Below are 230,686 nucleotides of genomic sequence, written 5' to 3' on the forward strand. Positions count from 1 at the left end.
ACGTATCTGGTTGAGCTGGATGGCATAACCTTCACCAGTGACGCGCGCGACGAAAACATGTTTTTCGATGCGCATCAGCAGGAAGTCTATATGCGAAGCGGCCTAGATGGTCGCGCGCGTGCGTCGGAACTTGCGCTCATACTCCATCAATTGCTTGCTATTCCTACTCTCCAACCAGCAATGCTGCGCGAAATTTTGCTTGACCCATCGCGTGCTGAGCAGGAAATGGACTATAACCAGATCCATCAGTTGCCACAGCACGTTGAAGTGGAACTCATCTCTGATGATCTCGAACAGTTTTGGACCATCGGTGCGCAAGCAGAAGAGGAGAGTTTCGCAGAACAAGCGGAGGAGGTTTCGACAGCGCCTGAGGATTCAGATCTGTTCCCAGAGCCAGTCGCTGCCCAGCACTCCTCGCAGGATAGTTTCAGCACACAAAACACCCAGAAAGCGTCCTCTACGCACCGACCACCAGGGCAAGCCGATGTCGAGCCACTATCCAGTAAGCATCCAATTGCAAAACCACCAGATCCAATAACAAATGGTCAGAATGGACACAAACTAGCTACCAAGCCGCAAGCAGCAACCAATGGTCAGAATGGCCACAAGCCAGCCTCTAAACCGCAAGCAGCACAGCCAGCGGATGGGAAAGTAGCTGAGAAGCCCGTTCCGCAGCATCCCTCAGTCGCGACAGGACCTCGTCCTGCCTTTGAGGGACGGACTGAGATGAATAGCCCTACAATCTCGACCGATGTAGATGGCTTGCTCGACCGTGCCCAGCGTTGGCAAGAAGAGCATCCCCAGCCGCCGATAACGCCCCAAAAGCCTGAGGCTACACATCAACATCGCCGTATAGGTATCAATCCGGCAGAACCACGAGAACAGACAATTGCCCGTTTCATCCTCACATTTCCTGAAGCAACACAAGGCTTCCTGCGCCTAAACGCTCGCGCACAGCAACTCTTTCCTGGTCAGCCGGAGCGGGTCTACTGTCGTACAAGCGAAGGAGAAAACTTTACGCTCTGGATTGATTGGAAGCGCCGACAACCGATTGCGTATGCTAAAGAGATGAAGGCCTATTTTGCCAGTCAGGAGATTCCCGGCGGCGGCATTGTCTATATCGAACAACTGCACCGTGACGAGTATCGACTGTTCTATAACCACCAGCCGCATGAGGTGCGAGAGGTACGCATCGCATTAAATGAACACGGTCAACTGATATACGAACATATCGAGTCTGTGAAGGTCAACTGTGAAACGGTGGATACGATCTACCGCGCAGAGAAACGCCATGAAGATCAGATCGCGCTGTATATGGAAGCGGCAGGAAAGAAATCTATCCTGGAAACGCTCTGTGATCTGTTTATGGCGGATCAGCGAACATGGATACATCATGATGATCTAAAGGCCATGGTTATGGCCGAACGAATGGTCGCTGATAGTTCAGTTCAGCAGATGCTTCAAGGCAAAGAGTGCTTTGTTACGGACGGCCAGGGATCCTGGCGCTTTGTACCGGACAAATTGGCTGTTTCACTCCAGCAAGACCCATTCATTACGTGGCAAAAGGCTACACAGCGACTGATGAAGACGGACGTTGTAACGGCGCGACACTTCAATCGCGAGGTAACGGCGCTGATCGGCGACCTCTCAGCGTGGTTGCATACAATTGCGACTGCACAAGCTAGTCAGGGGATCGTAGGTATCGAGGATCTAGTGCGACGCATTGTTGATACCCCCCAGGATGATCGACCGACTTCCGAATTGCGTCAGCTCGTCGTCGAGCAGCTTTCCTTTGAAGAGAGTCTCAATGACGATGGATGGCTACGCACGGTACTTGAAGCAGTGTCTACCGCTGGCATAGCCCATGTCCTGCGTCCAGCATTACGCGAAGCTCTGGATTACTTGCGTCGAACGGGTCGGATGGGTGATATACCAAATCTGATGACGCTGTGGAATGGGTACGACTCTGGTCATGGGTACGATTTGGGCATGATTCTGGCAGAGGTTGAGACATGGCGGACACTCAATCGAGCCGATGTGACCCTGGCTGAGCTGATAACAACCATGCGTCAGCATCCAGAACTAACTGGCGTCCAATCGCGGCTAAAAACGGCTGTTTTTCGCGATCTCCAACGACTCGATCCAAAGGTATGGCTCATGCACGGCGGCGGAATAGCTGCGGTAGACGCTGGTATAACTGCATACACACCCCTCCTCGATGCACGACGTTATCTTAATCAAGGAGATCAACGCGAGTTCGACCGAACAGTGCGCGACTGTTGTCTGCACATCTGGGACGATCTGGACGATGAGGGTCGTGTGGCGCTTGTGCTGAGTATCTGGAATAACGTACCACAGGCTGAGATAAAGGAAAATCAGATAGCATTCCTACAACGGGAAGCGGAACGTCGGCGTGATCGCGAGCCGGTGATTGCGTTGCTTCTAGGGATAGTTGCCTGGGAAGCGCTCTCACCAAATGATCGGCTACAGCGTCCCTCTATTGCCACGCATCTGGCAGCCTGTCATCGTCGCCTAGAGATCTGGGAGCTAGCACACGGGCAGGAATGGTTCAAAGAACTCAACCGGCGTGAGGCTGATGATCTTTCGGGTACAGCGACACTCCTTGCAGATACGCATACCAGGCGTATGGTCGCCTTTTGTGAGTTGATCGAACAGAGTAAGGCGCATCCGCTGGTCAAATATCTCCAAGCGGAGTTAGACCATCAAAGAAAAATGGCCGAATAGTATCAGTGTTCGCGATAGAAATGATAGTAAAGGCTCTCTGCCAATCCCTATTCCAACAACCGTAAAATAGCTCAAAGTGTAGCTTCGGAGCATATTGACAGATACCATATCATCCGACCAGAAATCGGTTAAACAATTCTCCAGGCAATAATTCATGCCAGCTAATATCATTCCTATTACGTGGTGCGATCCTCGTCCTAATCGTGAGGCTGAACGATCTGTCTTTGAAGCATTAGCCGATCAGCTTGACCAAGGCTATACGATCTTCCACGATCGTGCTTGGGTCGGCGACCGGCCTTCGCAGCGTGCGCGTCTTATCCAGTGCGATTTCATCATTTGCCACGAAGATCTAGGCGTCATTGTGCTGGAGGTTAAGGGAGGGAGACGCATACGTTGCCAGAACGGACGCTGGTCTTGCCAACGCCATGACGGAGCTTCGTTTTGGTATGATGTGCCACCGCATCAGCAAGCACTTGAAGCTGTGTTTTCGCTTCGAAACCTGATGAAGGATGCGACGACTGGTCAATTCCCGAACTATGTCATCGCTCATGCCGTCTGTTTTCCTCAAGCGGATGTTGAGCAGGGAGATCTGGACAAAACGCTTGATCGTGCCATCGTTATTGATCGTCGTGATATGGCCAATCTGGAAGCGGCTCTGCTGCGTGCACGTGATTACTGGCGAAAAGAGCACATGCTACGCCGTGCGACGAAGACCGCCTGGCTACCTGCATCAGCGATCACGGAGATCCAGCATCAAATCGCACGAGATATCGACATCAGGGCATTACTTGGTACGAGTATTACTATCGAGCAGCAGGATAGTATCCGCCTATCCGAGGAGCAGGCCAATATTCTCTACACGACGACGCGCGCTCGCCGTCTAGCGGTCGCGGGCTGTGCCGGGTCAGGAAAGACGCTGCTGGCTTTATTGATTGCACGCAGACTTGCAGGCGATGGAAAGCGCGTGCTACTGTGTTGCTTCAACCGACCGTTACGTGACCATTTGCGAGGAATCCTCGATTGCACACCAGCTGGTCAATCTGTACGAACGGCCACTCTGCACGAGCTATGCTTTGAGCTGGCAACGCAACTCCACACCTCCTTTGATGCAGCAGATGTGAATAGTGGGCTTCAGGCGATCCGGGATGAAATTGCCAAGCGGATACGTGCCACCTGGTCACGCTATGATGCTGTTGTGATTGATGAAGGGCAGGACTTCGATGCCAATTGGTGGCCCGTGATTGAGGCTCTTCTGGTGGCTCCGGATAAAGCCTGCTTGTTCGTGTTCTATGATGATAATCAGCGCGTGTATCAGCGCAACCCTGGTATTCCAACGGGAATTCAGACATTACCTTTGACGGTCAACTTTCGCACAACACGGGCTATTCATCGCGAGATTATTGGCTTTTATCGAGGAGATATTACACCTCGGCCAACGGCATCTCAAGGCGAAAATCCTCAATTTCGTGTGTACACGGAGGCCGATCCTGAGAGCCTACGCCTTCAGCTTCAACATCTCCTTGCACAACTTCAGCAAAGTCGTGTGCCTCCAGAGTGGATTGTTATTCTCACCCCACGAGCGGAAAGCGATACCTCGTTGCCAGCATGGAAGACCACTTTAGGACTCACGCACACACCTCAGTCAGGCATGGTTCTCTGGGATACTGTCTACCGATTCAAGGGCCTTGAACGATCAGTGGTTATCCTGGTGGAAGTTGATCATAATGCTATTGCTCGTAGTGTCATTGATCAACTCTTGTATGTGGCCTACTCGCGCGCCTCAAACCGGCTCTTTGTCTTGCATAGCAATGAGGTCAGCCAGGAGACGATCCGACGGATTGAAGGCATGCCACGACCAGTCGCAGCGAGCGTTATCGACGCACTTGACGATTATCAGCTCAAGGCTGTCAAATCAGGTCTGGGGCATGCACTTGTCTGGGCCGGAGCAGGTTCAGGCAAGACTCGCGTACTCACTCGTAGAGTGGCTTACCTGCTGTCACACTTCGCAATTGAACCAGAGCAGATCCTTGCCGTCACATTCACGAACAAAGCGGCGAACGAGATGAAGGAGCGGCTACGCGCTATGCTCGGTGACGAGCAGGTTGCAGCGCTAACTGTCGGCACGTTTCACGCGACCTGTGCACAGATCCTACGTGAGGAGATTCGCCGCCTTCCTGGACAACAATTCTATGGCCGCCGTATTGGGTTTCGTGTGCTAGATAGCGATGAAGCTGAGGAATATCTCGAAAAGGCAATTGGAAAGCTCCAGCTCAAACCTGAACAACTCAAAGTCTATATCAACGAGCAGAAGAACAGTGGTGTGCTCCCTCACGAGTGTATTGTGGAGACTGAACTCGAACGACGTAAGGTGGACGCTTACGAGTCTTACGAGCAACTCCTGCGGAAGGACAACCGGGTTGATTTCAACGATATGCTGCTCTTGACCGTGCGCCTACTTGAGCAGCACGAAGATGTGCGGAGCCGCCTGCACCGTCGTTACCGGCATATCCTGGTTGATGAGTATCAAGATACAAACATCATTCAAGCCCGCATTATCGAGCTCCTCGCTACGAGTGACGATCCCGAAACGGCTGATGATGCACCGCATTCTTTAATGGTCGTTGGTGATGCGCAGCAATCGATCTATCTGTGGCGGCAAGCGAAATACACACTGTTTACTAACTTTGCCAAGTATTATCCTGATGTTGATGTTCACCCGCTCAAGATCAACTACCGTAGCACCCGCCGCATTATCGAGGTTGCGCTGACCATTGCTGATCCACAGTTTACAGGCGTGGATCGACTCGACATGATTCCTCATCGTCGTGATGCAGCACTGGAGATTGAAGCTCTCGAATTAGAAGATGTCGCAGCGGAGGCACGCGAAATTGCGCGGCGTATTCGCGAAGTGTTGGATTCTGGCAAGTACACGCCACGCCAAATTGTGGTACTACTCCGCAGTCTGAAGGGCGACAACTCAATAAATGCTACGATCCGGCAGCTTGAGATTGCTTTCCACGAACAACGTATTCCATCAGTTACTCAAGGCGTCCAATCCTTCTACCGAAACACCATCATTCGCACGCTCGTCAGATTGCTTCGTGCTGTATGCGCCCCTGATGATGACATTGTGATGGAAGAATTTCTCGGCACAAAGCTGGTGCCTGATATCGGTCAGAAAAGTATTGAGAGCTTACACGCTATTCGCAAAAACCAGCGCAAACAGACACTCTGGGAATTACTTACGGCAAAGACGGCTGATATGTTGGGCCATGAATCGTGGCTGCTTGAAACACTACCAAGTGCAAATCTTGGTCACTCTCGCCTCATAAGGCTGAGAGAGGCAACTGCGACCATTCTTGATTTACGAATGCGATTGCCCCGGCGGCCATCTTTCAAGGATTTTCTCTTTTATCTCCGTACCCGTACACGATTCGATGAAGTGTTTCGTACCGATTCGAATGATGAAGAATTTGGCTCGCTTATGGAGGTCTTTCAGCAGGTGCTTGATAGTGAGGTGTCGGAAGCGCAGGATTTACCGAGTATGCTCGACGTGTTTGCCATTTATGACACAGCTCATGATGATGCGACCGGGCAGGGACAGGTGCGAATCATGTCCATTCACCGATCAAAAGGGCTTGAGTTTCCGATGGTCTTCGTGCCTGCCCTAGAGGAAGGCACGCTTCCTGACCACCGCAGCTTCGATGACAAAGAAAAGCTCTTGGAAGAAGGCCGTGTCTGCTATGTTGCGCTTACCCGAGCGATGGACGAGCTCATCCTCTCCTGCGTTCAGTATCGCAGTGTCGGCCCGCGCAAGTCATCTGAATCTCCGCTCCAGCCTTCCAGATATTTCCGCGCCATACTTCAGCAGGTTGTAGAGGCGCGGCGGGCTTTGCAGGATTGGGATAATCAGGAATCTACCCAGCCGCCTGACTATGACCGTCATATCGATGCGCAGGCTTATCAAACCTCTCCAGCAACCATCATTATCGACGCTACGACGGCCATGATGGACGATACGAAGTGGGTGCAATTGAACCAGGCGATGAGTTCGATCCCTGGTGCCCATCCTGCACAGTTGCTGATCTGTGATGATGATGGCCACGTTGTGACTCAAGATATAGATGGGGGTATCTGCGGTCACGAGAACACATTACGCTGGCTCCGACGGATGAGTGGGTTGCCCATCTTTCGACGGGAAATGACTCGCCTGAGTTCACAGGAAGAGTAGTAGTGGCGCACCCATCGATTTCCTCGTTATTCTATTCCCTTTTGAATGGGTAGGTTCCAAACGCATCAAATGAAGACATAATTCTTCTTGTGACGAGAGCAGCATCGTATGAAGCTCTATTTTGATACGAATATCTATGAATTCATGTCAAAGAAAGCCGAGGAAGTTGCGGTTCGCAGTATCATCGATGAGTTTGGACATGACGTTGAAGTTTCCGGTGAGAATATCACTGAGACGCTCGCCACTCCCGATGAACGGCAACGTATCTTCCAGATAGCGGCCATCGTAACAACAGCAAAGGAGCTGGAACCCCATCCGCAATCTTGGACGCAAGCTGAGGAAGTCCGGTCGGAAATACTGCGATGCCGCCCAGGGTGGTTACGACATGCGCCCTCAAGAAAATTAGTGCGAAAAGCCACATCAATGCTGGAGGGAAATAAACAGCGTTGGCTCGACATGAAAGCTATGGAGCTTCCGTCGCCCGGCGTGTTCGCCGTCTATTATCGAGATTTCCGAGAAGGGGTTGCCAAGTATGCCGATACGCAAAGAGCGCTGAGAGATAGCATTCGTAACCCTGAGAGCAATTTTTCAATAATGCGAGAGACATCGGGAAATCAAAGGACGGTCGAAAGTAGCATGCAATTCACTGCATACAATTACTGGCGATATGAGTGTCTATCAGCCTGGTTTCAAGCAATCGTCCGGCGAATACCTGAGAGTCGTGATTATGCAGACTGGCTTTGCCCTTACCTCAAGGAGAAAGCCTTTCAGGATTTGAGCTATAGCAAATTCTGGCTTGAGGAAGTTGATCCAACATATATGCCAAAGAATCACATATCTGGTCTCGCTAATTATTACCAACTGCATCTAAAGCTATCGCCTGGCAATGCGAGCGATCAAATACATGCCTGTAAGTTGCTCGATGTGGATTTGTTCATTACAGCAGACCAGCGTTTCCATCGCATACTTGAAATAATTGTCCAGCAGCATTACCCCCATATACGAAAACCTGTCCTTATTGATCGTTCAGCAGACAGTATTGCGGGCGAGCTTCGAAGGGTTCTTCTCACCATATAGAGAAGGCTTTCAAAATAACATAGCGCAGTCTATCCAAATCGTTCCTTGATCCACTGCTCCAGTCCTGATCTGTCCAATTGGAGCGTTTCCTGAGCATTCTGCACATGCGATTTAACTGTGCTCGGAGTGACTTTCAGATAAGTCGCTATCTCCGCCTGCCTCAGGCCGCGAGACAGCAGCCACAAAACCTCCTTCTCGCGCTCGCGTAGCCCTGTTCCCGCAAAGCGCTCCAGCATATCTGGAGGCACAATCTCCCGCGTCAGCGCTACCGTCTCTGGGAGGCTGACAAACGGGTCAACGGGCTGGTCATCCATAAGAGCTCGCACAACACCACGCAGGCGTCGCTGAATCTGCGCGTCCGAGCCCAGTAGCACCGCAGCTATGCCTACAGAGCGCAGCATCTTTGCCTGCTCGATTGTATCCGCCACTATTACCAGCGGCAGCTTATAGCGCTGTGCTGTATCACGCACAGCCTCATAGTCCGCTCCAGCGGCTACCAGCACGCTCACGCCTGGCCCTGCCAGCGCGCCACGTAGCGATATGCGGTCGCCTGCCTCGCTGACACGTACCTGTGGTGAGAGGATGGTGACCAGACCTGTACGCACAACAGTGTCGCTGGCATACACAACAGCCTGCTGGCGATCGAGCGCCGCCGCCGCCTTGCGTAGTGCCTCGACGCTCTCCTGAACAACCCAGGCAGCCAGTGGGCTCATCGTCAGACTATCTGTAGGGAGATCGAGCGCGCTGGCGAGTGTGGCCTGGAGCTGCTCCGGCCTGGCAGGCTTGGTCAGGGCAGGGAGACAGGCAAACCGCTCAATGGTTGCTACAGCATCGAGATTTGCCGTGAAGGGCAGAATACGGACATCTCTGCTCTCCTCACGGATACGCGCGCAGACCCAGTGCCCATCGGTATCAGGCAGCATGATATCCAGTACGATCAGGTCAGGCCGGGGCCATAGCTGGAGAAAAGCGGCCACGCCCGAAAGGCCATCGGCTGCCTCGATCCACTCCCAGCCCGGCGGCGCCATCTCGCGCACGTAGGCACGGCTGCTTGCGTCATCATCGACGATCAAGACACGCGTCATTCGTCATCCTTCCATAGCTCATCAGTCATCGCAGCAGGGAGGTGTACCCGGAAGCTGGTACCCTCGCCTACCACGCTGCGAATTTCGCACGACCCTCCCGACTCACGAATCAGATCACTAACAATAGCCAACCCGAGGCCCAGCCCCGGGCCGTCATGGAAGCGCACGCCTGGCTTGAAGACGACGGTCTGCTCGTCGACTGTTAGCCCAGGCCCAGTATCGTGCACACCTAGCACAAGCATGTTGTCGTGCGCATCGTCCTTAACAATCTCAACCAGGATACGTCCACCCGGCTGGAGCACCGCCAGCGCGTTGGAAAGCAGGTTGTCAATGATACGGCGCAGCGCCGTGGGGTCACCGATAACCAGGGTGGAGGGAGCAGCAAACGAGGTTGTTATCTCGACCCGCTGCCAGCGTTTGCGCCAGTCAACGGCCTCAAGCGCATCGTCAATGATCAGGCGCAGATCAATCTCCCCAAGGCGCAGGGGCAGGGTGCGCCCATGGAGTTGGGCCTGCATCTGCTTGACCAGGTTCTCAGCGGGTCGTAGATGACCATCCAGCCTATCACTAATAAAGTACACACGCGCATCTTCCAGCAGCCGCTGGACATGCAGTAGGCCCTGCATGGGTGACGCCAGATCATGTGCTAGTCGGGCTAGCTTATCGATCTGCGACCGGAGCGCCAGTGTTTCCTCTTTCGGGTCTGTCTCCGTTTCTGCGCTATCCGCGACTATACGCCAAAGGGTCCACGTGCGGCGATCCAGAATGTTCTCTCGCCAGAGGAATGCGCTACCCAGCACTAGGAGCAGCAGGGGTGGGAGGGGCGTAACGACACCGACAATGAAAACCAGCGCAATGCTGTAGCGCGCGACGGAGGCCGGATAGGCCAAGACATTAAATGGCTCCAGGCTCATCTGTATCTTGAAGAGGGGCTGCCGTAGGCCAAACATTCCACCCCAGCATGCAATTTCCAGCAGTGCTAGCACTGTCACTATTGCTGCCTCTGGGAGGCCAAAAACCCGCTCAATCCCTTGCGTAGCCAGGCGAAGTGGTGCGCTGAGAAGAAACAGGAAAAAGGGCGATGCGCCATACAGGCGTAGCGTTACCGTATTGATACATACGGCGGACAGAAGGCCGACCTCTAGTATTGTCTGAATGGCCAGCAGCGGAGCGTGGGCCATGTCCGAGCCGAAGAGCAGATGAAAGATGCTCACCAGCGCTGCGCCAATGATCAGGCCATCCAGGAAAATCAGCGGTGTATCTTTGCGCCAGGTCTGGTTGGTCGAGCCAAGCAGCGCAGCCGCAGCCAGAAGCAGCGCAGCGGTGACGATATCCAGCATGATGCCGGTGCCAGACGGCGCTGCGGGGAACCAGCGCTCACAGGCAATCGCCACGCTACGAGCCAGCAGTGCCAACACGAGCGCTCTCCAGCCGTGGCGCAGCACACCCTCCGGCTGCTGCTCAATACGCCAGAGTGCCCGTGGGAGCATCACCAGCAGCGCCAGCATATGCAGCAGACCTGAGGTAGTCTGCGGCCCATGCAGGATTGCTGTCGCGACCAGAAGGGCAGCAAGCACCCAGGCCAGCCGAGCGAGTGCGCCTTGCCAGGGTGAGAGCTGGCGATATTGATGTGCAATAGCTGTCATAAATACCCTAATGACACAAAAAGACGCTGGCCCACCTCGGAGATGAGGTGAGCCAGGAGACAGCGATAGGACGCCGAGATTGGCGCCAGAACAAGGTGAATAGAGCGTAGCGGAGCGTGCGTCATCGCAGTTGATTTGTGAGTTGCCTTCCTATTTGGAAGGTTGCTTCTATACCATACCAGAACTTGCGTTCTTTTTATGTTTACCTGAGTACAGTCACGAGTACGAGCTGATCCAGTTTAGCACAAAAGTAGAACGTTTGGTTAGGGTTGCTCCTCATTCCTCCTCAATTCCCCCTCCTTCACCCGTGCCCGAACAGGTATAACACAGCTACCGGCCGTGCGAACGACCGGCGGGTGAGAAAGCCTCACCTCCTGTACTCGCTGCCGGCCGCTCCATGCGGCCCCTATGCCCGGCGCGTACGCTGCGCCGGGCCTTACCTTGAGCAACGCCAGATGCCAGCAGCCACCGACAACTGTATACACCAGCACCTGGGCTCCCTGAGAGCAGGGCTACTCATGCTCCTTGCCGCCGTACTGGGAGGCTGCGCCGCACCACACACTTACGCTGAGGTGCAGGCCACCGCGCAGGCGGCGGGCTGCTGGCCAGACCCCTATCCCACGCCACGTCTGGTTACGGTTACGCCAGCCGGAACAGCGCTGACATCAACTGGCACTGTCTTGCCTGGCACACCCACAGCCACAGCCCTGCCGACCACGACACCCTATCCACGCTGCCCAGCCGCGCCCGGCGCGACGCTTATTCCCTGGCCCACGCCCGTGCCCAACCCACCGCCCTACCCCACCATAGAGCCGCGCCGCTGGGTCAGTGGCAGTGACCGCCTGATGACCATGCACCTGCCCGGCTCGGTCTACGCCCTGGATCTGGCGGTACATCCCACCGAGGGCTGGCCGGTCGTGGGCGTCACGCAGCGAAGCTGGGGCATGCCGATCCAGGCGTTTGTGCGCATCTACGACCCGCGTACCCAGGACTGGGGCGTCGCCCGCCAGGTCGATATGGGCGTGTCCAGCAATGGCACAGACCGCTTCGGCTCGATCGCCGTGGCTGTGAGCGGCGATAGGACGGTCTACGCCGCCTGGGGCGCAAGCGACCGCGCGCAGGATAGCGCTGGAGATACAACAGCAACACCAGACATCTGGGTGAGCAGCAGCCGGGATAACGGCACCACCTGGTCGCCGCCGCGCTCCCTTGCTCAGGGCTGCTGGACGGTGCAGGACATGGCTGCTGATACAGACGGCAACCTGGTCGTACTTGCCAGCTGCTACGCAGGCGATAGCTCGCGTGCAACCCTGGCTGTAAAGCCTGCAGGCGACGACTGGCAGCCAGCCGAGCGGCTTCCTGTGACTGGCAGCTCAGGCAGCGCCGTCATCGCTGGCGAGGGCAGCGACGCGCGTATCATCGCGCTGACGACTGGCTTCAAGGAGTCTGAGCGCGGACGCCTCAATCTGCTCTCCCGGCCTGTTGCAGGCGGCATCTGGCAGATCCGCAGCCTGGCCTTTGATCTATCACCAGACAGCGCGCTAGACGATCCCAACAGCGGCGCGGCCTGGCACATCCGCAGTCTGGTGTTTCCCTCTACCAATCCCGCTGGTGCGCTCTCAGCTGGCATCGCCTTCACCTGGGCAACATCAGATCGAAGCATGCTCTTCGCGCTGCTTTCGCTGGATGGCGGGCAGAGCTGGAACCCGATCGAGCCAATCCTGGTCAGGCGCGGCAGCCCGGATCGGGTTGGGCACCTCGACTTCGTTGCACCTGCCTACGACCCGGTTGCCGGGCGGCTGGTTACATTCTGGACATGCTGCGGCGCGGCCCAGTGGAGGCCGGAGGCGAGCAGTCACTACGCAAGCTGGAGTCAGCCTGGTAGCGCTGTATGGCAGGCATGGCCCAATGTGCTCGCGCTTGGCGCGATTCAGGCGCATGACACCGCCACTGCGCAGGCAACCGGCAGCCGCATGGTCTGGCTGGGCTGGATCGAGGCCAGCCAGCAGGTCACCGTCCGCTCGGTCGACCTGAACGCGATTATCCCGGCTGAAGACTACCCGACCACCACACCGCAGCCATCAGCCACTGCGGCAGGAGGCGCCTGATGGAGCGACGCACGCACTTGCTGCTGATCATCGCGCTCCCGGCACTCGTGCTGCCGCTGCTAGCCTGCGGCACGGGCGGGCTGGCAACGCAGCGCACGGCGCGCTGGGCATGTCCTAGTCCTACGCCGCTACCCTATGGCGAGAGTGGCCCAGTCAAGCGCGAGTGGCAGGAGTGCACGACCGACCCGCTGACCGGCGAGCATCACTGCCAGACCCGCCGTGAGTATTACACCGAGTGGGAGCAGGAGTACGGCGCAGCGTTTTCTGGCCCACCCTTCCCGTCACCTACCCCCTATGCCATCAAGGGAACGACCTTTCTGCTGGGACAGCGCGTCGAGGTGGGCCAGTTTCATGTGACGGTGAGCGCGTCTGCTGGCGCGGTGGTCGAGCGGCCTGGTGTCCCGGCAGGCACGCAGCAGCTCTTCTTCGTCAACATCACCTGGCTGAGCCATGCCGATGCGCCTGTGCCGATCAGCTACGCCGAGCGGGTTAAGTTGCGCTCGGTGCGCGAGCCGAATGGCGGTGTCATCACCGGCAGTAGCTGGGGCGTAACGGCCGATTCGCTCCAGCTTGCCGAGCTCGACCGCCTGCCAGATCGCATCCCAACCGGCGAGAGCAGCGTGCGCGTGCCCATCATCGGGCCGGTGGGCGAGCCGGTTACCGTTGAGATCATCTTTGACGGCGGCGCGCCGCCTCCAGCCGATGGCACACCGACAGCGACCCCGCCTCCTAATGACGACTTGCGCCGCCAGGAGCCGGGCACACTCACGGTGCAGTGGACCGAGGGCTCGCTGCGCGACATCGGCCCCTCCTGCGACGACCAGGGCGTGATCACGCCCTGGGGCGATGGTCGCTATATCTCCTGGGGCCGCGATGTGGCGATTGGCATGCCCGCGCCGCCGGGAGCCGACCGGCTGATCCAGGTGGTGCTCAACCAGGTGGGCAAGCCGTATGTCTGGGGCGCCAAAGGCCCTGAGACCTTCGACTGCTCAGGCCTAGCAAGCTGGAGCTACGGGCAGATCGGTATCCGCATCCCGCAGGGCACCGCCGGACAGTGGCCCCAGATGCGCACGGTCGACGCACGGGATCTCCAGCCGGGCGACCTGGTCTTCTTCGATATGGAGGGCCTGGGCCAGATCGACCACGTGGGCATCCTGCTGGGCGACCTGGATGGCGACGGGCGCTGGGACATGGAGCACGCCGCTAATCCCAATCTGGGGGTACGCATCGACTACGACATCTTTGAGTCCGCCTACTACGCGCCACGCATCCGTGGCTTCAGGACAGCACGATGAGCAAGCTTCTTCAACATATCGCCGCACTCGCGCTGCTGAGCTCTCTGCTGGTGCCGCTCGCTGCGCATGCGCAGGAGCTACCGCCCGATCTGATCGTCACGCTGCGCGACAGCGCTGATACCGGTATATCGAATATCAGCGTGATTGTCCGCGATGCGAGCGGCCATGAGCTGGTACGCGCCAGCACAGACGCTTCAGGTAGGGCAACCTTTGAGCGGCTGCCAGTCAGTGAGGTGCGCGTCGCCGTGCAGGGTAGCCTGCCCAATGGCAGGCCGCTCTCCCTGCCAGGCCAGGACGCACCCGGTATTCGCCTGCTGCTGGATAGCCCGCCTGTGCAGCTTGACCTGCGCGCCGAGGCAGATGGCCTGGTGCGACCTGATCCTGCCTCCATGATCGCCCCGGAGGTCGGCGTGCCAATCGAGAGTCAGCCCCAGAGGACTACCACACGATCGCCAGGGCTCTCAGCCTCGTCAATGCCAACACCTGCACTGCTGCGACCTGAAGCTCGTATCGAATCGACCTCGGGGGATAGCTTTTCCTGGCCTGGCCTCTTCCTGCTGATCTTCCTGGCAGGCGCTGCCACGCTGGTCATCCTGCTGGCGCGACGCGGGAGGGCTGTATGAAGCACCACGGCTCCACTGTGCTCACCTTTGCCACCGTTGCCGGGCTGCTTGCGCTTCAGCCTCGACCAGCCGTGGCTGCCTGCGGCGTCACCGACCCGGGTGGCTGTGTAGACGGCGCGCTCTACAGCTTCTGGTACGGGCTAGCGGGCATGGGCTGGTCACTTGACCGCACCTTGCTGCTGCTGGCCTACCAGCTCGACGCCTTCCGCTGGTGGCTGGTCGAGGTGGCCTTTACCAGCGCGTACCAGGTACTGGTGCAGATCATTAGTCCGCTGATTCTGCCAGTCGCCACCATTGCGGTCATCCTGGGCTGCCTGGCCACCCTGCTGCTGCCGCTGTTCGGCAAGCCTGGCCTGGTGAATGTACGTCATGCGCTGGTCTGGACGACGCTTGCGCCGCTGCTGCTGACGCTGAGCGGCCCGCTGATCGTGCAGCTTGAGCAGCTCCGCAGCGAGGTTGGCTCAGCGCTCTTTACGGGCGTGAGCCAGATCGCCCCTGGCGCGATCTTCGGCGCATCCGCCAGCGACATGGGAATGCCCAAGGCGCTCTATCCATCCAACCCGTGTGGTGGCGGCACGCTGGAGCGCCGCTCCGGCAACGGTCTGCGCCTGGATGACCTGGCCGCCGCGCTGCTCTGGGCCGACGCAGAGGATATTCACTGCCCTGACAAGGGCGGGCCGAGCCCTGACATCCCCGACGGCTTTTACGAGGCCGCGCCGAATGGCCCGCAGTACGCAGTCGACCAGGACGTAAGCCTGATGGACGCCGGGAACAATCGCACCCAGGCGGTGACGAATATGCAGCGCGGCGCGATCCGCACCTTCCTGGGCCTGCTGCCCTCCTCGCTGGCGGTGCTCGATGCGCTGGTACAGCTCGTCTTCGCGCTGTGTCTGATCGCGCTCTGGGTTGGCCTGCCCATCGGCCTGGTCTTCGTCTTCTTCAGCCAGACCGCAGGCGGCGTGACCGGCCTGTTCCGGCGCATGCTGGGCGTGCTGCAGGTGAGCTGGTCGAGCAGCGTGCTGCTGGGCATCGTTGCGGCATGTCTACTGGCGGCAGCCCAGCTACGCAACGCGGCAGCCTACACCGGCTTCTCGATTGGCGGGATCGTCCTGACGGCCTACATGCTCTTTGTGGCAGTCGACACCCTCAAGGACAGCGTGCGCACGCTCAACGACACGGTCGCAGGTGTGACCGGCCTGTCGATCACGCGGCCTTTTGAGCTAGCGAGCCAGGCAGCAGGGGCAGCAATCGGGGTGGGCGCGGCAGTCGCAACTGGCGGCGCAGCGACCGCGCTGACCGCCGCAGCTGCACTCCAGCAGACCGGCAGCGGGCGCTACGCCGCATCGGCAGCGCTGGGGCGCATCCGGCCAGTCGCGCAGCTTGGCGAGGTGGCCGCCGCCATGGGCTGGGTCGAGGACGAGGAGATTGTTCGAGGGCTGCACACCGGAGAGCGCAGCACAAAGGGCGACTGGTACGCCACACGCCAGCGCATGCTGACAGACGCAAAATCGACAGATGAGCAGGGCCGCAGCTTGCGTGAGCGTGCTGGAGAGCGAGCCATCAGCCGCGAGCTTGTGCGCGCGCAGCGACCCACGGTTGTACAGGAGGTCAGTAGCTTCGCGGCTGGCGTCAGGCACGTGCATGACTACCTGGGTAGTGAGCAGATGGGCAATGACCTGTCACATGCCGCGAGCTGGCTGCCGGAGCGCACCCGATCGGGCTGGGAGCGGGTGCGCCAGGGCTGGCAGGACTTCGGCGCGGACGTGAGCGAGGCCAGCGGCGAGACGCCAAACCTTGTCAGGCATGGCGCGGCAGTCGTGCAGGTGCTGGATGACCGGCTGCGACCAGGCCAGCGCGGCGCCGTGATGACGCTGGACGAGCGGCGCCGCATTCACTACACCGACCCGCCCCAAGACCTGCCTGCGGATGCCATCAGCGTGCAGCGGGGCGAGGCGCGCATTCCACGCCTGCTCATGCTTGGCTATGCCGTACAGGAGCGCAAGGACGGTACGGTCGCCCTCTGGCAGACCGACAAGGCCGCCGCTGCAACATCTGGCAAGCGCACATCAGCAGCAGACGACGAGCGCCAGCGCCTGGTCAAGGCGGGCGCCCTGATCGCCAGCGCAGCTGAGACCAGCGCGCGATCGGCCCAGGCGCGGGTTGAGCCAACGCAGTCTACAAATGACCAGGCAGCTTCAAGCACGGCAAGTGCTGCGACTTCCAATGGGCAGCCAGCTACAGCGCAGAGCACGAGCGAGACGACGCCTGCCACCGAGCCGAGCGAGTCACAGCGCCCTGAGCGAGAGACGGAGGAAGCCAATGTCTAGCAAACGCCTGCTGACCATCGTCATAGCGCTGATTGTGCTGCTTTCATCGGTGTCAGCCAGCCTGCCGATGCAGACCACTGCACAGACCATGGCGACAGTGCAGCCTGCCTCACAGCCGGATAGCTGCGAGCCAAACGACCGACCTGGGCAAGCCTGTGTGCTGCCGCTTGATGCCATCAGCGGGGCGTTCAGCTTTCTGCCGGAGGGCGATGGGGACTACTACAGCATCGACCTCGGTGCTGAGCCAACTGGCCTGGCGCTGAGCATCACCATCCGAGCGACATCCGGCCTGGATCTGCGCACCACGATTACCCGGCCTGGCGAGACGACAGCGCTGGCGGTTCTAAGCAGCCCGGCACTGACGACCACGCTGCCCGCCGATCTGACTGGCTGGCTCCTTCTGCGCGTTGAGAACCGCTCACCCATGCCGAGCGAGGGCGAGCAGTACAACCTGGAGCTTCGCAGAGTATTACCGCCGCCTACGCCGATACCTGACGCGCTGGCTAGTCAGCAGCAGGCCGAGCCAGATCGGCTGGAGAACAACTGGAGCCCTGAGACGGCGGCGCCGATCGGCGTGGGCTCGGTCTACGACCTGAACTTTGTCTGCCCGGTTGCCTGGGGCTGCACGGGCGGCGACCATGACTACCTCTCGGTGCCGGTCAAGGCAGGCGTGGAGTACCTGGTCGCCACCTTTGACCTTGGCCCTGGCGTGGACACCGTGATCGACCTGTTCTGGGGCGATCAGCAGATACCTGTCGCGACCAACGACGACGCCAGGCCAGGCAGCAGCTTCCTGAGCGTGCTGCGCTGGCGAGCGCCTGGCGACGGCACGGCCATTATCCGGGTTGGGCCGCGCACGGGCGGCGCCGGGCAGGTGGTCTTCGACAAGGACGCGGGCGGCTACCGCTTTGCCATTGCGCTGGCAGGCAGCGACCTGGCTCGCCAGCTTGAGGCTCGCATCGCCGAGCAGACCAATGCGCCGACCGCAACCCCGCAGGCATCCAGCAGGAGTAGCAGCGGCTCGCCACCACAGACAGGAACTGGGCCAAAAGGCGAGGCCATTGTCACGGCGTCCGCAACCGTGCTGCGCATCGCGCCAGATGCCAAAGCAGAGGCCATTCAGACCCTGGAGGCTGGCACGCATGTCACGCTGCTGGGTCAGGTGAGCGGCCCATGGGCGCGCGTGCAGCCGCTCGAAGGCGTGGTCTTTGGCTGGGTTTATGGCCCAGATCTGCGACGTGTAGATGAGGATGCTACGGCGCAGGTAACGCCTGGACTGGCAATCACAGCAGCCGCACCCTCGCCGACGCTACTGGCAGCTGCCGAAGCTACCTCTTCAGCGACAGCCACACCTGCTGCGCTGCCGCGCATTACAGCGCTTGACCCGGCGCCGCTGCCGCCACCAGCTCGCCTGCCTGCTCGCCAGCAGCTTACGCTTGCTATCAGCGCCTTTGTGCAGCGCGGCGCTACGGTACCGACGCCACCGCTTGGTCGACCCACGCCGACACCACTGCCAGGCTCGCAGCGACCGCTCGCTGGTCTGCGTGTCCAGCTTGTCAACGTCTTCGGCGACCTGCTGGCTGAGGCTATCACCAACACTGATGGTCGAGTACAGCTTACCCGTGATATGTCGCCGCTGGTCGCCGCGCACCTGCGCATCCCGGCGTTGGGTATCGACCTCCCCGTCGATCCTGCCCAGCCCACGCTGCTGCTGATCATCCCGGAAGGAGCTAGGCCATGACCACCTCGACGATTGCACGCGCCGACGCGCTTTTCCGGGAGCAGATCCATGCCCAGTGGCGCGACTGGCGCAGCTATCTCAAGGCCAGCCTCCTCCTGCTGGAGGCCCAGGCCGCAGCCAGCCAGCCGGTCTTCGAGCGCGCCGATTCGCGCGAGGAGCAGGCAAAGCAGGCCGCGCGCGAGCTTGTCGCCCTCCCGCAGGCCCAGCGTAGCCTCTTCGACCGCGTGCGCGAGGAGCGCCGCCAGCAGCTTCAGGTTGCGGCAGAGACGACTCGTGGCACTGCGCGCCGCCAGGCGATCGACCCCGATGCTATCGACCGGCAGGCGCTGACGGCCCTGCTGGAAGAGGCTGAAGGACACGCGGAGGGCGATGAGCGCCAGACTAGCTGGGGTGATGTGCCGCTGCTGGTGGATGGCGCAGTGCAGTGGTATCGCGTACATGTGCCGACGCTGCTGGATGTACCTGGAGCAGCGGCCTATGCCGCAGGCGGCCCGGACGGGCTGGATATGCGCCGCCGCATTGTCCTGTCGATTGCGCTTGGCCTGGGTGCGCTGCTCTTCCTCCTGGTCTGGTTCCTCTGGCCGCACAGCCCGGCTCGACCGACGAGTGCGAGCGAGCCGCTGCCAGTCATCAACGGCACACGAGTCCCTGTCTGGACAGTACGCTCGCTCACCCTGGCTAGCTCGGACGGCGTGCAGCCTGCAATCGCGCTGGACAGGATCCGCTCAGCTATCCCACTGGTGATCTGTGTTCCGGCAGCCCAGCTTCAGGGTGCGACCGAGGCCAGACTGAAAGGTGCGGACGACACGCCAGAGCGTATCTACACCTTGAGCTCGGCGAGCAGCACGCTTGCAGACCTGCGCATCGAGCCATGCGAGGGTGTCTCGACTGATCATCCAGCGCTGGCAGGCATGCTCCAGCGAGTCGAACCTCTGCCGCTTGCCGAGATAGGCGTGCCAGTCACGCCGAGCGAGGACACGTCGATCACGCTGCAGGCAATCTCCATCGTCGGACCGGGTCAGGACGGGACGCTTCCACCGGATAGCGCACGCATCATTATTCGCATCGCTGCACCGGAGCTGGACTGGCCCACCTATGCGCCGACCTTGCTGCTGGCAGATGGCACCGTGGTGCAGTCGCCTGAGCAGGTTTCTATCGAGGATGGCATTGAGCTGCGCTACCTGGTGCCGCTGCCTGCTGGCGAGCTTGAGCTGGCCTGGCAGATCACGCTGCCTCAGAGCGGCGCAGTGATGCGCTGGCGCGCAACGCTCAGTCCGCCGCCAGATCGCGCTCTCGTGCTGCGCAAAGCGCTTGAGGCTCAGCATGTCGGGCTCGCCAATGCTGAAGGGAATAGTGTCGCGATTCAGCTCACGCTCAGCAATAGCGGGGATGGCCCGCTCGTGCTCAGCCGCGACGATATCGTCCTGAAGCGTGGCAGCGAGGTACTCCCACTGCCAGACCTCCCTGAGCTGCACGCACCGCTCGCGCCCGGCGAGGCGCGCACCCTGACGATTCCACTCCCTGAGATCGCTGACGGTGCACCGCTGGTGCTCTCGGTCGGCTCGTATCGCTGGCAGATTGCCCCATGAGGGCAGAGAGGAGGTGTTCCAGACCATAAAAACCAGTCGCAGCTATCGAAATTATCCAAACCTGTAAGGAGGAATCATCGCTATGGATCAGATCAGCCAGATCTTCACCCAGCTTCAGGCCAGCCTGCTGACGCTGGTTATCCCGATCGGCGTCGTCGGCTTCATCCTGTGGGGCCTGGCCACCTTGCTCACCCCGGTCATTCCCGACTGGGCACAAACGATGCGCGGCTACTTCCAGAAGGCCATGCTGACCGTTGCGTTTCTGGGCTTTGCCACCGCCTTCGTCACGGCGCTCTACAGCATGGGCGGAGGTCAATGAGAAAGGCTGAAAGCTGAGAGATGAAAGCTGAAAGCTCCGCACAGCACGCTCATCATGGTTTTCGGTTTTCATCTTTCTGTTTTCATCTTTCAGCTTTCATCTCAGCTTTTGGAGGAGCTATGAGCTACCAGCACATCGAAGAGATCCAGAGCCGCCGCAGCGAGAAGATCGCGCTCTTTCTGACGGTTGAGAATGCCAGCGGGCTGATCATCGCCGCGCTGCCAGCCTACATCATCTCGGCGGGCATGCCCTTGCTGCTGCGCATCCTGATCATCGCGTCGGCGGCGCTGCTAGGCGTGGCGATGACGCTCGACGTGGGCGGGCTGGCCTTCTATGAGCGGCTCATGTGGCGCGTGCGCGGCAGCCTGCGCAGGCGAGTTGGTGGACAGGTGCTGACGCCGGATGCGCTGGTAGGGGCCGCTACTATCCGGCACGACCGACCGCTGCGCGTAGGCGGGCCAATCCAGGTGCGGCACAAGCGGCGACCATTGCCGATACGGGTTACTCCTCAGCTACACCCGAATAAATCTGACACTGTTCCTTTGCCTGAGACCAGAGAGCGTACGTGATGCATATTCTGAAGCTAAACAGCTTTCCTATCGAGCAGGTCACCGACCTGGAGCGGCTGGAGCGTACCCTGGGCGGCTGGTTCGCCGGGCTGACCTACCCGGTGCGGCTGCTGGCACTCTCCAAGCGCTTTGATATGCGCCCACCGATCCGGGCTGTCCAGGCTGACCTGCGTGACCTGGAGTGGCTGGGACGGGAAACCATGCCGCTGCTGGCAGCCATCGACGGCATGCTGGCAGGTGAGTCGGGAGTTGACCCCGCGCGCGTCATGCAGGCGCTGCCACCTGGCGTGGCGGTACTGCTGCTCGACCTGTTCGCCGACGCCGCAGTGTTGCAGGAGACTCTGTGCGCCTCAGACACCGGCGCTGGTGAGAGCGCTCGGCTACGCTGGAGCGAGATCGGTGACGCGCTTGACACCCTGCTCTGGCGGCTGCCCTGGGCCAAGGAGATGGGCCGCTTTTACGAGGCCCTCCAGCAGCGGCATCTGCGCAGCGCCAGCTACATCCTGGTTGCCTGGCCAGCTGCCGATGTCAGCGCGCAGACACTTGCCGCAACACTGCGCCACGCGACCGGGCGCGAGATGCAGGTGCTTGACCGCTTGCCCTGCGTGCTGGATGGCCCCTATCGCGAGCAGCCCGCCTGCCTCAAGCCAGAGCAGACCGGTTTGCCCTGGCTGGCTACGCTGCTCTCCTATGATGCGCGCGGCGCCTGGGACGCAACCACCCTGCACGGCCTGATCGACGCCAATTACGATGTGGCGATCGCCATTGACGTGCATACGATGACGCGCAACCAGGCTATGCGCTCCGCCGAGATGGCCTACAACGCCGCGCGCGTGGTTGCGCGTGACGCCCAGGTGGTCGATATGCGCGCCGGTCGGGTGATCGCCGCCGCCGAGCAGGTCATGCACGAGCTTGTCCACGAGAGCCTGCATACCGTCCAGATCGGCGTGCTGGTGGGTGGAAATACCGCCGAGGAGCTAGAGACCAACGTCGCTGAGACCCGCTCGCGCCTGGGCACCCAGCTTCGGCTCATGCGCCCGGTTGGCGTGCAGGCCGAGGCGCTCAAGCTCTGGAGCCTGGCGCCCAGGAGTCGGATCGACGCGCCGCTCAAACCGCGCAGCATGCTCTCCCACGGCGTGGGCTGCTGCATGGGCCTGCTGGGCTACCACCAGGCCAGCGCCACCGAGGGCCTCTTCTGGGGCTTGGACGCGGTGCGGCGCGCGCCGCTCTTCTTCGACCTGTTTCGCAACAACCAGGCGGCGCACCTCGTGATTCTGGGCAAGACCGGCTTCGGTAAAACCTTCTTTTTGAATCTGCTGGCCTTGCGCGCCGCAGCCCTGGCTGGTCAGCGCGTGATCGGCATTGACGCCTTCCGCAACGGCGAGCGCATCGCGGCGGCTGCGCGGGCAGGTGCGCGCTGCTACGCCCTGGGGCTGGAGACGCCGATCAATATCCTGGACATCGTCTACAGCGACAGTGAGGTCGAGGGCGGCTGGATCGCCAGCCAGGTGCAGCATGTCATCGGGCAGATCGCCCTGCTGCTGGGCACGCCGGGCAGGAGTCCCGACGGCAAGGAGCAGTATGTGCCACGGTCCATGAGCATCGCCGAGCGCGGCGTGCTCGACCGCACCCTGGGCGACCTGTACGCGGCGGTTGGCCCACAGGCGGGACGTGAGCAGATGCCGCTGCTGAGCGATCTCATCGTGCTGCTTGAAGGCTTCCAGGTGCCAGAGGCGCGCGCGCTTGCGCGTGAGCTGCGCATGCTGCTCTACGGCAGCGACAATCCAGACGAGACCACGCTGACCGGGCTGGGCAGGAGCTTCAATGCGCCTACAGCAGTCGACTGGCGCTTCGGTAACGACATCGTTTACTACGACGTATCCGGCGTGCCGGAGCTGCTGCGGCCTTTCTACTACGTGCAGGCGATTGGCGCGATCCTGCGGTACATGCGCGACCCCAGCCGGGATCGGACGCGCAAGACGCTCTTACAGATCGATGAGTTTGGCTATCTCACCCAGGTCGAGGCGCTGGCGCGTCTGGCCGCCACGATCTGCAAGGTTGCGCGCAAGTACGGCATCGGGCTTGTGGCGATTGACCAGAACCCGATCACCTTCCTGGGCGGCGAGAACGGGCGCTATATCTTCGAGAACGCGGTCGCCAAGGTGCTGTTCCACCTGGATGACTTCCCGGCCCGCCAGATGGGCGAGGCCATCTCCGACCTGACCCCGGCGCACATCGACTTCCTGAGCCATGCAGGCGTGGGCGAGGCGCTCACCGTCGTTGGCAACGATGTGTATGTGATGACGGTCGAGGCTAACCCGAAGGAGCTGCGCGCGCTGCGCGGCTCATAGCTAGAGGTGAGAAGAAGGATGCAAGGACGAATCAGACATCTCTATAACACGACAGAGCAGCATACCAGGCCGCCAGCCTGGGCCATTGCGCTGGCGCTGCTGCCAATGCTTGTGAACTGGGCCGCAATGGCGATTGCGCTGGTGCTGCCAAATGGGCGGATACGCTACGGTCTGCTGTTTGCTGCCGGGCTGGCGCTGCTGGTTGGATTCGCACTAACCACATTGCTCGCACAGTGCTACCCAGACAACAGAGGTACAGGATCATGAGTGTATCAGGCTTCTGGCTCATCCGGGTTAGGCAACAGCAGCCGCAGCAAGGCACGCTGCTGTTCCAGCAATGCCTGCTGCTCCTGAAGCAGCGCTGCCTGCTGACGAACCACCTGATTGAGCGAAGCTACAAGACCGTGGTAGCGCAGCAGCATCCCTTGCTGCTCAGTCTGCTCGGTTCTACGGCGTCGATATGCCACAAGCGGACTGCGATTCAGGCGCAGGCGGCGCAGTGTGAAAGTACCAGTCTCGGTGCGGGGATACAGCGTGCCATCTGCCAGCTCAAGAAAGTGCTGATCGAACGGAGAGGTACGCGGATTCCAGAGCTGTGGAGCATCACCCGATGTTGGCCAGTAGCTCGCCTTGTACTCATTACACCGATGGCAGCAGTACACCAGGTTCGTGATGTCATCAGGGCCACCTTGACTGCGAGGATGAAAGTGATCGATCGTCAGCTCACCGCCAACATCGATCTCAGCGACTCCGCAGTATTCGCAGGCAAAGTTGGCGCGCTGCCTGATAGCAAGACGGATGTCAGCTGGCAGTGTCATGCTGCGTGGGTGGTTGGCTGGCGACGAAGGCGCTGCTGTAAATCGGCAATCTCTGCACGGAGCGTGACATTTTGGGACGACAGCTCCTGGATCTGGCGACTTGTGGCAAGAAGCTGGGCAATGGCAGTATCGATATGCACCTGCAGCTCATGTGGATCGGTAGGCCCTGATGCAACGCCTAACAATGCGCTCTCTGCATTATCCTGGGCTGTATACCACGCTTCAAGCTGGGACTGCTCTTCATCTGAGAGCGGCAATCCACGGGTGGCCCGATCGTGGAGTGCCTGCATACGAAGGTCGTGCTCCATAGATGGCTCTCCTATGCACCTATATGTGATGAGTCCATTCCTGCATTCATTATACCCCAATGCATCTGTTATGTAAGTGGGATCGGGATGGCAATGCAGACACTATGGCGTCTTGAAAACATATCAGTGCAGATGGACATTGACGCACCTCTGGTTGCAGATGTTCTACGCGTTCACCTGGCGCACGCACCGCTGACCGCTGTGCTGATGCAGATCGGTGCTGCGCAGCGGCTCTACCTGGCGCTCGATGGCTGCCCTGGCTGTGCCGATGGTCGTTGCCTGCCTGGCTGCCGGGCTGACCTGCTGCGCCGCGCGCTGCGTGCAAGTGGCGTAGGCGAGCTAGCGCTGGTGCGCGAGGGCCTGGCGGCGCGCCCCTACGCTCAGGCGGTGCTGGCATTGCCGAGCCGGGATGCCCAGCCGCTGGATGGCGCACTGCTCAGTGCCTGGTCGGACGCGCGCCTGATCCTGCACTGGCGGACTTGGACAGGTGACATGCTTGCAGCAACCGCGCTGCTCCTGACTGGCGAGGGGCCAGACCCGCTGGCGGTCGTGCGTGCCTGTCGCTGGCAGGCTTTTGCCTTGCGTGGGCCGCTGCGACGACGGGTCATGCAGCCCATCCCGGCAGCGCTACCGCTGGGGAGACGCTGGTATGGAGCGCCTTACCTGCCGCAGCCACTATCTAGCGTGGACGAGCAGCCTGTCAGCAAGCTGGAAGAGCATCCGTCAGCCGAAGTTGACGGCATGCTGGCAGCCTGGCTACGGGCAGCGATCGATCAGCCGCAGCAGGCACAGCGAGAGCTGGAAGCAGCAGGTCAGGAGCAGGTAGCAGCCATCTCTCTTGTCCAGGTAGCGAGCGACACTCGCTGGCCTGTGGGACCAGGAGGTATGCCACCGGAGGTGCTTGGTCAGCTCATTCCACAGATCCTTGCCGAGCCGACCTTCCGCTCCACGCGCAAGGGCCAGTCCGGCATCTCCAAAGGGCGACTGGCAGGCCTACGCCATCCCTATCTCGGTGAGTCGAACGCCCGCACCCTGATGGTCTGGCTGGACCGGGCTGGGCTGTTGGCTTCACCGGAAGATGGTCAGAGTGCCTGGCGCGCGCCACGCATCTTTGTGACCGATGACCTGGATATCATTGCGGCAAAGCTCAGTGCGACGCCGCTACCGACTGCTGAGGATGTCCGATTGGCCTACGGAGGCGAGAAATGACAACCAGCACGCACAAGAGCAAGACATTGCCACCAGCAGGTACGCGCCCACCGGCACCGCCCTGGGTGAAGATTGCCGCCTGGCTTCTGCTGCTCGTGTGCCTGGGGCTCGCCGCCGGGCGCGGCCCGCTCCTGCGCTGGGCAGCGACGCAGCCGGTGGTGCCCTTGATGCAGCCTGTCTCCGTGCCAAAGAAGCCCGTGAAACCTGCCAAAGCGCCGTCGAGAGCGCAGACCTTTGAGCGCTTCAAAGGCATGGCTGCGGCGCTGATACGGCTTGGCCTACTCCCACCCGGCTACGTCGCGGTGCAGGGCATCGGCGCGCTTGGTCTCAGTGTCATCGGCCTTGAGCTGGCAATCGGCGCGCTGTCGCTGGTGATCCAGACGAGCACGCAGCGTCGCCAGGCTGGCACCATGCTGCGCGTGCGTGTGCCGCTGCCGCAAGGTGCGCGAGCAACGACGGATATCGGCGCGGATCTGCTGCGTGCCCTGCACCGTCAGCTTCCCGCATCTGGCGTGACGCTGGGTCAGGCACCCTGGCTGGCCTTGGTACTCAGCGCGCGACCAGACGAGCCGGTCGAGCTCGGCATCTGGATTGCCGGTGGAACAGCGACGCAGCGCGGGAGCTGGGCTGCAGCCACTCGTAAGACGATTCAGGGGTTGGTGCCGGACGCGGTGATCGACGTGCAGCCGGATGCGCTTGCGGCTGCATGCCTGTCAGGTCACTGTGTCGCTGCACAGGAGTGGCGGCTGTCGCTCGCGCCGCACTTCCCACTACGCCTGCATGACGACCATGCCGGTCAGGCCAGCTTGCTTGGGCCGCTGCTGGGCGCGCTCCAGCCGCGTCAGGGGGTTGTCTACACCGAGATCCAGCTTGTGCTCCAGGCTCGTCCTGACGATGTGAACCTGTCCAAGGGCTGGCGTGCCAGCGCGACCCGTCGTCTGCTCAAGCTCAAGGCGCGCGGGGAGTATGCGCTTGGCGACGATGCCAAAGCGCTGGAGACCAAGCTGGTAGGGCCGGTCTATCACGCGACACTGCGCGCTGTTGCGGTTGCAGAGATTGGACAGGTAAATGCGGCACGGGCTGAGCTTGCCGAGATCGGGGCAGTGCTTGGGCAGTACGCCGCCAGGAGCAGCAGTCGGCTTCAGCGCTGGGCTGCGGGGGCATCCATGTCGCTGCATGTGCCGAGCCAGCCCAAAGCCAGGAGAATGCCGCGCCTTCAGCGGCTGCTGGCGCGGGCACCGCGCGCTGTTCCGCCACCGACGCTGCTGTGGACACCTGCCTGGCGTGGCCCGGCTATTCTTGGTCCGGATGAGCTGTGCTCGCTCTGGCATCTACCGACACCGGCGCTTGGTCGGCTGGTACGCTGGCTCCCCTGCCGCTATTTGCCGCCGCCTCCGCATGCCTTTGCACCTAATGGGGCCACTCCCCCAGCCCGCCTGATTATCGGCTATGGGCGCCACCGCGATGGCGGCGAAGCTCCAGTCGGTCTGCCGCTACGCGACGCGCGCCAGGGCATCGCCTTTACCGCGCCGCCTGGCGTGGGCAAGACCCAGCTTGCCTCCAACCTGGCTGACCAGCTGCGGCCCTGCGGCTATACCTTGATCGACGGCAAGGGCGATGACGCGGGCAACCTGGTCGAGACTATGCGCAGGCGCATTCCGCTGGAGGACGAGGAGCGCCTGGTTATCCTGGATGTGCTGGATGCCGCGTGGCCCGTCGGCCTCAACCCGCTGGCTGGCGTTGATCTCAGCACGCCTGGCGGCGCTGACCAGACCCTGGGCCAGATCGAGGCCATCTTTGCCCGGCTCGATCCCGAGACCTGGGCCAAGGCACCGCGCATGAAGAACTACCTGCGCAAGGCCACGCTGCTGGTACTGGCAGGCGAGCCGCACCCAACGATTGCGCATGTGAAGCAGGCGCTGCTGGATGAGCGCTACCGTGCCCGGCTCTTGCCACACTGTACGAATGTCGAGGTGCTGGACTTCTGGACGGTGGAGTTCCCGCAGATCGGCGAGCAGCAGAAGTCGAGCCGCGACGCGCTGGTCAGCCGCTTCGACATGCTGCTCGACTCCGAATTGACCCGCTACCTGTTCAACCAGACCACGCCCGCACTGGCGTTCCGCGACGTGATTGCCGAGCGCCTGATCGTGCTGGCGCCGCTGGCGCACCGTGCGCTGGGCGGCCTGGCAGCGCCAGTCGGTATGCTGCTCTTCCAGGCGCTGATGCGGGCAGCCTTTAGCCGTCCTGGCAGCGACCAGACCCGTGCCGAGTACGGCTTCATCGGGGACGAGTTCCAGGTGCTGGTCGAGAACTGCGATACCAAGGACGTGCGCGACGCGCTGACCCAGGTGCGCGCCTTTGGCATCGTGACGATCATCGCCAACCAGCTGCATGCCCAGCTTGGCGACCTGGCGGAGTACGCCCTGACGGCGATCTCGAACCGCATCTTGCTGCGCACCCAGGAGCCAGACGCCACGCTCTACGCCAGGCACTACGCCGAGAGCGGCATCACGGCAGCCGACATCAGCGGGCAGGAGCCGCGCGAGCACCAGTACGCCTGGATCGGCGTGGAGGGCAAGCTGACCCGGCTCTTCTCCATGCGCCCGCTGCCCTGGCAGCCGCCGCTGGAGCTTGTGCCAGCTACCTATGCTGGGCGCGACTGGCGCGAGGTATTACCACGCGAGACGCCCACGCCGCTCTTCGACGCCGAGGTGCGGCGGCTGATGCACGGCGAGATACCGGATGAGCAGGCAACTGCCGAGGCGCTGGCAGCCGCGCCCGAGGAATGGTGGGAGTGGCTGGTACAGCGCTGGGATGCCATCCGCGAGCACCAGCGGCAGCATATCCTGAAACAGCCGGGCTGCATCCCGGACACGCACGAGCGCCAGGTCTGGCTTGCACGCCTGCGCGCCGCGCGGCGACGCGTGCTGGCGATGGCGGAGTACGCCCGTATCCGGCAAACGATTGGCGCGCAGGCTCACGGGCAGAAAATCGCTGGCGCACCGCTCCGGCAGGGGAGCATGCAGATGAGTGGAACAACTATGAGTACCAGCGACGCGCCAGCCACCCAGCAGCCCTACTTTCAGGAGCTTGACCAGCGCGAGCCGGGTCGGCTGACACGGGTCGAGCCGAGCGACCTGCTCTTCGAGGAGCCTGTCACGAGGGAAGAAGCGCGATGATAGCGCCAGTGATAGCACCAGTGCTAGCGCAGGTGATAGCACCCACGACCACCGACCTTGCGCCAGCTTTGGGCCAACTTTGGGCCAGCTTTGGGGCGATTTTGCGCCGATGTTGGGCTCGCCTGCGGCGGCCTGATGCCGAAGGGGCGCAGGGGCATTTTGGGGCACGTGATCTATTGCCGGTATGCGGGAGGCCAGCGTGATGCGCTACACCGTTGATGTCCATAACCTGCTGCTCGGGCTGGCCTGGTTCGGCTCGGCCAGCACGCGTCATATCGGGCGGCTCTGGCTGCCCGAGCATCGCCGCACTGCGGTGTGGGCGCTGCTGACCGAGCTGCGCGAGGAGGGCTACATCGAGCGACGCCTGTGGGCCGACTGGGCTGAGCGACGGACGACGCCGGTACGGCGCGATGCGCTCTGGTCGCTTTCGCGCAAAGGGCTGGCACTGGTACGCGACGCCGACCAGTTCCCGCCGGAGTACAAAGGCGCTCGCCCACGCCGCATGTTCCCGCATGACAGCCAGACCAGCGAGGCGGTGGTGCGTCTGATCGAGCTGATCCGCGACGCGCAGCGGGCTGGACAGACCACCTTGAGCGGCGTCTACCTGGAGCGCGAGATCCGGCTCGACCCGACGCGGCGTCGCCCGGTCATGGACGCGCTGGTGATCCTGACCTATGGCGGTGAGCCGACGCCAGACCACCTGGTGCCCTGGTCGCGCGACCCAACGCTTCAGGGCGAGCAGCGCGTGCGCTACGCCCTGGAGAACGACCGCGCCAGTGAGCCGCTGAGCGTGATTGCAGGCAAGGCGCACGCCTACCAGCAGGCTGGAACATCCCAGTGGGTGCGGCGCTACGGCCCCTTTCCGCTGCCGCTCTGGCTGGTACCGGATGAGCGTAGGCTCCACGCCATTCTGGACACCTGGCGACGCGAGTGGCCAGTTGGCAAGTGGCTGCTGACCACAGATGACTGGCTCCAGCATGACCGCTGGATCGAGTACGACGCTGGCACAACCCGCGAGCGCGGATTGTTTGCCCTGAGAGCACACAGCAACAAGGAGGAACGGACATGACAGACCTGATCAACCGCATCAACACCGTACGGGCAGTCGGCACGCTCGACGTGCAGCGACCGCGCAGATGGGGCGAGGAGATCACCGTAGCCCCAGTCTGGAACGCCGTGCGCGGCCTGGAACGCAGCGCCGCGCTGCAGGTACGCTCGCCCTTTGGCACGCCCTTTCAGCTGCCGCTGCGCCTGGATGACCTGGTGGCGGGGCGCGAGCTCCTGGAGGGAGAGCGCGGCATGCCGCTGCATGTGGAGGGTACGCTGGAGTGGCTGCAGCGCGAAGACCCGCGCTACGCCACGGGGCCAACCGAGCGCGGGCGGCGCGTAGTCGAGGTGCAGTTTCGGCCGCAGCAGATCCGGCTGGCGACCGACGAGGACGAGCCGGGCTGCGATGTCTGGCTGGAAGGCGTGGTGCGGCGCGACGCGCGGCGCTATCTGCATCCGGATCGGCGTGTGCCGATTACGGTGGTCAGCCTGCTGGTGCAGGTCGAGCGGACGCGGCGCAATAGCCTGGCCAGGCTGATCGAGCAGATCGAGATCCAGGTGGCCATCCCGAGTGAGCACCCCGACATGCCCAGGCTGATCCGGCGTGGCAACCGGGTGGCGGTGGAGGGCATGCTGGAGCGCGTGGTCGTACCGCTGCGCAGGGACGACCCGCAGGTGGGCCGGGCCGTCGCGGCGCTGGATGAGCGCTGGACAGCGCAGCAGGGCGAAAAGCAGGCCAGCCGCGTCGACGAGCAGCGCTATGCCAGGCAGCGCCAGCGCCTGCAGCAGACCGTACTCACCCGCGTGATTGCAGGCTATGTCAGCCTGATCGAGGGTGAGCCAGCCACGCTGGAGGAGGCCCAGGCACTGCGTGAAGACAGCCAGCGGCAGCGGCGCGCCGATCAGCAGGCACGTGCAGCCCGCGAGTCACCGGCTGACGAGATGCCCGCAGGCGCGGAGGCCAGCGAGGGCGCCGCCTCCGAGGCAGGCAGGACAGGCAGGCGGGCGCGCAGCCCAGGCAGCGAGGATGGCAGCTAGGACATAGGGACGGAATGACGAATCGGAGGGGCAGGGCGGCGCAAAACCGCCCAAAAAGAAGCCTCAATATGCGAACAAATGTGTTGGCGCTTGACCTGAAATCGTGTATACTTTCAGTGCGCGCCGACCGCATCCTGATAAGGAGAAACACCTCATGCAATCTGTACAGAACGACACGCTGGAGCGACCACAGATCGAGCGCGGGCAGGTCGTACCTGAGCCGCTGCTGCTGCGGGTCGAAGAGGCGGCGCGCATGCTGAGCCTCAGCCGGACAACCGTCTATCTCCTCCTGGAGAGCGGGCAGCTTCCGTCTATCAAGTGCGGCACGGCACGGCGTATTCCACGCGCCGCGCTGGATGAGTGGATCGCACAGCAGCTTCAGGAGAGCTGACAATGCGGCTCGCTTACGCCAACTCTGGCTTTATCCGGCAGGCGCGCACACACTCCTGCTTCCATCCGCGCTGCGCAGAGATCGATCGAGGAGCTTTACTGAAACAGGAAATCCGGATTGGTATTATCACCGGCAGAAACGCAATGGGAGAGCAGATCATGAGTAAACGACGCGGAAAGGGCGAGGGCGCGATCTACCAGCGTGAGAGTGATGGCAAGTGGTGCGCCACTGTCGATCTGGGCTTTGTGAACGGCAAGCGCCGTCGCAAGGTGATCTATGGCGAGACGCGTAAGGAGGTCGCCGACAAGCTCAAGGCGCTGCATCGTGACCAGCTTGCAGGCCAAACGATCGTCACCGAGCGGCAGACCGTGGCGCAGTTTCTTGACCGCTGGCTGGAGACGGCAGTCAATCCTCAGCGACGGGCCAAGACCGCCAGCAGCTACGAGCAGATCGTACGGCTGTATCTCAAGCCGCAGATCGGAAGGCTTCAGCTTGAGAAGCTTTCCCCAGAGCATGTGCAGACCATGCTCAACGCGCTACTCAACAGCGGTGGCGAGGATAGCAAGCCCTTGAGCGCCAGGACCGTTCAGTATGTGCGCGCGGTGCTGCGCCGCGCGCTGAACCAGGCACTGAAGTGGGGCTATGTCTCGCGCAACGTCGTAACGCTTACCGATACACCCAAGGTACCGCGCCATGCAGCGATCATCCTCAGCCCGGCGCAGAGCCAGCACCTGCTCACAACGGCGGCTGGGCATCGGCTGGAGGCGCTCTTCACCGTTGCGCTGGGGCTGGGGCTACGCGAGGGCGAGGTGCTAGGGCTGCGCTGGATTGATATCGATGTTGCGCAGCACACCTTACGCATCGCGCAGACGGTGCAGCGCGTGCGTGGTCGACTGGCGATCGAGGCGCCCAAGACCGACCGCAGCGCGCGCCTGCTGCCGCTGCCAGTTTTCATGGAGCGCGCACTGGCACGCCATGCGGAGCGTCAGGCAGCCGAGCGGCGGAAAGTAGGCGACGACTGGGAAGACCATGGGCTGGTGTTTCCGTCCGAGCGCGGCACGCCGCTGGATCCACGCAATCTGCTGCGTCAGTTCAAAGATTTGCTCGTAGCGGCCGATCTACCGGACATGCGCTTCCATGACCTGCGCCACTCCTGTGCAACCACGCTGATCGCCCAGGGTGTGCATCCACGTGTCGTCCAGGAGATATTGGGGCACAGCCAGATCAGCACGACCATGAATGTCTACGGCCATGTGCTCGACGCAACCCGACGGGTGGCGGCTGACGCGATGGATGGCATCTTCCTGGTACAGGAGCCGGACGAGCTGGGGAGCACGCATGAGCCGCAGGAAGTGCAGGAGCAGGGCGAGGCGCCCGCGCAGGCGGAGCAGACTGAGCGAGATGGACCGGAACCAGACCAGGAGCGCCCAGCCGAAATTCGGGAGACAGTCAGTCCTGAAGAGGGGTACAGCTATGCAATGGCATGTTAAGCCAAGTGAATCGGTCTCACCCGATCCGAGCTACCAGCCAGTGTGGTATAACTGTCTACTGACGCATGGCGTTGCAGGCATAGTGCATGGGGATGCCAGACCTGGCGCAGACGCTTTGAGCAGGTCAGTAGCAGCGACGCACAAACCGTATGCTGCTGCGTGCGCGTATTCGCGCGTATTCGCCGCGTCTGGCTACAGCTTTGGCTACATCACTGGCTACACGGCGCAAAAAGAAGCGACCGAAGAAACTCTTCGAACGCTTCCTGATGCCTTATCTTTTGGCTCCCCGACCAGGATTCGAACCTGGAACCTACTGATTAACAGTCAGCCGCTCTACCGTTGAGCTATCGGGGATCGCCCACACACCGGGGGATTATACACAGGTTCACAATCGCTGTCAAATGCCCTAAACGGCCTACGCCCGCCCCACGCTGTGGCGGTGCCTGACGCATGCATGGCGTATAATGCACCCAACCACGATCAAAGCAACGGAGGCGCGTATGCCCGCGGCAGACCTGAACCAACGCATTGCCGAGCTGTACGAGCAGCTTCGCCTGCATAACTATCGCTACTATGTCCTCGACGACCCACTGGTCAGCGATGCCGAGTACGACACGCTGATCCGCGAGCTGCGCGCCATCGAGCACGAGCACCCCGAGCTGGTGTCGCCCGAGTCGCCCACGCAGCGCGTCGGCGCGGCGGCCTCCGAGCGCTTCGCCAAAGTGCGCCACCCCGTCCCCATGCTCTCGCTTGGCAACGCCTTCGACGAAAACGACCTGCGCGCCTGGCGCGAGCGCGTGCTAAAAGTGCTTGGCGCCGACGCCGACGTGGCCTGGGTCGTCGAGCCCAAGATCGACGGCCTCGCCATCGCGCTCACCTACGAGAATGGCGTGTTTGTGCGCGGCGCAACCCGCGGCGACGGCGAGATCGGCGAAGATGTGACCGCCAATTTGCGGACGATCTCGAGCATACCGCTGGTGCTGCAAAAACCAGGAACCGCGAACCAGGAACCCATGTCGTCCGCTGATGCTGGTATTGTTCCCGAAACCATCCCCGCTTCGGTCGAAGTGCGCGGCGAGGTGTACATGCGCATTGCCGACTTCGAGGCGCTGAACGAGCGCCTGGCCGAGGCGGGCGACCGCGTGGCCGCCAACCCGCGCAACGCCGCCGCCGGCTCGCTGCGCCAGAAAGACCCCGCCATCACCGCCAGCCGCGCGCTGCGCTTTTTCGCCTACGCGCCCGGCCCCAGCGAAGGCGTGGCGCTCAGCAGCCAGTGGCAAACGCTCGAATACTTCCGCGCGCTCGGCTTCCCCGTCAACCGCGACCGCCGCCGCTTCACCGATTTCGAGGACGTGATCGCCTATTCTCGCGAGTGGATGGCGCGCCGCGACCAGCTTGAGTATGAAGCTGACGGAATTGTCATCAAAGTTGACCGGTTTGGCCAGCAGCGCGAACTTGGTGTCGTCGGCCGCGACCCGCGCTGGGCCATTGCATTCAAATTTCCCGCGCGCGAAACGACCAGCCGCCTGCTCGATATCTCAATCACGGTTGGCCGCACGGGTGTGATTACCCCGGGCGCAGTGATCGAGCCGGTGAACCTTGGCGGCGTGATGGTGCGCAACGCCAGCCTGCACAACGCCGACTATATTGCCGAGCGCGACATCCGCATTGGCGATTATGTCACCGTCAAGCGCGCTGGCGACGTCATTCCCTACATCATCGGCCCGGTCGCCGACCGGCGCGACGGCAGCGAGCAGCCCTGGCACATGCCCGAGCGCTGCCCGGCCTGCGACACGCCGCTTGAGCGCGCCGAGGGCGAGGTTGCCTGGCGCTGCCCGAACTTCGGCATCTGCCCGGCCCAGCTTGTGCGCCGCGTCGAGCATTTTGTGTCACGCGGGGCGCTCGACATTGTGGGCATTGGCGAAAAACAGGCCCAGATGCTGGTCGAGCGCGGCATGATCAAAGATGTGGCCGACCTCTACACGCTCACCGCCGAGTCGTTTGCCGGCATGGATGGCTACGGCCCCAAGAAGATCGCCAACGTCCTCACCGGCATTGCCGACTCGCGCAGCCGCCCGCTGGCACGCCTGATCGTCGGCCTGGGCATACGCTTCGTGGGCGAAGTCGCCGCGACGGCGCTGGCCGGCGCGTTTGGCTCGCTCGACGCGCTTATGGCCGCCAGCGCCGAGCAGATCGACGATGTAGACGGCATTGGGCCGGTGATGGCGGGCAGCGTGGCGCAGTTCTTCAGCATCGAAGCCAACCGCGCGCTGGCGCACAAGCTGAAAGACCTTGGCGTGCAAACCGACCAGCCCACCGTCGCCACCCGCCACAGCGACGCCCTGGCCGGCAGCTCATTTGTCATCACCGGCACGCTGCCCAATCTCACCCGCGAGCAAGCCGAGGAGCTGATCAAGTCGCATGGCGGCAAGATCGCCGGCAGCGTTTCCAAGAAAACCAGCTACCTCGTCGCTGGCGAATCGGCGGGCAGCAAGCTCGCCAAAGCCCGCGAGCTGAACGTGACTGTGCTCGACGAAGCCGGCCTTCAGGCGCTGCTCGGCCCCGCCACAGAGCCGCCCGCCGCAGAAGCACACCCTGCCGATTCGACCGAAGCGCCGCCCGCGGACGGCCAGCTCAGCATGGATTTGTAGCGACCAGGCCACGAACGGGCGTAGAGCAATACGCCCAGGCCACGAACGGGCGTAGAGCAATACGCCCAGGCCACGAACGGGCGTATAGCAATACGCCCAGACAGAGAACCGCAGGAGGGTTTAGGGTCTGGGGTTTTGGGATTGGGCCAACAACCTGTAACTTTCTAACCTTCTAACCTGCAACGTTTTAACCTTCCAACCTGCAACCTGCAACTCGTCTCTTGCCGCCAACGCAAAAAATTTCATCGCCCTCGCCCATACGTGGTATACTGCGCGATAGTAAATGACGGAGCGTATGGATCACTCGCCCGCCACAACCATCTACCTCGCGCTTGGTGCCAACCTGGGCAGCCGGCGCGGCGCAATTGCCGAGGCCGTTGCGCGCCTTGCCCCCGCCGTGGCTGTCGAGCGCGTTTCTGCGCTCTACGAAACCGAGCCCGCCTATGTGCTCGACCAGCCGCGCTTTCTGAACGCCGTGTTGCGTGGCCGCACCGCGCTTGGGCCTGCCGAGCTCCTTGCCCTGCTGAAGCAGATCGAAGCCGATCTGGGCCGCGCCACGACGGTGCGCTACGGCCCGCGCGCGATCGACCTCGACATCCTGCTGTATGGCAGCGAGCGTATTAATACGGCGGCGCTCACAGTTCCGCACCCGCGCATGGCCGAGCGCCCGTTTGTGCTCGTGCCGCTGGCCGAGATCGCGCCGGAGCTTGTGCCGCCAGGGTGGGGTGAAACGGTAGGAACGCTCGCCGCCGCAGTGCGCGGGCATGGGGATGTGGTGCGGCGCTATGGAGAACTAAGCGATGTTGAGCGCGAAGATTGAGCGTGCGCTTGCCCTGGGCGCGCCAATTTCCCACGCAACCGTGCCGCTTCTGAATGGGCTCGCCCGCCGTCGCCTGATGCGTGGCGGTGTTGAGCAGCGCGAAGTACGCATCGGCGGCTTGCCGATCAACTACTACTACAAAGCTCCCGCGCAGCCCGCGCCCGACGCCTTTCCCATCGTCCTCGTCCACGGCATTGCCGACAACGCGCTGACCTGGTCGTTCATTCTCGGCCCGCTGGCGCGCAAATACTCGGTCTACGCCATCGATCTGCCCGGGTATGGCTTTTCGAGCCTGCCCCCGGGCCGCAGCTACATGACCCTCGACGAAATGAGCGATGTGCTGGCCGGCTTTCTGGCAACGGCAGTGGGCCGCCCGGCGATGCTGGCAGGCAACTCCATGGGCGGCTGGATCGCGGTCAAAACGGCATGGCAGGCCACGGCGCTGGTGCGCGGCATTGTGCTGCTCGACGCGGGCGGCGCGCCGCTGGCCGGGCGCGATTCGTGGGTGCCGTTCGGCGAAACCATTGGCATCCCCGACATGAAAACGGCGCGGCTGGTCTTTCGGCAGATGTTTGGCGGCATTCCCGCGCCCATGCTCTATCTGGGCCAGCACAGCCTGCAAGATCTGTTTCAGCGCCGCGTGGTGCGCGAGTTTGTGGCGAACATGATGGATGCCGACCCGGAGAAGGAACTGCTGCGCGCCGCCGACCTGCGCGATCTGCCGGTGCCGGCGGGGCTGGTGTGGGGGCTGAACGACCAGTTTCTGCCCGAGGGATCGCTCGAATTCTTTCGCGAAAATTTGCCCGGCGCTCCGGCGCTTTTGCTCAAACGCTGCGGGCACCTGCCCCAGCGCGAGCGCCCAATGGCCGTGCTGCACTTCCTGCGCATGTTTGCCGCGCGCCTGGCCGCCCGCAGCGCTCAGCGGGTTGGCGTTTCGTAGCTCTTACCCAAGCTGCATGTTCTTCTGCAACGTCTGGCCAGCCATGCTCACGCAAGCCTTGGCTTCGCGCAACGACCCTGCTTAACGCCCAAGCATCCCGCTCGCCTGGAGCCAGCCAAGAAATATGGTCACTACGGCTGGGTCCCAGTACACGCCAGCGCCGGCACGCAAGCGCTCAGCCGCCTCGGGCATGCTGAGCACGCGATTGTATGGGCGCGCCGTCGTCATTGCGTCAAATGCATCGGCCACGGCAACAATGCGCGCACCGAGCGGGATAGTTTCACGCACCAGGCCATCGGGGTAGCCGCGCCCATCCCAGCGCTCATGATGGTGCCGCACAATCGGCCCCACCGCCGCCGCCATGCGCAGCGGCTGCACAATCCGCTCGCCGATGAGCGGGTGCTGCTGCATCACCAGGTACTCGGCGCTGGTGAGCGGGCCGCCCTTGCGAATAATCAGCTCGTCAACGCCAACCTTCCCAACGTCGTGCAGCAGCGCACCGTAGCGCAGCGCAAGCAAGTCGTCGGCATTCAGGCCCAGGCGCTCGCCAATCGCAACGGCATAGGAAGCCAGGCGCTGCAAATGGCCCTCGGTGTAGGCGTCTTTCGCTTCGACGGTGCGGGCAAGCGCAAAAATCACGGCTTCGGCCTGCTCGAGCTGCTCGGTGCGGCGCTTCGAGCGCAGCAGGGCGTGGATGCGCACATCGAGCTCCTGCATGTCGACCGGCTTTTGCAGGTAGGCATCGGCGCCGGCCGCCAGCCCTTGCAGGCGCGCGTCGCGCTGGCTATCGACCGTCACCATAATAATCGGGATCTGCCAGGTTTCGGGGTTGTGCTTGAGCCGTTCGCAGATTGCGTAGCCATCCATTCCGGGCAGTTGAACGTCTAGAATAATCAAGTCGGGCTGCTGGCGATCGATCGCAGCAAAGGCGGCGCGGCCATCGGCCACATGCTCGACGGTGTGCTCGTCAAGTTCAAGCAGCGCCGCCAGCGCTGCGCCGGCCTCGTAATTATCGTCCACTACCATTATATGGCCGCGCAATTCCGGGTCGGGGAGGCGTGTGGCGCTCAGGGTCGGCGACGGTGCCGCCTCGCTACTATGCGTCGTTGGAATCCACATCGGGCAGATCCTTCCGCCTGCGCGCATAGCTGAGATGAAGGCATGATGATGCGGCGGGGCTGCTGGTTGGCAACATGGCCAGAGTATAAAGCGGCTATATGAAGAGCCGATGAATCGCTGTTCAGCGAAAATGACAGTGGCTATATACTATAGGGCTGCGCAGTTGTCAAATGGCCGTTAAAAACACCGGGCTGGCAACTGCTCCGTTGGGGCGGCATAAGGCCAAGCAGATGGTTGCAATAGGCTTGGTGCGTATTACAATAAGGCTTGAGTGCGCCAACACCATTGGAAGGGGGATGTATGAGTGGCAAACAGCCAAAAAGCAAGTATCGCCGCAAGGCGAACTATGTATGGAATGGTGAATCAATTCGGGCGCTCCGCGAACACATGAACCTCACACAACGTGAAATGGCCGAGGAGCTCGAAGTTCGCCAGCAGACGATCAGCGAATGGGAAACCAGCATGCACACGCCGCACCGCTCCACGCAAAAGACGCTCTCGATGATTGCTGAACGTGTGGATTTTAAGTATCAGAGCAATGCGGTTGGCGAGCCGCCCCAGTCTGCGGAAAACGATTGATATTTACACGATTTCGTGTTAAACTGCGTGGCAGGAAGAGTGTGGTCGCACTCTTCTTTTTTAGCCACTTTACACGAAATCAGGTAAAGCTATGCCACGCCACATATCGCTTCCTGCCCAGGAAATCTGCGCCGCCTACCTGGCAGGCAGCAGCACCGTCGCCCTGGCGCGCCGCTATGCTTGCAGCCCCACAACCATTGCCAAGTGCCTGCGCTGCAATGGCATAGCACTGCGGCGCGCGCGTTTCGCTTCCATCGCCATCGACGCTGCCGAGCTGCGGCGCGCCTACCTCGACGAACGCCTGCCCATCGCGCAGATCGCGGCGCGCTTTGGCGTTTCGTCTGGCACAGTCAGCAACAAGCGGCGCGCCTTTGGCATCCCGCTGCGGCCGCGCCGGCCCGGCGGCCGGTAGCCGCCAACAAAAAAGCGCAGGGCGAGCAAGCTTGCCCTGCGCCAGTGCCCTGCCTGCGCTATTTCAGCTCGCGCTTGAGGATCTTGCCGGTGGCGGTTTTCGGCAGCGTGTCGCGCACTTCGACCGAGCGCGGGTACTTGTAGGCCGCCAGGCGCTCCTTGCAGTAGTCGATGATCTCCTGCTCGCCGGCGCTCTGGCCCGGCTTCATCGCCACCACCGCCTTGATCTCCTCGCCCAGCGCGGTGTCGGGCACGCCAATCACTGCCGCCTCGGCCACGGCCGGGTGGGCGTACAGCACCTCTTCGATCTCGCGCGGGTAGACATTGAAGCCGCCGCGGATGATCATGTCTTTCACGCGATCCTTGATGAAGAAAAAGCCATCCTCGTCTTTATAGGCCACATCGCCGGTGAAGAACCAGCCGCCGCGGATCGACTCGGCGGTGGCGTCGGCGCGCTTGTAGTAGCCCTTCATCACATTATGCCCGCGAATCGTGATCTCGCCCAGCTCGCCATTCGGCACCTCGCGCCCCTCGCTATCGACACAGCGCATCTCAACGCCCCAGATCGGCGTGCCAATCGAGCCGGGCTTGGGCTCGTAGTCGAGCTGGTTGAACGAAGCCACCGGCGAGGTTTCCGAAAGGCCGTAGCCCTCGAGGATCGTGACGTTATGCTTCTTATTAAAGGCGTGCATCACCTCCACCGGCATGGCCGAGCCGCCCGACACGCAGCGCTTCAGCGCCGACAGGTCGTAGTCGCTCGCGCCGGGGAAGTTGAGCAGGTAGAAATACATCGTCGGCACGCCCGCAAAGTACGAAATCTTGTCGCGCGCCAGCACTTCCAGCGCCTTTTGTGGCTCGAAGCGCGGCAGCAGGGAGATCGTGCCGCCAGCATACAGCAGCGCGTTCATCACGCAGGTTTGGCCGAACGAGTGGAACAGCGGCAGCACCGCCAGGCCCACTTCTTCCGGGCCGGTGCGCAGCACTTTCTCCGCGCCAATATACGCGTTGAAAAACATGTTGAAATGGCTGAGCTCGGCGCCTTTGGGCCGGCCAGTCGTGCCGCTGGTGTACAGAATCACCGCCGTGTCGTCGGGCATGGTCTGCACGGTATCGAAGGTCGGCGGCGTATCGACCATCAGCGCGTTCAGCGGCAGCGCGCCATCGGGCAGGGCGGCGGTGCTGCCAGGGGCCTGAGCAACGATCAGATTGCGGCACGATTTCGCCTGCGCAAAACCCTCGGCCGCCTCGCCCAGAAAGCCCTCCCAGACGATCAGTGCCACCGAGTCGCTGTCGCCCAGATGGTACTCGACCTCGTGGCGCTTGAACAGCACATTCATCGGCACCACCGTCGCGCCCACCTTCAGGATCGCATAGTAGCACAGCACGAAGTGCGGCGTATTGGGCAGCATCAGTGCGACCTTATCGCCGGGCTTGACGCCCAGGTTCACCAGACCATTGGCGATCTTGTTGGCTGCGCCATTCACTTCGGCATAGCGCAGTTTCATATCGTCGAGGATCAGGGCGACTTTCCCGGGGTTGCGGCGTGCGCTGCTTTCCAAAAGCATGGCCAGATTCAGCATCGAACGGCTCCTTTCGCTGCGGTATGCACTTTCGCTGGTGTCGCGAGGGGATGCAAAAATTATAGGTGAGCGTGCAGTGGATGTCAATGCAGCAGAGCCATTAACAAACGTTTAATGATGCGCCGAGCAGAGCAGCCCCACCGCGAAGGTATGCTGCACAGCATTCGCATCACGAATTGGCACGCTGCAATCAGTGAGCCGGGTGGAAGCATGCCCCGCCAACTAACGATCTTGTCATTTGTAATTGGCACATTGGCTGGCTATACTAGCAGAAAGAAATACACGTTTCAGCCGGCAACCGTTTGTGCTGTTCCAAAACATTGGTGTTTGATCCCGCCGCAGCACGGCTGGGTCGCAGCTTCCCGGCCACCTGAGTGCAGCGCGCATTCAGGCGGGCTTTTTATTTGCCCGCAGCACGCGGCGTTTGTTCCGGCACAGGGAAATACACAGCATATCAGGACGGGCGATTGTAAAGGAGAGAAAAATGAAATTGCGCGTTGGAATAGCGCTTTTGAGTGTTTTGATTATTTTGATGGTGGGTACACTAACACCCTGGGCCAACCCGGCCACAGTTACCAACGCCGCCTCGCAGTATGGCTACTACGACGACAACCTGCCCTATTTCTACACAGGCGGCTCGGGCAGCAAATCAATCGTCCACACCCCCAGCGGCGAAAAACCGCAAAGCAAACTCTGGTTCAACGACGGCATCTGGTGGGGCAGCCTGTTTAACAGCACCGCTGGCAATTTTCACATCTACCGCCTCAACACCACCACGCAGCGCTGGGTCGATACCGGCACGGTGCTCGACACGCGCGCCCAAACCAAGGCCGACTGCCTGTGGGACGGCACGCACCTATATGTCGCGTCGGGCGGCGGCTTCGACATCAACGGCAATGGCACCAATGCCATGTTGCCCGGCTGGCTCTACCGCTACAGCTACAACGCCGCCACCAAGCAGTACAGCAAAGATTTCGGGCCGGTGGTGATTCGCAACGGTGGTGCCGAAACCCTGGTGATGGATAAAGACAGCAAGGGCATGCTGTGGATCACCTATACCCAAAACGGCAAAGTGTATGTCAACCACAGCCGCGCCGCCGACTCGGTGTGGGATCCAAACGCTGCAATGGTTGTGCCGACCCCCAACAGCAAATGGACCACTGTCTCGGGCGATGATATTTCGACGCTGGTGGCATTCGACGGCAAGATTGGTATTTTGTGGAGCAACGAGACGACCGGGCAGTTTTCGGGCTCCAGCGACACGGCGTTCTACTTTGCCTATCACATCGACGGCCAGACCGACACGACCTGGACGAGCGGGCCGATCTTCCGCCAGCCCAGTGCCGCCGACGACCATCTGAACATCAAGACGATTCAAACCGATGTGAATGGCAATGTCTACGCCATGGTGAAAACATCATTCAATAGTGTTGGCACGCCGCAACTTGTGCTGCTGAAAGCCACCAAGGGCATCAATGGCAACTACACCTGGGACGCCTACACCGAAAGCATTCGCGAAGAAGGGCAAACACGCCCGCTGCTGATGATCGACACCAGCCACCGCATGCTGTACGTGTTTACGTCAACCGAGGGCGGCGGCAGTATTTACTACAAGAGCACCAGTATGGACAATATCGAGTTCCCGCTGGGCGCAAACACCTCGCGCACATTTATCAGCAAGCCGGGCTACGCAATCAACAATGTCAGCAGCACCAAGCAAACCGTGAACACAGCCAGCGGCATTCTAGTCATCGCCACGCACGACAACGAATCCAGCATCGACAGCTCGGCCGCCGACTACTATTTCCATGGCTATATTAATTTGCTCTCGGCGGGGCCGACGGTGACACCAAACCCGCTGACGCCAAGCCCAACCAAATCGCCAACGCCATCGCCGACGGTGAAGCCAACCAACACGCCTACTACAACGCCAGCGAAGAAACAACATTACATGTACGTTCCGGTGAGCCGAAACTAGGACAAATTTTCGGAAATGGCCGTATCGCGATAGTACGAACTGCGGTAACAAACATACCTGGTCGCCGTGGCCGGGGATTTGGGACGAGTGAATAGCTATGAGGTACGAGCAATGGAACAGATCAAGGGAACGCTGAATCGGATCGAGCTGATTGGGTGGCTTGGCGCGGAGCCAGAGCAGCGCTTCACTCCGGCGGGTGTGGCGGTGTGCAACTTCCGCGTTGCGACCAAGCGCTGGATCGGTCGTGGGGAGAATGGCGAGCGGCAAGTTTCAACCGATTGGACGCCGGTGGAGGCTTGGGAACGGCTGGCCGAGCGCTGCGGTCAATCGCTGCGCAAGGGCAGCCGGGTGCGGGTGATCGGCAGCTTGCACACGCAGTCGTGGGATGATCGTGAAACCGGCCAGAAACGCTTCAAGACGGTGGTGCGCGCCGACGACATTATGTTCCTCGACACGCGTGCCCCCGAAGCCCCCAGCGCCGAGCCCGAGGAGGTGGCGGAGACGGAAGACATTCCGTTCTAACGCCCACCAGCATCTGTCACGGCAAGCGCCGCCTCAGCCCGCAAGGGTTGGGGCGGCCTTTGTTTACACCACAGCGAGCGCTGGCAACAAGGCACGCGCTTCCGCCACTGCCGCATCCAGCTGAAGCGATTGGCCGGCCGCCCAGGCTGATGCATAGGCTGCCGCCCCCAGGCGGCGGCGCAATGCAGCCACAGCGCGCTCGTATTCGGGCCAGAAGCAAGGCCAGAGCGGCGCGGCGATCTGTTCGCGCAGGGCCGCCGCTGCGCCCAGCAGGCGCGCGCATTCTGCCGCCTGTGCCGCGAGATCGAGCAAAGCCAGCCCTTCCAGCGCAGCAGCTACATTCCAGCGATCCCCACGTGCCATGCTTTGCGCCAGCGCCTCGGCAAACAGCGCCACCGCCCGTTCACGTTCGCCCTGCCCGGCGCAGGCGCGGCCCAGGTTGTTCAAAGCCCAGTGAATATCGACTTTGTAGCCGGTTTCGCGAAAGCTCTCCAGGCTCTGTTCGAACAGCGAGCGCGCCCAGACCTCATCGCCCTGGCTCAGCGCGACGTGCGCCAGCCCGCTCATGGCCCACGCGACACGCGTGCGGCTGCCAAGCGCCAGCGCAGTGGCCCAATTTTCCTCAAACAATGCAGTGGCCCGCTCGAAATCGCTGCGCGCCCAGGCCGCCCAGCCCAGCCGGTTGAGCGCCCAATCGGCCGCGCCCTGATCGCCACGCGCCTGCGCCAAGCCCCGCACCTCGCTGAAAATCGCCACAAGCTCGCTAAACTCGCCTTGAATCCACGCAATCCAGCCAATCGCGATCAGCGCCTCGGCGCGGCCACCCTGGTTATGCAGCTCGTGCCAGAGATCACGGCTTTCGCGGAACAATGCCAGCGCGGCCGGGAAGTTGCTGCGGGCGCTGGCGTTGTAGCCAAGCTGGATGAGGCCAGCGGCAATGCCCCAGCGCTCACCCACTGCGCGATACAGTTCAAGCCCTTCGGCAACATAGGTTTGTACCTCGGCGTAGTTGCCTTGCAGATTGGCGGCTTCGCCCAGGTTGTAGAGTGCAGTTGCCAGCGCAGCTGGGTCGGCACCCTGGCGCAGCTGTGCCACCGCCGATCCGAGCATTTGCCGCGCCGCCGCCCGGTCGCCTTGTGCCAGCAGATGCCCGCCCAGCGCATACACCAATGCCACACCCTGATCGTCGTTCAGCGCCTGCCAGTCGTGCAGGCTGTCCTGGAACAAGGGCAGCGCGGCGCGATCGTCGCCCTGGTCGGCGGCAAGGGCGGCGGCGGCGAGCAGAGCACGCGCGCGCGCAAGGGATGGTGGCGCGCCCGCAGCTTGTTCGAGCGCGGCGGCCAGCCAGCTGCGGCCTTCGTCGACCGTGGCAGTAAAGACCCAGTAGCGCCACAAGGCCGTGGCAAGCTGCAAACTCATTTCGGTGCGGCGCCCGGCCAGCCCCCAGGCCAGCGCGGCGCGCATGTTGTCGAGCTCGCGCTCGAGGCGCGCAAGCCACACCAGTTGGGCATGGCTGCCCAGGCCACGCGCAGCCTGCTCGGCAAGCGCGTGCATGGCACTGGCATGGCGCTCGCGCAGGGCGGGTGCTTCGGCGCTGGCTTCCAGCCGCTCCAGCGCATATTCGCGAATAGTCGCCAGCATGGTCACGCGCGGGTCGTCGGCGGGGCTGGTTTCGCGGCGCAGCAGGCTGTGATCCACAAGCTGCGCCAGCAGATCGAGCAGCGGAACATGAGCGTCGCCGCCGATCACATCTTCGGCGACTGGCAGCGTACAGCCGCCAACAAACACAGCCATGCACGCAAACACGCGCTGCTCAGCCGGCGCAAGCAGGTTGTAGCTCCAGTCGATGGTGTTGCGCAGGGTCTGCTGGCGGGCTGGCAGGTCGCGCGCGCCGCCGGTAAGGATTGCCAGGGCTGCGCCATCTGCCGCTTCGAGGCGGGCAAGCAGTGCCTGCGGTGAAAACAGTTTGATGCGCGCTGCGGCCAGCTCAATTGCCAGCGGAAGGCCATCCAGCTGGCGGCAAATTTCGGCCACCGCGACAATATTCTCGCCCGAAAGCGCAAAATCGGGCTGCACCGCCCGGGCGCGCTGCGCAAAAAGCTGCACCGCCGGGAATTCGCCCAGCGTGGCGGGCATGGCATCGCCGGCCGGCAGCGCCAGCGGCTCGACCAGCAGCTCGTGCTCGCCGCTGATGTGCAGGGGCGTGCGGCTGGTCACCAGGAATTTCAGGCCCGGCGCACCCGCCAGCAGTTCGGCTAGCTGCGGGGCGGCACCGAGCACCTGTTCGGCATTGTCGAGCACGGCCAGCGCATGTTTGCTGCGCAGCGCCAGTCGCAGCGCGGCCAGCGGCGATTGCCCGGCGGCAGGCTCGACACCAAGCGCCTGCGCAAGCGTGGGGACGACCAGCTCGGGCGCGTGGAGGGCGGCCAGCGAGACAAAGAATGCGCCGTCAGGGAAATCGGCGGCGAGCGTGTGGGCAACCTCGATTGCCAGGCGCGTTTTGCCGGTGCCGCCCGGCCCGGTGAGTGTGAGCAGGCGCACCTCGGCGCGGCGCAGGCGCTCGGTGGCAGCGGCAAGCTCGGCGGCGCGGCCAAGCAGCGGCGTGGCCGGGGTGGGAAGGGTATTCAGCAACAGGGCGGGCTCATTCAGCGCCAAGGGTGGCTCGTCGTCGTCGGGAAGGCGCGCGCCCGATGAATGCTGCAAACGCGCGTACAGCGCGGCGGTTTCGGGCTGGGGGGCCGCGCCCAGGTCGCGCTGGAGCAGGCGCGCCAGATCGTGAAACTGGCGCAGCGCCGATGAGCGGCGGCCAGCCCCGGCGTAGAGCTCCATCAAGAGGCGCTGCGCCGGCTCGTGCAGCGGGTCGAGCGCGACCCAGCGGCGCGCTGCGGCAAGAGCGGCGTCGGGCGCGCCTTGCGCCTGCTCGCAGCGCGCCAGCTGCTCGAACAGGGCGGCGGCTTCCTGGCGCAGCGTTTCGGCCTGCGCGACCTGCCACTCGTCGAACTCGGCGCTGTCGCGCACGCCGAAGCCGGCCAGCAGATCGCCGCGATAGAGGGCGGCTGCGTCTTGCAGGCGCGCACGACATTCCGTGCAGCGGTCGAACGAAGGGTGGGCATGGGCGCGGCACGCGGCCAGCAGCGCGCGGAACACGAGCGCATCGACCCAAAGGTCGGCGGCGGGCGCAAGGGCGATGGTGTCGCGGCTGGCTTCCAGCGCGTGCGGCCCGAGCGCCTGATTCAGCGCCCAGAGCGCGCGGCGCAGGTAGGCGTAGGCGTCGGGCGCGGGGTTTTCGGGCCACAGCAGGGTGGCCAGCGTTTCGCGCCGGTGCGGCTGGCCGCTGAGCGCAAGGTAGGCCAGCAGCGCAACGGCCTTCTGGCGATCGAGCCTGAGCGGCGCGCCATCGCGCTCGATGCGGGGTGCGCCCAGCAGAAATACGTGAATGCCAGCCACAACGTCGATCCTCCTCGGCGCGCAATTATAGCCGAGAAACGCAGAAACGGCCGATGGAAACGCGCTGCGAAACGTTTACGAAACGCAAGCGGGGTATAGTGCTGCCAACAAAGAAGGAAGCCAGCCCTACGCACAGCGCATAGCGGCACCGAACGGCGAACTATACGACCCCCGGACGCCGATGTTCCCCGGATGCTATGCGTGGAAAAGGTAGCAGCGCAGCGCGCGCAACACCCCCATTCCCAGCACGCCCAACGCGTGCAGATCGCACCCCAATGCTTCAACACGCAGCGCCGGCACCATCGCGCCGCGGGTCGCCCGTGATATGGCGCTGGCCTGTATGGCCGCCGCCCGAAGATTGGAGCAAGACGATGATTAACCCAACCCAGATTCAACTAATGAAAGTGCTTGAAGAAGAGCGCCTGCAGGAAGCCGCCAACCGCCGCCGCTACGGCAAGCCGGAATCGGTGGTTGCCACGCTGTTTGTGCGGCTGCGCAACGCCCTGAAGGCGAAGAAGAGCCAGCCCGCGCGTGTTGGTGTTTCGCCAGCCGCGCCGCGCAAAGCGCACTCATAAGCATCGGGCACAAGCACGCGCACACAGACGTCGATGGAAAGCCGGGGCCAGGCACCTGCCCCGGCTTTGTGTTACGCGCAATCAGGGCGCAGCCGGCATGGTAAACCAGATCAGCTGGCGATCGGCGGTGGGCGAGATGTAGTGGACGTAGAAATCGTGGCGCACAATGCGCGCCCGGCAGCTGTCGCGCAGCGCCCAGCGCTGGCAGGCGAGCGTGGGGCCGTTATGAATGACGAGCGCGCGGTAGCCGCCAAGCGGGATCTGCCAGTCGAAGGCGGGGAGCACGCCCGAGTGCGCGGCAGTGGCCACGCTTGCACTGCCCAGCAGCACAACGAGCAGCAGAAGGCTAGCAGCAAATACAAGGGAGCGCTGGCGTGAATTGTGTGGCTCGGGCATAAGTGCGGGCTCCTGCGTGGGCGTTCGGGTTGCGGCACGCGCCGGCTGAAACTTCGGGCGGGTGGCCCAGTACGTCTTTCTTTTGTACCTGTTCTGGCGCCACTATTGTATACCAGTGTTGAAAGATTTGGCGGTGTGCGGAATTGCCAGCGGTTGCACGCGCCAAGAGCTAGCACCAGCGAAACAACGTTTGCCACAAAGGCACGAAGGCACGAAGATCGTATACGATCTTCGTGCCTTCGTGGTTAATGCCGGGTTGCTGCTACGCGATCTTCTCGCGCAGGTAGCTTTGCAGCTCGCCCGAAGCGACGCGCTCCTGCTGCATTGTGTCGCGGTCGCGCACGGTCACCGAGCCGTCGTCCAGCGTCTGGAAGTCGACGGTGATGCAGAACGGCGTGCCGATCTCGTCCTGGCGGCGGTAGAGCTTGCCGATCGCCCCGGTGTCGTCGTAGACCGTGCGCATGCCGGTGCGCTGCAGCGCCTTGCGGATGTCGCGCGCGGTACCAACCAGCCCGTCGTGGTTGCGCTTGAGCGGGAACACCGCCGCCTTGACCGGCGCGACTTTGGGCTTGAGCCGCAGCACCGTGCGGTAGCTTTCGTCGAGCAGCGGCTGGGCCTGGCCGCGCAGCTTCTTGCCCAGCTCGATCTGGTCGGCCCCGGGCATCGCCAGCAGCGCGTCGACCTGGCCAAGCGCGTTGGGCAGGTCGGCGGCGATGGCCTCGCTGGACGCCACCAGCGCGTCGCGCTGCTCGGGGCGTATGGGCGAATCGCGATTCGCCCCTATGCGCCCAACCGACTTGACGAAGGCCTGGAGCGCCGCGCTCACGGCGTCGAGTTTTTCGGGCGCGGGCGCTTTCACCATTTCTTCGGCATAGGCCTCGCACAGCACTGCCAGCGTGCAGCGCCCCACGCCTGCCGACGGCTCGATCACAAAGGGCACGACGTGGCGGTTGCTGGCCTGGTCGAAGTATGTCAGGCGCGCAAGGCTGTCGCTGTTCGGGTTCACGCGCGCCGTCAGGCCGAGCTTGTCCTGGTCGCGGCTGTGCGAGCCAAGGTCGAAGTCGGTGCGGTTGGCGATTCCTTCGATCTCCTCGTACCCAAGCGTTGGGTAGTTGTACATCAGGTCGTAGGTGCGCTTGGAATAGTGCGCCAGATCGGCCTTGGGCACGTCGTAGATCTGGATCTGGCTGCGCGGCACGCCAATGCCTTCCCACCAGCTCAGGCGCGCTTCCAGCCACTTGGCGTGCCAGTCTTCGTCGGTGCCGGGCATGACGAAGAACTCGATCTCCATCTGATCGAACTCGCGCACGCGGAACAGGAAGTTGCGCGGGTTGATCTCGTTGCGGAAGGCCTTGCCGATTTGCGCGATCCCGAAGGGCAGCTTGCGGCTGGTGGTCTGCTGCACGTTCAGGTAGTTGGCGAAAATGCCCTGCGCGGTTTCCGGGCGCAGGTAGGCGAACGAGTCGGAATCAGCAACTGGCCCGACCTGAGTTTTGAACATCATATTGAACGGGCGCGGCTCGGTCAGGTCGGTGCTGCCGCAGTTCGGGCACTTGCCTTTGATATGGTCGGCGCGCCAGCGGCTCTTGCAGGTGCGGCAGTCGACCAGCGGGTCGTTGAAGGTTTCTTCGTGGCCCGAGTACTTCCACACCAGCCGGTTCATCAGGATAGCGGCGTCGAGCCCTTCCATATCGTCGCGCTCGTAGACGTTGGTGCGCCACCAGTCGTTCTGGATGTTGTTTTTCAGCTCCACGCCGAGCGGCCCGTAGTCGAACACGCCCTGGATCCCGCCGTAGATCTCGGAGCTGGGGAAGATAAAGCCGCGCCGCTTCGCAAGCGACACCACTTGTTCAAGGGCTTGTGCAGGCATAGAACCTCTCCTTTCTGCGCCAGGGGCAACAAAAAGCCCCAGGCGAACGAAATGTCGCCTGGGGACGCACGGCCGGCGTATACAATACGTCGCGACTATGCGCGGTTCCACCCCAGTTACCGGGATTTTGGATTTCAGATTTTCGATTTCCGATTGGGCCAAAGCTCAATCGTCAATCGTCAATCGTCAATCGTCAATCAGCGGTCGCTTTCAAAGAAAATGGCTCCACAGTGCCGTTCCCCTTCGCCATGCCACCGGGCTTGCACCACCCCCGGCTCGCTGCGGGCCGATGCGTCGGGTACTCCTCTGTTTCATCGCCGCCGAAAGTATAGCACAGGCGGCGGCGCATCGCAATCGGGCGCGCGGCGGAGGAGCAGGATCGTGAAAGCTCTGGAATCCATCCACAGATTCCGCAGATTACGCAGATTATAGACCTCCTATCTGTGGAATCTGTGTAATCTGTGGATAGATATCGTTCCCCATTGCAACATTGGTATGGCGCGGGGCGGAGAAGATGAAATGCTTGCCCGCCGCGCATCCACCGTGCTATACTGATTGCCCACCTCAGATTCATCACCGAAAACGAGAGGAGCGCCCTGTGAAAGCTGTGGTCATGGCCGGAGGCGAGGGTTCGCGCCTGCGACCGTTGACGATCAATCGGCCCAAGCCTATGGTGCCGATTGTCGACCGGCAGGTAATGGCGCATATCATCGAGCTGCTCAAAGCGCACGGCATCACCGAGATCGTGGTGACGGTGCAGTATCTTGCGAACGTTATTCAGGACCATTTTGGCGACGGCTCGGCGCATGGCGTGCATATCGATTATTCGCTCGAAGAACACCCGCTTGGCACAGCCGGCAGCGTGAAGAACGCCGAGCACCTGCTGAAAGAGCCTTTCCTGGTCATTTCGGGCGATGCGCTGACCGACTTCAACCTCGGCAAGATCCTCGAATTCCATAATGAGCAAAAAGCCCTCGCCACGCTCACGCTCACGCGCGTGCCCAACCCGCTCGAATATGGCGTGATTATTGTCGACGAAGAAGGGCATGTCACGCAGTTTCTCGAAAAACCGAGCTGGGGCGAAGTGTTTTCCGACACCGTCAACACCGGCATCTATGTGCTCGACCCCGAGGTGTTTCGCTACATTCCCAAGGGCAAAATCACCGACTGGTCGAAAGACGTGTTCCCGCAGATGCTGCGCAAGAACGACGCGCTGTACGGCTACATTGCCGAGGGCTACTGGACGGATGTTGGCACGATCGAAGAGTATATGCGCGCCAACCGCGACTACATGCTCGGCAAGGTCAACCTGCCCCGCGTGGGCCACACCGAGGGCAACGACCTTTGGCTGGAAGGCGACGCCGAGATCGCGCCCGACGCGCAGTTCATGGGGCCGGTGTTTCTGGGCCATGGCGTGAAGATCAAAAGCGGCGTCATCGTCCACGGCCCGACCGCCATCCGCGACTACGCCGTGATCGACTCGCGCGCGACGATTGATCGCTCGATCATCTGGCGCAACTCCTACATTGGCGAGCGGGCCGAGCTGCGCGGCGCGATTGTGATGCGCCAGTGCAACATCAAAAGCCGCGCGGTGCTGTTCGAGGGCGTGGTGGTGGGCGACCAGACGATCATCAACGCGGGCGCAGTGATCGGCGCGAATGTCAAAATCTGGCCGAGCAAGGAAGTGGACGAAGGCGCGACGATTAGCTCCAGCATCATCTGGGGGTCGCAGGGGCGGCGCGTGCTGTTTGGCCGCAATGGCATCACCGGCCTGGTGAATATCGACCTGACGCCCGAGTTCTGCGCCAAGCTCAGCGCCGCCTTTGGCGCAACCCTGCCGCGCGGCAGCCGCGTGACAATGAACCGCGACGCGCACTATACCTCGCGCATGCTCAAGCGCGCCATGATTGCCGGCCTGCCCTCGGCGGGCGTGCATGTGGACGAAATGCACAGCGTGCCCATCCCGGTGGCGCGCTACATCACCCACGCAATCGGCGCGGCCGGCGGCATCCACCTGCGCCTTTCGCCCATCGACAATCGCGTGGTCGACATCAAATTTTTCGACAAAGACGGCCTCGACATCGACACCACCACCGAGCGCAAGATCGAAGGCGTGTTCTTCCGCGAAGACTACCGGCGCGTCTATCTCGACGAGATCGGGCGCATTTCCGATGTCGAAGATATGGAAGAAACCTACACCACGGCCTTCTTCAAGGCGCTGCGCCCCGACGCACTGGCCGGCATCTCACGCGATTTCAATCTGGTGATCGACTACGCCAATGCGAATGTTTCCAGCGTGCTGCCCAACATTCTGCGCAAGCTCGAAGTCGATGTGGTGGAGCTGAACGCCAACCTCGACGATCACCGCCTGTTCCAGACGCAGCAGGAATTCGACGAAGGCATGGAGCGGCTTGCGCGCATTACGCCGGTGCTGGGCGCGCACATGGGCGTGCGGATCGACGGCGGCGGCGAGCGCCTGTTTCTGGTGGACGATGCCGGGCGACGCTTGCAGGGCACGCAGGCGCTGGCCGCGATCACCGCGCTGGCAATGGCCGTGAACAACGGCGGCACGGTGGCCGTGCCCGTCACCGCGCCACGCGCATTTGAGCAGATCGCCGAGCACTACGGCGGCAAAATCGTGCGCACGCGCGCCACCCTCGCCGCGATGATGCAGACCGCCGCCAGCAACCGCGACATGCTGCTGCTGGGTGACGGCGGTGGCAACTATATCTTCCCCAGCTTCTACCCGATTGTGGACGGCATCTTCGCAATCGTGAAGATTATGGAGTTGCTGACCCTGCGCGGCGCGAGCCTCTCGCAGGTAATTCACGAGCTGCCGCGCTACTCGATGAGCCAGACGCGCGTGCCATGCCGCTGGGAGCACAAGGGCAAGGTCATGCGCATTCTCAACCAGCAGTACCAGGAGCGCCGGCTGGAGCAGGTCGATGGCATCAAGATCGACCTGGGCAACGAGTGGGTGCTGATTCTGCCCGACCCCGACGGGCCGTTTTTCCACATCATTGCCGAGGGCAGCAGCGACGAGCAGGCGCGCGTGCTGGCCGAAAAATATGCCGGGCTGGTGACGGGCTTGCAGTAAGCGACGGGCACTTCTGGCAGGCGGGCGCAGCACGCGCCCGCTTTTTATTTGCCTGGGTAACAATTTGCATGGTTCAGGCGTTCATACTAGTGAATTCCCAATGCCCCAGCCACTCGTGAAGGAGCCCGGACATGCTGCCCACCAGGAAACCCAGGCGCGTTCGCGTTGCCGTCGCGGCGCTGCTCGCCCTTTTGCTGCTTGGCCTCGCCAGCACACTGTATCTTAGCTCGCTCGACGCCGCGTGGTGGCGCGCCACCCGCCTTGCCGCCGAAAATCAGCCCTGGCGGCGCGGCGTGCCACGCGAAGGGCAAGACAACGAGTCGGATGTGATCCAGGCGCGCGCGCAGTCGGAATTCGACCGGCTGGCCTACCCGGCGGGCAGCATCCCGGCCAGCTGGCAAAACGCCGCGCAAACGCACATCCAGCGCGCCGTTCGCGATGGCGCAGATTTCCTGCAAGGCGGCAGGGCGCAGCCCGATGCTACGCGCCCGCCCAACAGCATCAGCTGGACGTCGATGGGGCCCGCGCCGATTGACAACGACGCCGCTGCCGATGGCTATAAGTACGGGCTGGTGACCGGGCGCATCAACGCGCTGGCCGCCGACCCCAGCAACCCGCAAGTGGCCTATGCGGGCAGCACCGCCGGCGGCCTGTGGAAAACAACTACCTGCTGTTCGGCCAGCACCAGCTGGGCGCCGCTGTGGGAAGGCAAAGATTTCGTCAGCCAGGCGGTCAGCGCAATTGCGATTGACCCAGGCAACTCGCAGGTGGTGTATGCCGGCACTGGCGACGCCGACGCGGGCGACCAGTTCAGCTCGGGCATCATGAAAACAACCGACGGCGGCGCAACATGGGAGCAGCTTGGCGCGAACATCTTCACGCCCTTTGCGCCCGGCACGCCCACCGAAAGCGACCAGAGCATCAGCGCAATTGTGATCGACCCGCGCAACACCAGCACCGTCGCCGTCGGCACGCGCTATGGCTTCTACCTTTCGCGCGATGGCGGGAACAGCTGGGCGCGCTACAGCATCCACGGGCAGCCCGGCCAGTCGCAGCACGTTTCGTCGCTGCTGCTCGATTCTTCCAGCAACCCCAGCACGATCTATCTGGCGGTGGGCTTCCCCTACGCCAGCCAGCGCGAAGGCAACATTGGCGGCGGCAATGGCGTGTATAAGGCCAGCATTCCCGCCAGTGGCGCGCCCAGCTTCACGCTGCTGAACAGCGGCTGGCCGGCTGGCACGGGCAGCGGCAGCTCGAACAATGTTGGGCGCATCCGGCTGGCACGCTCGGCCCAGAACCCGCAGATCATCTATGCGCAGGTGGGCGACTACTTCAACTTCAACGGGCTTGGCACCTGGGTGACAACAAACGGCGGCGCAAGCTGGAATCAGCTCGCCGGCTCCGCCAATTTCGACTACCACGACTGCGCCGGCTTGTCCACCAATGAAGGTCAGGACTGGTACGACCTGGCGATTGGCGTCGACTCGGGCAATGACCATGTGCTGTACGTGGGCCGCACCAGCATGTACAAGCTGCAGATCAACAGCGACTACACCAGTGTCACGGCCATCACCAACCTGGCGAATGTCTACTCGCAAACCTGCGCCGGCTACGGCTCGATCCACCCCGACCAGCACGCCCTGACGATGCTTGGCAGCGGGCAGTTTCTGGTGGGGAACGACGGCGGCGTGTACGTGGGGAATGGCGCGGTTGGCGGCTTCACGCAGCTCAATCGCGGCCTGAATATTTCGCAATTCTACGCCGGACAGATCGGCGCGAATTTCGCCACCAGCAGCACACAATTCGCCTTTGGCGGCATGCAGGACAACGGCTCGGCCAGCTGGGATGCCGCCAACGGCACGGCACAGTGGCAGGCGCGCGGCAACGGCGGCGACGGCTTCTTCGCGGCCTTCGACCCGCTGAGCAGCACAAAAACACAGGGCAACTGGTACACCGAATACACCTATGGCGCGCTGTCGTGCTCGACCACCGGCGCGCAGGGGCCGTTTTTCAGCACCTGTACGGGCGGCTGGTACACCTCGTTTGGCTTCCAGATCGACCGCAGCGACTGGTCGACGCCGTTTGTGCTCGATCAGGCGCATTGCAGCAGCACGAAATGCAGCAACATCATTCTTGGCACCCACCGGCTGTGGGCCAGCGGCAGCGGCGGAACCATTCGCAGCAGCTGGGTGCCAGTGTCGCCCGACCTGACCAGGGGCAATATCTCGAATGACAACGCTTCGAATACGATCATCGACGTGCGCTTCGCGCCTTCCAGCCCCACCAGCGCCGTTGCCGGCACCGACGACGGCAATGTCCAGTGGTCGAATACCATCCTCGGCGGGCCGAACTGCACGGCGGCGGCGGCCAATACCGCCAGCTTCAGCTGCACGCCGGTTGCGGGCGCAAGCTGGGTGAACCTTGCCAAAGGCAACACTGTGCTGCCCAACCGCGCCATCCAGGGCGTCGGCTTCGACCCAAGCGACGACCGTGTGGTCTATGCGGCTGTGGGCGGTTTCAACGCCAACACGCCCAGCACGCCCGGCCACCTGTTCCAGGCCAGCTGCGCGGCGAACTGCGCCAGCGCAAGCAACTGGAGCTGGGCCGACAAAACTGCCAACCTGCCCGACGTGCCCGCCGACTCGGTGATCGCCAACCCAAACAACCGCAAGCAGGTGTTCGTTGGCACGCATTTTGGCTTCTACTACACCAACGACATCGACGCGCAGCCGGTGGTGTGGCAGCGCTACCAGAACAGCCTGCCCAACACGGTAATCAAATATCTGACGATTGATCGCGGCGCGACGACGCTGGCGGCCTTTACCTATGGCCGCTCGCTGTACACAATTAAGCTGCCGGGCACGAGCGGCTTTGGCGAACCCCTGCCCGCGCCGGCCAACCTCGCCGCGCAGGCCATCTCGTCGCAGCAGATCGACCTGCAATGGAGCGACCAGAGCAGCAGCGAAACCGGCTTTCTGATCGAGCGATGCACTGGCGCGGGCTGCAGCAACTTCGCGCAGGTTGCGAGCGCGCCCGCCGATGCCACCAGCTTCAGCGACACGGGGCTGGCGGCCGGCACAAGCTACCGCTACCGCGTGCGCGCCACCAGCGGCACCAGCCAGTCGGAATACTCAGCCATCGCCAGCGCCGCGACCCTGGCCGAGGCACCACCGCCCCTCGCGCCGGCCAACCTCGCCGCGCAAGCCATCTCGTCCCACCAGATCGACCTGCAATGGAGCGACCAGAGCAGCGACGAAACCGGCTTCCTGATCGAGCGCTGTGCCGGCGTGGATTGCAGCGACTTTGCGCAGGTCGGCGCGACGGCGGCCAACATCACCAGTTTCAGCGATGCTGATCTGGCAGCAGGAACGAGCTACAGCTATCGCGTGCGCGCTGCCAATGGAACGAGCGTTTCGGGCTACTCCGAGCCTGCAAGCGCGACAACCTCTATTTTCATTGCATACATCCCGCTCGCGACGGCGCCGTAGCTGCATATCTTTCAAAAATGCGCTGGGAACGTTTACCACCAAGACACCAAGACACGAAGGGTTTATTCTAAAATCTTGGTGTCTTGGTGTCTTGGTGGTTAAAGGCACTAACCCGCGCGATCGCTCAGCAAGAAAACCGTGCCCGGTGGCTTTGCGCCGCCGGGTGCTTTTTTACGCTTTTTAACCACACGTTACGAGCCCTGCAAGAGTGCGATACGACCAGGCTGCTATGCTAAGGCCCAAGCCGAGCGTATTCACAGAAAGGAAGCGGCCATGTCGATTGCCGACCTGAAAGCGCGCACCCAGCAGATTTTCGATATGTTCAATACCCACGATGCCGTGGCGGCAGCCGCTTACTTCGCCGAACATGCCGAGCTGCGTGACGTTGCCGTGGCCCGCCCGGTGCAGGGCCGCGCCCAGATTGCGCAGCTCTACACCCGCCACTTCGCCGCCATCCCCGACTCGCACGTGCGCGTAGATCGCATGGTTGCGGAGGGAACCACCGTGGCTGTGGAGTGGACGCTCAGCGGCACGCACCAGGGCCGCTTCATGCGCATCCCCGCCACTGGCAAAGCCATCTCGTTCACCGGCATCAGCATGATCCGCTTCCGCGACGGCGCGGCGATCAGCGACACGCGTGTGTGGGATGTTGCCGGGCTGCTGCGCCAGATCGGGCTGCTGACCAGCGTGGAATAGGCGAATCGCAAATACGATTGTGTGTCGTGCAGCATTTTGTAACGAAAAGGATCGAGGATCGTCTGTGTTGCATTCGTATACTATGAGCAGAACACGCAAACAAGCGCACGGAAGGTATACGGCTATGGCAACGCCGACAATCAAACTCACCGCCACGCTCGATCTCGACGCGACGCCCGCGCAGCTCTGGCCCTTGCTTTCCGACACCGGCCGGCTCGACCGCGCGGTTGGCATCCCGGCCTTCGAGCGCAGCGAATTGCAGAACGACCTCTCGTTCGCCGTCGACAGCCACTACATGGGCGTGCCGGTGGCATGGAACGAATACCCATATGAGTGGGTGTTCGAGCAGTGGTATCAGGTCGAGCGCAGCTTCCACGCGCCGCTGCCGGTGAAGCGGCTGGCTACGCGCACCACGCTGACGCCGCTGCCGGGCAAGCGCACGCACCTCGATGTCTTTGTGGAATTCGAGCCACGCGGGCTGGCGGGCCGCACGGTCGCGCCCGAGTTCATCCGCCGCAAACTGCTGCGCGACCTGCTGCGCGCCTACCGCAATTTTGCCACGCTGGCGCTCAGCGCCGAGCGGGCAACACCCCCGCCGCCGCGCGCGCCGATGGTCAACACGGCCCGGCTGGAGCAAACCGGCGAGCGCCTGCAGCAGTTCGGCATTGCGGCCGGGCTGGTGGCGCGGCTGGTGGCGCACCTGCGCAGCGCCGACGACCCCGACGTGATTCGCATGCGCCCGTTCGCGCTGGCCGACGCCTGGGGCGAAAACCGCCTGGCAGTGCTGCGCGCCTTTCTGTATGCCACCCGCGCCGGCATGATCGACCTGGAGTGGGATGTGCTGTGCCCGAACTGCCGCGGGCCAAGCGTGCGCACCGCCAACCTCGACGAACTCTCGAACGAGGCGCACTGCAGCTCGTGCAACGTACGCTACGACGTCAACTTCGACGAATCGGTCGAGCTGCGCTTCACGGTCAACCCCGCCATCCGCGAGGCTGCCGACCTGGCCTACTGCATTGGCGGGCCGGCCAACACGCGCCACATTCTTTCGCAGGTGTGGCTGCCGCCCGGCGGCACAAAAACGCTCGCGCTGCGCCTGCCGGCTGGCGGCTACCGCCTGCGCACACGCCAGTTTTCGGCCATGGCGCTGCTCCACGCCGCCGAAGGGCACCCCGCCAGCAGCGGCACCGTGCGCTTCACCGCCAGCGATCTCGCGCTCGATCAGCCTTACCTCGCCGCTGGCACTGCCGAGCTGGCCCTGGAAAACCTGACCGACACCAGCCTGCTGGTGATCATCGAGCAAACTGCCTGGAACGCGCAGGCCGTCAGCGCGGCGTTTGTTTCGACGCTGGCCGAATTCCGCCAGCTCTTCTCGTCGCAGGTGCTGGCCCCCGGCCTGGGCGTGGCCGTGCGCAACCTGACCTTTCTGTTCAGCGACCTGAAGGGTTCCACCGCGCTGTACGACACGATTGGCGACTCGCCGGCCTACGCCCGCGTGCGCGACCACTTCACGGTGATGATGGAAACGATTGCCGGGCGGCGCGGCGCGCTGGTGAAGACAATTGGCGACGCGGTGATGGCGGTTTTTTCTTCGGCGGAAGACGCGATCGAGGCGGCAATTGCCATTCAGCGCGAGTTTACCGAGGGCCAGACCGCGCGCGACGACCCGCCGCTGCAAGTGAAGCTCGGGCTGCATCGCGGGCCGTGCATTGCGGTAAATGCCAACAACGTGCTCGACTATTTCGGCTCGACGGTGAACATCGCCGCGCGCGTGCAGAACGAAAGCGTGGGTGGCGACATTGTGCTGACGCCCGAGGTGCTGGCCGACCCTGGCGTGCACGAGGTGCTGGCGCGCGAAGCCCCGGCAATCGAGCCGTTTCAGCGCCACCTCAAGGGCTTTGCGCAGGACTTCGCGCTTTCGCGGCTGTGGCTGCGCGTGGGGGCAGAAGCGGGTGTGGGAGTTGGCGAGTAGAGAGTAAAACCCCAGGAATGAGCCACAGAGCGCGCCGAGGCCACGGAGTGTTGTTCACGCTCGGTGATCTCAGTGGTGTCTGTGGCTCGTTCATATTCCTTACAAAGTCCGCGCCACTTCGGCGAAGGCGCGCAAGCCGTCGATGTCATCCAGATCAAGCCACTGCAATAAAATCTCGCTCACCCCCGCTGCCGCGTAGGCCGCCAGCCGCTCGCGCACCTGCTCGGGCTGCCCAATGATGAATGGCGCATTCGCGCGTGCGAAGGCCACCAATGCATCGTCGTCCATGCCCGCCAGCTCGGCGTTGCGCCCGCGCAAGCGGTTAGTCCACTTTTCAATCGCAGCTGCATCTTTCCCAAAGAACAGCGCCGTCATCAGCGTGCGGCGCACCGCCTCGGGCGCGCGCCCGGCGTCGCGCAGCATCCCATCCAGCGACTCGTTGCGGGCCTGAAATTCTTCGGGCCGCACAAACACCGCGTTCCATATATCGGCGTAGCGCGCCACCAGCGGCAGCGTGCGCTTGGGGCCATTGCCGCCAACCATGATTGGAAAAGCCGCGCCGCGCTGCGGGTGTGGCAGCAGTTCGGCCTCACGCAGCTGGAAGAACTGCCCCTCGTAGCTGGCTGGCCCATCAACGCGCAGCAGCCGCGTAATCACTTCCAGCGCTTCTTCCAGGCGCGCAAGGCGCGTGGCGGCATCGCCCAGCGGGTAGCCGAACATGGCGTGTTCGCGCTGCTGCCAGCCCGCGCCAATGCCCAGAATCATGCGCCCGCCGCTCAGGTCGTCGATGGCGGCGGCCTGGCGCGCCCACATCACCGGGTCGCGAAACGTCACCGGCGCAACGCACGGCCCAAAATGGATGCGCTGCGTACCGCTCGCCAGGTAGGCCAGCGAGACTACCATCTCCAGCGAGTCCAGGTTCGGCGGGTCGGCGTTCGTAAAATGATCCGAGCGAAACAGCCCGGCGAAGCCAAGCTGCTCGACCTCGGCGGCCAGCCGCTGCCAGCGCGGCCACGTCAGCCCATCCTGCCCCTCGACCATGATCGAAATGTTCATGCTGCGCTCCTTCTGCCCAATTGCGTCCCAGACATTATACGCCGGGCAAGCAGAAAAAAGCGTTTTGCCACGAAGGCACAAAGGCTTTCAGGAAATTGAAAACCTTCGTGCCTTCGCGAAAATCGAAAGCGCCGTACTAAAGCGAAGTACAAAAATTTTGGCCACAGAGAACACGGAGAACACCGAGTGTTTAGCTCAACACTCAGTGGCCTCTGTGCGCTCTGTGGCTCAACGTATTTGCTCTCTGCTATATGTTCGATGAAATCTCATTCCAAGCCCCATCCCCTATCTCCCATCCCCCGCTCTAATCGCCCGCGCGCGGCGCGGCAGGTGGCGGACGCCGGCGGCGCAGGCGCAGCAGCCCCAGCAGCAGCGCCACCGGCAGGCCCAGCGGCAGCACCACAATCGCAAACCAGATCAGCACCGTGCCAATCGCCTGCACAATCGTCATCAGTGTGCCGCTGGCCTGCTCGGCCGTGCGTGAAGGGTTCCACAGCGGCGCGGGCGTCAGCGTGGGCGTGGACGTAGGCGTAGGCGTGAAGGTTGGCGTGGGCGGCGGTGGCTCCTGCAACTGGACGGTGATCGTCGAGTAGGCGGCGCGCTGCGAAAGAAACTGCATGCGGCCCTTGAGCATGCCGATCTGCCCTTCGATCTCGGTAAGCTGTGCGTTCACCTGCAACGCTTCCTCGGTGTTTTTCGCCTGGTCGAGAAACTGGCGGATGCGCGCCTGGGTCGCTTCGAGGTTCGCCAGCTGGCTCTGCACATCCACAAATTCCTGTGTCGCATCCACGCCACTGGCCTGCTCGCTGATGATGCGGTTCACGCCCTCGCGCAGCCGCTGCAACGTCGCCTCGAACTGGTCGACTGGCACGGCCAGCTTCACAAAGGCCTGTTTCTGCTGCTCTTGCAGGTAGTCGGTGCGCGTTTCGAGGATGTAGCCGCCCGCCTGCGCCGCAATCGCGTTCACGCGGCTGAGCGAAAGGTCGACTTTTGGCACTTCCAGCACCAGTGTGGCATCTTTGATGATTTTGCGCGAAGGGTCGTTGGCTGGCACGCCCGGCGCGACCGGCTGGGCCGGGCTGCCGCCACCGGCTGCCGGCGCGGCGGTTGGCTCGGCGGCGGCAGGCGGCGAGGTTGGCGCAGCCGCTGGTGGCGCTTCTATTGCCACCTCGCCATCCGCGCTCATTGCTGCGGGCGCAGCCGTGGGTGCTTCCGCAGGGCTGCTGGTGCCAACGCTGCCGCCGCAGCCGGCCAGCACAAATGCCAGGAGCAGGACCAGAAGCGGCGGGCCGACCAGAGAACGTCCAGAACGCATGATCAACCTCCTGCTGGTAATGGGGGAATTTGTCGATTCCCAGCGAGGACGCTGCCCAACACCGGTTGGTTCCGTGGGGCGTATGCGGGTTTCGTAGGTTGGCAGGTTGCAGGTTGCAGGTTGCAGCCGGGGCGTATCGCATACGCCTGTTGCAGGTTGCAGCCGGGGCGTATCGCATACGCCTGTTGCAGGTTGCAGCCGAGCGTATCGCATACGCCTGTGGCAGGTTGCAGCCGGGGCGTATCGCATACGCCTGTTGCAGGTTGCAGCCGGGGCGTATCGCATACGCCTGTTGCAGGTTGCAGGTTTGCGAGTTGTAGATCAATGTCTACTGCCTACTGCCTACTGCCTACTGCCTACTGCCGGCTGCTCGGTTCTTCGGTTCTTGGTTCTTCGGTTCTTTTGTCTGGGCGTATAGCAATACGCCCATAGTGGTACAATACGCGGCGCAAGCAGCAGCGAGGCCACCAATGAAAGATCCCGAACAGCAGCGCCAGCATCGCCAGCGCGACCGCGAGGTGCGCTACTTCGCCACGCTCAAAGTCATTGCCGAAACGCTCAACAACGGCGTCAACCTGCGGCAAACGCTTGCCGGCACGCTATCGCTCGTGATCGAGCTGCTCGACCTGCACACCGGCTGGCTGTTCCTCAGCGACGATCAGGTAATCTTCTCGCTGGCCGCTTCGCACGACCTGCCGCCCGCGCTCGAATACCCCGGCCCGGCCTGGCGCGAACCCTGCGAGTGCCAGAAGCTCGCCCACAGCGGCGTGCTGCGCAGCGGCACGCAGGTGGTCGAGTGCAGCCGCCTCGGCGGCGCGGCTGGCGACCGGCAAGGGCTGGCCTACCACGCCAGCGTGCCGCTGATCAAGGGCGACCGCCTGCTCGGCATCATGAATGTGGCAACCTCGCAGTGGGATGTGTTCACCCCACAGGATATCGAGATCCTGACCGCAATCGGTCACCAGATCGCCACCACGATCGAGCGCACCGAGCTGGCCGAGCAGGCCACCCGCGTCGCCCTGGTCGAAGAGCGCAACCGCCTCGCCCGCGAAGTGCACGACACGCTGGCCCAGGCGCTCACCGGCATCTCGCTCCAGCTCGAAACCGCCGACGCCCTGCTCGACAGCGCGCCCGACCGCGCGCGCGCCCGCATTCAGCAGGCGCTCGAGTGTGTGCGCGACAGCCTGGGCGAAGCGCGCCGCTCGGTGCTCGATCTGCGCGCCGGCCCGCTTGAGCGCCAGGCGCTGCCCGAAGCGCTGCGCGAGCTGGCCCACCGCTTCACCGACGAAACCCACATCCCCATCGACGCCCGGCTGGCGCTGGCCGGCCCGCGCCTGCCCGCCCGCGCCGAAGAAGCGCTCTTCCGCATCGCCCAGGAAGCGCTGGTGAATGTGCGCCGCCACGCCCAGGCCACGCGCGTGCGGATGCGGCTGGGCCTGCGCGCCAACGTCGTGCGCCTCACCATCGCCGACGACGGGCGCGGCTTCGAGCCCACCAGCCGTCCCGGCGCGGCCAGCGGCGGCTTCGGCCTGATCGGCATGCAGGAGCGCGCCCACCTCGTCCATGGCACCATGCAGATCCGCAGCAACCCCGGCGCCGGCACGCGCGTCGAAGTCGCCATTCCGCTCGAATAAGCCAGCCAAACGTTACAATTTCGTTATTACGCGGGCATGTCGTAGCTTCGTCATATCCCCAGGCGTTTCCCTTTTACCGAGCCATAAACGGAAACAGGTGGCCGCGCCGCCACAAACACATGGCCGCCGGGCAGGCAAGCGGCTGGAACCGTTCTTGCAACGATTTATGCAGACGGTACCGAATATTTACTTTCCGTCTGACTCGCGGTAGAATCAACACTATCGCTTAGGCATAACAATACAGTGAATAGTGCTCACGAACAGCGGAACCGGGCCACGGATCGCGCGATCCTGTCCAACTACCTCCCAGGGCACGTGGTCGAGCAGCTGCTTATCGCCAACCAGCCAGCCAGCGCCGACCTCGCCCCCGTAATCGAACACCTGCAAGCACTACTACATGCCATCGTTTCTTTCGTTCCCGAATACACCGATTTCCTGCACAGCACGCCCGTCGCCGGGCAGCCCGGCCAGCTTCACAGCACCACCGGCACATTGCTCGCCGCCGACCTGAGCGGTTTTACCGCGTTCTCGGCCCAGCTTAGCACGCTGGGCAGCGAAGGTGCCGAAATCGTGGCCCACACCATCAACACGCTGTTTAGCATGCTGATCGGCACGCTTGCCGAGTGGGATGGCCGCCTGCTCAAGCTCAGCGGCGACGCCCTCACTGCCCTGTTTATTGGCAGCGGCCACGCCCACCGCGCCGCCACCACCGCGCTCGAATTGCAGCGCCGCATGGGCGAGTTTGCCGCACTCGCAACGCCGGTTGGCGTCTTCACCCTGCGCATCCGCATTGGCCTCGCCAGCGGCAGCGTCCAGCTTGCCCAGGTTGGCTCGGCGCAGCGGCTTGAATTGCTCGTGGCCGGCGAGCCAGCGCACGAAGTTGTGGATTATCAGCGCCATGCCAGCCCGGGCGCCGTCGTGCTTGGCAACGCCACCGCAGATGAATTGCGGGCGCAGATGCCCAGGTTCAGCGCATTGGGGCCGGGCTACCACTGCCTCGAAGCGCTTGCCCCGGCTGCGCCCAGCCCGCCGCCCGCGCCCTTCACATGGGCCACGCGCGCCGACGCCGCCTGGGAGCTGCACGCACTCGTCAACCATATCGAGGCGCTGCGCCCCTACCTGCTCGATCAGCACCTTGCGCGCCTTTCCGATGGCCCGCCCACGCTGGCCAGCCAGGGCGAGCTGCGCCCCGTCACCATGCTCTTCGCCAACCTGAGCGATGTCGGCCAGCTCCTCGCATCAGCCAGCGCCGATAGCGCCGAGGCCATGCCCAGCATCCAGGCGCGCATCGAGCAAATCTGGCAGATCGTCGAGCAGTATGGCGGCGCCGTCAACAAGCTCGATCTGCATTCCGACGGCCACACCCTCATTGCCTTGTTTGGCGCGCCCATCGCGCAAAGCCGCGACGCCGAGCAGGCCGTGGGCTGCGCGCTGGCGCTGATGCACACGCTTGGCGCGGGCGGCCCATTGCAGCTGCGGCGCATTGGCGTCGCCAGTGGGCGCGTCTTTGCCGGGGCGGTTGGTTCGCCGTCGCGCCGCGAGTACACTGTCATGGGCGCGGCCGTGAACCTCGCCGCCCGCCTGATGGACGCCGCCGAAAACGGCCAGATTTTGCTGGACGCAGCCACCGCGCGCGCCGCCGAGCATCGCTTCAAGCTCCAGGCGCAGCCGCCCATCCGCGCCAAAGGCTACACGCATCTTGTGCCCTGCTTCACGCCCGAGCTCGACGAAGGCCCGCGCCTGAACCTGCTGACGGGCGCGCACGGCCCGCTGGTTGGCCGTGCCGCCGACCTGGTCCGCGCGCGTTCCGCCGTCGACCAGGCGCTGGGCGGCGCGGGCGGCAGCATTGCGCTGGTGGGCGAGGCCGGCATTGGCAAATCGCGCCTGCTGGCCGAGCTGGTGCACAACGCGCTGCTCAACGCGCACAGCTCGGTTGGTCTGGTGGTTGCGCACGCGCAGCCGACCCACCTTGCCCGCCCGTATTACCTGCTGGTCGAGCTGCTCAGCCAGCTCTACGACCTGCCCGCCCAGCCCGACGCGGCTGCGCGCCTGCTGGCGCTTCACGCCCTGCGCGCCCTGCCCGATCAGCAGCGCTTCTTCCCGCTGCTGCCCACGCTCTTCGGCCTGCCCGGCACCGAAAGCCCGATCACGCAGGCGCTCACGCCCGACGAGCGGCGCGCCCGCCTGCAAACCCTGTGTGTCGGGCTCATGCAGCACCGCGCCAGCGACGGGCCAACCGCGCTGGTGGTGGAAGATCTGCACTGGGCCGACGCGGCATCGGTCGCGATCCTGAGCGCGCTGGCCAGCTCGAAAGTGCCGCTCCCGCTGGTGCTGCTGTGCACCTTCCGCCCCGAAGGCGCGCCCGCCTGGCCCGCCGCCACGCGGATCGAGCTTGCGCCGCTGCCGCCCGAGCAGGCCCAAAACCTGATCGCCGCGCGCCTGGGGCGCCGCCCGCTCACCGCCGCCTTGCGCGATGCCGTGATCGAGCGCACGCAGGGCAACCCCTTCTTTATCGAAGAAACCATTCGCGCGCTTGGCGAGCAAGCCGCCGAATCTGCCGCGCCGCCGCTGCCCAGCAGCATCCAGAACGCCCTGATCGCCCGCTTCGACCGGCTGCCCCTGGCCGAGCGCTATATGCTCCAGATGGCGGCCGTGATTGGCCCGCAGTTCGACCGGCCCGTGCTCGATGGCATTGCCGGAACGCAGGAAGCCCTGGGCGGCGCGCTTGCCCGCCTGGCCGAGCGCGGCATTGTGCGCGCCCTGGGCGATGGCCAGTATCGTTTCGCGCATAGCCTGAACCAGGAAACCATTTACGAAAGCATGCTGTTCGCCCAGCGCCGCGAGATTCACCGCCGCGTTGCCGCGTTTGTGCGCGCGCAGCAGCCCGCCCGCGCCGCCGCCGAACCGGGTCTGCTCGCCTTCCACTATCGCAACGCCGAATCGTGGCCCGAAGCACTTGAGTTCGCCTGGATCGCGGGCCAGCGCGCCCAGGAGCTGTATGCCAGCGATGTTGCGCTCACGCACTACCAGCACGCGCTCGAAGCCGCCGAGCGCAGCGACACTGCCCCCGCCCGCCGCCAGCGCGCCCTGATCCTGCGGCGCATTGGCGATCTGCACGCGCTGGCGGGCCGCCTGAACGAAGCCACGCACACCTATGCCAGCGCGCTCGCCGTCTCGGAAGAGCAGCGCGAACAGGCCGAAATTCTGATCGCGTGGACGGAGGTGTGTGAAGGGCAGGCCGCCTATGACGATGCGCTGGCGCATCTTGCCCAGGCCGAGTCGCGCCTTGGCCCGGCCGACAATGCGCTCCTGCTGCGCATTGGTGTGCGGCGCGGCTGGGTGCTGGTGCGCAGCGGCGATAATGCAGCGGCGCAAGACGCCGTTGCGCCCTGCCTCGCGCCGCTGGAGGCGCTGGGCAGCTGGGGCGACCTGCTGCTGGCCTACAAGGTCTTTTTCCATATTGGCATGAGCCAGTCGCGCTGGCGCGAGGCCCGCAGCTACCTGCGCCTGGCGATCACGAATGCCGAGCGCATCAGCGACCTGCGCGAGCTTGGGCGGCTGCGCAACAATATGGGCATTGTGCTGACGCAGGAAGGCAACCTGCGCGCAGCCGCCCGCGAGTGCGAGCGCGCCGCCGCCATTCTTCACGACATTGGCGACCAGCACACGCTCGCCAGCGTGGAAGTGAACATTGGCGCGATTCACTACAAAATTGGCAACTACCCCGAAGCACTGCACCACTATCACGCCAGCCTCAACAGCGCCAGGGCGATTGGTTCGCTGCCGCTTGAAGGCATTATTTGCAGCAACCTGGGCGAACTGTACCGCCAGCTTGGCCGTTTGCCCGAATCGCTGGCGCAGATCGAGCGCAGCATCGGGCTGTGCGACGCCATTCACGACGATCTGGGCATGAGCGAGGCGCAAAGACAGCTCGCCGAAACGTTCATCATCATGGAACGACTTGTTGAAGCTGAACAGGCGAGCATCCGCGCCCTCGATTTCGCCTTCGCCGCAAACGACGCCCAGGCCGAAGCCATCGCCTACCGCGTGCGTGGCATGCTGGCCGGCGCGCGCGGCGATTACGATCTGGCGATTGCCGAGGTGCAGCGCAGCGTGCAGATCCTGACTGAGATCGAAAGCACGCCCGAGCTTGGGCAAAGCCTGGTGGTGCAAGCCCGCCTCTGGATCGGCGCTGGCCAGCCCGAACTGGCGCGCGCAACCCTGGACGAAGCCATTGCCCTGTTTCAAAAGGCCGGCGCCAGCGCCGACCTCGACACGACGAGCAAGCTCCTCGCGCAGCTTCATGCCGAGGAATACGAGTCAAAGGTGTATTTATGAATCATCAACCTTTCCCAACCCTTGGCCGTCTCGCAACCTCGCTGGCGCTTGTGGCCGCCCTGCTGCTCGCCACCTGCCTGGGCGTTTCGCCAGCATCGGCTAGCGTGACCAGTAGTTTGGTCGAAAGCAACATCACGGCAGACACCACCTGGACGGCGGCCAACAGTCCCTACCTCGTTACCGTGCCGATCAGCATCACATCGGCCGCAACGCTCACAATCGAGGCGGGCGTGGATGTGCAATTTCTCACTGGCGCGAGCCTCCAGATCGACGGCGGGCTGCAGGCGAAAGGCACGCCCAGCCAGCCCGTGCTGCTGCGCGCTGCCAGCGACACCTGGGCTGGCCTGAAAGTCGTGCAGCCAGCCCGCGCGATTCGCCTCGAATCGGTAACGCTGAGCGACGCGACGGTCGGCCTGACGCTTGGCCCGTCGGTGAGCGCGCCCAACCAGCGCATTGATATCATCGATAGCCTGATAGAAGGCAACCGCATTGGTATGAATATTGTGGGCGGCGTGCTTGGCAGCCTGCGCCTGACGCTGCGCAACAACCTGTTCACCGCGAACAGCCTGGCCCTGCTGATTGATGGCCTGCCCACTGGCCAGCCGCGCATCAAGCTCGAACACAACAGCTTTGAAGGCAATGGCATTGCGCTCAAGGCCCTGAATTTCGGCAATCGCACGCTGAAAATCCAGCAGCAGTGGTGGGGCAGCGCCAGCGGGCCAGAGATCATATCAGTCACAAATAATCTCACATGCACCAACTCGGTGTCGCCCGCGCCCGGCACTTTCCCGCAAGAAATCATCTGCGGCCTGGGGAACATCGACGCTGTGCCATTCAGCAAGGTGCCAGCCGGCCGCCGCATTGTGAAGCCCGGCGAGGCTGCCAAGCTCGAAACCGGCATCGGCCCTTCCGCGCTGAACGACAATGCCGTGACGGCCAGCAGCCTGCTCACGGTGTCGCTGCCGCTCGGCACGTTTTCGCAGCCCGTCGATCTTATTGCCGCGCCACGCGAGCCTTCGGGCGGCCTGCCCGGCCAGCCCACGCTGCTTGAGTTCGAAATCACCGCCGTGGCAGGCGGGCAGGAGATCCATCGCTTCAACCAGGGCAAGCAAATCACGGTGGAAGTGGCCTTCGACCCGGCCGACCTCAACGGCGCCGACCCAAACAGGCTCGCGCTGTATTATTTCGACGAGCAAACCGGCCGCTGGGATTTCGCTGGCATCACGTCTTTCCCCGATCCGGCGCATAATCGCCTGGTCGCGCGCCTCGAACACCTGACGCGCATGCGAATCACGTCGGTCGACATGGGACGTGTGTACGTGCCGATGGCAGAAAAAAACTAGCTTGCTTCCCGCGCACAAAAAACGAGGCCGGCAGCATGGTGCTGCCGGCCTCGCTGCATCTCTGCCCGCGCTTACGCCCTGGAAAAGCCCAGGCCGCGCTCGCGCATGCTGACATAGCGCCCCTGCCCAATCACCAGATGATCGAGCACCTCGATATCGAGCAGTTGCCCCGCCGCCACGATTTCGCGCGTCACCAGCACATCCTCGGGGCTGGGCGTTGGGTCGCCAGAAGGGTGGTTGTGCGCCACAATCAGCGATGCGCTGTTCTGGCGCAGTGCTGCCTTGAAGACCTCGCCCACGCGCACCATCGAAGCATTCAGCGAGCCCACATAGATCGTGGTGATCGACTGCACACGATTTTTGGTATCGAGCAGCACCGTGCGCAGATGCTCCTGATCGAGGTGGCCCATTTCCAGCAGCAGCAGCTGCGCCGCATCTTGCGGGCTTTTGATCTGAAAGCGCTCGGCCTCGCCCGTCAGCAGCAAGCGCCGGCCAATTTCCAGCGCGGCCTTGAGCGTAGAAGTTTTCGCTTCGCCCAGGCCGTGCACCTTGCACATTTCGTGAAAATCAAGGCGCTGCAAGCCGGCCCACCCGCCATAATCCACCAGCAGCTTCTGGGCCAGCTCAATGACATTTATGCCTTCTACCCCAACGCGCAAGAGAATTGCCAGTAGTTCGGTATCGCTCAGCGCCGCCGCGCCACAATCGCGCAAACGCTCGCGCGGCTTTGTGTTCGGCGGCAAATCTTTGATCCGCAGATGATATTCAGCCATCACTCGTCCCCGGTAGCACATATTTTCGTCTTCATTACTACCGCGCCGCATAATGGCGTGATACGGCCTACACCTCCGCGCTCTGCACCGCCTGAATCACCTGTTCGGCCAGCGAACGGCGGCGCGCAGCCAGCTCGCGCACCAGCGCGCCGTGGCGCAGCACCATCCAGCTATACGCCAGCACTTCACGGAACTCGCGCCACAATTCGCCCCAGCGCAGCGCGGCATAGGCCAGCGCCGGCGCAAGGAGCAGCAATAGCACGCCCCACGCCCAGCCGGCCAGCAGCCCGCACAGGATCGCGGCCAGCACCCAGCCCAGCAGCACCATCACCGTGCCAATGATCAGCTTGCCAGTGCTGGTGGTTTCTTCATAGTCGCCCAGCAGCACGGGCGTGAGCGGCCGCGCCAGCCGGTAGGGGCCATAGCTCAGCGCGAAGCCCGCAACCGCCGGCAGAAACAGCAGCACGAGCGCCAGCGCAAGCCAGATCACGCGCCCGCGACGCGCCGCATGGAGCTCCAGCTCCCATGGGTTTGCAATGCCCAGCGTGCGCAGCACGCGCGCATAGCGCCGCGCCTGCTGCTCGATCGCGGCCAGGCGGGCGGGGTCGCTGGCGCGCAGCCGCTGGTAAGCCTCCAGCAGTTGCTCGGTGTAGGCGTGCTGCTCGGCCAGGGTGCGCAGTTCCTGTGGCGCCGTCCAGCTCGCCACCAGCGGCAGGCCGCGCAGCAGTTCGGCGTGCTCGGCTTGCAGCACCACCTCGTCAAGCGCCGCATCGATCCGCTCAGTCAGCGCATCCACGGCCGCATGTGGGTCGGCGGCATAGCGCCCGGCCAGATCATCGATTGCGAAGGGCTGGCCGATCACAAGCAGCGCCGCCGAGCGAAACAGCGCCTTGTCCTGATACCATAGGCCCACCGGCACCAGCTTGAGGTCGATCGCCCAATCGGTCTCGGCCTCGGCGCTGAGCGCAATCCGTGCCGCGCCCGTGCGCAACGGCAACATGGTGGTACTGGAGTGGGTGGTGCCTTCGGGAAAAAGCGCCAGCGCGTGGTTCTGCCGCAGCAGCGCCCGGCAGCGCGCAAAGGTGCCTTCGTTGCGGCTGGCGCGGTCGCCTGTGGCCCCGCCTTCCAGCCCCTCGTCGCGTTGGCGATACACTGGCAGCGCATCAAATGCGCCCATGGCAAAGCGGCCGGCCGGGTTCGCAAAAAAGGTGCTTTTCGCCAGAAACGCGATCGGGCGTCGCACGCCCGCCATCAGCACCAGCGGGTCGAGCAGGCCATTCGGGTGGTTCGCGACAAACAGCGCCGGCCCGTCGTGTGGCAGGAATTCGCGGCCGCGCACTTCGATGCGGGGGTAGAACAGCATCACAAGGTGAAGAATGATCCAGCGAACAAGCTGCGCCAGCATAGCATCCTCGCAGTGCAAGACAGCGATACCTATCTGTCAGAACGTGCCGGGCTCGGCAATTTCGCGCATGCGCTGTGGTGCCGCACAGGCTAGCCCGCAGGCTGTTCAGGCGCGGCTGCGCCGTTCAGCAGCGCACGCGCCGCCCGCACCACATTGCGGATGCGCTTGCGGCGGATGCGCCGCAGCGCCGCGCTCACCGGGAACCAGCGCACCCGAACAATATGCTCTTTCGCTTGCGGGCGCGGGCGGCCAGCCTCGGCATGGAGCAGGTAGTAGGTCACCGTCTTGCGGCGACGGCGGCCCGCCTTCTGGATGGTGTAGAACACCTGGCGCACCAGCAGGCCAACTTCGCCCGTGATGCTGGTTTCCTCGGCAACTTCACGCGCCACCGCTGTGCGTTCATCTTCCCCTGGCTTGATCCGGCCCTTCGGGAGCGTCCAGAAGCCACCCTGCTTCTTGATCAGCAGAATCTCAAGCAGGCCAGCTTCCGAATATCGGTATACAACCCCGCCCGCGCCCAGGATCAAAGGCTGCGCTTCAGGAGTATTAGGCGTTAGGTCCATATCGAACATCGTTACTTCCTCATGTTGCAACATGCGTTGTCTGGACGCTTCCCGGCACACGTTGCGGACAAGCCAGCCATCGTATTTGCCGTCACAAAGCCTTCCACGGCAAATACAGAACGTGATATAATAGGAGCGCTTAATAAACACTTAATATACCAGAGACACCGATTTGATGCACATTCCTCTCTGTTCTGCACTGCACCATACCGCCACGTGCCGCCCGCGCGGCCTCCGCTGGCGGTATTTGCTGTGCCTGGCACTGCTGGCCGGCATCCTTGCGGGCTGCGGCCAGGGCGAAAGTAATGGCATAACCATCACAGGCTCTACGTCGGTTTCGCCCTTCGCCGAGCATCTGGCCGAAATCTATCAGCACAATCACGCTGGCACCGCCATCAACATCCAGTCGCTTGGCTCCAGCGCGGGCATTCAGGCCGCAACCGAAGGCGTCGCCGAAATTGGCATGTCATCGCGCGACCTCAAGCCCGAAGAAGCCGAAAAGCTCGACCAGCTGATCATTGCGCGCGACGCGCTGGCCGTGATTGTCAACCCCAGCAACCCGGTTGCCGAGCTCGACCTCAGCCAGGTGCAAGATATTTTCTCGGGGAAAGCAACGTCGTGGGCTGCGTTCGGCGGCCCCGACCAGCCAATCGACCTGATTGTGCGCGAAGCTGGCTCGGGCACGTTCACCGCTTTTGAAGAGCTGGTGATGAAAAGTAAACCTATCACTACCTCGGCGCTGCGGCAAGGGTCGAATGGCGCAATTCGGCAGGTTGTGGCCGAAAACCCGAATGCCATCGGCTATATTTCGCTGGGTATTGTCGACAGCAGCGTCAAGGCGCTTGCGGTTGATAGTGTGCAACCCTCGGTTGGGCATGTGGAAGATGGCTCGTACACCTTTGTGCGGCCATTTCTGTTTGTCTGGCAGAAAGGCCACCAGCTCAGCCCGCTCGCCCAGCAATATGTCGACTATGTGATGAGCGCAGAAGGCCAGCAAGAGCTTCAAAATCTTGGCCTGGTGAAAGGGCCGGCCATCAAATGAAAGAGCGCAGCATCAGCATCCTGCTCCTGATCACCGCCTTTGGCGCGCTTGTGGCGCTGGGCCTGATCACCTACTTTATCTTCCAGGCCGGCATCCCACTGATAGCAAAGGTGGGCATCTGGCAATTTCTGAGCGGGCGCGAGTGGAACCCCACCGCAAAAACACCCGCGTTTGGCATCTTTCCCATGATCGTCGGCTCGCTCTGGCTGACGTTTGGCTCGCTGGTGATTGGCGTGCCGCTGGGCCTGGCCGTCGCGATCTTCATGGTCGAGCTGGCGCCGCCGCGCCTCGCTGGCCTGATGCGCCCGGCCATTCAGCTCCTCGCCGGCATCCCGTCGGTTATCTACGGCTTCATCGGGCTTACGCTGCTCGCGCCAATCATCCGCTCGACGCTCGGCGGGCCGGGGCTGAGCGTGCTCACCGGCGCCATCATCCTCGGCTTCATGATCCTGCCCACCATCATCGCCATCTCGGAAGATGCGCTGCGCGCTGTGCCACTGGCCGTGCGCGAAGGTGCCGTGGCCCTTGGCTCCACGCACTGGCAGGTTATCACGGGCGTGCTGCTGCCAACCGCGCGCTCTGGCATTATTGCCGGCGTTATTCTTGGCATGGGCCGCGCCCTGGGCGAAACCATGGCCGTGATCATGATGATCGGCAACTCGCTCGATATTCCGTTTTCGCCACTGCAATCGGCCACCACGCTCACCAGCAATATCGGCCTCGAAATGGCCTACGCTGGCGGCGCGCACCGTCAGGCCCTGTTCGCAACCGGCGTGGTGCTGTTTGTCTTCATTATGATATTAAACGCGCTGGCGACCTCGTTTGTGCGCCGCCCCAGCGCCGGCCGGAGAAGCGCATGAACCCTGCCCGCACACAACGCATCGCCTTTGCCTCGATCTGGATCGCCGCCATTCTTACGCTGGCGGTGCTCGGCCTGGTGGTTGGCCTGATAATCGTCCGCGGCCTGCCTTCGCTGAGCCTGGGCTTTCTCACCGGCTCGCCCGAAAATCTGGGGCGCGACGGCGGCATTTTCCCCACCATCGTCGGCACAATTGTGCTTGGGCTTGTGGCCTTGCTGATCGCCACGCCGCTTGGCATTGGCAGCGCGATCTACCTGACCGAATATACCCACGAAACGCTGCTCACCCGCGCCATTCGCTTTGGCACCGAATCGCTGGCCGGCGTGCCGTCGATCATCTTTGGCCTCTTCGGCTTTATTTTCTTCGTCACCTATCTGCAAATGGGCTGGTCGATCCTGGCTGGCGGCCTCACGCTTGCGCTGATGGTGCTGCCAACTATCATCCGCACCACCGAAGAAGCCATCCGCACGGTACCACAAAGCTACCGCAATGTCAGCTACAGCCTGGGCGCAACCCGCTGGCAAATGGTTACCACTGCTGTGCTGCCAAGTGCGCTGCCAGGCATTGTCACCGGCATTATTCTCGCCTTTGGCCGCGCCGTCAGCGAAACCGCAGCCGTTATTTTCACGGCAGGCACGGCGCTTAATTTGCCGAAATCGGCCTTTTCGCCCGTGCGAACCATGGCCGTGCACTTCTACATCCTGGCCGTCGAGGGCATTTCGCTCGAAAAAGCGTATGCGACTGGAACGGTTCTGATTCTGACCGTCCTGATTATCAATGTCGTGGCTAGTTCGCTGATCACGCGGCTGGTTCGCAAGCAGGTACGACGCTAACACTATGGATATTAAAATCGAATTCGATCATTATACCCTGGCCTATGGCAATGATGTCGTGCTCAACGACATTACGCTGCCAATCGCGCGCAATGCTGTGCTTGCGGTGTTTGGGCCGGCTGGCAGTGGGAAAAGCGGTTTCTTGCGCTCGATCAATCGCATGGCCGAGCTGGACGCAAACGAGCGCCACACTGGCGATGTGCGCATGGATGGAAAGAGTATTTTCGCGCCCGCTGCCAACCTCGCCGAATTGCGCCGCCGCGCCGCAATGGTGTTTGCACAGCCAGTTGCTCTTCCTATGTCGATCTACGACAATGTGAGCTATGGCCTGCGCCTGGCCGGCCAGCGTAACCGCCGCACGCTCGACGCGGCCGTTGAGCGCGCCCTTCGCGCATCCACCCTTTGGGACGAAGTGAAAGACCGGCTCGATACCTCTGGTTTGAATCTATCGGGCGGCCAGCAGCAACGCCTGAGCATTGCGCGCGTGCTTGCGCTTGAGCCCGAGATTTTGCTGCTCGACGCGCCCACTGCCGCGCTCGATCCGATCTCAACCGCCAAAATCGAAGATATGCTCATCGATCTTAAAGAGCACTACACAATCGTGATTGTGCCGCATAGCATTCAGCAAGCCGCGCGCGTTGGCGATGCGGCAGCATTCTTCCTGGATGGCGTTTGCGTTGAGTATGGGGTTGGCAACCAGCTGTTTGTATCACCCCGCGATAAACGCACCGAGGAATATGTCACCGGGCGCTTTGGCTAGAATTCCCACAGCCAACAGCCGAGCCGCCTTGCCAAATATCCTGGCAAGGCGGCTCTTTTATAATCTCCCCAAAGGCAGTTATGCCGTGGTACCTGCTTATGGGCAGCTCGCAACCGGGGCCTGCAAGCGCCGCGCAAGCGACTGAAGCCCGCGATGCTGGAGTGCCTTGACCGACCCCTCTGTTCGCCCAAGTTTCTGCGCGACTTCCTGAATCGACATCTCGGACAGAAAGCGCAGCTGAATAACTTGCCGCTGCTCGTCGGTTAAATCGTTCAGGGTGCGGGCAAGCTCTTCATATTCAAGCTGCATACCAACGCTATTCTCTGGGCCTTCGCAGCTGCCATTCCACACATCCAGCGGAACCTGCTGCCGATTGCGCCGCCGCCGCATCACATCGATTGTGCGATCGCGGGCAATGCGATACAGCCACGCCGAAATCGGCCAACCGCGATCTTCATAGCGGTGAATACCTTCTAACATGCGAAGGAAAACCTCGGCCTGGAGGTCTTCAGCCAGCTCTGCTTCACCAAGCCGAAAGTAAATGTAGCGATAGATCGCAGGCGCGTAACGCTCGTAAATTTGCGTGAACGCACCATGATCACCCTGCTTCGCACGAATAACTAGCTCGGCGTCTGAAACGTTGTGCGACATGGTTTTCTTTCCTGCTGGGCCGCTGCGTGGCGGCGCTATTCAAACGACAGTTGTAACTGAACAAAGTCTAGCAGGCGGGCTATACCACAGTATTACCATTTCATCATTTGAGCGACCTGCTCTGTTCATTGGGCATTTATGTCTTCTTGTGCTTCTTCCGCCCCACGATATGATCCTGTACTCAGGCGACTGCGGTATAATGTGGCCGAGGAGAATGCTATGAATGGATGGAATGAGCGCAGCGCAATGGTTCGTTTGCAGCTTGAGCAGCGTGGCATCCAGGATGCGCGCGTGCTCGATGCAATGGCCAGGGTTCCACGCCACCTGTTTGTGCCAGCGGAAGCGCGCGACCAGGCATATGGCGATCATGCGCTGCCGATAACTGAAGGCCAGACGATTTCGCAACCATATGTGGTGGCGCTTATGGCGCAGGCGCTTGCGCTTTGCCCGGGCGAGCGTGTGCTGGAAATTGGCGCTGGCTCGGGCTACGCAGCAGCTGTTCTCAGCCTGCTTGCCGGTGAAGTCTATGCGATCGAGCGCCACCCGACCCTGGCAGAAAGTGCAGCCCGGCGCCTGCGCGAATTGGGCTACACGAACGTTCATATTGTCGCTTCAGATGGCACCGAGGGTTTACCAGAATACGCACCGTTTGATGGCATTATGGTGTCAGCAGCTGCGCCCTGGGTTCCCCTGCCCCTGCGCGAGCAATTGGGCGAGGGCGGAAGGCTTGTCATCCCTGTTGGCGGGCGCCAGGCGCAAATGATGCTGCGGCTCACGCGCACGAATCACCAGATTCAAACCGAGCGCCTGGGCGAAGTGCGCTTTGTGCCATTGATAGGGGCGCACGCATGGCAAGACGACACTACCAGCCATGAGGGTGAGTAGTAGCCCCGGCTGGTGGCACAGCAATGGGTGGAAGCTGGCAGGGTTGTGGGTAAGTATGACGCTTGCGTTCGCGATCTATCAATCGGGCGGGGCGCTGTGGCGGCTGCGCTGGCCAGGCCAGGTTGTGTGCTTCGATGCGCCTGATGCGCTCTTCCTATGCACAGCATTCTGGCAGAAGCTGGGGGTAGCTGGCGTGCAAGGCGCACTCGCCCTGTTGTTTCACGAAGGCGCGCATGCACTGATTGCGCGCAGATATCGCGGCGAAGTATTCCTGCCGGCAGCACGCGTCTGGTGCGTTGGCGCCATCGCCGCCGCCGCTGCTGGCATGTATATCGTCGGCCCCACGTTCCAATGGCGCACGCCCACTGCGAGCCACCCCCAGAATGCGACAATCGCGCTGGCCGGGGTTGTGGCGAGCCTTGCCATTGCGGCGCTCTGGTTTGCGGCGCTCAGTGTCATTATTGTGTTTTCGGTGGCAGTGGCGCCCTGGTTTCCCTACTTTGGCTATGCAGGCTTTCGCATGAATGCTTTGCTGGGCCTGGCAAGTCTGCTGCCACTCACAGGATTTGATGGCGAGCACCTGTTCAGGGCGCGCCCGTACCTGTATGGTTTGCTGGTAAGCGTGGCGCTGACCCTAGTGTTTGCGCTTGGCAATGAGCATGTGCTGCAGTGGCTTCTGCAGGCAATAACGGCGCTAGGAAAGTGAGTGTTTGTGAACCGAATGTTTCAAATGCCCGATGAGTCAATTTTCGGCGGGCAGTCGAATGACAATTTTGAACTGCTGAAGGCCTGGGGCGGCACCACGCTGGCCTACGCCGTGCTAAACACCGGTGCGGGCAATTTGCTGAGCAGCTCGTTTGTGATGAACCTGCTTGTGTCGGCAGTGGTGTGCGGGCTGGGCTTTGTGCTGCACGAGCTGGCGCACCGCATTGTGGCGCGCAATTATGGTGCTGAAGCGCATTTCATTGCGAACAACGGCTGGCTGATTCTCTCTATTGTGATTGCATTCGCTGGCTTTTTCATCGCCGCGCCCGGGGCAGTGTGGCATCGCGGCTACCTGACACCGCGCCAGAGCGGCTTGATCGCGCTGGCGGGGCCGGCAACAAACTTGGTGCTTTCGGCACTCTTTTTTGTCGCGCTGATGGTGATTTTGATCGCGCAGATCCCGGTTCCGCCGATTGTCGCAAGTATTTGCTTTATCGGCTTTAGCCTGAACGCCTGGCTGGGGCTATTCAATATGATCCCGGCCGGGCCGTTCGACGGCGCAAAAGTGCTGAACTGGAGCCCGCTGGTGTTTGGCATCACCGTTGGCATTGGAATTCTGCTCACCTTTGTGCTCAACAGCCAAAATACTATTCGCACGCTGTTGGGCCTGTTTAGTTAAGGAGCAAACGATGCGCAAGCCTTTGATCGCAGGCAACTGGAAGATGTACAAGACGATCGGTGAAGGGGTGGAACTGGTTGAAGCGCTGCTGCGCGACCTGGGCGATACCAGCGACCGCGAAGTGCTGGTGTGCCCGCCATTTACGGCGCTCCATGCGCTCAGCTCGTTGCTGCAGGAAACGCCGATTGCGCTGGGCGCGCAGGATGTGTTCTACGAGTCGCAGGGGGCGTTTACGGGCGCAATTGCGCCAGGCATGCTGACCGACGTTGGCTGCACGTATGCAATTGTGGGGCACAGCGAGCGCCGCCAGATTTTTGGCGACGGCGATGAGCTGATCAACCGCAAGCTGCACGCCGCGCTGGGGGCCGGGCTCCGACCGATTTTGTGCGTGGGCGAAACCAAGCCCCAGCGCGACGCCGGCACCGCCGAGGCGATTGTGGTTGGGCAGGTGAAGGCCGGGCTGGCCGGCGTGGATGCGGCTGCGCTGCCAAACGTCGTGATTGCCTACGAGCCGGTGTGGGCGATTGGCACCGGCGATACCGCCACCCCAGCCGATGCGCAGAATATGCACGCAACGATCCGGCGCACGCTGGCCGAGCTGTATAGCCCGGCAGACGCTGAAGAAATTCGCATTCAGTACGGCGGCAGCGTCAAGCCCGATAATGTCGACGAGCTAATGAGCCAGCCCGACATCGACGGCGCGCTGGTTGGCGGCGCATCGCTCAAGGCCGATAGCTTTTTGCGGATTATTCAATTCCGCTAATTGCCAGGCCGCCGAATCAGCAGCACACAATAAAGCGACCGGTTGTCCCGGTCGCTTTATGTTATTACCCCCGAATGCGCAGCCACCCTCACAACTTCAGGGCAGCCGCTGCCAGCCGCCGCAGATCGCCAAGCGGCACTGGTTTCGTCACATAGTAATCGATATTCAAGCGCTCAACGCGCTGGCGCAACTCGGGCGAGCTATACGCCGTCATGAAAATGATGCGTGTATCGATATGGCGCTGCCGGATCTGGGCCACGAGATCCAGGCCATTCAGGTGCGGCATGTTGTAATCGGTAATAATCAGATCGGGCACATTGCCCGCTATCGACGCCAGCGCCTCGGAAACCGAGGAGACGGTGGTGATGAACCAATCATAAGATAAACCGCGCAGCGCCTGCTCGACCACGAAACGCTGGTTATCTTCATCATCAACAATAAGGACGGAGTGTAACGTCATTGCGAAGCCTCAATGAGATGGTAAAACTGACGTAAAAATCATACTGTGCTTGCCTGGGCATGTGGCTGGCAAGTTGTGATCGGAATGTATGCGGGGGCGTAATAGGCAAAAACGTATGCATTTTTGTTGCTTAAAACGCGATCTATTGTGCATTTTTTGCAAGCTATCAGCCATTTCATCACGTTACACGCCAATATATATCCATTGAATAGGCTGGCTGGACGCACAATGGAAGAGCGTTTCTCACATCCTCTAGCCGCGTGATAAGGCAAGCTTTGTGAAAAATTATTCGTGTGCTCAGAGGGTTTGCAGTAAACACCTGCCGGCCTTGCAGCAGTATAGGATCAATATACTTAACAATATTGAATATTTATGATATAATGTATTCCTTAGCTATGAGGAATATGCATGCACACAGACACAGACGATGCAGTGATCAATATTGAGCGCACGATCATGCAGCTAAGCTGGCTCGGGCAGCGCCAATTTATGCAGCTTCTGGCGGGCGATCGTTTTGACCTGACGGTGCCGCAATATCATACGCTTTTGCATCTGAAACACTGTAGCGGCATGTGCAAAATGTCGGATCTGGCGCGGGCCACACACCAGTCGGCGGCATCGCTCACCGGCATTGTTGATCGCCTGCTTGAGAAAGGGCTGGTTGAGCGCGGACGGCCCGATGATGACCGCCGCCAAGTGGTGGTTGGTTCCACCATGCGCGGGCGCGAATTGCTGGCAACCATCGAGCGCGCGCGCCGCGACACCATGCACCGCACGCTCGCGCACATTCCCGCGAGCCAGGTGAACGAGCTTCAGCGCCTGCTTGGCGTGATGCTGGAAGCGATGCTTGGCGCGCTCGAAGGCGACGAATCACATAACGATGCGCCGGGCGAATAGCATGTATATTCCTGGCGCGCGAAACTCGGTGAGTAGATTAACGGTGTACAAAACAACGCATTATCATCACGTAAAGGAGAGCGTCATCTTTCAGCCAGAAGTCATCTCACACTCGCCCAAGATGTGGTACCATGAGCGCGTGTAAAGAGCAGATTATCAGTAAAAAACAGAGTGTTTTTACTTCCTACATTGAGACGGCCCGGGCATCGTGCCTGAGAAGTGAGGACATACAATGACCAAACAGAAGCAGCCATCCGACACTATCGCGCAGTCGGGCGTATCCGAGGAGGATACCCCGGAGCGTGAGCTACCCCTGGTAGTGCTGGGCGAGATGGTGATCATGCCGCATATGACAGTTCCGCTGCAAGTGGGGCAGGGGAAGTCGTATCGGGCAATGGAACAGGCCTGGGACGAAGATCAGGAAGTGTTGCTTATTTTTGTCTCGGAAAGCGAGATCGAGAGCTATAAGAATGGCCAGCCGCAACAGTTCCCGCCGATTGGCGTGATTGCGCGCCTGGAAGAGTTCATCAAGCTGCCCGATGGCACGGTACGCATTATTCTGGAAGGGCTGGTGCGCGCGCGTTTGCTCGAAGCCGTGCAGGTCGATCCATTCTTCCGCGTGCGCTGCCACCCGCTCACCGACGCCGAGCCAGTGGGCATGGAAGTCGAAGCGCTGATGGACACCGTCAAGCAGCAGGTTGATGAGTTTGTCGATCATTTAGGCGAGGTGCCGCAGGACGCAGTGGCATTTGTGCATCGCATCGACAAGCCCGGGCACCTGGCCGATATTGTGACCTACGCGCCGGCCTTTGAGTTCACCGAGCGGCTCGACATTCTGAACGAGATCGACCCGGTGGAGCGGCTGCGGCGCGCGTATATGCTGCTGGCACGCCAGCTTGAATTGCTCAAGCTGCGCCAGAAGATCCAGCAGGACACCAAGGAAGTGCTCGACCAGAGCCAGCGCGAGTATTTCCTGCGCGAGCAGATGCGCGTGATTCGCCGCGAGCTGGGCGAGGATGAGGACAGCGACGACCCGATTGACGAGCTGCGCCGCAAGATCGCCGAGCTAAACGCACCCGATTATGTCAAAGAGCAGGCCACGCACGAGCTGAAGCGCCTGGCGCAGCAGGGCATGAACAGCCCTGAGGCTGGCGTTATTCGCACCTACCTCGACTGGATCATCAACCTGCCGTGGTCAGAGGAAGAAATTCCCGAGATCAGTATTGCGCAGGCGCAGGACGTGCTGGACGAAGATCACTACGGCCTGGAGAAGGTCAAGGAGCGCTTGCTGGAATACCTGGCGGTGCGCAAGCTGGCCGGCAGCCGCATGCGCAGCCCGATCCTATGCCTGGTGGGGCCGCCCGGCGTGGGCAAAACCAGTCTGGGTCGCTCGATTGCGCGGGCGCTAGGGCGTTCGTTTGTGCGCACCAGCCTGGGCGGCATCCGCGACGAGGCCGAGATCCGTGGCCACCGGCGCACCTATATTGGCGCAATGCCGGGCCGTGTCATCCAGGGCATGAAGACGGCAAAATCACGCTATCCAGTTTATATTCTCGACGAAGTCGATAAGATTGGGCAGGACTTCCGTGGCGACCCGACTTCGGCGCTGCTGGAAGTGCTCGACCCCGAGCAGAACAATACTTTCTCGGATCACTACCTGGAGATTCCCTACGACCTTTCGCAGGTGGTGTTTATTGCCACGGCGAACCAGCTCGATCCGATCCCGGGGCCGCTGCGCGACCGCATGGAAGTGATCGAGATTGGCGGCTACACCGAGGACGAAAAGCTGGGCATTGCGCAGGGCTTCCTGGTGCGCAAGCAGCGCGAGTTCCACGGCCTGACGAACGAGCAGCTGACAATCACCGACGCGGCGCTGCTCAAGCTCATTCGCGAGTATACCCGCGAGGCGGGCGTGCGCAACCTTGAGCGCGAGCTGGCGAGCCTGTGCCGCAAGGTGGCGCGCAAAGTCGCAGCTGCTGGCGACAACGGCGAAACGCCAACCAACTACGTGGTCGACGAAGCCGATATTGTCACCTACCTCGGGCCGGAGCGCTTCTCATTCGGGCTGGCCGAGGAGAAGGACGAGATCGGCGTGGCGACGGGCGTGTACTGGTCGCCCACCGGCGGCGATACGCTCTCGATTGAGGTGCTGCCAGTGCGTGGCAAGGGCGCGCTGCAGCTCACCGGCCAGCTTGGCGACGTGATGAAGGAATCGGCGCAGGCCGCGCTTTCCTACGCGCGCTACCGCGCCGAGCAGTTGGGCGTCGATCCGAACTACTTCGACGAGCACAACATCCATGTGCACGTGCCGGAAGGCGCGGTGCCGAAGGATGGCCCGTCGGCCGGCATTACCCTGACCACCGCGCTGATCTCGGCTATGACGGGCCAGCCAGTGCGGCGTGATGTGGCGATGACGGGCGAGGTGACCCTGCGCGGCAAGGTGCTGCCGATCGGCGGGCTGAAGGAAAAGACGCTGGCCGCACACCGCGCTGGCATCAAGACCTTTATTCTGCCAAAGGACAACGCCAAGGACATTAGCGAGCTGCCACAGAAGGTGCGCGACGACCTGCAGCTCATCCCGGTTTCGTCGATGGACGAAGTGCTGAAGATTGCGCTGGCGGGTGGGCAGCAGGATGGCGCACCAAAAGCCAAACCGCTCTCGTCATAGCGCGTCGGCAGGCGTAAACACGAACGCGGCCCTGTGTGAATTGTCCACACGGGGCCGCGTTTGCGTTGGCGGCAACGCCAGGATTTGAACCTGACCTTCCATCCCTGGATGTGCGAGCCGGAGAGTTACACTTGCGTTGCCGTGCTACTTCTATAAACGGAGAAGGTGGCATATTTCGATCCACAACGGATGCAAATGGCCGGGCTAAGTTGCACAGCCTACCCCTTTCTGCTATACTCCTGGCGAATTCAGCGTCACACCGCAGAATTGTGCACTTTTACACAGGTGGTCGTTCGCCGCCTGCGTGAGTGCGTCGCTGCGCGTGTGAAGGCACACAACCGGCACCCCATACTCAGAACCTGGAAAGCGAGCGCAGCTTTTTTGGCGCACCCACTAACTATCGTTGGTCACCTCGCACCCGACCTGGATTGCCTGACGGCGATCTGGATTCTGATGCGCTTCAACGGGGCGACTGACGCAGAGCTTGACTTTGTCCCGGCGGGCAGCACCTGGCACGATCAGCCGGCTGACGCCGACCCTCAGATTATTCATGTTGACACGGGCGGCGGGCGCTACGACCACCACCAGCGCAAGTCGCGCACGCTGTGCTCGGCTGAGCTTGTGCGGCGGGCAGTTGCGCCCTATGATCTCGCGCTGGAGCGCATGGTGCGCCAGGTGAGCCAGATCGACAACGCAATGGCCCCGGCGCACGAGATGGGATTCTTCAACATCAACGCGCTGATCACGGGCTACAACCTGATGTTCCCAACCCGCCCGCGGCACGTTGCCTTTGCAATGCTGCCCAACCTCGACGCCTGGTACGAGCAGGAAGCCCGCCAGATTCGGCTTGAGCAGGCATTTGCCCGCCGGCTTGAGTTCGAGACGCGCTGGGGCCTGGGTATTGCTATGGAAAGCGAAGACGGCGGATCGAGTAAACTTGCATACGGGCACGGCGCAGTGCTCTACGCCTACCGCGACGGAAACGGCTGGATGGGCATTGCTGCGCAGTCGCGCTCGAGTGTCGACTTGACGCCGGTGTACCAGGATCTGCGCAAGGTGGATGACGGCGCAGACTGGTATTTGCACCCAAGCACGCGACTGCTGCTGTGCGGCAGCGCAAAATCGCCGGCGCGCGCGCTTTCGCAGCTGAGCCTGGCTGGCCTGGTGCAGGTGATTCAGGGAAACCGGCCGGGGGCGCGCACCATCGCCCAACTGTAGGCGGATCCTGTGGCAACGATCGTATGGCAGGAGAAGAACAATGCAAGTTCGTGAAATTATGACCTCTGGTGTTATCAGCGTGCCGGAAAGCAATACCATTGAAGATGCAGCCCGCGTGCTTGCGCGCCATCGCATCAGCGGTCTGCCGGTGGTGAACGAGGCCGGCGCGCTGGTGGGGCTGGTGACTGAATATGACTTTATTTCCAAGCAAGGCGCGACCGTGGCCGACATTATGAGCCGCGGCGTGATTAGCGTCACCGAAGACACCGATGTCGAGGAAGTGGCGCACCTGCTGACGAACCGCCGCATTCGGCGCGTGCCGGTGCTGCGGGGGGATCGGCTGGTCGGCATTGTGAGCCGGTCGGATTTGATCAAGCAGATTGCGATGCGCTGGGTTTGCCCAGTGTGTGGCGAGGTTGTCAGTGGGCCCGAGGCGCCCGAGCAGTGCCCACGCTGCCACGCGCCCAAGAGCGTCTTCACCCACGAGACAATGCACCCGGGAATGTAGGCGCGTTCAGCACGCTATGGCGCAGCAGCCGGGTTGGAGGCACCCCGCTGTGCCCTGGCGTGTGTCTGATCTAAGGAGCGAGGAACCATGGCAAAACAACCCAAGCAGCCGGAGGCCCCCGGCGACGTACAACGCGACCTGTCGGGCGAGGATCCCGAGCAGCTGAAAAACTACTACTACCAGATGCTGCTGATTCGCCGCTTTGAAGAGCGCGCCGGCGAGATGTATACCAAGGCCAAGATTGGCGGGTATTGCCACCTGAATTTGGGCGAAGAGGCGACGATTGTTGGCTTGATGGCAGCGCTGGCACCCGAGGATTATATTTTCACGAACTACCGCGAGCACGGCTATATTATTGCGCGCGGCGTCGAGGCCGGGCCGGTAATGGCTGAATTGTTTGGCAAGGAAACTGGCGTCTCACGCGGGCGCGGCGGCTCGATGCACCTGTTCGATGCCGAAAAGCACTTCATGGGCGGCTACGCGATTGTGGGCGGGCAGCTGCCGCTGGCCACCGGCGCGGCCTATGCGCTGAAGTACCAGGAGAAAGATGGCGTGGTGGTGTGCCAGATGGGCGACGCAACCACGAACATCGGCGCGTGGCACGAATCGCTGAACCTGGCGGCGCTGTGGAAACTGCCGGTGATCTATTTCATTGTGAATAATGGCTACGGCATGGGCACCACCGTCGATGAAGGCGCCGCCGAGCCCGAACTGTATAAGCGCGGCGCGGCCTTCCGCATGCATGGCGAGCGGGTGGACGGGCGCGATGTGCTGGCCGTGCGCGATGCGGCCCTGCGCTTGCGCGAGCGCGCCCAGAACGAAAAAGAGCCGGCAATTCTCGAGGCGGTGAGCTTTCGCTTCCGCGGGCACTCGGTGATCGACGCCGACCGCTACCGCGACCCGGAAGAGGTGAAGCAGGGCCGCGCGCAAGACCCGATCTCCTTGTTTGCGCACCAGATCACTGAGGCGGGCGTGGTCGATGACGCATGGCTGAAGGCAACGACCGAGCGCGTTGAGAAGGAAGTGCAGGAAGCGATCGACTTCGCCGAAAAGAGCCCGAACCCCAAGATCGAAGACCTGTTCGACTATATGTATGCCAGCCCCGTGCCGAACACGCCCGGCCGCGAGGAAGCCGCCGCAATCGCCCAGCAAGCGCAAGGAGGCCGATAAGCCATGGCTGTGATGACCTATCGCCAGGCGCTCAACGACACACTGGGCGAAGAGCTGGCACGCGACAAAAACGTCGTTCTGATGGGCGAGGAGATCGGCAAGTTCCAGGGTTCGTACCGCATCACTGAGGGCTTGCAGAGCGAGTTCGGCAAAAACCGCGTGGTGGACACGCCAATTGCGGAAGAAGGCTTCGTGGGTCTTGCGGTTGGCGCGGCCATGCTTGGCATGCGCCCGGTCGTCGAGATCATGACGATCAACTTCATTCTGGTGGCGATCGACCAGATCGTGAACCACGCCTCGAAAATTCACTATATGTTCGGCGGGCAGGCGCGCGTGCCGCTGGTGATCCGCACGCCTTCGGGCGGCGTGGGCCAGCTGGCCGCCACACACTCGCAAAGCTTCGAGAACTGGTTCGCCTACTGCCCGGGCCTCAAGGTCGTCGCGCCGGCAACGCCCTACGACGCCAAGGGCCTGATGCGGGCGGCCATTCGCGATGACGACCCGGTCATTTTTATCGAGAGTCTGGCGCTGTACGACACCAAGGGCGAAGTGCCGCAGGACGAGGACTACACACTGCCGATTGGCAAGGCCGAGGTCAAGCGCGAAGGCACCGACATCACGGTGGTGGCCTACTCGCGCATGACAGTCGTGGCGATGCAGGTGGCGCAAAACCTTGAGAAGGAAGGCATCAGCGTCGAGGTGGTCGATCTGCGCTCGCTGCGCCCGCTCGACCGCGACACGATCATCAACTCGGTGAAGAAAACCAACCGCGCCGTCGTGATCGAAGAAGACTGGTATTCCTACGGCATTGGCGCCGAGATCGCCGCGACGATTCAGGAAGGCGCGTTCGACTACCTCGACGCGCCGGTGCTGCGCGTGGCCGGCGTGGAAGTGCCGCTGCCCTATGCCGCCAAGCTCTCGCAAGCATCCAAGCCCGGCGCGCAAGATCTGATCAACGCGATTCACCGTGTGCTGGAAGGAGGCAAACGATGGCAGAAGTAACCATGCCGCGCCTGAGCGACACCATGTCGGAAGGCTCGGTCGGGCGCTGGCTGAAGAAGCCGGGCGACAAAGTCGAGAATGGCGATATCATCGCCGAGATCGAGACCGACAAGGCGACCATGGAGCTGCAGTCGTTTGAAAGCGGCACGCTGCAGAAGATCATCGTCGAAGAAGGCAAGGTTGTGCCGATTGGCGAGGTGATCGCGATCATTGGCGATGGCGCGGCCCCAGCCGAAAGCGCGCCCGCCGAGAGCGCGCCGCCCGCCGCCGAAGCCGCCCCGGCCGAAAAGCCCGCCGAAGAGCCCAAGGCCGAGGCGCAGCCCGCGCCAAGCGCGCCCGCAGCCGCCGCGCCACAGGCCAGCAACGGCCAGAGCGATGGGCATATCAAGGCCTCGCCGCTGGCGCGCAAGATGGCCGCCGAGCGCGGGATCGACCTGAGCCAGGTGCAGGGCACCGGGCCGGGCGGGCGGATCATCAAGGAGAATGTCGAGAGCTTCCAGCCCGGCGCAGCCGCCCCGGCTGCCCAGCCAGCCGCGCCCGCCGCAGCCCCGGCCGCAGCGCCCGCGCCACAGGCGGCACCTGCCCCGGCACCAAACGCCGCCGCCGAGCCGCTGGGCCGCATGCGCCGCGCAATCGCCCGCGCCATGAACGAATCGAAGCCGGGCGTGCCGCACATCTATGTCACGGTCGAGGTCGACATGGGCGCGGCAATGGCCTTGCGTAAACAGATCAACGACAGTGGCGCGTCGGATGTGAAGGTCTCGGTGAACGACCTGGTGGTGAAAGCCGCGGCCAGGGCGCTCGTCAAGCTGCCGGCCGTGAACACCAGCTTTGCCAGCACCAGCGAGGGCCAGCCGGGCGTGGTCAAGCACAGCGGCGTGAACGTCAGCGTCGCCGTGGCGCTCGACGACGGCCTGATTGCGCCAGTGATCAAGGACGCCGACAAGAAGAGCATTGGCACGATCGCCGCCGAGGTCAAGGACATGGCCGCGCGCGCCCGCGAGGGCAAGATCAAGCAGAACGAGCTTGAAGGCGCGACCTTCCAGGTGACCAACCTGGGCATGTACGGCGTGGTCGAGTTTGGCTCGATTATCACCGTGCCGCAGGCGGCCTCGCTGGCGGTTGGCGCGGTGCGCCAGGTGCCGGTGGTGCGCGGCGGCGAGATCAAGGTTGGCGAGATTATGAACGTGACGCTCAGCGCCGACCACCGGATTGTGGATGGCGCGGTGGCGGCGCAATACCTTGCCGAGCTGCGCAAGCTGCTCGAAGCGCCAATGAGCCTGCTGGTGTAAGAGCCAAGAACCGACAAAGGGCGTATGCTATACGCCCAGACCGCACGGGCGTATAGCATACGCCCAGAACGCACGGGCGTATGCTATACGCCCAGAACGCACGGGCGTATAGCATACGCCCAGAGCACAGGCCCAAGAATCAAGAACCAGGAGGCGCGAAACGCTTCCTGGTTCTCGTTTTTTGATTCTCTGCTATAATCGCCGCCAGCACAACAAGAACAATTCGCAAGGAGCAAGGCCCAGCCATGACCGCTGTTTCACGAAATACCCAGCCAATGCACGCAAACGACGTAACAATTGAATGGCTGCAAAGCCTCCAATATCAGATCCAGCCAGCCTCGCGCCCGCCAACGATTGAAGGCGTGATCGTGAAGGATCTGCGCGCCAACGTCGATGGGCGCGGCGATGTGATCGAGCTCTGGAGCCGCCCGTGGGTCGAGGCCGAGGGCATGGTGATGCCGGCGCATGTCTACCAGAGCGCGACCGACTATGGCGTGGTGAAGTGCTGGCACCTGCACGACCTTCATACCGACCAGTTCACTGTGACGCGCGGAAAGCTGCAGGTGACGCTGGTGGATATTCGCCCCGGCTCGCCAACATTTGGGCATGTGAACCCGATCATTCTGGGCGGCCAGCGCCCGCGCCTGATCAAAATCCCGCCGATGATTATGCACGGCTGGAAGGCGCTCAGCCAGCCCGAAGTAATCGTGGTGAACCTGCAGTCGCACGTCTACGACCCGGCCGACGAGTTCAAGTTCCCGTGGGACTGCGTGCTCGAAGAGGTGTGGGAGCCGAAGAACGGCTAGTGAGCGCGGGGGATGGGGAATAGCGGCAACGCCTTCAAACTTCCTCTGTATGTTCGCGCAATAAAACTACGCACCACGCACTACGATTTTGGCATTGTAGTGCGTGGTGCGTAGTTTTATTCAGGCTACGTCGCAGCAGCAGCCGCAATATACGCCTCGTTCTCGGCGCGCCAGACGGCTGGCTCGCGCCACGCCGGGTCGGGCGCGTCGCCGATATAGCCCCACGCCTGAATCGCCCACCAGCCCAGCACAATCGCCTGAAGGCGCGCAAGGTCGGCGGCGGCTGGCACAGACATGCCGTGGCGGGCGCGAATGGCAGCCTGCCGCGCAACAAGGTTGCGACAGCCGGGTCGCGCCGGGTCGGCGTTGAGGATTTCGGGCTTGGCCGGCTCGCAGGCCCAGGGCATAAGCGTCGGGTGGTAGTCGATCAGCAGGGCGGTGCCGCCGGGCGGTGCTTCTCGGCACAGCGCGTTCGCCATGTGCAGGTCGCCATGGCAGACGGTTGGCTCGCACACGCTGTTTACCCATTCCCAGTCAGCAACGACGCGCCGCAGCACCAGTGCAGCCGGGCCGGGCGCATTCCGCTGCACGCCGCGCTCAAGCTCGGTGGCGAGATCGGCCACGCGCAGTTCGCCCAGCACCCCGGCGGCCTGCGCAGCCGGCGCAAGCGTGCGCGCAACGCGCTGGAACTCAACCCCGGCTTCCAGCAGCATATCGAACTCGCGGCCATGCCAGCCGGGGTGCAAGCCATTTTCCACGATCTCCCAGACCACCCAGCCAAGTTCCTCATTCGCCACGCGTTCGCCAGCCGCGTAGACATGCGGAATCAGCGCAGGGTACTCGCGGGCGAGCGCGCGCGTCCACCACAACTGCCCCGGCTCGACATTCAGCTTCACCAGCACCGGCTCGCCGCTGGCGCGCAGATGCGCGGCGAAGTGCAGGGCGCTGCTGCCCCACTCCTGCGGGTTCGGCTGAAGATCGGTTACAACTGCAGTGAGCGACGGCTCGGCCAGCGCGCAGCGGTGCAGATAATCGATCACTTCGGGCGTTTTGATGATGCAATGGCGCTCGTCAAGAACCTGCATGGCTGTCCCGATTCATATTATTAGAACGATAACCACCAAGACACCAAGGCACAAAGATCAGATGAAGGTTGTGCAGCATCGCGCAAGTCTCTTTTGCCCCTGCTGTTTATCAGTTAGAATTTATGCTTCTTCAACTGCGTCGCGGATATGGTTCACGCGGCCAACGCGCCCCGAACGCTCGACATCAACCGCGACAACATCGATGCGCCAGAGAGTCGTGTCGGGCAGGGAATGAGCTTCAAGGAAGGTATAGGCCAGCGCGCTCAGGCGGGCTTGCTTGGCCGCGCCGACCGACGCCTCGGCCACGCCGCCGGGCTGGCCGCGCCGCGTGCGCACTTCCACAAACACCAGCGCCGCGCCGTCGCGCATGACGAGGTCGAGCTCGCCAAGGGCGCAGCGCCATTTGCGCGCCACCAGCGTGTAACCCTGGCGCTGCAAGTAGCCGGCCGCCACCTGCTCGCCAAAATCGCCAAGTTTCACGCGCATGTCGGGCATGGGCTTCTTTCCAAAATTCGCTCGCAAAATGACGAGCTATGTTCTTGGCTGGTAGTGCGTGGTGCGTGGTGCGTATTGTGTGAGCCTGATTTCAACCGCGCTCATCGTCCGTGGTCGTCCGTGGTCGGTCTTCGGGCAAAAACATGAGCCACAGAAAGCGCATCGTCACGGAAAACTCAGTGCTCTGCGCGCCTGTGGCTCAATCAGCGTTCGCCGCTCGAACGCGCTACGGGTAGATGCCGCGCGTCAGCGTCGAATGCGCCACGCGCTCGACGGCCAGCAGATAGGCGGCGGTGCGCAGCGGCACATGCCACTCCTGCGCCTTGCGCAGCGCCTGCTGGAAGGCGTGCACCATTACGCGCTCAAGCTGGGCATTGACTTCGCGCTCGGTCCAGAAGAACTCCTGCAGGCCCTGCACCCACTCGAAATAGCTGACGGTGACGCCGCCCGCGCCCGCCAGAATATCGGGAATGACAAAGATGCCACGGTCGTAGAGGATCTCGTCGGCGGCGGGCGTGACCGGGCCGTTCGCAGCCTCGCCAATCACACGCGCCTTGATGCGGGCGGCATTTTCGGCGGTGATCTGGTTTTCCAGCGCGGCGGGAATCAGCACGTCGCAGGGCAGTTCGAGCAAGGCCGCGCCGCTAATCGCCTCGGTGTTCGGGAACCTGGCGACCGCGCCAGTGCGCGCCTTGTAGGCCAGCAGATCGCTGATCGGCAGGCCGTGCGGGTTATAGATGCCGCCGCTGGTGTCGCTCACCGCAACCACCTGCGCGCCCAGCTCATCGAGCACACGCGCGCACGCGCTGCCAACCTGCCCAAAGCCCTGAATGACGACCTTGGCATTGGTAATGTCCATGCTCAAGTGGCGCGACGCCTCGCGCAGCACGTACACCAGCCCGCGGCTGGGCGCGTCCACACGCCCCTGCGAGCCGCCGACGTTGATTGGCTTGCCGGTGACGACGGCGGGCACGGTGTGGCCGGCCTGCATGGAGTAGGTATCCATGATCCAGGCCATTTCCTGCGCGGTGGTGCCAACATCGGGCGCGGGAATATCGCGGTCGGGGCCGATTAGCAGCGAGATCTCGCTGGTGTAGCGGCGCGTCAGGCGTTCGAGCTCATTTTTGGAAAGCTTCTTGGGGTCGCAGATGACGGCACCTTTAGCCCCGCCGTAGGGAATATTGACCGTGTTGCATTTCCAGGTCATCCACATCGCCAGCGCGCGCACTTCGTCGATAGTGACATCGGGATGGTAGCGAATGCCGCCCTTGGCCGGGCCGCGTGTGATATTGTGCTGCACCCGGAAGCCAGTAAAGACTTCGATGCTACCGTCATCCATTTTGACGGGGAAGTTGACGGTGAGCTCGCGCTGGGGAACACGCAAAATGCGGCGCAGGCCAGGATCGAGATGCAGCATCTCGGCGGCAATATCAAACTGGCGCTGGGCATTGTGGAAAGCATTGACCGACTCGGACGCCATTGGATTCCTCCTCATTGAGTGTCGATTCGCACCATCGGCGCGGACCACATTGTCCGCTGGAAAGAGCACGCGCAGGTAGAACGCATTGGAACACGCTCACGCAGCTAGGGCAATTCAATCGGTGGCAGCGCCCGCTCGGGCGCGTGCTGGCCGAAGCGCGCCGCAACGTGCCGGTGCAGGCGCCGGCTTTGGCGCGAGTACCGATGTTGCGCGTGCAGAGCCAGCCGCCCGGGGCGCGCCAGCCAGGGCCGCTCGTGGCGGGCCCAGCGGCGCAGCCCACGCTTGATCACAAGCGCGCTGCGGCGAATAAGCCAGTTGCGCCGGCCAACCAGGGCGATGCCGATCACCAGAAACAGCACGCCTTGCAGCACCGGCAGCACCAGGCCGACCAGGCCCAACGCAATAAAGAACCAGCCCAGCACCTGGCGCAGCACTGGCCAAATCAGCCGGCGCGCGCGGCCCCACCATAATTGAAATCGGCTTCGCTGCTTGTGCTCCATGCTATCAGTATAGCATAGGCAGTGCCGCACAGCTTGAGAATTTGGTGAACAAGCGCGGCGTTTGGATGGCTACCTTGTTCACTCCAAATTCGCAACCATAAAGACGCGCTGCAAGCTACGCACTTGGCGTTGCGATGCGCCGTGCATAATCGAAATTGTTTACGCCAATGTGGAGTGCCGCCTTCGCAGCTTATGCGCGGCCAAGCACGCGCCGCACCAGGGCGCGCTCTTCCGCGCCAAATGCGCCCAGCAGCCACAGCGCCGCCACGTACACCGGCGCAGCGATCAGGCTGGCCAGCAGCCCTTGCGGCCCCAGGTTATACACCGCCAGCATGGCCGCGCCCATAATCAGCGCGGCGGCGGCCGGCCGCCAGGCCAGCGCGAACATATTGGGCAGCGCCCCGGCGCGGCGCAGAATGCGCAGGAAGGGCAGCACCAGCACGGCCTCGGTAATGACTGTCACAATCGCGGCGAACACATAGCCGTTGACGGGGTCGCGCGCGATCAGCACAAAATTCAGCCCAACATTCGCCAGCGTGGCCAGCCCAAACGCCACGGTGATGGCGCGCTGCTCGCGCAGGGCGATCAGCACATATTGCGTGACGCCGTTGAAGTAGGACAGCGGCAGGTACCAGATCAGGATCGCCAGCGCGACGGCTGCGGCAGGCAGGTAGGCGTCGCCGCCGAGCAGCAGAATGAGCTGGCGCGAGAGCACCATCACGCCGACGGCCAGCGGCCAGGCCAGCAGCTGCAAGAGCGCTGCCGCCTGCCGGTAGGTGCGCAGCAGGGCAGGGCGGTCGGTAGCGGCGTGGCGCGCCAGCACGGGAAAGAGCGCGGCGACAAAGTAGGGCGGCACGATCTGGGTCATGCCGATCCACTTATAGGCAGCATCATACGCGCCCACCACCGAGTCGGTGCTGTAGCCGCGCAGAATGAGCGCATCGAACTTGAAGAACACGCCAAGCAGCAGGCTGTTGAGCATGAGCGGGAAGGCTTCGTGGAGCAGCGCGCGCGCCTCGGGCCAGTTCCACTCGATGTGGAAGCGGAACAGCAGCCGCTGCTGGAGCGCAAAGAAGATCGCGCTGTTGATGGTGGTGACGACCAGCGCCAGCGCGGCCAGGCCCACCACGCGCCCGCCAACGTCGGGCACCAGCAGGAACATGAGCGTGCCGAGCAGCACTTTCAGCACGTTGGTGACGAGCGCGATTGAGGCGGGGATTTCCATGCGCTGAAAGGCTTGAAACGACGCCGAGCAGGCCGCCGCCAGCGAGGACGGCAGCAGGTGCAGCACCAGCACGGCCAGCGCAAGCACCGAGGCAGCACTCAGCGGGTTGCCGATGGCCTGGTAAATGCCGACGATTAGCGCGGCGGCGGGCGCCATGAGCACGGAAAGGCCGCAGCGCAGCAAGAAGGTGATGCTGAACAGGCGCGGCGCGCGCGTGTGGTCGGCAGCGACTTCGCGCACGGTCAGGTCGTTCAGCCCCCAGTTCGTGAGCGTGACGAGGTAGAGGCTAACGATGGTGGTGACGACACTGTACGCGCCGTTGCCGGCCAGCCCAAGCGCGCGCAGCGTCACCGCCGCAAATCCGAGGTCGACCACTTTGTTGATGAGGGTGGCGGCAATCGGCAGGGCGCTGTTCTTCAGCACGCGGCGGGCGGTGTTGCTCTCGTCGTCGCGGTAAAAGCGCTGCCAGAGCCAGGCGGCCAGCCCCAGCAGCGGCAGCAGGCCGGCGGTGCCGATCAGGAACAGGATTGTTTTGGTGGTGAGTTGCATATCGGCGGATTATAGCAAACTTTCGACGGCGGACGAATGACCGACGAAAGCTTGCGTCCTGAGTAGCACGAAGTGCGTATCGAAGGGCGACGAACGACCAAATAGTTCACCACAGAGACACAGAGGCACGGAGGTTTTGGTTTACTGATGGCCGACGACCGACGGCCAGGGCGTGTTTAACCGCAAAGAGCGCAGAGGGCGCAAAGTTGGTGAGAGAGGAAAGTCGTGTGGCTTTCAACCTGCAACCTGCAACCTGCAACCTGCCAACTGCGCACACACCCTATGGCTCAGCCGCCAGCGTGCGCCGAATCTGGTCGAGGTGGCCTTCACCGTGCGCAGCATACAGCGCGAGCTGGTCGTCGAGCGAGACCGGGCCATTTTCGGGATGCAAGCCGGTGCGCGCCCAGGCGTCGGTGGGCAAGTTTTCCCAGAAGGTGACCCAGCGCGCGTGCAGCGCGTGCAGCAGCGCCAGCGAAGTGCTCAGGTCGGCGCTCTGGGCGTCGGGGAAAGCAGCCCACTGATCCTGATCGTAGGGTTTGAGCGTGGGGTGATCTTCCGTTGCGATGAGCTTGCAGCGCACATAGGAGTTCATATGCGAGTCGGCGAGGTGATGCACATTTTGCGCCACAGTCCACTCGTTCGCAAGAAAATGCGTGGTGAGCTGGGCGCTGCTCAGGCCGCCAACAAGGGCGGCGAGGCGTTCGGGCAGGGCGCGAATCGTGTCGATCAGGGCCTGGCGGTCGGCGGTGCTGGGCATAGGAGTGTGTTCCTCTCACGGGCTGTTTAGGCGGGCAGGCGTGCCACCACCTGCGGCGGCGCCCGCATGATACTACCGCCATGCAGAATCAACCACTTCGATTTTGCGCGGCGGCAAAATTCGTCCAAAAATCACCCCCCAAAAAAGCCCTGGGCGCCGTTCATCATAGGAAACCAGAAAAAGATGAACTTGGGCGCGCGAACTGCGCCCAGGGAGCCAGGCTTGATGCTACCAGATTATGTCCAACGCGCGGCCCTGCTGGGATTGCTGCACGACCTGCCAGCTGTGCTGCGCCGCTATGCGCCCGCAACGCGCGGGCTGGGCGGTGTGCTGGAGCTGGCGCTGCCAGCGAACGCAGCCGAGCTGGCGCTGATCGAGCGCGCCAGCGCGTATGCGGCGGCGGGTGGCGCAAGCGCGCCGCTGGTGGCCGAGCCGCTGCGCGCCGTGCTCGCGCGCGTGCAAGGCGGCGAAGAGCCCGCAGGCTGGGTCGCGCTTGGCAACCAGCCCGAGGCACTCCCGCGCGGCGAGGCCCCGGGCGATGCCGCGCGGGCGGAGTTTGTGGCGGCAATGTGCGACACACTGGCCGGGCTGGCCGCCCAGCTCGACCTGCATGATTTCGCGCAGAGCTACCCGGCGCTGCTGGCCTGGATGGAGCAGTTTGGGCGCGGTCTACCTGCCCACCGCGACGATCTGCCGCTGGCGGCGCACGCCCGGCTGGCGAGCGCGGCGGCGGCCTGCCTGGCGCAGCAGCCCGACGGCGCATTTGGCCTGGTGGGCATGGCGCTGGTGGGCGAGCGCGGCTACTGCCTGGGCGCAGCCGGCAACCTGGGCCGGCTGTGCGCGCGCGCCAGCTTGCTTGCGGCCCTGCGCGAGGCGCTGGCGCACACCGTGGCCGAGCGCCTGGGCGTGCCATTCGGCAACGCCATCGTGCACGAGGGCGAGCGCTGCGTGCTGCTGGTGCCGGCCGGGGCGGGCGCGCTGCTGGCCGAGCTTGAGCGCGAGCTGAACCAGCAGCTCTACGCTGCCTTTGCTGGCGAGCTGGCGCTGGCGCTGGCATTTGTGCCACTAGCCGAATCGGAGGCAGCATTCGGCACGGGGCTGGCCGCGCTGGCCGCGGCAATGGACATTGCTGTGCTGCAATCCGGGCGCGGCGCGCTGAGCGACGCGGGCGGCTGGCGCGAAGATGCCTTTGTGCTGCGCGATCACAGCTTTGCCACACAGCCGCCCTGCGCCGGCTGTGGCCGGCTGCCCGGCAGCGCGGCGGGCGGCTTCTGCCCACACTGCGCACGCGACGAACGGCTGAATACGGTGCTGGCTGGCGCTGGCGTGCTGGCGTTTTATCGCGCTGCTACCACGGGCAGTATTGAGATTTTACCAGGCTGGCACCTGCTGGCAGTGGCGGATGGCGCAGCACCACCCGGCACACCCACCCTGCTTGCACCGCTTGGGGAAGCCTTCCCAGCAACACGGCTGGATGCGACTGGCCGTTTGCCGGTGGCCGAAACAGGCGCGCCGTTCGGCCTGGCGGGAAATGCGGCGTCCGCGCCTGGGCAGGCCCAGCTTGGCTATGCGCAGATCCAAATCGAGCCATTACGCGCATTCATGCGCAAACGCCCAACATCCTGGAACGCCGCTCATACGGTTGCGCTCAGCCACGAGCTGGCGCTGCTGCGCACACGCTGGCTGCGCCACCACCTCAACTCACCACGCTACCGCGCTTTCGCCACGATTGGAATCGGCGCAACCACCCTGCTGCTGGGGCCCTGGGATCAGGTCGCCGCGCTGGTGCTCGAATTCCGCAACCTGCTGCGCCGCGCCAGTGGCGGCGCGCGCCCGGCCTGCGCGGCGGGCGTGCTGATTGCCAAAACCGGCTACCCGCTGGCGCGCGCCATCGCCGAAGCCGACACCATGCACGCCCGCGCACAGCTTGGCGCGGCGGAGTTCCGCGACCGCATCACGCTGCTGGGCGACACCGTCGAGTGGGGCGAGGCACCCGCGATTTTTGCCGAGGTTGCGCGGCTTCAGCCGCACGGGCACACGATTGGCGCGCCACTGCTGCGCGATCTTGCAGCATACGGGCGCTTGCAGCGGCTTTGGCGCGAAGCCGGCCGCACCGAGGGTTTGCGCTACAAAGCGCTGTTCACCTACAGTTTGGCGCGCGCGCTGCGGCGTGGCGATGCCGAACTCTACCGCTGGGCCGACGAGATCATACGCTCGCTTCACGGCACCGGCGACAACATTGCACTGCGCCATATTGGCGTCGTTGCAACCTACTTGCTGCTTTCGCGGCACGACGATTAGCCGCAGGCAGCCCATGGAGGGCACCATGATGAGTAGCGAACGCGAACAAGGCACCGTCAAAATGTACAGCGCCGAGCGCGGCTTCGGCTTTATCGAGCGGCGCTCGGGCGAAGACGTGTACGTCGCGCGCTCGGTGGTCGAGCGCTCGGGGCTGGGCACCTTGCTGCCTGGCGAGCTGGTGAGCTTCACCATGCGCCGCACCGATCGCGGGTATCAGGCCGAAACCCTGCTGCGCGCCAGCACCATGAACGAGCGCGCCGTTGGTGAAAGCGCCGCGAGCGACAACCCCACACCGCAGAACAGCCGCCTGCATGCCGAATACCTGCGCAGCGGCTATTTCGAAGAGCGCGACAGCCAGGCCAGCATTCGGCCCGAACTGCTCGACGAGCAGGCGATCAGCGTGGCGCAGATGCTGGGCCACTCGGGCATGAAATCGAGCCAGCTGCGCCGCTACCTGAGCCGCGCGCGCGGCATCGAGTCGATCTTCACCAGCGACGGGAGCGCGCAGCGCCTGCACGCGAATGTCAACCTGCTCAAGCGCGATGTTGCCTACCAGGTGGGCCGCAAGCAGCTGCCCGAGCCATTCCAGCAGTTCGTCAACCGCAACCTCGAAGCGTCGGGCAACGACCCCGAGCGCTTCCGGCATGGCTTTATCCCGCATTTCGAAAGCGTCGTAGCGTATTTCACCTATTACTTCCGCGAGCAGTAGGAGTTTGTATGGCGAGTACCCTGACCTCGTATCGCGCAATTCGCGGCACCATTCGCTGCGAAACTGGCCTGCGCATTGGCGGCTCGAATGAGCATGTGGAAATTGGCGAGCTTGAAAATACGATCGTGCGCCACCCAATCAGCGATGAGCCCTACATCCCCGGCTCGACGCTGAAGGGCAAGCTGCGCTCGCTGCTGGAATACCGCTACGACCGGCGCGACATGCGCAACCAGCCAAAAGGCCAGGGCGGGCGCGATGACGGCGAGCCGTGCCAGTGCGGGCGCTGCCTGATCTGCCGCGTGTTTGGGCCGCACAAAAACCCGCGCCACGAGCAAGGCCCCACGCGCGCGCTGTTCCGCGACGCCCAGCTCACCGACGAATCGCGTCAGCTGCTGCTCGACGCGCGCGCCGCGAAGGGCATGTTTTTCACCGAGGTCAAAACCGAAAACATGATCATGCGCACCACCGGCGTGGCCACCAGCCCGCGCATTCAGGAGCGCGTGCCGGCCGGCACGACCTTCACCTTTGCCATCTCGGTGCGCATTTTCAGCGACGACGACGAGGCCGCGATTATGGGCTTGCTTGAAGAAGGCCTGAAACTGCTTGAGCAGGACTATCTGGGCGCGTCGGGCAGCCGTGGCTACGGGCAGGTGCACCTGGAATACAGCCTGGCATGAAAACCTTTCGTGCTGTGATCCGCCCGCAGTCGGCGGCGCGCTCGCCCTGGCAGGCCGACATGCTGTTCGGCCAGATCTGCTGGGCGCTGCGCTACAGCCAGGGCGCGGACGCGCTGGCCGAGTTTCTTGCGCCATTTCGCGCCGGCACGCCGCCCCTGCTCTTTTCGGATGGCTTCCCAGCGGGCTGGATGCCGCGCCCGCTGCTGCCGGGCCGCCCACCCGCGCACCCACTGGCCGCCTGGGTACGCAGCCCGCTGTTCGAGGCGCTGCGCGCTGGCGGCGACGCCGACGACCACGAGCTGCCGCCTTTCACGCAGGGCCGCGCCGAGCCGAAAAACCGCGTGAGCCGCGCAACCGGCCAGGCCCAGCCCGACGAGCAGGGCGCAACGGGTTTTTATACCGACACGCACCTGTTTGCCGAGCCGCAGATCGACGGCAGCGCGCCGCTGGATGTGTGTGTGTTTGTGCGCGCCACCGACGACGCCTGGGCCGAGCGCGCGCGCAGCCTGATTGACGAGCTGGCGCGCGGCGGCTATGGCGGCAGCAAGTCGGCGGGCTATGGGCAGTTCAGCCTGCATAGCTGGCAGCCCTGGCCCGAGTTCGACGCGCCGCTTCCCAATGCAAACGGCTTCATCAGCCTGGCGAACTGGGTGCCGGCGCGCACCGACCCCACCGACGGCTGCTACACCACGCTTGTCAAGCGCGGCAAGCTGGGCGAAGAGCTGGCCAGCAGCGCAAACCCATACAAATACCCGCTGCTGATGCTGGCCGCCGGCGCGTGCTTCCGCACAGGCGGGCCGCCGCAGCCCTGGTATGGCCGCCTGGTCGAGCAGATTGCCGAAGGGCACGCCGAGGTGGTGCACTATGGCTACGCGCTGGCCGTTCCGGCGCGGCTTTCGTAAAACACCCCGCCGCAGGGGATTGACGGCGCAGGCGCGCCAGGGGAAACCGATGCTTGCGACATTTCGCACCACACACTACCGCTTCGAGCTCGAAGCGCTCGACGAGCTGCATATGCCGGCCTATCAGGGCAGCACCTTTCGCGGCGGCTTTGGGCACAGCCTGAAGCAGCTCGTGTGCTTCAACCACGACTGGCGCGCCTGCACGCCCTGCGCCCGCCACAACGACTGCCCCTACGGCTATATTTTCGAAACCACCGCGCCGCTGGAAGGCCCGGCGATGCACCACCTGCACGAAATACCCTCGCCCTTTGTGATCGAGGCGCCGTCGGAAGAGCAGCGCGTGTATCAGGCCGGCGAGCGGCTGGGCTTCGACCTGGTGCTGGTGGGGCAGGCCGACACCTACCTGCCCTATCTGATCATGGCGTTTCAGGATCTGGGGCGCGCTGGCGTGGGGCAGCCGCGCGGGCGCTATGCCCTGCGGCGCGTGCTGGCGCACCACCCCTGGCACGCCACGGAAGAGCTGATGTACGATGGCGCGGATATGCACCTGGGCGGGAGTGGCCTGGGCGTGGGCTGGGACGATGTGGCGGCGCGCGCGGCCAGCCTGCCCGACGACACACTCACGCTGCGCTTCCGCACGCCCACCCGCGTGAAATATCAGCAGACCTACGTGGTACAGCCGGCCTTCCATGTGCTCATGCGCAGCCTGCTGCGGCGCATTTCTTCGCTGGCACTCTTCCATTGCGGCGAAGCGTGGGCCGGCGACATCCACCCGCTGCTGGCGGCCGCCGAAAGCATCGAGACGGGCCAATCCACGCTGCACTGGGTCGATTGGGAGCGTTTCTCGGGCCGCCAGCGCCAGCGCATGACGCTGGGCGGCTTTGTTGGCGAGATCACGTTCCAGGGCGATCTCGCGCCGTTTCGCGAATTGCTGGCGCTTGGCTCGCTGGTGCACGTTGGCAAGGCGGCGGTGTTTGGGCATGGCCGCTACGACATTGTGGGCGCGTAGCCAACGCCCTTCCCCTCGCTCCTACAGCCAATATTTCCCCGCATCGCGCCTAATTCGGTGCAAAACGGCAACCATTGCGCGTTCTATACTATATGGGCGCCAAATGGCGCACGAAAACCTTTCGTGAAGGCACAGCCATGTCGAACTACACTGCGCCGACTGTGTTCAGCTGCCCGCGCTGCAGCGCCTCCATCGCGCTGCAAGGTGACCAAGGCATTTGCAGCTACTGCGGCACGCCGGTCGAGCGGCCGGGCGCGAATTCCAGCACCTCCACTAGCTCCTCGTTTTCGGTGAACGTGTCGACCAGCGCCTACCCGAGCGCCAGGGTCGCGCGGCGCGGCTGGCACCCGCTGCTGGCGCTGTTTCTGGCCGTCCTCACTGCCGCCGGTGGCTTTCTGGCCGGCCGCGCCTCGGTGAACGGCCCGCTCGGCCCGATCGTGGTGCTGCCAACTGGCGTGCCCGCCCCCGGCAACCTCGCCGCCACGGTGATTGCCAGCGTGGGCGTGAGCGACCAGGGCTCGCTGAGCGAATTGCTCGCAACCCTGCCGCGCGACGGCACCGGCGCCGATCTGCTGACCTTTCTGTACCACAGCGATAGCAGCCGCTACACGCTGGCGCTGATCGACGGCGGCAGCCACCAGGCGCGCTGGCAAAGCCCACTGCTGAGCAAAGAAGCCTACCAGGGCGCGTTCGCAATTGGCGACGATTTCATTTTCCTGAGCGACAAAACGGACCTGATGGCGCTGCGCCGCCGCGACGGCAGCGTGGCCTGGCAGGCGACACTGGCGGTTGAGCCGAACAACAGCTGCGAGCGCTGCCTGCGCGCAATTGGCCAGCAGGTGGCGGTGCTGGAAAAAGACAGCACGGTCGAGGTGTTCGACGCGCAGAGCGGCAAGCCCGCGTGGAGCACGCGTTTGAAGCAGAACCCCTACGGCGGGCTGACTGTGGCCGGTGACCGGCTGGTGGTGCTTGAAGAAGGCGAGGGCAAAGACCCAACTTTTATGAATTTCCTCGACCCTGCCACCGGCAAGGTCGCGCTGCAGATCGAGCCGAAATGTCCGGCCGCCCACCCCGGCTTCGACGCGGAGCGCCCCGACTCAAGCTCGTCGATGCTGTTCAGCGACGATGGCACCAGCATGGTCATTCTGTTTGGCTTTTTCGCGCACTGCGCGCAAAGCTGGGATTTACGCAGCGGCACCAAGCTGTGGGAAAGCGGCATGGATAATGCGCAGGTGGCAGTCAACTGGGATGGCGCCGCGCCAGTGGCTGACGCCAACAGCCTCTACACCAGCAATGCGGGCCAGCTTGGGGCGCTAAGCCTTGCCGACGGCACGGTGCGCGCGCTGGCCGAAGATAAGGAATACACTGTCAAGGCCGTGGCCGTGCGCGATGGCACGCTGCTGGTGGCCGCCGCGCCAAACTGGGACTCGCAGCGCCAGGAGCTGTGGGGCGTCGACACGCAGACGGGCAAGCGGCTCTGGCAGCAGAAGCTGCAAGCCCACGAGCTGCGGCGCGGCTCGTCCTCGGGCGATTGGGATGTGCAGCTCACGCAGGCGGGCGTGCTGGTGGCGCAGGTGCTGCGCGATGAATCGCAGCTCGTTGTCGACACGTTTGATATGCAGAGCGGCAAAAGCGTTTTCCACAAACAGCATAGCCTGAGCGACCTGCACATGCCAAGCCTGCGCGCCACCCTGTGGGCCGACGACACTGGCTGGCTGATGCTCGACAACAAGGTCTTTGCGCTCGACCTGAAGAGCGGCGAGCTGAGCTACCAGCTCAATTAGCCTGGTTCAACACAAATACAAGGGCAGCCGGTAGTGTATCGGCTGCCCTTTTGTATGCCTGCCAGCGAACGTGCTACTCGCCGCGCAGCGCCGCCTCGGCCTCGTCCAGGTGCTCGCCACGGTGCCGCGCGCGCTCGACCCAGCGCGGGTTGGTTTCGTACACCGCTTCCAGCAGCGCGGGCGGGTACGCGGCCAGTCGCTCGTCCAGCTCCTCGGCGTTTTCGATGGCGATGCGCACCGCCTCGCGCGGCGGGATGGCCAGCCACAGCGGCAGCGACAGGTCGTTCACAAAAATGTCGAGGTCGGGAATGAACACCGCGCCGTCGCGCTCGGTCTTGTCGAGCACATACATCACCCGCCGATCCCAGAAAGCGATATGCGCGTATACCACGCCAACCGTCCAGTGTTCCCCAACTGGGTGTGCCAGCTCGGCGTCGCTCAAGCGCGCGGCCACGTCGCGCAGGCGCTCGGTCGCGGCGCGGTTGCGGGCATCAAATTCGGAATCGAGAGCCATAGGTTTCCTTTTTGAGTTTACAGGTTGCAGGTTTGCAGGTTGTTCCCACACCGCGTCGTCGGTGGCCTTTCATTGCTTTTCGATACGCACTTCGTGCGGGGCACTCTCAGGCTCCAGGGCGCAAGCTTTCGCCGCTCGTCATTCGGCCGGTTTCTCGGGCGCGGGCGGCGCAAGCGTTTTGCCACCCACCGCCCAGTGCTCGGGCTGAATTTCGTTGATCAGCACGCGCACCTGTTCGGGGCGCACATCCAGCGCGGAAATCACGGCGTCGGTCACCTGCTGCAGCAGCGCGAGCTTGCGCTCGGGCGTGCGGCCGGCCAGCAGGTCGATGCGAACAATTGGCATGTGTTTCCCTTTCCTGAAAGCAAAATACGAATTTAAGCCACAGAGGACACAGAGGGCACGGAGATTTACTTCCTCCTCTGTGCTCTCTGTGCCCTCTGTGGCTGCCCAACGCTTGCCTACAGCGCTGCCACGCCCTCGATATACTCCAGGCTCTGGTGGCGGAAATAGGTGTTATACAGCTCGGCGTAGTGCCCGCCACGCGCCAGCAGCATCTCGTGGTCGCCCTGCTCGATGATCTCGCCCTGGCGCAGCACCACAATCCGGTCGGCGTTGCGCACAGTCGAAAGGCGGTGCGCGATCACAATCGCGGTGCGCCCGGCCAGCACTTCGTCCAGACCCTCCTGAATGAGCGTTTCGGTCAGCGGGTCGATGCTGGCGGTTGCTTCGTCGAGAATGACGATGGCCGGGTCTTGCAGCAGCACGCGGGCAAGCGCGACGATCTGGCGCTGGCCCATGGAAAGGTTCGCGCCGCGCTCACCGGCCTCGGTCGCAAGGCCACGTGGCAGGCTCGCGATCCAGTCGCCGCCGCCAACGTGCCGCGCCACCTGTTCGACCTCGGCGTCGCTGGCGTCGGGGCGGCCGTAGCGAATATTCTCAATCACCGTGCCGTCGAACAGAAACGGCGTTTGCGTCACAATGCCCAGGCGCGCGCGGTAGGCCGCCAGATCAAGCGCGCGAATGTCGTGATTGTCGATCAGAATGCGCCCTTCCTGAAATTCGTAGAAGCGCGCAATCAGCTTGCCAATGCTCGATTTCCCCGAGCCAGTGTGGCCCACCAGCGCCAGCGTTTCGCCGGGGCGGATGTGCAGGTTGAACTCACGCAGTACCCAGTTCGCAGTCGGCACTTCGCGGTCGGCACCTGCCAGCTCGTTGCTCGCTGCCGCTGACTGCTGACTGCCGGCTGCCGGCTGCTTATAGGTGAATCCTACATCCTCAAAGCGAATATCGCCGCGTGGCTGCGCAATCACTTCCGCGCCAATCTGCACCACGCGCGGCTCGGCGTCGATCAGCGCAAACACGCGCTCGCCCGCCGCCAGGCCGATCTGAAACTGGCTCCAGAACGAAGCAATGCTGGTGAGCGGGAACCAGAACATCTGCAAGCCCTGGATGAACAGAAACCAGCCGCCTGCCGTCAGCGCGCCTTCGCGCACCGTCAGGCCGCCGAAGTAGACCAGCAGGGCGGTGGCGATGCCGGCCAGCATATTCAGCACCGGGAAGATGCTGCTGAACACAAAGCGCGTGCGCCGCGTAACCTGAAACGACTGCTCGTTGACCGGCAGGAATTCTTCGTAGATCGCGCGCTCGCGGCGGAAGGTTTTCGCCACCCCAATGCCGCTGATCGTTTCCTGAATGTGCGCGCTTACTGTCGCGTTCACGCGGCGCGACTCGGTGATGGTGCGGCGTGCCATGGCACGAAAGGCCAGCGCCGCGACCACAATCAGCGGCGCAAGGCCGAGCAGAATGAGCGTCAGGCGCGGGCTGACAAACGACAGGTAGGAAATCAGCAGGATGATCATCAGCACCTGGCCGAGCAGGTCCATCGAGAGCGTGATCACCTGCGAGAATGCCTGCGTGTCGGAGTTCACGCGGCTGACGATCTTGCCCGACGGGAACTGGTCGTAGAACGACAGATCGCGCGCGGTCACGGCGTCGAAGGCGTCTTCGCGCATATGCAGCACCACATCCGCGACGGCTTCGGTTGAAAGCCAGCGCCGCAGGGCGTTGAACACCCACGACGTGGCCGAAAGCAGCGAGATCAGGGTCACCAGCCCGGCCAGGCTTGCCAGCGCGGGGCTGGCTTGCAGGCGGTCGAGGCTGCGCGCGATCAGGATCGGCACACTGGTATCGACCAGCGAGGCCAGCACGGTTGTGCCCGCCACAATGCCCATTTTGCGCGCCTGTGGCCGGAAGTAGCTCATGATGCGCGTCACAAGCTGCCGGTCGGTGTAAGTTCGGTCGTATTCCTCGGGGTCGAGGCCATCCATCAGAAAGCCCATGTTTGTCTCCAGTACGCAGTCGGCAGTCGGCAGTCATCAGCTATTCGTCGGCATCGGCAGTGTCTCTGCGGACTGCGTACTGCCAACTGTCGCCGGCTCCAGCGGTGGCAGCTCCACGTCGTAGCGGGCGAAGATGCGGCGGTAGTGCGGCGAGCGGCGAAGCAGCTGGTCGTGCGTGCCAGCGGCAGCGACGCGCCCGTTCTCCAGCAGCAGAATATGGTCGGCCCAGCGGATCTGCGACAGGCGGTGCGTGATCAGGATGGTGGTGCGGCCTTCCTGGGCGCGGCGAATTGCGCGCTGGATCTGGTCTTCCGTCGCGCTATCGATTGCCGAGGTCGAGTCGTCCAGAATCAGGATGCGCGGATTGTTGAGAAACGCGCGCGCCAGCGCCAGCCGCTGGCGTTGCCCGCCCGAAAGCGTCACGCCGCGCTCGCCGATCACGGTGCCATAGCCCTCGGGCAGCGCCGAAATGAACTCGTGCGCCTGGGCATCGCGGGCGGCCTGCTCGATCTGCTCCTGCGACGCGCCGGGCGTGCCAAAGGCAATATTCTCGGCAATCGAGCGCGAGAACAGAAACACGTCCTGCTCGATTTTCGCGATCTGCGAGCGCAGCGACTGCAGGCTCCACTCGCGCACGTCCACGCCATCGATCAGCACGCGCCCGGCGGTGACGTCGTAGGTGCGGTTGATCAGCTGTGTCAGCGCGCTTTTGCCGCTGCCCGTCTGCCCGACGATTGCGACCGTCTGGCCCGGCGCGACGGCAAAGGAGATGTCTTTCAGGACGAAGGACGATGCTTCTTGCTCGTTCGTCAATGGTCGCTCGTCCTTCGTCGGCGTTTCATAGCCAAAATCCACATGCTCAAAGGCAATCGCGCCGGCAATGCTGCCAGCATACCCACCAGCATTTTCGTCCAGCGTCGTTTCGGCGCGAATCACTTCCAGAATGCGCGCGGCGCTGGCAAGGCCCGATTGCACAATCGAGAAGGAAAAGACCGACAGAAAGGTTGGGAAGCGCAGGAGGTTCATCAGCCCGACCGCGCCAACCACTTCGGCCAGGCCAATGCGGCCCTGGCTGTACAGCAGCAGCGCGTGCATCAGCAGCAGGCCGAGCGCGAAGCTGTAGACCAGCAGCGGCAGGTAGGTGGCCTCGATGCGGCCCTGCTGCACAAACGCGCCGCGAAACAGCCGGGCAGTGTGGCCGTACTTGTTCCGCTCGAACTCCTCGCGCGCGCTGGCCTTGACGACCTCGATGCCGGCGACGGTTTCTTCCAGCCCGGCGTTGAGCTTGCCAAACAGGTCGCGCTGCGCCCGCGACACGGGCGAGAGCCGGCGCAGGTAGCGCCGCACCAGGATCAGGTAGCACACCACAAAGCCCAGCGGCACAATCGTCAGCTCGGGGCGCAGCAGTGCCATATACACAATCGGCACCACAAAGCCCATCACCATTTCGAACGACATGCTCACGCCCGGCACAACCATGCTGCTGAGCTGCGTAACATCGTCGGTGGCGCGCGCCATAATATCGCCAACGCGCTGGCGGTCGTGATACGACTGGCTTTTTCCCAGCAGGCTGCCATACAGCTCTTCGCGCGCGTCGGTGGCAATGCGCGCCGCCACGTGCTCAGCCGAAAGGCTGCCCGTAAGCATCGCAAAGCCGTCGGTCATCAGCAGCGCCAGAATGACCAGCGCGATCACCAGCAGGCCATTCGGCGCAGACGGGTTGGTGATCTCTTCGGCGGCGCGCCCGATCTGTACAGGGGCCTGCGCAAACACCAGCCAGGCCAGCGTGTAGCAGCCCATCATCAGCAGCGTTTGCAGCTTGTAGCGCAGAATGTGCGAAATAACCCAGCGCGCCGGGCTGCGGCGGTCGTACTGCCGCGCGTTTGCTACGCGGAATTCTGTCGTCTCAATCACATACTCCCCCTGTCACGATGTTGGCGGCCCGCGCATCATACCATACGCGCATTTGTTCGCCTACCATCGCAAGGCGGAGTATCGGGCTGGCCTTTTGGCTCCTTTTCGGCGGGCGCAGCGATTCGCCCGCGCCAATTTCATACGAGCATGGGGAACAATAGCCACGAAGACTCAAAGGCACGGAGGTCTTCAGGATGCTCTACAATCGTGGCATCTTCGAGTCTTTGTGGCTATTTGAAAATTATCGGGGCTAAGCGCCCGCCCCGCGATACGCGCGCACGACGTCGCCCAGCCAATCCACGATCTCGGGCGTGACGCGCTCGGCGGTGCAGATCAGGTGCGCAACGCCCATGTCGGCGTAGCTGCGGAAAGCTGCCGCCACCTCGGCAACCGAGCCACGCAGCGCGCGCTCGGGCGGCAGCTGCTCGGGGTTTTCGAGCTGCGGCGGCTGAATTATTACGCCAACCGTGGTGGCGAGCGTCGCCGGGTCGCGCCCCTGCTCGGCGCAGGCCGCATCGAGGCGGGCGCGGCGCTCGGGCAGCAGCGTGGGCTGGCCCAGCCAGGCGGTATTCCAGCTGTCGGCGTAGCGCGCAGTGATGCCCAGGAGGCGCGGCTTCGCGCCCGCAATCAGGATCTCGATGCCGCTGGCAGTGGCGTGTGGGCGCAGCTCGCAGTTGGGCGCGCTATAGTATTTGCCGGTGAAATCGACCTTGCCCTCGCGCAGCAGCGGCACAATAATCTGCAAGGCCTCCTCGAAGCGGCTGGCCAGGTGGTCGAACGGGTAGCCGAACGCGTCGAACTCGGGCTGGTGCCAGCCCGCGCCCAGGCCAAAAATGAAGCGTCCGCCGCTGATCTCGTGCAGCGTATCGGCCATTTTCGCCAGCAGCGCGGGGTTGCGGAATGGTGTGCACAGCACGATCGTGCCAAGCTGCACGCGCGTGGTCGCCTCGGCCAGCGCGGCAAGCATCGTCCAGCACTCCCAGATGCCCTCGGTCGGCTTATCGCCGCTGCGGAACAGCAGGTGGTCGTAGAGCCAGATCGAGTCGAGCCCGACTTCCTCAGCGCACTGGGCCACCGCGCGAATGTCGGCATAGCTGGGCGGGCGGCGCACGTCCTCGTCTTCGCCAATCGGCATCACCAGGCCAATTTTCATTGTGTTCTCCTTCATGTGTGCGGGCACGCGCTATCGTAGCATGAATAAGACGCGCGCGGGCGCAATTCTTTTCGCAGGGCGCTTTGCCCCTGCACTCCTTGCTTGGCAAGCAATGCCAGTTTGGAGGTGGTTTATGTTTTCGCAGGGCGCGCTGCCCCTGCACCCCGCTGGGTGTTTAGTCGGGGCCTGCGCGGCCCCGTTCCCCGCGGTTAGGGGCGGCCGCCCGCCCCTAACAACCCCGGCGTCGGGGCCTTGCCCCGAACCCCAAAAAGAGTGTGGCCGGCTGACGAAATGCTCTGCGGTTATGCCTCTGTTGTGCTCACCGCCGGCATCAAAGGATGAGTGAAAGAGAATGGTTAGGAAGCTGGTACAGCATCATTCGTCCATTGCCAGCGATCGGCACAACGGAGGCATGACAAACAAACCTCGCGCCTGATACTCACCTAAAATTTGGGGTTCGGGGCGCAAGCCCCGGCGGCCCTGCGGCCCGAGCAAACTGGTTCTTAGCAGGTACCGCTTCGGGGTTCGGGGCGCAAGCCCCGACGCCGGGCGGGTACCCACGAAGTGGGTGGGGCGGCGTGAGCCCCGGCGGCCCTGCGGCCCGAGCAAACTGGTTCTTAGCAGGTACTGCTTCGGGGTTTGGGGCGCAAGCCCCAGCCGCGGTGCAGGGTGCCGGCGCACCCTGCGGCCACGCGGCCCGAGCGTACAGCATTCGAAAGAGAAAGCCCTCGCGGCACGAGCATACAGCCCTCAAATGAGATGGCCCTCGCGGCCCAAGCGACAAAAAATCTTCCACCCGATGAGTGGTATCATGCCCAAACAAACACAAGAACGAAATGAGAAAGGAACAACGATGTTCGATACTGTGCGCGCCGAGCTTCAGGCCGAGCTCGACCAGATCGAGGCGGCTGGCCTCTACAAGCGCGAGCGCATCATCACCACGGCGCAGGGCGCGGTGATTGGCACCGTGCAAGGCCAGCAGGTGCTGAACTTCTGCGCCAACAACTACCTGGGCCTGTCCTCACACCCCGACGTGATTGCTGCCGGCAAAGCCGCAATCGACACCCACGGCTACGGCATGTCGTCGGTGCGCTTTATTTGCGGCACGCAAGACATCCATAAAGAGCTGGAGGCGCGGCTGTCCGAGTTCCTCGGCACCGAAGATACCATCCTCTACGCGGCGGCATTTGACGCCAACGGCGGCGTGTTCGAGCCGCTGCTGGGCGAGCAGGACGCCGTGATTTCCGACGAACTGAACCACGCCTCGATCATCGACGGCATTCGGCTGTGCAAGGCGCGGCGCTTCCGCTACAAAAACAACGACATGGCCGATCTGGAAGCGCAGCTTGTGGCCGCACAGGGCGCGCGCCGCATTCTGGTCGTGTCGGATGGCGCGTTCTCGATGGACGGCACGATTGCGCAGGTGGGCGCGATCTGCAACCTGGCCGAGCGCTATGGCGCGATGGTGATGATCGACGACAGCCACGCCACTGGCTTCGTTGGCGCGACGGGGCGCGGCTCGCACGAGCGCGCGGGCGCGATGGGCCGGGTCGATATTATCACCGGCACGCTGGGCAAGGCGCTGGGCGGCGCATCGGGTGGCTTCACGGCGGCGCGCAAGGAAATTGTGGCCATGCTGCGCCAGCGCTCGCGGCCCTACCTGTTCTCGAACACGGTTGCCCCGGCGATTGTGGGCGGCACATTACGCGTGCTGGAGCTGCTGAGCGCCACCACCGAGCTGCGCGACCGGCTGGAAGCGAACACGCGCCAGTTTCGCAGCGGCATGGCGGCAGCGGGCTTCAGCATCCCAGCGGGCGAGCACCCGATCGCCCCGGTGATGCTGGGCGACGCGCGCCTGGCCCAGGAGTTTGCGGAGCGCCTGCTGGCCGAGGGCATTTATGTGATTGGCTTTTCCTACCCGGTGGTGCCGCAGGGCAAGGCGCGCATTCGCGTGCAGCTCTCGGCGGCGCACACGCCCGAGCAGATCGACCGGGCGATTGCGGCGTTCAGCAAAGTTGGGCGCGAGCTAGGGGTAATTGGGACGTAGGACGTTGCTGGAGAAGCGAATACCACCAAGGCACGAAAATTCTTTGGAATGAGAACGCGATCTATCCACAGATTACGCAGATTACACAGATACGAGGTCGTTAATCTGCGTTATCTGCGTAATCTGTGGATAAATTTTGAGGATTTTGGACATTTCTCTGACCCAAAGAAAAATCAGTAGCGCAGAAACATCGAGGCCATGAAGATCAGGTAGGTGATTAGCGCGGCAAAGGCGGCTTGATTCGCCAGTGGGTTGGCGCTGTCGGCCCCGCGAATAAAGCACGACGCCGCGAGAAACACCCACACCAGCGCGTGAAACCAGCGCACCACAAACAGGCGCAGCGCCCCTGCCCCGGCCACGCGGTCGGCTGGCCACACCACCACAAAAATGCCCGCGACCACCAGGCACAGCACGCCCCAGGCGAACATTGGCACCCCAAGAAAGCGCGAGTCCATCGGCCCTCCTCATTTCCTGTCGAAACCATGCGTTTCTGCCAGTAAGACGCATGGTTCCCTGTAGAAAGTTGCAGTTGGGCGGCGAACCGAGAACCGAGAACCAGGAACCACAGAACCGAGAACCGAGAACCACAGAACCGAGAACCACAGAACCACAGAACCGAGAACTGAGAACCGAGAACCAGGAACCACAGAACTGGGAACCGAGAACCGGGAACCGAGAACCGAGAACCACAGAACTGGGAACCGAGAGCCGAGACTAACTTTCCAACCCGCAAACCTGCAACCTGCAACCTCGCAAACCTGCAACCTCGCAAACCTGCAACCTGCAAACCTGCAACCTTCCAGGCTATGCGCTCGCTTCCACTCGCCAGTAGCGCGCGCCGTCGGGCGTGCGGCCGATCAGCTTGTTGCTGAACAGCTCGCGCCGCAGCGTAGCGTGGTCGTGGTAGGTATGCCAGGCGTTGATCGTCGCATTCACTTCTTTCTCGCTGTACTCACGCCCGGTCGCGAATTTGTCGGCCAGGTAATGGAGCACCAGCGCGCGATCTTCGCGCCGTGCCGGCCATGTCGTCACGCGGCTTTGCGTGTCGAGGAAGCGGCGCAGCGATTCGGGCTGCCCAGCGCGCGGGTCGGCGTCGAGCCGGGTGGCGTTTTCGGGCGTGAGCAGCTGGCGCAGCAGCCAGAGCACACTGTCGGGGCGGCGCAGCACCAGCCGATAGCGCTTGTTGGCGCCTTCGCCGCGCATTTCGTCCACAAAACCCGCACTCACCAGCTGCTTGATGTGGCGCGACACATTCGGCTGGCTCTGCCCAAGCTGCGCAATAATCTCCTGCGTCGGCAGGTCGCCCTGCGCCAGCAGCTCGAGGATGTGCAGGCGCGTTTCGTCGGCCAGCGCGGCGAATGGGCGCACCAGCTCGATGCGCTTGATTGGCGCGCTGCGCATGGCCAGGTTCTCGGGCGATGGGCGCGCAAACACCCAGATCGTGTCGGCGCTGCCGAAGCGCGACGCGAACAGGCGCACATGCGGGTGCAGCACAAACACGACATGGCGCACGCCACCAAGCTGCGCAGTCAGCCAGTCGGGCAGCTCGCGGTTGAGAATGGCGCGCAGCATGTCGCCGGCGCTGCTGGTGGGGAAATCGCGCTGCTGCAAGAACAGCTGGAAGCCCTGCAATTGCGAAAGCCTGCGCGACCACACGGGCGCGAGCAGGCGTTCCCACAGCTCGCGCAGGTGCCCAACGATCAGCGCATGCAGGGCGGGCGGGTCGGCCAGCAGCGTTTCGGCTTCGGCGCGCAGCTCATTGCTGCCAAGCAGGAGCGCGCCCTCGGGAATGCGCGCGCGCAAGGTTTCGGGCGGCGTGTCGTCGAGCGCGGCAAGGTAGGCTGGGAAATCGGGGAAATCGCGCGCGGGCGTGAGCGCCGCGCCGAATGGCCCAAACACGAGCTGGTTGCGCTGTGCCTGTTCGGGGCTGAGCGCCGCCGCCGTCACGCTCACCCATTCTTCGTCGTCCTGCACATCCATATCGGTGGTGAGCAGCGCAAGGCTCACCAGCGCGCTATGCGCCGGCGCAAGCGCAAATTCATAGGTGATAGGCGGGCTGTAATTTGGCACAAATGGTGATGCCATACTGTCCTCACTTTCTTATTATACGCATATACGCATAATTGAAAGAAATATAGCATGGAAAATGTGAGAGTCAAGTAGGGCGAAGGACGGAGAAGGTGACAAGATGAAGAGGGGAGAGGAAAGCGCAGTAGGCAGTCGGCAGGTGGCAGTAGCCGTGATTTGCAAACCTACGCCTACAAACCCGCAAGCTGCAATACCCAAGCACCTTCGCGTTCTTTGCGCTCTTTGCGGTAGTTTTATTCTCAGCCACCAGTGGTCGGCGGTTGGTGGTCGATGGAACGGCTCAGGCAGGATCGCCGGTGCGCGCGCCGAGGGCGGCGTCGGCGATTTGCGCGCCGCTGGCGTTGGGCAGGTAGATATACTCGCCGCCGAGCCAGCCGGCCAGCTGGCGCGCTTCGCCACGACTGAGGTAGTTGCGCTGTGTGTCGATCACCAGCGAGTGGATGCCGGCGGCGGCGACCTGCCCGGCCAGGCGCTGCAACTCCGTGGCGACACCGCCGCGCTCGGCGCGCACGCCCACATTTGCGCGGCCATCGGTGAGCAGCACCAGCACGGTCTGGTGGATGCCGCGCCCGCGTGCCTGCGCGGCGATCTCAAGCGCGCCAAGCAGCGCGGCAGCGAGGGGCGTACCGCCGCCAGTCGGCAGCAGGTCGAGCGCACGGCGGGCCAGCTCGACGCTCTGCGAGGGTGGCAGCAGCAGCTCGGCACGCTGCCCGCGAAACGCCAGCAGGGCCACGCGGTCGCGGTGGATGTAGGCTTGCTGAAGCAGGGAATGAACCGCGCCTTTGGCCTGCCGCATGCGGTGCAGGGCCATGCTGCCGCTCGCATCCACGGCAAAGCAGAACAGCGCGCCGGCCTTGGATCGGAACTGCTTGATGCGCAGGTCGTCGGCCCGAAGGACGACTGACGAAGGAGCCTTCGACACGCTCAGGGCCGGCCGATTGACGGAGGACGAAGACTGTGTCTCATTGCCCTCTTCGTCGTTGGCCTTTCGTCTTTCGTCCACGCTTCGCAATCGCTGCCATGGCGCGGCGGCGCGCAGGGTCGCGGCCACGTCGATGCGGGCGCGGCGCACGTCGCCGGGGGCGCTGCGCACATGCCGCCCGCGCCGGCCAGCGGTGCTGCCACGCGAGCCGCTGCGCCCGCGCCGCTGGGCGCGGAAGGGCAGCGTGGTGAGGTCGGCGGGCAGCTCAGTGGCAAGCGCGCTGAGCACCTGCTCGTCGGGAAGCTGGGCGTCGGTGGGGGCGGGCTGCTCGTCGCCGTCGTCAGGCGGGCGCTCGTCGGCGGGCGGGGGTGGCGGCGTCTGCTGGGGTTGCGATTCGTCGGGCGGGGGCGGCGGCGCGGGCAGGCGCGTGGCGCGGGGCAAAATCACAAAGCGCGCGGCCAGCTCGATGTCTTCGGGCAGCACCTCGTCGCGCAGGGCCAGCGCCGCCGCCGCGCAGGCCGCCCGCACGGCAAATGCGTCGGCGCGGTGGCCTTCGACGCCGCAGGCGAGGGCAAAGGCGGCAAGCTGCGTGATCTGATCTTCGGTGATGTGTACCTGCGGCAGTTGTTCGCGGGCGGCGGCGACAAGGCCGTGCAGCAGCGCGAATTCGTCCAGCCAAACGTCGGTGGCGCGGCCGTGGGCGCGGTTGCGGCGCACCACCTCGGCGCGCTCGGCGGGTGAGGCGGCGGCGGGCAGCACCACCAGCAGTCCAGCTCGATCGAGCAGGTGGCGGCGCGGCGCGCCTTCGGCGGGGTCGTAGGTGCCGAGCAGGCAGAAACGGGCGGGCGCGCGCGTGCTGATGCCTTCGCGCTCGACCAGCACTTCGCCGCTTTCCAGCGCGCCAAGCAGCTGGTTCGCGCAGCTATCGGCCAGCAGGTTCAGGCCGTCGGCGTAGATGATGCCACCGTGGGCGCGCGCCAACAGACCGGGCCGCAGCACGCGCGCGCCGCTGCGCAGGGTCGCGGCGATGTCGAGCCCGCCCAGCAGCGCATCGTCGTCCGCGCCGAGCGGCAGCTCGACAAAGGGCGCGCGCGCGCCGAACAAGGATTGCGCGCCACGCGCCAGCGTGCTTTTGCCGCTACCGGCGGGCGCTGCCAGCACCAGCCCGCGCAGGCGCGGCTCGACCGCCAGCAGCAGCAGGGCTTGCTGTGCCGGTTCCAGACCAACCAATGCTGGAAAGGGAAGCAACTCGGGCATCGGCGTTGTGCGCTGCCCAGCGCCAGACGCTGGCTACTGGCAGGCGCTCCTATATGAATCGGTCATTCATTATCTCAGAAGGCAGCAGGCAGCAGGCAGCCGGCAGTTTGCTATTTACGCACCTAACGCCGCCACAGCCCGCTCGATCCGGTGGTCGTCGCCGCCCGTTTCGAGCGGGTCTTTGCGCAGGCGGTGGCGCAGCGAAAGCAGGGCCACGCGCGCCACGTCGGTAGGCTGGGCGGAAGGCCGCCCCTCAAGCGCGGCCAGCGCCACTGCCGCGCGGCAAAGCGTCAGCTCGCCACGGTGGCCGTCGATGGCGAGCGTGGCACACAGCTCGGCCGCCGCCAGCAGGGCCGCGTCGGACAGATCGACGGCGGGCAGGCGCTTCTGGGCGGCGCGAATGCTGCGCTGGAGCTTGGCCTGGGCCTTTTCCCACTTTTCGGCAAAGGCGCACGGGTCGAGGTCGAAGGCGCGGCGGCGGCGCACGATCTCCACGCGCTCGGGAACGTCGGCAATGGTGGTGATGCGCGCGTGGAGGCCGAAGCGGTCGAGCAGCTGCGGGCGCAGGTCGCCTTCTTCGGGGTTGCCGCTGCCCACCAGCACAAAGCGCGCCGGGTGGCGCACGCTCACGCCCTCGCGCTCGACGACGTTCACGCCGCTTTGCGCGACATCGAGCAGCAGATCGACCAGATGATCTTCCAGCAGGTTGACTTCGTCGATGTAGAGAAAGCCGCGATTGGCGCGCGCCAGCAGGCCGGGCGCAAAGGCCTGCACGCCTTCCACCAGCGCCCGCTCGATGTCGAGCGCGCCAACGACGCGATCTTCGGTTGCGCCGAGCGGCAGATCGACGACCGGGACGGAGCGCGACGCAGAGGCGAAGCGTGCCCGCCGCAGGGGCGAAGCATTCTCTGGCGCTGCAGCCGCAGGCAATGCTTCGCCCCTACAGTGCGGGCACACCGGCGAAGGCGCGGCGGGGTCGCAGCCGTAGGGGCAGCCGAGCACCACGCGCATGGGCGGCAGCAGCGCGGCGAGCGCGCGCACGGCGGTGCTTTTGGCGGTGCCACGGTGGCCCATCACCATCACGCCGCCGATGCTCGGATCGACCACGCACAGCAGCAGCGCGAGCTTCAGCTCGGCCTGGCCGACGATTGCGGCGAAGGGGTAGGTGGGCAGGGCGTCAGTTTTGAGTTTTGAGTTTTGAGTTTTGAGTTCGGCGGCGTTTGTATGCACGGTCAACCTTCTTCATTTGCAGGATGCGAATCGCGGTCACTCAACACTCAACACTCATCATTCATCACTCTCAGGCGTCTCCCGCCAGCGCGACCAGTTCCGTGAGCGTTGGCTGGTGGCTGCGGAAGGCGCGCACGTCGATCTGGCGCAGCAGCAGGAGCGAGCCGGCCAGCATGATCGCTTCCAGCAGAAACACGGTGATGTAGCCACTGGATGGGTTGCCCGTGGCGGCGGTGACGAGGTCGCGCAGCACGCCGCCAAGCAGCATGCCCGCGCCACGCGCCAGCGCGTCGGCCAGGCCCCACGCGCCAATGAACAGACCCACCTGCTCGGGCGTGGTCATGTCGAGCATGAGCGCGAGGTTGGTGCTGGTGGCAATGCCGGTGCCAAAGCCCAGCGCGAAGATGCCGGGCACGAACAGCGGCTGAATTTGCAGCAAGCCGCTCGCGGCGATCAGCAGCAGACCAGCGGTGGCGAGCAGGCCGCCCAGCAGCGCGCCGGTCTTTTTGCTGAGCCAGCGGCTGAGCAGCAGGCCCTGCAAGAGCAGCGCGATCAGCGTTGCGCCGCCCCATGTGGCGGTGAGTTGCGTGGTTTCCGCAACCGACATGCCGAAGGCTTGCGCGCCAAACGGCTCCAGCAGAATGTCCTGGCCGAGAATGGCGGCCAGCAGCAGAATCAGGTACACAAAGAAGCGGCGCGCTTGGGCATTCCCCATTACGGCGCGCAGTGCGGCGCGCTGGCTGGCGCGCGATTGTTCGGCCGGCAGGTTGCCGCGCGGCTCCAGCCCCACCAGGCCAAGCGCCGCAATGCCAAGCGCGATCAATCCGCCAGTGTCGAACACGCGCAAGAGGCGCGCCGGGTCGTACTGCGCCAGCGCCCGCCCGGTGATGATCGCGGTGATGATAATGCTGACGATCATCATGAACCACATGATCGCAATCGTGCGCGAGCGCTGGCGCTCTTCCGAAAGGTCGCTGGCGAGCGACAGGTAGCTCACTACGGCGAGGTTGTAGCCGACGCCCCACGCGCCAAAGGCCAGCGCGCCCAGCAGCAGGCCCAGCGGCAAGCTGCCCGGCATGAGCATGGCCGCGCGCGGCGTCAGTACCGCGCCGCCGATGCACAAGAGCAGCCCCAGCAGGATGTAGGGCGTGCGGCGGTAGCCCGCGATCGGGTGGGTGTCGGAGTGCTGGCCGACCCAGACCTGCAGCGGCGACAGGAAGTAGGGCAGCACGACCAGCACCGCCACCAGCGACGCCAGGATGTTCAGGTCGTGGATCATCACGCGGTTGAGCACGCCGTTGATCAGCACGAATGTGATCGCGACGGACACGTGCAGCAGCCCGAGACGAATGTTTTTGAAGATCGACATGCGCCCCCCTTTCAGCGACGAGGGAACGGGCGTATTGCTCTACGCCCCCCAGCACTGACGACCGAATAATTCACCACAGAGGCACGGAGGGTTTAAGGTTGGCAAGTTGCAGGTTGGCAAGTTCGCAAGGAACGTGCAAACATTCTAACCTGCAACCTGCAACTCTTAGCACTATCCGCCCACCGCCAGTTGCTGCGTCCCAACGCCTTCCATGCGGTCTTCCAGGTCGCCGTAGATTTGCTGAAGCGCGGCAAGCGTCGCTTCGTCGGCCTGCCAGAAACCGCGATCGCTGGCCTCCAGCAGGCGGCGCGCAATGGCGGCGGTGGCGTGCGCGTTCAGGCCGGTCATGCGCTCGCGCAGCGCCTCATCGAGCAGGAAGGTGTCGGCGACGCCCTGGTAGACCCAACCCTCCACGGCGGCGGTGGTGGCGCTCCAGCCGTAGGTGTTGCCCACACGCGCCTCGATCTCGTGCACGCCCTGGTAGCCGTGCGCCAGCATGGCCTCGAACCACTTTGGGTTGAGCAGCTTGGCGCGCGTCTCCAGCCGCACCATCTGCTCCAGCGAGCTGAGCCGCCCGGTGGTAGTGATCGCGTCGGCCACCAGCACGGGCGGGCGCGCGCCGCGCAGCTTCTCGACGCTCTTGGTCACGCCGCCCAGGTTTTCGTAGTAGTGGTCGATGTCGCTGATGCCGACCTCGAAGCTGTCGATATTCTGGAAGGTCGCGTCGACGGTGGCGAGCGCGCGCTCCAGCACCGGGCGGGCTTCGCGCCACTCGCCGCGCTGACCGTAGGCAAAGCTTTTGCGCCCCAGAAAGGCATCCGCGAGCTGGCTGTCGTCGTCCCAGTTGCTGCTCTCGACGATGTGGTTGACGTTTGCGCCATAGCTGCCGGGCGCATTGGCGAACACGCGCGTCGACGCCTCGGCCAGCGGCACGCCCAGGTCGGCGGCCTGCGCCAGCGCGTGCTTGCGCACAAAATTGAACTCGCAGGGCTCGTCGGCGGCGGCAGCCATGCGCGCAGCCTTGTCGATCAGCATCATCTGGTGAGTCAGCAGGTCGCGGAAAATGCCGCTCACCGTCACCACCACGTCGATGCGCGGGCGGCGCAATTCGGCCAGCGGCAGCAGCGCCACATCGCTGACCTTCCCTAGCTCGTCGAGCACGACCCGCGCGCCCAGCAGCGCCAGCGCCTGCGCCACGCCTTCGCCATCGCTCTTGAGGTTGTCGGCACCCCACAGCACCAGCGCCACGGTTTCAGGCAGCTGACCCTGCTCCTGCGTCAGCCGCTCGATCAGCTCTTCCATCAGGCGCTCGCCGGCTTGCTGGGCGGCTGCCGATGGCACGCGGAAGGGATCGAGGCCGTGAATGTTGCGCCCGGTTGGCACGACCGCCGGGTTGCGCACGACGTCGTTGGCGGGCGAGGGCGGGATGTAGCCGCCGGCCAGCGCGTGGAGCAGGCCGTTGACTTCCTGCTCGTTGGTGATGTTGTTCAGCAGATCGTAGAGGTAGGTCCACAGCGAGCGCAGCTCGCCGGGGCGGATGCCGGCCGCCTGCTGCAAGTGCGCCTCGGCAGCGGCGTAGATCGTCGCCTGGAGGTCGGGCGTGCGGGCGCTGGCGGCGTGTTCTGTATAGGCCTCTACGAACAGGCGCATGGCCTGTTTCACAATCGCGTCGATCTGCTCCCAGCGCGCCTGCGCCTGCGCGTCACGCGCCAGATTCACGCGCAGGGCTTCGTAGTCCCAGCCCAGGCGCGCGGCAACCAGCTGCGGCAGCGGCTCGGGCGTGGTCGCGCCAGCCAGCACCGGGCGGTAGAAGGCCGCCACCAGCGCCAGAATGTCGGCCAGCTCGGGCGCGCCGGGCGTGCTGCCCAGCACATGCAGGCCGACCGGGATCATGCGCTGCTCGACCAGCAGCAGCTCGTGGGCCAGCGCGGCGACGTATTCTGTATGGGCGAAGCATTCCGCCGAACTGCTGGGCGAAACTTCGCGTGTATCAGCGGAATGCTTCGCCCCTACGCCGATTTTATCGGCCTGCACCCGAATGTCTTCCAGCAGCTCAGCGCTGGGGCGCTGGCGGTAGCTGTCGATGCTGTCTTTCAGCAGGCGCAAGCCGCGATACAGGCCGGCCTGCTGCAGCGGCGGCACCATGTAGCTCACCAGGGTGGCGGAGCCGCGCCGCTTGGCGATGGTCGCCTCACTCGGGTTGTTGACGCTGTAGTAGTAGAAGTTGGGCAGGCCGCCAAGCAGACGCACCGGCCAGCAGCGGCTGCTCAGGCCCACCTGCTTGCCGGGCATGAATTCCAGCGCGCCATGCGTGCCGAAATGCACCACCGCATCGGCGTCGAACACGCGGTCGATCCAGGTGTAGAAGGCCGCAAAGCCGTGGTGCGGCGCAGCGTCTTTCGCCATCAGCAGGCGCATGGGGTCGCGCTCGTAGCCGAAGCTGGGCTGAATGCCAACAAACACCTGCCCGAACTGCGCGCCAAGAATGTGGAAGTTCTTGCCGTCGTTGAGCAGCTCGCCGGGCGCAAGGCCCCAGAAAGGCTCGATGTCGGCGTAGTCGGGGAAAAGCCGCCGGTAGTCGCCCACGCCGAGCTGCGCCGCGACATTGCCGTCGGTGCCGTAGATCGGCGCGTTGCCCTCGACAATCCGCGCGCGCAGTGCCTCGACGCTGGGCGGCAGATCGACGCTGTAGCCTTCGGATTGCAGGCGCAGCAGCAGGGTGTGCAGGCTGGCAAACACATCGAGGTAGGCGGCGGTGCCGATGTTGCCGAGCGTGGGCGGGAAGTTGAACAGCACCACGGCGACGCGCTTGGCCGCATTCGGCTTGCGGCGCAGTGCCACCCGCCGCGCCACCCGGTCGGCCGCGCGCTCGATCTGGTCGGGCAGCGCCACAAAGCGGTCGCTGCCTTCGGTTGGGCCGCCAAACACCAGCGGCTCGGCGGCGGCGTCCAGCTCGGGCAGGGCCACGTTCATTGCCACCTGCATGGGCGCGAGGCCGGTGTCGTCGCGCTGCCATTCTTCCACGCGCTGAAACGCCAGCGGAATCATGTCGAAATAGGCGACATCGAGCGCCTCAAGCGCGGCGCGCGCTTCTTCGGGGCGGCTTTCGGCCATGCCGCCGATCAGCGAGAAACCCGCGCCGTTCAGGAGGATGTCGATATCTGTGCCATGCAAGGACGAAGCATTCGCCCGGCTTGGCGGCATTGCAGACGACGCACTACCAGGCGAATGCTTCGCCCGTACGCTGCGGAAGAAGCTCTCGATCGCCGGGCGGAAGTCGAGGCCGGCGCCGTAGGCCATGCGCACGTCGAGGCCGCGCGCCTCCAGGGCGCGATGCAGCGCATGGAGGTGGGCAGTGTTGCCGCTCAGCGCAACCGTGCGCAGCGAGAGCAGGCCGACCGTGCCGTTGGACGAAGGACCATGGACGAAGGACGAAGATGCTTTTGCCTTTCGTCGTTCGTCTTTCGTCTTTCGTCCTTCCTGCCATTTCTGGTAGCTCGCCAGGTCGGCGAAGGGCGCGGGCGCGTCGGGGTGCAGCAGCGCCACGTCGGGGTACTCAATCGGTTCCTCGACGGGCAGCCTGCCTTTGTAGCCGGGCACATAGCGCTCGATCAGCAGCAGCAGCATGCGCCGCAGGTTTTCTTCCGAGCAGTGCATCCAGTACTGATGCACGACGATGTAGGTGTGCAGATCGCGCGCCTTGCCGGGCAGGTGCTTCAAAATCTTGCCGAGGTTGCGCAGCATGGCAAGCTGGCGCTGGCTTTCGCCGTGGCCACTTTTCGGGCGGAACTTGCGCGCCCAGGCCAGCAGCGGCGAGGTCGGCCGCTCGGCGCTTTCGCGCGCCCGCAGCTCGAACTTGCCGATCCGCGTCATGCGGATCAGCGCGGGGTTGCTGGTGATGATGCACACCGGCGTGGCTGTTTTGGCCAGCACCTGCTGTAAGGGGCGCACGTATTCTTCGCCAAACAGCATCGAGCCGAAGATCATGTTGGCCCGCGCTGCGTCTGCGGCGAGGCGCGCCCAGTCGGCGGCGCTGCGCAGGTTGTTGGCGTCGTACAGGCCCAACTCAAGCGCAATGCCGTGCTCGCGCTGCAGCCGCCCGGCCGCCGCACGCAGGGCAGCCGCGTGGTTGCCATCCATCGTCAGGAAAATGAAGCGCATAGTTTCTCCAGTTGGCAGTCAGCAGTGAGCAGGAGGCAGCAGCTTGGTGCCAACTGCCAACTGCCGACCGCTCAGGCGGATACAGCGCGTTCCTGCAAGCGCGGGCCGGGGTAGTTCGGGAAGCCGGCCAGCCCCTGCCAGCGGTTCGCCGCCGTGGTGACCTGCGCGGGCAGGCGGAACGTTGACAGCAGGCGCAGGCCGAGGGCAGACTTCAGGCGCGCCGAGCGCAGCTTCGAGATCGCGTCGCCGCGTGCGTCGAGCTGGCGGCTCAGCGCATCGTAGCGCGCGCAGGCGTCGAGATTCCTGAAGAACTGCGGGTGGTCGACCGGCAGCGTCACCGGGTAAACCTGCGAGCTGATCTGGTTGGTCAGCCGAATGACGCGCTGGTCGTACTCGCGCCAGTTCAGGCCCAGCGCGCTGTAGAAATCGGCGCGGCGGGCGTCGTTCAGATACATCGTCGCGTACACGGCCAGCAGGAAGAAGCGAATCCAGCGCTGGTTCACGCCCTGCAGCAGCTCGGGCTGCGAGCGCATCAGCAGCGAGAAAAACTCGCCGTGGCGGTATTCGTCGTTGCACCACTTCTCGAACCACTTGAAAATCGGGTGGATCAGGTTCTGCGGGTTTTTCTGCAGGTGCCGGTAGATCTCGATGTAGCGTGCATAGCCGATTTTCTCAGAAAGGTAGACCGAGTAGAAAATGAACTTGGGCTTGAAGTAGGTATATTTCTTGCGCGTATGCAGAATGTTCAGATTCATCTCCACACGCAGGTCGGCCATGGTTTTGTTGAGGAAGCCGGCGTGGCGGCCTTCGTCGCGGCTCATGCACTGGAAGATCCGGCGCATCGTTGGGTCTTTCAGGTGCTTAACCATCTCGGCATACAGGATGCAGCCGCTGAACTCGGCAGTGCAGCTGCGCTCAAGAAACTCGACAAACTGCGCGCGCACGGGCATGTCGTCGAAGCCGGCCAGAAATTCCTCGTTGCGCAGAAAGTGGCCCTTGTTGTAGTCGTGCTCGAACTCGCCGCGGATCCACTCAAACTCGTCGCGCATATGGTCGACGTGGAGCTTATCGACGGCTTTGTAATCGGTGGTGTAGAAGCGCGGCGTCAGGATGGCTTCCTGCATCGCGTGCTCGGTGGTGGGCGAGAACTCGCCCGGCATCTGCATCATCAGCGGGTTGAAGAACATCGAAAACCTCCAGTAGGCAGTAGGCGGTCGGCAGTTGGCGGCGGGCAGTGATAACTGCCACCTGCAAACTGCAAACTGCTCACGGGTGTTCCACCAGCTCGTTGATTTCGGCCAGGCTGCTGCGCTTGACGACGTTGCGCTTGAGCCAGCTGGCTTTGTACAGGCGCACGCGGCTGGGGTAGGTCAGCTCGCCGGGCGTCTGGCCATGATCCTGCGGCACCGTCAGGATGTGCAGCGTGTCGCCCGGCTGAATTTCCATCTCGGGCGGCATGTCGACGTGGAGGTGGAAGTGCTCGTGCTCGCTCTGCAGGTGGATCAGCGCGTCGCCTTCGCGCACAACCTCGCGCCGGTACCACTGGGCCAGCACCGCGCCGGCCACCCCCAGCAGCAGAAAGATCATCAGCTTGTTCATTGCTGCTCCTTTGTTTCAGTGCCGCGCAGCTTCCACCAGCGTTACGTGGTAGAAGCCGTGGCTGATGCGCGCGGTGCGGCGGATCGCCAGCCCGCTCGCGCCCAGCACCCGCGCGACCTCGCGGGGCGGGATCATTTGGATTTCGGTGCGGCGGTGCGCGCTTGGGAAGCGCCCGCCCAGCCAGTGCAGCCCGGCCAGCAGCGGGCTGTGCGGCGCGTAGGTAAACACCAGCGCGCCCCGCGTGCGCTTGGCCAGCGCCCCCGCGATCGTCGCGAAATCGGCGGCCGGGTAGTGCACCAGCACATCCAGGCAGGCCACTGCGTCGAAGGTGCCGTCCACGGCTTCCACATCGGCCACGCGCGTTTCGGTCTGCGCGGCCAGCCCGGCATCGCGCAGCGCGGCGGCGGCGGCGGCGACCATCTGCGGCGCAAGATCCACGGCAGTAACGTGCAGCCCGCGCCGCGCCAGCGCCAGGCTTAGCAAGCCGGTGCCGCAGCCGGCGTCGAGAACGGACGAAGGACCAAGGACGGAGGACGAAGGTTGGTCATTCGTCGTTGGTCGGTCGTCGGCGCGCAGCGCCTCGCACAGCCATTGCTCGGCCAGCGCCAGCATGCGCGCGTGCCCCTGGCGGATCGTGCGGCGGATACGCGACACCTCGGCATCGCCGTAGATCGCGCTCCAGCGCTCGAAGCCCTGGCCGTCGAAATAGGCCAGCAGGCGGGATTTATGATTATGCGATAGTTCCATAGTGTTGAGTTTTGAGTGTTGAGTGTTGAGTTGACCAAACCAACTCAACACTCAACATGTAGCATTGAGCACTTACTTCCAGCCGCCAATCACATTGAAGATCTCGCGGTCGCCCAGCGGCGAAGGCACTTCCGAGCGCGGCTGGTTCAGCAGGTAGTCGGCCATTTCGGTGAAGGGGTCGACGCAGAGCGCCTTGTCGGGGCCTTCCATCTCGAACAGCGTCTTGCCGGCCAGGCGCGAGCGGCGGATCAGGTCGTGGTAAGGCACTTTGCCAATGATCTCGGTGCCGACCGTGCCGGCGAACTCTTCCAGCAGGTTGGTGCCGCCGCCGAACTCGTAATCGACGCGGTTGGCGATGATGCCGGCCAGCTTGACCTTGTAGCGCACGCTTTTCTGCTTGATCGCGAGGCACAGGCGGTTCGCGGCAAAAATGCTGTCGAAGTCGTTGCAGGCGATGATGACGCCGAAATCAGCGTAGTTCAGCGGGGCCGAGAAGCCGCCGCAGACCACGTCGCCCAGCACGTCGAAGACGATCACATCGTACTTGTTGTACAGGCCGAACTCGTTCAGCAGCTTGACCGTTTCGCCCACAACATAGCCGCCGCAGCCGCTGCCGGCCGGTGGCCCGCCCGACTCGAGCGTGTCGACGCCCGCGTAGCCGTGCTTCACCACGTCGTCGATCTCCACATCCTCGATATGGAAATCGACCTCGGTCAGCACATCGATCACGGTGTTCTGCAGCATGCCCGTGAGCGGAAAGGTGCTGTCGTGCTTGGGGTCGCAGCCGATCTGCAGCACCTTGGCGCCCTGCAGCGCAAACGCCGCCGAGAGGTTCGCGCTGGTGGTGCTTTTGCCGATGCCGCCCTTGCCGTAAACCGCGAGCGTGAGACTCATTCGCTTTCCTCCTTTAAGGGAACCGTGGAACCGCAGAACTACAGGAACTGCGTGCATTGTTACGAGTTTACTGTTTCCATTACCTGACTGGCTGGTTCTGCAGTTTGCCGGTTCTGCGGTTCCAGCGGGCGGCCAAATGCCTGCGCATACGCCTCGGCATACGGCTCTAGCGCGGCGAACACGTGCGCCGGCACCACGCGCCGCTCCATGCGGGCGAAACGGGCGCGCACATACGTCAGATTCCGCAGCATCTTCATCTCGATCACGCTGCGGGCGAACTCCAGGCCACGCGGGCCGCGCCGCCGCATCAGCGCGGCGATCAGCGTGCGCACTGGCGCGGGCGGGCGCTTGGGCGGCTGGGCCAGCATGGCGGCGTAGCGCGCCACACCGGGCCGCCGGTCGCCGCGCTCGGTCAGCTCGCCCAACTCAAGCTCGGGGCGCAGCAGGTCGAGCATGGCTTCGCCGCGCGCGTTGCGGGCCAGAAGCCACTGCCAGCCAAACGGCGCGCCCATGTAGCCGATGGTGATGTCGGCCAGGGTGTTGGCGTAGTCGAAGCAGGCGAGACACGCCGAGGGGAAGATGTCGCCCAGCTCGGCCATCGGGATGTCGATAAAGTTCACCTTTTCAACATGCCCGTCGTCGTGGCGCAGGTGTACGCTGAAATCCTGCATAAACTCGAAATGCGCCACCGTCGCAGGCGAGCGGCTGACCAGTTCGAGAAAATGCTGCAGATCGGGGTAGGCGACGTTGTCGCTGCACGGGATGCCAATCACATACAGTTCCTGCAGGCCCAGCTCGCGCTGGGCGGCGCGCAGTGCGTGCACCTGGCAGCCCACGCCGATCACGGCCAGCCGCCGCACGCAGCTCGCGCGCACTTCGTCCAGCAGGCTCAGGCCGGGCGCGAGGCAGGGCTTGTTGCCCGCGCTGGCGATCACCTCGGCGGGCGTGCGCGCCAGAAAGGGCTGCGGCGCGAAGCGCGTGCCGGGAACGGCCCGCGTGGTCAGCACCGCGTCGGCCAGGCCGCGATCAAGCAGCAGCGCGCCGAGCCGCGTGGCAATGCCGCTCCACTGCGCGCGCGGGTTGGCAGGGCGCAGGCGGGCGGCCAGCATGTGGCGGTACACGCCGAACAGCTGCTCGTCGGGCGTTTTGCGCGCGCGGCCGTGCACCTGCATTTCCATCTCTGCCGTGCGGTTTTCCACAAACACGCAGCTCTGCGCCATCAGCGGGCGCAGGCTGGTATCGCAGAAACCGCAGTCGCTGCAGAGCTTGGGCCGGCCCTTCAGGCGGGCATCCTGCGAGAGCAGCGTGATTGTCTGGAGACCTTTGGTTGGTCCGTCCACAGTTGTTGACCTTTACGCCAGTCGTTGGTCGTTACACCAAGTATGGTCGAAGCATTCGCCTTGTTCTGCCTTGCTTGTCGGCCACAGCCTTGTCAAGTATGGGCGAAGCATTCGCACTGATCTACAACGTGGTCGGCTCGATGAGAGCGAATGCTTTGCCCTTACGACGTCGCGCCGTCTCGCCCTGCGCGCCTCAGCCGCCCAGCGCTTCCTTCGCCGCCTGCAGCACATCGACGGTGATCTCAGCGACGCCTTGCTCGCCGGCGTAGCGCTCGACGTTTTTCTGCACCCGCCCGCGCACGAAGAAGGGCACTTTCTTCAGCATCACCTGCGCTTCGTGCGACCAGACCGGAGGATGGGAGTTGGGGGATGGGGGCTGGGCAGGGCGGCCATTCGCTGCAGTTGCTGCTTGTGGCTCCTCCGACACCAGAGTATTCCCATTCCCGATCTCCTGTCCCCCATCCCCTTCATATTCGAGCCCCGCATCACCAAACAGGTCGATCAGATGCTTTTCGAGGCCCAGCGTGGCGGTGGTGTATACCTCGTCGGCCAGCACGTCGGCGCCGTCGAAGCCAAGCATGGGCCGGTAGCCCAGCAGGTGGTTTTCGATATGCGTCGGCGGCGAAATGACCATGCACGGAATGTCGAGCTTGCGGCAGCTGTGCCGCTCCATCTGCGTGCCGCACACAAGGTTGGGCTGCAGGTCGGCAATGCGCGTGGCGACCTCCTGGAAGCGGTCGGTGACGAGAAGGGGCGAAGCATTCGCCGCTGCTTCGCTGTTCATTCCAAACTGTTCGGCAGCGAATGCTTCGCCCGTACTGGTTGGAATGTGGGAGCGAGATAGCCCCTCTGGCAAATATCCCGCCAGCTGCTCACGCACCCAGTCGGCCTCGTGCGTCAGGTAGGTGCCTGCGCCGGCAATCTCCATGCCCAGTTCGTCGTGCAGGAACTTCACCACACCCACGGTATGCGTCGCGTCGCCGAACACAAAGGCGTTTTTGCTGCTGAAGCTTTCCATGTCGGCGGTGCGCGCAAACCACGGCACGCCGCTCGGCGCGCTCATGCCGTCGAGCGAGAAGGCGGTGAGCGGTGGCAAGGTTACGACCGGGCCGTTTGCGCGCGCGCCCACGTCGTTCAGCATCTCGACCAGCTGGCGCAGCCATTTGAGCGTGGGCTGCACGCCAATGGGTGCGTCGCGGAGCGCGGGCGTGCCGAACTGCTCTTCGAGATATTCGGCGGCGTTGCGGCCCAGCTCGCGGTAGGGCGCGATATTCAGCCAGGCCGCCGGCAGCCGCGCCAGGTCGCTCGGGCTGGCCCCCAGCGGTGCGACTACATTCACCTGCACGCCCAGCGTCTTCAGGATGCGGCGCAGGCAGATCAGGTCGGTGCGCACGTGGAAGCCCAGCGACGCCGGCCCGATGATGTTCACGCTCGGCTGGGGCGTCAGCGGTTGCGGGCGGGCGTAGCGCTTGGCCAGCAGCGTGAACAGGCCATCGGCGGAAAGAACTTCGGCCATGCGGTAGGGGTTGGCGTCGTATACCAGCACCTCGGCCTGCGTGCGGGCGCTCATCGCCACCGCTTCCAGGTCTTCCTGGAGCAGAATCGTGCTGCAGCTTGCGCAGACGATTATCAGCTCGGGGTGCAGCTTGGCCTCGACCTGCCGCAGCGTCTCGGGCAGGCGAATAGTGCCCTGCGCCAGGTCGCGCCCGCTCACCACGCTGGTCGTCATCTGCGGGAAGGCGGGCGTGCGCTCCAGCATCGTGAAAATCGGGTTCACGTAGTCGTCGCCCTGCGGCGCGTGAAACACCGCATGCACACGCTGCATGCTGTTGGCAATTCGCCCGACGCCGTGGTGCGCCGTGCCTTCGTACATCCACAGGGCTAGTCGCACATGTACCTCCAGTTGGCAGTTTGCATGTTGCAGTGAGGCGTACTGCCGACTGCTTACTGTCTGCTGAGTTTTCTTTTCGTAGCAGGCCGATACTTCGTCTCTATTGCACCTGGAGCGGGATGACACCCGGCATCAGCCCCGCGCTCCACACCGGGTCGTCGAGTGGGTCGAGCCGCGCGTGGCGGCGCAGCGATTTGGTGAACATGCCCGCCAGCGTGCCCGCGCCCGCCCAGCCGTGAATTGGCATAAACGCAAACTCAGTGCTCCACTTCGCCACCACGCCCTGCCCGATCAGCGGGTTGGTCGTGCCCATGGTGCTGATCACCAGGTCGGGCTGCGTTTCAGCAATCGTGCGCAGCTGCCGGTCGAAGTTGGGCTGCTCGAACACCGGCACACCTTCCAGCGCGGCCAGCTCGCGCGCATGGAATTTCTTGTTGATGTAGGGCGAGCTGCACTCGACAATCTCGCAGCCAGCGGCGCGAAGAAAGCGCGCCAGCGGCAATTCCATCAGTGTGTCGGCGGTGAAGAAGACACGCTTGCCGCGCAGCAGATCGGTGTGCGTGGCGAGCCGCGCCCAGGCCTGCGCCTCGCGCTCGCGCAAGTCAACATCGATGCCAAACAGGCGCGCCAGGTCTTCCCAGAAGGCACGCGTACCATCCGGCCCGAATGGAAACAGTGATTGCAGCAGCGTCGCGCCACGGTCGCGCGCCAGGCGCGTAGCAACTTTCGCGAGGTAGGGCTGCAGCGGCGCCAGCACCGTGCCCGGCCCAATTGGCGGCAGCTCGTTGAAGCGCGTGGCCGGCAGGAAACCCGCGACCGGGATGCCCAGCCGCGCCGCTTCAAGCGCAAAATCGTCGGCAATCGAGTCGTTCACCGAGCCAAGAAACACCACGCGCCGGTCGTCGGGCGGGGCGGGCGGGCAGAACGGCAGCAGCGCCTGCAGCACCGAATCTTCGGCCTGGCTAAAGGTGTAATCGAGGCCGCTGGCCGGCACAAACAGCACCGGCAGGTCGGGGCGGCTCAGGTGGCGCGCCAGCCCGTCGAACTCGACCTTCATCACCTCGGGCGTACACGACGACAGCAGGAAAATCACCGAAGGCTTGTGGTCGGCGCGAATCTCGTCGATCAGCGCTTCCAGCTCGGGCTGCGGCTTGGACAGGTCGGTTTCTTCCATCAGGGCCACGCCAAAGCGCGGGCGCGCAAAGATCATCACGCCCAGCGCATTCTGCAGCAGGTGTGCGCAGGTGTGCGTGCCGAGAATGAGGAAAAAGCTGTCTTTGATCTTCTGGTACAGCCAGCCCACGCAGGTCAGCCCGCAAAAGCTGTGGTACAGGCCGTCTTCTTTCTGGATGGCGTTTGGCATGCTTCCCTTCCGTTTGGGCGACGCATTTGCCGCTGGCGTGCATCATTCGAGCAAGGAGTGTTGAGTTATCGCTGGAAAATTTTATAACTCAACACTCAGCATTCAAAATTCAACATTCGCTACGCCGCAGCGCTCGCTTCCATACTGCGCACCAGATCATCACGCGTCAGGCCATGGAAGGCTTCCACACTCACCGCGCGCAGCAGCGCAATGCTCAGCACCATCAGCACGGTTTCCAGGCCGAAAATCGCGCTGTAGCCTACCGCCGGGGCAAGCCAGCCGGTTTCGATCAGCGCGCTTTTGAGCGCCCCGCTCAGCACCGAGGCCCCGCCGGTGCCAAAGGCCTGCGCCATGCCCCACAGCCCCATATACAGGCCGGTTGCGCCTTCCAGGGTCATGTCCATCATCAGCGACAGTGCGCCGACGTTGTACAGGCCGGTGCTGACACCCATCAGCAGCAGGGCCGGGTTGAGCAGGGCGCGCTGCTCGGTAAAGGCGCACAGCGTCAGCAGGCCCAGGCCCAGCGCCGTGCCCGCGCCGCCCACCGTGGCCAGCAGCTTTTTGCTCAGCGGCAGAAACGCGCTCAGGATGCCCATCAGCAGCATGCCAATCAGCACGCCGCCACCCCAGGTTTGCGTGAAGGTCGTGGTTTCCTTCACCGTCATCCCGAACACGTCCGCGCCAAACACTTCCAGCACGGCGTCTTGCAGGAAAATGCCGAGTATCGACAGCAGCACAAAGGCAAAGAAGGCGCGCACCTGCGCATTTTCACGCAGCAGCGCCAGCGCCGCGCCCAGCGCGCTGCCGGCCGGCATCGCCTGCTGCGCCTGCGCCTGCAAGGCCGCAAACTCGGCGCGGCTGCGGCGCTGCTCGACGCCCAAAATGCCAAGCAGCGCAGAAATCATCACGATCCACGGCGTCAGGTTGTACAGCGCCTGCATTTTCTCAGGTGTGTAGGTGTCGCCCATCACGACCTTGATCACAATCGCCGCCGCAATCGCGCTGACGATTGTGAAGGTCCACACCACCGCGACCACTGCGCCGCGCGATTTCGGGCGGCTCACCTCGGCGATCAGCGCGTGGTGCGCGTCGCCCGAGGCGGCAATGCCAATGCCAAACAGCACCAGCAAGCCAAAGCCGGCCAGCACCGCGCCAAGCGAGCCAGCACCCATCGCCGCCGCCAGGCCGGGCAGCGCCAGAAACACCAGGCTGGACAGCAGCGAGCCAAGCAGGAAGTAGGGCGTGCGCCGCAGGCCCAGCAGCGGGTGGCGGTCGGCCATGCGCCCAAACACCACCTGAAAGGGCGAAAGGAAATGGTGCATGCTGATCATCACCGTGATCAGCACCGCCGCCACGCCCAGGTCGTGAATTGCGATGCGGTTGAAGTTGCTGGTGAGCAGGGCAAACATCCAGCCAACGCCGATTTTAGGCAGCGCAAGCTGCAGCGTGCGCAAAACGCCCAGCAGCACGCGCGGGGCTGCGGCGGATCGAGCGGGAGCACTCATTGCAAACCCTTTCTCAACAGGCACATCGTAGTGCGGTTTCGGTACTACAAAAATGGAAAAAGGCAGGCAAAGACGGCACAAGGCGTACCGCCAACTCGGCACTACGCACCCAGGCGAAGAAGCAGTATTTTGGTAAAACCCCGGTAAAGCGAGTATAGCACAGGTTTAAGTGGTTTCAACTCTCACAAAACCTGTAGTTTTAATTCACATTTACTCTACACATCACTTACGCACGAATCGCACTATTTGCAAAGCATACACGTTTATTATGCAAAAGATATTCTTTCACAATCGAATCATTGTGAAAAGAACGCATTTCGATTGTTCGCGCGTTCCTTATCCATATGCATATCTTGGGCTGCGACGTAACGAAAGCAGGCATGCCGGGCAGCAGCACCCCAGCGCAGCAGATAGCTATTGCGAAGCGGTTGTGCTATAATGAAGCCGATATCAGAGAACAGTCGCGGAGATACCACGTCATGTCGCTCTATGTCCCGACCGGAACGCCCCCACTGATTGGCAGCGCAGTTGCTCGTATCGAGCGCCGGCTCCCCAGCGCCGGCGAAGTACTTGTGCGCCAGGGGCAGCGTGTCGAGCCCGAAGAAGTTGTCGCCAAGGCGTTTCTGCCTGGCGTTCCCATGATCGTCAACCTGGCCCGCGCGCTGAGCATTGCGCCCGCGCTGGTTGAGCGTGCAATGGTTCGCGAGCTTGGCAATAAAGTCAGCCAGGGCGAGGTGCTGGCCCGCTCGAGCCGCATCGGCGGGCGCACATGCCTGTCGCCGGTCAGCGGCAAGATCGAGTCGGTCGACACCGAAACCGGCTATGTGACGATCTCGCCCGACCCAACGACCTACGAGCTGCAGGCGACAGTGCGCGGCCTGGTGATGGAAGTGCTGCCGAACCAGGGCGTTGTGATCGAAACGCCCGCCGCGCAGGTGTATGGCGCGTTTGGCATCGGCAAAGAGCGCGCTGGCGTGCTGCGCCTGCTGGTGACCGACCCAGCCGAGCCGATTCGGCCCGAGCTGATCGACGCTCGCAGCGCCTATGCAATCATCATGGGCGGCAGTGGCATCACCGCAGCTGGCTTGCGGCGCGCCATGCAGGAGCAGGTGCGCGGCGTGATTGTTGGCAGCATCGACGAAGCCGAGCTGCGCGCGTTCCTGGGCTGGAGCTCGCCGGCGAGCTGGCGCGCTGGCACAGGCGGCTGGAATTTCCCCGACGCCGTCAGCACCGCGCCCGACCTGACGCTGGTCGTCACCGAAGGCTTTGGCACCCAGCCCATGTCCATGCCGCTGTTCGAGCTGCTGGCCAGCCACGACCGCCTGGAAGCACTGATCGAAGGCGGCACGCGGCTGCGCACACCAATGCAGCGCCCGCGCGTCGTCATCCCGCTTTCAACGCGCAGCAGCAATGTTCAGCTCGAACCGCCGCGCCCAAGCCTGCGCAGCGGCGCAACCGTGCGCCTGCTCGACGCCGCGCACCTTGGGCAGGTTGGGCAGGTACGCTCGTTTTCAGCAACGCCGCGCCGGCTCGCTTCGCAGGTGCGTGCTGCCGCCGTCGATGTTGCATTGGAGGATGGCACGCTCATCCAGCTGCCCCGCACCGATGTCGAAGTCCTCGCGTAAGGTGTATCGCAACGATACACGCACGAACAAGAGAAACAACGCATGAGTGAGGCCGCCGCAGTTCACCGCAACCTACCTCCTGCAGGCGCCGCAGCCCCACGTATCCTGGTCGTCGACGACGAACCATATATGTGTGACGTTTGTTCGCGCACCCTTCAACGGGGCGGCTATGAAGTGACATCCACCTGCGATCCGCACGAGGCCGCCAACCTGCTCCGCAGCGACCAGCATTTCGATCTGCTGCTCACCGACATCAAAATGCCGGCCATGAGCGGTCTCGACCTGGCGTACATTGCCCGCGAGCAAGATCCAACCATCGCGATTATTATCATGACGGGCTTTGCTACGATGGAAAATCTGCAGCAATCGGTGCAGCGTGGCATTGCCGATTTTCTTTCCAAGCCGTTTGAGCTCGAACACCTGCGCCTGGCGGTTGACCAAGCCCTGCACAAACGCTCGATCCTGCAAGACAACCTGCGCCTGCGCGCCGTGGCGCAGCTGTTCGAAAGCAGCCAGGCCCTGAGCGCCACGCTGGCGCTGCGCGAAGTGGCCGAAATTCTGCTGGACGTTTCGCTGCAGCAAAGCGGCTATCGCGCTGGCTTTGTGGCCCTGGCGGCCACCCCCGACGCGCCAGCAACCGTGCTTGCCGCCGTTGCTGCGGCCGAACTGCTGGCGGCGGGCAGCGAAGCAATTGACGAAGCGCTGAGCAAGCAGCAGGTTGTGGTTGTGCGCGATCAGCCGGTGGCCGAGCTAGGCGGCGCGGCGCTGAACCAGGCACTCGCCGTCCCGCTGCGGGCACAAGGCGAAGGCAGCGGCGTGCTATTGCTCTGCGACGACCGCACCGACGCGCTGCGCCCGGGCGTGATCGAGAGCGTCGCCTTGCTGGCGAACCATGCCGGCGCGGCGCTGCGCAACGCCTGGCTGTATGGCGAGCTCACTATCGCCTACCAGCGCGCGCAGGAGCTCGACCGCCTGAAAAGCGAATTCATCTCGATAGCCTCGCACGAATTGCGCACGCCACTTTCGATTGTGCTGGGCTACACCATGATGGTGCGCGACCAAAGCGAAGACCAGAAGCGCGTGTACCTTGAGCGCGTGATGGAAAGCGCCCAGCGCATCAAAACAATTGTTGACGATATGGTCAACCTGCGCCACCTTGATCGCGGCGAAACTGACTTCGCCCTCGACCAGGTGGTGATGCAGGAACTCATACATATGGCTATCGAGCGCGTGCAGCCGAGCGCCACCGAGCGCCGCCAGACCATCGGCGCTGCGCTGCCCGGCGAGCCATTACTGTTTCTCTGCGATCACGAAAAAGTCCTGCTGGTGCTGAGCCATTTGCTCACCAACGCCGTGCGTTTTACGCCGCCTGAAGGTACGATCACCGTGGGCGCCAGGCTTCAGCTGCCCGGCCCGCTCGACACTGGCGGCAGCCGCATGTTTCCCACGCGCCCGGCGGCCTCAAGCCTGCCCTGGCTCATCATAGATGTGCAAGACACCGGGGTGGGCATTGCCGAACATGAGCAGCCACGCATTTTCGACCGCTTCTACCAGGTGGCCGACTCACTCACGCGCGATCATGGTGGCATTGGGCTGGGCCTGGCGCTGGTGCGCGAGTTGGTGAGCATGCTCGGTGGCGCGGTATGGGTCACCAGCCAGGCCGGCAGCGGCAGCACCTTTTCATTTGCGCTGCCCTTCCGCCCGCCGAGCACTGTACTCGCGGCATAATAGGGCGATGTGCTAGTTAAAACTCAGGTCGGAAAAGCAAGTTGCTTGATACGCAACCAGTCTGGGTTGCCGAGCAAGCGATTGATATAGATGCACAGCGTGTGAGCGGTCAGCTTGGTGTACAGCCGTGCGCACAAGCCCCAGAAACTATGCGCGTGGTTGCTCTCAATCTGAAACTGCTCAGTCAATTGCCCATTCACTGTTTCGATGATTTGGCGCACCTGGTTGAGCAATCGGCGCACCTCAGACGACACCTGCTGTTTCTGGTTGGCTCGCGGCAAGGTCAGCAATCGTATGCCACAGCGTTCGAGCAACTCTTTGGCCAGTTCGGCTTTGATAAAGCCTTTGTCGCCAATCACGGTCAGGTCACGTTTGTCTTCAAGCAGGTCACGAGCGGCATCACGCTCATCACAATTGGCACTCATCAACTCGAAGTCGAGTATCGTGCCGCCGACGGTGACCAGCAGATTGAGCCGATAGCCGTAGATCGTTCGTTTCTTGGTCGGGCAGCGGCCATAAGTTGCACCATAGGCGTCCCAATCACCCGAAGACGATGGTACCAAATGGAACTGAACGACTTCGATCGGGAGACTATCAATCACGCAGTGCGTATCCTGGGCGACATCCATCACGGCAAGCGTGATCAGACGAATATGGTTGATTGCGGCCATCAAGTTGCGTCGACGTCGATTGAAGCGCGAGCGTTCGGGTTGAACGGGAAACAGATGGGTGTAGTTGCGCCATTCGCCAATGAGATTGGTTTCCTTGTCCCACTCGCGGCATTCGCCCACAATCGCCATGGTGATCAGTTCGGCATCCGAGCAGCCTGGCTCGGGACCGGGTCGCGGATAGAGATGCCGAATCTGGAGCCAGATGTCGTCAATTAGTACGTACATGCACGTCACAAAGTCATCGAAATCGGTTATCATCACAATCCTCCAGGTGTGAAAGAGCTGACCGTCAGAGAGTCTCTCTGTAGCACCTGGAGGCTCGAATGTCAAACCATTTTAACTAGCACATCGCCCTAATACCTGCCTGAACAGCCGGGGCAGCCAGCCTCCCTGGCGCTGTGACACTAAATTGTACTCGTTGAGCTTGTTTGGGAAAGGCAAAGCGGAGCAATGGCCTACCATCTCCTGATTGTGCCGGGTGAGAATGAGGAGCTACGCGCGCTGCCGGGCCAGCTCGCCGACGTTGAAGCGCGCGTTCTCGATTCGGCCAACGATGCGCTCTGGGAAGTGCGCAACTCCCCGCCCGAAGTGATTATCGCCGATGTCGATCTGCCGGGTATGAGCGGCCTCGATCTGGCCGAAATTCTGCCAAATTTTGGTGTGCCGACCCATGTGGTGCTGTGGAGCCGCACGCCCAACAGCCGGGCCGCAAACGAAGCCGCCAACCATGGCGTTCATTTGTTTCTCAACGGCCCGCTCACCACCAGCGAGCTGCATGAAGCGGTGTACCAGGCGCTGCGTTCGGCCGCAACAGCAGTGGCGGCGGCGGCAGTTGAGCCAGCCCCCGCCGAAGAACCTGCCGCGCCGGTAGCGCCTGCGCCCGAACCGGCACCCGTAGCGCCAGCGCCCGCTCCTACGCCCACCATGGCCGAACGGCCACGTCGCGAGCGCGATCAATCGCGCCGCGACACGCGCCCAGCGCCCGCGCCCGCCCCGACACCGAGCGAGCCGCCAGTCCGCCGGCCGGCTGGGTCGCGCCCGCGTGGTGGCTCGTTTGTGATGACGGCCGACAACCTCAAGCCCATTCGCAGCCGCATGGAATCGCTGTCGCAGGACGTTGGCTCGCAGTGCATTCTGCTGGCGAATCGCGCGGGCATGGTGCTGGCCGAGGTTGGTATCTCCTCGGGCATCCCAACCATGATCCTGTTGCCACTGCTTTCCACCAGCTTCTCAACCGCTGGGCAGATCTCGCAAATCCTGCGCGAAGACGACTCGACCTCGCTGTACATGCACGAGGGCCAGCGCTATGATGTCTATTGCTTCGACATCTTACAAAACTTCATGCTGGTGATTGTGTTCGACAAAAGCGGCATCGCCACTGCCAAAATTGGCTCGGTGTGGGTGTATGCCAAGCGCGCCATCCGCGACATGCAAGAAATGCTCGCGTAGATATTCCGCACTGGAATGGCAAAAGAGTATTGATATAACGCAAGGTGGCAAGCCGGTTTGCCACCTTGTTTTCACCACTGCCGCGGCGCAGCATAGCCCTCAAAAAACTTGCGCATTTCCCTTACTCATGCTATACTCGCGCCCGCTACAAGGCTGGCAACAGTGATGTTTTCAAATTCAACCTCCAATCCAGGTTGAATTTTTATGCCCGATGGTCGCACGCTTGTGAAAGAGTTCGCAAACATCGGTTGACTTTCTGTTAACCACATGGTATATTCTTTGTGAAAGAGTTCCCAAAGTCGCAGCCCAGAAGGGAGCCCCCTCTATGCGTAATCGGATCCTGATAGTTCTTGGCGTGACCTTGGTTGCCGGCCTGATATTGTATTTTGCCGGCGTCAAGATGACCAAGGCAGACCTGGCGATCTCAGCGGCTGCCGAACCGATCTTCTGCCTTGGCGGCGCGCTGGAAGGCGAGCATTGCGCCAGCGGCTTTCCTATCACTAACTCGCTGATTATGACGGTGCTGGTGGACATTGTGCTGCTGGTAACTGCGTGGCTTGCCACCGCCAACATGCAACTCATCCCGCGCGGCATTCAGAACGTCATGGAATTCATGGTCGAGGCGTTCTATAACTTCTCGCAGAGCGTCGACCGCAAGAATGTCGCGAAGTTCTTTCCTATCTGCGCGTCGATCTTCTTCTTCGTGCTGTATTCGAACTACCTGGCACTCATCCCGGGCGTGGGTAGCATTGGCGCGTGCATCGAAGAAGCGCATGCCGCTACCGGCGAAGCTGCAACAGCCGAGGCGCATGTGCCGCCGTCAGCGGTGTTTTCGGGATTGCCGGGCTACTGTGAAAATGGCAAGGTTGTGCCGGCCCTGCGCGCGCCCAGCTCAGATCTGAACGTGACGCTGGCGTGGGCGCTGGTGGCGGTGTTTATGGTCGAGTTCTTTGGCTTCCAGGCGCTCGGCTTGAACTACCTCACAAAGTTCTTCAACTTCAAGGAAGGCGCGATGGGCTTCATTGTCGGCCTGCTTGAGTTGATCTCCGAATTCGTTCGTATCATCGCTTTCTCCTTCCGTCTTTTTGGCAACATCTTTGCGGGCGAGGTGGTGCTGGGCGTGATGGCGTTCCTGTTCCCCTACCTGCTGCCGTTGCCATTCTATGGCCTGGAGGTCTTTGTGGCCTTCATGCAGGCGTTCATCTTCTCGGTGCTGACGCTGGTGTTTATGTCGCTGGCAACCATATCGCACACCGGCCACGACGAGCACGGGCACGAAGAGATTCTGCCGGCCGAAGCGATGGACCGACCGGCCCCCAGCGCTTCACACTAACTTTGGGTTTTGGCGTGGCTTCTGGCCACGAGTGTTTCTTGAAACATACGATACTTCTTTAAGGAGGGAATCACCATGACGGACGCAGGTTTGCGACTGATCGCCGCCGCGCTGGCAGTTGGCCTCGGCGCGATTGGGCCTGGCGTTGGCATCGGCATCGTGTTTAGCGGCGCGCTCACCGCGATGGGCCGCAACCCCGAGGCTGAGGGCACGCTGCGTACCTATATGATTCTGGGCTTCGCGCTCACCGAGTCGCTGTTCATCTTCGCGCTGGTCGTCTCGCTGCTGATCGCCTTCCAGATCATCTAGCGACTGATCCCGGCGGCTGCCGCGCGCAGCCAGCGGGCTAGGATGTAGGAGAACGGCATTGGAAAAGCTTGGTATTAACTTTGGCCTGCTGATTGCGCAGCTTGTCAACGTCATCCTGATTGTATGGCTGCTGACGATGCTGCTGTACAAGCCGGTGCTGAACATGCTCAACGAGCGCACGCGCCGCATTCAGGAGAGCTTGAAAGACGCCGAGCAGGTTAAAGAGCAGCTGGCGCGCGCCAATCAGGACTACGACGCCAAGCTGGCGCAGGCGCGCCAGGAGGCGGCTGGTATTCTGGCGCAGGCGCAGGATCGCGCGAAGGTTCAGGAACAAGAGATCGTTACCCAGGCCCGCCAGGAAGCCGACCGGATTCGCGCCGAGGCGCGCAAGCTGGCCGAGCAGGAGCGCGAGCAGCTACTGGGCGATCTGAAGAACCAGATGGCCGAACTGGTGACGGCAACGGCCTCGCGCGTGCTGGGCGAAGAGCTGAAGTCGAACCACGACAAGCTGATCGCCGAGTCGCTCGCCGGCCTGGGGCGACAAAATTAATTTACGATTTTGGGTTTATGATTTACGATTAAGTTCGGCGCAATCGTAAATCCAAAATCGCAAATCGTAAATCAAGAGAGGAACATGTGAGTACGTCCGAGGCTCAGGTTTTCGCCCGCGCACTCCACGACGCCTTGTTTGGCGGGGCGCTGCAGTCGCTCAAGGCCGCGTCGGCGAAGCTCGCCGATGTGCCAGCCGGCGATAGCGCAGCACTCTCACAGGCGCTGGCGAGCGCGCTCCCGGCCGATGCGCCGCGCGAAGTCCAGAACTTCCTGCAGGCGATGGCGCGCGAAGGCGTGCTGGACCGGCTGCCGAGCGTGGTGCAGGCCTTCGAGCAGTTCGGCCGAAGCGATACCCGCGCGCTGAGTGGGGAAGTTGTGAGCGCCGTCGAGCTGAGCGACGAGCAGCGCACAACCATCCTGAACGACTTGCGCGGCCGCTATGGCCAGCAGCTCGACGTGCGCTTTAGCGTCGACCCTTCTCTGATCGGCGGCTTGATTATTCGCGTCGGCGATCAGGTTCTCGATAATAGCCTGCGCGCCCGTCTCAGCGCCATCCAGCGCAATATGCTGTCGAGCTAGCGGAAGTGTACTGTCGGCGGCGTGCTGCCGACACGACTGCCGATGGCGCGCAGCCGGCGGGGTTGGCGAATGGTGGCGGGTAGGTGCCCCCAAGTATGGGGAACGCTTGCCCGCCCATTTTGTATCACACTAAGCAGGAGGTGCCGGCGATGGCCGTTGCAACACAAGAACTATATCAGCGATTACTGAAAAGTATTCAAGAAGGCGTCGACCTGCGCCCATCGATGGTCAACGTCGGCACCGTCGTTTCGGTTGGCGATGGTGTGGCGCGCATCGAGGGCCTTGAGCAGGCGATGGCGTCCGAGTTGCTCGAGTTCCCGGTCAAGGCCGGGCGCAGCGAGCCAGTCTATGGCATTGCGCTTAACCTTGAGCAGGAATCGGTCAGCGCGATTGTGCTGGGCGACTACCTGAGCATTGAGGAAGGCGACCAGGTCAATTCGACTGGCCGCATTATCTCGGTGCCGGTGGGCCAGGAGCTGCTGGGCCGCGTGGTGAACGCGCTCGGCCAGGCAATTGATGGCAAGGGCGCGATCACCAGCACAAACTACCGCCCGATCGAGCGCATTGCCCCAGGCGTGATCACGCGCCAGTCGGTGGATACGCCGGTGCAGACGGGTATCATCCCGATCGACGGCATGATCCCGATTGGCCGCGGCCAGCGCGAGCTGATCATTGGCGACCGCCAGACCGGCAAGACGGCCGTGGCGATCGACACGATCATCAACCAGAAGGGCAAGGGCCTGGCGTGTATCTATGTCGCCATCGGCCAGAAACGCGCCCAGATCGCCCAGATTGTCGGCACGCTCGAGAAGTATGGCGCGATGGACTACACGATTGTGGTGGCCGCGTCGGCTTCTGAGTCGGCGGCGCTCCAGTATATTGCGCCCTACGCTGGCTGCACGATGGGCGAAGAAATTATGGAAAACGGCGTCACGCTCGACGGCGAAACCGTGCGCGACGCGCTGATTGTGTATGATGACCTGTCGAAGCACGCTACTGCCTACCGCCAGGTGTCGCTGCTGCTGCGCCGCCCGCCCGGCCGCGAAGCCTACCCCGGCGACGTGTTCTACCTGCACTCGCGCCTGCTTGAGCGCGCCGCGCGCCTGAACGGCGACAATGGCGGCGGCTCGCTCACCGCGCTGCCGATCATCGAGACCCAGGCGAACGACGTGTCGGCCTACATTCCGACCAACGTGATTTCGATCACCGACGGCCAGATCTTCCTTGAGTCCGACCTGTTCAACGCCGGTATTCGCCCGGCCCTGAACACCGGCGTGTCGGTGTCGCGCGTGGGCAGCGCGGCGCAAACCCGCGCCATGCGCTCGGTGGCCGACCGCCTCAAGCTCGATATGGCCCAGTTCCGCGACCTGGCGGCCTTTGCGCAGTTCGCTTCCGACCTCGACGCGGCCACCAAGGCCCAGCTCGATCGCGGTATGCGCCTGCAGGAAGTTTTGAAGCAGCCACAGTATCAGCCGCTCTCGGTCGACGACCAGGTGTCGATCCTGTATGCCGCCACCAACGGCTTCCTCGACGATGTGCCGGTGAGCAAGGTGGGCCAGTGGAAGGCCGACTTCCTGCAGTTCCTGCACACCGCGCACCCCGAGGTCGGCAAGCAGATCTTCGATAACCGGCTGGACCGCAAGTTCCCGTCGCCCGAGATCAAAACGGCCCTGGAAAACGCGATTAAAGAGTTCAAGCAGACGAGCAACTATTCCGAGTAAGCAGTCAGCAGTTGGCAGTAGGCAGCGCGCCACGCCTGTCTACTGCCAACTGTACACTGCCGACTGCTAACTGAGGGAAATATGCCAAGCACACGAGAAATTCGCCGTCGCATCCGCTCGGTCAAGAACATGACCCAGATCACGCGCGCGATGGAGATGGTTTCGGCGTCGAAGATGCGGCGCGCCCAGCGCAACGTGCTGGCCACCCGCCCCTACGCCGACCGGCTCTACGACGTGATGGGCGAGCTGACGTCGCGCGCGGTGGGCGGGCGCAAGGGCACGCTGCTCGAAGTCCGGCCGGCTGTGAAGAACGTGGCAATCATTCTGGTGACGCCCGACAAGGGCCTGACCGGTGCGATGATCACCAACGTCATCCGGCGCGTCGGGCGCTTTGTGCTCGAACAGCGCGAACTTGGGCGCCAGGTGGATGTGCTGGCGGTGGGCAAGAAGGGGCGCGACTTCCTGGTGCGCACCGGCCAGAATCTGGTGGCCGAGGTGACTAAGCTGGGCGATTACCCCAAGCTGGTCGATACGCTCGGCATCGCAACGACGGTGATCGGCGGGTTCCGCGAGGGCCGCTACGACGAAGTGTATGTGGTGTACAGCGAGTTCGTGAACACGCTTGTGCAGCGCCCTTCGGTCAAGCGCCTCCTGCCGGTTGAGCCACCGAATGAAGCGGCCGAGAAGCAGGTCGACTACACCTACGAGCCGAGCCAGGAAGAAGTGATGGACGAGCTGCTGCCGCGCTTTGTCGAGGTGCAGCTCTACCAGTCCATTCTTGAGTCGATCGCCAGCGAGCACAGCGCGCGTATGGTTGCCATGCGCAACGCCACCGACAACGCCAAAGAGCTCACGCGCGACCTGACGCTGACCTATAACAAGACCCGGCAGGCCAATATTACCAAGGAAGTGTCCGAGATCGCATCGGGCGCGGCGGCACTGGCAGAATAATTTCACGATTTACGATTTTGGATTTACGATTTCCGATGAGCCAAACGAAAATCGTAAATCTAAAATCGTAAATCGTACATGGAGGCCGACATGGCTGGATCAACCGGAACGGTTACCGATATCATTGGGGTGGTGCTCAACGCCAAGTTCCCCCACGATGAGACCCCCGAGATCTATAACGCGATTGAAATTCCGCTCGACGACAAGGGCGGGCGCCTGGTGGCCGAAGTGCAGCAGCACCTTGGCGATGGCGTGGTGAAGGCGGTGGCTATGAGCACCACCGACGGCCTGCGCCGTGGCCTGCCCGCGCGCGACACCGGCCGCCCGATTGCGGTGCCGGTTGGCCCGGCCACGCTGGGCCGCGTGTTCAACGTGCTGGGCGACCCGATCGACACCGACATGCCGGTGGATGCTACCGAGCGCCGGCCCATCCACCAGCCGGCCCCTTCGTTCGAGGATCAGTCGGTGACGGCGCAGATCTTCGAAACTGGCATCAAAGTTATCGACCTGATCGCGCCCTTTACCCGCGGCGGCAAGACCGGCATCTTCGGCGGCGCTGGCGTGGGCAAGACGGTGGTGATCCAGGAGCTGATCGCGAACATCGCGAAGGAGCAGTCGGGCTACTCGGTGTTTGCTGGCGTGGGCGAGCGCTCGCGCGAAGGCAACGACCTCATTCACGAAATGCAGGAAGCCCGCATCGACGACAGCACCACCGTGTTCGACAAGACCGTGATGGTGTTCGGCCAGATGAACGAGCCGCCCGGGGCGCGTCTGCGCGTGGCGCTGACCGGCCTGACCATGGCCGAGTACTTCCGCGACGAGGGCCGCGACATCCTGCTGTTCATCGACAACATCTTCCGCTTTGTGCAGGCCGGCTCGGAAGTGTCCGCGCTCCTCGGCCGTATGCCCTCGCAGGTGGGTTACCAGCCCACGCTCGGCACCGAAATGGGCGAGCTGCAGGAGCGCATTACGTCGACCAAGCAGGGCTCGATTACGTCGATGCAGGCGGTGTATGTGCCCGCCGACGACTACACCGACCCGGCGCCGGCCACGACCTTCGCCCACCTCGACGCGACGATCTCGCTTGAGCGCTCGATCGCCTCGAAGGGCATTTACCCGGCCGTGGACCCGCTGGCCTCGACCAGCCGCATCCTCGACCCGAACATCGTGGGCGAGGAGCACTACCGCGTGGCCGAAGAGGTCAAGCGCGTGCTGCAGCGCTACAAAGACCTGCAGGACATCATCGCCATTCTTGGCGTGGAAGAGCTGAGCGACGAGGACAAGCTGACGGTGGCGCGCGCGCGCAAGATCGAGCGCTTCTTCTCGCAGCCCTTCACCGTGGCACAGCAGTTCACTGGCCGCCAGGGCAAGTACGTGCCAATTGGCGAGACCGTCAAGAGCTTTGCGCGCGTGCTGGCCGGCGAAGTCGACCACATCCCCGAGCAGAACTTCTTCCTGCAGGGCGCGCTCGACGATGTGATCGCGGCGTTCGAGGCGAGCAAGAAGTAGTGTTGAGTTTTGAGTGCTGAATGTTGAGTGATGGGTTCATTGGCAACTCACCATTCAACATTCAAAACTTAAAATTTCTGAGGAACCTATGCCAATACACTTGGAAATCGTGACCGCCGAGCGCGTGGTGCTCTCGGAAGAGGTTGACCAGGTTAACGCGCCCACCAAAGACGGGCGAGTCGGCATTCTGCCGCGCCACGCGCCGCTGCTGACCATCCTTGATGTTGGCGAGCTCGACATCATTAAGGACGGGCAGACGACGCCCTTTGCGGTGTCGGGCGGCTTCATGGAAGTGCTGCCGAACCGCGTGACGATCCTGGCCGACACCGCCGAGCGCGCCGATGAGATCGACGAGTCGCGCGCCGAGGCGGCTCGCCGCAGCGCCGAAGAACGGATCGCCCAGCGCCAGAGCGACCAGGATCTGGCACTGGCCGAGCTTGAGCTGCGGCGCGCGCTCATCCGCCTGAAAGTTGCGCAGCTCAAGCGCAATCGACGCTAGTTTTGCCATCATCACTCACTACGGCGCATAATTGCAGATTGCAGATAGCTGATTGTCGATTATAATCAGCCATCTGCAATCTGCAATTTGCAATTTGGAGCTGGTATGCGGAAAATCGGAATTGACCTGGGCACCGCGAATGTGCTGGTATATGTCAAAGGCCGCGGCATTGTGCTTTCCGAGCCTTCGGTTGTCGCCCTTTCGACCAAAGATAACCGGGTGAAGGCGGTCGGCGCCGACGCGCTCGCCATGCTCGGGCGCGAGCCCGAGAGCATCGAGGTGGTGCGCCCGATGCGCAATGGCGTGATCGCCGACTACGACATCACCGAGGCCATGCTGAAATATTTCATCAAGAAGGCCGGAGGCCCACTCAGCCTCAGCAAGCCCGAGGTGATGATCTGTATCCCAGCCGGCGTCACCACCGTCGAGATGCGCGCGGTGAAAGAAGCCGCGCTTTCGGCTGGCGCGCGCTATGCCTACCTCATTCGCGAGCCGCTTGCCGCCGCGATTGGCGCAAACATCCCGGTTGCGCAGCCTTCGGGCAATCTGGTAATCGACATTGGCGGCGGCACCACCGAGGTGGCCGTGATCTCGCTCAACGACATTGTGGTGAGCACCTCGGTGCGCGTGGGCGGCAACCGCTTTGATGAGTCGATCGCCGCGTATGTCAAGCGCAAATATAACGTCCTGATTGGCGAGCGCACCGCCGAAAGCGCCAAGATCGAAATTGGCGCGGCGCTGCCATTGCCCCGCCCGCTTTCGATGCAAATTCGCGGGCGCGATCAGGTAGCAGGACTGCCGCGCACAATCGAGATCAACTCGAACGAGATCACCGAGGCGATTCAGGAGCCGCTTGAGGCGGTGGTGGGCGCAGTGCGCTCGGTGCTTTCCGAAACGCCGCCCGAGCTCTCGTCCGACATCATCGACAAAGGCATGATCATGAGCGGCGGCGGCTCGATGCTGCGCCGCATCAACGAGCTGCTGACCGAGGTGACCGGCGTGCCCTGCTATGTGGCCGACCAGCCGGCGAACTGCGTGGCAATCGGCACGGGCCTGGCGCTCGAACACATCGACATCCTGCGCGACAGCCTATCTGGGGATGATCTCAATTAGTAAGGGCGAAGCATTGTAGCGCGATTGCTTGCAATTGCCACTACAATGCTTCGCCCCCACAAATATATATGAAACAAAAACTCAACCCGCCCGCCACCGGCCTGGTGCTCGAAATCGGCAGCGGCGACAACCCCAACCCGCGCTCGAACGTGCTGGTCGATCGCTTCCTCGGCTCGGATAATCGCGAGCGCGGCGGCGACCTCGTGGTCGACCGGCCCTTCGTCGTGGCCGACGCGCACCACCTGCCGTTCAAGGAAGGCGCGTTTGCCTACACGATCTGCTCGCACATTCTGGAGCATATGGACGACCCGCAGCAGTTTGCGCGCGAGCTTCAGCGCGTGAGCAAGGCCGGCTACATCCAGAGCCCCTCCGAGATCGCTGAGCGGCTGTTCCACTGGTCGTTCCACCGCTGGTATGTGAACCTCGAGGGCGACACGCTGGTGCTGCACCCCAAGGAACCGGCCGAGCCGATGGGCGAGCTGTTCGACTACCTGTACGAGTACAACCCGGCCTACTATTTCTTCCAGCGCAGCATGCCCGATCTGTTCTGGATCGAGCGCGAGTGGCACGGCAGCGACCTCGCAGTCGAGGTGCGCGACGAATCGCCGCTGCCGCTGCGCGACCCGGCCGCGCTGCGTGCGCTGGCGCAGCCGCGCCTGGGGCTGCCACAGCTTGTCGCGCTGTTCTTCAGCACGCTGCTCACGCGCCTGGTGCGCGCCGACACGCGCAAGCGCATTCGCAAGCTGCTGGGGCGCAGCTACGTCTAGTGTTGAATGCTGAATGCTGAGTTTTGAATTGCGAAACTCAGCATTCGAAATGTAGAACTTAAAACGATGCCTAGCATCACCGTCCACCTGCTCAAGCCCGGCAAAGGCACCACCATCACCTACACCGGCGCTCTGCTCAGCGCCTCGCCCGAGCTGATTGTGATCGAGGCGATCTGGGATCGCCCGACCATCGACCTCGGCTATGTCACATTTGCCACCGGCGACCGCTTCACCGAGCACTATTACACCGCGCGCTGGTACAACATTTTCGCGGTGCGCAGCGCGGCAGGCCAGCTCAAAGGCTGGTACTGCAACGTCACTCGCCCGGCGCAGTTCGACGGCGCGACACTCACTTCCGAAGACCTTGAGCTCGACCTGTTTGTGTCGCCCGACCGTACCGAGATGCTGCGCCTCGACCTCGACGAGTTCGCGGAGCGCGATTTCGCGCACCGCGAGCCAGCCACCCACACCGCCGCGCTCGCCGCACTGGACGAACTGGAAGCGCTCGCCCGCGCCGCCGCGCCGCCCTTCGACACCGAGTAGGCGATCCACAGATTTCGCAGATATGTTTACCGAATACGCGGCCACCGCTTGGTATAATGCGGCTGGCGCAGTTTGCGTGCAAGCTTTCGGCAGAGCTGTGATCATTTTCTCGCTGCCAGAAGCAAAACGCACGGCGTCCGAATGAAAATCGCGCAGCCACGCAAGTCGTACAATCCAGCATAATCTGTGCAATCTGTGTAATCTGTGGATCGAAAATCCATCTGCGTAATCTGTGGATAACATGCTCATGGTGTATGGAAAAAAGCGCCCGTTCGTGCTCGGCGTGATTCTGTTGCTACTAGCCGCCTGCGGCCAGCCAGCCGCCACGCAGGTGCCTGCAGAGCTGCCCACCGCAGTGGTGGCCTTGGCGACAACAGGCGCGCAGCCGCCCGCCGCCCCAAGTGCCGCGCCAGCCGCCACGCTCCCGCCCGCGCCCACCGCCGCGCCAAGCCCCACCACAGTCCAGTCGTGGCGCTTTGTGGTGCTGGGCGACACGCGCACCGAAGGGCTCAACCCGCCCGACGTGACCTACGCAATTGTCAAGCAAGCCACCGCCGCGCAGCCCGCCATCGTGCTGGCAGTCGGCGACATGATCAACGCGCTCAGCACGCCCGAGCAGGTGCGCCAGCAGTGGCAAAACTGGCGCGCAGCGGTTGCGCCGCTGGGGCAATCTGCCGCAGGCACGCCCTGGCTGCTGCCCACGCCCGGCAACCACGACGTGCAGAGCGGTGACTGGGCCACGGGCCTGCTCACCGAGGCCTTCCCCGAGCTGCCTGCCAACGGCCCGCCCGGCATGGATCGCCGCGCCTACAGCGTCGACTACGGCGGCGTGCGCTTCATCTCGCTCGATTCCGAGCAGCGCGCACAGATGCACCTGCTCGACGACGCGCAGCTTGCCTGGCTCGAAACGCAACTGCGCGACAACCCCGGCCACGCTGCAATCGTCTTCAGCCACGACCCGGCCTACCCGGTCGGGCCGCACATCGGCTCGTCGCTCGACGTGTACCCGCAGGCACGCGACCGCCTGTGGGCGCTGCTGAAGCAGTATGGCGCGGTCTACATCGCCGGGCATGAGCACCTGTACAACCACCAGGTCATCGACGGCGCGCACCAGATCATTGCCGGCACCAGCGGCTCGTTTGTCTACGGCGGCTTTGGCGGCGAGTTCTACCACTACGTCGTGGGCGAGGTCAGCGCGGGCGCAATCGCGTTCACCGTCTATGATCAGAACGGGCAGGAGCGCGACCGCTTCGCTGTGCCGTGATATGTGTTGCAGGTTGCCGCCGCGGCGTATCGCATACGCCAGTTGCAGGTTGCCGCCGCGGCGTATCGCATACGCCAGTTGCAGGTTGCCGCCGCGGCGTATCGCATACGCCAGTTGCAGGTTGCCGCCGCGGCGTATCGCATACGCCAGTTGCAGGTTGTAAGCGCAATCCCAAAACCCCAGCCTTCAAACCCGGCGCGTGGTACAATGCCGCCCGGCAACCAAGCACATTTGCTCGATGCTGAGCAAATTATGAGGAGATGCAATGATGCACGATCTCTCACCCATCGGTATTACCCGCCCCGGCCAGATTTTCGCAAATCTCAGCGCGCCGCAGCTTGTCGAAGCGGCGCTGGCGCGTGGCGAAGGCGTGCTGAGCTCAACGGGCGCACTGGTGGCGCGCACCGGCAAGCGCACCGGCCGCTCGCCCGGCGACAAATTCGTGGTGCAGCGCCCCGGTGCCGAAAGCGCCGAGCGAGTCGCGTGGGGCAAGGTCAACCAGCCGATCGCACCCGAAGTCTCCGAGCGACTGCATGCGCGCGTGGCCGCCTACCTGCAAGGCCGCGACCTGTTTCTGCTCGACGCAGCCGCTGGCGCGGATGCCCGCTACGGCCTGCCCATTCGCGTCGTGACCGAGTTCGCCTGGCATGCGCTGTTTGCCCAGCAGCTATTCCGCCGCCTCGATGCCGCCGCGCAGGACAGCCAACAGCCGGCCTGGACGGTGCTGGCCGCGCCGCGCTTCCTGGCCGACCCCGCGCTCGACGGCACGAAATCCGAAACCGCCGTAGTGCTCGACATCGAGCGCAAGCTGGTGCTGATCTGCGGCACCGAGTATGCCGGCGAGATCAAGAAGTCGATCTTCACCGTGCTGAACTATGTGCTGCCGCAGCAGGGCGTGTTCCCCATGCACTGCTCGGCCAACATCGGCGCGGATGGCAGCAGCGCGCTGTTCTTCGGCCTTTCCGGCACCGGCAAAACCACCCTTTCCGCCGACCCCGAGCGCCGCCTGATTGGCGACGACGAGCACGGCTGGAGCGACCACGGCATTTTCAACTTCGAGGGCGGCTGCTACGCCAAGTGCGTCAATCTCTCGCAGGCCAGCGAGCCGCAGATCTGGAACGCGATTCGCTTTGGCGCAGTGGCCGAAAACGTGATGATCGACGCTGCCAGCCGCGTGGCCGATTTCAGCAATATTTCGCTCACCGAAAACACGCGCGTGGCCTACCCGGTTGAGTTCATCGACAACGCCGAGCCGAGCGGGCAGGGCGCGCACCCCCGCACGATTCTGTTCCTCACCGCCGACGCCTTTGGCGTGCTGCCGCCGATCGCCCGCCTGACGCGCGAGCAGGCGTTGTACCATTTCCTCTCGGGCTATACCGCCAAGCTGGCCGGCACCGAGGTGGGCTTGAAGGAACCAGAAGCGACCTTCTCGACCTGCTTTGGCGCGCCCTTCCTGCCACTCGCGCCCGAGGTGTATGCGCAGATGCTGGGCGAGAAGATGGACAAGCATGGCGTGCGCGTCTTTCTCGTCAACACGGGCTGGAGCGGCGGTCCGGCCGGCGTAGGCCAGCGCATCAAACTCGCCTACACGCGCGCCATGGTCAGCGCGGCCCTGGGCGGCCAGCTCGACGGCGTGCCAACCTACACCGACCCGATTTTCGGCCTGCACGTGCCCACCCGCGTCGAGGGCGTGCCCGACGCCGTGCTGCGCCCGCGCGAAACCTGGCCCGACACGCGCATCTACGACGAGAAGGCTGGCGATCTGGCGCGCCGCTTCGCGGAAAATTTCAGGAAGTTTGCGAACGCGCCCGCTGCCGTGCAGGCCGCCGGCCCGCGTGTGTAGCGCCATATTCAAGCACGCTTGAACAGGTCAGTCTTCAAGAGATGGGACGCGGACAGATAGCAACATGCTGGTTTGTCCGCGTTCTTTGCGTCCATCCGCGTCCCGTTCTCCTTCCCCGTGCTCTCGGTGCGCTCCGTGGCGTGTTCCCACCCGCTTGCGCGGCGCGGCAACCCCTGCTACACTACGCCGCGCTATGAGCAGAATTGGCGTTGTCATCGTCTCATTCAACACACGCGCGCTGCTGCGCGACTGCCTCGGGTCGCTGCGCGGCTGCGCCTGCCCGCTGCGCGTCGTCGTGGTCGATAACGCCTCGGCCGACGGCAGCGCGGCCATGGTGCGCGAGTGCTTCCCCGCTACGGAACTATTGGCGCTGGAGCACAACCTGGGCTTTGCGGCCGGCACCAACGCCGGCATTCGCCATTTGGGAATTGGGGAAAAAGCAGCCCGTGCCGGCGACGGCGTGGCAGCCGATGGCCCCGGCCCGCCCGACTATGTATTGCTGCTCAACCCCGACACGGTCGTTCAGCCCGGCGCGATTGAGGCGCTGTACGCCTTTCTCGAAGCGCACCCGCGTGTCGGCGCAGTTGGGCCGCGCCTGCTCAACCCCGACGGCAGCGTGCAGGCGGCGGCGTTTCGCTTCCCCACCCTGGCAATGACCGCGCTCGACCTGTTTCCGCCCGGCGAGGTGCTGCCCGGCCGCCTGTACAACTCGTGGTGGCATGGCCGCTACCCGCAAGAGCCGCATGCCAGCGCGCCCTTCCCAATCGATCACCCGCTGGGCGCGTGCATCCTCACGCGGCGCGCCGTGCTCGAAGCGGTTGGCCTGCTCGACGAGCAGTTTTTCATGTATGCCGAAGAAGTCGATTGGTGCTACCGCGTGCGCGCCGCTGGCTGGGCGATCTGGCAGGAGCCGCTGGCCCGCGTGACGCATGTGGGCGGCGCATCCACCCGCCAGTTTCGCGGGGCCATGCAGATCGCGCTGTATCGCAGCCGCCAGCGCTTTTTCCGCAAACATTACTCACGCGCCTTTTTGCGCGCCAATGCCCTGGTGGTGCGTGCGGGCATGCTGCGCGCGGCCCTGCGCGACTGGCGCGGCTTTTTGCGCGGCCGGCTCGCCGCCGACGAGCTGCGCGCCCGCCTGCTGACCTACGGAGCCATTCGCAAACAGGTCGGCGGCGAGCGCCGCCCGCAGTAGGGTTCTATGCTGAGTGTCGCCATTATCGCCCGCGACGAAGCGCGCCACATTGGCGCGGCGCTGGCCAGCGTGGCCGGGCTGGCCGCCGAAACGCTGGTGCTGCTCGACGACCGCACCCGCGACGCGACCGCCACTGTTGCGGAACAAGCCGGCGCACGCGTGCTGCTTGAGCCGTGGCGCGGCTTCGGGGCGCAGCGCAACCGTGCCCTGGCGCTATGCAATGGCGAATGGGTCTTGTTCCTCGACGCCGACGAGCGCGTGACGCCCGAGCTGGCCGCCGAAATTCGCGCCATCGCCGCCGCACCCACCGACGGCGGAATTGCCGGCTACTGGATTCCGCGCTACAATCAGTTCTTCGGCACAGTGCTGCGCGGCGGCGGCTGGTACCCCGACCGCCAGCTGCGCCTGTTGCGGCGCAGCCACGCGCACTACGACGAAGCCCGGCTGGTGCACGAGTTCGCCGAGCTGGATGGGGCTTCTGGCACGCTGAACGGCCACATCCTGCATCTGAACATCGAGCAGCTGGGCGAGCTGTGGCAGAAGCAAAGCGCCTACGCCCTGCAAGAAGCGCAAACGCTGTTTCGGGGCGGGCGGCGGGCGCGCTGGCGCAACTTCGTGGGCGCGCCGGCCCGCGAGTTTGCGCGGCGCTACGTGGCGCTGGGCGGCTGGCGCGACGGCGCGGTGGGCCTGCTGATGTGCGGCACGCTCGCCTACTTCGAGATCGTCAAATTCGCGCATCTGAAAGGGCTGGAGCGGCTGTGATCGACTTCGACTACTATTACCGCCGCCGCCACCTCGACGGCAGCACTGGCATTTCCATCACCACCGGCCCCGCGCTCGACCGCTGCGACGACGAGCAGATCGGCGTGTTTGATTACATGCTGACTGGGCCAGTGTTTGCCACGCCCGTGTCGGGGCGGCGCGGCACTGCCGCCAGCACAATCACGCGCCCGACCTCGGTGGCGGCGCGGCTGTGGCTGTGGCCGGCGCGCTCCATGCGTCTGCTCCAGCAGTTCGACCAGCGCGGCCGCTGCTCGCACTTCCGCGTCGATTTCGCCACCCCGCCGCGCCGCGACGCCGACAGCATCTACCAGACTGACCTGTACCTCGATCTGTTTGCCGCGCCCGATGGCAGTGATTATGTCATTACCGACGAAGACGAGCTGGCCGAGGCCGCCGAGCGCGGCCTGATTTCCACCGAGGCCCACGCCGCCGTGATGGTGGAATGCGACCATCTGGTGCAATTGCTGGAGCAGGGTCAATTTCTGCGCTGGCTGGGCGAACTGTGCGACGCGCCGTTCGAGCTGGCGGGCCTGAGCGCCGAGCGCGCCTGGCACCGCCGACAACTGGCCGGCTGAGGCGCGCTGATGCCAACGCTGGCAATTGTCATCGTATCGTGGAACACGCGCGATCTGCTGGCCCGTGCGATCCGCACTGCGCACGACTCGCTGGCCGGCGCAAATATTCCCTACCGCATCGTCGTGGCCGACAACGCCTCGCACGATGGCACGCCGGCCATGCTCCGCGCCGAACACCCCGACGTCGAGCTGATCGAGACGGGTGCGAACCTGGGCTTCGCGGGCGGCAACAACCTGGCCCTGCGGCGCGTGCTTGGTTCCAACTTCTCATTACCACATCCTGCAGGCGCGGCAAGCCCAACACTCACCATTCAGCACTCAACACTCGAGTATGTCCTGCTGCTCAACCCCGACACCGAGACGCTTGGCGACGCCATCCCGCGGCTGGTGCACTGGCTCGAAACTCACCCCGATGCGGTTGCCGCCGGGCCGCAGCTGCGCTACCCCGACGGCAGCGTGCAGTCGTCGCGGCGGCGCTTCCCCACACGCGGCGTGTATTTCTGGGAAAGCACGCCGCTGGCGCAGCGCTGGCCGGGCAACCCCTGGGCACGCCGCTACCGCTACGCCGACGCGCCCGACGACCAGGAGCAGGACGTTGGCTGGCTGGTGGGAGCGGCGCTGCTGGTGCGGCGCAGCGCAATCGAGCGCGCCGGCCTGCTCGACGCGGGCTTCCATATGTACTCGGAAGAGCTGGAGTGGCAGCGCCGGATTGGTCAGCTTGGGCGCATCGTCTATCTGCCCAGCGCCGTGATCATCCACCACGAGGGCAAGAGCAGCGACCAGGCTCCGGCGCAGCGCTACCTCAACTTCCAGCGCAGCCGCCTGCGCGACGCGCGCATGGCCTATGGTGCGGGCTTTGCTGGCCTGCTACGCTGGTTTCTGCGCGCGGCCTATGCCGCTGAGCTGGCAACCGAAGCGGCGAAGTGGCTGCTCGGCCACAAGCGCCCACTGCGCGCCAGCCGTGTGCGCGCCTACTGGGGCGTGCTGCGCGGGCTTTAGAATATCCACAGATTACGCAGATTTCACAGATTGGGAAGTGAGCGGGCGAGCGGGTAAGCGTAGAACATAGGGCGTTTGGCAGTTGACAGTCGGCAGTTGGCAGCGTGCGTGATTTGCAACCTGCCAACCTTCAAACTTGTAACGTGCAAACTTGGCACTCACAACCTGCAATCTGAAACCCAAAACCTCCGTGCCTTTGTGCCTTCGTGGTTCCGTGCTCCCAAAACCTTCGCGTTCTTTGCGCTCTTTGCGGTTCATTCTTCTGGCCGTCGTCCGTCGCCATGCGCCGCGCGAACGGGGATGCTATAATGCCCGCGAACCCGTCTGGAGGTACGCCAATGAGCCTGACGCCCACAGCTATTTGGAGCCGCGTCGAGATTGCCGAGCGCATAAGCGCTGACGAATTCTGGCAAACTGCGCCTGACGATCGCAAGGCCGAGCTGATCAAGGGGGTACTTATCATGCCGCCACCACCGCTCGACATTCACGAAAGGCTGTTTGCCTTTTTGTTTCGCTTGCTTGGCGCATATGTTGAAATCCATAATCTTGGTGAGGTTCGCGGCTCACGAACGGCAGTTGAATTAGGCCCAGATCAGGTATATGAGCCGGATCTCCTGTTTGTTGCGCGCGAGCGAGCAGATATAATTGGGCGGCGCGGCATCGTTGGCGCGCCTGACCTCGTAGTTGAGATTTTGTCGGCCGGCACCGCCGCCTACGACAGGGGCGAAAAGCTACGTGGTTATGAGCAGGCTGGCGTACGCGAGCTATGGCTCATCGATCCATATGGTCCAGCCGGCACCGAATTCTATGAACTAGTAAACGGCCGCTTTACCCCAATGGCACCTGATTCACTCGGATGGCTACACTCCGCTGCTGTGCCAGATTTTCGCATTGATGTGAACTGGCTTTGGCCAGCAACACGATTTATTCCTGTGCTGGCAGCGCTTGCTGCTATTGCACCCCCTCAGCCAAGCAAGGACGAAACACCATGATCTCACCAAGCACCCCAACCGCGCGCGCGGGCGCAGTCGGCTTACTCGCCGGGCTGGCCGGCAGCCTGTGCTGCCTGGGGCCGAGCGCGGCCGTGCTGCTTGGGGCTGGCGCATCGTCGGCGCTGTGGGGGCTGGCGATTGGGCGGGAAGTAGCGCTTGCTGCTGGGCTGGCACTGCTGGTGGGCGGAATTGGGCTGGCGCTGCGGCACGCCCGCACCTGCGCCCTGGGCGGCTGGGCGCGCTGGCGCGCGCCGCTGCTGATGCTTGCTGCCTTTGCGCTCAGCTATGGGGTGCTGGGCGTGCTGGCTCCGCTGATCGCCGCGCAGAAGGAAGCCATTCAGCCAGCAGCTCAGGCTGCGCCCGCCGTTGCGGTGGCCGCCCCCGCCATGAGCACGCGCCGCGCCACGCTGCTGATCGAAAAGATGAACTGCCCGCCCTGCGCTGCCAAAGTGAAATCGTTGCTGGCGCGCAAGCCTTTTGTGCGCGGCGCGGTGGCAGAGCCGAACAACGAGCAGGTCGTGATCGACTACGACCCGGCGGCAACGGATGTGGGCGCGCTTGTTACGCTATTTCCCCACAGCTTTGGCATTACGCTGGTGAGCGACGTCGTGCTGCGCACGTAAGGCACGCCTACACACCAACTTCCTGCGCAGTTTTGGCTTCACCTTCATCTACATCCATTGCCGATTGCAAGCCCTGCAAAAAGCGCGCAAGCAGCTGCTCGAACTGCTCGGCCTGGCGCTCGGAAAACGCCGACAGCACGCGCTCCATGTTATTCTGGCGCGCAAACGTCACCTCTTCCACGCGGGCGCGGCCAGTTTCCGTCAGCGCCACCTCAATCACGCGCCGGTCGCTGGCGCTGCGCACGCGCTCAACCAGCCCATCGGCAATCAAGCGATCGACAATACCGGTGAGCGTGCCGCCCGACTGCATGGTCGCATCGGCAAGGTCGCCCATGCGGCAGCGCCCACTATCGTGAATGGCGAGCAGTGTCACCATCTGCGGCAGAGTCAGGCCGATCTCAGGTCGGGTGAGCGTTTGCATGGCATGCTTTTGTCCATTCCACGTCAGCTCGCGAAACAAGCGATCAATCGCTTCGATACGAACCGACGGAACTACATGCTGAGTCATATTGCCTCCAAACCTTCCTTCATTACCCGGCATATCTCGCTCTGTGAATATACGCCCTGGCAACTAAATGATGGATCGATTGCATCATCATTCTGAACAATAACAGGGCCTTCGCAGCTTATCTGCAAAAATAAAGCTGGGCCTAACGCTGATCGCAAAGAGCAAAAATATTTACGCTCTTGAGACAGCACGCCGCCTGGTAGTTGACATGTATGCTAGAATACGCGCAAACACCGCTCAGGAATGTCAGCAAAAGCGGTGCCTCGGTTTCGCAACTGCCACTGAAACATCCGAGAGTAGCGCACTATGAATTGTTCCGAGGCTCGCCGCCTCCTCGATCGCGGTGTAACACCCGGCTCGGCTTCGGCCGAGCGCGCCGCACTTGGCTTTCACCTGGCGGGCTGTGCGGAGTGCCGCACATATAGGCAGGCAACAGAGCAAGATCTGCTCCACGCTTTGCTGGCACAAAACACCGATGCGCCGCCGAGCCCCCAAACCCGCCGTGCAGCGGCCGATCCCCCGCCCCCAGCTGTAGCGCCGCCAGCCAGCCGGGCACGCCGCGCACAGGCCGCCAAAGCGATTTGGTATATTGGCTTGGGGGCGCTGCTGGCGATTCCACTGGTGGCGCTTGGCATTGTCGGCTGGGCTGCGCTGTCAGCCTTCACAATCCATCGCAATGTCCAGGCAATGATCATTTCCACCGAGCCGGCCGTAACCAGCGCCCCCACAATAGCGCCAAGTCCAGCCCCGGCGCCAACGGCCACACTCATACCTGCCACCGCCACAATTGCGCCAACCGCTGCGCCGCCCACGCCCGTGCCTTCACCCACTGCCGTGCCGCCCACCGCAACGCCAATCGCGCCAGTGGCAGGCGCGCCCGTCACGGTGCTGCTGCTGGGCAGCGACCAGCGCCCTGGCGAAACCGACCCGGCCCGCACCGACGCAATTATCATTGCGCGGATCGACCCGCAGCAGCACCGCATTGCCCTGCTCTCGCTGCCGCGCGACCTGTGGGTGACGATCCCAGGGTATGGCGAAACGCGCATCAATGCCGCGCATGTCTGGGGCCAGATCTATAACGACCCGGCCGGCGGCATTGGCCTGGCGCAGAAAACCGTCAGCAACCTGCTGGGCATCCCGATCGACTATACGATCTATATTGATTTTGAAGGATTTATCGGGGCGATTGATGCGTTAGGCGGTGTGAACGTCAACGTTGAAAAAGAACTCTACGACCCAAACTTCCCAACCATGGACTACGGCTATACCGAAGCGCACTTCCTGCCCGGCCCTCAGACAATGGATGGCGAAACTGCCCTGATGTACAGCCGCATCCGCCACCCCGACAGCGACTTTGCGCGCATGCACCGCCAGCAAGCCGTGCTGGCCGGCGTACTCAGCACCCTGGGCAGCCAGAATATATTACAAAATCTCAAGCAGCTCGAAGATGTTACGACCGCGCTGCGTGATTACGTCAAAACCGACATGCCCGAAGAGCGAATTATGGGATTGGCGTGGGCATTGCGCGCCATGGCACCCGAAAAAATAGAACACTATTTTCTCGATGCCGACATGATTTCATTTGGGGTAGGAAATGATCGTTGGGCAGAGCAAGCCCTTCCAGATGCCCTGGATGCCCTTGTTCATGATCTAATTGGCGATTAACTTTTTTTCAATTATTTACTACTTTTCAGCAAGACGGTGTCGATTTTGTAAACGAAATCGGCACCGTTTTTGATACTACGGAAGCAGGTAAACGTTATCATTTCGCATCAGAAAGCCATATACATTTAGGGTTGACAATTTGTGAAAAATACATTAGTATGGCGCACATCACCCCCGTGTGTTAGCGCCGAAGCCGATTGCCTGTCGGCAGCAGGGGTTGTGCGCTTGCCCAAAACCAGCAGCGCCACAAACCTGCAAGGCAGCCACACGCCGCACAGCGAAGATTGAAAAATTGTTATCTGGCTGGGGTCGTATTTTCGGGAAGACACACGCGCATCGTGCGTATGCAGAGGGCAGCATAATGCACTATAGCGCAGCAAACCGCCAAGCACACTGATCACAACCTGATACGTTGCTGATGGTTTGCAAATTTTAACGAGTTATGATAAACTCCCGCGCAATCCCAAGTGGAAACCTTTTGGAACCAAGCCATGTCGCTGCCGACGCGCCCCAAAGCGGGTATGCATGCGTGATTTGGTGGGATCGAAGGGTTGAGAATGAGGAGCCGCTCCATGATTGAGCATCGTCGTCTGCCATTATCGTCGCCTGAGCCAGGCGATCTGTACCAGCTACAGCAACGTGCGAACCGGCAACACCAGCGGTATAAACGCCCTTCGCAGTCGCTTCTGGCACAACAGTTTGTACAAACGACCTTTGGCACCCCGATTAAGTCTCTTTCGCGTCTCCCCGCTCGGTTCCTCCTTCACACAGTCGTGGCGCTGGTGCTGCCCGTCGCCGTCCTGCTAAGCCAGTTCTCGACGGCCAGCGTGCCCACCCCTGTTGCGCAGCCCGCCCTGCCCCCCGCCAGCAGCGATATTGTCGCGCCGGTCGCGCCGATCAACCTCGATGCGCAGACGGTCGAGGGCGATGCGCCGCTGGAAGACAATGGCGACATTCCTGTGCCGCTCTCGCTGGTTTCGCGCACCGAGGCAATGGCCCCGGTTGTGGTTGCTGCCACGATTGCGGGCGACCGCATCAACCTGCGCAATGGCCCCGGCACCGAGTACGACGCGGTTGGCCGCATCTCGGCCGGCGCGCCAGTGCAGGTGATTGGCCGCTACCACGACGGCAACTGGTTCCAGGTGCGCGAGCGCGCCGGCAAGCCCGTCTTCTGGGTTTCGGGCGAACTGCTGAACCTGCCCGAAGGCGCCGCCGATACGCTGTTTGAAGTTCAGGCCGACCAGATCCTGCCGCCGCCGCCGCCCAAGGTTGCAACCGTCAACGAAACCGGCTTGCAGCTGCGCGATGGCCCTGGCACCAACTATATTTCGATGGCGAAGCTCGACGCGGGCGCGCAGCTTGAGCTGCTCGAGCGCTACCAGGATTGGTTCCACGTCGGCATTCCCGGCGGCAACGATGGCTGGGTCAAGGGCGAGTTCCTTGGCATTCAGGCCGGCATTGTCGACCGCCTGCTGGCTGCCGAAACCGTGCCCGACCCGAACCCGGCGCTGGTTGGCATTATCACCGAGAATGCGGTGAACCTGCGCAAAGGCCCCGACTCGAAGTACCAGAAGATCGGCGGCGTGAACTCGGGCCTGCATGTCGACCTGATCGGCAAGTATAACGATTGGTTCCAGGTGAAGCTGAGCGACGGCACCAAAGCCTGGATCTTCAACGACTTCCTGAACATCACCGAGCGTGTCATCCGCCGCGTGCCGATGTCGAAAGACTTCCCGGCCCTGCCGGTGGCCACCCGCGCCCGCAGCACGTCGTCAAGCCCTGGCAGTTCGGTCGATGTCTCGAGCATCCCGGCCAGCGGCGACGCAGCCAGCTACGCAGTGCAGTTCACTGGTTCGCGCTATGTGTATGGTGGCGCCAGCCCGCGCGGCTTCGACTGCAGCGGCCTGACGAGCTATGTCTATGGCAAGCTCGGCGTGAAGCTGCCGCACAGCGCAGCCGGTCAGTTCAGCACCCGCTACGGCGCGGCGATCAGCTCGATGGATAACCTGAAGGCCGGCGACCTGGTGTTCTTTGCCGGTACGGCCGGGCACCGAGGCATCAGCCACGTGGGCATCTACATCGGCGGCGGCCGCCTGGTCCACGCAATGACCCCGCGCTACGGCGTGCAGGTTTCGAACATCTACGACGACTACTGGGTGCGGCACTACGCCGGCGCGATTCGCCCGAACCGCTAGCGACAAACCGCCAAAGCACTGCGGAGCCGGTGGCTAAGCCATCGGCTCTTGCTTTTGTGTGAAAATCTGCGCACATACGCATCAGCACAGGGCCAGACCCGTCTCATCGCCCGCGCCGGCTGAGCAATGGTATAATCGGCAAACTACGACCATTGAATAGCAATTCCAAAGGAAGGATACACCGTGAAGGGATTAGTGCTCAGCGGCGGCAAAGGCACGCGCCTGCGCCCGATCACCTACACCAGCGCCAAGCAGCTGGTGCCAGTGGCGAACAAGCCCGTGCTGTTTCGCGTGATCGAGGCGATTCGCGACGCCGGCATCGACGAGATTGGGATTGTGATTGGCGATACCGGCCCCGAGGTGCGCGCCGCCGTGGGCGATGGCAAGCGCTGGGGCGTGCGGATCGAATACATCCCGCAGGACGCGCCACTCGGCCTGGCGCACGCTGTGAAGATCTCGCGTGATTTCCTGGGCGACGAGCGCTTTGTGATGTTCCTGGGCGATAACTGCATCCAGGGCGGCATTTCGCAGCTGATTGAGGAATTCGGGCACAGCCAGCACAACGCCCAGATCGTGCTCAAGCAGGTGGCCAACCCGCAGCAGTATGGCGTAGCCGAGCTGGATGAGCAGGGGCGCATTTTGCGGCTCACCGAGAAGCCGCGCCAGCCGCGCTCGGATCTTGCGCTGGTGGGTATTTACCTGTTCGACCCAAGCATCTGGCAGGCGGTCGAGGCGATCAAGCCCTCGTGGCGCGGCGAGCTTGAGATCACCGACGCAATTCAGTGGCTGGTCGAGCACGGCAAGCAGGTTTATCCCTACGTCCACGAGGGCTGGTGGATCGACACCGGCAAAAAGGACGATATGCTCGAGGCGAACCGGCTGATTCTCGAAGAAATGCCCGCTTCAAACGAGGGCTATGTCGACCGCGACTCGCACCTGATTGGCAAGGTGATTGTGGAAAAGGGCGCGGAGATCATCAACAGCACGATTCGCGGGCCGGCGATTATTGGCGAAAATACGCGCATTGTGAATGCCTACGTCGGGCCGTTTACGTCGGTCTACCACCACTGTACGATCGAGGGCAGCGAGATCGAACATTCGATTGTGCTGGAGCACAGCGCCATTCGCGACCTTCCCTCGCGCCTGGAAGACAGCCTGATTGGCCGCTATGTCGAGGTGAACCGCTCGCCATACAAGCCGCGCGCCTACCGCCTGGTGCTGGGCGACCATAGCACAGTGGGGGTTTTGTAAGGTTTGAGTTTTGAATGTTGAGTTTTGAGTTGACACTACTGCAATTCAAAACTCAACATTCAGCACTTAACACTTACGAAGCGTTGCCGTTCTGCCTGGCCGCGTACTGCACGCCCGAAATGCGCATCAGTTTGTCCCAGCGGTGCGTGCCTTCGATGTAGCGCACCGTCCCCGAGGCCAGCCGCATCACCACCGAGTGCGTGCGCGCCCCGCCGCCGTAGTAGCGCACCCCGCGCAGAAACTCGCCGTCGGTGATGCCGGTGGCGGCGAAGAAGACATTCTCGCCCTGCACCAGATCGTTGGTGTGGTAGACCTTGTCGGGGTCGAGGTTTTGCGCCCGCGCCAGCGCGCGCTCGTCGTCGTTGCGCGGCCAGATTTTGCACTGAATCTCGCCGCCAACGCACTTCATCGCACAGGCCGTAATCACCGCCTCGGGCGCGCCGCCAACGCCCATCAGCATATCGGCGGGCGGGTCGTCGATCGCGGTCATCACGCCGGCCGAAACATCGCCGTGCAGAATGAGCTTGATGCGCGCGCCGGTTTCGCGGATCTGCTGAATTAGGTCTTTGTGGCGCGGCCGGTCGAGCACCACCACGGTGACGTCTTCGGTCTGCTTTTTCATGGCCCGGGCGACGTTGCGAATGTTTTCGGCCACGGGCGCGTTGATGTCGATCGCGCCGCGCGCCCGCTCGCCAACCGCCAGCTTGTCCATATACGCGATGCCCGACCAGTTGTACAGCGAGCCGCGCTCGGCAATCGCCAGCACGGCAATCGCGCCGGGCATACCTTCGGCCAGCAGCGTCGTGCCTTCCACCGGGTCCACCGCAACATCGACGGCGGGAAGCTCGCCCGTGCCCACGCGCTCGCCTGTGTAGAGCATGGGCGCTTCGTCTTTTTCGCCCTCGCCAATCACCACCACGCCGTCCATCGGCATGCTTTCCAGCGAAAAGCGCATGGCATCAACGGCGGCCTGATCGGCGGCAATTTTGTCGCCCCGGCCCATGAAACGCCCGGATCGCAGCGCAGCCGCTTCGGTGCAGCGCACCAGATCCATTCCTAAGTTTCGCTCGAGTCGCATCGGTGCTACCTCCTTGTAGACCGCTTCAACACCCACGGCACACGTGCTGCGCCGTGGCAACGGAGAACGCCGCGATTGTAGCACGGGCGATGCGCGCATGTCCACGCGCTTGCAGAAGCGCGCGAAAGATGGTACAACATCGCCGGCGCGGCATCCGCCGCCGCTGCGGTCTCGCTTCCCATGCTACCGAGTGCGAGTTACAAGGCCATATGAGTACAGAAGCTCTTGATTCGATTATTGTGGTGCTGCACCGCCCGCGCAAGCTGGTGAATATTGCCGGCACGGTGCGCGCCATGAAGAATATGGGCCTGCATCGGCTGCGGCTGGTGCAGCCCGCCGAGTATAACGAGTTTGAGATCGAGGGCATTGCCCACCGCAGCGCCGATGTGCTGGGGAACACGACCATTCACGAAACGCTCGACGACGCGCTGGCCGATGCGATCTTTGTGGCGGGCACGACCGCACGCCCGCGCGAGGCTGGCCCGCCGGTTGCGCTGCCGCGCGAGCTTGCGCCAACGCTGCTGCAGCACACTGCGGAAGGGCCGGTTGCGCTTCTGTTCGGCCCGGAAGACAATGGCCTGAACAACCAGGACCTCGACCGCTGCCACGCGCGTCTGGTCATCCCCACCAACCCCGACTACGCCTCGCTGAACCTTGCGCAGGCGGTCTTACTTATTTCCTACGAGCTGCGCATGGCCGCCGAGCAGCCAGCTGCGCCCGCGCCGCGCCGTCCGTTTCGCCCGGCCGACGCAGCCCAGCTTGAGGAGTTGTTTGGCGTGTTCGAGCGGGCGCTGTGGGGGATCGAGTTCTTCAAGGCGCACCAGGCCGAGGCGATGATGCGCACGGTGCGCAGCCTGACGCACCGCGCCGCGCCGGATGTGCGCGAGGCTGGCCTGCTCAAGGCCATGGCGATGGAAACGCTCAATTTCCTGCGCCGCAAAGGCGTCGCTCCCGGCGAACCGCCCGATCAGCAGCCCGACTAACTTTGCTTGGTAGAAGTTCGGCCCTGCTTGCCGAGACGAAGGACGAAGGACGAAGGCCAACGTGCTCATTCGTCCTTCGTCGCCTTTCAAAGAAACGTGTTGGGAACGTTTACCACCAAGACACCAAGACACCAAGGGCTTTAGCATACTTTAAAAGCTTGGTGCCTTGGTGGTTATTTCAAACGTTTTGATCTTCAACAGATTTCCAAGAAAATTTCTGCGGTTCTGTGGTTTCGCGCCGCCATTGCAGTTTCGCCCGAAGCTGCTACAATGAGCCATTCCCAATACCGCCCTGCCACGCACGACAGCGGTCTGCAACATAGTTGATCGCTTCTGTGCGGGCGGGAAACGCGGTGTAGCGCAGAACATGCAACTGACTCCTGCCGACTGCAAACTGCTATAAAGGAGCACGCCGTGGCCCCACGCTTCTCGCGCCCGCGCCTGACCACCGCCGACGACCCGCAGTATCGCGCGTTTGTGCGGCAGATTATGATCGGCAAGGACAATCAGCGCCCGACGCGACCGCCGCGCGCCCGCGAGCTGTTTGGCAGCGAGGCCGAGGCGGCGCTGCGCGACTGGCTGAGCCAGCACATGACTCTTTCCGACCGGCGGATTGTGGAGTATCTGGAGCATCGCGGGCGCGCGGCGGTGAAGAAGTACCGCGAGCTGGATGCGGTCTCTATTCCTGACACAAAATCAATCGAGATTTTCGAGATCAAGGCCAGCCAGAAGGCGGGAAGTATCCGCCGCGCATCGCAGCAGTTGCGCGATACGCGCAGCATCCTGGGCATGCTGTATTTCCGCGTCCACACCACGATTCTGCTGGTTGACACGGGCATCCCCGACGCACAGGACGTGGCCGAGCTGATGGCAAGTGAGGACGCGCCGACCTACCCGCCGCAAACGCTCGCCGAGGTGCTGGAGCAGCTTCCGCACGTGCAGCTCGCCGATTCGCTTGCTACGCGCTCGACCAATCCCGATGCCGTAAGCCTTTTGCGCTTTAGCGTGGACGATATTATTGCGCTGGTGGGCGAAGCGAACCTGCACCTGAACTGGGACGAAGAAGAAGAGGAAGTGGACGCCGAGCCGCCGCCCGAGGAGAAGCCTGGCTTCGCCTACAGCACCGGCGAAAGCACGCCCGACGACGATGACGACAACCCATTGGCGGCGGCACTGCGCAAGGCGATGGGCGGGAAGTAGACACGAGACATGAGATGGGAGACACGAGAACTCACGTCCGAACTACTTATCTTGGCCTGCTATAATAGCAATACGATTGTTTCCATGGACAAGAGCAGGTTATGCCGCTGGTTGTAACTAATCAACCTATTCCGCTTGCCACCGATGCTGATGGTGTTGTGCATATCGCAAACACTCGCGTCACGCTCGATACTGTAATTGAGGCGTTTCGCGAGGGGGCAACTCCTGAAACTATTGCTCAGCAATACCCTTCGCTCGCACTCGCTGATGTGTATGCAGTGATTGGTTACTATCTGAATCACCGCGCTGAGGTTCATAGCTATCTCCAGCAACGCGAGCAGGTTTCGTCCCAAATTCGCAAGGAGAATGAAGCACGCTTTGATCCGACCGGCGTTCGTGAGCGCCTGCTCGCCCGCCGACACGCAGAGTAATGCGCTATGTTCCGTTTGGCTGCGGATGAAAACTTCAACAATGATATTGTACGTGGCATCATCTTGATTGCCGAATGTAGCCTGGAAGGCGAGTGGAGGGCCAAGTACGTTATTTACCGCTGTCCTGAGCATCTCCCTGCCTAATATCAAAAGGCACAAAGAGCTCAGAGTGTCGCATGTTTACAGCTTATTGAAAACTCAGCATTCAACACTCAACACTCAAAACTGTCGCCCCGTCACCCCTCCCCCTACCGCACCCGCACATTGTCCTGCCCCTGCTGCTCGGCATAGCCCGTGAGCTCAACGTAGCCATTGCCGCTGACCGGCTGGCCATTCGCCGTTCCCTCGATGCGCACCGCCCCTTCCCAGTAGACGGTTGTCAGCGGCAGCTCCTGATCGGCCAGGTAGGGCGTGATGGTGAGGTCGAGATTGGCCGATGGCACCTGCACGCGCCAGCGCGCCGGGTAGCTGCCATTGCTGCGCGGGCTTTTCCATGTGCCAAGCACGTCGAGCGTCATATCGTCGCGGCGGATGGGGCTGGTGCTGCCGTCGGCGGCGATGAGTGTGCCGCTGCTGGAAGGCGTCGCGCCGCCACTTCGGTCGCGCAGCTGGTAGTACATCAGGTCGCGCCCATCGCTGAGCTGCAGCGCGAACCAATCCCAGCCCGCCACATTCTTGCCGAGTGAGCTGGTGCTCCACTCGCGGTCCATCCAGCTTTGCCCGGTCACCTCGAAGCGCTGCCCATTCACGGTAATGCTGCCGCGCGTTGGCATGCGCGTGAGCGAGTAGTAGTACGAGGCATTGCCGGGCTCCTCGCTCTTCTGGCTCAGGCCCCGGTCGCCCTGCAATACCACCGGCTTGCCGCCATCAAGCGTCAGGTCGATAGCGGCTGCGCCCTGCGCGGCGCGCAAATGCATTGGCAGCGCCGCAGAAGCCTGCCCCTCGGCGCTCCAGTCTTCCAGCCACACACGAAACGGTTGGGCCTGAGCGCCAGCCAGCCCGGCGGCGCTGCGGCTAAAGCGATCGAAGGCGAAGAACTGATTGCCGCCCACATCGCTGAGGGCGAAGTGCGCCATGTAGATATTGCTGGTGCCCCAGTCGGATGCGCGCGCGGGCGCGGTGGGTGCCAGCCCGAAGCGAAAGAATGTGAGCTGAAAGCCGAAATGCCGACCTTCGGCAGTGTCGAGGTTGCCGGTGTAGTACCACCATTCGGTGGCGAATTCCTGATGCGGCCCGTGATCTTGCGGAAAGACAAAGGCGCGGGGCGCAGTGGCGCGCGCAAAGCCAGCCGATACCTGGTTCGCAAGCGTATCGATGGCCGAGATCTGCCCGCTGGTGGCGGTGCTGGCCGCGCCAGTGCTGCACGCTGCCAGAAACGCGGCGCAGAAGATTATCAGAAGAAGGCGATGCATGAATGTTCCTTTATGTTTTCCTGCCATCCGGCTTTCGATTTCAGCTCTGTTCTTGTGCTCGCAAGCCTTTCAGCAGAGACACAATGCCGCTTGTTCCTGTCTAGTATACCCTACGCTGCGCGGGCATTGCGGGATGGGTGCGGGCACTAGGCAGCCGGCAGTCGGCAGGTAGCAGTCGGCAATCGCAGGATGCACAATAACTTTCAAACCTGCAACCTTCAAACGTACAACATCTTCGTGCCTTCTCGGCAGTAGGCAGGTAGCAGTCGGCAATCGCAGGATGCACAATAACTTTCAAACCTGCAATCTTCAAACGTACAACATCTTCGTGCCTTCTCGGCAGTAGGCAGGTAGCAGTCGGCAATCGCAGGATGCACAACAACTTTCAAACCTGCAACCTTCAAACGTACAACATCTTCGTGCCTTCTCGGCAGTCGGCAGGTAGCAGTCGGCAATCGCAGGATGCACAACAACTGTCAAACCTGCAACCTTCAAACGTACAACATCTTCGTGCCTTCGCGGAGCCGCATGGACATCTGTGGTGAACCACTTGGTTCCAATCGTCAATCGTCAACCGTCAATCCCGCATCCCTTTGTGAACGGCTGTTTACATGCCCGTCACCTTGCCGTAATGTTGCGATAAGCCCTGCCTTTGGCGAAACCGCGTTTTATTTTGTGAAGGGGAGAAACGAGAAGCAAAGGAGAAAACCTCAGGCCACGGCCCACCGCTTCGCTTGCGTTCACGAGCAGCGCGTGACTCTTTGCCGGGGCAGAACGTTCCCTCAACAGCGAAAAATAACGATAGGACGCGCAATGGTGCCGCTGGCAACTGGCTTTCGCGCCAGGGCCGGTTTGCTGTGATTGACTGGCGATGCGCCAGGGATGATGCATACAGACGAACGTAGTGGAAGTGGTGGAATGAAATGATAAACCGCAACTGTCTTGTTTCAAATGTTCAAAAAATCATCATTGTAGCCGAGGAAACAGTATGGCAGAGCAAATTGAGAATCATGTTTCAGCAACGATGATCAACCAGGCAAATAACTGGTCGGTGTTGTCGCATAAAGATGCAGTTGTTGCCCTTATTCCCGCATTCAACGAAGAACGATTTATTGGCAGTTTGGTGCTCGCCGTTCAGGAATATGTCGACCACGTGATTGTGGTGGACGATGGATCTTCCGACCAGACCACCGAGATTGCGCGGCGCGCCGGGGCAATTGTGCTGCGCCACGAGGTTAACCAGGGCAAGGCAGCAGGGGTCAACACCGGGTTCAACTACCTGCGCCAGCTCCAGCCCGCCGCCGTGGTGATGCTCGACGGCGATGGCCAGCACTCCGCCAGCGATATTCCCACTGTGTTAGAGCCGGTCACGTCGGGCGAAGCCGATATTGTGATCGGCTCACGCTTTTTAGAGGTCAAAAGCGAGATCCCGGCCTACCGGCAGGTTGGCCAGCATGGCCTGACAATGATCACAAATGTTGCGTCGGGCACGCACAGCAGCGATTCGCAGAGCGGCTACCGGGCCTTTTCGCGGCGCGCAATCGATGCGCTGATCTTTGGCAATGGCGGCTTTTCGATCGAGTCGGAAATGCAGTTTCTGGCCAACGAACACAATCTCAACGTGGTCGAGGTGCCGATCAAGGTGACGTATGCCGAGCCGGCCAAGCGCAATCCTTTTGCGCATGGCATGCAGGTGGTCAACGCGGTGCTGCGCCTGGTTGGGCAGACGCGCCCACTGCTGTATTTCGGTATGCCGGGCATTATTACGCTGGTGAGTGGCGTGTTGCTTGGCTTGCGGGTAATGCAGATCTATTCGGCAGCCAAACAGCTGGCGCAGGGCTATGCCTTGCTGTCGGTCGGGCTGTGTGTGACGGGCATGCTCCTGCTGTTTTCGGCGCTGATTTTGCATTCGGTGCGCGGCATGATGGTCGATCTGCGCCAGCGCCTGTTCGAGCGCCTGTCCGATCCTTACCGGCGCAAGGTGGTGTATGAAGATGAGGCGCTGCTGGCCGCCTATGCCGCCGCCGCCAACGAAGCCGACGAGCCATTGAAAGAGCGCGAGTATGGCCTGTAGTGTGATCGTGGTGGCGTACAACAGCCGCGCCTACCTGCCTGCCTGCCTGGAGTCCATCCTGGCCGATCTGGGGCCAGAGGATGAGCTGATCGTCGTGGACAATGGCTCTGCCGACGGCAGCGCGGCCCTGGTGCGCGAGCAGTTCCCGCAGGCGCGGCTGATTGCCAGCAGCAACACCGGCTTTGCGGCCGGCAACAACCTGGGCGCGCAGTTTGCGCACGGCGACTACCTTGTGCTGCTCAACCCCGACACTGTTGCGCGGCCCGGGGCCATTCGTGCGCTGGCCGCCCCGCTTGCACAGCCGGGCGTGGGGCTCAGCACGGCCTGCGTGGTGCATATGCGCCAGCCCAATCGCATCAACACCTGCGGCAATACGATGCACTACACCGGCCTGACCTATTGCCGGGGCGCAAACCGTTCGGTGCGCGAATTCGCCACCCCCGCCGAGGTCGATGCGGTGTCGGGCGCGGCCTTTGCCATTCGCCGCGACGTGTTCGAGCAGCTTGGCGGTTTCGACCCACACTTTTTTATGTATGTGGAAGATACCGACCTGTCGCTGCGGGCGCGGCTGGCGGGCTACCGCTGTGTGTACGTGCCCGAAGCCGTCGTCGAGCACGATTACCGGCCCGCATACAGCCCAGCAAAGGCATTTTACCTCGACCGCAACCGCCACCTGATGCTGCTGAAGAACCTGAGCCGCAGCACCTACACGCGCTTGCTGCCGGGATTGCTGCTGGGCGAGCTGGTGACCTGGGGCTTTCTGCTGATCAAAGGCCCGCGCTTCTGGGGCGTGAAACTGCGCGTGTACCGTGCCCTGTGGGCCGGGCGCGCAGCCATTCGCGTGGCGCGCAGGGCAGCCCGCCGCCAGCGCAGCCATCCCGACCGGGCACTGATGGGGAATTTGACGCACCGGCTTGAGTTTGGGCAGCTTGCACACCGCGCGCTGGCGGCGGCGGCAGGCATGATCTTTCACCCGGCCTTCTGGGCCGCGCGGCAGTTGTTTGCACGGGGGCGCGTATGAGTCTGCGCATCGCACATGTCACGGCCACGTTCCCGCCATATCGCGGCGGCACCGGCAATGTCTGCTTCCACAACGCCCGCGAGCTGGCCGCGCGCGGCCACGAGGTGCATGTGTTTACCGCAGCGGGGCCGAATGCGCCCGCCAGAGAGCTGCTTGCCGGGATGTATGTCCACCGCCTGCGCCCATTCGTGCGTGTGGGCAATGCCCCGGTGCTGCCGGGCCTGCTTCTGGCCTTGCGCGGCTTCGACGTGGTGCATTTGCACTACCCATTTTTTGGCGGCGAGCTGAGCGCCCTGGCCGCGCGCCTGCGCAGCACGCCCTTGTTCATCACCTACCACCAGGATGTGCTGTTGAAAGGCGCAATGGGCGTGGCCGAACGCGTGCTGCGCCACACGATTGGCCGCATGGCGCTGCGCTCGGCCGACCGTGTGTTCTTTACCTCGCGCGATTACGGGCAAGCCAGCTATGCGCAGCCGCTCTTGCGCGGGCGCGACGGGCACATTGGCGAAGTGCCGAACGGCGTGGACGTTGAGAGCTTCACACCGGGCGCGCCAACCGCAGCATTACAGCATGCGATCGCGCCACAGCAGGGCGATAAGGTTGCGCTGCTGGTGGCCGGGCTCGACCGGGCGCACTATTTCAAGGGTGTGCCGATTTTCCTTGAGGCGCTGGCCGGTTTGCCGCCCAGCATGAAGGGTGTGATCGTGGGCGATGGCGATTTGCGCGCCGAATATCAGCAGATGGCTGCCGGTTTGTGCCTCGACGCGCGCGTGACTTTCGCCGGGCGCGTGGCCGATGCCGATCTGCCCGCTTATTATCGGCTTGCCGATGTTACGGTGCTGCCTTCGACAACCATGGGCGAGGCGTTTGGCCTGGTATTGGTTGAGTCGATGGCGTGTGGCACTCCGGTGATTGCATCAAGCCTGCCTGGTGTCCGCACCGTCGTTCAGCATGGCCGCAATGGCTTGCTGGTGCCGCCCGGCGATGCTGCGGCGCTGAGCAGGGCCATTGCGCGCGTCTGCGCCGACATGCGCGCGCACGATGCAATGGGTATTGCCGGCCGCGCGGCTGCCGTGGCGCGCTATAACTGGGTGACGCTGGCGGCATTGCTCGAGCAGGAGTACAACGGTGTGCTGGCACGGCGCGGCCGGCTTGCGCGCCACACACTGCGGGGTGAACAATGATTGGCGAGCTTCCGCGCGGCCAGATTGCGCCACTTGAGTATTGCTATGCGCTTGATGCGGCGCTGGCAATGCTGGGCGGCGCGGCCCCGCACCTGATCTGCCGGGCCAATGAGCTTGTTGCCGATGCGCAGCAGCGCCTGGGACAGCCCGCAACTACGCCACCGCGCGCCGGGTTGTGGATCGAGCCCGACGCGCCGCACCTGGCCGCCGACCTGGCCGAGTTTGTGCGCGCCATTCCGCCTGGCGGGCCGCTGATCGTGATTGCCTCGCAGCCGCTGGCGCGCATACTGCCCGAACGACGCACCTGGCGCGGCGCGGCCATTGGTTTGCGCCCTGGCGGCGTTGCCCGGCTGTGCGCCGCCCTTCGCGCGGCCGGCTTTGCGCCACTGTCGCGTCACGGCATTCATTCCGCCGCCGCAATTGCCGCCAATGCGCTGGGCGCACAGCTTGCGCGGCGCGGCCGGCCCGATCTGGCCGACCAGCTTGCGTTTGCCGGGCGGCTGCGCTACCGCAGCAGCGGCTGGATGGCACCGTTCGCAACGGTGGCGCTGCTGGTGGCGCGCAAACGGGGATGAGTGGCACTGAAACAGCCGATCAACCACGAAGACACGAAGACACGAAGGTGTGAATTGTTTCGCGCCCGACCTATACGGCCTATCGGCCCGCTCAGGATGCGGCGGGATACAAGCGAAACGCAAAAATCGTTTCTCCACCCTGAGTAGCGCGTAACGCATATCGAAGGGTGGCCGCACAAACACCCGCACACGCGCACCCTTCGATACAGCCTGCCGCACCCGCTCAGGATGCAATGCTTGGAATTGATGCGCGGCGGGCGCGAACGCAATCGCACACGCGCGCAACACGTCGCCCCGGCCGTACATGGGCGGGCTGCTATTACAAAGCCGGCCTGCGCCGGCTCGATCGGGATGCGCAGGCGGCCTTCGCCTGTACGAGCCGAGAGCTTCAGCCCCACGGCAAACACAATGCGATGGCGGGCAATTAAACCCTGGCTTCTGGATCCTCGCTTCTGAAACCTGGCTTCTAAACTATGCAAACACAACCAAGCACAATCGAACGCGCCGCCGCACACGCCCCCGCGCCCAGCGCAATCGACACCGCCGTGGCGCGGATGGATGTATGGCTCGACACCATGCGTGGCGCGGATGGCTATGGCGGCCCGGTCGCGCATTGGTGGCGGCAGAGCCTGCTCTATACGGGTGTGGGCCGCGACTGGCGCTATGAAGGGATCATCGATGGCTACCTGCTGCTGTGGGAACGCAGTGGCGACGGTCGCTGGCTGGCAAAGGCAGTTGGCGCAGCCGATGATCTGCTGGCCGGGCAGCTCGCAAACGGCCATTTTGCCGCTTCGTGCTTCGAGATCAACCCTGCCGCTGCGGGCACACCGCACGAGGCCGCCGCCGATGTGGGTTTGCTGCTGCTGGCGCTGGCTTTGCGCGCCGCCGGTCGCCCCGACGCCGAGCGATATGCGGCTGGCGCGCTGCGCAATATGCATGCCTTCTACCTCGGGCAGCTGTGGGACGAGCAGGCCCAATCGTTTCGCGACGATCCGCGTGTGCCGTCGTTTGTGCCGAACAAGGCCGCCACTGCCTGCGATGCCCTGTTTCTGCTGGCCGATCTGACCGGCGATTCAGGCTGGGTCGAGCGCTATGCCCTGCCAAATGCGCGGCGCATTCTGATGCATCAGGTGCGCGGCGGGCCGCTGGCCGGCGCAATTGCCCAGAATAGCTTTGGCCGGCGGGTTGTCGAGAAATATTTCCCGATCTATATCGCGCGCTGCGTGCCGGCGCTGCTGCGCGCTTACCACTGGAGCAACGAAGGCCAGTTTGCCGAGGGCGCACTGGCGGCAATGCGCTTTGTGAGCCGCTGGCTCGGCCCCAGTGGCGCGATCCCGACCGCCATTTATGCCAACGGGCGCGCCAGCCGTGGCCCCAGCTGGGTCGCGCCGCTTGGCGATGTGCTGCGCGCCGCTTCGGCGCTGCGCCCAATCGGCTTTGCCGCCGATTTCAGCGCCTGCGAGGCGCGCTTGCTGGCCGGGCAGGATGCAAGCGGCGGTATTCAAACTGCCACCGGCTTTGCGCTGCAGGCGGGCGGCCATGCGCACGTGCTGCCCGACCTGCGCGATGTTTTACACGTCGTTGGCTGGTGCGACAAGGCTTTTCGCTACCTGGCGGCGCAATCGAGCGGCGTGCTGCCAGCCAGCGCCAGCGCGCCATTCTCAACTGAGTGCATGCTGAACGGCCAGCGTTTCACGCTGAACGAAATGCCCGATGCGCTGGAGCTGCGCCAGCGCGGCATGCTGGCCTACCAGTGGCGCAAAGGCCATCCGTGGGCGCACACAAGGCATCCGGCTTTCTGGCTGAATTGATTTGCGGCATGGCGGGGAGATGTGCAGGTGGCAGGGGGCAGGCGGCAGTGTGCAGGTGGCAGTGTGCAGGTGGCAGGCGGCAGTGTGCAGGTGGCAGGTGGCAGTGTGCAGGTGGCAGGCGGCAGTGTGCAGGGTGGGAAGATGACAAGATGACGCGGTGAAGGGGTGACTGGGTGCTCGGAATGAATTAGCCTGCGTCAGCAGGCTTCGTGTCCTTAGCCCGCTGCTTGGGCGGCGGGCGCGGGCGGAATGATGTGGCACGCGCACCAAATACTCTGACTCCTGACTTCTGAATACTGCGGAAGGCCCTCACCCCCGGCCCCTCTCCCATTGCGAGGGAGAGGGGAGAAGATCGTATCAGCGCGCCGCTATTGCGAGGGAGAGGGGAGAAGATTGTATCAGCGCGCCGCTATTGCGATGCAGACGGTAACAGGTCGTATCAACGCACAGCTATTGCGAGGCAGACGGGAGAAGATTGTATCAGTGCGCAGCTATTACGATGCAGACGGGAGAAGATTGTATCAGCGCGCCGCTATTGCGATGCAGACGGGAGAATATTGTATCAGCGCGCAGCTATTGCGATGCAGACGGGAGAAGATTGTATCAGCGCGCAGCTATTGCGATGCAGACGGGAGGAAGAGACATAATAGAAAGCTATTGCGGTTGGCGAGGGCTTGTTGACTTCTGACTTCTGGTTTCTATAGCGGTTTGCAGAACAATTGAACACTCATATGCTGGCGAGAAGGCGTTGTAGCGCGGAAAATCCAACTGCCTACTGCATCCTGCCGACTGCAAACTGCTATAACTCGTGTCTCGTGTCTCCTGCCTCCTGACTCCCGAATCCTGAACGAGCTGCCGCCTTCCGATACACACCTGGCGCGTACGCGGAGCCGCGTCGCCACGGCCCACACGTTTTCGCCCGGCGCATACCGAAAGGCGGGCAGAGCGGTTGAAGGATTAGTTGCCGCTGGAAGAGCTGCGGCGCAGCGGGCGGCGGCGATCCGACTTGCGCTTCAGGCCAATCGCCTGCACCGCATCGGAGTTCGCGCCATACTGGGCGATGACCTCGGTCTTTGCGCCGAGTGTGGCCTCGTGGAAGGCTTGCGCGGCAGCGATGGCGCGATCGCGGCTGGCCTCGTGGGCAATGCGCGTGCGCAGCTCGTCTTTCTCGGCACTGGTGAGCGTGCTTTCGAGCGTGGCAAGCGTGTCGGCGCTGAAGGCCGCATTGCGGGGCAGGTAGTCGCGCAGGTCCTGGATCGCCAGGAGGGTGTCGCGGTCGGCGTCGAGGGTCGCCGGGGCGACGCGGGTTTTGGAACGTGATGCCAAATTGTCCTCCGTTGGTTGTTTTGGCGCGCCGCACCGTCGGCGCTCAGTTCGGTAGTACCATAGCACTTCGTAGCCGCTATGTAAACCCGCCCATCGGTCTCATATCGCGCCAAACGACATGGCTAGTGCGATATAGGGCAAAAGTTCTAGTTGCAGGGCTTGCATTGATGTTTTGCATGATCAAATTCGAATTCGCAGGCGCAGAATCGAATTATGCAGGTGCAAATTCCTTCTCTGCACATGCAAATTCAAATTATGCAGGTGCAAATTCCTTTTCGGCAGGTGCAGAATCGAAGTATGCAGGTGCAAATTCCTTCTCTGCATATGCAAATTCCTTCTCTGCACATGCAAATTCAAATTATGCAGGCGCAGAATCGCATTCTGCGCCTTGCAGAATCGCATTCTGCGAAGCGCAGCATACGTATCGCACACCCGCGCAAGATGACAATCTTGTCAAAGCCGGCGCAGGGTATGCCGAGCGCGCGCTGAGATGCGTTCTTATGATTAGTGCTGGCACGGGCCAGTGCTGGGGGAGAGAGAAGTGCACAGGGTCATGAGTTTTTCACGCATTCGATCATGGAACCATGTTCTCAACCATCATTCTGGCAAAATCCTCCTTGCTGGGCTTGCATTGGTGGCCGCGCATAACTGGCGGCTGTGGCAGAACGACCGGGCATTGGCCGAACGCCTGCGCGCCGGGCCATTGCCCCTTCCGCAGCTCGCACATACCCCAAAGGTCAGCGCACTGGTGGCCGGATGGAACGAGGCCGAGCACCTCGCGGCGCACATCGAGTCATTTCTGGCGCTCGATTACCCCAATAGCGAATTGATCCTTTGCGCGGGCGGCAGCGATGCCTCGCTGGCGATTGCACGGCGTTTTGCCAGCGCACGCGTAACAGTGCTGGAGCAGCGAGCTGGCGAGGGCAAGCAAAAAGCCCTGGCGCGCTGCTTCGCGCAGGCTTCCGGCGAGATCATTTACCTGACCGACGCCGATTGCCTGTTTGATGATGAGTCATTTCGGCTCACGATTGGGCCAGTGGTTTCGGGCGAAGAAAAAGTCTGTACTGGCGGCGCGCGACCTTTTCGCGCCGCCTTAGGCAACCCATTTGTGGTAGCACAGGCAGTTTCGGATGTGCGGATGTATGCCGATGACACTGCGCCCGCCTACCTGCCCGGATTGCTGGGCCGTAATTGCGCGATCGAGCGCGATTTTTTGCAGCGCGCCGGTGGTTTTGCCGCCCCTGCGCCAACCGGCACCGATTATGTTCTGGCACACGAGCTTGTTGCTGCCGGTGCGCGTATTCGCCAGGTACGAATCAGCCAGGTAGAAACGGAATATCCCGCAAATGCGCGTGCCTATATTCGCCAGCGCCGGCGCTGGCTGCGCAATGTTGCCGTGCATGGCCTGCGCTATCGCGCGCGGGGCGATGTGTACAGCTCGCTGACGACCTCGTTTGCAGGTATGGCGATGCTGGCACTGCCCTTCACGAGCCTGCGTTTTGGCGCGGCTGCATTATCGGTATGGTTCCCAATGCTTGTGGGTGGATGGCTGGCCCGCCTGCGCTATTTGCGCTTTGCGCACCTTGTACGCGGGTGGCCGTTCAGTGTGCGGCACAGCATGGCGCTGTTGCTGGTGTTGCTGCTTGATTTTGTAGCCTGGGCGGCACCGTTGCTGGATTACCTGCAACCTGCGTCGCGGGAAAAATGGTGAGAGTACGGATATGAATAATTCCTATATTATGATCAGCTTGCAGGCACGCCGCGATCTGCATGATCCGCTGCGCTTTTTCCAGAAGCTGACGATCAACCACCTGTATCGCGAGGCGCTGTGGGGCCAGCTTGGCACGGGCAGTGAAGGCGATACCCATACCCTGCATTTCAGCACGCCGCTCGATCTTGGCGCGCGCCTGAAGCGGGTTGGCAGGGGCATTGTGCAGGGCGTCGAGCCGTTTGCGCTGTTGCCATTGCCATTTATTGTGCAGATCCTGCGCCATGTCAATCGCCAGAAGCTGCCGCTCGTGGTTGCATCGCTGGAGAACATTCCGTTCCGCCAGAAGTATGGCCCGGTGCTGACTGCCGTGGCCGCGCCCTTGCTGCGCCGCTACCTGAAGCGCGCCGACCTGCTGATCGCGATCAATGAAGGCGCGCGGGATAATTTCCTTGCGTTTGGCGCGCGGCCCGAAAAGATTGTGCGCCTGATGTATGGCTGCTGGGGTGTCGATACCGATGAATTTTCACCCACAGGCCCGGTTGCGGCCCTGCCAGTGTGCGGCGACAAGCCGGTGGCTTTGTTTATTGGGCGGGTGGTGGCTGCCAAGGGTATCTTTGTGCTGCTCGACGCATTTCGGCAGCTTCATGCGCACCATCCCGAGCTGCAACTGGTGTTCGCTGGCGATGGCGACGATGCACCACGCGCCCGCGAGCTTGCACAGGCCTATGGCCTGGGCGCAAACGTGCATTTTCTTGGCGGCGTCCCTAACCAGGACATACCGGCGCTGCTGCGGCGGGCCGAGATGCTGGTTGCGCCATCGCTGAGCACGCCACGCTGGGCCGAGCAGGTGGGTATGGTGCTGCTTCAGGCAATGGCGTGTGGCACGCCCGTGGTTTCGACGTTTTCGGGCTCGATCCCTGAGTTTGTGGACGATGGCCGCACGGCGCTGCTGGTGCCCGAGCACGATGTGAATGCACTCGCAGCCGCGATGGCAAGCATCCGCAGCGATGGCGAGCTGGCTGCGCGGCTGCGGAACAATGGCCTGGCGGATATTGCGCAACGCTACGATGCCAGCCGCAATGTATTGGTTGCCGAAGAAGAAATTTTGCGGCGATGCGCTAATTAATGTGAAAAGCTTTGCAATATGTCCGTAATGTTCAGGCACGACCATAGGCTGAAAAATTGCATTTGTACTACTGACACAGCAATCTAGCGAGCAACATAATTACATATGCCAAGCGTTACTAAACCCACATCTTTCATTCCTCGATCGCCGCTGATCGCCCTCGTTCCAGAACTGCACACGTTTTCTCCGCAAACTGGCATCGGTCGTGTGCTGCACAGCCTGCACGCTGCCTGGGGCACGCAGGTCGATTTGCTGCCCACGAAATTAGTGTCGCTGAACTTGCCTTTGCTGCGCAATTTCCCGTATGGAGTAGAAGTTCATAATACAGGTCATATTGTTCTTTTGCCGCGTTTAACTGGCGCACAAGCATTACGCAATACCGGGCGGCTGCCCAGCGTTGCTATTGTTCACGATATTGGTGTGGTCGATTTCGCGGGCGATCGGGTGGGAACAGACTGGTTTACGCTGCGCAGTGCATTGCAAAGCTTCTATGGGCTGCGCTATGCCAGCAGGATCATAAGTGACTCGGCATTCACAGAACAACGGCTGCTCCATTACCTGCCCAAGCTTGCCGATCGGGTGTCGGTGGTGCACGCCGGTGTGAATGACACATTTTTGTCTTACTCGCGCTCGCAGGCCGAGGCCCGCCAGCGGGTTGAACAGATTACCGGCACGCTGCGTTCGCCACTGCTCGCCTATGTAGGCTCGGAGATACCCCGCAAAAACATTGGTTTGCTGCTCGAAGTTCTTGCCACGCTGCGCCATACCTACCCTGACGTGCAGCTGCTCAAGGTTGGTGCGCCGGGGCACCCGCGCTGGCGGCAGAATACATTGCAAACAATGGCGCAGCTTGGTTTGCAGCCTGGCCGCGATGTTGTTTTTCTTGAAGGCATCAACGATGAGCTGCTGGCCGATGCCTACCACGCCGCAGATGTATTTGTTTCCACCAGCCTGTATGAAGGCTTTGGTTTACCAGCACTCGAAGCTATGGCCATAGGTACGCCGGTTGTAGTGAGCAATCGCGGCTCGTTTCCTGAAATAGTGGGTAATACTGGTTGGGTTGTTGAGCCAAAAAATGAAGCCTTTGTATTAGCGGTTAATCAAGCATTAGAATCGCATTCTGAAATAGAGCGCATAGCTAGACGTAGTGCAGTGAAAAAATTTACTTGGTTGAATACAGCCCAACGCTATATTGAAATATTCGGACAGATACTCACTTAATAGCACTAAGTAGGATAAAATATGTTGGCAATGAAAAGGAAATTAATAAATTTACCAAAAGGTATTACCTTTTTTCTCGCCCAAGTAGTTGGCGCGGCAGTAGCATTTTTTGCAGTTCCAATATTGACTCGTATATATGATCCATCTATATACGGTTCTTATTTGATTATATTAAGCTTTGTGGTTCTTGTAAACTCTATATTAGTGAACTGGATACAGCAAAGTATCTTGAGGTTTGTTCCAGGTAATACTAATCAATTCAAAATTATACCGCAGATGATTCTTCTGGCAAAATTATTAGCCATTATTATAGGTGTAACACTAATAATTTGTTCTAATTTCATCCCGGGAATAAATATTTCTTTTAACGAAGTTTTACTGATTGGTTTATATGGCTTAATTACTTCACTTTGTGGTTCTTATGCCGCTCTATCGCTAGCACTAGGAATGAAAACAAGATATGCTTATTTTTTAGTTCTACAGGCAGTATCTCCAATATTATTTGCCGTTACGTTATCGCATTACGAAAAAAGCATTTCCTCATTGATTATTTCTCAGATTTTAGGAAATTTATTGCCAATGCTGGTAGTTTACAGAAAATATGCAAATACCAAAATAAATTATGTGGATGTTGCCCGGTTCGCGCGCTATGGATTTCCGTTGAGTATATGGGTTTTAGGCTCACAGATGCTTAATAACCTAGATAGGTTTATGATATCATACTACAATGGGGCAGCCGACGCAGGCATTTACGCAATTAACTATAATATAGTCTACTCTTCTCAATCTTTACTATTTGGTTCAATGCTTCTTTCATATCACCCTACTTTAATGAAGTTGTGGAATGAAAAAAACTCATCATATAAATCTGTTATAAACGAGGCTATTGGAATATTCTCAATAATATCCGCATTTACGATAGGAATATTTATATCTTTATATAAGGATATTGGCGTCCTACTTCTAGGTTCTAGCTTTAGATTAGATTCACCAATAATGCCGATTATCGCAATAGCCAATACTATCTGGGGATTATCTGCTTATATAAATAAACCTTTCGAATTTAAATCTCAAACATGGAAAATGGCTTGCATGTGCGTTTTAGCCGCAGTGATCAATTTAACACTTAATATTATTTTTATTCCACATTACGGAATTTTGGCTGCTGCATACACTACATTAATTTCTTTTTCAATATACGTTGCCATATCAGTTTTTGTAAATCGAGACTCTCTTCATACTAATATATCTTACTTAATGTATCCGATATTGGTTCCATTATCTATGTACATAGTAGGTGAATATATCGAGCAGTCATTTCAAGTTAATGGCATATATAAAGTAATTTTTATATTAATCTTTGGATTATTTTTAACTGGAGTATCTTTATCACTAAATTTTTATAACAAAATTTATGAATATTTTGTAGAGGACAACCACTCTGCTCAGGTATTGTGATACTTAGAATCAGAATTTCGTTATCATGCGGGTCTATTAGTTACGCCTAGTTACGCCAACCTATACTCTCGTTTTATCACAAGCAATGCGACGCTGATCAATAACTCAGATTTGCGAGAGGGTTTCAATCAAGTAAGTCGTAAACATGTGAGACATTATTTATCTAATCCAAGGCGATTACTAATATTGATCAATTATGTGGTGAACTTGGTATTAAACCGAATTTAAACTAATTGTTGCGAACGTCCAATATAGTATTGGTATGACGAGGCATAAGTAAATGTTCAAGTTCTTGGAAATACATCCCATGTTCAGAAAGATCTGCGGCTGCTTATTCGCCTTTTTGCTTATCTGTTTTTTGCAACCTTCTATACAAATTACCAGAGTAGAAGCGCAGCAAGCAACCAATCCAATCTTGCGGCAAGCAGATCTCAATCAAGATGGTCGGCCAGATCTGACAGTTATTAGTGCATCTTTTACCACAGATCATGATCAAGTACTTGTATATGATGGTAGTAGTAATATGCAAGTTGGTACAGACTGGCGTACTGCTACCGATTTCACCGATGATACATGGATTTTTGACACAAATAGTGATGAAACTGCTCAGCTTATTTTGCAATTCGCACAGAAAGATGGCGACATCATTTGTTCAATGTACATCGATCAGAATGGTGATCGCCAGGTTAGCTATACCGTTTCCGGTACACACGTCAATATAACAGAGTCTCGTTTTGCGTCGATGGTTACACAGGTTAAAGGCTCCTGGTTTTTACCTGATGGCTCACTCAACTGGAATGTACGCTTTCAGACTGATGGCACGCAAATAGACCATATACATACCTATAACCAGACATATTACTGGAATAGGAATAATAATTTCAAGCTCGATGGCAACCCTGATGTCGAAATGGAGTTTGTCGACGCAAATCGTGATGGTATTCCAGAATATGGCACATGGCGTGTGCTTTCCGACACTCCTGCGGGGGATGGTGCAGCACGCACATGGATTTGGTCGAACGATGGTCTTCATCGGCCAGATCCGCCACTCAACAGCCTTTTCTGGCCATATATTACTACTGACCTGCCTCGCTTATCAGTTCAAAATGGTGTGGCCCAAGCAGGCAAGTATAACTATTTCGATATTCCCCCTGCTGTTTCGGTGAGTCTGCGTGCAGGTTCCGTGATTGCATTTACATTTCCTGGCTATCCAACCGAAGAAGGCTTCCACACCTTCTCATTACAGTATGCAAAGCCGGATCGCCTGAACTACATGGATTTCGAGAACGAGCAGGCCTATTATGACCTGGCCGCCGACAATGATCATTTCCCCGAACTCCATATTCGAAATCGCTATTTTGGTACAGATGATATTTTCAATAACTATATATCGGCCCCTACCGAAGAAATACGCTATTCATGGAACCAAAATAACGAAACCGGGCTAACCTGGGATTACAAACTTGGTTTAGTCGGGACATACGAAATTACGAGTGAAATCAAGCTCAATGGTTTACGATACGCGATCGTGCCATTTCGTGAATTGCCGACCTGGGTAACTGACAAAAAATGGAATTATGGAACGTTCGTCGCACGCGAAGATGCCCAGTTTGAGAGTACTGAGGGTATCTATGCGTGGGCACCGCTCGAACGCTACTTCGATGGGGATGACTCAGCACTTTCGCATTATGTAGCTGGTGATGCAGTCTTAGATATCAGAAACATGTTCACCGAAATAGACCCTGGCTGGCGTGGCGATTTCGCGCCCGAGCTGGGCACACAGGCGCGGCTGTATTTCTCGCCCGTCGATCATAAATTGCACCTGCTCAAGGCACAGAGCGGCGTCTGGCAGATCGATGACGCTTCGCGAATTCATTATGCCAACCTCGGCAGCGGCCCCTACCTCGATCAGCTGACCTACACCAGGGAAATTACCGGCGCGCAGGCATTTACCATCACGCGCCAGCTTGATATAGCGCCTGGTCACCTGCTTTACAGCGACGAGCAAGGCATCGAGCTGCGCCAGGCGCGCGTTGCCAGCAGCCTGTTCGAAACACTGCCGCCAACCAACCATGCCGAATGGCAGGCACTTGGCGAAAAGCTCGAGCAGAACCGGGGTGATACTGCGCCGGGCGACCTGCATGCCATGCTTGCGCAGTTCGCTGGCCCCACGCAGCGCATTGCTGGCGCAACCGTGCGCGATTACCGCCCAACAAGCGATAGTGGCTTCCGCTTCGTGCTTGATCTGCGTGCCAATTTCAGCGCCGAGGGAGCTGATCTCATTGGGGTGCGCGGGCTGCAAAGCGGCGCATATGCGGTGGAGTATAACGGCAGTTTCCATGTGTCGCCGCTCACTCCACCTTCCATTCAAGCCCACGCATCGGCCGCGCAGCTTACCCAGTGGCAGGCAAGCACTATTCAGGTTGCGCTCGACAATCGCGGCCTGGAAGATGTGCGCGGCGCAGTGGTGGAATTCGTTGCTACGCAGCCAGGTGGCGTGCCAACCGCCGTGACTTCGCGAACGCTGGATCTGCTGGCAGGCGTGCCAGCCGAGGTCGGTTTACCCTGGACACCCAACACTGCTGGGGAATGGTCGGCATATGTGCAGGTGCGCGGCCCCGATGGGCAGGAATTATCGAACAAAGCGCTGCGCTACGATATTGCGGCAGCCAATGCCACGCCTCAGGATGTTATTCGAGCAAGCGTGCCGCCGGCCATTGCGATTGTTGCGGCGCTCAGCCTGGTATGTATGGCTATTCTGGGCACAATGATCTTCTGGCGCCAGCTGAGCCTGGCACGACGAAAGCGGGCGTCCTATGAAAACTAACTCATTCCTTGCCGCGCGCGAACGCGGGTGGCAAACAGCCTGGATGTTGCCATTTGGCTTTGTATTATTTGCCGGCTTATATTTCACTGCGCGCTTTGGCGGGCGCTGGGCCGAAACTGATTCGACAACCTTTGCCAACGCCATTCGCTCGATGGTAGCTTCAGGCCAGCTCATCCCGTCGGATGGCATTGTGTACCCGAACGGCTATGCATTCCAGGCCATCTCTGCCTATGTGCTCGCGCTGACGGGCATCAGTGTCGCAACGCTTCAGCAAATGATCTACCCATTGATGGCTGCACTGGTGGTGCTGCCGGCCTGGGCGCTGTATCGCGAGCTGAGTGCCAGCGTGCGCGCCGCAACACTTGCCACTGTGCTGCTTTTTACCCAGCCAGAGTTTTTGTTTGTGGTGCTGCGCAGCTCGCACGAGAAGTTCACGCGCACCTTTATGTTTGTGTGCTTATTGCTGCTGGTGCGCAGCTTCAAACTGCGCGACCGGCCGTGGGCATTTGCCGCGCATGTCGGGCTGTTTTATGTGGCCGCATCGGCCCTGATCGCCAGCAATAATCTGCTGGCGCACTCGTTTATCTTCGCGCTGACGCTGGCAATGGCGCTTGGCTGGCTGCTCGAACACTTTATTGCGCCGCATACGCGCGCTGCTCAGGGCACAGCCTTGCAGCGCCTGCTGCTAGCCACCATCACCAGCCTGGGCCTGGTCTACCTGTTTGTGTTCTATTTCTACACGCCAGCTCAGCACGACCTGGTGGTTATGCACGATTCGTGGGAGCGCGTCAAAGCCCTGATCCTTGCCTCACAGCCCGGTTCGGGCACCGAAGCAAGCACGTTCAATGCGTATGCCTATGTGTCATTCGGCTGGGTCAGTTTGCCGGTGTATTTCCTGGTCAGCAGCGCCAACTGGATCATTCTGCTCAGCTCGTTTGCGATCTGGGCACGCCAGGGATGGCAGTGGCTTGTGCGCAAGCAAGCGCCAGAAACGCGCGCGCGCTGGCTGTTGTGGCTGCTGTATACCGCCTTCGCCATACAGGGTGCCATGGCGGTGCTGGCCGATTATAGCGGCGCAATTGGCAACTTGCAGGTTCGCTTGTACCCATCGTTTGCAGTGGTAGCCGTAGCAATGGTTGGCAATGCCCTTACCCGCTGGCAGCCGCGCCGTTTTGGCACCGCGCTCCGGCTCGCGGCATCGGCGCTGATCTTCTGCATCGCCTTTCTGTCGATCTTCAAAGCCAGCAACGAGCCATTGCTAAGCAACAAATGGACATTCTACCGCGCCAACGAAATCACCGCGCTCGATTGGGCTGTCACGCATCTGGATAATGCCGACATTGGCACGGAATACGACGAGCGCTTATCGGTTGGCTATAAAATGGCATTTGGTTTTGCGCCAAATAATAACAACATTCGGTTTTTTGAACTGGGATACCAGCGTAACCTGCTGATCACCGCAGTGTCGCGGCTCCGCAGCGCGCGCCTGGGGGCGCCATTGCCCACCCCACCCGATGCCTTGCAAGTGTACGACAACGGCGAGGCGCAGTTTTACCATGTGCGCCCGCAAACGCCCTACCAGAAATGAGGAGAAGTATTGTGAAACACGTCCTTGTCACGGGCGGTGCCGGTTTTCTCGGCTCGCACCTCGTCGAAACATTGATCGAACGCAATTGCGAAGTGACTGTTCTCGATAATTTTTCGGATGCACCGCGCCGTAATCTGGCAGCAGCCGAAGGTAAATTTCATTTGCTAGAAGGTGATGTGCGCAACCCTCAGCTTTGCCGGCAGATCGGCCCTGTTGATACCATTTTTCATCTTGCAGCCAATGCAAATGTGCCACTGTCAGCCCGCGATCCGCTCCACGATGGGTCAACAAATATTCTTGGCACGATCAATATGCTCAACGTGGCGCGCGATCACAAGGCCCGCCTGTTCCTTGCCTCAAGTGGCGCAGTCTATGGCGAACCATTGACCCCGCCAATGGCAGAAGATCATGCGCTGGAGCCAGTGTCGCCCTATGGTGCATCGAAACTGGCAGCTGAACATTACGTTGAACTGTACAAACGCCTGCATGGCATTGATGCAACAATTATTCGTTTTTTTAATATGTATGGGCCTCGCCAGCGCCGCTTTGTCGTGTTCGATTTCGCGCGCAAAATCCTCGAAGCCAGTGATGAAGTGGTGGTACTTGGCGATGGCCGCCAAATTCGCAGCCAGCTTTTTGTTCGCGATGCCGTTGCTGCCCTGCTTTTCGTTGCCGAGTATGGCACCGAGCCTGTGTATAACGTTGGTTCGGCGGCATCTTTCAGCGTAACAGATTTAATGCACGCCATGATGGATCTGTTAGGCAGCTCAAAGCGGCTCACAATGTCTCAGCAATCGTGGGATGGCGATATTCAGCGCCTGGTGCCCGATGTAACGAAGTTGCACGCGCTCGGCTTTCGCGAGCCAACCACGCTGCACGATGGCCTGGTGGCATTTCGTGAATGGTTTCTGGGCGAATATGCCGATCAGTATGCAGCAAAGGTGCTCGGATGAACATTGGCATTTACGCGCCTTTTTACCATCCATTCGAAGGCGGTGCCGAGCGTGTTGCACGGCGCGTGGCGCAGGAACTGGCTGCTCACAATCAGGTCACAGTATTTACACTGCACTATGACCCTGAGCTTCCTGCAGAGGAAGACGATGGGCCGGTTCATGTTCGGCGCTTACCGTACAGCATCACAAAGCCTTTCGGTTTCACCTATGTGCAAGCGCCTGAATTATTGCGCGCTTTACAGGCCGCGCGACTCGATGTGGTGCATATTCACGGCGTGATATTCCCAAACCTGGCCTTGGCAGTTACCCGGCTCCTGCGCCGCCGTCACGTTCCGGTTATTCTTGCGCCGCATGGCTTATTCGAGGCATTCGATGGCGACCCAAAACTGCCGCTGGTTAAGCGCAGCCTGTATCTGGCAGCGATTCGGCCTTTGCTGGCATCGTTGCTCTGGAGCGTATCGCACATTGCCTTAACGTCGCCCGAAGAGCACCGCTTACTCAGGCACTTTCGCCTGCCGGCGCGGCGCACGACGCTGGTTTACAATGGATTTGAGGCACCCCGGCGCGGTACGGCAAATGCCGAGCGATTTCGGCAACGGCACGGCCTTGAGCACGCCCCGCTTCTGTTTCATGTCGCCAGTGTGAAACCAAATAAAGGGCACGACATTGTCATCCGCGCGCTGCCGCAGATACTCAGCCGTTTTCCCTCGGCGCGGTATGTTATCGTCGGCAAAACCGATGGCCTGTGGCACGATTACGCCCAGGAGCTGATGAATCAGGTTGCAGCGAGCGGCGTTGGGGCAAGTGTGGTTTTCACAGGGCATGTCACGGATGAAGAGCTTGCCGATGGCTATGCGGCAGCGGATATTGCCCTGCTGCCAAGCTTTGCCGAAACATTTCCCTTATCGGTACTCGATGCAATGGCCTGGGAAAAGCCTGTTGTTGCAACCAACGTTGGTGGCATTGCTCATATGCTCGACGATCGGCAAAGTGGCCTGATTGTACCGCCCGGCGATGCCGATGCACTGGCGCAAGCCCTTGTCCAGCTCCTTTCCGACGCGCAACTGCGCCAGCGCATGGGCCAGCATGGCGCTACGATCGTTACACGTAAGTTCGATTGGCGGCAGGTTATTCACCGCTACGAGCAAATTGGTGAACGTTTGTGGAGTGCTCAATGACAAGCACAACATTTTCCCAAACACACGAGCAATATATGCCAGTTCAGCTGGTGGGGGCAGGGGCAGGCCAAACAACTGGCCTTTCGCGCTATGCACGCAGCCTGCGCCAGGCGCTGGAAGCAGCCGGCAACCCTGTCGATGTTGCTGGCACGCCGGCACCGCCAGTGCCGGGCCCGCTTGTTGGCCTTGCGCAGCGCTTTGGCTTTGATCTGCGCGCATTTTTCACAACCTACCCGATCACACTGCCCGCTGCGCCTGCGCACGGCCTTACGCACCTCACCAGCCAAAACCAGGCAAGCGCGGTGGCCTTCCGCGCGCCCGCCAATCTCGTTGTCACGGTCCACGATATCATCACCCTGGCGTACCGCAGCGATCCCGAATTAACCGGCTATATGCGCGCATACGATAAATTCTTCGACGACCTGACCATACGTGGCCTGCGCCGCGCCACTGCCCTGATTGCCGACTCTGCGCACACGCGCGACGATGTTGTGCGCGTCCTTGGCTACCCGGCCAGCCGTATACACGTGGTGCACCTTGGCGTGCATCACACGATCTTTCGCCCCCGGCCCGTGCCCGCTGATTTGTATGCGCGCTACGGCCTGGATGATACGATCGAGCCAATTCTGTATATCGGCTCGGAAGACCCTCGCAAGAATTTGCGGCGTTTGATCGATGCATTTGCCAGCATACTCGATCGATTTCCACAGGCGCGGCTGCTTAAAGTTGGCGCAGCACGCTTCGCCCACGAGCGCGAGCAGCTCCACAGCTATATTCGCCAGCGCGGTTTGCACAACCATGTCTTGTTTTTCGATCAGGTTTCCGACGACGACCTTGTATCGTTTTGCAATTATGCTCGCGTGTTTGTCTTCCCGTCGTTGTACGAAGGTTTTGGCCTGCCGCCACTCGAAGCAATGGCCTGTGGCACGCCAGTGATTACATCGAATGCGTCGTCGCTGCCCGAAGTGGTTGGCGATGCGGCGATCAGCGTGGACCCATACGATATCGACGCGCTGGCGGCGGCAATTGGCCGCGTGCTTGGCGATGCGCCATTGCGCGCCGAGCTGCGCGCGCGCGGTTTGGCTCGCGCCGCCCAGTTTACCTGGGAACGCGCCGCCCGCGAAACGCTTGCGGTCTACCGCGAGGTGCTTGGCACGCGCAAACACGCCAAACACAGCAAACATGCGCGAAGTGATATTTAGCGGCGTGAAATAAAAGAGTTTGTCAATATATTTGGCCTGTTTCAATTTGTAATGTTGGCCGCGTACCAAATCGTTTCAATATATCGTTCTCTCTATGAAGACAGAGATATACCTGCGTAACAGAACACGCCCGATAGTGTAACGACAGCATGCTCCATCAGCTGCGCATAGTGTATTAAAGAGATGGTATGACGACAGAAGCCGTTAAACACACCCAACATATAGTCCGGCGCGCCGTTCGTACCCTGCCGCTCTGGGCTGCCTACGATCTCGTTGTGGTGAGTGTGGCGGCAGTGCTGCTTCCGCTGCTGCTCATCGTACCGTTTCCAATTATCCGGGTACCGATCGGGCTGGCAATGGCCTTTATTGCGCCGGGCTATGCGCTGGTGGCGGCGCTCTTTCCTCACCGCGACGATATGGGTGGCGTGGCGCGCGCGGCGCTGAGCTTTGGCCTGAGCGCGGCAGTGCTGCCGCTGCTGGCGCTGGTGCTCAATGGGCTGCCATGGGGCCTGCGTCCATTGCCAATCGCCATTTCGCTGGCCTGCTTCGTCGTTGTGGCCAGCCTGGTGGGCATTGCGCGCCGGGCCTTGCTGCGCCCGGTCGAGGCAGCACTGCCCCCGGCCATTGCGCCACGCCCCTGGTGGCGCGAACTCAACCGTTCGGCGCGCCTGGCATACCTTGCAGGGGCGCTCGCATTCGCCCTGGTGCTTGGCGCTGGCGCATATGCGCTGCTCGCGCCCGATCCTGCCGGGCAGCTCACCGAATTTTATGCGCTTGGCAATGGCGAGCTGGCCGAAGATTACCCGCGCGAGGTCGCGCCGGGCGAAGCCATGCAGCTCACGGTGGGCATTACGAATCACGAAGGCGTCGCCGCGCGCTACCGCGTCGAAGCGCGCAGCGCGCAAACCTTGCTGGCGCAGGCCGGCCCTGTTACGCTGATCGATGGTGCAAGCTGGCAAGCGCCAATTCGCTATACGCTCAACACCGCCGGCAATGATCAGCAGGTCGATCTGCTTTTGTTCCGCGACGACGCGACAACGCCCTACCGCACCCTGCATCTGCGGGTGAATGTGATCGTGAACACAGGAGGGTAGATCAAACGCTTTTCGACATTGCCGCTCGCGCCAGTGCCCCGAGCGCACTGGCAGCGGCACCTGGCGGTGCTGGTAACCGCCATTGGCTTTGTGGTGCTGCTGGCACCGATCATCCTGCCGCCCGCTGGCGCGTGGCTGATCGTTGCCGACCCACCACTACGCGCTGACGCAATTGTGCCGCTCGCAGGTGATCGCATCCGCGTTACTTATGCTGGCAAATTGCTTGCACAGCACCAGGCGCAGTGGTTTGCCATTACCGACATGCAGCTTGCGCCACGCGCCGCCAACAAACCATATGCGCAGCTCGTTGTCGACCAGGCCAGCCGTGAAGGGGTTCCGCAGGCGCAAATTGTGATTGTGCCCGGCACGGTAGCAACTACCTACCAGGAAATACAGCAGATCCTGCGCTGTGCGCAAGCGCAAGGCTGGCAATCGGTCATTATCGTTACCAATACCTACCACACGCGCCGGGCAGGCGCAATTGTGCATCAGATCTTCCGCAACTCCGGCATCACCATCTCGATCCAGCCGGTCGCAAACGATTGGTACCAGCCTGCAACCTGGTGGCGCAGCGCCGAAGGGTGGCGCGTCACTGCCGAGGAATATGGCAAATATGCCTTGTACCTCGTGGGCTACCATCAATTCGCTGGCAAATAATCTGTAATCTTCTGTTCACAAAAACAAGGGCCGGCAGCGTCGCGCATGACGTTCTGCTTATAGAGATTATTCCCTGGCAAGCTGACAAACCGAGCTATTGTGCTGTGGTTGGGCGAAGTTAGGCGGTTGGCTGCTCGGCAAGGTTTGGGGGGCTTTTCCAAGGCCCCAAACAATGCTTTATTTCTGGTAAAACGCTAAAATCGGCATTTCGCACCAGAAACAGAGCTCGTCGTATTCCGTTATGCACGCCCTGCTATGCCGCACATGGCTGGCATTGCGATCTCGCTTTCACAAGGAGTTGCGAATATGAGCACATTATTGAACAATGTTGGTGCCCCAAATATTACTGAACAATCAATAATTGTTGCCACGCCCAACCAGGTTTCATCGACGCTGGGTGAAGAAGCTGTCATTCTCGATCTTGAACAAGGTGAATATTACGGGCTCGATGAAGTTGGCGCGCTGATCTGGAATAGCATCCAGCAACCCGCCACTGTCGCCGCAATCTGCGCTGCGGTGATGGCCGAATACGATGTCGAGCCGGCCGAATGCGAAGCCGATGTGATCGCACTCGTGAGCGAGCTGCACAGCGCGGGCCTGGTTGAGGTTAAATAGTGGCCGCGCTGCGTAAATGGCGTGCGCTTGCGCCCACCGAGCGCTGGCTGCTGCTCCAGGCGCTTGTGCTGGTGGCTGTGTTTCGCGCCGCGCTGCTGCTGGTTTCGTTTCAGCGCCTGCGACGCCTGGCCGAGCGCCGGGCAGGCAATGCGGCCCCGCCACCAGAGGCACTTGCGCGCACCGGCTGGGCAATTGCCGTGGCCGCCGACCTTGTGCGTGGCAGCACATGCCTGCCGCAGGCGCTGGCAGCCCAGGCGCTGCTGGGCTGGCAGGGTTGTGCATCGTCGTTCCATATTGGCGTGGCGCGCGGGCTGGGTGGCCGCATCGAAGCACACGCCTGGGTCGAAAGCAATGGCACTGTCGTCGTTGGCGGCACGCCCGAAAGCCTGGCACGCTATTCCCAGCTGCCGCTTGAGCGAATTTCAGCATGAATGCAGTCTTTGCCACAATCGATTGGACTGGCCGGCCAGCCGACCCAGGCGTGCTGAACGCCGCAATTGCCTGCATGCGCTACCGCTGCCCCGATGGCGGCTGGACATGGCGCGATGGCGCAGTGGGAATGGCTCAGGCCGAGCTGGCAACCCTGCCCGAAGACCAGCCCGGCGTTCATCTTGCGCTTGGCACGCTGCATATCGCCGCCGATTGCCGAATCGACAACCGCGACGAGCTGCGCCAGCTGCTGCACGAGCCATTGCTGCCCGCCGCACCCGATGCACTGTTTGTGCTGGCGGCCTATCGCCAGTGGGGCGCGGCATGTGTCGATCGCCTGGTGGGTGAGTTTGCCTTTGTGATCTGGGATGCTGCCGCGCGGCGCGTGTTTGCCGCCCGCGATCTGTCGGGCACCTGCCGGCTGTTCTTCTTTCGCGATGCGCAGCGGCTGATCATCGCTTCCGAACGCACCCAGATCCTGCAAGACCCGACTGTGCCGCTGGAGATCGACGACGATCAGCTGCTCGATTATTTTACGCCGGCCTACCAGTGGACCAGTGGCTGGGATCAGGGGCTGTTTCGCGGCTTCGTGGCGCTGCCAGCCGGCTACATATTGCTGGCCGAGGCTGGCCATGTGGCAACGCGCCGCTTCTGGGACTGGCGCGACCACACACCAGCCGATCGGCCGGCGCAGCAGGTGCTCGAAGAATACCGCCACGCGCTCGAACAAGCCATCCGCTGCCGTTTGCGCAGCCGCAAACCCGCCATCGCGCTCGAACTCAGCGGCGGGCTCGACTCCACAGCGATTGTTGCGCTGGCCGCTCGTATGAACAGCGGGCACGAACTGCATACCTTCTCGCTGGTATTCGATCAGCTCGCCGACCCGGCCGAGCGCCAGCGCATCGATCTGATGATTGCGCACTTCGGCCTGCGCGCGCACCTGATCACAGCCGACGATAAATACATACCGGAATATTTGAGCAGTAACTGGCAACCGCAAAGCGTGAGCGGGCCGCATGAGTTTGTTGTCGATGGCGCTACTGGCGAAGAACATGACGCAATACTATCCGCAGGTTGCCATACTGTGCTCACCGGCATGATGGGCGACTCGGTGAATGAGGGCTGCGAGCGCGTGTACTACGACCTGCTGCGGCGCAAACAGTTCCGCGAAGTGCTGCGACGCCTCGGTCTGAGCTGGCAGCGCGACTCGCGCCGCGCAGCCGGGGCATTGCTCTACTACGGCCTGATGCCATTTGCGCCCTGGGCCGTGCTGCGGCCGGCACTGGTGTGGCAAGAGCTGCGCCGGGGTATGTATACCGACCTGCCAGCGTTTATTGCGGCGTCGTTGCAGCAGCGCATCGCCACGCGCGACCGTTCGCTGCGCGTGCGCAAGGTGCAGCGCCTGGGCGAACGCAGCCCGGCAGTGCGCTATACGCTTGAAGATATTCTGACGCCGATGATCGCCAGTACCGCACCAGTCGATAAACCGCTGGAGTTTCGCCATCCCTTCTATGATCGCCGCCTGGTCGAGCTGGTGCTGGCCATGCCACAGGAAGAAAAATGGAATCACGACGGCGCGATATATAAAGAGCGCGAGCGCTGGCACCACCGCCGCGCTATGCAGGGTATTCTGCCCGAGGCCGTGCTCAATCAGCCATCGGGGATGGATTTTGCGGCGGCTGTAAAACATGGCCTGGCAGCCGAGCACATTCTTCCCTGGCTCGACGCCGCGCCGCGCCTGGAAATTGCCGAGCGCGGCTATGTGGAAGCCCGGGCCTTCCGCCAGGCCGTGATCGAACCGGGACAATACTATTCGTACATGGGCGCGCTGCTGGTTACCGAGGCGTGGCTCCGCGCACTTGCGCCCGGTGGCGCAATGCGCAGCCTCATACCACAACGCCAGCCATTCAATGGCTCGCCATCCATACCAACATCTGGTGCATCTTTGTCTTTCACCATCGCAACGGCGGTTTCATCCCGCTCATACAATAATGAACAACACACATCGCCTTGAGGAACGCACATTAACACTGATTATTACCCCCGCCCGCACACATATGATTGTATGAGGCATTTGTCCACAATACTGCCACCTACAATAAATATATACACTGCGGAAAGGGGGTGATGATGGTGACCAAGAAGAAATATCAACATCCAAAGCTCGTTCGGCACGGATCGGTTGAACGCATTACGCTTGCCATGAATGGCTCGGGTAGTGACGGTGGGATGGGTAATGGGGCTATGATGATCAGCCCATAATCCCTGGAAGTGTTTCCTTGCGCTTCAGCATTTCCCATAATGCAATAAGACAATACCACTTCTAATTCAGACTAATCCGTGCACATCTTATTTTCACATTTATCGCAATGAGCGAAAACAATCGCTCAATTTTTCAAAGAAAGGGGGTGATAAGCAATGAAGAAGGCATACAAGCGCCCCATGCTGCGCCAGCACGGCGCTGTCGAGCGCGTTACCCTGGGCATGGCTGGCTCGGGTGGCGATATGATGGCCATGATGGCGATGGCGTAATTGCCAAAGCTCATTCGTTCGCGTCGGAGGGCTGGCGCGCGCAGTGCAGCTGCGCGCGCCAGCTAAAAAATAGTTTCGAGATCTCTGCCCATGCCAAATCCAATCACAGAAATAGCGCTTGGCCAGTGGTATGTCGCCTATGGCCTGCGCATTCGCTCCGAGCTGACGCTGCCCGAGCTTGCGCCCGGCACAGCCGGCCACGCCGATGTCGTCATTCGCTTCGGGCCAGTGGCGTGGCGTCCGCCGGCCGGCGATCATTCCGACGGCTATGTGTGCGGCGATCAGCACGCGGCATATATTTATATCGACGACGTTGGCACATTTGCAATTCGCGCCGGGCGCACCATTACCATCGACCCGGCCCCCAGCGCAACCGACGATTACCTGCGTGTGTTTGCGCTGGGTGGCGCGCTGGGCTTGCTGCTGCATCAGCGCGGCCAGCTCGTGCTGCATGCCAGCGCGGTAGCCATTCATGGCAGGGCCGTGGCCTTTCTGGGCTGCTCGGGCGAAGGCAAATCGACTACGGCGGCGGCATTGCACGCGCGCGGCCACACCATGCTGGCCGACGATATGGTTGCGCTCGATCTGAATGCGCCCGCGCCACTGCTTGCGCCTGGCTACCCGCGCCTGAAAGTCTGGCCCGCCGTCGCCGATGTGCTCCAGCTCGACATGGCCGACCTGCACGAGTTCAATGCCGACGACGAGCGCCGCGACTGGCGTTCGGCCGCCGCATATTCGCCTGCGCCGCTCGCGCTGCACCGCATCTATGTGCTCGAAGAAGCCGAGGACGGCGCAGAAGCCAGCATCGAGCAGCTCGGCGCGCAGGATGCCTTTGCATCGCTGCTCCAGTTCCCATACGCAGTTGGTTTGCTGGGCAACAGTGGCTCAACGCCGGCCTACTTTCGCCAGTGCATCGCGCTCGCCAGCCAGGTGCCGGTCTTTCGCATCAGCCGCCCGCGCCGCCTGGCCGATCTGCCACAGATCGCCGCCATGATCGACGCACACATTGCCAGCGGAAGCCCTGCTAATGGCATTCGCTAAGCCGCTCACTACGCTGGCCGCCCGCAGTGGCGCGGGGCTTGCCGCAATTCGCCGCACACTCGCGCTGATCTGGGCTGCTGCGCCCGCGCTCACGGCTGCTTCGGCTGCGCTAACACTGGTGCAGGCGGCATTGCCAGTTGCAACGATCGCCCTGAGCCGCCCGCTGGTCGATAGCCTGGCTGCCGTGGTTGCAGCAGGCACCAGCGGGCCGGCAATGGCGCGCTGCCTGTGGCTGGCAGGCACCATGGGCGCGCTGCTGTTTGCATCCGAGCTGCTGAACAGCGCCGGTGCTTGGCTGCGCGCGGCCCAGGCCGAGCGCGTCGAAGATGCGATTCGCGCGCTGGTGCACGAGAAATCAAGCAGCGTCGATCTGGCCTTCTATGAATCATCCGACTACTACGATCAGCTGCACCGCGCGCGCGAAGAAGCCGCCACGCGGCCGCTTGAGCTGCTCGAACACCTCAGCACACTGGTGCAAAACAGCCTGACGCTTGTGGGGCTGGGCGCAATGCTGTTGAGCTATGGCGCAGGGCTGCCCGCCATCCTCGCAATCAGTGCGCTGCCCACCTTTGCCGTTGTGCTGCGCAACAGCCGCCAGTATCACGCCTGGTGGGCGCGCACCACCGCCGACCGACGCTGGGCGAATTACTATGATGTCATGCTGACGAGTGGCGAATCGGCTGCCGAACTGCGTTTATTTGGTATTGGCCCAGCATTTCGCCGCGCCTACGGCAGCATCCGCCAGCGGCTCGTGCGCGAACGTATGCGCCTGCTGCGCGGGCAATCGCTGGCGCAGGCCAGTACCAGCGCAGGCACACTTGTCATTGCTGGCGCGGCACTGCTCTGGATGCTTGGCCGCGCAGCGCGTGGCGAAGCCACGCTGGGCGACCTGGTGCTGTTCTACCAGATCTTTGATCGCGGGCAAAACCTGGTGCGCTCGCTGCTTAGCAATGTCGGCCAGATCTATGCCAACAGCCTGTTTGTGAGCAACCTGTTTGCCTTTCTCGATCTCCAGCCGCAAGTCGTCGATCCCGCTGCGCCACTGCCCGCCAGCCTGCGGCGCGGCATCGAGTTTCGCAATGTCACTTTTTGCTACCCCGGCAGCGAGCGTGTGGCACTCGACGGCTTCTCAATGAGCGTTCCGGCTGGCCGTGTGGTGGCAATTGTTGGCGCAAACGGGGCCGGCAAAAGCACCCTGGTGAAATTGCTGTGCCGCTTCTACGATCCGGCGGCTGGCACAATCGAATTCGATGGCGTGGATGTGCGCGCGCTGGCCCAGCACAAGCTGCGGCAGCTGATCACGGTACTGTTTCAATCGCCGCTGGAGTACCATGCCACGGCGGGCGAAAATATTGGCATCAGCGCCGCCAGTGCCGCGCCCGATCCGGCGGCGATTGAAGCGGCCGCACGCGGCGCGGGCGCGCACGATTTCATTGCCCGCCTGCCCGAAGGCTACCATACCCTGCTTGGGCGCTGGTTTGCCGATGGCACGGGCCTGAGCGGTGGCGAATGGCAGCGCGTGGCGCTGGCACGCGCCTTTTTGCGCCAGGCACCCCTGCTTGTGCTCGACGAACCAACCAGCGCGATGGACTCGTGGGCCGAAGCCGAGTGGCTGGATCGCTTTCGCACACTGGTGCAGGGCCGCACCGCACTGATCATTACGCATCGTTTCACCACGGCCATGCGCGCCGACGTGATTCATGTCATGGATGCCGGGCGCATTGTGGAATCGGGCAGCCACGACGAGCTGCTGGCGCGCGGCGGCCGCTATGCGCAATCGTGGGCGGCACAGATCCGCGAGCATGCCGCCGAAGCGCTGCCGGTTGCGTAAATACAAGCGGCAAAAATATATTCGCTGGCTGCGGTTTTTCCGCGCTTCGCGCGGAAAAACCGCAGCCAATAAAATCGGCAAGTACCATGCTGCCGCAGGCAAAGCGCGGCCTTGTGCAGCCAAACAACTAATTGCATACGCCCTGACATGTTGTAAAAAGAGTAAGAAACTCCCCGAGAGGAAAAACAAATGCCCGATCTTGCTTTTGACACCCAGTTGCAGCGAATTCCCGACCTTGAAATCCATCGCAGCGCCGATGGCAGCACCCACATCTTCAGCGAAGCTGGCACCGTCGCGGGCGGCAAGCATGCGCTGGCCATTCTGGGCGCCTTCTACCGCGACCGCTCGATTGGCGCGGTGCTCGACGCGCTTGTGCCGCCCGGCGCGCATGCCAGCGAGCGCGCTTCCATCCTCGAATCAATCGAGCAGCTGTATCGCAGTGGCATTCTGCGCGAAGCCGCCAGCATGGGGCCATTTCTGCGCGCCGGCAACGCCAACTACGACTCCGCGCCCATTCATGTCTATATGCTCAACGACCGCCTGCGCGTCGAAAGCTTTCTGCGCGGCATCCGCGAAGTGGTGAAGCCCGGCGATGTCGTGATCGACATGGGCACTGGCACCGGCATTTTCGCGATTGCCGCCGCGCAGGCTGGCGCGCGCCATGTCTACGCGATCGAAGCCTGTGGCATTGGGCGGCTGGCGCGCGAAGCCTTTGCCGCGAACGGCCTGGCCGACCGTATTACACTTGTGCATGGCTGGGGATCGCAAGTAACCCTGCCCGAGCGCGCCGATGTCCTGATCAGCGAAATGGTTGGCAGCGAGCCAACCGGCGATTTCGTGCTCGAAGTGATGCGCGATGCGCGCAAACGCCTGCTCAAACCCGGCGCGAAAATCGTGCCGGGCAAGGTCAAGGTGTTTGGCCTGCCGCTGACGGTGCCGCGTGCCGAGCTAAGCCAGCACATTTTCACCACCGAACAAGCCCAGCGCTGGCACGAATGGTATGGCTTCGATTTCGGCCCACTCGGCGCGGGCGATTACAACGCGCTCAATGGCACCCTGCAGAGCGTGCGCCCCTATGCCGCGCGCGACTGGCCAACCCTGAGCGAGCCGGTGCTGCTGACTGAATGGGAGCTGATGGATATTCAGGAACTGATGATCGACGTGTCTGTGCCTGTCATTGCCACTGCCGACGGCTACCTGAATGGCTTGCTGGTGTATTTTGAAGTGCAAATGGGGCCAGGCAGCTCCTTCTCGCTCCACCCGGCCCGTGTCGCGCGCGACAGCTTCCGCTACACGCCGCTCTGGATCGTCGACGAGCCGCGCATGCTCCATACGGGCGAACAATTTACCCTGAGCTACCGCTACCGCGTGCCCAATGCGCGCGCTGGCGTCAGCCTTGAGCGCGAATAAATGCTTGTCGGGCCGCCAAATGACGCGTTTGGCTCCCTGAACCTTTGGTTTGGCAGACTCACCGCAGGCGGCAGCCCTGCATCACGTTCGGGAACCGCGCTTACTCAATTTTCCCTTTGTGTGCAATTGTTCGGCGCATAGCGCCGAACAATTGCACACAAAAATAATCGTTTCTACCTTGCTGCCGCAGGCAAAAAGCACAGCTTACTGTGCCAAATGGCGCACCTGCCTAAGCAGGCAAGCAGTTGAAACGTACCAAGGAACAGAAAAAATGAAACTTGCCCAACACACCCTGTTGCGCTGCACCGATACACCCTTGCAGCTGCGGGCCGAGTCGAACAATGTCGTTCACATCATTACGCCCGACGGCAGCATGGAAAGCGGGCCGCACACACTGGCAATTCTGGATGCCTTTGCCCAGCCGCGCACGCTTGGCGCAGCCCTGGCACTGCTGCGCGGGCCAATTGCTGGCTTCCAGGAATGGATCGACCTGACCAACACGCTGGCGCAGCTCTACCAGGCCGGCATTCTGTGCGACGAATCAAACACTTCCCTCGCCAGCGATGCCAGCGAGTTCGGCTATTTCGCAACACCCGCGCAAGTCGAACTGCTGAACAATCGGCCAATGGTGGAAGGCATGCTGCGTGGCATTCGCGAAGTGGTAAAACCTGGCGATATTGTGGTGAATATGAATGCCGGAACGGGCATGTTTGCGATTGCCGCCGCGCAAGCTGGCGCGCGCCATGTGTATACGATCGAAAGCGGCACGCTTGGCGAAACCGCCCGCGCGATGATAGCTGCAAGCGGTGTGGCTGGCCGTATCACGCTGCTGGAAAGCGCCGACGAGCTTGCCAGCCTCCCCGAGCGCGCCGATGCCCTGATCGACGAAACGCTGATTAGCTACCCGCACGGCGAATATGGCCTGCGGGCGTTTGCACAGGTGCGCGCGCGCTACCTCAAGCCGGCAGCGGCGCTGATACCCGCGCGTCTACAGGTGTTTGGCCTGCCACTCAGCCTGCCCGCCGATGTGCTGAGCGAACACACATTCATGCCCGCCACAATCGCAAACTGGCGCGCCTGGTATGGCATTGATTTCAGCCCGTTTGTCGATGTTGCCAGCCCTGTCAACCATTTGTTTCACGCCAGCACCACCGATGTGCAGGGCTGGCAGGCAATCGCCGCGCCCGTGCAGCTTGGCGACATTGATCTCAGTGCCGACAAGAGCTGGATCATCGACAGCAGCGCGCCAGCGGCGGCCACGGCCAGCGGCCAGCTCAATGCAGTGCTGCTCTACTTCTCGTTCCAGTTTGGGCCAGGCACAGCGGTGGCAAGCTATGGCCCGGGCAGCCAGCCAGAAGCGGATACCAGGCACGCTATCTGGATCCTGGGCCGCCAGCCCTGGCTGAATTCAGGCGAAACATTTTGGCTCGGCTACCGGCGACACATCGCGGGAAAGGGCACCGCGCTTGTGGCCAGCGGCGGGGCAGACTACGACGACAGCATCGCAGCACACGCAGAAGCCAACGAACTATGACTCAGCATTTGCTGCGACATTCTGGAATCGTCGCATCTGGAGGCCACCGCATCGTGAAAAGGTTGTCCGTCAATCTTCGGCAGCGCGCGCTGTATGCCGCGCCACCCGAGGCCAGGCTCCTACTCGCCAGTATTCGCGGCGAGCGCATCCTGGCCTCAAGCGCGGCAGCGCTGAATGCCGCGCAGGGCGCGCAAATGCTTGAGTTTGCCGAACGGCATGGCATTACGCCACTGCTGTGCCGCGCGCTGCCCGCCGAAGCAGCCAGCCTGCCCGCGCTCGCGCCCCTTTACGAGCGCTACGGGCGTGGCGTGCACGAAGCGCTGCTGCTGGCAGGCACCATGGTGCAGCTTGGCAAGCTGCTTGAAGCGGCGGGCATCCCCACAATACCATTCAAAGGCCCGGCACTGGCGGCCTATGCCTATGGCGACCTTGCGCTGCGGCCAGCCGGCGATTTAGATCTGCTGATACGCCAGTGCGATTTCGCCCGCGCCCGCGAGCTGATGCTGGCGCAAGGCTTTGAACCGGCGCTTCAGCTTTCTGCGCAGGAAGAACAGCGCTACCTGGAGGAGCATAACGATTTTGCCTTTGTTCACCCAGGCAACAAGCTCGTTGTCGAACTGCAGTGGCGCGTGATGCAAACACCCTTCGCTTTCCCACCCGATGTGGATGCATGGTGGGCGCGCCTGGGCAGCGCCGAGTTGGCGCATCATTCCGTTCGCGCCTTCACGCCCGAAGATTTACTGCTTATTTTGTGCGTGCATGGCGGGAAACATGCCTGGGAGCGGCTCCTGTGGATCAGCGACATTGCCGCATTGCTGCGCACACAGCCCCAGCTCAACTGGGCGCGCGTTTTTGGGCTGGCGCGCTCGTACCAAAGCACGCGCATGGTACTGATCGGCTTGCTGCTGGCCCACCAGCTGTGTGGTGCGCCAATGCCCGAGGTAGTTGTGGCCGAAGCAGAGCTGGATGCTGGTGCAGTGCGGCTTGCGGCCGATGTTGCGCGGAGCCTTTTTCGCCCGATTGCCCCCGACGCAATGCTCGACGAAAAGCCCTTCTTCTACCTGTGGGCGCGCGAAAGCTGGCGCGAGCGGCTGCATATTGTCTGGACATGCTTTCCAAGCCTGCGCAACCCATACAAGCTCATTTCACACTATGTCATTGGCAACCCGCGCCTGCATCGCCTGGGGCGGCGGCGGCTTTCCTGAAACACTCAGGCATATTCAAGGGCAGCAGCGCAGCGCAACTCTTCTATCCAGACATGAAAAACCTAAGCAACGTAGTGGGTATCCTTTTGTTTGAAGCCGGCGTTATGTATGTGAGCAGGGATGCACACTTGGCGAGAGTGATACAGATTGTTAACGAATTAAAAACAACTTCGCAAGCTTGGTGTAATCTGAACGATTGATTGGTATCCCGCTTTCGCGTATGCTACAACCAGCCCGCACACTACCAAAAAACGACATTGCTGGAGAAATTGGCTTTATGATTACGACTGTTACCACTACGACCACCACCGTCACAGCCGTGGCAGCCGCCTCGCTGGCGCTGATCGCGATTTTGACGATGCTGGCCCTGCTGATACAGAAAGAAATTATCGGCGGCCTGAATGGCGAGCGCGCCCGCCGCCTGAGCCGCGCCCTGAATGTTGCGATCGTGCCACTGGTGATTGTGTTTGTGGTGACGGTGGGCTTCAAAATTGCTGACGTTCTGCGCTAGTTTCCTTCTTTTGTCTCGCCCTGCTGCTGGCCTACGCATTCATATCGCGTAGGCCAGCGCTGTGTAAACAGGGGTAATAGTATGAGCACACCACCAAACACTGCAACGCCACACCTGCTCTCGCCAGCCATGGCCCGGCGCTCGCGCCTGCTGCTCTGGGGCATTTTGCTGCTGGTTACCACTGCCGAGCTGCTGACCTCGCTGGCCAGCGTGCAAATTGGCATGTTCGCCCACGCATTGCTGCTGGTGGGGTTAACGATCTATGCCGCGCTGGGCAACGAAACCGCCGAGCGCCGCCTGGCATTGGGCCTGGCACTCGCGCCACTGATTCGCCTGCTTTCCCTGGCCTTGCCGCTGGCCGAACTGCCGCGCCTGGCCTGGTACCCGATTGTCGCGGTGCCGCTTCTGTTTGCCACCTTTGTCATCATTCACCAGCTGCGCATGAAACGCGCCGAGCTAGGCCTGAAGCCCGGCAATCTGCTGCTGCAGCTGATGTTTGTTGGCGGCGGCTTTGGCCTGGGCGCAGCCGAATATCTTATTCTCGCGCCCGCGCCGCTGCTGGCGAGCTTCTCGTGGGCCTCGCTGCTGTTTGCCGGCCTGCTGCTGGCAATCTCCACTGGCTTCACCGAAGAGCTGATCTTTCGCGGCGTGCTGCAATCGCTGGCAGCGCCCGCGCTGGGCCGCTGGGCGATCCTGTATGTCTCGCTTTTATTCGCCGCGCTGCATATTGGCTACCTGTCAGTCTTCGACGTGGTGTTTGTGTTCGCTGTCGGCATGGCATTTGCGCTTATGGTGCGCTGGAGCGGCTCGATCCTGGGTGTGACGCTGGCGCACGGTATGACAAATATCTGCCTGTTCCTGATTATGCCCTATGTCGCAACGAGCCAGAACGCCCAGCTGCGGCAGCTTTCGTCGTGGGCGATCTGGGGTGGTTCGGCGGTGGCGTTTGTGTCGTTTGCCATCTACATGGTGCGCGCAGTGGCGCTGCCCGGCCTGCGCCGCCCGGCACAAACGCCGGCGCTCGCGCCCGAGGCCTTTCCTGCCGCTGCTGCGAAGCCTGCTGCCCTGCCCGAGGCCTTTCCTGCCCGCGCTGCGAAGCCTGCTGCTGCGCCTAAACCTATTGGAGCGCCCGCACCAGCCCTGCCCGCACTGGCTGCCGAAGCCCCCGCGCCTGCGCGGCGCAGCTGGCTGGCCGCGTTTCGCCCGGCGCGAGCCGCTGTGGCGGCCACGCCCGAGCACGACATTCGCGCGCTGCGCCGCAGCATCGGCATGACATACACGGAACTGGCACAGCGCACGGCACTGCCGGCCCGCCTGCTCGCCGAAATCGAGCACGGCCTGCGCCTGCCCGAACCGGACGAGATTCGACGCATTGTGGTGGTGCTGAGTGGCTCGGTGCAGGCGGCGGCGTAGGGAACAGGAGTCAGGAGTCAGAAGACGCGAGACACGAGACACGAGGCGGGAGACGCGGGACAGGAGACGCGACACAGGCATCATCAGGTACGTCTGCTCGGTGTCATGGTCTTTTCCCTGTGCTCATCATTTTCTCGCCTGCCAGGTTAAATAAAGCGAAGCATCTCTGGCCGAAATGACCGCGAGATGCTTCGCTTTGCTGTTGCTCCGTTTAGAACGGCCCAACCGGGGAAGTATTTAGGGGGCACAGAAGACACGAGACGGGAGACAAAAGACGGGAGGGCAGGAGTCAGCCAGGCTTCGCGTCAACCGCAATAACCATCTGGCATGCCTGACTCCTCCCCTCGCCCTCGCAACAGCTGTGTACTGGCATTGCTCCCTCCCCTCTCCTTCGCAATGGGAGAGGGGCCGGGGGTCAGGGCCTCCCGCAGGAGACGCGAGACGCAAGACAGAAATCAGGAGTCAGCCAGGCTTCGCGTCCACCGCAATAACATTCTGGCGTGCCTGCAAACAGGCTCAAAACCGCCAATACACTGACTTCTGAAGCCAGGCTCCTGACTCCTCGCTGCTTCCTGCCAACTGCATCCTGCTTACTGCCCCGCTGCGGGCCGAAAATCAACTGTCAGCGTTTGTTCAGTGCTCAGCGTGAGCTGAAACACCAGATCCTGCCCTTCCTGGCGGGCCAGCGGCATGCTGGAAGACAGCAGCACCGCGCCCTTTGGCATACGCACGCGCACCGTGGCGGGCAGTGGCGGCGTGCCAGCCTGCTTTTGCAGCGTAAGCTGGTAGTGCCACCCCTGATCGTCCTGCGTCAGCACCGCAGCCGGCAAATGGTAGCGCGCAAAGATACGCCGCGCCTCGCCAGGCGGGATCACCAGCATCGTCGCAAGCGCGCTGGTGCGCGCATCGCCAGGTTCCAGCGTCACCGCGCCATTGTCGGCCTGCCCGCTCAGCAGCCAGGCGGCCGGGGTCGGCACCCCAAGCGCGGCGATGAGTTGGCTGCCTTCGGGAAGCAGCGCGCGCTGGTAGATCCAGGCGCAGCCGGCCATCAAATCCTCGTAGCGTTTGGCGCTCACAATCTCGTTGAGGCCGCGCCGCTGATCGCACTCGGGCACGCCGCTGGCCGTATTGCGCTGGCGCAATGTCAGCTCGCCAATTGGTGTCTCGGGTGCGCTCAGGTCGGCAGTGTAGGAGATCGACTGCTGAACCAGCAGCGAAACCTTGTTGTAGCCCATATTAGCCGCGTTCAGCAGCAGAAAATCGCCATCGACGGCGCGCACCGCCCCATCCCAGCCACGGTTGTACATGGCATCGGCCACCGCTGGCTCCTGCACCACCACCTGAAGGTGGCGCTCGTCGAAGGCCTGGCGCAGCGCGCCAAACACAAGCAGCCAATCGATCTGCGCGCCGCCCTGCTCGGCGCGCGCAAGCAATGCGCGGCCCAGCGGTGCCAGAAACTGCTTGCGCTGCACCCACCACGGCGCATCGGCAGCGGCATTGCCGCTCTGCTGCACGCCAAAGAACACGGCATTGCGCAAATACGCCTGCACATTTGCCGCCGTAATCGGCGCATTCGAGCCCTCGACCTCCAGCGGGCCAAGCGCACCAATCAGCAGCTGCAAGCCAGCCGGGTCGATCGCAATCACATCGCGCACGCTGCGGTTCTGCCCGCGCCCGTACAAATCGCTGATTGTGGCCGCCGCTGTTGGCAAGTCGGGCGACCAGTTGGCATCCGGGAAAGTCCACAGATCGATGCCCATATAGCGCTGCAAGGGCGCGGGTGCGTCGGGGTAGGGGCCATTCGCCGCCAGGTTGGTGATCGTCCCCGAGTCGGCCAGGCTAAATTCCACCACGCGCCCCTGCTCAACCCCCAGCACGCCGGCCGCCGTCATCAGGCCGCCGGTTGGGCGCAGTTCGTCGGGGTTTTGCGCCACAACCAGGTAGTCGTGGCGGCCATGCGCGCCCAGTAAATCGGGCAGCGCCAGCGCAATTGCCACACCATCGCGCGCAGCCGGCAGCAGCTCGTCCACGCGGGCTAGTGGCGCGCGCAGCTCGGGCGAAAGCTGCGCCTGGGGCACGCGCGCCCACGCCTCGGCCGCCTGCGCCAGCGACTGCTGGGCGCGCAGCAGGTCGGGCTGGGCATTTTCCAGGCGCTGCATCAGCGTGGTGCCGGCCACCTCGCCATTCGCCAGTGGGCGCAGGGCTGGCATCACCCCAATATAGCTACTTTCCGCCCCATCGGTCAGGCCCACGGCCAGGTCAAGCAGATCGGGCGCGGCAGCAAAGTCAGCGCCATAGCCCGGCAACCAGCTCAAGTGGCGCGCAATGGGCAGCAGCGGGGCACTGGTAAGGCGCAGCGCCACTGCGTCGGCGTGCGCGCGCGCCAAAAGCGGCCCCAGCGCCACAATCTGGTCGCGGCTGGGATGCGCGGCCACATCCTCCAGCGCGCGCAAATCGTCGCGCAGGGCCTGGGCCGCCGTATAGACCTGCCAGGCCTTCAGACCCATCAGCAAAACCAGGGTTATGCCAATGATAATAAGAAGATAGCGCACTTTGATCGCAGCACCATAGTGCGAGCGTTTTGAGATAGTGTGTTGTGCTGACATGATCGTTGCTCGCGTAAAAGACGACTATGCTAACTATAAAATATACCAGCACAAAAACACTATGATCGACATTACAAATCATGGTATCTTTCAACAATGTAATATTTGCATTCAATAATCGCATTACATTTCGATTACACAGCATATACCAGAGCATTTAAACTGTTTATAAATACACTATATCGAATAGTCGTTACTATATGCAATAATTCACAAAAATACGTACCAATCGTGCGGAATAAAGCGTTTATACATTCAGCCAATAATAAATGATCATCTGCCGGCCAAGTATTTCTTATTCGAAATAATATTGTATTCAGTACCCGGCAGCAGAGAGGATCCGTATTGATGAACAACATTCTGTCTCCACGCAATCTGCGCCGGATGGCAGCCATCGCGCTAAGCCTGGGGGTATTGGCGCTAGGCGCAACTAATGCCACCTGGGCCGCGCCAAGCGACGCGCCAGCCGGGCAAACCGTGCCATCGCGCACGCCAGCCGGCGGGCCAAACCCAACCAGCACTGCAACGCGCACGCCTACCCCGCGCCGCCGCAATCCTACTGCAACACCGGTTACCCCCAGCACCACCGCCACCGCAACGGCCACGTCTACTGGCAACGGCAACGGCAACGGCAATGGCAACGGCAACGGCAACGGCAACGGCAATGGCAATGGCAATGGCAATGGCAACGGCAACGGCAATGGCAATGGCCAAAACTTTCTGTCATGCCTGCTGCAAGCGCCCGATGGCGTTGACACGATTGAATGCAGACTCGGGCCAGTTACGCTGATCATTCCGCGGGCAGCATTCTCGGCCGGCGCAGCCATTTCCATCCAGCTCGTCGACCCAGCTGTGCGCGGCCCGATCGCTGGCGAGGCCTTTTTTGGCCCACAAGCCGATCTAACCCTGCTTGACGCGAATGGCAACCCGATCACCAGCCCAACGTTCGCGCAGCCGATTACCTTGTGCTACGACTATAACTCGGCTGATATCCCCGCCATCGGCAGCCCGGCCGGGTTCGTTATTGAACTGCTCGACACTGCCACCAATCAGTGGCAGCGGCTGGCAACAACACCCGATACCGCGAATAGCCGCGTATGTGCGCAATTGTCGCACTTCAGCAGCTATGTGCTTGGTGGCCGCCTGGCAACGCCCAGCAGCCTGCCAAACACTGGTACTCCCGCGCAGCCGCTGGTTGGCGCGTGGCTGTGGGTGCTGCTCGCAGTGGCGCTGGGCGTGGGCGCAAGTATCAAGGCACGCATGATTCAGCGCGAAGCAGCGCAGGCACACATTGAGGCGGTGGTTGCTGATATAAAGAAGCCGGCGGAAGAGAAGTAAAGTCCAGAGCAGTTTGCAGTCAGCACGAGGCAGAAGGCCGTTGTATGTTCCGCGCTACCACGTATTTCGTGTCGGTGCACGCGAGTCAATTGTTCTGCAAACTGCTGTACATCCGCGCGAGGGTTCGGGGGTGGCATTGCTGCCCCCGAATTTTCTTTTTCACGTACAGCGCCCCGGCTAAGCCGGGGCGCTGTACGTGAAAATATTCGCACTATTCTATTCCCCATCCCCCGCCACAGGCGCAGCGCTATTCCTCGCGCAAGGCCAGTGCGGGCGGCGTGCGGCTCATGCGCCAGGCGGGATACAAACCGGCCAGCAGCGCGGCAGCAATTGCCACCAGCATGGCCTGCGCAAACAGCCCGCCATCAAGCCGGAACAAGAGCGTCCAGCCAAACGAGCGCCGGTTGATCACATACACCAGCACCAGCGCCAGCATCACGCCAACGGGCAGGGCCAGCAAGCCAGCAGTAAAACCAATCAGGCCGGTTTGTGAGATCACAACGCCCCACAGCTGGCGCGGCGTCAGGCCTGTGGCGCGCAGCATGCCCAGTTCGCGTGCGCGTTCGAGCTGCAAGGCCATCAGGGCGGCCAGAATGCCAATAAACGCCACAATCGTCGCCAGGAGCTGCAACACGGTTGTGATCGCAAAGGTCCGGTCGAAAATTTCGATGGAGGCTTCGCGCAGCGCGCGGTTCGAGCGAATATTCAGCACCTGGTCGGAGCCAACCAGCGTGCGCAGATCGCGCACCAGCGCATCGACATCCTGCCCGGGCGCGGCGTCGACGCCCAGCGACGAAATCTGCTGGTCGTTCCACAGCGCCTGATACTGCGGCAGATCGATCATCACCACGCCCTGGTCGGAGCCATAGTCGGAATACACGCCCGCAATCGTGAACGGGCGCTCGCCCTGCTCGGTGAGCAGTGAGATTGTGCCGCCCGGCGCGAGATCATAGCGAAACGCCAGCGGCTCGGACACCAGCACCTGCCCCTGCGCAAAAGCCGGCCAGACCTGCGCGGGGTTGCCCTGCAAAAACTGAAACGAGTTGCGGTCGCGGTCGGTGGTGACTTCCAGCGCGACCAGCAGCTGCGGGCCAAACTGCCCTTCAATTGTGACGCTGCGGTAGCGGCGCGCGCGCTCAACGCCCGGCGCGGCGCTGATTTCCTGCACAACATTTGCGGGCAGCGGCGCGTCGAGGCGGCTGCTCGACACACCCGGCGCAGAAACAAACACATCGGCGCGCAGGGTCGTATCGAGCCAGTTCACCACGGTTTGCCGAAAGCTGCCAACCATCAGGCCCACGCCAATTGTCACCGACACCGCGATCATCAGGGCCGCGATTGCCACCGAGGTGCGGCTGAGCGTCGCAATCACGTCGCGCGCGGCCATGCGCCCAAGCAGGCCAAACAGCCGGCCCATCAGCGGGCGGGCAACTTGCATCAGCAGCAGCACCGCCATGGGCGTCACAGCCGCCGCGCCGATGGTGAGCACGAACAGGGCGCTGAAGCTTAGCACAATGCTCTTGCTGGGGATGAGCAGCAGCGCCCCGCCGAGCAGCAGAAGGCCCACACCCAGCGCGCCGGCCAGTGGCACAATCCGCCGCACACGATCTTCATACGACGAACGGCGCAGCACCGTGCGCGGCGGCGTAAAGGTCGCCTCAATCGCGGGCACGGCGGCAGCCGCCAGCGTCGTGAGCATGCCCAGCAGAAAACCTTTCACCAGCGGGCCAGTGCTGATCTCGACATTGCGAATTGAGACAGTGAAGTAGAGGTCGTTGATCGTCTGCGTGACGAGCTGAATCAGGCCGCGCCCGAGCGCGATGCCCAGCGCGACGCCCGCAAGCGCGCCAACCACGCCCACGATCACTGCCTCGCCCAGTACCAGCGCGAAAATCTGCCGACGCGAGACGCCAATGCAGCGCAGGGTGCCGAGCAAGCCGCGCCGCTGCACCACCGAAAAGGTGATCGTGTTGTAGATCAGGAACATGCCAACGATCAGGGCCAGCAGGCTCAGCGCCGTCAGGTTCAGCTCGAAGGCCGCCGTCATCTGCTCGATCGCCTGGGTGCGCAGGGCTGGCCGGGTGACGCGCAGGCCAGCGGGCAAAATCGTCGCGATGCGGTCGAGAACGGGTTGCGCGGCGTCGCCATCGGGCAGGATGAGGTCGATCTGCGTGAGCTTGCCGTCCATGCCGAGCCATTCCTGCGCGGTGGAAACATCGGCCACCAGCAGGCTGTCGATCGAGCGGCGTGCAGCATCATCTTGCGGCTCAAGCAGCGCCACCAGCGTGGCAGTTTCGGTGCGCGACCCCACACGAATTGGGAAGCTGTCGCCGCTTTTCAGCCCATAGGCGCGCGCCGTGTCAGCCGACATCAAGGCCGCGCCCGGCTGGGTGAATAGTGCTGTCAGATCGCTGTTTGGGCCGGCGTTGGACGGGCTGAGAAAGGGGCGAAACTGCCCTTCGGCCAGCGGGTCGACGCCAAGGATGTGCAGCGTCAGGCCGGGCTGATTGGGCGCGGCGGCATAGCCTTCCACCACTGGCGCGGAGCTGCGCACGCCCAGATCGACGCGCAAACGCCGGTAGATGTCGTCGTCCAGGCCATTCGGCCCGCCAACGATCTGGTGGGTTGCGCGGCCCGCAATCGTTTCGGTAGAGATCGCAAAGGCGCGGCGGGCGCTGCTATTCGTTAGATCGATTGAGACGACCACGGCGACGCCCAGCGCCACGCCCAGGATCGCCAGGCCGATCTGCCAGGGGTGTTTGAGCAGGTGCCGCCACGAGGTTTTCAGCAGGGTTGGTGTCATGTAGTACCTAGAGGAGAAGTCAGGAGTCAGGAGTCAGAAGTCAGGGTGTTTCTGGCTCGCGAAAGCCTTCTCACATATATAAGCCGTCCGATTGATCTGAAAGCAGTGTGGAAATCAGGAACATCAGCATTGCAATCGCTAATCCCTATTCCCGTCCCCTAACCCCTGCGCGTTCACGCGCATCAGGCATCCGTGCTAAGCAGCTTCCACAGCACGTCATTCTCGTCATCGGCCGTGGGCGCGTGGCCGTTGCTGGCGGGCTGCGGCGCGCTCGCTTCTTCTACTAAATGCCCTTCGGTCATGCGAAATACGCGGTCGGCCAGACCAACCACATCGGGGCTGTGCGTGACCATCAGGAGGTTTTTGCCAGCCTGGCGCGTCAGCTCGTCAAGCAGATCAAGCACCTGCTGGCCGGTTTCGGTGTCGAGGTTGCCGGTTGGCTCGTCGGCCAGAACAAGCTGCGGGTCGTGCACAAGGGCGCGCGCCACCGCAATGCGCTGCTGCTCGCCACCAGAAAGCTTGTCGGGGTAGGCGTTGCGCCGGTCGGCCAGGCCCACCTGCCGCAGCAGATCGAGCGCGTTGTCGCGGTCGCGCTGGGCGGTGCGGCCGTTCAGCTCAAGGGGCAGCAGCAGGTTTTCAAACACCGTCAGCGTCGGCACAAGATTGAAAAACTGGAAGATAAAGCCAATGTGTTCGCGCCGAAACAGCGTGCGGTCGTGCTCGGACAGGCGCGTGATGTCTTGCCCCGCCACCCAGACCTCGCCGGAGCTGGGCGTGTCGATACCGCTGACGAGGTTGAGCAGCGTGCTTTTGCCCGAGCCGCTCTTGCCGATCAGCACCACGAATTCGCCCGGCGCAAATGTCGCGCTGACTTCGTGCAGCACCACGCGCTCGCGGCCGGCTTCTTCAAAACTCTTGCTGACGCGCTCCAGGCGGATGATCGGCGGGGTGTTCGGGTCGGCGTTGCTGGCTCGCATGTATCTATCCAATCGCTTGTGACAGAATGTACAATATAAGTATACACTGTTCTCGCGTTTTTAGCTACGAAGCCGCCGGGAAAGTGGATGGGGAAGGAACCGTATTCAGGAGTCAAGGAGTCAGGGGTCAGCATCGTGCGACAGCAGTGCTAAAAGGACGCCAGGAAAGTTTACCACAGAGACACAGAGGCACGGAGATCTAAAACTTGGTGCCTTGGTGTCTTGGTGGTTATTTGAATAGGATTAGGCTTGCAACCCGCAACCTGACAACCTGCAACCTTTCAACCTGCAAACTACCCCTTCAGCGCCTCTTCGGCCGCCCAGCGCACGCCTTCGGCCACGGTTGGGTAGGGCAGAATGGTTTCGGCCAGGTCGGCAGCCTTGAGGCCCGCGCGCATTGCCAGCGCCACCGGGGCGATCAGCTCGCCGGCATTGACGCCCAGGATATGCCCGCCGAGAATTGTGCCATCGCTGCCAACCAGCAGCTTGACCATACCCTCGGGCTGACCCATCAGCACGGCGCGCTCGATCCCCTGCATCGGCTTCACGCCCACGCGGAACGACAGGCCGGCGTCGCGCAGTTCGGCTTCGGTGCGGCCAACGTGCGCAAGCTCGGGGCTCGTGTAGGTCACCCACGGCACCACGCTGGCGTCGAAGCGGCGGGCGCGCGCGGCAAAGGCGTTGTGCGCCACCAGCCGTCCCTGCTCATAGGCCACATGGGTGAACTTGTAGCCGCCCGCCACGTCGCCCGCCGCCCAGATATGCGGCACACTGGTGCGCAAAAAGTCATCCGCAACAATACCTGCGTCGGTGGTTTCCACGCCCGCCGCGTGCAGATCAAGCCCTTCGAGCACCGGGCGAAACCCTGCCGCAACCATAATTTCGTCGACGAGCAGGCGCTCGGTGGCGTGCCCGCGCCGGCTGAAATGCAGCTGCTTGCGGCCGCGCGCTAAACTCACCTCGTGCAGTTCCACGCCCGCCTCGATGCGGATGCCCTCGCCCGAAAGCAGTTCGCACAGCTGCGCGGCCAGCTCACGGTCGTCCTTCGCCAGCAGCTCATCCGACTGCTCAAGAATCGTGACCTCGACGCCGAAACGGCTAAACAGCTGGGCGAATTCCACGCCAATCGGCCCGCCGCCGATGATCGCCAGCCGGCGCGGCAGCGCGGGCAAGCTCACCGCTTCTTTGTTGGTGATAAACCCGGCGTCGTGCAGACCCTCGACCGGCGGCGCGGCGGCCACGCTGCCGGTGGCAACCAGAATTTGCTCGGCACGCAGGGTTTCGCCGTTCACGCGCACCTCGTGCGGGCTGAGAAAGCGCGCCGTGCCCTTGTACACGTCGATGCCCTCGCCGCCAAGCTTGCGCCGGGTGGCTGCGTCGCTGCCGCCGCGCACCTGATTGATGGTTTTGCGCAGGTAGGCTTGCACCTTCTCCCAGTCTGCCGTCGGGTCGCCCAGGTGCAGGCCAGCTCGCGCGGCGCTGCGCGCCTCGTGAAGCTGCGCGGCCAGGTGCAGCAGCGCCTTGGTTGGGTCGCAGCCGTAGTTCAGGCATGTGCCGCCGATTTTGTCGCGCTCGATCAGCGCCACACTGTGGCCGGCCTGTGCGGCTGCGCTGGCTGCGCCACTGCCGGCCGGCCCCGCGCCAATCGCCAGGAATTCGTAGCTGTGCGAGGGCATAATGACCTTTCGTTATGCAATGCTGCGGTATTTGCTCAGACGAATTTTACGCCTGCGGCGGGCAAGGATGACTCTCTTTTTCTTGTGACTTTTTTGCGCTGCAGCGCAAAAAAGTCACAAGGAATTGCTGCCATGCTTCGCTGCAAGCGAAATTCTTGGTGATTCAGTATTTGGCTCACTACCAAGAAAATAGCAAATCTTCGAGCCTTCGTGTCTTCGTGGTATTCTTCCGTTTCATCCGTCGCTCAGTTCGACGCCATGCTGCTGGGCGGCGCGGCGAATGCGGCCCTTGATCGTCTCGACCTCGTCGGCATCGTACTTGGCGGCGTTGTTTTTATGGTGAATATAGCTCCACGCCGCGCGCACATGCTCGGGCGTATCGACCGGGTATTTTTTGTTGGTTGGGTCGGCAAAGGTGACATCGCCATACTCGCGCTGGCCTTCTTTTGGATTCACATCGTCGCGGCGCTCGATATAGCTTGATTTCTTGCTGCTCATGGCAGAACTCCTTTCGCTGCTATGGCAGGCTACAGCACGGGCTATGCCCCGGCTTGCGGGCACGGTATGGTAGAATAGCGCCGCCACCACGCAACCGCAGGCACGAAAGAAAGAACCCTATGCCCAACTTTCCCGATCTTCGTTTGATTGCCGCGATTGGCGCGGGCAAGGCCGCCGGCCTGGCGAGCCGCGCATTAGGGCGCGGCGGCGGCACAACCCTGCCGGGCGTGGTTGCGCGGCGCATCGCGCCCGACACCCTGCGCCGGCTGAGCGCCGGTCTGCCCGGCGGCGTGGCCGTGATTGGCGGCACGAATGGCAAAACCACCACCACGCGCATGATCGCGGCGATTTTGCACGACGATGGCCGCCGCGTGCTGCATAATCGCGCTGGCGCAAACCTTGTGAGCGGGCTGACGGCCACGGCATTGGCGGGCAGCTCGCTGGGTGGGCGGGTGCGCGCCGACATGGGCCTGTTCGAAACCGACGAGGCCGCGCTGCCGCAGGCGCTCGCCGAAACACGCCCGCGCCTGGTGCTGCTCCACAACCTGTTTCGCGACCAGCTCGACCGCTATGGCGAGGTAGACACGATCGCGAACGCGTGGCGTGCCGCGCTCGATCAGCTCGCGCCCGACGCGGCGGTGCTGCTGAATGCCGACGACCCGGCCGTGGCGGCGCTGGGCGAAAACCTGCACACCCGCGTGTTCTACTATGGCCTGGAAGATACGCGCCACGCTGGCGACGGCGCCACGCACTTCGCCGACTCGCAGTTCTGCCGGCGCTGCGGCACACCCTACGAGTACACGGCGCGCTTTTACGCGCACGTTGGGCATTATGCCTGCCCGAATTGCGGCCTGCGCCGGCCCACGCCCGACTTCCGGCTGGAGCGGCTCGACCTCGACGGCACGAACGGCTCGCGCCTGCTGCTGAGCGCCAGCGGCCACGCGCCACTGCCCACCGCGCTGGAAATCAACCTGCCGCTGCCTGGGCTCTACAATGCGCTGAACGCGCTGGCTGCCACAGCTGCCGGGCTGCTGTTGGGCGTTGCGCCCGCGCGCATTCGCGCCACACTCGAACAGTTTAGCGCGGCGTTTGGCCGCATCGAGCGGATTGACGCGGGCGGGCAGCCGCTGTTTATGGCGCTGATCAAAAACCCGGTGGGCGCGAGCGAAACCGTGCGCATGCTCGTTGGGGGTCATGGGTCGGGGGTCGGGGATCAGGAGTCATCAGCATCCAGTGGAGACGCTACAACCGACGAGCTGCAAAATTCAAAACTCAGCACGCAAAACTCAGCACTTCACGTCCTCGTCGCGATCAACGACAAATACGCCGACGGCACCGACGTTTCGTGGCTGTGGGATGCCGATTTCGAGCGGCTGGCCGGGCGCGTGGCTACCGCCGTGGTGAGCGGCACGCGCGCGGGCGACATGGCGGTGCGCCTGAAGTATGCCGGCGTCGACCCGGCGCGCATTCGCAGCGAGCCCGACCTGCCGCGCGCGCTGGATGCCGCGCTGGCGCAGCTGCCCGCCGGCGCGACGCTCTACGCCCTGCCGACCTACACAGCCATGCTCGAAATGCGCGCCGAGCTGGCGCGGCGTGGCTGGGTCAAGCCCTTCTGGGAGGATTAGCGGAACTCTTTCGCAGCCGCCGCCGTCTCTGAGCTACGACATACAAAATGCTCAGGAACAGGAGGTCTGCGATGCGTTCTACTCCTTCTTCACCCCGGACCTTGCTGGCGGCGCTGGCGCTGGCGCTGCCCTTGCTGGCGGCTTGCGGCGGCGGCATGGCCAGCAGCAATGTTGGCGCAGTTCCCACCCCCATGCCAGCCGCGTCGTCGGCGGGCGGCACCGTGGCGGTTGAAGCTCCTGCGATGATGGCAACGCCCGCCGCCGCTGCCATGGCCCCAACTGCCGCAGCTGCGGCGCGCATGGACAGCGCCACCGAGCCGGCCGCCGCCGTGGGCATGGCCGCCACCGCCCCGCCCGCGTCGAGCGCGCCCCAGCCCACGCCCGCGCCCGTTACATCGCAGCAGCAGTACACGCCGTTGCGCGCTGGCGAAGTGGACGACAACGCCGATTTCGACAGCTACCTGGCTTACGTGCAGCGCTCGGCCGGCATTCGCGCGCGCCAGGCCGATGTGAGCGAGCGCTACCTGCTCAGCGTGGCCGACGCCGCTGGCCGGCCGGTGCTCGACGCGCGCGTGCGCATCTTCGATGGCGCGCAGCAGGTGTTTGAAGGCCGGACCTTTGCCGGCGGCAAAACTGTCTTCTTCCCGCGCGTGGCTGGCGTTTCGGGCAATGCCCAGCAGCTTCGTGTTGTGGTGGAAAAAGGCAACAGCAGCGCCGAGGGTGCGCTGGAACGCGGCCAAACGCGCCCGCCGGCCTTTGTGCTGCGCGACGCGGAAGCTGCGCCAGCCGCGCCCCGCCTCGACGTGCTGTTTCTGCTTGACGCAACTGGCAGCATGGGCGACGAAATCGGCCAGATTCAGCAGACGATTGCCAGCATTGCCGAGCGCATCGACGGAAGCCAGCCGCGCCCCGAGTTACGCTTCGGGCTGGTGGCCTACCGCGACCGTGGCGACGCCTATGTCACACAGGTGCACGATTTCACCGCCGACGTCGCGCAGTTCCGCGATACCCTGCTCGCCACCAGTGCGGGCGGCGGCGGCGACGACCCTGAGTCGCTGAATGAGGGCTTGCACGCCGCGATTGAGGGCGTGAGCTGGGCCGACAACGCCGTGCGCCTGACCTTCCTGGTGGCCGATGCGCCGCCGCACCTCGATTACGCGCAGGACTACGACTATGTGCAGGAAGCGCAGGCGGCTGTGGCGCGCGGCATCAAGATCTATACCATCGCGGCCAGCAACAGCGGCGACGAGGCCGAGTATGTGATGCGCCAGATCGCCCAGCAAACGCTGGCGCGCTTTATCTTCCTGACCTACCAGCAAGGCGCCAACGGCGGCACGCCCGGCGACACAACCGTGCATCAGGTCGACCCGCAATCGTTCACCGTCGAGCGGCTGGATGACCTGGTGGTGCAGGTGGTGCAGCAGGAGCTGGCCGCCGCGCAGGGGGTGGCATAAACCGTGACGGGGTGAGAGGGTGAAGGGTGAAAACTGAAGAGGTGCGCGGGCAATGCGTTTCGCCCGCGCACCTCTTTCTGTTGAATCATTCAGCCGAAGTCGCCGCGCGCCGTTTCCTGCCGGCTGCTCACTGCCGACTGCTCAGCGCTGGCGCAACTTGCGGTCGTGCTCAAGCTGCTTTTCCAGCGTTTTCGTCCAGTCCAGCTCGCCCATAATCACGCTGCGGTAGGCGTTCCACATCTGGTAGGCGGCGCGCTCGGCCGACATTTTGCCGGTGCCGGTGCACAGGCCGGGGATGGCCAGCGAGCGAATCTGGTCGTTCGGGCTGGGCTTGTGGGCGCGGTTGTGCGCCTCGACGGCGCGCAGGATCGCGCGCATCGCCAGGTAGGCATTCACGCTGCCCGAGACATCAGCCGGCACGCGCATGGTCGGCGCGACGATGACGTAGCGCAGGCGCGCGCTTTTGGTTGGCAGCACCAGCGCCTGCCCCACCAGCAGCTCGCCATCGAAGTCGCGGTCGATCTGAGCGCGCAGGGTGTCTTGCAGCCGCCAGTCGAAAATTTCCTGGCTGATCGCCATATCCACCCCGCTATCGGTGAAGCCAAAGGCGTTAGCGGGCACCGCCAGCGCATCGACCGCCAGCGTCAGAATGTTCTGGTTCACGACCTTGACGCTGCTTTCCTCGGGGAAATAGCGCTTCCACGCCTGCACCAGCTCGGCCGAGCGGTCGCAGAGGGTCATTGCAGCCGGCATCGGTTTCTCCTTAATATCTTTGATAACAATAGCTTCTTTTTTGGCGCTGGCCGCCACATTCGTGGCGACCAGCGCCAAAAAGGGAATTTCTCGGGGAGGCGCAGCCTCCCCTAACCCCACCACGCAACGGGCGATGATAGCATCCACCCTCGCTGGCCATCAGTGTAGCGCAGGCATGCGTGCGCGGCGGCATCAAGATGCGATCAAAGCAGTTGCCACCCTAATGCATTATTAGGAAAGCGATGGGAAAATCAGGAAAGAGTTTCTGCATTGTAATCACTAAACCCTATTCCCCATCCCCTAAACCCTGCGCTGAAAGCGCACTACACCGCAATTGGCACGCGCCGCCCCGCCGCCGCCGACTCGATCGCGCCAAAGACCATCGCCAGGCTTTTGATGTTGTCGTGGCACTCGCCCATGGGTGTTGCGCCTGTGCGCAGCGCGTGGACGAAATCGCGCAGCGAGCCGGCGATCCCCGTGGGCATGGCCGGGTCGGGTTCGCGCGTGTGCGGCGTGGCAGGGCGCAAAAAGCCCTCGTCGGCGGCGACCACTGCGGCCACCGGCGCGCCATGCCCATCCCAGGTGGCGCTGCCGTGCGGGCCAAGTATGCGCCACTCGCCTTCCCACGAGGTTGGCTGGCCGTCGGCGCACCAGCTGCCCCGGTAGACGTAGCGCAGCCCGCCGCTCATTTCGAAAATTGCGCTGGCGCACGCGCTGCCGGCGTACCAGCTCCACGGCGGGTTGAACTCATCGCAGTAGACCGCAACCGGGTCGGCTGCGCTCAGGAAGCGCGCCGCGTCGAAGGTGTGGATCGCCATGTCGAGCAGCAGCGGGCTGGGCATGGCATCGCGGAAGCCGCCAAAATGCGCGCCAATGAAAAAATCGGAGGTGAGCATGCCGGGCGCGCCAACCTGCTCGACAATCAGCTCGCGCAGGGCGTGCAAACGCGCGTCGTAGCGGCGGCTCTGGCTCACCATATACAGCAGGCCGGCGCGCTCGGCCGCCGCGACCATTGCCCGCGCGCGGTCCATGGTGTCGGCCATTGGTTTTTCGCCCAGCACTGGCACACCAGCCGCCAGCGCGGCCAGCGTCACGTCGTGGTGCGCTTCGGGGATGGTCACATCCACCACAAAATCGGGGCGCAGCTCGGCCAGGGCGCGATCCAGCTCGGTGCCGGGCACCACACCCGCGAGGCCAAGCTCGTCGGCGGCCTGCGCGGCGGCGTCGGGGCGAATATCGACCCAGCCCACCAGCTGGGCGTCGGCGCTGGCGGCGAGATTTTTCGCCCAGGCGCGGCCCATTCCCCCGGCACCAACTAACACTGCGCGAAGCTGCTGCATGAAATCCTCACATAGAACCGCAGAACCGCAGAACCGCAGAACCGCAGAACCGCAGAACCGCAGAACCAAGAACCAAGAACCACGGAACCTTCAACTTGCAAACCTTCAACTTGCTAACTTGCCAACCTGCAACCTACCTGCCAACCCTACCGCGCCACGGCGAAGCGCGTATGGCAGTTCTGGCACTCCAGCACCAGCTCGGCCGCGCCCAGCGGAATGATTGGAATCCAGAAAACGTGAATGTAGGTGCGGGCGGTGCGCGGCGTAAACATCGCGTACTGGCCGCAGCGCGGGCACTGCTGCATCCCGCCACCGGGCCGATTGTCGTCGCGCACGACCTGGCGCGTGCCAAAGAAAATGAGCATAGAGCCTCTTTTGAAAGGTTACGTCAGCGCGGCCACCACCTCGACACCGTTCGAGGCCATGTGGTGCAGAAACAGGACATGGTGCAGATCGCCGTCGTGCGCGAAAATGCCCAGGTCGCGCGCCACCGCCACGGGCGTATCGAAGGTGTCGACCACGTCGGCGGGCACGACCACGCGGCGCTGCATATTCGCGGCATTCGCTTCCAGCCGCAGCTGCATGGCCGCCTGGTACGCGCACAGATCCGAGCAGTCGCCAACCACAATAAAGGTGTCGAACTGCGGGTTTTCGGCCACCCACGCGCCAAAACCGGTGCCAAGGTGCGAGTTGATCGAGTTCTTCGGGAAGATCGCGATCTCGTCGTAGAACGGCAGCGCCTTGAGCTGATCGACGGCTTCGCTTTCGGGCGTGCCGCGCAGGCAGTGGGGCGGGTAGGCGTTGAACTCGGGCGTCGCCGGGTCGTGCGTGTCTTGCGTGAGCGCGAGCGCGCGCACACCCAGCGCATGCGCGCGGGCAAACAGCTCGGCCACAGGCTGCGCGATCCGGCCCACGCGGGCGCTGGCGAGCGGGCCTTCGGTGCAGAAGCCGTTGATTACGTCAATCGAAATCAGCGCCACGCGCTCGGGCTGCGTGCCAACAACGTCGGCGAGCGAGCGGGCGGGCAGCGCATTGTACCATGCGTCCAGGTAGGCCAGAAAGGGCTGGGCGGTTTGCGTAAGCTGCGAGGTTGTCATGATGTTCTCCTTACGTATTGTCAAACTGACACTATTATAGCAGATGCAGCTATTTTGTCAATATGGCACTACTCGTATTTTTGCCTTTTCCTGTTTGCAATTGCACATTTCTACGCTGCATTTCGCCTGCGGCAGCAAGGTACTTTTGATTATTTCTGTGTGCAGTTTTCCGCGCGCAGCGCGGAAAACTGCACACAAGGAAAAGATCAAGGCCATATACTCAACCTTGGTGCCTTCGTGCCTTGGTGGTTATACGTTCTCTTCCAGCCCATTCCCACGCCCGATTTGACCACCCTGCGCCGGTGGTGTACCATTCGGGGCATTCCAGCCAACCGTGTATCTTGAGGACAATGATGTCGTACACGCTTCGAATCGGCGTACGCATCGGCTCGGCCGACCCGTTCTGGGTGCAGGCGCGCGAGGCCGTGCTTCAGCGCTGCCAGCAGCTTGGCCTCGAGCTGGTGTCGCTCGATCTGGCGCTTGGCGCGCTGCAATCGCCCGACGAGCAGACCGCGCGGCTGGACGAACTGCTCGCCCACGATCTCGACGCGCTGATCTGCACCATGCTGCCCGGCGATATGATCGACCGCCTGCTTGAGCATGGCCTGCCTGTCGTGCAGCTCACCGAAAGCGACCTGCGCCACCCGCGCTTTGTGTCGCCGCGCGGCTTCTACGACATTGCGCGCATGGCCGGCGACTACCTGGCCGAATGCACCCACGAGCGCGGGCAAGTAGTGGCGGTTGGCGGCTTGCTGGCCACGCATGGCGAAGATGGTCGCAGCCGCCTGTTGGGCATTTCCGAGGCGCTCAGCCACTACCCGGCGATGGAGCTGCACCACATCCCCAGCGTCTGGCGCTACGACCGCGCCTACCCGCAGATCGAAGCGGCATTGCAGCAGTTTCACGCGCCGCTCGCCGCGATTTTCGGCCTTTCCGACTCAATGGCGCTGGCCGCCCGTGATGCTGGCCGCGCGCTTGGGCTGGTCGATGCAAACACCGTGATCGTCGGCATCAACGGCGACCCGCTGGCGCTCGCCGCGATTGCCGACGGCAGCATTGCCGCCACGGTCGATACGCCCGCCGCCGAGCTTGGCATCCAGGCCGTCGAGCTGGCCTGCCAGGGCGCGCGCGGCGAAGCGCTGCCGGCCTACTTCGGCTATGCGCCGCGCCTGGTGACGCGGGAAAACGTGGCCGAAATTGCCATGCAGAAGCTGATTGCGATCGCCGAGCTGCCCAACCGCATGGTCGGCGTCAACCGCCAGCAAGAGCAGCAGCGGCTGGCGCAGCTTGAGCTGGGGCTGGAAATCCACCGCCGCATCGGCGTCATCCTCAACCGCCAGCAGCTTGCCCGCGAGATTGCCGAGCTTATTCGCGCCGCCTATGGCTACGACACCGTTCAGCTTCTGCTCTGGCAGCCCGAAGAAAACGCGCTGGTTCTCGAGCAGGCCGGCGGCATGCGCATCCCACTTGGCGAGGATGGCGTGCTGGAACACGCGCTCGGCCAGAACGAGCTGGTCTTCCTGCCCGACACGCAGCGCAGCCAGCGTTTCGCGCCCGACCGCCACTGGCCGGCGACGCGCTCACGCGTGGCGGTGCCGATCCGCTTTGGCGCAACCACGCTTGGCCTGCTCGATCTGCACAGCCGCACCGTCGTGCAGCAAACGCACGAGTCGCTGGCGGGCCTGCAGCTCATGGCCGACGAGCTGGGCATTGCCATGCGCAACGCCGACCTGTACAGCGATGCGCTGGCCGCCCGCGAGCGCGCCGAAAAGGCCGACCACCTGAAAACGCGCCTGCTGGCGAATGTCAGCCACGAGCTGCGCACACCGCTGAACGTCATTCTGGGCTATAGCGAAACCGCCCTGAACCGCCCCGACGCCTACCCCACCCCACTGCCGCCCGCATTCCGCCGCGACATGCGCCACATCTACCACAGCGGCGAGCACCTGCTGCGCCTGATCAACGACCTGCTCGACCTGTCGCGGGCGGAGATTGGCGCGCTGGAGCTGCGGCCCGAAACGCTGGCGCCGCGCGCATTTCTCACCGAGGTGTTTCAAAGCGTGGTTGGCACCTTCGACGCGCCGGGCGTGCAGTTCCGCCTGAGCCTGCCCGAACACCTGCCCGCCATCCACGCCGACCCGGTGCGGCTGCGACAGATTTTGCTGAATTTACTGAGCAATGCGCGCAAATCCACCAGTGCTGGCACGATCACGCTTGGCGCGGAAGTTGAGCCGCCGCACATGCACTTGTGGGTTGCCGATACCGGGGCTGGCATCCCCGCCGACGTGCAGGAGCGCATTTTCGAGCCGTTTGTGACCGAGCCGCGCGGCAAAACCCGCCCCGACGGCATTGGCCTGGGCCTGACGATCACGCGGCGGCTGGTGGCGCTGCATCGCGGCCATATGGCGCTGGAAAGCGCTCCCGGTCGCGGCAGTATTTTCCGCGTCTACCTGCCGCTGCCCGCGCTGGCGGGGGAGCAAGCCCGGCCCACCAGCGGCGCCGACACCCTGCTGCTGATCTCGTCGCAGCCGCACCCGCCGCCGGCGATTGCCGCGCTCGGCCAGCGCAAAGGGCTGATCATTCGGCGGCTCGCTTCGGGCGCGGAGCTGGATGATGCCCTGGCTGGCGGCCAACCCGCGCTGCTGGCCTGGGATCTCGCCCACGCGCAGCCGGCCGAGTGGGCGCTGATTCAGCAGCTGCGCAATGACCCGCGCCTGTGCCAGCTGCCGTTTGTGCTGTATGGCCACGAAAACGGCGCGCAGCCGCTTGGCCTGACGGGCATGCTCAACAAGCCACTTCAGGCTGGCACGCTGGCCGAAACAATTGCGGCGCTGCGCCCGGCTGGCGTGGCTGGCCCGGTGCTGATTGTGGACGACGACGCCCAGACGCGCGAGCTGTATCGCGCGCAGGTGGCGCAGGCGCTGCCCGGCTACGCCATCGCCACCGCAGGCGATGGCGCGGCCGCGCTGGAATTGCTGGCCGCTGAAACCCCCAGCCTGGTGCTACTCGACCTTGCCATGCCGGGCGTGGATGGCTTTGCGGTGCTGCGCCACCTGCGCGCCGACGAGCGCACCCGCCAGGTGCCGGTGCTGGTGCTCAGCGGGCGCGCCCTGTCGCTGGAAGATGTTCAGCAGCTCGACTTTGCGCGGGTGACCTTTCAAAGCAAGGATATTCTTTCGGGCGGCGAAACTGCGGCGGCGCTCCACGCTGCGCTGAGCGGCGCGACCGCGCTGGCACGCCCAACCAGCCAGCTTGTGAAGCGCACGATTGCCTACATCCAGCAGCACCACATGCACAGCGTGTCGCGCCAGGAGATCGCCAGCGCGCTGGGCGTCAGCAAAAACTACCTGACGCAGATTTTCCATCAGGAGCTGGGCATTTCGCCGTGGGAATACCTGAACCGCTATCGCATCCAGCACGCTAAAACGCTGCTGCGCGGCACCGACGCCAGCATCACCGCGATTGCGAGCGAAGTCGGCTTTGAGGATGCGAGCTACTTCGGGCGCGTGTTCCGCAAGCAGGTCGGCTGCTCGCCGCAAAGCTACCGCGAGCAAAGCTGAGGCGGCAAGCGCACGAGCCACAGATTTCCGAACCACAGAGACACAGAGGCACGGAGAATTTAGGATTTACGAGCGATGATCTGCGAAGGTTGCAGGTTTACAGGTTTGCATGTTGCAGGGTGCAGCCTCAATCCCAAAACCCCAGACCCTAAACCCTCGCCCTGATTTGCAGGTTGCAAGGTAGCTGAACCTCAACACTGCCCCCTGCAAATTGCCCCTGCAAACTGCCGACTGCTCCTGCAAACTGCCGACTGCTCCTGCAAACTCAACACTTAACATTCAACATTCAACACTGCCCCCGCTCACCCCATCATCTTGCCACCCCACGCATCGTGCTTTTGTCCGAATGCTCCATGCTCTTGTGCGAGACAGCGCGCCGCCAATGCGCTATTCTCCCTGCATACCCAGTTCTGCCCAGATGGATATGCAATGATGCACAGCTCTCAACCGGCTGTCCTGATCGTCGAGCCCGATGCGGCGACCCGCGAACTCTATGCGCGCGCGCTGCGCCGCGAGTTCCGCGTGGTGGAATGCGCCGAAGCGCCGGACGCGCTCGCGCTGCTTCAGGGCGAAACGTTTGGCGCGATTGTGCTTGAGCCCTCGTATGGCGACGAGCGCGGCTGGCAGGCTCTCGCCGCCCTGCGTGAGCACACGCGCCGCGCGGTGCCGCTGGTGCTGTGCAGCGTGCTGGATGAGCGGCGGCGCGGCATGGCGCTGGGCGCGGCGGCCTACCTCGTCAAGCCGGTGCTGCCGGCCCGCCTCTTGGAAACGCTGCGCGCGGTGATGGAGCAAAAGCATGCAAGCAACCAGTGACAGCACCGCGCCGACCATGCCCACGCCCGGCGGGCCGCCCGTGCTCGAGCTCAACGACCTGCGCACCTACTTCTATGTCGATGGCGGCGTGGTAAAAGCGGTCGATGGCGTGAACCTGGCGCTGGGCCGCCAGCAAACCCTCGGCCTCGTGGGCGAAAGCGGCTGCGGCAAAAGCATCACCGCCATGTCGATTATGCGCCTGCTGAAATCGCCGCCCGGCAAGATTGCGGGCGGGCAGATCCTGCTGCGCCAGAGCGATGGCAAAACCGTCGACATCGCCAAGCTGCGCCCGAACGGCGCGCAGATGCGGGCCATTCGCGGCGGCGAGATCGCCATGGTCTTTCAGGAACCAATGACCTCGCTCAACCCGCTCTATACCATCGGCTCGCAGATCGCCGAGGCGGTGCGCATCCACCTGAAGCTCAGCAAGCAGGCTGCAATGGATCGCGCGCTTGAGATGTTGCAGAAGGTGCAGATCAGCGACGCCAAGCGCCGCCTGAACGAATACCCGCACCAGCTCTCGGGCGGCATGCGCCAGCGCATCATGATCGCGCTCGCGCTTTCGTGCAACCCCGCCATTCTTGTGGCCGACGAACCCACCACCGCGCTGGATGTGACCGTGCAGGCGCAGATTCTCGACCTGATGCGCGATCTTCAGCGCGACGTCGGCTCGTCGATCATTATGATCACCCACAACCTGGGCGTGGTGTCGCAGTTTGCCGACGAGGTAGCGGTGATGTACCTGGGCAAGATCGTCGAGCAAGCGCCTGTGCGCGAAATATTTCATTCGCCGCTGCATCCCTACACGGTTGGCCTGCTGAACTCGGTGCCGGTGCTGGGCAAAAAAGCCGGCAAGATGCTGGTGCCGATCAAGGGCATGGTGCCCAGCCCAACCGCCACCATTCGCGGCTGCGCTTTTGCCGCCCGCTGCCCGCACGTCATGCCAGTGTGCCGCGAGCAGGCACCGCCACTGCGCGAGGTGCAGCACGGCCACACCGCCGCCTGCTGGCTGCACGAGTAGCCCCGTTCGCCCACAACCGCTGTTGGTTCCCGGCGTTCCGCCGAAGCTGCCACATATGCTCAAGGAGGAAGCATGTCTACCGAAGATGCCAAGCGTCTGAGTCGTCGGTCATTTCTCAAGCTGGCCAGCCTGAGCGCTGGCTCGGGCGTGCTGGCCGCATGTGCCGCCGCCGCGCCGGCAGCACCAACCGCTGCCCCAGCAGCACCCGGCGCAGCCACCGCCGCCCCTGCCGCGCCCGCCGCTGCAACAGCCGCCCCCGCTGCCGGTGCCGCCACGGCCGCTCCCGCCGCTGGTGGGGCCGCGCTGCAAGGCCCAATTCCCTACCCGGCCGGTCAGGTCGTGGCTGGCGCGCGCGAGCCCAAGCTGTTCAAAGTCGACGAGATGTTCACCTACAAGAAGCTCGACACGTATTCCGAGCCGGATTACATTGCCGAGGCCGTCAAGGCTGGCAAGCTGCCACCCGTTGAGCAGCGCCTGCCCGAAACGCCACAGGTCATTCTGAACGGCTTCTTCTCGGATGGGCCGGGCGAGTACGGCGGCGTGATGCGCGACGTGTGGGCGGTTTCGACCGAGGGCTGGAACTGGGCTGCCGGTGCGGTGCAGGGCTACTTCGGCATCGACTCGATTGTGGTCGAGACGCTGCTGCTCACCGGCCCGATGTGGCTGCGCTCGGATGCGGTTGAGCCGCTGCCCAACCTCGCCACCAGCTGGGAATGGTCGAGCGACGGCAAGCAGCTCACCATGAACCTGATCAAGGGCCTGAAATGGTCGGACGGCCAGCCCTTCAGCGCCGACGACGTGATGTTCACATGGAACGATATTGTGCTCGACCCGAACGTCGTCAAGGCCGCCAGCAAGCGCAGCACCTGGCAGATCGACGGCAAGGATGTGAACCTCGAAAAGGTCGACGACAACACGATCAAGTGGACCTTCCCGGTCGAAAAGCCGGCCTACCTCATGTACTACATGAACGAGAACTACATCCGCATCACGCCGGCACACGTCCACAAGCCCTTCCACCCGAAATATAACCCGCAGTCCGACTACCAGAAGTTCCAGGACGACCTGCCGCCCAACGCGCTGCCCGTCGTCACGCTCGGGCCGTGGACGCCGGTGGACTACAAGACCGACGAGCTGATGATCTTCCGCCGCAACCCGTACTACTGGAAAGTCGACGAGAGCGGCAAGCAGCTGCCCTACCTGAACGAGATCGTCTTCGAGAAGGCCGACACCGGCGTCATCCGCACCACCAAGGTTATGGCCAACGCAGCCGACCACACCAATGTCGAGAATCCCTCGACCTTCCGCGAGGTGGCCACGCGCGCAGCCGACCCGAACGCGCCATTCCGCCTGGAGTGGGGCCCCGAAACGCTGGGCTTCTCGCTGCTGGTGAATCAGGCCGCCAACTTCGGCGCGACCGACGACCGCAGCAAAGAGCTGCGCAAGCTGTTCCGCGACGCCAAGTTCCGCCGCGCGCTCACGCAAGCGATCGACCGCGACGGCATTGCGCGCGCCGTGGCCGATGGCCCCTTCTTCCGCGCATGGCCGGGTGGGCTCTACCCCGGCGCGCAGGGCTTCGACATCGACTCGACCGTCTACTATCCCTTCTCGATCGACACCTCCAAGGCGCTGATGGCCGAGCTGGGCTTCAAAGAAACCGACGGCAACGGCATCCTGAAGTGGCCCAGCGGCCCGCTCGCCGGCCAGCCGCTTCTGATCAGCCTGGTGGCCGGCCGCGACGCCGACGGCGTGGGCGCGATTGCCGAGGCGCTGGTGCCGCTGTTCAAGCAGATTGGCGTGCAGGTGAACTACCGCCTGATGGACGGCAACGCCCTGAACGACATGAACACCAGCGGCCAGTGGGACATGCAGGTTTCGCGTATGGGCCAGGAGTGGGGCGTGCCGAGCGTACGCTACCGCGACATCGCGCCCCAGGCGCTGGAAAACCCGGTGTTCGACCGCGCGGCCGAAGGCGTGGATCGCCCGCTGCAAGAATTCGAGCAGCAGCTTGTTGATCTCGTCAAGCAGTTCCAGTCCGAAACCGACAACGCCAAAAAGGCCGACCTGCTCAAGCAGTACCAGAAACTCCACACCGAAAATGTTTACACCCTCGGCGTGGTGATCGGGCGCTATGCGCTGGGCATGTCGAAAACCATCAAGAACGTGCCAATCGGCGCGCCGGCCTTCCTGTACCAGTGGGACTACGACAACTACATTCCCGAGCAGTTCTGGATCGCGCAGGCCGACCAGGGCAAGGTTCCCGAAACGCGGCCGGGCGTTATTCCTGAGTACAAGCAGGCGTAGTGCGCTCTTAGCGCAGGGGCTAGGGGATGGGGAATAGGGGTTGGTGATTACAATACAGAAACTCTTCCCCGATTTCCATATCGCTCTCTTGTACTGGACAAGCCGCTTCATTTCGTAAGCGCCGGGGTTCACCACCAGGACACCAGGGTAAAAGAATAGTTCTTGGTGTCTTGGTGTCTTGGTGGTGAACGGTCTAACGCGTGTTTTGTCAGGTTCGAGGTCGCTATGCTGAAATTTATTGCGCTTCGGCTGCTCTCTGCCATTCCCGTGCTGATCGGCATCAGCCTGGTGTCGTTTATCATCATCCAGCTGCCGCCCGGCGATTTCGCCAGCGGCTTCAAGAGCAACCTGATCAACAACGGCATCACCGAGCAGGAAGCCGAGCGCCAGGCGCAGGCGGTGCGCCAGCAGTACGGCCTCGACCAGCCCGTGATGGTGCAGTACGTCACCTGGGTGAAAAACATTGTCACCAAAGGGCAGTTTGGCTACTCGTTCGCGTACAAGCGCGACGTGGGCGACCTGATCGCAGAGCGCCTGCCACGTACGCTGGCGCTCGCGCTGGCCGCGCACCTGATTTCAACGCTGGTGGGGGTGTTTGTTGGCATCTTTGCCGCAACGCACCAGTATAGCCTGGGCGATAATGCCGCCACGGTGCTGGCATTTCTGGGAACATCGATCCCGCGCTTTTTCCTGGCCCTGCTGATTCTGTACTGGCTGGCGTTCACGGTTGGCGCGCAGCACTTCACGAACTTCAACTCGCCGCAGTACGCCTTTGCGCCCTGGTCGTGGGCGAAGCTCGTCGACACGCTCAGCCATGTCTGGCCGGTGGTGGTGATCGCGGGCTTTGGCGGCGTGGCGCAGAACATGCGCGTGATGCGCGGCAACCTGCTCGACACGCTGAATATGCAGTACGTCACTACCGCCCGCTCCAAGGGCCTGGCCGAGTCGGCCGTGATCTACAAGCACGCCACGCCCAACGCGCTCCACCCGATCATTATGTACCAGGGCACGGTTCTCCCATACATGCTGGCCGGCGAGCTGGAAGCGGCGATTGTGCTGGGCCTGCCCACACTCGCGCCCATGTTCTACGGCTCGCTGCTGAACCAGGATATTTATGTGTCGGGCGGCTTTCTGCTGCTGTACGGCGTGCTGCTGGTGCTTGGCAACCTGATCGCCGACGTCTGCCTGTCGCTGCTCGACCCGCGCGTGCGGCTGAATTAGTGCGCTTGCAGCGCAGGGGTTGGGGGATAGCAGATGGGGATTGGTTCGGCGTATGCGATACGCCACGGCGTATGCGATACGCCAGTACATTTAGGCATATTGCATACATCAGTACGTTTGGGCGTATTGCATACATCATACTAACTCCGTTTGATCACTTTTGTTTTCTGGTGCTGCGCCCCGGCAAAGCCGGGGCGCAGCACCAGAAAAAGAAAATTCGGGGGCGGCGAAGCCGCCCCCGAACCCCCACGCTGTACAAGTATTCTTGCGGATTTGGTATCAGTACGTTTGGGCGTATTGCATACATCAGTACGTTTGGGCGTATTGCATACATCAGTACGTTTGGGCGTATTGCATACGCCCTTCTCGGCTCCACTGAAATCCGAAAAGGTCTGCTATGGCGACGACAACCCTGGAGCGCGGCGTCGCGCCCGCCCAAAGCGATGAGCGCCGCGAAAGCTATGGCGCGCTGGTGTGGCGCAAGTTCCGCAAAAGCAAGATCGCAATTGTGGGCGGCGTGCTCACCCTCATGCTGGTGTCGATGGCGGTGTTCGCCGATTTCCTCGCGCCCACCGACCCAATCACGCCGAACATGCAGTTCGCCTACACGCGCCCGCAGCAGCTCTACTTCATCAGCTCCGACGGCGCGCTGCACCTGCGGCCCTTTACCTTCACGCTCAAGCAGGTGCTCGACCCGGCGACCTTTCTGCCAAGCTGGGAACCCGACCTGACCAAGCCCTACCCAATCCGCTTTTTTGTGCAGGGCTACGAGTACAAATTCCTGGGCATCTTCACCAGCCGCCTGCACCTGTATGGCGTCGACGAGGGCGGCACGATTTTCCTGCTCGGCAGCGACAAGTTCGGGCGCGATCTGCTGGCGCGCATTTGCATGGGCGGGCGCATTTCGCTCTCGCTGGCGATTGCTGCCACGCTGATCATTGTGGTGGTTGGCGCGACGGTGGGCGTTGTTTCGGGCTACTACGGCGGCTGGGTCGATAATATCATCCAGCGCTTTATTGAATTTCTGCAAAGCTTCCCGGCCCTGCCGCTGTGGATGGCGCTCGCCGCCGTCATCCCAATCACCTGGGATCAATCGCTGATTTTTGTGACGATGTCGGCCATTTTCGCGCTGCTGGGCTGGACGCAGCTCGCCCGCCAGTTGCGCGGCGCGGTGCTGTCGCTGCGCGAAACCGACTTCATTCTGGCGGCCAAGGAAATGGGCGCGTCGGATCGGCGGATCATTTTTCGCCACTTGCTGCCAAACTGCCTGAGTCATATCATTGTGGTGATGACGCTCACCATCCCGTCGATCATTCTGTCCGAAAGCTTTCTGAGCTTTCTGGGCATTGGCATTCAGGAGCCGCTGGTGAGCTGGGGCACCATGATGCGCGAGGCGCAAAGCCTGCAAACGCTCGGTAGCAACCCCTGGCTGATGTGGCCGGCGCTGTTCATCATTCTGGCGGTGGTGGGCTTTAACTTCATTGGCGACGGCCTGCGCGACGCGGTCGATCCGTATTCGATCGTTTAATTTTATGTTTCTCTGTGGGCGCGCGGCGGAGCCGCGCGCCCACAGAGAAAAGAAAGGTGTGGGGCGGCTTCGCCGCCCCACACCCCACCAACATAAGCGAAGCTATGAACAACACCATTCTCGAAGTCAACAACCTGCAGCAATATTTCCCAATTCGGCAGGGCTTTATGCAGCGCGTGGTTGGGCAGGTGAAAGCCGTGGATGGCGTGAGCTTCGCGCTGCGCGAGCACGAGGTGCTGGGTCTGGTGGGCGAAAGCGGCTGCGGAAAAACCACCACCGGGCGCTCAATCCTGCGGCTCTACGACCCGACCGGCGGCGAAGTGTGGCTGCATACCGAGGCGGGCGAGCGCATCGACATCGCCAAAATCAGCCAGGCCGAAATGAAGCCGCTGCGCCGCGAAATTCGGATGATCTTCCAGGACCCGTTCAGCTCGCTCAACCCGCGCATGACCGTGCGCGACCTGATCGGCGAGCCGCTGGTGATCCACAAGATGGCATTCGGCCACGAGATCGAGAATGTGGTGGCGCGGCTGATGACTAATGTGGGGCTCGACCCGAACTACATGCAGCGCTACCCGCACCAGTTTTCGGGCGGCCAGCGCCAGCGCATTGGCCTGGCGCGCACGCTGGCGCTCAACCCGCGCCTGATCATCGCCGACGAACCGGTTTCGGCGCTGGATGTGTCGGTGCAGGCGCAGGTGCTGAACCTGCTGCAAGAGCTGAAAGAGCGCCTGGGCCTGACGATGATCTTTATTGCACACGATCTTTCGGTGGTCGAGCATATGTGCGACCGCATTGCAGTGATGTATGTGGGCAAAATTGTCGAGCTGGCCGAGGCCGAAACGCTGCTGCGCCGCCCGCTGCACCCCTACACCGAATCGCTGATCTCGGCCATCCCGCCCGCCGACCCGGATATCAAGCCCAACCGAATCATGCTGTCGGGCGAGATTCCAAGCCCTTCGAACCCGCCGCCCGGCTGCGTGTTCCACACGCGCTGCCGCTACGCGAAAGACGTGTGCAAAGCGGAAGCGCCGCCGCTGGTTGAGGTTGAGCCCGGCCATTTTGCGAGCTGCCACTTCGCACAGGAGCTTCACTTGCAGGGGATCGAGGTCGAAGCGTGAATTCAGCAAGCCGCCCATACGCATTTCTGAGCTACCTGCTGAGCCTGCCCGGCGCGCTGGGCGTGCTGCTCGCGCGGCCACATGATCGCTTCAGCGCATTCCACGCCCGGCAATCGCTGTGGCTGTGGGGCATCGCGCTGGCCGCGCCGCTGGCCTGGGTTGCGCTGGCCTGGGGGCTGGCATGGATTCCGATCACGGGCGCGATGCTGGGGGTGGCGCTGTTTGCGCTGGTGCTGGCCATCGAAACGCTGGTTGTCGCCGGCCTATTGGTTGGGATGGCTGGCGCGCTGCGCGGGCGCACAACGCTGGCCCCGCTGATTGGCCGGCTGGCCGCGCCGCGCCGCGCCCGCCCCGATACTGGCGCGAGCGATGCGGTGGATGTGCTGGCCGCGCCCGATATTACGATGGAGCCGTCGGTGGAGGTGGAACGCGCGATGGAGCAGCAGGCCGCCCGCGAGCGCCAGATGCGCGAGGGCTAGCGCGCTTGCAGCGCAGGGGATAGGGGTTGGGGGATAGGGATTGGTGATCGCAATGCGCACATGTGTTACAGCCTAAAATCGACTCGCACCGTCACTGTGATTTCAGCGGCATCGCGTGCGCCACGCAGCTCGGCGCGCTCGCGCACCCGCACCAGCCAGAATTGCGAGGTTCGCGTGTAGGCCGGCACATAGTTCGCCGTGTTGCCCCACGCATACCGATCAAGCGTGACCGACCAGCCGCTCAGCGCCAGCCGGCGCGCAATCGTCGACGACCAGCCAAGCTCGGGCTGCGCCATGCGGTAGCGGATCACGCGGCCACCCAGGCCAGCCTGAACGACCTGGAGATCATAGGCGCTTGGCGCAATGAACTGCGCATCGCGCTGGCGCAGCGCCAGCCAGCCCACCGCCGTGCAGGCCCCCACCAGCAGCACCAGCGCCAAAGGAAGAATGCGGCGTATTAGCATATGCATGCGCTTTCGTAGCGAGAACTGACAGAAAGTGTACGTACAGCCTTGCGGAAATCCGTTGCTGGTTATGACGAATGACGAATGACGAACGACGAAGCCAGCGTAGTCATTCGTCTTTCTCCTTCGTCTCAGCAATCATGAACGAACGTCCTCGCCACATATCTGCGTAATCTGTGGATAGATCATTTCTCGATTGATACCCGGCAGCGAGGCTCATCGGCACACGCGCCAATGGTAGTATAGTTGTTTCTCCCACACCTGAATAGCGGCATTTTCGCCCTGCAACACTGAGAAAGGAAACACCCGACCATGCCCAAGATCACGTTTATTGGCGCCGGCAGCGTGGTATTCACGCGCAACCTGTGCAGCGATATTCTGCTCACGCCCGCGCTGCAGGAATCGACGATCAGCCTGATGGACCTGCACCCCGAGCGGCTGGCGCAGGCGCGCGATGTCGTGCAGGCGCTGATCGACCGGCGCGGCCTGAAAGCGCGCGTCGAGGCCAGCACCGATATGGCCGAAGCGGTGCGCGGCGCGGATTATGTCGTCACGACCTTTCAGCAGGGCGGGCTGGATGCCTACCAGCTCGATATCGACATCCCGCAGCGCTATGGCGTCGAGCAGTGCGTGGGCGACACACTTGGGCCGGGCGGGGTGTTTCGCTCGCTGCGCACCATCCCGGTGCTGCTTGAGCTTGGCAAAACCATGGATTCGCTCGCGCCGGGTGCGCTGCTGCTGAACTACGTGAATCCCATGGCCGCGAACTGCTGGGCCTTCGACCGCGCCACTGGCCGGCCGCATGTCGGGCTGTGCCACAGTGTGCAGGGAACCAGCGAGATGCTGGCGCGCTGGATCAAGGCGCCCTACGATGACGTGGTGTTTCGCTGCGCGGGCATCAATCACCAGGCCTTTTTCCTCGAATTTCGGCAGGGCGCGGAAGACCTCTACCCGCGCATTCGCGAGGCCGCCAGCGACGACACGATCTACGGCAGCGAGCCGGTGCGCATCGACCTGATGAAATATTTCGGCTACTTCGTGACCGAGTCGAGCGGGCATGCCAGCGAGTACTCGCCCTACTTCCGCAAGACCGCGCAGATGGTGGATGGCGAACTGGTGCCGCGCTTCACCGACCCGGCCGACCACTGGTTCGACAACGGGCGCACCGGCGGCTACCTGCGCCACTGTCTGGAGCGGCTGGGGCACGCGCAGGCCGAGTTCGCGGCGCTGGCCTCGGGCGAAAAGGCGCTGCCGACGGTGCGCACGCACGAGTACGGCTCGCGCATCATCGAGGCGTGCGAAACCAACCAGCCCGCCCGCATCAATGGCAATGTGCCGAACCGCAACCTGATCCCGAACCTGCCAGGCGGCTG

General features: G+C 62.5%; 178 protein-coding genes, 2 tRNA genes and 1 pseudogene (2 of these 181 cut by a window edge). 123 read left to right on the forward strand and 58 right to left on the reverse strand.

Features of this window, described 5'->3' with window-relative positions; translation table 11 throughout:
* From M1P90_RS29065 to M1P90_RS29075, 3 genes are all read left to right on the forward strand, one after another.
* Positions 1-2,745, forward strand: the final stretch of a protein-coding gene (locus tag M1P90_RS29065; RefSeq protein ID WP_483699196.1) for a sacsin N-terminal ATP-binding-like domain-containing protein. The gene continues 3,843 nt to the left of window position 1, outside the view; only the last 2,745 of its 6,588 coding nucleotides appear in the window; its start codon lies beyond the left edge, outside the window; the stop codon is at positions 2,743-2,745.
* A gap of 154 nt (positions 2,746-2,899) precedes the next feature.
* The gene (locus M1P90_RS29070) at positions 2,900-6,976 is read left to right on the forward strand and encodes a UvrD-helicase domain-containing protein (RefSeq protein ID WP_483699197.1); all 4,077 of its coding nucleotides are present in this window, start codon (positions 2,900-2,902) and stop codon (positions 6,974-6,976) included.
* 108 nt (positions 6,977-7,084) lie between these two features.
* Positions 7,085-8,053: a hypothetical protein gene (locus M1P90_RS29075; RefSeq protein WP_483699198.1), complete on the forward strand. Its 969-nt coding sequence runs from the start codon at positions 7,085-7,087 to the stop codon at positions 8,051-8,053.
* 29 nt (positions 8,054-8,082) lie between these two features.
* Here M1P90_RS29075 and M1P90_RS29080 read toward each other — a convergent pair whose 3' ends face one another.
* A complete protein-coding gene (locus M1P90_RS29080) occupies positions 8,083-9,138 on the reverse strand; it encodes a response regulator (RefSeq protein ID WP_483699199.1) in 1,056 nt (351 codons plus the stop codon).
* On the reverse strand, positions 9,135-10,784 hold the full coding sequence (locus M1P90_RS29085; RefSeq protein ID WP_483699200.1) for a sensor histidine kinase: 1,650 nt from the start codon (positions 10,782-10,784) through the stop codon (positions 9,135-9,137). Before M1P90_RS29085 ends, M1P90_RS29080 begins: the two co-directional genes overlap by 4 nt.
* Before the next feature lie 518 nt (positions 10,785-11,302).
* On the opposite strand from M1P90_RS29085, the gene M1P90_RS29090 reads away from it, so the two are divergent.
* From M1P90_RS29090 to M1P90_RS29130, 9 genes are all read left to right on the forward strand, one after another.
* Positions 11,303-12,892, forward strand: coding sequence for a sialidase family protein (locus M1P90_RS29090; protein ID WP_483699201.1), 1,590 nt, complete (start codon positions 11,303-11,305; stop codon positions 12,890-12,892).
* Positions 12,892-14,187 (forward strand): C40 family peptidase, encoded by a 1,296-nt coding sequence (locus M1P90_RS29095; RefSeq protein ID WP_483699202.1) that lies wholly within the window; start codon positions 12,892-12,894, stop codon positions 14,185-14,187. Before M1P90_RS29090 ends, M1P90_RS29095 begins: the two co-directional genes overlap by 1 nt.
* The gene (locus M1P90_RS29100) at positions 14,184-14,810 is read left to right on the forward strand and encodes a hypothetical protein (protein WP_483699203.1); all 627 of its coding nucleotides are present in this window, start codon (positions 14,184-14,186) and stop codon (positions 14,808-14,810) included. Before M1P90_RS29095 ends, M1P90_RS29100 begins: the two co-directional genes overlap by 4 nt.
* Positions 14,807-17,137 (forward strand): hypothetical protein, encoded by a 2,331-nt coding sequence (locus M1P90_RS29105; RefSeq protein WP_483699204.1) that lies wholly within the window; start codon positions 14,807-14,809, stop codon positions 17,135-17,137. The genes M1P90_RS29100 and M1P90_RS29105 overlap by 4 nt, the downstream gene beginning before the upstream one ends.
* A complete protein-coding gene (locus M1P90_RS29110) occupies positions 17,130-18,878 on the forward strand; it encodes an SH3 domain-containing protein (protein WP_483699205.1) in 1,749 nt (582 codons plus the stop codon). Before M1P90_RS29105 ends, M1P90_RS29110 begins: the two co-directional genes overlap by 8 nt.
* Complete coding sequence (locus M1P90_RS29115) at positions 18,875-20,467, forward strand: hypothetical protein (protein ID WP_483699206.1); 1,593 nt, start codon at positions 18,875-18,877, stop codon at positions 20,465-20,467. Before M1P90_RS29110 ends, M1P90_RS29115 begins: the two co-directional genes overlap by 4 nt.
* Positions 20,468-20,549: 82 nt before the next feature.
* On the forward strand, positions 20,550-20,786 hold the full coding sequence (locus M1P90_RS29120; RefSeq protein WP_483699207.1) for a hypothetical protein: 237 nt from the start codon (positions 20,550-20,552) through the stop codon (positions 20,784-20,786).
* 119 nt (positions 20,787-20,905) lie between these two features.
* Complete coding sequence (locus M1P90_RS29125; protein WP_483699208.1) at positions 20,906-21,355, forward strand: hypothetical protein; 450 nt, start codon at positions 20,906-20,908, stop codon at positions 21,353-21,355.
* On the forward strand, positions 21,355-23,706 hold the full coding sequence (locus M1P90_RS29130) for a hypothetical protein (RefSeq protein ID WP_483699209.1): 2,352 nt from the start codon (positions 21,355-21,357) through the stop codon (positions 23,704-23,706). The genes M1P90_RS29125 and M1P90_RS29130 overlap by 1 nt, the downstream gene beginning before the upstream one ends.
* 272 nt (positions 23,707-23,978) lie before the next feature.
* Here M1P90_RS29130 and M1P90_RS29135 read toward each other — a convergent pair whose 3' ends face one another.
* On the reverse strand, positions 23,979-24,524 hold the full coding sequence (locus M1P90_RS29135) for an HNH endonuclease (RefSeq protein ID WP_483699210.1): 546 nt from the start codon (positions 24,522-24,524) through the stop codon (positions 23,979-23,981).
* A complete protein-coding gene (locus M1P90_RS29140) occupies positions 24,521-24,832 on the reverse strand; it encodes a hypothetical protein (RefSeq protein WP_483699211.1) in 312 nt (103 codons plus the stop codon). The genes M1P90_RS29135 and M1P90_RS29140 overlap by 4 nt, the downstream gene beginning before the upstream one ends.
* 132 nt (positions 24,833-24,964) lie before the next feature.
* Between M1P90_RS29140 and M1P90_RS29145 the strand changes: the two genes are divergently transcribed.
* The 6 genes from M1P90_RS29145 (at position 24,965) to M1P90_RS29170 (ending at position 33,186) form a co-directional block, all read left to right on the forward strand.
* Positions 24,965-26,041 (forward strand): hypothetical protein, encoded by a 1,077-nt coding sequence (locus tag M1P90_RS29145; protein WP_483699212.1) that lies wholly within the window; start codon positions 24,965-24,967, stop codon positions 26,039-26,041.
* Entirely contained in the window at positions 26,038-29,220 is a 3,183-nt protein-coding gene (locus M1P90_RS29150; protein ID WP_483699213.1) for a type IV secretory system conjugative DNA transfer family protein, read from the forward strand. The genes M1P90_RS29145 and M1P90_RS29150 overlap by 4 nt, the downstream gene beginning before the upstream one ends.
* Positions 29,221-29,422: 202 nt before the next feature.
* Entirely contained in the window at positions 29,423-30,289 is an 867-nt protein-coding gene (locus tag M1P90_RS29155; protein WP_483699214.1) for a replication-relaxation family protein, read from the forward strand.
* Positions 30,286-31,305 (forward strand): hypothetical protein, encoded by a 1,020-nt coding sequence (locus tag M1P90_RS29160; protein WP_483699215.1) that lies wholly within the window; start codon positions 30,286-30,288, stop codon positions 31,303-31,305. The genes M1P90_RS29155 and M1P90_RS29160 overlap by 4 nt, the downstream gene beginning before the upstream one ends.
* Before the next feature lie 154 nt (positions 31,306-31,459).
* Complete coding sequence (locus M1P90_RS29165) at positions 31,460-31,696, forward strand: helix-turn-helix domain-containing protein (protein WP_483699216.1); 237 nt, start codon at positions 31,460-31,462, stop codon at positions 31,694-31,696.
* 2 nt (positions 31,697-31,698) lie between these two features.
* Positions 31,699-33,186 carry a tyrosine-type recombinase/integrase gene (locus M1P90_RS29170; protein ID WP_483699217.1) on the forward strand — a complete coding sequence of 496 codons (1,488 nt, stop codon included), beginning with the start codon at positions 31,699-31,701 and terminating at the stop codon, positions 33,184-33,186.
* Between the two features lie 279 nt (positions 33,187-33,465).
* On the opposite strand, the gene M1P90_RS29175 is transcribed toward M1P90_RS29170, so the two are convergent.
* Positions 33,466-33,540 (reverse strand) — tRNA-Asn (locus M1P90_RS29175).
* A gap of 146 nt (positions 33,541-33,686) precedes the next feature.
* Between M1P90_RS29175 and ligA the strand changes: the two genes are divergently transcribed.
* From ligA to M1P90_RS29190, 3 genes are all read left to right on the forward strand, one after another.
* Positions 33,687-35,837, forward strand: a complete 2,151-nt coding sequence (gene ligA, locus M1P90_RS29180) for an NAD-dependent DNA ligase LigA (protein WP_483699218.1) — start codon at positions 33,687-33,689, stop codon at positions 35,835-35,837.
* Positions 35,838-36,132: 295 nt separating this feature from the next.
* Entirely contained in the window at positions 36,133-36,657 is a 525-nt protein-coding gene (gene folK, locus M1P90_RS29185) for a 2-amino-4-hydroxy-6-hydroxymethyldihydropteridine diphosphokinase (protein WP_483699219.1), read from the forward strand.
* Entirely contained in the window at positions 36,638-37,597 is a 960-nt protein-coding gene (locus M1P90_RS29190) for an alpha/beta fold hydrolase (RefSeq protein ID WP_483699220.1), read from the forward strand. The genes folK and M1P90_RS29190 overlap by 20 nt, the downstream gene beginning before the upstream one ends.
* An 81-nt stretch (positions 37,598-37,678) precedes the next feature.
* Here the strand turns inward: M1P90_RS29190 and M1P90_RS29195 are convergent, their stop codons facing one another.
* Entirely contained in the window at positions 37,679-38,716 is a 1,038-nt protein-coding gene (locus tag M1P90_RS29195; RefSeq protein WP_483699221.1) for an HD-GYP domain-containing protein, read from the reverse strand.
* Positions 38,717-39,016: 300 nt separating this feature from the next.
* Between M1P90_RS29195 and M1P90_RS29200 the strand changes: the two genes are divergently transcribed.
* The gene (locus tag M1P90_RS29200; protein WP_483699222.1) at positions 39,017-39,295 is read left to right on the forward strand and encodes a helix-turn-helix domain-containing protein; all 279 of its coding nucleotides are present in this window, start codon (positions 39,017-39,019) and stop codon (positions 39,293-39,295) included.
* 91 nt (positions 39,296-39,386) lie between these two features.
* Positions 39,387-39,707, forward strand: coding sequence for a hypothetical protein (locus tag M1P90_RS29205; RefSeq protein WP_483699223.1), 321 nt, complete (start codon positions 39,387-39,389; stop codon positions 39,705-39,707).
* Between the two features lie 58 nt (positions 39,708-39,765).
* Here the strand turns inward: M1P90_RS29205 and M1P90_RS29210 are convergent, their stop codons facing one another.
* Entirely contained in the window at positions 39,766-41,286 is a 1,521-nt protein-coding gene (locus M1P90_RS29210) for a long-chain-fatty-acid--CoA ligase (RefSeq protein ID WP_483699224.1), read from the reverse strand.
* A 484-nt stretch (positions 41,287-41,770) separates the two neighbouring features.
* On the opposite strand from M1P90_RS29210, the gene M1P90_RS29215 reads away from it, so the two are divergent.
* Entirely contained in the window at positions 41,771-43,264 is a 1,494-nt protein-coding gene (locus tag M1P90_RS29215; protein WP_483699225.1) for a hypothetical protein, read from the forward strand.
* Positions 43,265-43,375: 111 nt separating this feature from the next.
* The gene (locus M1P90_RS29220; RefSeq protein WP_483699226.1) at positions 43,376-43,786 is read left to right on the forward strand and encodes a single-stranded DNA-binding protein; all 411 of its coding nucleotides are present in this window, start codon (positions 43,376-43,378) and stop codon (positions 43,784-43,786) included.
* A 63-nt stretch (positions 43,787-43,849) separates the two neighbouring features.
* Here the strand turns inward: M1P90_RS29220 and M1P90_RS29225 are convergent, their stop codons facing one another.
* Entirely contained in the window at positions 43,850-47,233 is a 3,384-nt protein-coding gene (locus tag M1P90_RS29225; RefSeq protein ID WP_483699227.1) for an AfsR/SARP family transcriptional regulator, read from the reverse strand.
* A gap of 371 nt (positions 47,234-47,604) precedes the next feature.
* On the opposite strand from M1P90_RS29225, the gene M1P90_RS29230 reads away from it, so the two are divergent.
* Positions 47,605-47,808 (forward strand): hypothetical protein, encoded by a 204-nt coding sequence (locus M1P90_RS29230; protein WP_483699228.1) that lies wholly within the window; start codon positions 47,605-47,607, stop codon positions 47,806-47,808.
* 81 nt (positions 47,809-47,889) lie between these two features.
* Here the strand turns inward: M1P90_RS29230 and M1P90_RS29235 are convergent, their stop codons facing one another.
* Positions 47,890-48,204, reverse strand: a complete 315-nt coding sequence (locus tag M1P90_RS29235) for a hypothetical protein (RefSeq protein ID WP_483699229.1) — start codon at positions 48,202-48,204, stop codon at positions 47,890-47,892.
* A 262-nt stretch (positions 48,205-48,466) separates the two neighbouring features.
* On the reverse strand, positions 48,467-50,074 hold the full coding sequence (locus M1P90_RS29240; protein WP_483699230.1) for a His/Gly/Thr/Pro-type tRNA ligase C-terminal domain-containing protein: 1,608 nt from the start codon (positions 50,072-50,074) through the stop codon (positions 48,467-48,469).
* A 598-nt stretch (positions 50,075-50,672) separates the two neighbouring features.
* Here M1P90_RS29240 and M1P90_RS29245 point away from each other — a divergent pair.
* The 4 genes from M1P90_RS29245 to M1P90_RS29260 all read left to right on the forward strand — a co-directional run bounded on the left by M1P90_RS29245 (position 50,673) and on the right by M1P90_RS29260 (position 59,327).
* Positions 50,673-53,171, forward strand: a complete 2,499-nt coding sequence (locus M1P90_RS29245) for a sugar phosphate nucleotidyltransferase (RefSeq protein ID WP_483699231.1) — start codon at positions 50,673-50,675, stop codon at positions 53,169-53,171.
* A 131-nt stretch (positions 53,172-53,302) separates the two neighbouring features.
* Positions 53,303-56,659 carry a fibronectin type III domain-containing protein gene (locus M1P90_RS29250; RefSeq protein ID WP_483699232.1) on the forward strand — a complete coding sequence of 1,119 codons (3,357 nt, stop codon included), beginning with the start codon at positions 53,303-53,305 and terminating at the stop codon, positions 56,657-56,659.
* 273 nt (positions 56,660-56,932) lie between these two features.
* Complete coding sequence (locus tag M1P90_RS29255) at positions 56,933-57,355, forward strand: ester cyclase (RefSeq protein WP_483699233.1); 423 nt, start codon at positions 56,933-56,935, stop codon at positions 57,353-57,355.
* Positions 57,356-57,479: 124 nt separating this feature from the next.
* A complete protein-coding gene (locus tag M1P90_RS29260; RefSeq protein WP_483699234.1) occupies positions 57,480-59,327 on the forward strand; it encodes a DUF5939 domain-containing protein in 1,848 nt (615 codons plus the stop codon).
* 99 nt (positions 59,328-59,426) lie between these two features.
* On the opposite strand, the gene M1P90_RS29265 is transcribed toward M1P90_RS29260, so the two are convergent.
* Both M1P90_RS29265 and M1P90_RS29270 read right to left on the reverse strand, forming a co-directional pair.
* Positions 59,427-60,383 (reverse strand): TIGR03560 family F420-dependent LLM class oxidoreductase, encoded by a 957-nt coding sequence (locus M1P90_RS29265; protein ID WP_483699235.1) that lies wholly within the window; start codon positions 60,381-60,383, stop codon positions 59,427-59,429.
* A gap of 304 nt (positions 60,384-60,687) precedes the next feature.
* On the reverse strand, positions 60,688-61,698 hold the full coding sequence (locus tag M1P90_RS29270) for a DUF4349 domain-containing protein (RefSeq protein WP_483699236.1): 1,011 nt from the start codon (positions 61,696-61,698) through the stop codon (positions 60,688-60,690).
* Between the two features lie 470 nt (positions 61,699-62,168).
* Between M1P90_RS29270 and M1P90_RS29275 the strand changes: the two genes are divergently transcribed.
* The 3 genes from M1P90_RS29275 (at position 62,169) to M1P90_RS29285 (ending at position 69,013) form a co-directional block, all read left to right on the forward strand.
* A complete protein-coding gene (locus M1P90_RS29275; protein WP_483699237.1) occupies positions 62,169-63,332 on the forward strand; it encodes a GAF domain-containing sensor histidine kinase in 1,164 nt (387 codons plus the stop codon).
* Positions 63,333-63,575: 243 nt separating this feature from the next.
* Positions 63,576-67,670, forward strand: a complete 4,095-nt coding sequence (locus tag M1P90_RS29280) for a tetratricopeptide repeat protein (RefSeq protein ID WP_483699238.1) — start codon at positions 63,576-63,578, stop codon at positions 67,668-67,670.
* Entirely contained in the window at positions 67,667-69,013 is a 1,347-nt protein-coding gene (locus M1P90_RS29285; RefSeq protein ID WP_483699239.1) for a hypothetical protein, read from the forward strand. Before M1P90_RS29280 ends, M1P90_RS29285 begins: the two co-directional genes overlap by 4 nt.
* A 71-nt stretch (positions 69,014-69,084) precedes the next feature.
* Here M1P90_RS29285 and radC read toward each other — a convergent pair whose 3' ends face one another.
* From radC to M1P90_RS29300, 3 genes are all read right to left on the reverse strand, one after another.
* Positions 69,085-69,786, reverse strand: a complete 702-nt coding sequence (gene radC / locus M1P90_RS29290) for a RadC family protein (RefSeq protein ID WP_483699240.1) — start codon at positions 69,784-69,786, stop codon at positions 69,085-69,087.
* Between the two features lie 67 nt (positions 69,787-69,853).
* A complete protein-coding gene (locus tag M1P90_RS29295) occupies positions 69,854-71,191 on the reverse strand; it encodes a lysophospholipid acyltransferase family protein (RefSeq protein ID WP_483699241.1) in 1,338 nt (445 codons plus the stop codon).
* 89 nt (positions 71,192-71,280) lie between these two features.
* Positions 71,281-71,754, reverse strand: a complete 474-nt coding sequence (locus M1P90_RS29300) for an NUDIX hydrolase (protein WP_483699242.1) — start codon at positions 71,752-71,754, stop codon at positions 71,281-71,283.
* A 247-nt stretch (positions 71,755-72,001) separates the two neighbouring features.
* Between M1P90_RS29300 and M1P90_RS29305 the strand changes: the two genes are divergently transcribed.
* Genes M1P90_RS29305 through M1P90_RS29320 form a run of 4 tightly spaced genes read left to right on the forward strand, consistent with a single transcriptional unit; the run spans position 72,002 to position 75,249 of the window.
* Positions 72,002-72,796, forward strand: coding sequence for a phosphate ABC transporter substrate-binding protein (locus M1P90_RS29305; RefSeq protein WP_483699243.1), 795 nt, complete (start codon positions 72,002-72,004; stop codon positions 72,794-72,796).
* Positions 72,793-73,656: a phosphate ABC transporter permease subunit PstC gene (pstC, locus tag M1P90_RS29310; protein ID WP_483699244.1), complete on the forward strand. Its 864-nt coding sequence runs from the start codon at positions 72,793-72,795 to the stop codon at positions 73,654-73,656. Before M1P90_RS29305 ends, pstC begins: the two co-directional genes overlap by 4 nt.
* Complete coding sequence (gene pstA / locus M1P90_RS29315) at positions 73,653-74,489, forward strand: phosphate ABC transporter permease PstA (protein WP_483699245.1); 837 nt, start codon at positions 73,653-73,655, stop codon at positions 74,487-74,489. Before pstC ends, pstA begins: the two co-directional genes overlap by 4 nt.
* Positions 74,490-74,493: 4 nt before the next feature.
* Positions 74,494-75,249, forward strand: coding sequence for a phosphate ABC transporter ATP-binding protein (locus tag M1P90_RS29320; protein ID WP_483699246.1), 756 nt, complete (start codon positions 74,494-74,496; stop codon positions 75,247-75,249).
* A 96-nt stretch (positions 75,250-75,345) separates the two neighbouring features.
* Here M1P90_RS29320 and M1P90_RS29325 read toward each other — a convergent pair whose 3' ends face one another.
* The gene (locus M1P90_RS29325; RefSeq protein WP_483699247.1) at positions 75,346-75,900 is read right to left on the reverse strand and encodes an RNA polymerase sigma factor; all 555 of its coding nucleotides are present in this window, start codon (positions 75,898-75,900) and stop codon (positions 75,346-75,348) included.
* Between the two features lie 219 nt (positions 75,901-76,119).
* Here M1P90_RS29325 and M1P90_RS29330 point away from each other — a divergent pair, with 219 nt between their 5' ends.
* The 4 genes from M1P90_RS29330 to tpiA are packed head-to-tail and all read left to right on the forward strand — an operon-like array spanning position 76,120 to position 78,932.
* Entirely contained in the window at positions 76,120-76,785 is a 666-nt protein-coding gene (locus tag M1P90_RS29330) for a protein-L-isoaspartate(D-aspartate) O-methyltransferase (RefSeq protein WP_483699248.1), read from the forward strand.
* A gap of 55 nt (positions 76,786-76,840) precedes the next feature.
* Positions 76,841-77,491, forward strand: a complete 651-nt coding sequence (locus M1P90_RS29335) for a hypothetical protein (RefSeq protein WP_483699249.1) — start codon at positions 76,841-76,843, stop codon at positions 77,489-77,491.
* A 24-nt stretch (positions 77,492-77,515) separates the two neighbouring features.
* Entirely contained in the window at positions 77,516-78,169 is a 654-nt protein-coding gene (locus M1P90_RS29340; protein ID WP_483699250.1) for a zinc metalloprotease, read from the forward strand.
* Between the two features lie 10 nt (positions 78,170-78,179).
* A complete protein-coding gene (gene tpiA / locus M1P90_RS29345) occupies positions 78,180-78,932 on the forward strand; it encodes a triose-phosphate isomerase (RefSeq protein WP_483699251.1) in 753 nt (250 codons plus the stop codon).
* Between the two features lie 88 nt (positions 78,933-79,020).
* Here tpiA and M1P90_RS29350 read toward each other — a convergent pair whose 3' ends face one another.
* On the reverse strand, positions 79,021-79,392 hold the full coding sequence (locus tag M1P90_RS29350; protein WP_483699252.1) for a response regulator: 372 nt from the start codon (positions 79,390-79,392) through the stop codon (positions 79,021-79,023).
* 408 nt (positions 79,393-79,800) lie between these two features.
* Between M1P90_RS29350 and M1P90_RS29355 the strand changes: the two genes are divergently transcribed.
* Both M1P90_RS29355 and lon read left to right on the forward strand, forming a co-directional pair.
* Positions 79,801-80,289, forward strand: a complete 489-nt coding sequence (locus M1P90_RS29355) for a MarR family winged helix-turn-helix transcriptional regulator (RefSeq protein WP_483699253.1) — start codon at positions 79,801-79,803, stop codon at positions 80,287-80,289.
* Positions 80,290-80,521: 232 nt separating this feature from the next.
* Positions 80,522-82,957 (forward strand): endopeptidase La, encoded by a 2,436-nt coding sequence (gene lon / locus M1P90_RS29360; protein WP_483699254.1) that lies wholly within the window; start codon positions 80,522-80,524, stop codon positions 82,955-82,957.
* Positions 82,958-83,023: 66 nt separating this feature from the next.
* Here lon and M1P90_RS29365 read toward each other — a convergent pair.
* A tRNA-OTHER gene (locus M1P90_RS29365) sits at positions 83,024-83,098 on the reverse strand.
* Between the two features lie 240 nt (positions 83,099-83,338).
* Here M1P90_RS29365 and M1P90_RS29370 point away from each other — a divergent pair.
* The 6 genes from M1P90_RS29370 to M1P90_RS29395 all read left to right on the forward strand — a co-directional run bounded on the left by M1P90_RS29370 (position 83,339) and on the right by M1P90_RS29395 (position 88,953).
* Entirely contained in the window at positions 83,339-84,175 is an 837-nt protein-coding gene (locus tag M1P90_RS29370) for a hypothetical protein (protein ID WP_483699255.1), read from the forward strand.
* 40 nt (positions 84,176-84,215) lie between these two features.
* Positions 84,216-84,683 (forward strand): CBS domain-containing protein, encoded by a 468-nt coding sequence (locus M1P90_RS29375; RefSeq protein WP_483699256.1) that lies wholly within the window; start codon positions 84,216-84,218, stop codon positions 84,681-84,683.
* Between the two features lie 87 nt (positions 84,684-84,770).
* Positions 84,771-85,853 (forward strand): pyruvate dehydrogenase (acetyl-transferring) E1 component subunit alpha, encoded by a 1,083-nt coding sequence (pdhA, locus tag M1P90_RS29380; RefSeq protein WP_483699257.1) that lies wholly within the window; start codon positions 84,771-84,773, stop codon positions 85,851-85,853.
* 3 nt (positions 85,854-85,856) lie between these two features.
* Complete coding sequence (locus tag M1P90_RS29385; RefSeq protein ID WP_483699258.1) at positions 85,857-86,855, forward strand: pyruvate dehydrogenase complex E1 component subunit beta; 999 nt, start codon at positions 85,857-85,859, stop codon at positions 86,853-86,855.
* Entirely contained in the window at positions 86,843-88,147 is a 1,305-nt protein-coding gene (locus tag M1P90_RS29390) for a dihydrolipoamide acetyltransferase family protein (protein ID WP_483699259.1), read from the forward strand. Before M1P90_RS29385 ends, M1P90_RS29390 begins: the two co-directional genes overlap by 13 nt.
* 245 nt (positions 88,148-88,392) lie before the next feature.
* A complete protein-coding gene (locus tag M1P90_RS29395; RefSeq protein WP_483699260.1) occupies positions 88,393-88,953 on the forward strand; it encodes a dTDP-4-dehydrorhamnose 3,5-epimerase family protein in 561 nt (186 codons plus the stop codon).
* 125 nt (positions 88,954-89,078) lie between these two features.
* Here the strand turns inward: M1P90_RS29395 and M1P90_RS29400 are convergent, their stop codons facing one another.
* The 6 genes from M1P90_RS29400 to M1P90_RS29425 form a co-directional block, all read right to left on the reverse strand.
* Positions 89,079-90,038 (reverse strand): phosphotransferase family protein, encoded by a 960-nt coding sequence (locus tag M1P90_RS29400; RefSeq protein WP_483699261.1) that lies wholly within the window; start codon positions 90,036-90,038, stop codon positions 89,079-89,081.
* Positions 90,039-90,158: 120 nt separating this feature from the next.
* Positions 90,159-90,533: a YraN family protein gene (locus tag M1P90_RS29405; protein WP_483699262.1), complete on the reverse strand. Its 375-nt coding sequence runs from the start codon at positions 90,531-90,533 to the stop codon at positions 90,159-90,161.
* A 226-nt stretch (positions 90,534-90,759) separates the two neighbouring features.
* On the reverse strand, positions 90,760-92,013 hold the full coding sequence (locus M1P90_RS29410) for a Glu/Leu/Phe/Val family dehydrogenase (RefSeq protein ID WP_483699263.1): 1,254 nt from the start codon (positions 92,011-92,013) through the stop codon (positions 90,760-90,762).
* Between the two features lie 104 nt (positions 92,014-92,117).
* Entirely contained in the window at positions 92,118-92,513 is a 396-nt protein-coding gene (locus tag M1P90_RS29415; RefSeq protein WP_483699264.1) for a YbaN family protein, read from the reverse strand.
* Between the two features lie 190 nt (positions 92,514-92,703).
* Positions 92,704-94,287 carry an oligosaccharide flippase family protein gene (locus M1P90_RS29420; protein WP_483699265.1) on the reverse strand — a complete coding sequence of 528 codons (1,584 nt, stop codon included), beginning with the start codon at positions 94,285-94,287 and terminating at the stop codon, positions 92,704-92,706.
* 280 nt (positions 94,288-94,567) lie between these two features.
* A complete protein-coding gene (locus M1P90_RS29425; RefSeq protein ID WP_483699266.1) occupies positions 94,568-95,044 on the reverse strand; it encodes a DinB family protein in 477 nt (158 codons plus the stop codon).
* 225 nt (positions 95,045-95,269) lie between these two features.
* Here M1P90_RS29425 and M1P90_RS29430 point away from each other — a divergent pair, with 225 nt between their 5' ends.
* From M1P90_RS29430 to M1P90_RS29455, 6 genes are all read left to right on the forward strand, one after another.
* Positions 95,270-97,345 carry a hypothetical protein gene (locus M1P90_RS29430; protein WP_483704707.1) on the forward strand — a complete coding sequence of 692 codons (2,076 nt, stop codon included), beginning with the start codon at positions 95,270-95,272 and terminating at the stop codon, positions 97,343-97,345.
* Positions 97,346-97,370: 25 nt separating this feature from the next.
* Positions 97,371-98,054: a type III-A CRISPR-associated protein Csm2 gene (csm2, locus tag M1P90_RS29435; protein WP_483699267.1), complete on the forward strand. Its 684-nt coding sequence runs from the start codon at positions 97,371-97,373 to the stop codon at positions 98,052-98,054.
* Positions 98,055-98,062: 8 nt separating this feature from the next.
* The gene (gene csm3, locus M1P90_RS29440) at positions 98,063-98,731 is read left to right on the forward strand and encodes a type III-A CRISPR-associated RAMP protein Csm3 (protein WP_483699268.1); all 669 of its coding nucleotides are present in this window, start codon (positions 98,063-98,065) and stop codon (positions 98,729-98,731) included.
* Positions 98,728-99,633, forward strand: coding sequence for a hypothetical protein (locus M1P90_RS29445; protein ID WP_483699269.1), 906 nt, complete (start codon positions 98,728-98,730; stop codon positions 99,631-99,633). The genes csm3 and M1P90_RS29445 overlap by 4 nt, the downstream gene beginning before the upstream one ends.
* A gap of 49 nt (positions 99,634-99,682) precedes the next feature.
* On the forward strand, positions 99,683-100,642 hold the full coding sequence (gene cas6, locus M1P90_RS29450; RefSeq protein WP_483699270.1) for a CRISPR system precrRNA processing endoribonuclease RAMP protein Cas6: 960 nt from the start codon (positions 99,683-99,685) through the stop codon (positions 100,640-100,642).
* A gap of 137 nt (positions 100,643-100,779) precedes the next feature.
* Complete coding sequence (locus M1P90_RS29455; protein WP_483699271.1) at positions 100,780-102,426, forward strand: outer membrane protein assembly factor BamB family protein; 1,647 nt, start codon at positions 100,780-100,782, stop codon at positions 102,424-102,426.
* Between the two features lie 73 nt (positions 102,427-102,499).
* Here the strand turns inward: M1P90_RS29455 and M1P90_RS29460 are convergent, their stop codons facing one another.
* From M1P90_RS29460 to M1P90_RS29480, 5 genes and pseudogenes are all read right to left on the reverse strand, one after another.
* On the reverse strand, positions 102,500-102,940 hold the full coding sequence (locus M1P90_RS29460; RefSeq protein WP_483699272.1) for a DinB family protein: 441 nt from the start codon (positions 102,938-102,940) through the stop codon (positions 102,500-102,502).
* A 138-nt stretch (positions 102,941-103,078) separates the two neighbouring features.
* A pseudogene (locus tag M1P90_RS29465) lies at positions 103,079-103,306 on the reverse strand (2-hydroxymuconate tautomerase); the annotation flags it as partial.
* A gap of 95 nt (positions 103,307-103,401) precedes the next feature.
* Positions 103,402-105,282 carry an ABC transporter ATP-binding protein gene (locus M1P90_RS29470; protein ID WP_483699273.1) on the reverse strand — a complete coding sequence of 627 codons (1,881 nt, stop codon included), beginning with the start codon at positions 105,280-105,282 and terminating at the stop codon, positions 103,402-103,404.
* Positions 105,283-105,318: 36 nt separating this feature from the next.
* Positions 105,319-107,196, reverse strand: coding sequence for an ABC transporter ATP-binding protein (locus M1P90_RS29475; protein WP_483699274.1), 1,878 nt, complete (start codon positions 107,194-107,196; stop codon positions 105,319-105,321).
* A 250-nt stretch (positions 107,197-107,446) separates the two neighbouring features.
* Entirely contained in the window at positions 107,447-108,349 is a 903-nt protein-coding gene (locus M1P90_RS29480; RefSeq protein ID WP_483699275.1) for an LLM class flavin-dependent oxidoreductase, read from the reverse strand.
* 853 nt (positions 108,350-109,202) lie between these two features.
* Here M1P90_RS29480 and kbl point away from each other — a divergent pair.
* The gene (gene kbl / locus M1P90_RS29485) at positions 109,203-110,396 is read left to right on the forward strand and encodes a glycine C-acetyltransferase (protein WP_483699276.1); all 1,194 of its coding nucleotides are present in this window, start codon (positions 109,203-109,205) and stop codon (positions 110,394-110,396) included.
* A 173-nt stretch (positions 110,397-110,569) separates the two neighbouring features.
* Here the strand turns inward: kbl and M1P90_RS29490 are convergent, their stop codons facing one another.
* From M1P90_RS29490 to M1P90_RS29555, 14 genes are all read right to left on the reverse strand, one after another.
* The gene (locus M1P90_RS29490) at positions 110,570-110,851 is read right to left on the reverse strand and encodes a hypothetical protein (RefSeq protein WP_483699277.1); all 282 of its coding nucleotides are present in this window, start codon (positions 110,849-110,851) and stop codon (positions 110,570-110,572) included.
* Between the two features lie 349 nt (positions 110,852-111,200).
* Positions 111,201-112,481 (reverse strand): DUF2087 domain-containing protein, encoded by a 1,281-nt coding sequence (locus M1P90_RS29495; RefSeq protein WP_483699278.1) that lies wholly within the window; start codon positions 112,479-112,481, stop codon positions 111,201-111,203.
* A gap of 283 nt (positions 112,482-112,764) precedes the next feature.
* Complete coding sequence (bchD, locus tag M1P90_RS29500; protein ID WP_483699279.1) at positions 112,765-114,663, reverse strand: magnesium chelatase ATPase subunit D; 1,899 nt, start codon at positions 114,661-114,663, stop codon at positions 112,765-112,767.
* Positions 114,664-114,777: 114 nt separating this feature from the next.
* Positions 114,778-115,893 (reverse strand): magnesium chelatase ATPase subunit I, encoded by a 1,116-nt coding sequence (gene bchI, locus M1P90_RS29505; protein WP_483699280.1) that lies wholly within the window; start codon positions 115,891-115,893, stop codon positions 114,778-114,780.
* A 70-nt stretch (positions 115,894-115,963) separates the two neighbouring features.
* Entirely contained in the window at positions 115,964-117,262 is a 1,299-nt protein-coding gene (locus M1P90_RS29510) for a BCD family MFS transporter (protein WP_483699281.1), read from the reverse strand.
* Positions 117,263-117,433: 171 nt separating this feature from the next.
* Positions 117,434-121,423, reverse strand: coding sequence for a magnesium chelatase subunit H (locus tag M1P90_RS29515; protein ID WP_483699282.1), 3,990 nt, complete (start codon positions 121,421-121,423; stop codon positions 117,434-117,436).
* Positions 121,424-121,494: 71 nt separating this feature from the next.
* Positions 121,495-122,610: a magnesium-protoporphyrin IX monomethyl ester (oxidative) cyclase gene (gene acsF, locus M1P90_RS29520; RefSeq protein ID WP_483699283.1), complete on the reverse strand. Its 1,116-nt coding sequence runs from the start codon at positions 122,608-122,610 to the stop codon at positions 121,495-121,497.
* 79 nt (positions 122,611-122,689) lie between these two features.
* Positions 122,690-123,022: a hypothetical protein gene (locus M1P90_RS29525; protein ID WP_483699284.1), complete on the reverse strand. Its 333-nt coding sequence runs from the start codon at positions 123,020-123,022 to the stop codon at positions 122,690-122,692.
* Between the two features lie 15 nt (positions 123,023-123,037).
* Complete coding sequence (gene bchM / locus M1P90_RS29530) at positions 123,038-123,769, reverse strand: magnesium protoporphyrin IX methyltransferase (RefSeq protein ID WP_483699285.1); 732 nt, start codon at positions 123,767-123,769, stop codon at positions 123,038-123,040.
* A 72-nt stretch (positions 123,770-123,841) separates the two neighbouring features.
* Positions 123,842-124,663: a ferredoxin:protochlorophyllide reductase (ATP-dependent) iron-sulfur ATP-binding protein gene (bchL, locus tag M1P90_RS29535; RefSeq protein ID WP_483699286.1), complete on the reverse strand. Its 822-nt coding sequence runs from the start codon at positions 124,661-124,663 to the stop codon at positions 123,842-123,844.
* Positions 124,664-124,722: 59 nt separating this feature from the next.
* Complete coding sequence (locus tag M1P90_RS29540) at positions 124,723-126,003, reverse strand: Coenzyme F420 hydrogenase/dehydrogenase, beta subunit C-terminal domain (protein ID WP_483699287.1); 1,281 nt, start codon at positions 126,001-126,003, stop codon at positions 124,723-124,725.
* Between the two features lie 193 nt (positions 126,004-126,196).
* Entirely contained in the window at positions 126,197-127,894 is a 1,698-nt protein-coding gene (locus M1P90_RS29545) for a ferredoxin:protochlorophyllide reductase (ATP-dependent) subunit B (RefSeq protein ID WP_483699288.1), read from the reverse strand.
* A gap of 100 nt (positions 127,895-127,994) precedes the next feature.
* The gene (bchN, locus tag M1P90_RS29550) at positions 127,995-129,257 is read right to left on the reverse strand and encodes a ferredoxin:protochlorophyllide reductase (ATP-dependent) subunit N (RefSeq protein ID WP_483699289.1); all 1,263 of its coding nucleotides are present in this window, start codon (positions 129,255-129,257) and stop codon (positions 127,995-127,997) included.
* A gap of 119 nt (positions 129,258-129,376) precedes the next feature.
* Positions 129,377-130,762, reverse strand: coding sequence for a BCD family MFS transporter (locus M1P90_RS29555; RefSeq protein WP_483699290.1), 1,386 nt, complete (start codon positions 130,760-130,762; stop codon positions 129,377-129,379).
* Positions 130,763-131,241: 479 nt separating this feature from the next.
* On the opposite strand from M1P90_RS29555, the gene M1P90_RS29560 reads away from it, so the two are divergent.
* Entirely contained in the window at positions 131,242-132,387 is a 1,146-nt protein-coding gene (locus M1P90_RS29560) for a hypothetical protein (protein WP_483699291.1), read from the forward strand.
* Positions 132,388-132,429: 42 nt separating this feature from the next.
* Complete coding sequence (locus tag M1P90_RS29565) at positions 132,430-134,115, forward strand: sensor histidine kinase (protein ID WP_483699292.1); 1,686 nt, start codon at positions 132,430-132,432, stop codon at positions 134,113-134,115.
* 23 nt (positions 134,116-134,138) lie between these two features.
* Here M1P90_RS29565 and M1P90_RS29570 read toward each other — a convergent pair whose 3' ends face one another.
* Positions 134,139-135,044, reverse strand: a complete 906-nt coding sequence (locus M1P90_RS29570) for an IS982 family transposase (protein WP_483699052.1) — start codon at positions 135,042-135,044, stop codon at positions 134,139-134,141.
* Positions 135,045-135,236: 192 nt separating this feature from the next.
* On the opposite strand from M1P90_RS29570, the gene M1P90_RS29575 reads away from it, so the two are divergent.
* The 20 genes from M1P90_RS29575 (at position 135,237) to M1P90_RS29670 (ending at position 154,385) form a co-directional block, all read left to right on the forward strand.
* Positions 135,237-136,235, forward strand: coding sequence for a response regulator (locus tag M1P90_RS29575; RefSeq protein WP_483699293.1), 999 nt, complete (start codon positions 135,237-135,239; stop codon positions 136,233-136,235).
* Between the two features lie 325 nt (positions 136,236-136,560).
* Positions 136,561-137,568, forward strand: a complete 1,008-nt coding sequence (gene atpB, locus M1P90_RS29580) for a F0F1 ATP synthase subunit A (protein WP_483699294.1) — start codon at positions 136,561-136,563, stop codon at positions 137,566-137,568.
* Positions 137,569-137,643: 75 nt separating this feature from the next.
* Complete coding sequence (gene atpE, locus M1P90_RS29585; RefSeq protein WP_409568725.1) at positions 137,644-137,877, forward strand: ATP synthase F0 subunit C; 234 nt, start codon at positions 137,644-137,646, stop codon at positions 137,875-137,877.
* Between the two features lie 58 nt (positions 137,878-137,935).
* Positions 137,936-138,427, forward strand: a complete 492-nt coding sequence (locus tag M1P90_RS29590; protein ID WP_483699295.1) for a F0F1 ATP synthase subunit B — start codon at positions 137,936-137,938, stop codon at positions 138,425-138,427.
* Between the two features lie 86 nt (positions 138,428-138,513).
* Positions 138,514-139,008, forward strand: a complete 495-nt coding sequence (gene atpH, locus M1P90_RS29595) for an ATP synthase F1 subunit delta (protein ID WP_483699296.1) — start codon at positions 138,514-138,516, stop codon at positions 139,006-139,008.
* Positions 139,009-139,157: 149 nt separating this feature from the next.
* Positions 139,158-140,729 carry a F0F1 ATP synthase subunit alpha gene (gene atpA, locus M1P90_RS29600; RefSeq protein WP_483699297.1) on the forward strand — a complete coding sequence of 524 codons (1,572 nt, stop codon included), beginning with the start codon at positions 139,158-139,160 and terminating at the stop codon, positions 140,727-140,729.
* A gap of 81 nt (positions 140,730-140,810) precedes the next feature.
* Positions 140,811-141,680: a F0F1 ATP synthase subunit gamma gene (locus M1P90_RS29605; protein ID WP_483699298.1), complete on the forward strand. Its 870-nt coding sequence runs from the start codon at positions 140,811-140,813 to the stop codon at positions 141,678-141,680.
* 90 nt (positions 141,681-141,770) lie between these two features.
* Positions 141,771-143,189: a F0F1 ATP synthase subunit beta gene (gene atpD, locus M1P90_RS29610; RefSeq protein WP_483699299.1), complete on the forward strand. Its 1,419-nt coding sequence runs from the start codon at positions 141,771-141,773 to the stop codon at positions 143,187-143,189.
* Between the two features lie 88 nt (positions 143,190-143,277).
* Positions 143,278-143,688: a F0F1 ATP synthase subunit epsilon gene (locus tag M1P90_RS29615; protein ID WP_483699300.1), complete on the forward strand. Its 411-nt coding sequence runs from the start codon at positions 143,278-143,280 to the stop codon at positions 143,686-143,688.
* A 105-nt stretch (positions 143,689-143,793) separates the two neighbouring features.
* Complete coding sequence (mreB, locus tag M1P90_RS29620; RefSeq protein WP_483699301.1) at positions 143,794-144,801, forward strand: rod shape-determining protein MreB; 1,008 nt, start codon at positions 143,794-143,796, stop codon at positions 144,799-144,801.
* 68 nt (positions 144,802-144,869) lie between these two features.
* The gene (locus M1P90_RS29625) at positions 144,870-145,568 is read left to right on the forward strand and encodes a methyltransferase domain-containing protein (protein ID WP_483699302.1); all 699 of its coding nucleotides are present in this window, start codon (positions 144,870-144,872) and stop codon (positions 145,566-145,568) included.
* A gap of 66 nt (positions 145,569-145,634) precedes the next feature.
* The gene (locus M1P90_RS29630; RefSeq protein ID WP_483699303.1) at positions 145,635-146,111 is read left to right on the forward strand and encodes a ribonuclease FAU-1 family protein; all 477 of its coding nucleotides are present in this window, start codon (positions 145,635-145,637) and stop codon (positions 146,109-146,111) included.
* 247 nt (positions 146,112-146,358) lie between these two features.
* On the forward strand, positions 146,359-147,375 hold the full coding sequence (locus M1P90_RS29635; RefSeq protein ID WP_483699304.1) for a metallophosphoesterase family protein: 1,017 nt from the start codon (positions 146,359-146,361) through the stop codon (positions 147,373-147,375).
* Positions 147,376-147,640: 265 nt separating this feature from the next.
* On the forward strand, positions 147,641-149,218 hold the full coding sequence (pckA, locus tag M1P90_RS29640; RefSeq protein ID WP_483699305.1) for a phosphoenolpyruvate carboxykinase (ATP): 1,578 nt from the start codon (positions 147,641-147,643) through the stop codon (positions 149,216-149,218).
* A gap of 193 nt (positions 149,219-149,411) precedes the next feature.
* A complete protein-coding gene (locus tag M1P90_RS29645) occupies positions 149,412-150,413 on the forward strand; it encodes a glycosyltransferase family 2 protein (RefSeq protein WP_483699306.1) in 1,002 nt (333 codons plus the stop codon).
* Between the two features lie 6 nt (positions 150,414-150,419).
* Positions 150,420-151,175, forward strand: a complete 756-nt coding sequence (locus tag M1P90_RS29650; protein ID WP_483699307.1) for a glycosyltransferase family 2 protein — start codon at positions 150,420-150,422, stop codon at positions 151,173-151,175.
* A complete protein-coding gene (locus tag M1P90_RS29655; protein ID WP_483699308.1) occupies positions 151,172-151,771 on the forward strand; it encodes a DUF402 domain-containing protein in 600 nt (199 codons plus the stop codon). The genes M1P90_RS29650 and M1P90_RS29655 overlap by 4 nt, the downstream gene beginning before the upstream one ends.
* A gap of 9 nt (positions 151,772-151,780) precedes the next feature.
* Entirely contained in the window at positions 151,781-152,770 is a 990-nt protein-coding gene (locus M1P90_RS29660; protein WP_483699309.1) for a glycosyltransferase family 2 protein, read from the forward strand.
* 338 nt (positions 152,771-153,108) lie between these two features.
* Positions 153,109-153,762: a Uma2 family endonuclease gene (locus tag M1P90_RS29665; protein WP_483699310.1), complete on the forward strand. Its 654-nt coding sequence runs from the start codon at positions 153,109-153,111 to the stop codon at positions 153,760-153,762.
* Entirely contained in the window at positions 153,759-154,385 is a 627-nt protein-coding gene (locus tag M1P90_RS29670) for a heavy-metal-associated domain-containing protein (RefSeq protein WP_483699311.1), read from the forward strand. The genes M1P90_RS29665 and M1P90_RS29670 overlap by 4 nt, the downstream gene beginning before the upstream one ends.
* A gap of 7 nt (positions 154,386-154,392) precedes the next feature.
* Here M1P90_RS29670 and M1P90_RS29675 read toward each other — a convergent pair whose 3' ends face one another.
* Positions 154,393-154,893 carry a MarR family winged helix-turn-helix transcriptional regulator gene (locus M1P90_RS29675; protein WP_483699312.1) on the reverse strand — a complete coding sequence of 167 codons (501 nt, stop codon included), beginning with the start codon at positions 154,891-154,893 and terminating at the stop codon, positions 154,393-154,395.
* A gap of 306 nt (positions 154,894-155,199) precedes the next feature.
* Here M1P90_RS29675 and M1P90_RS29680 point away from each other — a divergent pair, with 306 nt between their 5' ends.
* From M1P90_RS29680 to M1P90_RS29690, 3 genes are all read left to right on the forward strand, one after another.
* The gene (locus M1P90_RS29680; protein ID WP_483699313.1) at positions 155,200-156,558 is read left to right on the forward strand and encodes an LCP family glycopolymer transferase; all 1,359 of its coding nucleotides are present in this window, start codon (positions 155,200-155,202) and stop codon (positions 156,556-156,558) included.
* An 827-nt stretch (positions 156,559-157,385) separates the two neighbouring features.
* Positions 157,386-158,753: a C40 family peptidase gene (locus M1P90_RS29685; protein WP_483699314.1), complete on the forward strand. Its 1,368-nt coding sequence runs from the start codon at positions 157,386-157,388 to the stop codon at positions 158,751-158,753.
* A 183-nt stretch (positions 158,754-158,936) separates the two neighbouring features.
* Positions 158,937-160,004 (forward strand): glucose-1-phosphate thymidylyltransferase, encoded by a 1,068-nt coding sequence (locus M1P90_RS29690; RefSeq protein ID WP_483699315.1) that lies wholly within the window; start codon positions 158,937-158,939, stop codon positions 160,002-160,004.
* Between the two features lie 73 nt (positions 160,005-160,077).
* Here M1P90_RS29690 and glpX read toward each other — a convergent pair whose 3' ends face one another.
* Positions 160,078-161,082 carry a class II fructose-bisphosphatase gene (gene glpX, locus M1P90_RS29695; RefSeq protein WP_483699316.1) on the reverse strand — a complete coding sequence of 335 codons (1,005 nt, stop codon included), beginning with the start codon at positions 161,080-161,082 and terminating at the stop codon, positions 160,078-160,080.
* 209 nt (positions 161,083-161,291) lie between these two features.
* On the opposite strand from glpX, the gene M1P90_RS29700 reads away from it, so the two are divergent.
* The 3 genes from M1P90_RS29700 (at position 161,292) to M1P90_RS29710 (ending at position 163,696) form a co-directional block, all read left to right on the forward strand.
* On the forward strand, positions 161,292-162,065 hold the full coding sequence (locus M1P90_RS29700; protein WP_483699317.1) for an RNA methyltransferase: 774 nt from the start codon (positions 161,292-161,294) through the stop codon (positions 162,063-162,065).
* Positions 162,066-162,479: 414 nt separating this feature from the next.
* Positions 162,480-163,265: a hypothetical protein gene (locus M1P90_RS29705; RefSeq protein WP_483699318.1), complete on the forward strand. Its 786-nt coding sequence runs from the start codon at positions 162,480-162,482 to the stop codon at positions 163,263-163,265.
* A 101-nt stretch (positions 163,266-163,366) separates the two neighbouring features.
* Positions 163,367-163,696, forward strand: coding sequence for a DUF433 domain-containing protein (locus M1P90_RS29710; RefSeq protein ID WP_483699319.1), 330 nt, complete (start codon positions 163,367-163,369; stop codon positions 163,694-163,696).
* Between the two features lie 248 nt (positions 163,697-163,944).
* Here the strand turns inward: M1P90_RS29710 and M1P90_RS29715 are convergent, their stop codons facing one another.
* Entirely contained in the window at positions 163,945-165,108 is a 1,164-nt protein-coding gene (locus M1P90_RS29715) for a lipocalin-like domain-containing protein (RefSeq protein ID WP_483699320.1), read from the reverse strand.
* A 988-nt stretch (positions 165,109-166,096) separates the two neighbouring features.
* On the opposite strand from M1P90_RS29715, the gene M1P90_RS29720 reads away from it, so the two are divergent.
* The 5 genes from M1P90_RS29720 (at position 166,097) to M1P90_RS29740 (ending at position 171,773) form a co-directional block, all read left to right on the forward strand.
* Positions 166,097-167,182: a glycosyltransferase family 2 protein gene (locus M1P90_RS29720; protein WP_483699321.1), complete on the forward strand. Its 1,086-nt coding sequence runs from the start codon at positions 166,097-166,099 to the stop codon at positions 167,180-167,182.
* Positions 167,172-168,203, forward strand: a complete 1,032-nt coding sequence (locus M1P90_RS29725; protein WP_483699322.1) for a glycosyltransferase family 2 protein — start codon at positions 167,172-167,174, stop codon at positions 168,201-168,203. The genes M1P90_RS29720 and M1P90_RS29725 overlap by 11 nt, the downstream gene beginning before the upstream one ends.
* Complete coding sequence (locus M1P90_RS29730) at positions 168,200-169,387, forward strand: glycosyltransferase family 4 protein (protein ID WP_483699323.1); 1,188 nt, start codon at positions 168,200-168,202, stop codon at positions 169,385-169,387. Before M1P90_RS29725 ends, M1P90_RS29730 begins: the two co-directional genes overlap by 4 nt.
* On the forward strand, positions 169,384-169,962 hold the full coding sequence (locus tag M1P90_RS29735) for a hypothetical protein (RefSeq protein WP_483699324.1): 579 nt from the start codon (positions 169,384-169,386) through the stop codon (positions 169,960-169,962). Before M1P90_RS29730 ends, M1P90_RS29735 begins: the two co-directional genes overlap by 4 nt.
* A 473-nt stretch (positions 169,963-170,435) precedes the next feature.
* The gene (locus tag M1P90_RS29740; protein WP_483699325.1) at positions 170,436-171,773 is read left to right on the forward strand and encodes a hypothetical protein; all 1,338 of its coding nucleotides are present in this window, start codon (positions 170,436-170,438) and stop codon (positions 171,771-171,773) included.
* 957 nt (positions 171,774-172,730) lie between these two features.
* Here the strand turns inward: M1P90_RS29740 and M1P90_RS29745 are convergent.
* Positions 172,731-173,099 (reverse strand): hypothetical protein, encoded by a 369-nt coding sequence (locus M1P90_RS29745; RefSeq protein ID WP_483699326.1) that lies wholly within the window; start codon positions 173,097-173,099, stop codon positions 172,731-172,733.
* Between the two features lie 213 nt (positions 173,100-173,312).
* Between M1P90_RS29745 and M1P90_RS29750 the strand changes: the two genes are divergently transcribed.
* From M1P90_RS29750 to M1P90_RS29855, 22 genes are all read left to right on the forward strand, one after another.
* Positions 173,313-173,588, forward strand: coding sequence for a hypothetical protein (locus M1P90_RS29750; protein WP_483699327.1), 276 nt, complete (start codon positions 173,313-173,315; stop codon positions 173,586-173,588).
* Positions 173,589-173,652: 64 nt separating this feature from the next.
* Positions 173,653-174,810 carry a glycosyltransferase family 2 protein gene (locus M1P90_RS29755; RefSeq protein ID WP_483699328.1) on the forward strand — a complete coding sequence of 386 codons (1,158 nt, stop codon included), beginning with the start codon at positions 173,653-173,655 and terminating at the stop codon, positions 174,808-174,810.
* Positions 174,811-174,820: 10 nt separating this feature from the next.
* The gene (locus M1P90_RS29760) at positions 174,821-175,936 is read left to right on the forward strand and encodes a glycosyltransferase family 4 protein (protein WP_483699329.1); all 1,116 of its coding nucleotides are present in this window, start codon (positions 174,821-174,823) and stop codon (positions 175,934-175,936) included.
* A gap of 105 nt (positions 175,937-176,041) precedes the next feature.
* Positions 176,042-177,157, forward strand: coding sequence for a glycosyltransferase family 4 protein (locus M1P90_RS29765; RefSeq protein WP_483699330.1), 1,116 nt, complete (start codon positions 176,042-176,044; stop codon positions 177,155-177,157).
* 21 nt (positions 177,158-177,178) lie between these two features.
* Positions 177,179-178,615, forward strand: a complete 1,437-nt coding sequence (locus M1P90_RS29770) for a lipopolysaccharide biosynthesis protein (protein ID WP_483699331.1) — start codon at positions 177,179-177,181, stop codon at positions 178,613-178,615.
* 280 nt (positions 178,616-178,895) lie between these two features.
* Positions 178,896-181,442, forward strand: a complete 2,547-nt coding sequence (locus M1P90_RS29775) for a hypothetical protein (RefSeq protein ID WP_483699332.1) — start codon at positions 178,896-178,898, stop codon at positions 181,440-181,442.
* Complete coding sequence (locus M1P90_RS29780) at positions 181,432-183,030, forward strand: hypothetical protein (RefSeq protein ID WP_483699333.1); 1,599 nt, start codon at positions 181,432-181,434, stop codon at positions 183,028-183,030. The genes M1P90_RS29775 and M1P90_RS29780 overlap by 11 nt, the downstream gene beginning before the upstream one ends.
* An 11-nt stretch (positions 183,031-183,041) precedes the next feature.
* Complete coding sequence (locus M1P90_RS29785; protein ID WP_483699334.1) at positions 183,042-183,983, forward strand: NAD-dependent epimerase/dehydratase family protein; 942 nt, start codon at positions 183,042-183,044, stop codon at positions 183,981-183,983.
* Positions 183,980-185,161, forward strand: coding sequence for a glycosyltransferase family 4 protein (locus M1P90_RS29790; RefSeq protein WP_483699335.1), 1,182 nt, complete (start codon positions 183,980-183,982; stop codon positions 185,159-185,161). The genes M1P90_RS29785 and M1P90_RS29790 overlap by 4 nt, the downstream gene beginning before the upstream one ends.
* 35 nt (positions 185,162-185,196) lie before the next feature.
* A complete protein-coding gene (locus tag M1P90_RS29795) occupies positions 185,197-186,363 on the forward strand; it encodes a glycosyltransferase family 4 protein (protein ID WP_483699336.1) in 1,167 nt (388 codons plus the stop codon).
* Between the two features lie 188 nt (positions 186,364-186,551).
* Positions 186,552-187,457: a DUF1616 domain-containing protein gene (locus tag M1P90_RS29800; protein WP_483699337.1), complete on the forward strand. Its 906-nt coding sequence runs from the start codon at positions 186,552-186,554 to the stop codon at positions 187,455-187,457.
* 33 nt (positions 187,458-187,490) lie between these two features.
* Entirely contained in the window at positions 187,491-188,114 is a 624-nt protein-coding gene (locus tag M1P90_RS29805; protein ID WP_483699338.1) for a YdcF family protein, read from the forward strand.
* Between the two features lie 306 nt (positions 188,115-188,420).
* A complete protein-coding gene (locus M1P90_RS29810; RefSeq protein ID WP_483699339.1) occupies positions 188,421-188,729 on the forward strand; it encodes a PqqD family protein in 309 nt (102 codons plus the stop codon).
* Positions 188,729-189,160: a lasso peptide biosynthesis B2 protein gene (locus M1P90_RS29815; protein WP_483699340.1), complete on the forward strand. Its 432-nt coding sequence runs from the start codon at positions 188,729-188,731 to the stop codon at positions 189,158-189,160. Before M1P90_RS29810 ends, M1P90_RS29815 begins: the two co-directional genes overlap by 1 nt.
* On the forward strand, positions 189,157-191,172 hold the full coding sequence (locus M1P90_RS29820) for an asparagine synthase-related protein (RefSeq protein ID WP_483699341.1): 2,016 nt from the start codon (positions 189,157-189,159) through the stop codon (positions 191,170-191,172). The genes M1P90_RS29815 and M1P90_RS29820 overlap by 4 nt, the downstream gene beginning before the upstream one ends.
* A gap of 608 nt (positions 191,173-191,780) precedes the next feature.
* A complete protein-coding gene (locus M1P90_RS29825) occupies positions 191,781-192,731 on the forward strand; it encodes an HPr kinase/phosphorylase (RefSeq protein ID WP_483699342.1) in 951 nt (316 codons plus the stop codon).
* Complete coding sequence (locus M1P90_RS29830) at positions 192,718-194,562, forward strand: ABC transporter ATP-binding protein (RefSeq protein ID WP_483699343.1); 1,845 nt, start codon at positions 192,718-192,720, stop codon at positions 194,560-194,562. The genes M1P90_RS29825 and M1P90_RS29830 overlap by 14 nt, the downstream gene beginning before the upstream one ends.
* 189 nt (positions 194,563-194,751) lie before the next feature.
* Positions 194,752-195,972: a 50S ribosomal protein L11 methyltransferase gene (locus tag M1P90_RS29835; protein ID WP_483699344.1), complete on the forward strand. Its 1,221-nt coding sequence runs from the start codon at positions 194,752-194,754 to the stop codon at positions 195,970-195,972.
* A gap of 271 nt (positions 195,973-196,243) precedes the next feature.
* Positions 196,244-197,506: an SAM-dependent methyltransferase gene (locus tag M1P90_RS29840; RefSeq protein WP_483699345.1), complete on the forward strand. Its 1,263-nt coding sequence runs from the start codon at positions 196,244-196,246 to the stop codon at positions 197,504-197,506.
* A gap of 53 nt (positions 197,507-197,559) precedes the next feature.
* Positions 197,560-198,711 carry a nucleotidyltransferase domain-containing protein gene (locus M1P90_RS29845; protein ID WP_483699346.1) on the forward strand — a complete coding sequence of 384 codons (1,152 nt, stop codon included), beginning with the start codon at positions 197,560-197,562 and terminating at the stop codon, positions 198,709-198,711.
* Between the two features lie 277 nt (positions 198,712-198,988).
* Positions 198,989-199,222: a hypothetical protein gene (locus M1P90_RS29850; RefSeq protein ID WP_483699347.1), complete on the forward strand. Its 234-nt coding sequence runs from the start codon at positions 198,989-198,991 to the stop codon at positions 199,220-199,222.
* A gap of 81 nt (positions 199,223-199,303) precedes the next feature.
* Positions 199,304-200,635, forward strand: a complete 1,332-nt coding sequence (locus M1P90_RS29855; RefSeq protein WP_483699348.1) for a CPBP family glutamic-type intramembrane protease — start codon at positions 199,304-199,306, stop codon at positions 200,633-200,635.
* A gap of 590 nt (positions 200,636-201,225) precedes the next feature.
* Here M1P90_RS29855 and M1P90_RS29860 read toward each other — a convergent pair.
* Positions 201,226-203,241 carry a DUF4012 domain-containing protein gene (locus M1P90_RS29860; RefSeq protein ID WP_483699349.1) on the reverse strand — a complete coding sequence of 672 codons (2,016 nt, stop codon included), beginning with the start codon at positions 203,239-203,241 and terminating at the stop codon, positions 201,226-201,228.
* A 348-nt stretch (positions 203,242-203,589) separates the two neighbouring features.
* On the opposite strand from M1P90_RS29860, the gene M1P90_RS29865 reads away from it, so the two are divergent.
* A complete protein-coding gene (locus M1P90_RS29865) occupies positions 203,590-204,579 on the forward strand; it encodes a hypothetical protein (RefSeq protein WP_483699350.1) in 990 nt (329 codons plus the stop codon).
* Between the two features lie 247 nt (positions 204,580-204,826).
* Here the strand turns inward: M1P90_RS29865 and M1P90_RS29870 are convergent, their stop codons facing one another.
* The 4 genes from M1P90_RS29870 to M1P90_RS29885 form a co-directional block, all read right to left on the reverse strand.
* Entirely contained in the window at positions 204,827-207,382 is a 2,556-nt protein-coding gene (locus M1P90_RS29870; protein ID WP_483699351.1) for an FtsX-like permease family protein, read from the reverse strand.
* A 182-nt stretch (positions 207,383-207,564) separates the two neighbouring features.
* Positions 207,565-208,359 (reverse strand): ABC transporter ATP-binding protein, encoded by a 795-nt coding sequence (locus M1P90_RS29875; protein WP_483699352.1) that lies wholly within the window; start codon positions 208,357-208,359, stop codon positions 207,565-207,567.
* 293 nt (positions 208,360-208,652) lie between these two features.
* Positions 208,653-210,035, reverse strand: a complete 1,383-nt coding sequence (locus M1P90_RS29880; protein ID WP_483699353.1) for a dihydrolipoyl dehydrogenase family protein — start codon at positions 210,033-210,035, stop codon at positions 208,653-208,655.
* A gap of 234 nt (positions 210,036-210,269) precedes the next feature.
* Positions 210,270-210,533, reverse strand: a complete 264-nt coding sequence (locus M1P90_RS29885) for a DUF6582 domain-containing protein (protein ID WP_483699354.1) — start codon at positions 210,531-210,533, stop codon at positions 210,270-210,272.
* A 119-nt stretch (positions 210,534-210,652) separates the two neighbouring features.
* Between M1P90_RS29885 and M1P90_RS29890 the strand changes: the two genes are divergently transcribed.
* Both M1P90_RS29890 and M1P90_RS29895 read left to right on the forward strand, forming a co-directional pair.
* The gene (locus M1P90_RS29890; protein WP_483699355.1) at positions 210,653-212,158 is read left to right on the forward strand and encodes a MurT ligase domain-containing protein; all 1,506 of its coding nucleotides are present in this window, start codon (positions 210,653-210,655) and stop codon (positions 212,156-212,158) included.
* A 71-nt stretch (positions 212,159-212,229) separates the two neighbouring features.
* Complete coding sequence (locus tag M1P90_RS29895; protein WP_483699356.1) at positions 212,230-213,612, forward strand: vWA domain-containing protein; 1,383 nt, start codon at positions 212,230-212,232, stop codon at positions 213,610-213,612.
* A gap of 141 nt (positions 213,613-213,753) precedes the next feature.
* On the opposite strand, the gene M1P90_RS29900 is transcribed toward M1P90_RS29895, so the two are convergent.
* The 4 genes from M1P90_RS29900 to M1P90_RS29915 form a co-directional block, all read right to left on the reverse strand.
* The gene (locus tag M1P90_RS29900; protein WP_483699357.1) at positions 213,754-214,365 is read right to left on the reverse strand and encodes a macro domain-containing protein; all 612 of its coding nucleotides are present in this window, start codon (positions 214,363-214,365) and stop codon (positions 213,754-213,756) included.
* A gap of 323 nt (positions 214,366-214,688) precedes the next feature.
* Positions 214,689-215,705, reverse strand: coding sequence for a Gfo/Idh/MocA family protein (locus tag M1P90_RS29905; protein WP_483699358.1), 1,017 nt, complete (start codon positions 215,703-215,705; stop codon positions 214,689-214,691).
* 146 nt (positions 215,706-215,851) lie between these two features.
* Positions 215,852-216,070: a zinc-ribbon domain-containing protein gene (locus tag M1P90_RS29910; protein ID WP_483699359.1), complete on the reverse strand. Its 219-nt coding sequence runs from the start codon at positions 216,068-216,070 to the stop codon at positions 215,852-215,854.
* A gap of 18 nt (positions 216,071-216,088) precedes the next feature.
* Positions 216,089-216,802 (reverse strand): isochorismatase family protein, encoded by a 714-nt coding sequence (locus M1P90_RS29915; protein ID WP_483699360.1) that lies wholly within the window; start codon positions 216,800-216,802, stop codon positions 216,089-216,091.
* Between the two features lie 353 nt (positions 216,803-217,155).
* Between M1P90_RS29915 and M1P90_RS29920 the strand changes: the two genes are divergently transcribed.
* The 8 genes from M1P90_RS29920 (at position 217,156) to M1P90_RS29955 (ending at position 228,849) form a co-directional block, all read left to right on the forward strand.
* The gene (locus M1P90_RS29920) at positions 217,156-220,362 is read left to right on the forward strand and encodes a helix-turn-helix domain-containing protein (protein ID WP_483699361.1); all 3,207 of its coding nucleotides are present in this window, start codon (positions 217,156-217,158) and stop codon (positions 220,360-220,362) included.
* A 429-nt stretch (positions 220,363-220,791) separates the two neighbouring features.
* The gene (locus M1P90_RS29925; protein WP_483699362.1) at positions 220,792-221,175 is read left to right on the forward strand and encodes a response regulator transcription factor; all 384 of its coding nucleotides are present in this window, start codon (positions 220,792-220,794) and stop codon (positions 221,173-221,175) included.
* A complete protein-coding gene (locus M1P90_RS29930) occupies positions 221,159-222,196 on the forward strand; it encodes an ABC transporter ATP-binding protein (protein ID WP_483699363.1) in 1,038 nt (345 codons plus the stop codon). The genes M1P90_RS29925 and M1P90_RS29930 overlap by 17 nt, the downstream gene beginning before the upstream one ends.
* A 72-nt stretch (positions 222,197-222,268) precedes the next feature.
* Positions 222,269-224,500: an ABC transporter substrate-binding protein gene (locus M1P90_RS29935; RefSeq protein WP_483699364.1), complete on the forward strand. Its 2,232-nt coding sequence runs from the start codon at positions 222,269-222,271 to the stop codon at positions 224,498-224,500.
* 225 nt (positions 224,501-224,725) lie between these two features.
* On the forward strand, positions 224,726-225,721 hold the full coding sequence (locus tag M1P90_RS29940; protein ID WP_483699365.1) for an ABC transporter permease: 996 nt from the start codon (positions 224,726-224,728) through the stop codon (positions 225,719-225,721).
* A gap of 397 nt (positions 225,722-226,118) precedes the next feature.
* Complete coding sequence (locus tag M1P90_RS29945) at positions 226,119-227,249, forward strand: ABC transporter permease (RefSeq protein WP_483699366.1); 1,131 nt, start codon at positions 226,119-226,121, stop codon at positions 227,247-227,249.
* A gap of 104 nt (positions 227,250-227,353) precedes the next feature.
* A complete protein-coding gene (locus M1P90_RS29950; protein ID WP_483699367.1) occupies positions 227,354-228,370 on the forward strand; it encodes an ABC transporter ATP-binding protein in 1,017 nt (338 codons plus the stop codon).
* Complete coding sequence (locus tag M1P90_RS29955) at positions 228,367-228,849, forward strand: DUF4870 domain-containing protein (protein WP_483699368.1); 483 nt, start codon at positions 228,367-228,369, stop codon at positions 228,847-228,849. Before M1P90_RS29950 ends, M1P90_RS29955 begins: the two co-directional genes overlap by 4 nt.
* Before the next feature lie 65 nt (positions 228,850-228,914).
* Here M1P90_RS29955 and M1P90_RS29960 read toward each other — a convergent pair whose 3' ends face one another.
* Complete coding sequence (locus tag M1P90_RS29960) at positions 228,915-229,313, reverse strand: hypothetical protein (RefSeq protein ID WP_483699369.1); 399 nt, start codon at positions 229,311-229,313, stop codon at positions 228,915-228,917.
* A 312-nt stretch (positions 229,314-229,625) separates the two neighbouring features.
* Here M1P90_RS29960 and melA point away from each other — a divergent pair, with 312 nt between their 5' ends.
* Positions 229,626-230,686: the 5' portion of an alpha-galactosidase gene (gene melA / locus M1P90_RS29965; protein ID WP_483699370.1), read on the forward strand. The gene runs 271 nt beyond the window's last position; only the first 1,061 of its 1,332 coding nucleotides appear in the window; the start codon lies at positions 229,626-229,628; its stop codon lies beyond the right edge, outside the window.

The organism is Kouleothrix sp. 19917 (assembly GCF_057073505.1).

Bases quoted from the DNA above. Each gene is read 5' to 3' on its own strand.
- M1P90_RS29340 (WP_483699250.1), top strand. From the start codon at position 77,516: ATGCCCGATGAGTCAATTTTCGGCGGGCAGTCGAATGACAATTTTGAA.
- M1P90_RS29265 (WP_483699235.1), bottom strand. From the start codon at position 60,383: ATGAACATTTCGATCATGGTCGAGGGGCAGGATGGGCTGACGTGGCCG.
- M1P90_RS29720 (WP_483699321.1), top strand. From the start codon at position 166,097: ATGGCAGAGCAAATTGAGAATCATGTTTCAGCAACGATGATCAACCAG.
- M1P90_RS29735 (WP_483699324.1), top strand. From the start codon at position 169,384: ATGATTGGCGAGCTTCCGCGCGGCCAGATTGCGCCACTTGAGTATTGC.
- M1P90_RS29135 (WP_483699210.1), bottom strand. From the start codon at position 24,524: ATGACACTGCCAGCTGACATCCGTCTTGCTATCAGGCAGCGCGCCAAC.
- M1P90_RS29480 (WP_483699275.1), bottom strand. From the start codon at position 108,349: ATGAAAATTGGCCTGGTGATGCCGATTGGCGAAGACGAGGACGTGCGC.
- M1P90_RS29925 (WP_483699362.1), top strand. From the start codon at position 220,792: ATGATGCACAGCTCTCAACCGGCTGTCCTGATCGTCGAGCCCGATGCG.
- M1P90_RS29155 (WP_483699214.1), top strand. From the start codon at position 29,423: ATGCGCTACACCGTTGATGTCCATAACCTGCTGCTCGGGCTGGCCTGG.
- M1P90_RS29630 (WP_483699303.1), top strand. From the start codon at position 145,635: ATGCCTAGCATCACCGTCCACCTGCTCAAGCCCGGCAAAGGCACCACC.
- M1P90_RS29195 (WP_483699221.1), bottom strand. From the start codon at position 38,716: ATGTGGATTCCAACGACGCATAGTAGCGAGGCGGCACCGTCGCCGACC.
- M1P90_RS29375 (WP_483699256.1), top strand. From the start codon at position 84,216: ATGCAAGTTCGTGAAATTATGACCTCTGGTGTTATCAGCGTGCCGGAA.
- M1P90_RS29860 (WP_483699349.1), bottom strand. From the start codon at position 203,241: ATGTCAGCACAACACACTATCTCAAAACGCTCGCACTATGGTGCTGCG.
- atpE (WP_409568725.1), top strand. From the start codon at position 137,644: ATGACGGACGCAGGTTTGCGACTGATCGCCGCCGCGCTGGCAGTTGGC.
- M1P90_RS29865 (WP_483699350.1), top strand. From the start codon at position 203,590: ATGAACAACATTCTGTCTCCACGCAATCTGCGCCGGATGGCAGCCATC.
- M1P90_RS29090 (WP_483699201.1), top strand. From the start codon at position 11,303: ATGCTCCTTGCCGCCGTACTGGGAGGCTGCGCCGCACCACACACTTAC.
- M1P90_RS29660 (WP_483699309.1), top strand. From the start codon at position 151,781: ATGCCAACGCTGGCAATTGTCATCGTATCGTGGAACACGCGCGATCTG.
- M1P90_RS29715 (WP_483699320.1), bottom strand. From the start codon at position 165,108: ATGCATCGCCTTCTTCTGATAATCTTCTGCGCCGCGTTTCTGGCAGCG.
- M1P90_RS29905 (WP_483699358.1), bottom strand. From the start codon at position 215,705: ATGCAGCAGCTTCGCGCAGTGTTAGTTGGTGCCGGGGGAATGGGCCGC.
- M1P90_RS29210 (WP_483699224.1), bottom strand. From the start codon at position 41,286: ATGCTGAATCTGGCCATGCTTTTGGAAAGCAGCGCACGCCGCAACCCC.
- M1P90_RS29300 (WP_483699242.1), bottom strand. From the start codon at position 71,754: ATGGACCTAACGCCTAATACTCCTGAAGCGCAGCCTTTGATCCTGGGC.
- M1P90_RS29700 (WP_483699317.1), top strand. From the start codon at position 161,292: ATGAGTACAGAAGCTCTTGATTCGATTATTGTGGTGCTGCACCGCCCG.
- M1P90_RS29945 (WP_483699366.1), top strand. From the start codon at position 226,119: ATGGCGACGACAACCCTGGAGCGCGGCGTCGCGCCCGCCCAAAGCGAT.
- M1P90_RS29415 (WP_483699264.1), bottom strand. From the start codon at position 92,513: ATGGAGCACAAGCAGCGAAGCCGATTTCAATTATGGTGGGGCCGCGCG.
- M1P90_RS29100 (WP_483699203.1), top strand. From the start codon at position 14,184: ATGAGCAAGCTTCTTCAACATATCGCCGCACTCGCGCTGCTGAGCTCT.
- acsF (WP_483699283.1), bottom strand. From the start codon at position 122,610: ATGTTCTTCAACCCGCTGATGATGCAGATGCCGGGCGAGTTCTCGCCC.
- M1P90_RS29120 (WP_483699207.1), top strand. From the start codon at position 20,550: ATGGATCAGATCAGCCAGATCTTCACCCAGCTTCAGGCCAGCCTGCTG.
- M1P90_RS29725 (WP_483699322.1), top strand. From the start codon at position 167,172: ATGGCCTGTAGTGTGATCGTGGTGGCGTACAACAGCCGCGCCTACCTG.
- M1P90_RS29885 (WP_483699354.1), bottom strand. From the start codon at position 210,533: ATGAGCAGCAAGAAATCAAGCTATATCGAGCGCCGCGACGATGTGAAT.
- M1P90_RS29320 (WP_483699246.1), top strand. From the start codon at position 74,494: ATGGATATTAAAATCGAATTCGATCATTATACCCTGGCCTATGGCAAT.
- M1P90_RS29470 (WP_483699273.1), bottom strand. From the start codon at position 105,282: ATGGGCTTTCTGATGGATGGCCTCGACCCCGAGGAATACGACCGAACT.
- M1P90_RS29855 (WP_483699348.1), top strand. From the start codon at position 199,304: ATGAGCACACCACCAAACACTGCAACGCCACACCTGCTCTCGCCAGCC.
- M1P90_RS29825 (WP_483699342.1), top strand. From the start codon at position 191,781: ATGCCAAATCCAATCACAGAAATAGCGCTTGGCCAGTGGTATGTCGCC.
- M1P90_RS29335 (WP_483699249.1), top strand. From the start codon at position 76,841: ATGACGCTTGCGTTCGCGATCTATCAATCGGGCGGGGCGCTGTGGCGG.
- M1P90_RS29525 (WP_483699284.1), bottom strand. From the start codon at position 123,022: ATGAACAAGCTGATGATCTTTCTGCTGCTGGGGGTGGCCGGCGCGGTG.
- tpiA (WP_483699251.1), top strand. From the start codon at position 78,180: ATGCGCAAGCCTTTGATCGCAGGCAACTGGAAGATGTACAAGACGATC.
- M1P90_RS29850 (WP_483699347.1), top strand. From the start codon at position 198,989: ATGATTACGACTGTTACCACTACGACCACCACCGTCACAGCCGTGGCA.
- M1P90_RS29270 (WP_483699236.1), bottom strand. From the start codon at position 61,698: ATGCGTTCTGGACGTTCTCTGGTCGGCCCGCCGCTTCTGGTCCTGCTC.
- M1P90_RS29760 (WP_483699329.1), top strand. From the start codon at position 174,821: ATGAATAATTCCTATATTATGATCAGCTTGCAGGCACGCCGCGATCTG.
- M1P90_RS29810 (WP_483699339.1), top strand. From the start codon at position 188,421: ATGAGCACATTATTGAACAATGTTGGTGCCCCAAATATTACTGAACAA.
- M1P90_RS29575 (WP_483699293.1), top strand. From the start codon at position 135,237: ATGGCCTACCATCTCCTGATTGTGCCGGGTGAGAATGAGGAGCTACGC.
- M1P90_RS29755 (WP_483699328.1), top strand. From the start codon at position 173,653: ATGAGTTTTTCACGCATTCGATCATGGAACCATGTTCTCAACCATCAT.
- M1P90_RS29560 (WP_483699291.1), top strand. From the start codon at position 131,242: ATGTCGCTCTATGTCCCGACCGGAACGCCCCCACTGATTGGCAGCGCA.
- M1P90_RS29900 (WP_483699357.1), bottom strand. From the start codon at position 214,365: ATGCCGGCTGCAATGACCCTCTGCGACCGCTCGGCCGAGCTGGTGCAG.
- M1P90_RS29950 (WP_483699367.1), top strand. From the start codon at position 227,354: ATGAACAACACCATTCTCGAAGTCAACAACCTGCAGCAATATTTCCCA.
- folK (WP_483699219.1), top strand. From the start codon at position 36,133: ATGGATCACTCGCCCGCCACAACCATCTACCTCGCGCTTGGTGCCAAC.
- M1P90_RS29140 (WP_483699211.1), bottom strand. From the start codon at position 24,832: ATGGAGCACGACCTTCGTATGCAGGCACTCCACGATCGGGCCACCCGT.
- M1P90_RS29605 (WP_483699298.1), top strand. From the start codon at position 140,811: ATGCCAAGCACACGAGAAATTCGCCGTCGCATCCGCTCGGTCAAGAAC.
- M1P90_RS29455 (WP_483699271.1), top strand. From the start codon at position 100,780: ATGTCGAACTACACTGCGCCGACTGTGTTCAGCTGCCCGCGCTGCAGC.
- pstC (WP_483699244.1), top strand. From the start codon at position 72,793: ATGAAAGAGCGCAGCATCAGCATCCTGCTCCTGATCACCGCCTTTGGC.
- M1P90_RS29490 (WP_483699277.1), bottom strand. From the start codon at position 110,851: ATGGACTCGCGCTTTCTTGGGGTGCCAATGTTCGCCTGGGGCGTGCTG.
- M1P90_RS29875 (WP_483699352.1), bottom strand. From the start codon at position 208,359: ATGCGAGCCAGCAACGCCGACCCGAACACCCCGCCGATCATCCGCCTG.
- M1P90_RS29170 (WP_483699217.1), top strand. From the start codon at position 31,699: ATGCGGCTCGCTTACGCCAACTCTGGCTTTATCCGGCAGGCGCGCACA.
- M1P90_RS29790 (WP_483699335.1), top strand. From the start codon at position 183,980: ATGAACATTGGCATTTACGCGCCTTTTTACCATCCATTCGAAGGCGGT.
- M1P90_RS29555 (WP_483699290.1), bottom strand. From the start codon at position 130,762: ATGAGTGCTCCCGCTCGATCCGCCGCAGCCCCGCGCGTGCTGCTGGGC.
- glpX (WP_483699316.1), bottom strand. From the start codon at position 161,082: ATGCGACTCGAGCGAAACTTAGGAATGGATCTGGTGCGCTGCACCGAA.
- M1P90_RS29240 (WP_483699230.1), bottom strand. From the start codon at position 50,074: ATGCCTGCACAAGCCCTTGAACAAGTGGTGTCGCTTGCGAAGCGGCGC.
- M1P90_RS29495 (WP_483699278.1), bottom strand. From the start codon at position 112,481: ATGGCATCACCATTTGTGCCAAATTACAGCCCGCCTATCACCTATGAA.
- M1P90_RS29615 (WP_483699300.1), top strand. From the start codon at position 143,278: ATGCCAATACACTTGGAAATCGTGACCGCCGAGCGCGTGGTGCTCTCG.
- M1P90_RS29160 (WP_483699215.1), top strand. From the start codon at position 30,286: ATGACAGACCTGATCAACCGCATCAACACCGTACGGGCAGTCGGCACG.
- M1P90_RS29070 (WP_483699197.1), top strand. From the start codon at position 2,900: ATGCCAGCTAATATCATTCCTATTACGTGGTGCGATCCTCGTCCTAAT.
- M1P90_RS29410 (WP_483699263.1), bottom strand. From the start codon at position 92,013: ATGGCGTCCGAGTCGGTCAATGCTTTCCACAATGCCCAGCGCCAGTTT.
- M1P90_RS29510 (WP_483699281.1), bottom strand. From the start codon at position 117,262: ATGTCGATCTTCAAAAACATTCGTCTCGGGCTGCTGCACGTGTCCGTC.
- kbl (WP_483699276.1), top strand. From the start codon at position 109,203: ATGTTCGATACTGTGCGCGCCGAGCTTCAGGCCGAGCTCGACCAGATC.
- M1P90_RS29125 (WP_483699208.1), top strand. From the start codon at position 20,906: ATGAGCTACCAGCACATCGAAGAGATCCAGAGCCGCCGCAGCGAGAAG.
- M1P90_RS29230 (WP_483699228.1), top strand. From the start codon at position 47,605: ATGATTAACCCAACCCAGATTCAACTAATGAAAGTGCTTGAAGAAGAG.
- M1P90_RS29635 (WP_483699304.1), top strand. From the start codon at position 146,359: ATGGTGTATGGAAAAAAGCGCCCGTTCGTGCTCGGCGTGATTCTGTTG.
- csm3 (WP_483699268.1), top strand. From the start codon at position 98,063: ATGGCGAGTACCCTGACCTCGTATCGCGCAATTCGCGGCACCATTCGC.
- M1P90_RS29395 (WP_483699260.1), top strand. From the start codon at position 88,393: ATGACCGCTGTTTCACGAAATACCCAGCCAATGCACGCAAACGACGTA.
- M1P90_RS29445 (WP_483699269.1), top strand. From the start codon at position 98,728: ATGAAAACCTTTCGTGCTGTGATCCGCCCGCAGTCGGCGGCGCGCTCG.
- M1P90_RS29895 (WP_483699356.1), top strand. From the start codon at position 212,230: ATGCGTTCTACTCCTTCTTCACCCCGGACCTTGCTGGCGGCGCTGGCG.
- M1P90_RS29255 (WP_483699233.1), top strand. From the start codon at position 56,933: ATGTCGATTGCCGACCTGAAAGCGCGCACCCAGCAGATTTTCGATATG.
- M1P90_RS29220 (WP_483699226.1), top strand. From the start codon at position 43,376: ATGGAACAGATCAAGGGAACGCTGAATCGGATCGAGCTGATTGGGTGG.
- M1P90_RS29425 (WP_483699266.1), bottom strand. From the start codon at position 95,044: ATGCCCAGCACCGCCGACCGCCAGGCCCTGATCGACACGATTCGCGCC.
- M1P90_RS29670 (WP_483699311.1), top strand. From the start codon at position 153,759: ATGATCTCACCAAGCACCCCAACCGCGCGCGCGGGCGCAGTCGGCTTA.
- M1P90_RS29795 (WP_483699336.1), top strand. From the start codon at position 185,197: ATGCCAGTTCAGCTGGTGGGGGCAGGGGCAGGCCAAACAACTGGCCTT.
- M1P90_RS29565 (WP_483699292.1), top strand. From the start codon at position 132,430: ATGAGTGAGGCCGCCGCAGTTCACCGCAACCTACCTCCTGCAGGCGCC.
- M1P90_RS29115 (WP_483699206.1), top strand. From the start codon at position 18,875: ATGACCACCTCGACGATTGCACGCGCCGACGCGCTTTTCCGGGAGCAG.
- M1P90_RS29235 (WP_483699229.1), bottom strand. From the start codon at position 48,204: ATGCCCGAGCCACACAATTCACGCCAGCGCTCCCTTGTATTTGCTGCT.
- M1P90_RS29940 (WP_483699365.1), top strand. From the start codon at position 224,726: ATGCTGAAATTTATTGCGCTTCGGCTGCTCTCTGCCATTCCCGTGCTG.
- radC (WP_483699240.1), bottom strand. From the start codon at position 69,786: ATGGCTGAATATCATCTGCGGATCAAAGATTTGCCGCCGAACACAAAG.
- M1P90_RS29920 (WP_483699361.1), top strand. From the start codon at position 217,156: ATGTCGTACACGCTTCGAATCGGCGTACGCATCGGCTCGGCCGACCCG.
- M1P90_RS29400 (WP_483699261.1), bottom strand. From the start codon at position 90,038: ATGCAGGTTCTTGACGAGCGCCATTGCATCATCAAAACGCCCGAAGTG.
- M1P90_RS29405 (WP_483699262.1), bottom strand. From the start codon at position 90,533: ATGCCCGACATGCGCGTGAAACTTGGCGATTTTGGCGAGCAGGTGGCG.
- M1P90_RS29835 (WP_483699344.1), top strand. From the start codon at position 194,752: ATGCCCGATCTTGCTTTTGACACCCAGTTGCAGCGAATTCCCGACCTT.
- M1P90_RS29770 (WP_483699331.1), top strand. From the start codon at position 177,179: ATGTTGGCAATGAAAAGGAAATTAATAAATTTACCAAAAGGTATTACC.
- M1P90_RS29190 (WP_483699220.1), top strand. From the start codon at position 36,638: ATGTTGAGCGCGAAGATTGAGCGTGCGCTTGCCCTGGGCGCGCCAATT.
- M1P90_RS29150 (WP_483699213.1), top strand. From the start codon at position 26,038: ATGACAACCAGCACGCACAAGAGCAAGACATTGCCACCAGCAGGTACG.
- lon (WP_483699254.1), top strand. From the start codon at position 80,522: ATGACCAAACAGAAGCAGCCATCCGACACTATCGCGCAGTCGGGCGTA.
- M1P90_RS29880 (WP_483699353.1), bottom strand. From the start codon at position 210,035: ATGCCCTCGCACAGCTACGAATTCCTGGCGATTGGCGCGGGGCCGGCC.
- M1P90_RS29890 (WP_483699355.1), top strand. From the start codon at position 210,653: ATGCCCAACTTTCCCGATCTTCGTTTGATTGCCGCGATTGGCGCGGGC.
- M1P90_RS29275 (WP_483699237.1), top strand. From the start codon at position 62,169: ATGAAAGATCCCGAACAGCAGCGCCAGCATCGCCAGCGCGACCGCGAG.
- mreB (WP_483699301.1), top strand. From the start codon at position 143,794: ATGCGGAAAATCGGAATTGACCTGGGCACCGCGAATGTGCTGGTATAT.
- pckA (WP_483699305.1), top strand. From the start codon at position 147,641: ATGATGCACGATCTCTCACCCATCGGTATTACCCGCCCCGGCCAGATT.
- M1P90_RS29750 (WP_483699327.1), top strand. From the start codon at position 173,313: ATGCAGGTGCAAATTCCTTCTCTGCACATGCAAATTCAAATTATGCAG.
- M1P90_RS29110 (WP_483699205.1), top strand. From the start codon at position 17,130: ATGTCTAGCAAACGCCTGCTGACCATCGTCATAGCGCTGATTGTGCTG.
- M1P90_RS29430 (WP_483704707.1), top strand. From the start codon at position 95,270: ATGCTACCAGATTATGTCCAACGCGCGGCCCTGCTGGGATTGCTGCAC.
- M1P90_RS29205 (WP_483699223.1), top strand. From the start codon at position 39,387: ATGCCACGCCACATATCGCTTCCTGCCCAGGAAATCTGCGCCGCCTAC.
- M1P90_RS29095 (WP_483699202.1), top strand. From the start codon at position 12,892: ATGGAGCGACGCACGCACTTGCTGCTGATCATCGCGCTCCCGGCACTC.
- M1P90_RS29930 (WP_483699363.1), top strand. From the start codon at position 221,159: ATGCAAGCAACCAGTGACAGCACCGCGCCGACCATGCCCACGCCCGGC.
- M1P90_RS29080 (WP_483699199.1), bottom strand. From the start codon at position 9,138: ATGACGCGTGTCTTGATCGTCGATGATGACGCAAGCAGCCGTGCCTAC.
- M1P90_RS29295 (WP_483699241.1), bottom strand. From the start codon at position 71,191: ATGCTGGCGCAGCTTGTTCGCTGGATCATTCTTCACCTTGTGATGCTG.
- M1P90_RS29675 (WP_483699312.1), bottom strand. From the start codon at position 154,893: ATGACTCAGCATGTAGTTCCGTCGGTTCGTATCGAAGCGATTGATCGC.
- M1P90_RS29165 (WP_483699216.1), top strand. From the start codon at position 31,460: ATGCAATCTGTACAGAACGACACGCTGGAGCGACCACAGATCGAGCGC.
- M1P90_RS29645 (WP_483699306.1), top strand. From the start codon at position 149,412: ATGAGCAGAATTGGCGTTGTCATCGTCTCATTCAACACACGCGCGCTG.
- M1P90_RS29215 (WP_483699225.1), top strand. From the start codon at position 41,771: ATGAAATTGCGCGTTGGAATAGCGCTTTTGAGTGTTTTGATTATTTTG.
- bchL (WP_483699286.1), bottom strand. From the start codon at position 124,663: ATGAGTCTCACGCTCGCGGTTTACGGCAAGGGCGGCATCGGCAAAAGC.
- atpD (WP_483699299.1), top strand. From the start codon at position 141,771: ATGGCTGGATCAACCGGAACGGTTACCGATATCATTGGGGTGGTGCTC.
- M1P90_RS29250 (WP_483699232.1), top strand. From the start codon at position 53,303: ATGCTGCCCACCAGGAAACCCAGGCGCGTTCGCGTTGCCGTCGCGGCG.
- M1P90_RS29665 (WP_483699310.1), top strand. From the start codon at position 153,109: ATGAGCCTGACGCCCACAGCTATTTGGAGCCGCGTCGAGATTGCCGAG.
- pdhA (WP_483699257.1), top strand. From the start codon at position 84,771: ATGGCAAAACAACCCAAGCAGCCGGAGGCCCCCGGCGACGTACAACGC.
- M1P90_RS29460 (WP_483699272.1), bottom strand. From the start codon at position 102,940: ATGGCTCTCGATTCCGAATTTGATGCCCGCAACCGCGCCGCGACCGAG.
- bchD (WP_483699279.1), bottom strand. From the start codon at position 114,663: ATGCCCGAGTTGCTTCCCTTTCCAGCATTGGTTGGTCTGGAACCGGCA.
- M1P90_RS29085 (WP_483699200.1), bottom strand. From the start codon at position 10,784: ATGACAGCTATTGCACATCAATATCGCCAGCTCTCACCCTGGCAAGGC.
- M1P90_RS29740 (WP_483699325.1), top strand. From the start codon at position 170,436: ATGCAAACACAACCAAGCACAATCGAACGCGCCGCCGCACACGCCCCC.
- M1P90_RS29915 (WP_483699360.1), bottom strand. From the start codon at position 216,802: ATGACAACCTCGCAGCTTACGCAAACCGCCCAGCCCTTTCTGGCCTAC.
- M1P90_RS29075 (WP_483699198.1), top strand. From the start codon at position 7,085: ATGAAGCTCTATTTTGATACGAATATCTATGAATTCATGTCAAAGAAA.
- M1P90_RS29820 (WP_483699341.1), top strand. From the start codon at position 189,157: ATGAATGCAGTCTTTGCCACAATCGATTGGACTGGCCGGCCAGCCGAC.
- M1P90_RS29350 (WP_483699252.1), bottom strand. From the start codon at position 79,392: ATGACGTTACACTCCGTCCTTATTGTTGATGATGAAGATAACCAGCGT.
- M1P90_RS29355 (WP_483699253.1), top strand. From the start codon at position 79,801: ATGCACACAGACACAGACGATGCAGTGATCAATATTGAGCGCACGATC.
- bchN (WP_483699289.1), bottom strand. From the start codon at position 129,257: ATGCCAAACGCCATCCAGAAAGAAGACGGCCTGTACCACAGCTTTTGC.
- M1P90_RS29515 (WP_483699282.1), bottom strand. From the start codon at position 121,423: ATGCGCTTCATTTTCCTGACGATGGATGGCAACCACGCGGCTGCCCTG.
- atpB (WP_483699294.1), top strand. From the start codon at position 136,561: ATGCGTAATCGGATCCTGATAGTTCTTGGCGTGACCTTGGTTGCCGGC.
- M1P90_RS29145 (WP_483699212.1), top strand. From the start codon at position 24,965: ATGGACATTGACGCACCTCTGGTTGCAGATGTTCTACGCGTTCACCTG.
- cas6 (WP_483699270.1), top strand. From the start codon at position 99,683: ATGCTTGCGACATTTCGCACCACACACTACCGCTTCGAGCTCGAAGCG.
- M1P90_RS29960 (WP_483699369.1), bottom strand. From the start codon at position 229,313: ATGCTAATACGCCGCATTCTTCCTTTGGCGCTGGTGCTGCTGGTGGGG.
- atpA (WP_483699297.1), top strand. From the start codon at position 139,158: ATGGCCGTTGCAACACAAGAACTATATCAGCGATTACTGAAAAGTATT.
- M1P90_RS29285 (WP_483699239.1), top strand. From the start codon at position 67,667: ATGAATCATCAACCTTTCCCAACCCTTGGCCGTCTCGCAACCTCGCTG.
- M1P90_RS29680 (WP_483699313.1), top strand. From the start codon at position 155,200: ATGAATTGTTCCGAGGCTCGCCGCCTCCTCGATCGCGGTGTAACACCC.
- csm2 (WP_483699267.1), top strand. From the start codon at position 97,371: ATGATGAGTAGCGAACGCGAACAAGGCACCGTCAAAATGTACAGCGCC.
- M1P90_RS29105 (WP_483699204.1), top strand. From the start codon at position 14,807: ATGAAGCACCACGGCTCCACTGTGCTCACCTTTGCCACCGTTGCCGGG.
- M1P90_RS29625 (WP_483699302.1), top strand. From the start codon at position 144,870: ATGAAACAAAAACTCAACCCGCCCGCCACCGGCCTGGTGCTCGAAATC.
- M1P90_RS29840 (WP_483699345.1), top strand. From the start codon at position 196,244: ATGAAACTTGCCCAACACACCCTGTTGCGCTGCACCGATACACCCTTG.
- M1P90_RS29765 (WP_483699330.1), top strand. From the start codon at position 176,042: ATGCCAAGCGTTACTAAACCCACATCTTTCATTCCTCGATCGCCGCTG.
- M1P90_RS29385 (WP_483699258.1), top strand. From the start codon at position 85,857: ATGGCTGTGATGACCTATCGCCAGGCGCTCAACGACACACTGGGCGAA.
- M1P90_RS29780 (WP_483699333.1), top strand. From the start codon at position 181,432: ATGAAAACTAACTCATTCCTTGCCGCGCGCGAACGCGGGTGGCAAACA.
- M1P90_RS29325 (WP_483699247.1), bottom strand. From the start codon at position 75,900: ATGTCGCACAACGTTTCAGACGCCGAGCTAGTTATTCGTGCGAAGCAG.
- M1P90_RS29775 (WP_483699332.1), top strand. From the start codon at position 178,896: ATGTTCAAGTTCTTGGAAATACATCCCATGTTCAGAAAGATCTGCGGC.
- ligA (WP_483699218.1), top strand. From the start codon at position 33,687: ATGCCCGCGGCAGACCTGAACCAACGCATTGCCGAGCTGTACGAGCAG.
- M1P90_RS29800 (WP_483699337.1), top strand. From the start codon at position 186,552: ATGACGACAGAAGCCGTTAAACACACCCAACATATAGTCCGGCGCGCC.
- M1P90_RS29260 (WP_483699234.1), top strand. From the start codon at position 57,480: ATGGCAACGCCGACAATCAAACTCACCGCCACGCTCGATCTCGACGCG.
- M1P90_RS29650 (WP_483699307.1), top strand. From the start codon at position 150,420: ATGCTGAGTGTCGCCATTATCGCCCGCGACGAAGCGCGCCACATTGGC.
- pstA (WP_483699245.1), top strand. From the start codon at position 73,653: ATGAACCCTGCCCGCACACAACGCATCGCCTTTGCCTCGATCTGGATC.
- M1P90_RS29420 (WP_483699265.1), bottom strand. From the start codon at position 94,287: ATGCAACTCACCACCAAAACAATCCTGTTCCTGATCGGCACCGCCGGC.
- M1P90_RS29570 (WP_483699052.1), bottom strand. From the start codon at position 135,044: ATGATAACCGATTTCGATGACTTTGTGACGTGCATGTACGTACTAATT.
- M1P90_RS29935 (WP_483699364.1), top strand. From the start codon at position 222,269: ATGTCTACCGAAGATGCCAAGCGTCTGAGTCGTCGGTCATTTCTCAAG.
- M1P90_RS29130 (WP_483699209.1), top strand. From the start codon at position 21,355: ATGCATATTCTGAAGCTAAACAGCTTTCCTATCGAGCAGGTCACCGAC.
- M1P90_RS29830 (WP_483699343.1), top strand. From the start codon at position 192,718: ATGGCATTCGCTAAGCCGCTCACTACGCTGGCCGCCCGCAGTGGCGCG.
- M1P90_RS29330 (WP_483699248.1), top strand. From the start codon at position 76,120: ATGAATGGATGGAATGAGCGCAGCGCAATGGTTCGTTTGCAGCTTGAG.
- M1P90_RS29730 (WP_483699323.1), top strand. From the start codon at position 168,200: ATGAGTCTGCGCATCGCACATGTCACGGCCACGTTCCCGCCATATCGC.
- M1P90_RS29710 (WP_483699319.1), top strand. From the start codon at position 163,367: ATGCCGCTGGTTGTAACTAATCAACCTATTCCGCTTGCCACCGATGCT.
- M1P90_RS29390 (WP_483699259.1), top strand. From the start codon at position 86,843: ATGGCAGAAGTAACCATGCCGCGCCTGAGCGACACCATGTCGGAAGGC.
- M1P90_RS29910 (WP_483699359.1), bottom strand. From the start codon at position 216,070: ATGCTCATTTTCTTTGGCACGCGCCAGGTCGTGCGCGACGACAATCGG.
- bchM (WP_483699285.1), bottom strand. From the start codon at position 123,769: ATGGAACTATCGCATAATCATAAATCCCGCCTGCTGGCCTATTTCGAC.
- M1P90_RS29870 (WP_483699351.1), bottom strand. From the start codon at position 207,382: ATGACACCAACCCTGCTGAAAACCTCGTGGCGGCACCTGCTCAAACAC.
- M1P90_RS29200 (WP_483699222.1), top strand. From the start codon at position 39,017: ATGAGTGGCAAACAGCCAAAAAGCAAGTATCGCCGCAAGGCGAACTAT.